General features: G+C 68.9%; 215 protein-coding genes, 1 tRNA gene and 1 riboswitch (1 of these 217 only partly in view). Of the genes, 112 read left to right on the top strand and 104 right to left on the bottom strand.

Annotated elements, in window-relative coordinates; genetic code table 11:
- The 4 genes from xoxF1 to BY998_RS03635 form a co-directional block, all read right to left on the bottom strand.
- On the bottom strand, positions 1-1,247 hold a 1,247-nt coding region (gene xoxF1, locus BY998_RS03620), incomplete at its 3' end, for a lanthanide-dependent methanol dehydrogenase XoxF1 (RefSeq protein ID WP_110350621.1).
- A 690-nt stretch (positions 1,248-1,937) separates the two neighbouring features.
- Positions 1,938-2,711, bottom strand: coding sequence for an ATP-binding cassette domain-containing protein (locus tag BY998_RS03625; RefSeq protein WP_110350274.1), 774 nt, complete (start codon positions 2,709-2,711; stop codon positions 1,938-1,940).
- Positions 2,692-3,426 carry an ABC transporter permease subunit gene (locus tag BY998_RS03630; RefSeq protein WP_110350275.1) on the bottom strand — a complete coding sequence of 245 codons (735 nt, stop codon included), beginning with the start codon at positions 3,424-3,426 and terminating at the stop codon, positions 2,692-2,694. The genes BY998_RS03625 and BY998_RS03630 overlap by 20 nt, the downstream gene beginning before the upstream one ends.
- A 42-nt stretch (positions 3,427-3,468) precedes the next feature.
- Positions 3,469-4,464, bottom strand: coding sequence for an ABC transporter substrate-binding protein (locus tag BY998_RS03635; protein ID WP_110350276.1), 996 nt, complete (start codon positions 4,462-4,464; stop codon positions 3,469-3,471).
- Between the two features lie 206 nt (positions 4,465-4,670).
- Here BY998_RS03635 and BY998_RS03640 point away from each other — a divergent pair, with 206 nt between their 5' ends.
- Complete coding sequence (locus BY998_RS03640; RefSeq protein WP_110350622.1) at positions 4,671-5,048, top strand: 4a-hydroxytetrahydrobiopterin dehydratase; 378 nt, start codon at positions 4,671-4,673, stop codon at positions 5,046-5,048.
- 7 nt (positions 5,049-5,055) lie between these two features.
- On the opposite strand, the gene BY998_RS03645 is transcribed toward BY998_RS03640, so the two are convergent.
- Together BY998_RS03645 and BY998_RS03650 are read right to left on the bottom strand one after the other, a co-directional pair.
- The gene (locus BY998_RS03645) at positions 5,056-5,931 is read right to left on the bottom strand and encodes a dienelactone hydrolase family protein (protein ID WP_110350277.1); all 876 of its coding nucleotides are present in this window, start codon (positions 5,929-5,931) and stop codon (positions 5,056-5,058) included.
- 117 nt (positions 5,932-6,048) lie between these two features.
- Positions 6,049-6,951, bottom strand: a complete 903-nt coding sequence (locus tag BY998_RS03650; RefSeq protein ID WP_245421470.1) for a LysR family transcriptional regulator — start codon at positions 6,949-6,951, stop codon at positions 6,049-6,051.
- 150 nt (positions 6,952-7,101) lie between these two features.
- Between BY998_RS03650 and BY998_RS03655 the strand changes: the two genes are divergently transcribed.
- The gene (locus BY998_RS03655) at positions 7,102-8,211 is read left to right on the top strand and encodes an NADH:flavin oxidoreductase (RefSeq protein WP_110350279.1); all 1,110 of its coding nucleotides are present in this window, start codon (positions 7,102-7,104) and stop codon (positions 8,209-8,211) included.
- A 140-nt stretch (positions 8,212-8,351) separates the two neighbouring features.
- Positions 8,352-8,738 carry a RidA family protein gene (locus BY998_RS03660; protein ID WP_110350280.1) on the top strand — a complete coding sequence of 129 codons (387 nt, stop codon included), beginning with the start codon at positions 8,352-8,354 and terminating at the stop codon, positions 8,736-8,738.
- A gap of 136 nt (positions 8,739-8,874) precedes the next feature.
- On the opposite strand, the gene BY998_RS03665 is transcribed toward BY998_RS03660, so the two are convergent.
- The 8 genes from BY998_RS03665 to BY998_RS03700 form a co-directional block, all read right to left on the bottom strand.
- Complete coding sequence (locus BY998_RS03665) at positions 8,875-9,849, bottom strand: CoA ester lyase (RefSeq protein WP_003597628.1); 975 nt, start codon at positions 9,847-9,849, stop codon at positions 8,875-8,877.
- A 184-nt stretch (positions 9,850-10,033) separates the two neighbouring features.
- Entirely contained in the window at positions 10,034-12,802 is a 2,769-nt protein-coding gene (locus tag BY998_RS03670; RefSeq protein ID WP_110350281.1) for a phosphoenolpyruvate carboxylase, read from the bottom strand.
- A gap of 199 nt (positions 12,803-13,001) precedes the next feature.
- Complete coding sequence (gene sucD, locus BY998_RS03675; protein ID WP_110350282.1) at positions 13,002-13,892, bottom strand: succinate--CoA ligase subunit alpha; 891 nt, start codon at positions 13,890-13,892, stop codon at positions 13,002-13,004.
- 22 nt (positions 13,893-13,914) lie between these two features.
- Positions 13,915-15,087, bottom strand: a complete 1,173-nt coding sequence (locus BY998_RS03680; protein WP_110350283.1) for a malate--CoA ligase subunit beta — start codon at positions 15,085-15,087, stop codon at positions 13,915-13,917.
- A 448-nt stretch (positions 15,088-15,535) separates the two neighbouring features.
- A complete protein-coding gene (fchA, locus tag BY998_RS03685) occupies positions 15,536-16,162 on the bottom strand; it encodes a methenyltetrahydrofolate cyclohydrolase (RefSeq protein ID WP_110350284.1) in 627 nt (208 codons plus the stop codon).
- 106 nt (positions 16,163-16,268) lie between these two features.
- On the bottom strand, positions 16,269-17,135 hold the full coding sequence (locus tag BY998_RS03690) for an NADP-dependent methylenetetrahydromethanopterin/methylenetetrahydrofolate dehydrogenase (protein ID WP_110350285.1): 867 nt from the start codon (positions 17,133-17,135) through the stop codon (positions 16,269-16,271).
- Between the two features lie 149 nt (positions 17,136-17,284).
- A complete protein-coding gene (locus BY998_RS03695) occupies positions 17,285-18,229 on the bottom strand; it encodes a D-2-hydroxyacid dehydrogenase (RefSeq protein ID WP_110350286.1) in 945 nt (314 codons plus the stop codon).
- 176 nt (positions 18,230-18,405) lie between these two features.
- Positions 18,406-19,614 carry an aminotransferase class V-fold PLP-dependent enzyme gene (locus tag BY998_RS03700; protein WP_110350287.1) on the bottom strand — a complete coding sequence of 403 codons (1,209 nt, stop codon included), beginning with the start codon at positions 19,612-19,614 and terminating at the stop codon, positions 18,406-18,408.
- 645 nt (positions 19,615-20,259) lie between these two features.
- Here BY998_RS03700 and BY998_RS03705 point away from each other — a divergent pair.
- From BY998_RS03705 to BY998_RS03715, 3 genes are all read left to right on the top strand, one after another.
- Complete coding sequence (locus BY998_RS03705; RefSeq protein WP_110350288.1) at positions 20,260-21,072, top strand: UDP-2,3-diacylglucosamine diphosphatase; 813 nt, start codon at positions 20,260-20,262, stop codon at positions 21,070-21,072.
- Positions 21,073-21,122: 50 nt separating this feature from the next.
- Entirely contained in the window at positions 21,123-22,199 is a 1,077-nt protein-coding gene (locus tag BY998_RS03710) for a glycosyltransferase family 1 protein (protein ID WP_110350289.1), read from the top strand.
- An 86-nt stretch (positions 22,200-22,285) separates the two neighbouring features.
- Positions 22,286-22,936: a ribonuclease HII gene (locus BY998_RS03715; RefSeq protein ID WP_110350290.1), complete on the top strand. Its 651-nt coding sequence runs from the start codon at positions 22,286-22,288 to the stop codon at positions 22,934-22,936.
- Positions 22,937-22,940: 4 nt separating this feature from the next.
- Here BY998_RS03715 and BY998_RS03720 read toward each other — a convergent pair whose 3' ends face one another.
- Positions 22,941-24,056, bottom strand: a complete 1,116-nt coding sequence (locus BY998_RS03720) for a PA0069 family radical SAM protein (protein WP_110350291.1) — start codon at positions 24,054-24,056, stop codon at positions 22,941-22,943.
- 166 nt (positions 24,057-24,222) lie between these two features.
- Here BY998_RS03720 and BY998_RS03725 point away from each other — a divergent pair, with 166 nt between their 5' ends.
- Positions 24,223-24,744 (top strand): hypothetical protein, encoded by a 522-nt coding sequence (locus BY998_RS03725; protein ID WP_110350292.1) that lies wholly within the window; start codon positions 24,223-24,225, stop codon positions 24,742-24,744.
- Positions 24,745-24,783: 39 nt separating this feature from the next.
- Here BY998_RS03725 and BY998_RS03730 read toward each other — a convergent pair whose 3' ends face one another.
- The 7 genes from BY998_RS03730 to BY998_RS03760 form a co-directional block, all read right to left on the bottom strand.
- Positions 24,784-24,972 carry a hypothetical protein gene (locus BY998_RS03730; protein WP_110350293.1) on the bottom strand — a complete coding sequence of 63 codons (189 nt, stop codon included), beginning with the start codon at positions 24,970-24,972 and terminating at the stop codon, positions 24,784-24,786.
- 164 nt (positions 24,973-25,136) lie between these two features.
- The gene (gene rpmG, locus BY998_RS03735; RefSeq protein ID WP_003602581.1) at positions 25,137-25,304 is read right to left on the bottom strand and encodes a 50S ribosomal protein L33; all 168 of its coding nucleotides are present in this window, start codon (positions 25,302-25,304) and stop codon (positions 25,137-25,139) included.
- 152 nt (positions 25,305-25,456) lie between these two features.
- Positions 25,457-26,281: a 3-methyl-2-oxobutanoate hydroxymethyltransferase gene (gene panB / locus BY998_RS03740; protein ID WP_110350294.1), complete on the bottom strand. Its 825-nt coding sequence runs from the start codon at positions 26,279-26,281 to the stop codon at positions 25,457-25,459.
- Between the two features lie 417 nt (positions 26,282-26,698).
- Positions 26,699-27,091, bottom strand: coding sequence for a thioredoxin family protein (locus BY998_RS03745; protein ID WP_110350295.1), 393 nt, complete (start codon positions 27,089-27,091; stop codon positions 26,699-26,701).
- Between the two features lie 34 nt (positions 27,092-27,125).
- Positions 27,126-27,713, bottom strand: a complete 588-nt coding sequence (locus BY998_RS03750; protein ID WP_110350296.1) for a rhodanese-like domain-containing protein — start codon at positions 27,711-27,713, stop codon at positions 27,126-27,128.
- Positions 27,714-27,724: 11 nt separating this feature from the next.
- Complete coding sequence (locus BY998_RS03755; RefSeq protein WP_110350297.1) at positions 27,725-28,540, bottom strand: quinoprotein dehydrogenase-associated SoxYZ-like carrier; 816 nt, start codon at positions 28,538-28,540, stop codon at positions 27,725-27,727.
- Between the two features lie 40 nt (positions 28,541-28,580).
- Positions 28,581-29,513, bottom strand: coding sequence for a quinoprotein relay system zinc metallohydrolase 2 (locus BY998_RS03760; RefSeq protein WP_110350298.1), 933 nt, complete (start codon positions 29,511-29,513; stop codon positions 28,581-28,583).
- 184 nt (positions 29,514-29,697) lie between these two features.
- On the opposite strand from BY998_RS03760, the gene BY998_RS03765 reads away from it, so the two are divergent.
- The gene (locus tag BY998_RS03765) at positions 29,698-30,267 is read left to right on the top strand and encodes a TetR/AcrR family transcriptional regulator (protein WP_110350299.1); all 570 of its coding nucleotides are present in this window, start codon (positions 29,698-29,700) and stop codon (positions 30,265-30,267) included.
- Between the two features lie 101 nt (positions 30,268-30,368).
- On the top strand, positions 30,369-31,358 hold the full coding sequence (locus tag BY998_RS03770; protein ID WP_110350300.1) for a GTP-binding protein: 990 nt from the start codon (positions 30,369-30,371) through the stop codon (positions 31,356-31,358).
- Positions 31,359-31,591: 233 nt separating this feature from the next.
- Here the strand turns inward: BY998_RS03770 and BY998_RS03775 are convergent, their stop codons facing one another.
- Positions 31,592-31,843, bottom strand: coding sequence for a hypothetical protein (locus BY998_RS03775; protein WP_110350301.1), 252 nt, complete (start codon positions 31,841-31,843; stop codon positions 31,592-31,594).
- Between the two features lie 493 nt (positions 31,844-32,336).
- Here BY998_RS03775 and BY998_RS03780 point away from each other — a divergent pair, with 493 nt between their 5' ends.
- From BY998_RS03780 to BY998_RS03795, 4 genes are all read left to right on the top strand, one after another.
- Complete coding sequence (locus BY998_RS03780; protein ID WP_245421471.1) at positions 32,337-33,671, top strand: O-antigen ligase family protein; 1,335 nt, start codon at positions 32,337-32,339, stop codon at positions 33,669-33,671.
- A 110-nt stretch (positions 33,672-33,781) separates the two neighbouring features.
- The gene (locus tag BY998_RS03785) at positions 33,782-37,096 is read left to right on the top strand and encodes a PAS domain-containing protein (RefSeq protein WP_110350623.1); all 3,315 of its coding nucleotides are present in this window, start codon (positions 33,782-33,784) and stop codon (positions 37,094-37,096) included.
- A gap of 91 nt (positions 37,097-37,187) precedes the next feature.
- The gene (locus BY998_RS03790) at positions 37,188-38,636 is read left to right on the top strand and encodes a YcjX family protein (protein WP_110350303.1); all 1,449 of its coding nucleotides are present in this window, start codon (positions 37,188-37,190) and stop codon (positions 38,634-38,636) included.
- On the top strand, positions 38,633-39,661 hold the full coding sequence (locus BY998_RS03795; protein ID WP_110350304.1) for a TIGR01620 family protein: 1,029 nt from the start codon (positions 38,633-38,635) through the stop codon (positions 39,659-39,661). The genes BY998_RS03790 and BY998_RS03795 overlap by 4 nt, the downstream gene beginning before the upstream one ends.
- 146 nt (positions 39,662-39,807) lie before the next feature.
- On the opposite strand, the gene BY998_RS03800 is transcribed toward BY998_RS03795, so the two are convergent.
- From BY998_RS03800 to BY998_RS03835, 8 genes are all read right to left on the bottom strand, one after another.
- Positions 39,808-40,191: an exopolysaccharide production protein YjbE gene (locus tag BY998_RS03800; protein WP_110350305.1), complete on the bottom strand. Its 384-nt coding sequence runs from the start codon at positions 40,189-40,191 to the stop codon at positions 39,808-39,810.
- 196 nt (positions 40,192-40,387) lie between these two features.
- A complete protein-coding gene (locus BY998_RS03805; protein ID WP_110350306.1) occupies positions 40,388-40,939 on the bottom strand; it encodes an alpha/beta hydrolase in 552 nt (183 codons plus the stop codon).
- Between the two features lie 73 nt (positions 40,940-41,012).
- Positions 41,013-42,281: a diaminopimelate decarboxylase gene (lysA, locus tag BY998_RS03810; protein WP_110350307.1), complete on the bottom strand. Its 1,269-nt coding sequence runs from the start codon at positions 42,279-42,281 to the stop codon at positions 41,013-41,015.
- Positions 42,282-42,387: 106 nt separating this feature from the next.
- Positions 42,388-42,738, bottom strand: coding sequence for a hypothetical protein (locus tag BY998_RS03815; RefSeq protein ID WP_110350308.1), 351 nt, complete (start codon positions 42,736-42,738; stop codon positions 42,388-42,390).
- Positions 42,739-42,815: 77 nt separating this feature from the next.
- Positions 42,816-43,094 carry a 3',5'-cyclic-nucleotide phosphodiesterase gene (locus tag BY998_RS03820; protein ID WP_110350309.1) on the bottom strand — a complete coding sequence of 93 codons (279 nt, stop codon included), beginning with the start codon at positions 43,092-43,094 and terminating at the stop codon, positions 42,816-42,818.
- A gap of 177 nt (positions 43,095-43,271) precedes the next feature.
- Entirely contained in the window at positions 43,272-43,970 is a 699-nt protein-coding gene (locus BY998_RS03825) for a hypothetical protein (protein ID WP_110350624.1), read from the bottom strand.
- A gap of 160 nt (positions 43,971-44,130) precedes the next feature.
- Positions 44,131-44,745 carry a DUF1134 domain-containing protein gene (locus BY998_RS03830; RefSeq protein WP_110350310.1) on the bottom strand — a complete coding sequence of 205 codons (615 nt, stop codon included), beginning with the start codon at positions 44,743-44,745 and terminating at the stop codon, positions 44,131-44,133.
- Positions 44,746-44,879: 134 nt separating this feature from the next.
- On the bottom strand, positions 44,880-45,794 hold the full coding sequence (locus tag BY998_RS03835) for a 3'(2'),5'-bisphosphate nucleotidase CysQ (RefSeq protein WP_110350311.1): 915 nt from the start codon (positions 45,792-45,794) through the stop codon (positions 44,880-44,882).
- 261 nt (positions 45,795-46,055) lie between these two features.
- On the opposite strand from BY998_RS03835, the gene BY998_RS03840 reads away from it, so the two are divergent.
- The 9 genes from BY998_RS03840 (at position 46,056) to BY998_RS03880 (ending at position 55,682) form a co-directional block, all read left to right on the top strand.
- Positions 46,056-46,796: a histidine phosphotransferase family protein gene (locus BY998_RS03840; protein WP_110350312.1), complete on the top strand. Its 741-nt coding sequence runs from the start codon at positions 46,056-46,058 to the stop codon at positions 46,794-46,796.
- A 190-nt stretch (positions 46,797-46,986) separates the two neighbouring features.
- Positions 46,987-49,731, top strand: coding sequence for a hybrid sensor histidine kinase/response regulator (locus BY998_RS03845; protein ID WP_110350313.1), 2,745 nt, complete (start codon positions 46,987-46,989; stop codon positions 49,729-49,731).
- A gap of 32 nt (positions 49,732-49,763) precedes the next feature.
- Positions 49,764-50,243: a chemotaxis protein CheW gene (locus BY998_RS03850; RefSeq protein ID WP_110350314.1), complete on the top strand. Its 480-nt coding sequence runs from the start codon at positions 49,764-49,766 to the stop codon at positions 50,241-50,243.
- Positions 50,244-50,259: 16 nt separating this feature from the next.
- The gene (locus BY998_RS03855; protein WP_110350625.1) at positions 50,260-50,661 is read left to right on the top strand and encodes a response regulator; all 402 of its coding nucleotides are present in this window, start codon (positions 50,260-50,262) and stop codon (positions 50,659-50,661) included.
- Between the two features lie 70 nt (positions 50,662-50,731).
- Positions 50,732-51,880 (top strand): chemotaxis response regulator protein-glutamate methylesterase, encoded by a 1,149-nt coding sequence (locus BY998_RS03860; RefSeq protein WP_110350315.1) that lies wholly within the window; start codon positions 50,732-50,734, stop codon positions 51,878-51,880.
- Positions 51,880-52,737 carry a protein-glutamate O-methyltransferase CheR gene (locus BY998_RS03865; RefSeq protein WP_110350316.1) on the top strand — a complete coding sequence of 286 codons (858 nt, stop codon included), beginning with the start codon at positions 51,880-51,882 and terminating at the stop codon, positions 52,735-52,737. Before BY998_RS03860 ends, BY998_RS03865 begins: the two co-directional genes overlap by 1 nt.
- 47 nt (positions 52,738-52,784) lie before the next feature.
- Positions 52,785-53,510 (top strand): 5-oxoprolinase subunit PxpB, encoded by a 726-nt coding sequence (gene pxpB / locus BY998_RS03870; protein WP_110350317.1) that lies wholly within the window; start codon positions 52,785-52,787, stop codon positions 53,508-53,510.
- Positions 53,507-54,529 carry a biotin-dependent carboxyltransferase family protein gene (locus BY998_RS03875; protein WP_110350318.1) on the top strand — a complete coding sequence of 341 codons (1,023 nt, stop codon included), beginning with the start codon at positions 53,507-53,509 and terminating at the stop codon, positions 54,527-54,529. Before pxpB ends, BY998_RS03875 begins: the two co-directional genes overlap by 4 nt.
- 58 nt (positions 54,530-54,587) lie before the next feature.
- Complete coding sequence (locus BY998_RS03880; protein ID WP_110350319.1) at positions 54,588-55,682, top strand: UV damage endonuclease UvsE; 1,095 nt, start codon at positions 54,588-54,590, stop codon at positions 55,680-55,682.
- 27 nt (positions 55,683-55,709) lie between these two features.
- Here the strand turns inward: BY998_RS03880 and BY998_RS03885 are convergent, their stop codons facing one another.
- Positions 55,710-56,390 carry a hemolysin III family protein gene (locus tag BY998_RS03885; protein WP_110350320.1) on the bottom strand — a complete coding sequence of 227 codons (681 nt, stop codon included), beginning with the start codon at positions 56,388-56,390 and terminating at the stop codon, positions 55,710-55,712.
- A gap of 270 nt (positions 56,391-56,660) precedes the next feature.
- Complete coding sequence (locus BY998_RS03890) at positions 56,661-57,797, bottom strand: COX15/CtaA family protein (RefSeq protein ID WP_110350321.1); 1,137 nt, start codon at positions 57,795-57,797, stop codon at positions 56,661-56,663.
- A 197-nt stretch (positions 57,798-57,994) separates the two neighbouring features.
- Here BY998_RS03890 and BY998_RS03895 point away from each other — a divergent pair, with 197 nt between their 5' ends.
- Positions 57,995-58,201 (top strand): DUF2842 domain-containing protein, encoded by a 207-nt coding sequence (locus tag BY998_RS03895; protein ID WP_110350322.1) that lies wholly within the window; start codon positions 57,995-57,997, stop codon positions 58,199-58,201.
- A 95-nt stretch (positions 58,202-58,296) separates the two neighbouring features.
- Positions 58,297-58,725 (top strand): hypothetical protein, encoded by a 429-nt coding sequence (locus BY998_RS03900; protein WP_110350323.1) that lies wholly within the window; start codon positions 58,297-58,299, stop codon positions 58,723-58,725.
- A 7-nt stretch (positions 58,726-58,732) separates the two neighbouring features.
- Here the strand turns inward: BY998_RS03900 and BY998_RS03905 are convergent, their stop codons facing one another.
- Positions 58,733-59,782: a polysaccharide deacetylase family protein gene (locus BY998_RS03905; protein ID WP_110350626.1), complete on the bottom strand. Its 1,050-nt coding sequence runs from the start codon at positions 59,780-59,782 to the stop codon at positions 58,733-58,735.
- 216 nt (positions 59,783-59,998) lie between these two features.
- Between BY998_RS03905 and BY998_RS03910 the strand changes: the two genes are divergently transcribed.
- The gene (locus BY998_RS03910; protein ID WP_110350324.1) at positions 59,999-61,192 is read left to right on the top strand and encodes a GNAT family N-acetyltransferase; all 1,194 of its coding nucleotides are present in this window, start codon (positions 59,999-60,001) and stop codon (positions 61,190-61,192) included.
- 129 nt (positions 61,193-61,321) lie between these two features.
- Here the strand turns inward: BY998_RS03910 and BY998_RS03915 are convergent, their stop codons facing one another.
- The 5 genes from BY998_RS03915 to BY998_RS03935 all read right to left on the bottom strand — a co-directional run bounded on the left by BY998_RS03915 (position 61,322) and on the right by BY998_RS03935 (position 68,859).
- On the bottom strand, positions 61,322-61,534 hold the full coding sequence (locus tag BY998_RS03915; protein ID WP_110350325.1) for a hypothetical protein: 213 nt from the start codon (positions 61,532-61,534) through the stop codon (positions 61,322-61,324).
- Positions 61,535-61,664: 130 nt separating this feature from the next.
- Positions 61,665-65,417: a methionine synthase gene (gene metH / locus BY998_RS03920; RefSeq protein ID WP_110350326.1), complete on the bottom strand. Its 3,753-nt coding sequence runs from the start codon at positions 65,415-65,417 to the stop codon at positions 61,665-61,667.
- A 213-nt stretch (positions 65,418-65,630) separates the two neighbouring features.
- Positions 65,631-66,554 carry a methylenetetrahydrofolate reductase [NAD(P)H] gene (metF, locus tag BY998_RS03925; RefSeq protein ID WP_110350327.1) on the bottom strand — a complete coding sequence of 308 codons (924 nt, stop codon included), beginning with the start codon at positions 66,552-66,554 and terminating at the stop codon, positions 65,631-65,633.
- A gap of 45 nt (positions 66,555-66,599) precedes the next feature.
- A complete protein-coding gene (locus BY998_RS03930; RefSeq protein WP_110350328.1) occupies positions 66,600-67,628 on the bottom strand; it encodes a metalloregulator ArsR/SmtB family transcription factor in 1,029 nt (342 codons plus the stop codon).
- 79 nt (positions 67,629-67,707) lie between these two features.
- The gene (locus tag BY998_RS03935) at positions 67,708-68,859 is read right to left on the bottom strand and encodes a patatin-like phospholipase family protein (protein WP_110350329.1); all 1,152 of its coding nucleotides are present in this window, start codon (positions 68,857-68,859) and stop codon (positions 67,708-67,710) included.
- Positions 68,860-69,191: 332 nt separating this feature from the next.
- Between BY998_RS03935 and ispG the strand changes: the two genes are divergently transcribed.
- From ispG to BY998_RS03970, 7 genes are all read left to right on the top strand, one after another.
- Positions 69,192-70,511, top strand: coding sequence for a flavodoxin-dependent (E)-4-hydroxy-3-methylbut-2-enyl-diphosphate synthase (gene ispG / locus BY998_RS03940; protein ID WP_245421472.1), 1,320 nt, complete (start codon positions 69,192-69,194; stop codon positions 70,509-70,511).
- Positions 70,512-70,836: 325 nt separating this feature from the next.
- Positions 70,837-72,846 (top strand): potassium transporter Kup, encoded by a 2,010-nt coding sequence (locus BY998_RS03945; RefSeq protein WP_110350331.1) that lies wholly within the window; start codon positions 70,837-70,839, stop codon positions 72,844-72,846.
- A gap of 270 nt (positions 72,847-73,116) precedes the next feature.
- Positions 73,117-75,354: a TonB-dependent siderophore receptor gene (locus BY998_RS03950; protein ID WP_110350332.1), complete on the top strand. Its 2,238-nt coding sequence runs from the start codon at positions 73,117-73,119 to the stop codon at positions 75,352-75,354.
- A 119-nt stretch (positions 75,355-75,473) separates the two neighbouring features.
- Positions 75,474-75,962: a hypothetical protein gene (locus tag BY998_RS03955; RefSeq protein ID WP_110350333.1), complete on the top strand. Its 489-nt coding sequence runs from the start codon at positions 75,474-75,476 to the stop codon at positions 75,960-75,962.
- Positions 75,963-76,064: 102 nt separating this feature from the next.
- Positions 76,065-77,192 carry a histidinol-phosphate transaminase gene (locus BY998_RS03960; RefSeq protein ID WP_110350334.1) on the top strand — a complete coding sequence of 376 codons (1,128 nt, stop codon included), beginning with the start codon at positions 76,065-76,067 and terminating at the stop codon, positions 77,190-77,192.
- Entirely contained in the window at positions 77,189-78,124 is a 936-nt protein-coding gene (locus BY998_RS03965) for a prephenate/arogenate dehydrogenase family protein (RefSeq protein WP_110350335.1), read from the top strand. Before BY998_RS03960 ends, BY998_RS03965 begins: the two co-directional genes overlap by 4 nt.
- Positions 78,125-78,140: 16 nt before the next feature.
- Positions 78,141-79,082, top strand: coding sequence for a glycosyltransferase family 2 protein (locus BY998_RS03970; RefSeq protein ID WP_110350336.1), 942 nt, complete (start codon positions 78,141-78,143; stop codon positions 79,080-79,082).
- A gap of 6 nt (positions 79,083-79,088) precedes the next feature.
- Here BY998_RS03970 and BY998_RS03975 read toward each other — a convergent pair whose 3' ends face one another.
- Positions 79,089-80,201, bottom strand: a complete 1,113-nt coding sequence (locus BY998_RS03975; protein ID WP_110350337.1) for a DUF2125 domain-containing protein — start codon at positions 80,199-80,201, stop codon at positions 79,089-79,091.
- A 135-nt stretch (positions 80,202-80,336) separates the two neighbouring features.
- The gene (locus tag BY998_RS03980; protein ID WP_245421473.1) at positions 80,337-80,780 is read right to left on the bottom strand and encodes a hypothetical protein; all 444 of its coding nucleotides are present in this window, start codon (positions 80,778-80,780) and stop codon (positions 80,337-80,339) included.
- A gap of 314 nt (positions 80,781-81,094) precedes the next feature.
- Between BY998_RS03980 and lptE the strand changes: the two genes are divergently transcribed.
- Together lptE and holA are read left to right on the top strand one after the other, a co-directional pair.
- Positions 81,095-81,658, top strand: a complete 564-nt coding sequence (gene lptE, locus BY998_RS03985; RefSeq protein WP_110350628.1) for an LPS assembly lipoprotein LptE — start codon at positions 81,095-81,097, stop codon at positions 81,656-81,658.
- A gap of 10 nt (positions 81,659-81,668) precedes the next feature.
- Positions 81,669-82,700: a DNA polymerase III subunit delta gene (holA, locus tag BY998_RS03990; protein ID WP_110350338.1), complete on the top strand. Its 1,032-nt coding sequence runs from the start codon at positions 81,669-81,671 to the stop codon at positions 82,698-82,700.
- A 36-nt stretch (positions 82,701-82,736) separates the two neighbouring features.
- Here holA and BY998_RS03995 read toward each other — a convergent pair whose 3' ends face one another.
- The 7 genes from BY998_RS03995 to BY998_RS04025 form a co-directional block, all read right to left on the bottom strand.
- Positions 82,737-83,231, bottom strand: coding sequence for an ureidoglycolate lyase (locus tag BY998_RS03995; protein ID WP_110350339.1), 495 nt, complete (start codon positions 83,229-83,231; stop codon positions 82,737-82,739).
- Between the two features lies 1 nt (position 83,232).
- Positions 83,233-84,066, bottom strand: coding sequence for a bifunctional allantoicase/(S)-ureidoglycine aminohydrolase (locus tag BY998_RS04000; RefSeq protein WP_110350340.1), 834 nt, complete (start codon positions 84,064-84,066; stop codon positions 83,233-83,235).
- 27 nt (positions 84,067-84,093) lie between these two features.
- The gene (locus BY998_RS04005) at positions 84,094-84,990 is read right to left on the bottom strand and encodes a ParB/RepB/Spo0J family partition protein (RefSeq protein WP_110350341.1); all 897 of its coding nucleotides are present in this window, start codon (positions 84,988-84,990) and stop codon (positions 84,094-84,096) included.
- A 32-nt stretch (positions 84,991-85,022) separates the two neighbouring features.
- A complete protein-coding gene (locus tag BY998_RS04010; protein ID WP_110350342.1) occupies positions 85,023-85,868 on the bottom strand; it encodes a ParA family protein in 846 nt (281 codons plus the stop codon).
- Entirely contained in the window at positions 85,865-86,500 is a 636-nt protein-coding gene (rsmG, locus tag BY998_RS04015) for a 16S rRNA (guanine(527)-N(7))-methyltransferase RsmG (RefSeq protein ID WP_110350343.1), read from the bottom strand. Before rsmG ends, BY998_RS04010 begins: the two co-directional genes overlap by 4 nt.
- A gap of 54 nt (positions 86,501-86,554) precedes the next feature.
- The gene (mnmG, locus tag BY998_RS04020; RefSeq protein WP_110350344.1) at positions 86,555-88,429 is read right to left on the bottom strand and encodes a tRNA uridine-5-carboxymethylaminomethyl(34) synthesis enzyme MnmG; all 1,875 of its coding nucleotides are present in this window, start codon (positions 88,427-88,429) and stop codon (positions 86,555-86,557) included.
- Between the two features lie 145 nt (positions 88,430-88,574).
- Positions 88,575-88,820, bottom strand: coding sequence for a hypothetical protein (locus BY998_RS04025; RefSeq protein ID WP_245421474.1), 246 nt, complete (start codon positions 88,818-88,820; stop codon positions 88,575-88,577).
- A 379-nt stretch (positions 88,821-89,199) separates the two neighbouring features.
- Between BY998_RS04025 and BY998_RS04030 the strand changes: the two genes are divergently transcribed.
- Positions 89,200-90,222 (top strand): PAS domain-containing protein, encoded by a 1,023-nt coding sequence (locus tag BY998_RS04030; protein ID WP_110350346.1) that lies wholly within the window; start codon positions 89,200-89,202, stop codon positions 90,220-90,222.
- Between the two features lie 36 nt (positions 90,223-90,258).
- Here the strand turns inward: BY998_RS04030 and mnmE are convergent, their stop codons facing one another.
- From mnmE to BY998_RS04045, 3 genes are all read right to left on the bottom strand, one after another.
- The gene (gene mnmE, locus BY998_RS04035; protein WP_110350347.1) at positions 90,259-91,590 is read right to left on the bottom strand and encodes a tRNA uridine-5-carboxymethylaminomethyl(34) synthesis GTPase MnmE; all 1,332 of its coding nucleotides are present in this window, start codon (positions 91,588-91,590) and stop codon (positions 90,259-90,261) included.
- Positions 91,587-94,202, bottom strand: coding sequence for a leucine--tRNA ligase (gene leuS / locus BY998_RS04040; protein ID WP_110350348.1), 2,616 nt, complete (start codon positions 94,200-94,202; stop codon positions 91,587-91,589). Before leuS ends, mnmE begins: the two co-directional genes overlap by 4 nt.
- 112 nt (positions 94,203-94,314) lie before the next feature.
- Positions 94,315-95,370: a DUF1963 domain-containing protein gene (locus BY998_RS04045; RefSeq protein ID WP_110350349.1), complete on the bottom strand. Its 1,056-nt coding sequence runs from the start codon at positions 95,368-95,370 to the stop codon at positions 94,315-94,317.
- Positions 95,371-95,484: 114 nt separating this feature from the next.
- Between BY998_RS04045 and BY998_RS04050 the strand changes: the two genes are divergently transcribed.
- Positions 95,485-96,201, top strand: coding sequence for a YggS family pyridoxal phosphate-dependent enzyme (locus BY998_RS04050; protein WP_110350350.1), 717 nt, complete (start codon positions 95,485-95,487; stop codon positions 96,199-96,201).
- 66 nt (positions 96,202-96,267) lie between these two features.
- On the opposite strand, the gene BY998_RS04055 is transcribed toward BY998_RS04050, so the two are convergent.
- A complete protein-coding gene (locus BY998_RS04055) occupies positions 96,268-96,879 on the bottom strand; it encodes a L,D-transpeptidase family protein (RefSeq protein ID WP_245421475.1) in 612 nt (203 codons plus the stop codon).
- Positions 96,880-97,142: 263 nt separating this feature from the next.
- On the opposite strand from BY998_RS04055, the gene BY998_RS04060 reads away from it, so the two are divergent.
- From BY998_RS04060 to fhuF, 6 genes are all read left to right on the top strand, one after another.
- Positions 97,143-97,829 carry a response regulator transcription factor gene (locus tag BY998_RS04060; RefSeq protein WP_110350352.1) on the top strand — a complete coding sequence of 229 codons (687 nt, stop codon included), beginning with the start codon at positions 97,143-97,145 and terminating at the stop codon, positions 97,827-97,829.
- Positions 97,830-97,958: 129 nt separating this feature from the next.
- A complete protein-coding gene (locus tag BY998_RS04065; RefSeq protein ID WP_110350353.1) occupies positions 97,959-98,426 on the top strand; it encodes a Crp/Fnr family transcriptional regulator in 468 nt (155 codons plus the stop codon).
- Positions 98,427-98,489: 63 nt separating this feature from the next.
- Complete coding sequence (gene dapD / locus BY998_RS04070; protein ID WP_110350354.1) at positions 98,490-99,344, top strand: 2,3,4,5-tetrahydropyridine-2,6-dicarboxylate N-succinyltransferase; 855 nt, start codon at positions 98,490-98,492, stop codon at positions 99,342-99,344.
- Positions 99,344-100,222, top strand: a complete 879-nt coding sequence (locus tag BY998_RS04075) for an alpha/beta hydrolase (RefSeq protein ID WP_110350355.1) — start codon at positions 99,344-99,346, stop codon at positions 100,220-100,222. Before dapD ends, BY998_RS04075 begins: the two co-directional genes overlap by 1 nt.
- Positions 100,223-100,445: 223 nt before the next feature.
- On the top strand, positions 100,446-101,312 hold the full coding sequence (locus BY998_RS04080) for a phosphatase PAP2 family protein (RefSeq protein ID WP_110350356.1): 867 nt from the start codon (positions 100,446-100,448) through the stop codon (positions 101,310-101,312).
- 149 nt (positions 101,313-101,461) lie between these two features.
- Positions 101,462-102,196 carry a siderophore-iron reductase FhuF gene (fhuF, locus tag BY998_RS04085; RefSeq protein ID WP_110350357.1) on the top strand — a complete coding sequence of 245 codons (735 nt, stop codon included), beginning with the start codon at positions 101,462-101,464 and terminating at the stop codon, positions 102,194-102,196.
- Positions 102,197-102,236: 40 nt separating this feature from the next.
- Here fhuF and BY998_RS04090 read toward each other — a convergent pair whose 3' ends face one another.
- The gene (locus tag BY998_RS04090; RefSeq protein ID WP_110350358.1) at positions 102,237-102,983 is read right to left on the bottom strand and encodes a TerC family protein; all 747 of its coding nucleotides are present in this window, start codon (positions 102,981-102,983) and stop codon (positions 102,237-102,239) included.
- Positions 102,984-103,025: 42 nt separating this feature from the next.
- Positions 103,026-103,952, bottom strand: a complete 927-nt coding sequence (locus BY998_RS04095; protein WP_110350359.1) for a lipid kinase — start codon at positions 103,950-103,952, stop codon at positions 103,026-103,028.
- Positions 103,953-104,486: 534 nt separating this feature from the next.
- Here BY998_RS04095 and BY998_RS04100 point away from each other — a divergent pair.
- Positions 104,487-105,302, top strand: coding sequence for a hypothetical protein (locus tag BY998_RS04100; RefSeq protein ID WP_110350360.1), 816 nt, complete (start codon positions 104,487-104,489; stop codon positions 105,300-105,302).
- Positions 105,303-105,435: 133 nt separating this feature from the next.
- Positions 105,436-106,755: a hypothetical protein gene (locus tag BY998_RS04105; protein WP_110350361.1), complete on the top strand. Its 1,320-nt coding sequence runs from the start codon at positions 105,436-105,438 to the stop codon at positions 106,753-106,755.
- A 28-nt stretch (positions 106,756-106,783) separates the two neighbouring features.
- Here BY998_RS04105 and poxB read toward each other — a convergent pair whose 3' ends face one another.
- The 5 genes from poxB to BY998_RS04130 all read right to left on the bottom strand — a co-directional run bounded on the left by poxB (position 106,784) and on the right by BY998_RS04130 (position 113,007).
- Entirely contained in the window at positions 106,784-108,517 is a 1,734-nt protein-coding gene (gene poxB / locus BY998_RS04110; RefSeq protein WP_110350362.1) for a ubiquinone-dependent pyruvate dehydrogenase, read from the bottom strand.
- 227 nt (positions 108,518-108,744) lie between these two features.
- On the bottom strand, positions 108,745-110,088 hold the full coding sequence (gene rho, locus BY998_RS04115) for a transcription termination factor Rho (protein ID WP_110350363.1): 1,344 nt from the start codon (positions 110,086-110,088) through the stop codon (positions 108,745-108,747).
- 236 nt (positions 110,089-110,324) lie between these two features.
- Positions 110,325-111,044 (bottom strand): Smr/MutS family protein, encoded by a 720-nt coding sequence (locus tag BY998_RS04120; RefSeq protein ID WP_110350364.1) that lies wholly within the window; start codon positions 111,042-111,044, stop codon positions 110,325-110,327.
- Positions 111,041-112,279 (bottom strand): murein transglycosylase A, encoded by a 1,239-nt coding sequence (locus BY998_RS04125; RefSeq protein ID WP_181425421.1) that lies wholly within the window; start codon positions 112,277-112,279, stop codon positions 111,041-111,043. The genes BY998_RS04120 and BY998_RS04125 overlap by 4 nt, the downstream gene beginning before the upstream one ends.
- 11 nt (positions 112,280-112,290) lie before the next feature.
- Positions 112,291-113,007, bottom strand: coding sequence for a Tim44/TimA family putative adaptor protein (locus BY998_RS04130; RefSeq protein WP_110350365.1), 717 nt, complete (start codon positions 113,005-113,007; stop codon positions 112,291-112,293).
- A 492-nt stretch (positions 113,008-113,499) separates the two neighbouring features.
- On the opposite strand from BY998_RS04130, the gene secB reads away from it, so the two are divergent.
- From secB to hisS, 5 genes are all read left to right on the top strand, one after another.
- Positions 113,500-114,012: a protein-export chaperone SecB gene (secB, locus tag BY998_RS04135; protein WP_110350366.1), complete on the top strand. Its 513-nt coding sequence runs from the start codon at positions 113,500-113,502 to the stop codon at positions 114,010-114,012.
- 192 nt (positions 114,013-114,204) lie between these two features.
- Positions 114,205-115,449: an MFS transporter gene (locus BY998_RS04140; protein WP_110350367.1), complete on the top strand. Its 1,245-nt coding sequence runs from the start codon at positions 114,205-114,207 to the stop codon at positions 115,447-115,449.
- A gap of 75 nt (positions 115,450-115,524) precedes the next feature.
- Positions 115,525-116,028 (top strand): DUF3429 domain-containing protein, encoded by a 504-nt coding sequence (locus tag BY998_RS04145; RefSeq protein ID WP_110350368.1) that lies wholly within the window; start codon positions 115,525-115,527, stop codon positions 116,026-116,028.
- Between the two features lie 74 nt (positions 116,029-116,102).
- Complete coding sequence (locus BY998_RS04150) at positions 116,103-116,474, top strand: tRNA-binding protein (RefSeq protein ID WP_110350369.1); 372 nt, start codon at positions 116,103-116,105, stop codon at positions 116,472-116,474.
- Positions 116,475-116,555: 81 nt separating this feature from the next.
- Positions 116,556-118,067, top strand: coding sequence for a histidine--tRNA ligase (gene hisS / locus BY998_RS04155; protein WP_110350370.1), 1,512 nt, complete (start codon positions 116,556-116,558; stop codon positions 118,065-118,067).
- A gap of 78 nt (positions 118,068-118,145) precedes the next feature.
- On the opposite strand, the gene BY998_RS04160 is transcribed toward hisS, so the two are convergent.
- The 4 genes from BY998_RS04160 to BY998_RS04175 form a co-directional block, all read right to left on the bottom strand.
- Entirely contained in the window at positions 118,146-118,922 is a 777-nt protein-coding gene (locus tag BY998_RS04160) for a DUF883 family protein (RefSeq protein WP_110350630.1), read from the bottom strand.
- A 61-nt stretch (positions 118,923-118,983) separates the two neighbouring features.
- Positions 118,984-119,379 (bottom strand): DUF3618 domain-containing protein, encoded by a 396-nt coding sequence (locus tag BY998_RS04165; protein ID WP_110350371.1) that lies wholly within the window; start codon positions 119,377-119,379, stop codon positions 118,984-118,986.
- Entirely contained in the window at positions 119,376-119,786 is a 411-nt protein-coding gene (locus BY998_RS04170) for a phage holin family protein (RefSeq protein WP_110350372.1), read from the bottom strand. Before BY998_RS04170 ends, BY998_RS04165 begins: the two co-directional genes overlap by 4 nt.
- 11 nt (positions 119,787-119,797) lie before the next feature.
- The gene (locus BY998_RS04175) at positions 119,798-120,289 is read right to left on the bottom strand and encodes a hypothetical protein (RefSeq protein WP_110350373.1); all 492 of its coding nucleotides are present in this window, start codon (positions 120,287-120,289) and stop codon (positions 119,798-119,800) included.
- A 527-nt stretch (positions 120,290-120,816) separates the two neighbouring features.
- On the opposite strand from BY998_RS04175, the gene BY998_RS04180 reads away from it, so the two are divergent.
- From BY998_RS04180 to upp, 3 genes are all read left to right on the top strand, one after another.
- Positions 120,817-122,238, top strand: a complete 1,422-nt coding sequence (locus BY998_RS04180; protein ID WP_110350374.1) for a trehalose-6-phosphate synthase — start codon at positions 120,817-120,819, stop codon at positions 122,236-122,238.
- A gap of 82 nt (positions 122,239-122,320) precedes the next feature.
- Positions 122,321-124,414, top strand: coding sequence for a glycogen debranching protein GlgX (gene glgX / locus BY998_RS04185; protein WP_110350375.1), 2,094 nt, complete (start codon positions 122,321-122,323; stop codon positions 124,412-124,414).
- Between the two features lie 105 nt (positions 124,415-124,519).
- Positions 124,520-125,170 carry a uracil phosphoribosyltransferase gene (upp, locus tag BY998_RS04190; RefSeq protein WP_110350376.1) on the top strand — a complete coding sequence of 217 codons (651 nt, stop codon included), beginning with the start codon at positions 124,520-124,522 and terminating at the stop codon, positions 125,168-125,170.
- Between the two features lie 58 nt (positions 125,171-125,228).
- Here the strand turns inward: upp and BY998_RS04195 are convergent, their stop codons facing one another.
- The gene (locus BY998_RS04195) at positions 125,229-125,420 is read right to left on the bottom strand and encodes a type II toxin-antitoxin system RelE/ParE family toxin (protein ID WP_245421476.1); all 192 of its coding nucleotides are present in this window, start codon (positions 125,418-125,420) and stop codon (positions 125,229-125,231) included.
- Positions 125,421-125,505: 85 nt separating this feature from the next.
- Positions 125,506-125,730, bottom strand: coding sequence for a hypothetical protein (locus tag BY998_RS04200; protein ID WP_110350377.1), 225 nt, complete (start codon positions 125,728-125,730; stop codon positions 125,506-125,508).
- A gap of 102 nt (positions 125,731-125,832) precedes the next feature.
- On the opposite strand from BY998_RS04200, the gene BY998_RS04205 reads away from it, so the two are divergent.
- Both BY998_RS04205 and BY998_RS04210 read left to right on the top strand, forming a co-directional pair.
- Positions 125,833-126,843 (top strand): NAD(P)H-quinone oxidoreductase, encoded by a 1,011-nt coding sequence (locus tag BY998_RS04205; protein WP_110350378.1) that lies wholly within the window; start codon positions 125,833-125,835, stop codon positions 126,841-126,843.
- Between the two features lie 197 nt (positions 126,844-127,040).
- Entirely contained in the window at positions 127,041-127,319 is a 279-nt protein-coding gene (locus BY998_RS04210; protein WP_110350379.1) for a hypothetical protein, read from the top strand.
- A gap of 105 nt (positions 127,320-127,424) precedes the next feature.
- Here BY998_RS04210 and BY998_RS04215 read toward each other — a convergent pair whose 3' ends face one another.
- The 9 genes from BY998_RS04215 to BY998_RS04255 form a co-directional block, all read right to left on the bottom strand.
- Positions 127,425-129,050, bottom strand: coding sequence for a hybrid sensor histidine kinase/response regulator (locus BY998_RS04215; protein WP_110350380.1), 1,626 nt, complete (start codon positions 129,048-129,050; stop codon positions 127,425-127,427).
- Between the two features lie 351 nt (positions 129,051-129,401).
- Complete coding sequence (lpdA, locus tag BY998_RS04220; protein WP_110350381.1) at positions 129,402-130,802, bottom strand: dihydrolipoyl dehydrogenase; 1,401 nt, start codon at positions 130,800-130,802, stop codon at positions 129,402-129,404.
- Entirely contained in the window at positions 130,799-132,022 is a 1,224-nt protein-coding gene (locus BY998_RS04225) for a DUF4241 domain-containing protein (RefSeq protein ID WP_110350382.1), read from the bottom strand. Before BY998_RS04225 ends, lpdA begins: the two co-directional genes overlap by 4 nt.
- A gap of 87 nt (positions 132,023-132,109) precedes the next feature.
- Entirely contained in the window at positions 132,110-133,447 is a 1,338-nt protein-coding gene (gene odhB / locus BY998_RS04230) for a 2-oxoglutarate dehydrogenase complex dihydrolipoyllysine-residue succinyltransferase (protein WP_110350383.1), read from the bottom strand.
- Between the two features lie 82 nt (positions 133,448-133,529).
- Positions 133,530-136,520, bottom strand: coding sequence for a 2-oxoglutarate dehydrogenase E1 component (locus BY998_RS04235; RefSeq protein ID WP_110350384.1), 2,991 nt, complete (start codon positions 136,518-136,520; stop codon positions 133,530-133,532).
- Positions 136,521-136,734: 214 nt separating this feature from the next.
- Complete coding sequence (gene sucD, locus BY998_RS04240) at positions 136,735-137,619, bottom strand: succinate--CoA ligase subunit alpha (protein WP_110350385.1); 885 nt, start codon at positions 137,617-137,619, stop codon at positions 136,735-136,737.
- Positions 137,620-137,627: 8 nt separating this feature from the next.
- On the bottom strand, positions 137,628-138,824 hold the full coding sequence (gene sucC, locus BY998_RS04245) for an ADP-forming succinate--CoA ligase subunit beta (protein WP_110350386.1): 1,197 nt from the start codon (positions 138,822-138,824) through the stop codon (positions 137,628-137,630).
- A gap of 108 nt (positions 138,825-138,932) precedes the next feature.
- On the bottom strand, positions 138,933-139,895 hold the full coding sequence (gene mdh, locus BY998_RS04250; RefSeq protein WP_110350387.1) for a malate dehydrogenase: 963 nt from the start codon (positions 139,893-139,895) through the stop codon (positions 138,933-138,935).
- Positions 139,896-140,246: 351 nt separating this feature from the next.
- Positions 140,247-140,978, bottom strand: a complete 732-nt coding sequence (locus BY998_RS04255; protein WP_110350388.1) for a TetR family transcriptional regulator — start codon at positions 140,976-140,978, stop codon at positions 140,247-140,249.
- Positions 140,979-141,238: 260 nt separating this feature from the next.
- On the opposite strand from BY998_RS04255, the gene aroB reads away from it, so the two are divergent.
- Together aroB and rlmN are read left to right on the top strand one after the other, a co-directional pair.
- The gene (gene aroB / locus BY998_RS04260) at positions 141,239-142,978 is read left to right on the top strand and encodes a 3-dehydroquinate synthase (protein ID WP_110350389.1); all 1,740 of its coding nucleotides are present in this window, start codon (positions 141,239-141,241) and stop codon (positions 142,976-142,978) included.
- A gap of 109 nt (positions 142,979-143,087) precedes the next feature.
- A complete protein-coding gene (gene rlmN / locus BY998_RS04265; protein ID WP_110350390.1) occupies positions 143,088-144,365 on the top strand; it encodes a 23S rRNA (adenine(2503)-C(2))-methyltransferase RlmN in 1,278 nt (425 codons plus the stop codon).
- 159 nt (positions 144,366-144,524) lie between these two features.
- On the opposite strand, the gene BY998_RS04270 is transcribed toward rlmN, so the two are convergent.
- A complete protein-coding gene (locus tag BY998_RS04270) occupies positions 144,525-146,144 on the bottom strand; it encodes a phosphoenolpyruvate carboxykinase (RefSeq protein ID WP_110350391.1) in 1,620 nt (539 codons plus the stop codon).
- Positions 146,145-146,464: 320 nt separating this feature from the next.
- On the opposite strand from BY998_RS04270, the gene recR reads away from it, so the two are divergent.
- The 4 genes from recR to truA all read left to right on the top strand — a co-directional run bounded on the left by recR (position 146,465) and on the right by truA (position 149,545).
- Positions 146,465-147,070, top strand: coding sequence for a recombination mediator RecR (recR, locus tag BY998_RS04275; RefSeq protein WP_110350392.1), 606 nt, complete (start codon positions 146,465-146,467; stop codon positions 147,068-147,070).
- 106 nt (positions 147,071-147,176) lie between these two features.
- The gene (locus BY998_RS04280; RefSeq protein WP_110350393.1) at positions 147,177-147,692 is read left to right on the top strand and encodes a peptide deformylase; all 516 of its coding nucleotides are present in this window, start codon (positions 147,177-147,179) and stop codon (positions 147,690-147,692) included.
- 10 nt (positions 147,693-147,702) lie between these two features.
- Positions 147,703-148,632 carry a methionyl-tRNA formyltransferase gene (fmt, locus tag BY998_RS04285; protein ID WP_110350394.1) on the top strand — a complete coding sequence of 310 codons (930 nt, stop codon included), beginning with the start codon at positions 147,703-147,705 and terminating at the stop codon, positions 148,630-148,632.
- Positions 148,633-148,792: 160 nt separating this feature from the next.
- Positions 148,793-149,545 carry a tRNA pseudouridine(38-40) synthase TruA gene (gene truA, locus BY998_RS04290; RefSeq protein ID WP_110350395.1) on the top strand — a complete coding sequence of 251 codons (753 nt, stop codon included), beginning with the start codon at positions 148,793-148,795 and terminating at the stop codon, positions 149,543-149,545.
- 194 nt (positions 149,546-149,739) lie between these two features.
- Here the strand turns inward: truA and dapE are convergent, their stop codons facing one another.
- Positions 149,740-150,912, bottom strand: a complete 1,173-nt coding sequence (gene dapE, locus BY998_RS04295) for a succinyl-diaminopimelate desuccinylase (RefSeq protein ID WP_181425422.1) — start codon at positions 150,910-150,912, stop codon at positions 149,740-149,742.
- A 269-nt stretch (positions 150,913-151,181) separates the two neighbouring features.
- Between dapE and moeB the strand changes: the two genes are divergently transcribed.
- On the top strand, positions 151,182-152,006 hold the full coding sequence (moeB, locus tag BY998_RS04300) for a molybdopterin-synthase adenylyltransferase MoeB (RefSeq protein WP_110350396.1): 825 nt from the start codon (positions 151,182-151,184) through the stop codon (positions 152,004-152,006).
- Here the strand turns inward: moeB and BY998_RS04305 are convergent.
- The 5 genes from BY998_RS04305 to rpmI all read right to left on the bottom strand — a co-directional run bounded on the left by BY998_RS04305 (position 151,954) and on the right by rpmI (position 157,230).
- A complete protein-coding gene (locus tag BY998_RS04305; protein ID WP_110350632.1) occupies positions 151,954-152,826 on the bottom strand; it encodes a DUF1186 domain-containing protein in 873 nt (290 codons plus the stop codon). The genes moeB and BY998_RS04305 overlap by 53 nt on opposite strands.
- Positions 152,827-152,852: 26 nt before the next feature.
- A complete protein-coding gene (gene pheT, locus BY998_RS04310; protein ID WP_110350397.1) occupies positions 152,853-155,276 on the bottom strand; it encodes a phenylalanine--tRNA ligase subunit beta in 2,424 nt (807 codons plus the stop codon).
- Between the two features lie 64 nt (positions 155,277-155,340).
- Complete coding sequence (gene pheS, locus BY998_RS04315; protein ID WP_181425423.1) at positions 155,341-156,420, bottom strand: phenylalanine--tRNA ligase subunit alpha; 1,080 nt, start codon at positions 156,418-156,420, stop codon at positions 155,341-155,343.
- A gap of 189 nt (positions 156,421-156,609) precedes the next feature.
- Positions 156,610-156,975: a 50S ribosomal protein L20 gene (rplT, locus tag BY998_RS04320; protein ID WP_110350399.1), complete on the bottom strand. Its 366-nt coding sequence runs from the start codon at positions 156,973-156,975 to the stop codon at positions 156,610-156,612.
- Positions 156,976-157,026: 51 nt separating this feature from the next.
- Positions 157,027-157,230 (bottom strand): 50S ribosomal protein L35, encoded by a 204-nt coding sequence (gene rpmI, locus BY998_RS04325; RefSeq protein WP_056244427.1) that lies wholly within the window; start codon positions 157,228-157,230, stop codon positions 157,027-157,029.
- A gap of 456 nt (positions 157,231-157,686) precedes the next feature.
- On the opposite strand from rpmI, the gene BY998_RS04330 reads away from it, so the two are divergent.
- Positions 157,687-158,820, top strand: a complete 1,134-nt coding sequence (locus BY998_RS04330; protein ID WP_110350400.1) for a glycosyltransferase family 4 protein — start codon at positions 157,687-157,689, stop codon at positions 158,818-158,820.
- 171 nt (positions 158,821-158,991) lie between these two features.
- On the top strand, positions 158,992-161,337 hold the full coding sequence (locus BY998_RS04335; protein WP_110350401.1) for a glycogen debranching N-terminal domain-containing protein: 2,346 nt from the start codon (positions 158,992-158,994) through the stop codon (positions 161,335-161,337).
- A gap of 307 nt (positions 161,338-161,644) precedes the next feature.
- On the opposite strand, the gene infC is transcribed toward BY998_RS04335, so the two are convergent.
- On the bottom strand, positions 161,645-162,166 hold the full coding sequence (gene infC / locus BY998_RS04340; protein ID WP_245421477.1) for a translation initiation factor IF-3: 522 nt from the start codon (positions 162,164-162,166) through the stop codon (positions 161,645-161,647).
- 169 nt (positions 162,167-162,335) lie between these two features.
- On the bottom strand, positions 162,336-163,574 hold the full coding sequence (locus BY998_RS04345) for a glycosyltransferase family 4 protein (RefSeq protein ID WP_110350403.1): 1,239 nt from the start codon (positions 163,572-163,574) through the stop codon (positions 162,336-162,338).
- A gap of 95 nt (positions 163,575-163,669) precedes the next feature.
- On the opposite strand from BY998_RS04345, the gene BY998_RS04350 reads away from it, so the two are divergent.
- Complete coding sequence (locus BY998_RS04350; RefSeq protein WP_110350404.1) at positions 163,670-164,488, top strand: alpha/beta hydrolase; 819 nt, start codon at positions 163,670-163,672, stop codon at positions 164,486-164,488.
- A 97-nt stretch (positions 164,489-164,585) separates the two neighbouring features.
- Here BY998_RS04350 and BY998_RS04355 read toward each other — a convergent pair whose 3' ends face one another.
- A complete protein-coding gene (locus BY998_RS04355) occupies positions 164,586-164,870 on the bottom strand; it encodes a DUF1150 domain-containing protein (RefSeq protein ID WP_110350405.1) in 285 nt (94 codons plus the stop codon).
- Between the two features lie 142 nt (positions 164,871-165,012).
- Complete coding sequence (locus tag BY998_RS04360; RefSeq protein WP_110350406.1) at positions 165,013-165,444, bottom strand: Hsp20 family protein; 432 nt, start codon at positions 165,442-165,444, stop codon at positions 165,013-165,015.
- A gap of 574 nt (positions 165,445-166,018) precedes the next feature.
- Here BY998_RS04360 and BY998_RS04365 point away from each other — a divergent pair.
- The 7 genes from BY998_RS04365 (at position 166,019) to BY998_RS24225 (ending at position 170,491) form a co-directional block, all read left to right on the top strand.
- Positions 166,019-166,534 carry a Tat pathway signal protein gene (locus BY998_RS04365; protein WP_110350407.1) on the top strand — a complete coding sequence of 172 codons (516 nt, stop codon included), beginning with the start codon at positions 166,019-166,021 and terminating at the stop codon, positions 166,532-166,534.
- A gap of 83 nt (positions 166,535-166,617) precedes the next feature.
- On the top strand, positions 166,618-167,319 hold the full coding sequence (locus BY998_RS04370; protein WP_110350408.1) for a MotA/TolQ/ExbB proton channel family protein: 702 nt from the start codon (positions 166,618-166,620) through the stop codon (positions 167,317-167,319).
- Between the two features lie 90 nt (positions 167,320-167,409).
- Positions 167,410-167,874: a protein TolR gene (gene tolR / locus BY998_RS04375; protein ID WP_110350409.1), complete on the top strand. Its 465-nt coding sequence runs from the start codon at positions 167,410-167,412 to the stop codon at positions 167,872-167,874.
- Between the two features lie 52 nt (positions 167,875-167,926).
- Entirely contained in the window at positions 167,927-169,039 is a 1,113-nt protein-coding gene (locus BY998_RS04380; RefSeq protein ID WP_110350410.1) for a TonB family protein, read from the top strand.
- Between the two features lie 72 nt (positions 169,040-169,111).
- Entirely contained in the window at positions 169,112-169,633 is a 522-nt protein-coding gene (locus tag BY998_RS04385) for a metallophosphoesterase family protein (RefSeq protein ID WP_110350411.1), read from the top strand.
- Between the two features lie 239 nt (positions 169,634-169,872).
- The gene (locus BY998_RS04390) at positions 169,873-170,199 is read left to right on the top strand and encodes a hypothetical protein (RefSeq protein WP_110350412.1); all 327 of its coding nucleotides are present in this window, start codon (positions 169,873-169,875) and stop codon (positions 170,197-170,199) included.
- Between the two features lie 151 nt (positions 170,200-170,350).
- Positions 170,351-170,491, top strand: a complete 141-nt coding sequence (locus BY998_RS24225; RefSeq protein ID WP_181425425.1) for a hypothetical protein — start codon at positions 170,351-170,353, stop codon at positions 170,489-170,491.
- Positions 170,492-170,516: 25 nt separating this feature from the next.
- Here BY998_RS24225 and BY998_RS04395 read toward each other — a convergent pair whose 3' ends face one another.
- Positions 170,517-170,753 carry a hypothetical protein gene (locus BY998_RS04395; RefSeq protein ID WP_110350413.1) on the bottom strand — a complete coding sequence of 79 codons (237 nt, stop codon included), beginning with the start codon at positions 170,751-170,753 and terminating at the stop codon, positions 170,517-170,519.
- Between the two features lie 165 nt (positions 170,754-170,918).
- On the opposite strand from BY998_RS04395, the gene flaF reads away from it, so the two are divergent.
- Positions 170,919-171,293 carry a flagellar biosynthesis regulator FlaF gene (gene flaF / locus BY998_RS04400; RefSeq protein WP_110350414.1) on the top strand — a complete coding sequence of 125 codons (375 nt, stop codon included), beginning with the start codon at positions 170,919-170,921 and terminating at the stop codon, positions 171,291-171,293.
- A 107-nt stretch (positions 171,294-171,400) separates the two neighbouring features.
- On the opposite strand, the gene BY998_RS04405 is transcribed toward flaF, so the two are convergent.
- Both BY998_RS04405 and thiC read right to left on the bottom strand, forming a co-directional pair.
- A complete protein-coding gene (locus BY998_RS04405; RefSeq protein WP_110350415.1) occupies positions 171,401-171,751 on the bottom strand; it encodes a hypothetical protein in 351 nt (116 codons plus the stop codon).
- A 192-nt stretch (positions 171,752-171,943) separates the two neighbouring features.
- Positions 171,944-173,836 (bottom strand): phosphomethylpyrimidine synthase ThiC, encoded by a 1,893-nt coding sequence (gene thiC, locus BY998_RS04410; protein WP_110350416.1) that lies wholly within the window; start codon positions 173,834-173,836, stop codon positions 171,944-171,946.
- A gap of 75 nt (positions 173,837-173,911) precedes the next feature.
- Positions 173,912-174,017: riboswitch (TPP riboswitch) on the bottom strand.
- A 280-nt stretch (positions 174,018-174,297) separates the two neighbouring features.
- On the opposite strand from thiC, the gene BY998_RS04415 reads away from it, so the two are divergent.
- From BY998_RS04415 to BY998_RS04425, 3 genes are all read left to right on the top strand, one after another.
- The gene (locus BY998_RS04415) at positions 174,298-174,558 is read left to right on the top strand and encodes a hypothetical protein (protein WP_110350417.1); all 261 of its coding nucleotides are present in this window, start codon (positions 174,298-174,300) and stop codon (positions 174,556-174,558) included.
- Positions 174,559-174,724: 166 nt separating this feature from the next.
- Positions 174,725-177,412, top strand: coding sequence for a TIGR02302 family protein (locus BY998_RS04420; RefSeq protein WP_110350418.1), 2,688 nt, complete (start codon positions 174,725-174,727; stop codon positions 177,410-177,412).
- Positions 177,413-177,478: 66 nt separating this feature from the next.
- On the top strand, positions 177,479-177,664 hold the full coding sequence (locus BY998_RS04425) for a twin transmembrane helix small protein (protein ID WP_017485169.1): 186 nt from the start codon (positions 177,479-177,481) through the stop codon (positions 177,662-177,664).
- A 27-nt stretch (positions 177,665-177,691) separates the two neighbouring features.
- Here BY998_RS04425 and BY998_RS04430 read toward each other — a convergent pair whose 3' ends face one another.
- Positions 177,692-178,195 carry a lipocalin-like domain-containing protein gene (locus tag BY998_RS04430; protein ID WP_245421478.1) on the bottom strand — a complete coding sequence of 168 codons (504 nt, stop codon included), beginning with the start codon at positions 178,193-178,195 and terminating at the stop codon, positions 177,692-177,694.
- 280 nt (positions 178,196-178,475) lie between these two features.
- On the opposite strand from BY998_RS04430, the gene BY998_RS04435 reads away from it, so the two are divergent.
- The 6 genes from BY998_RS04435 to BY998_RS04460 all read left to right on the top strand — a co-directional run bounded on the left by BY998_RS04435 (position 178,476) and on the right by BY998_RS04460 (position 183,598).
- Positions 178,476-179,114, top strand: a complete 639-nt coding sequence (locus tag BY998_RS04435; protein ID WP_110350419.1) for an acyloxyacyl hydrolase — start codon at positions 178,476-178,478, stop codon at positions 179,112-179,114.
- A gap of 190 nt (positions 179,115-179,304) precedes the next feature.
- A complete protein-coding gene (locus BY998_RS04440; RefSeq protein ID WP_110350420.1) occupies positions 179,305-179,877 on the top strand; it encodes a cob(I)yrinic acid a,c-diamide adenosyltransferase in 573 nt (190 codons plus the stop codon).
- 160 nt (positions 179,878-180,037) lie between these two features.
- Positions 180,038-180,787 (top strand): electron transfer flavoprotein subunit beta/FixA family protein, encoded by a 750-nt coding sequence (locus tag BY998_RS04445; protein ID WP_110350421.1) that lies wholly within the window; start codon positions 180,038-180,040, stop codon positions 180,785-180,787.
- 68 nt (positions 180,788-180,855) lie between these two features.
- Positions 180,856-181,809 (top strand): FAD-binding protein, encoded by a 954-nt coding sequence (locus BY998_RS04450; protein ID WP_110350422.1) that lies wholly within the window; start codon positions 180,856-180,858, stop codon positions 181,807-181,809.
- A gap of 181 nt (positions 181,810-181,990) precedes the next feature.
- A complete protein-coding gene (locus BY998_RS04455) occupies positions 181,991-182,872 on the top strand; it encodes a 3-hydroxybutyryl-CoA dehydrogenase (protein ID WP_110350423.1) in 882 nt (293 codons plus the stop codon).
- A gap of 189 nt (positions 182,873-183,061) precedes the next feature.
- Entirely contained in the window at positions 183,062-183,598 is a 537-nt protein-coding gene (locus BY998_RS04460) for a hypothetical protein (RefSeq protein ID WP_245421487.1), read from the top strand.
- Here BY998_RS04460 and BY998_RS04465 read toward each other — a convergent pair.
- The 4 genes from BY998_RS04465 to BY998_RS04480 form a co-directional block, all read right to left on the bottom strand.
- Positions 183,580-184,218, bottom strand: coding sequence for a sarcosine oxidase subunit gamma family protein (locus BY998_RS04465; RefSeq protein WP_110350424.1), 639 nt, complete (start codon positions 184,216-184,218; stop codon positions 183,580-183,582). The two genes, BY998_RS04460 and BY998_RS04465, sit on opposite strands and share 19 nt — an antisense overlap.
- A complete protein-coding gene (locus BY998_RS04470) occupies positions 184,211-187,207 on the bottom strand; it encodes a sarcosine oxidase subunit alpha family protein (protein WP_181425426.1) in 2,997 nt (998 codons plus the stop codon). The genes BY998_RS04465 and BY998_RS04470 overlap by 8 nt, the downstream gene beginning before the upstream one ends.
- Before the next feature lie 196 nt (positions 187,208-187,403).
- A complete protein-coding gene (locus tag BY998_RS04475; protein WP_110350425.1) occupies positions 187,404-187,709 on the bottom strand; it encodes a sarcosine oxidase subunit delta in 306 nt (101 codons plus the stop codon).
- A gap of 133 nt (positions 187,710-187,842) precedes the next feature.
- A complete protein-coding gene (locus BY998_RS04480) occupies positions 187,843-189,093 on the bottom strand; it encodes a sarcosine oxidase subunit beta family protein (protein ID WP_110350426.1) in 1,251 nt (416 codons plus the stop codon).
- Between the two features lie 114 nt (positions 189,094-189,207).
- On the opposite strand from BY998_RS04480, the gene BY998_RS04485 reads away from it, so the two are divergent.
- The 7 genes from BY998_RS04485 (at position 189,208) to BY998_RS04515 (ending at position 195,673) form a co-directional block, all read left to right on the top strand.
- Positions 189,208-190,206, top strand: a complete 999-nt coding sequence (locus BY998_RS04485; RefSeq protein WP_110350427.1) for a GlxA family transcriptional regulator — start codon at positions 189,208-189,210, stop codon at positions 190,204-190,206.
- 264 nt (positions 190,207-190,470) lie between these two features.
- Complete coding sequence (locus BY998_RS04490; RefSeq protein WP_110350428.1) at positions 190,471-191,403, top strand: glutamine amidotransferase family protein; 933 nt, start codon at positions 190,471-190,473, stop codon at positions 191,401-191,403.
- Positions 191,403-192,092 (top strand): protein glxC, encoded by a 690-nt coding sequence (locus BY998_RS04495; protein ID WP_110350429.1) that lies wholly within the window; start codon positions 191,403-191,405, stop codon positions 192,090-192,092. Before BY998_RS04490 ends, BY998_RS04495 begins: the two co-directional genes overlap by 1 nt.
- Positions 192,092-193,426 (top strand): FMN-binding glutamate synthase family protein, encoded by a 1,335-nt coding sequence (locus BY998_RS04500; protein ID WP_110350430.1) that lies wholly within the window; start codon positions 192,092-192,094, stop codon positions 193,424-193,426. Before BY998_RS04495 ends, BY998_RS04500 begins: the two co-directional genes overlap by 1 nt.
- Positions 193,427-193,517: 91 nt before the next feature.
- The gene (glnT, locus tag BY998_RS04505; protein ID WP_110350431.1) at positions 193,518-194,816 is read left to right on the top strand and encodes a type III glutamate--ammonia ligase; all 1,299 of its coding nucleotides are present in this window, start codon (positions 193,518-193,520) and stop codon (positions 194,814-194,816) included.
- A gap of 167 nt (positions 194,817-194,983) precedes the next feature.
- Positions 194,984-195,469, top strand: coding sequence for a hypothetical protein (locus tag BY998_RS04510; protein ID WP_110350432.1), 486 nt, complete (start codon positions 194,984-194,986; stop codon positions 195,467-195,469).
- Positions 195,470-195,598: 129 nt separating this feature from the next.
- Positions 195,599-195,673 (top strand) — tRNA-Gly (locus BY998_RS04515).
- Between the two features lie 229 nt (positions 195,674-195,902).
- Here the strand turns inward: BY998_RS04515 and BY998_RS04520 are convergent.
- On the bottom strand, positions 195,903-196,967 hold the full coding sequence (locus tag BY998_RS04520; RefSeq protein ID WP_110350433.1) for a hypothetical protein: 1,065 nt from the start codon (positions 196,965-196,967) through the stop codon (positions 195,903-195,905).
- A 237-nt stretch (positions 196,968-197,204) separates the two neighbouring features.
- On the opposite strand from BY998_RS04520, the gene BY998_RS04525 reads away from it, so the two are divergent.
- A complete protein-coding gene (locus tag BY998_RS04525) occupies positions 197,205-197,609 on the top strand; it encodes a hypothetical protein (RefSeq protein WP_110350434.1) in 405 nt (134 codons plus the stop codon).
- A gap of 422 nt (positions 197,610-198,031) precedes the next feature.
- Positions 198,032-198,772 (top strand): aquaporin Z, encoded by a 741-nt coding sequence (gene aqpZ / locus BY998_RS04530; protein ID WP_110350435.1) that lies wholly within the window; start codon positions 198,032-198,034, stop codon positions 198,770-198,772.
- A 577-nt stretch (positions 198,773-199,349) separates the two neighbouring features.
- On the opposite strand, the gene BY998_RS04535 is transcribed toward aqpZ, so the two are convergent.
- Complete coding sequence (locus BY998_RS04535; protein WP_181425427.1) at positions 199,350-200,198, bottom strand: abortive infection family protein; 849 nt, start codon at positions 200,196-200,198, stop codon at positions 199,350-199,352.
- A 99-nt stretch (positions 200,199-200,297) separates the two neighbouring features.
- On the bottom strand, positions 200,298-201,221 hold the full coding sequence (locus BY998_RS04540; protein ID WP_110350437.1) for a restriction endonuclease: 924 nt from the start codon (positions 201,219-201,221) through the stop codon (positions 200,298-200,300).
- A gap of 203 nt (positions 201,222-201,424) precedes the next feature.
- Between BY998_RS04540 and BY998_RS04545 the strand changes: the two genes are divergently transcribed.
- The 4 genes from BY998_RS04545 to BY998_RS24995 are packed head-to-tail and all read left to right on the top strand — an operon-like array spanning position 201,425 to position 203,449.
- Positions 201,425-202,615: a hypothetical protein gene (locus BY998_RS04545; RefSeq protein ID WP_110350438.1), complete on the top strand. Its 1,191-nt coding sequence runs from the start codon at positions 201,425-201,427 to the stop codon at positions 202,613-202,615.
- A complete protein-coding gene (locus BY998_RS04550; protein ID WP_110350439.1) occupies positions 202,615-202,845 on the top strand; it encodes a hypothetical protein in 231 nt (76 codons plus the stop codon). Before BY998_RS04545 ends, BY998_RS04550 begins: the two co-directional genes overlap by 1 nt.
- The gene (locus tag BY998_RS04555) at positions 202,842-203,324 is read left to right on the top strand and encodes a molecular chaperone DnaJ (RefSeq protein WP_110350440.1); all 483 of its coding nucleotides are present in this window, start codon (positions 202,842-202,844) and stop codon (positions 203,322-203,324) included. The genes BY998_RS04550 and BY998_RS04555 overlap by 4 nt, the downstream gene beginning before the upstream one ends.
- Complete coding sequence (locus BY998_RS24995; protein ID WP_280952882.1) at positions 203,321-203,449, top strand: hypothetical protein; 129 nt, start codon at positions 203,321-203,323, stop codon at positions 203,447-203,449. Before BY998_RS04555 ends, BY998_RS24995 begins: the two co-directional genes overlap by 4 nt.
- A 33-nt stretch (positions 203,450-203,482) precedes the next feature.
- Here the strand turns inward: BY998_RS24995 and BY998_RS04560 are convergent, their stop codons facing one another.
- A complete protein-coding gene (locus tag BY998_RS04560) occupies positions 203,483-204,391 on the bottom strand; it encodes a Kiwa anti-phage protein KwaB-like domain-containing protein (protein ID WP_110350441.1) in 909 nt (302 codons plus the stop codon).
- Positions 204,388-205,032, bottom strand: coding sequence for a hypothetical protein (locus BY998_RS23895; protein ID WP_146221748.1), 645 nt, complete (start codon positions 205,030-205,032; stop codon positions 204,388-204,390). The genes BY998_RS04560 and BY998_RS23895 overlap by 4 nt, the downstream gene beginning before the upstream one ends.
- A gap of 377 nt (positions 205,033-205,409) precedes the next feature.
- Between BY998_RS23895 and BY998_RS04565 the strand changes: the two genes are divergently transcribed.
- Positions 205,410-207,644 carry an ATP-dependent RecD-like DNA helicase gene (locus BY998_RS04565; RefSeq protein WP_110350442.1) on the top strand — a complete coding sequence of 745 codons (2,235 nt, stop codon included), beginning with the start codon at positions 205,410-205,412 and terminating at the stop codon, positions 207,642-207,644.
- Between the two features lie 95 nt (positions 207,645-207,739).
- Here BY998_RS04565 and BY998_RS04570 read toward each other — a convergent pair whose 3' ends face one another.
- A complete protein-coding gene (locus tag BY998_RS04570) occupies positions 207,740-208,096 on the bottom strand; it encodes a hypothetical protein (protein ID WP_110350443.1) in 357 nt (118 codons plus the stop codon).
- Positions 208,097-208,262: 166 nt separating this feature from the next.
- Between BY998_RS04570 and BY998_RS04575 the strand changes: the two genes are divergently transcribed.
- Positions 208,263-208,451 carry a hypothetical protein gene (locus BY998_RS04575; protein ID WP_110350444.1) on the top strand — a complete coding sequence of 63 codons (189 nt, stop codon included), beginning with the start codon at positions 208,263-208,265 and terminating at the stop codon, positions 208,449-208,451.
- A gap of 242 nt (positions 208,452-208,693) precedes the next feature.
- Positions 208,694-209,359: a recombinase family protein gene (locus BY998_RS04580; RefSeq protein WP_110350445.1), complete on the top strand. Its 666-nt coding sequence runs from the start codon at positions 208,694-208,696 to the stop codon at positions 209,357-209,359.
- Positions 209,360-209,378: 19 nt separating this feature from the next.
- On the opposite strand, the gene BY998_RS23900 is transcribed toward BY998_RS04580, so the two are convergent.
- Positions 209,379-209,750: a hypothetical protein gene (locus BY998_RS23900; protein ID WP_146221749.1), complete on the bottom strand. Its 372-nt coding sequence runs from the start codon at positions 209,748-209,750 to the stop codon at positions 209,379-209,381.
- A 64-nt stretch (positions 209,751-209,814) separates the two neighbouring features.
- Here BY998_RS23900 and BY998_RS04585 point away from each other — a divergent pair, with 64 nt between their 5' ends.
- Both BY998_RS04585 and BY998_RS04590 read left to right on the top strand, forming a co-directional pair.
- A complete protein-coding gene (locus BY998_RS04585; RefSeq protein ID WP_110350446.1) occupies positions 209,815-210,078 on the top strand; it encodes a hypothetical protein in 264 nt (87 codons plus the stop codon).
- Positions 210,079-210,168: 90 nt separating this feature from the next.
- Positions 210,169-210,381 (top strand): hypothetical protein, encoded by a 213-nt coding sequence (locus BY998_RS04590; protein WP_110350447.1) that lies wholly within the window; start codon positions 210,169-210,171, stop codon positions 210,379-210,381.
- Positions 210,382-210,390: 9 nt separating this feature from the next.
- Here BY998_RS04590 and BY998_RS04595 read toward each other — a convergent pair whose 3' ends face one another.
- Complete coding sequence (locus BY998_RS04595) at positions 210,391-210,636, bottom strand: hypothetical protein (protein ID WP_110350448.1); 246 nt, start codon at positions 210,634-210,636, stop codon at positions 210,391-210,393.
- Between the two features lie 196 nt (positions 210,637-210,832).
- On the bottom strand, positions 210,833-211,060 hold the full coding sequence (locus tag BY998_RS04600; RefSeq protein ID WP_110350449.1) for a hypothetical protein: 228 nt from the start codon (positions 211,058-211,060) through the stop codon (positions 210,833-210,835).
- A 693-nt stretch (positions 211,061-211,753) separates the two neighbouring features.
- Here BY998_RS04600 and BY998_RS04605 point away from each other — a divergent pair.
- The 3 genes from BY998_RS04605 to BY998_RS04615 all read left to right on the top strand — a co-directional run bounded on the left by BY998_RS04605 (position 211,754) and on the right by BY998_RS04615 (position 214,381).
- Positions 211,754-211,909, top strand: coding sequence for a hypothetical protein (locus tag BY998_RS04605; RefSeq protein ID WP_245421479.1), 156 nt, complete (start codon positions 211,754-211,756; stop codon positions 211,907-211,909).
- A gap of 580 nt (positions 211,910-212,489) precedes the next feature.
- On the top strand, positions 212,490-212,903 hold the full coding sequence (locus BY998_RS04610) for a hypothetical protein (RefSeq protein WP_110350451.1): 414 nt from the start codon (positions 212,490-212,492) through the stop codon (positions 212,901-212,903).
- Between the two features lie 77 nt (positions 212,904-212,980).
- Complete coding sequence (locus BY998_RS04615; RefSeq protein WP_110350452.1) at positions 212,981-214,381, top strand: cytochrome P450; 1,401 nt, start codon at positions 212,981-212,983, stop codon at positions 214,379-214,381.
- 601 nt (positions 214,382-214,982) lie between these two features.
- Here BY998_RS04615 and BY998_RS04620 read toward each other — a convergent pair.
- A complete protein-coding gene (locus BY998_RS04620; protein ID WP_181425428.1) occupies positions 214,983-215,909 on the bottom strand; it encodes a DotH/IcmK family type IV secretion protein in 927 nt (308 codons plus the stop codon).
- A 720-nt stretch (positions 215,910-216,629) separates the two neighbouring features.
- Between BY998_RS04620 and BY998_RS04630 the strand changes: the two genes are divergently transcribed.
- The 4 genes from BY998_RS04630 (at position 216,630) to BY998_RS04650 (ending at position 221,149) form a co-directional block, all read left to right on the top strand.
- Entirely contained in the window at positions 216,630-217,757 is a 1,128-nt protein-coding gene (locus tag BY998_RS04630; protein ID WP_181425429.1) for a type IV secretory system conjugative DNA transfer family protein, read from the top strand.
- Entirely contained in the window at positions 217,754-218,344 is a 591-nt protein-coding gene (locus tag BY998_RS04635; protein ID WP_110350455.1) for a DUF882 domain-containing protein, read from the top strand. Before BY998_RS04630 ends, BY998_RS04635 begins: the two co-directional genes overlap by 4 nt.
- A gap of 448 nt (positions 218,345-218,792) precedes the next feature.
- Positions 218,793-219,341, top strand: coding sequence for a PAS domain-containing protein (locus BY998_RS04640; protein ID WP_110350456.1), 549 nt, complete (start codon positions 218,793-218,795; stop codon positions 219,339-219,341).
- An 830-nt stretch (positions 219,342-220,171) separates the two neighbouring features.
- Positions 220,172-221,149 (top strand): LysR family transcriptional regulator, encoded by a 978-nt coding sequence (locus BY998_RS04650; RefSeq protein ID WP_110350458.1) that lies wholly within the window; start codon positions 220,172-220,174, stop codon positions 221,147-221,149.
- A 121-nt stretch (positions 221,150-221,270) separates the two neighbouring features.
- Here the strand turns inward: BY998_RS04650 and BY998_RS04655 are convergent, their stop codons facing one another.
- Positions 221,271-221,519 carry a hypothetical protein gene (locus tag BY998_RS04655; protein ID WP_110350459.1) on the bottom strand — a complete coding sequence of 83 codons (249 nt, stop codon included), beginning with the start codon at positions 221,517-221,519 and terminating at the stop codon, positions 221,271-221,273.
- A 96-nt stretch (positions 221,520-221,615) separates the two neighbouring features.
- On the opposite strand from BY998_RS04655, the gene BY998_RS04660 reads away from it, so the two are divergent.
- From BY998_RS04660 to ggt, 6 genes are all read left to right on the top strand, one after another.
- Positions 221,616-222,566: a LysR family transcriptional regulator gene (locus BY998_RS04660; RefSeq protein ID WP_110350460.1), complete on the top strand. Its 951-nt coding sequence runs from the start codon at positions 221,616-221,618 to the stop codon at positions 222,564-222,566.
- Positions 222,567-222,644: 78 nt separating this feature from the next.
- Positions 222,645-222,881 (top strand): hypothetical protein, encoded by a 237-nt coding sequence (locus tag BY998_RS04665; protein ID WP_110350461.1) that lies wholly within the window; start codon positions 222,645-222,647, stop codon positions 222,879-222,881.
- Between the two features lie 30 nt (positions 222,882-222,911).
- Positions 222,912-223,655 (top strand): Crp/Fnr family transcriptional regulator, encoded by a 744-nt coding sequence (locus BY998_RS04670; protein ID WP_110350462.1) that lies wholly within the window; start codon positions 222,912-222,914, stop codon positions 223,653-223,655.
- A 100-nt stretch (positions 223,656-223,755) separates the two neighbouring features.
- Positions 223,756-224,289 (top strand): hypothetical protein, encoded by a 534-nt coding sequence (locus BY998_RS24665; RefSeq protein ID WP_245421480.1) that lies wholly within the window; start codon positions 223,756-223,758, stop codon positions 224,287-224,289.
- A 112-nt stretch (positions 224,290-224,401) separates the two neighbouring features.
- Positions 224,402-224,677 (top strand): hypothetical protein, encoded by a 276-nt coding sequence (locus BY998_RS04680; RefSeq protein ID WP_110350463.1) that lies wholly within the window; start codon positions 224,402-224,404, stop codon positions 224,675-224,677.
- Positions 224,678-224,759: 82 nt separating this feature from the next.
- Positions 224,760-225,396 carry the beginning of a gamma-glutamyltransferase gene (ggt, locus tag BY998_RS04685; RefSeq protein ID WP_110350464.1) on the top strand. The gene runs 1,124 nt beyond the window's last position, so 637 of the gene's 1,761 nt are visible here — the first part of the coding sequence; it begins with the start codon at positions 224,760-224,762; the stop codon falls past the right edge of the window.

Consider the following 225,396-nt stretch of genomic DNA (forward strand, 5'->3'; position numbering starts at 1 on the left):
TCTTTGGTACCCAGAGCCGCCGGGCAGATGCCCTTCGAGTTCACGTCCTCGCCGTTCTGCTCGGTCGAGTACTTCGACACGACCAGCGGACGGCCGTAGGTCTTGGAACCCTTGTCCATGTCGACCTTGGTGGCCCAGTTCACGACCGGATCGAACTTCTCGGCGACGAGCAGTTCGCCGGTGGCGCGATCGAGCGTGTAGCCGAAGCCGTTACGGTCGAAGTGCGTCAGGAGCGGGCGCTCCTTGCCGTCGATCTTCTGATCCGTGAGGATCATCTCGTTGATGCCGTCGTAGTCCCACTCGTCGTGCGGGGTCATCTGGTAGACCCACTTGGCCATGCCGGTGTCCGGGTTACGCGCCCAAACCGTCATGGACCACTTGTTGTCGCCCGGACGCTGCTTGGGGTTCCAGGTCGAGGGGTTGCCCGAGCCGTAGTAGAAGAGGTCGAGCTTGGGATCGTAGGAGAACCAGCCCCAGGTGCAGCCGCCGCCGGTCTTCCACTGATCGCCTTCCCAGGTCTTCAGCGAGGAGTCCTTGCCCACCGGCTTGCCGAGATGGGTCGTCTTCTCGGGGTCCATGATCATGTCGGCGTCGGGGCCCTGGGAGTGGCCGCGCCACACCTTCTTGCCCGACTTCAGGTCGTAGGCGGTGACGTGGCAGTTCACGCCGAACTCGCCGCCGGAGATGCCGACGATGACCTTGTCCTTCACCGGGAGAACGGTGGCGGTGTTGGTCTCACCCTTGGACGGGTCGCCGTTCTTGACGGACCAGTTCACCTTGCCGGACTTGGCGTCGAGCGAGACGAGCGTGGTGTCGGCCTGGTGCAGGAGGATCGCGCCGTCGGCATAGGCCAGACCACGGTTGACCGTGTCACAGCACATCACCGGGATCACGGACGGATCCTGCTTGGGCTCGTACTTCCAGACGATCTTGGCGCCCTGGTCGAGATCAAGCGCGTAGACGATGTTCGGGAAGGGGGTGTGGACGTACATGATGTTGCCGACGACGAGCGGGGAGCCCTCGTGGCCGCGCAGCACGCCGGTCGAGAAGGTCCAGGCGACCTGGAGGTTCTTGACGTTGTTGGCGTTGATCTGGTCGAGCTTGGAATAGCGGGTGTTGGCGTAGTCGACCGTCTGAAGCACCTGCTCCGCCGGGTTGGCGATGCCCTTCATGACGCTTTCGTTGGCCAGGGCCGGGCTCGCAGCAGCGAGACCCGCACCGAGGGCGAGAAGATGTACCGCTCTCATGGATTCCTCCGACAGATCTTACCCGCGGCCGGATGGCAGCCCGCCACCCGCCGTTGATTGACCTGCTGTTTGCGACAGGGATGATATTCGCTTCGGCAGCTCGCGACTTACCACCTTGGATCCGAGAAAATCCCGTTCTTTCGGCAGCTTACGCGGCTGGTTCCGCATCCCCGAGCGGCCCCCTCGAACCGAAGCTTGAACGAACTCTAAGAAAATTTTGGGCGCCGTCAACTCGCATTCGCGGGTGGAATGTCGCAGTCCGACTGTCCTTTTGCAGCAAATTTGTCGGCTATGACCGTCTTGCTGCATCGCACAAAGAGATATGCAGCGCACAGCATAGAGCTATGCTTGGTGAATAACTTGATCACAGCGACGCGATCGAATGCGCTGGCCGCATGCGACTCGCCTCAACGCTCCAGCTTCATGCGCGGTGGGCAGCTGATGAGCGGCTCAATCCGCGATCGGCTTCAACAACGCTTGCTGCGCCGCGAAGAAGCTTAGCTCTCTCGGCCATGTCCGGTCGTGGGCCGCCGGCCTGAAACGGCGTGGGGAGAACCGGGAATTTTTTGCAATCGTCCGACCGAATCGTCCTTAAGAAGCGGCTGAGGGACGCTGGGATCGGCAGGAAATTGCCGGGACCCAGCTTTGGGCAGGATCGCGGCGCGAAAGCGGGCCGCATCGGGCGCAATTCTATCGTGCGACGATATCGGGGAACCGGCCCGCCAGATCGTGGCGCGTCGCCTCGGTCCAGGCGCGGTCCCGCTCGCTCCGTGCCCGGTCGAGGGGGATCTCCGCCAGCAGGTGCGCGGGTCGGGGAGAGACTAGGAGGAGCCGGTCGGCGATCTCGATGGCCTCGCCCACGTTGTGCGTGACCATCAGCACGCTGGTGCCGGAGCGCTCCACCGCGCCGACGACCAGAGCGCGCAGGGAGGCGGCGGCGGCGTCGTCCAGGGAGACGAAGGGTTCGTCGAGCACGAGGATGCGTGGCCCCAGGGCCATCGCCCGGGCGAGCGCCACCCGGCGCTGCATGCCGAGCGAGAGCGCCCCGGGATAGCGCGCGCGCCAGGGCGTCAGGCCGAGGGATTCGAACAGCGCGTCGAGATCGCGGGCTCGGCCGGCGCGGGGCAGGCCGAGGCGCACGTTCTGCTCGATGGTGCGCCAGGGCAGCAGCCGCGGGTCCTGAAACACCATCGCCACGCCCGCCTCGCCCGGGTCCGGCGTCACCGCGCCCTCGAAGTCGCGGTCGAGGCCGAGCAGGATGCGCAGGGTCGTGGTCTTGCCGGCGCCCGAGGGGCCGATCAGGCAGGTGATCTCTCGGCGCCGGAGCGAGAAGGCGAGGCCGCGCACCGCCTCCACGGCCTCCGTGCGCGCCCGGCGGTAGACCTTGCGGTCCACGCGCACCGTGAGCAGCGGCGCGGCGGCGGCCTCAGCGCCGGTTGCGGGCTCAGCGCCAGCGGCGGACATGCGCGTCGAGAGGCTGGAGGACGAGGGCGTCGAGGGTGAGCATCACGCTCATGAAGACGAGGCTGTAGCCGATCACCGCCGTGACGTCGAAGAGGGTGAAGTAGTAGTTGATGGCGAAGCCCACGCCGTTGGGCCGCCCGAGCAACTCCACCACGAGCACGATCTTCCAGGCCAGCGAGATGCCGGAGCGCGCCGCCGCCACCATGAAGGGCTGGAGCTGCGGCAGCAGCACGTGCGCGATCCAGGTGCGCCGGTCGAAGCGATAGGTCTGCGCCATCTCCTCCAGGCCCGGATCGAGGCCGCGGGCACCCTCGCGCATGATGACGGCGACGTTGGGCAGCTTGTTCAAGGCCACGGCGATGATGGCCGCGGTCTCGGTGAGCCCGAGCCAGACATAGGCCAGCACCGTGATGACGAGGGCGGGCGTGTTGAGGACGACGAGGAGCGGCGTGTCGAGGAGCCGGTCGGCGAGGCGCGAGCGGCCGAGCGCGATGCCGAGCAGGACGCCGAGGCTCATGGCGATCACGAAGGAGACCGCCACCCGCGCGAGCGTCACGCCGACATTGAAGAGCAGGCTGCCGCTCTCCGCCTCGCGTAGGATGAAGGCGAGTACCGCACTCGGCGGCGGCAGGGTGCGCACATCCGCGTAGACGGACACCGCCTGCCACAGGGCGAGCAGGACGACGAGCGAGAGGAGACGTGCGAGCAGGGCCATGCGCGCGTCAGACCGCCGGGACCGGCATCACGCGGCCGGTGCTCACCCGTTGCCCGAGGCGTCGAGATAGAGGTCGGTCGGCAGGCTCCGGCCGGGTCCGAGCAGCTTCTCGCCGCCGAACCGGACCAGCGCGGCATAGACGCGCTCGCCGTCGGCGCGCTCGGCGGCGATCGCCCGGCGCGGGATGCCGGCAAGGAAGTCGCGCTTGAGCGCGGTGAAGGTCGCCTCGTCGTCCGCCGCCATCAGGGGGCGCACGCTCTCCCAGAGCTGAGGCTCGTTCGCGAGGGCGTCCTTGGCGGCGGCCGACGCCCGGGCAAAGCCCCGCACCACCTCACCCCGATCCGCAACGATGCGCCCGTCGTAGAGATAGCCGATCAGCGAGACGGGCCCGCGGGCGCCGAAGGCGCGCATCACGTCGTCGGCCGAGATCAGCCGCTTGAAGCCCTTGGCTTCGAGGCGGGCGCAGAACTGCCAGTAGAGGAGGGATGCGTCGAGTTCGCCGGTCTCGAGCTTCTGCGCCAGAAGCGGCGGCGCGCCGTAGGCGATCTGCGCGGCGGAAGCGAGTTCGAGCCCGGCGGTCTCCCGGGCCTGGGCCTGCAACAGGATCCAGTTCTTGTCGAGCGCGCCGCCTGCGACGCCGACACGCTTGCCCGCAAGCCCCTTCAGATCCTTGATCGGGCTGTCGGCGGGCACCATCAGCGCCCCCTCCATGGTGGAGTAGGGCGAGAAGCGCACGCCCCGCCCCTCGTTGCCGAGGCGGGCAGCGAAGATCAGGTCGCCGACGATGGCGTCGACCTGCCCCCCGAGGAAGGCGATACGCGCAGCGTCGTTGCCGGCGAGCTTGACGGGTTCCAGGGTGAAGCCGTTGGCCTCGTCGAGGCGCCGCTCCTTGATGATCGCGGCCTCCCAGGAGGCGGTACCGAAGGGCAGGACGCCGAGCCGGAAGGTCTCGCCCGCGGCCCGGGCCGGACGGACCGTCGGCAGAGCCGCCGCGAGCGACAGCGCCGCGGTCGCGAGCACGGCGCGCCGTGACAGCATGGGCGTTCCCTCAATCTTCCGAGACCGTCCGTCTTCTGCGAAGGCCGGCGTTTCTGTTGAAATTTTTAATAGGGAATCGCTCCGGCCCCGTCCACCGCCGCCGACGGCACCTCCACTGCGACACACGGGCCCGTGCCCGCCCCACTCCGTGCTTGCGCCGCCGCCGGTCCCGAAGCAGGTTTCGGCCCACGCAACGGGAGGTGACGATGACTCAAGCACGCGAGAGCGTCCTCGACGACGCGACGGTCGAGCGGCGGCTCAAGGAGGAGTTGCCCGCTTGGCGGCTGGAGGACGGCTGGATCCGGCGGACCTACAAGACAGCCTCGTGGAAGAGCACGCTGATGGTCATCAACACGGTGGGCCATCTGGCCGAAGCCGCGTGGCACCATCCCGATCTCACCGCCTCCTACGCCTGGGTCGAGGTCCGGCTGATGAATCATGCCGCCAAAGGCATCACAGAGAAGGATTTTTTGCTGGCAAAGAAGATCGAGGAGGTCGTGGGCTGGCAGCCGGGCGCGGAGGGCGGCGCCCTGGAGGGGACGCCGACCGATCCGCGCTTCGCCTACATCAAGTACGATAAGTGAAGCGGGCTCAGGCGACGCCGTGCTGCCGGAACCAATCCTGCAGCCGCTTCCAGCCGTCCTGAGCCGGCTCCGCGCGGTAGCTCGGACGATAGTCGGCATGGAAGGCGTGCGGCGCCTCCGGATAGACGACGAAATCGCAGGTCTTGCCGGCGCCCCGGCAGGCCTCCTTCATCCGGTCGATCGTGGCCAGCGGAATACCCTGATCGGCCCCGCCGTAGAGGCCGAGCACCGGCGCCTTGAGGTCGGCGGCGACATCGACCGGGTGCTTCGGCGTCAGGGCCGAGCTGTCGCCCACGAGCCGCCCGTACCACGCCACGCCCGCCTTCACGCCCGGATTGTGCGCGGCGTAGAGCCAAGTGATGCGTCCGCCCCAGCAGAAGCCGGTGATCCCGAGACGGGCCGTGTCGGCCTTGCCCGTGCCCTTGCCGAAGGCGACGGCCGCGTCGAGATCGCTCATGACCTGGGCGTCGGGCACCTTGGAGACGACCTCGCTCACGATCTGCTGGATGTTGGTCAACGTCGAGACGTCGCCCTGCCGGGCGTAGAGTTCGGGCGCCAAGGCGAAGTAGCCGAGCTTGGCCAGACGGCGGCACACGTCCTTGATGTGCTCGTGGACACCGAAGATTTCCTGCACGACCAGGATCGTGGGAAAGGGACTGCCCTCGGCGGGCATGGCCCGGTAGGCCGGGATCTCGCCGTCCTGCGTCGGAATCTTCACTTCGCCGGCGATCAGGCCGTTCGTGTCCGTGGTGATGGTGGTCTGGGCCGCGACGGGCTGCACGGCGAGCGCGAAGCCCGTGGCGAGACTCGTGGCGATCACGGTGCGCCGTGAGAGGGTCGTCTGAGCCGCGAGGCTCCGCAGGTCGGCATCGAACGCGGTCATGCACGCCACTCCGGGGTGAGAACATCGAGCGGGCCGAGGCCCGGCGACGGAAGTAGCGGCGCATCGGCGAATGGCGACGGCGGCACGCGGCGTTCCTCGCTTTCACTGGGCATCCGGCTAGGCATGCTCGGTGGAGATGGCCGGGGCGGCGCTCAACTCCGCCTTCAGCGCATCGAGGAAGTGGCGCACCCGTGCCGGAAGGTGCTGCCGCGTCGGGAGGATGGCCCAGATCGCCAGCAGTTCGGGCTCGGTGTCGGTCAGGTCCAGTGCGACCAGGGTCCCGTCGGCAAGGTCCTGAGACACGTCCCAATAGGTCAGCAGGGCGAGGCCGGCACCGGCGAGGCAGGCTTCGCGCACGGCGTCGACGCTGTTGGCCGCCAGACGACCGGCGACCCGCTTGGTGAAGGGCCGCCCGTCTCGGCCGAACGGCCACGCATCCATCGCGTGCAGCGTCAGGCAAGCGTGATCATCGATGTCAGCGAGCCGCAGCGGGCTTCCGCGGGCGGCCAGGTAGCTCGGAGCGGCGCAGAGGATGCGCGGGTTGTCGGCCAACCGGACGGCGACGAGGTCCGATGTCTGCAGGGTGGCCACGCGCAACGCGACGTCGATCCCCGAGGCGACGATGTCCACGATGCTGTCGCTGAAGGTCAGATCCACCTGCAGCAACGGGTTCTCGGCCATCAAGCGAACCGCGAGCGGCACGACGAGCGCCCGCCCGATCCGGTTGGGAGCCGTGACGCGCAGGACGCCGCTCAAGCCTTCGTGGCGCTCGACGAACGCCGCCGCCGCCGCCTCCCGCGCTTCGAGCATCGCTCTCGCGAACGGGAGGAAGGTCTCGCCGTCCGTGGTCAGGGCGACCGCTCGGGTCGTGCGATGCAGGAGGCGGACGCCGAGTTCCGCCTCCAGCGCGGCGAGGCGGCGGCTGACCGCCATCGGCGAGTGTCCCGACAGCCGCCCGGCGGCCGACAGACTGCCGGTCGTGACGATCGAGCAGAACAGGGCGACGTCGGACAGGTCCATCGCCATATCATTCAGCGATAAGATCCTTATCGTCCAGCCCCGCTACCGCGCCGCGAGCGCGGCCGCTACCTCGGTGTCATTCGAACCCATCAGGCGGGCGGATCTCCCGTCTCCCTGGACCGATCGGTGAGCGCTGAGGCGGAGTCCGAGATGAGCACGAGCCACGACAGCCTCTTCACGCCCATCGATATAAACGGCGTTCCGTTGCGCAACCGCTTCGCGGTCGCGCCGATGACCCGGGTGAGCGCGACCGAGGATGGGACCGCGACGGCGGAGATGGCGCGCTACTACGAGCGCTTCGCCCGCGGCGGCTTCGGACTCCTGATCACGGAAGGCCTCTACACCGACCGGGCGTTCGCTCAGGGCTACCGGCATCAGCCCGGCCTCACCGACACGGCGCAGGCGCACGCGTGGCGCCCGGTCGTGGAGGCCGCCCACCGCCACGGAGCGCGCATCGTCGCGCAGGTGATGCATGCGGGCGCGATCAGCCAGGGCAACCGCTTCCGCGACGGCACCCTCGGCCCCTCGGCGGTTCAGCCCCGGGGTCAGCAGATGGCGTTCTACTACGGGCAGGGCGCCTATCCGACGCCGCGCGCCATGACGGAGGAGGCCATCGCCGACGCCGTGCAAGGTTTCGCCGACGCGGCCGGCCGGGCCGTCAGCGAAGCCGGTTTCGACGGCGTCGAGATTCACGGCGCGAACGGCTACCTCATCGACCAGTTCCTGACGGAGTACAGCAACCGGCGCACCGACCGCTGGGGCGGCGATGCGTCCCGGCGCGTCGCGTTCCTGCTGGCGGTGGTCGGCGCCGTGCGGGCGAAGGTCGGCGGGCAGGTGCCGGTCGGCGTCCGGATCTCGCAGGGCAAGGTCAACGACTTCGCCCACAGATGGGCAGGGGGCGAGCGGGACGCCGAGGCCATCTTCGGTTCGCTCGCGGATGCCGGCGTCGACGCCATCCACGTCACCGAGCACGAAGCGTGGAAGCCCGCCTTCGAGGACGGCTCCGACAGCCTCGTCGGCCTCGCGCGGCGATTCGCGCCGAAGGTGCGCCTGATCGCGAATGGCGGCCTCCACGACCCGGCGCGGGCGCGGGCGCGGGAGGTCTTGAACGCCGGGGCCGACCTGGTGGCCCTCGGCAAGGGCGCGCTCGCCAATCCGAATTTCCCCGACCGCATCCGCACCGCGCGGGACGTGGCCGCGTTCGATCCTGCCCTCCTCGGGCCGATCGCCAACATCAAGCCGAGCGAGCTGGCCGCCTGAATGTCTCTGACAAAACTCCCGCTGCGCGGTCATCGCCAGAACGAGAACGGTCAGAGACCGGGAGTTTCGTGAGGCACTCCGAAGCGCGAGCCCGCGGGCGGCGGATCGAATGCCATCCGAAACCAGGAAGGATCAGGACGATGCTGGAACAAGTGGTCACCGAACCCGACAACTACGCGCCCTTCCTGCTCTCGCAGGGCATCCGCTACGGCAACCTGCTCTTCATCTCCGGCCAGGCGGGCGCGGGCGACGATGGCAGGATCGTCGCGGGCGGTTTCCGGGCCCAGGGCGAACAAGCCTTCGCCAACCTGCGCCGCGCCCTGGAGGCCGGCGGGTCGAGCCTGAAGGACGTCATCAAGGTGACGATCTTCGTGACCGACATGGGTCACTTCCCGGATGTGGTCGAACTGCGCCGCAGGTTCTTCTCGGCTCCCTACCCTGCCGACACGATCGCGGAGGTGAAGGCGCTCTACGATCCGGCGGCGATGATCGAGGTCGAAGCGATCGCGGCCGTGCGGGCGGCGTGATGCGGGCGGGGCGCTGATCCGGCTCTCCCCATCGAACGAGCCGCCATGCGACAGCGGCGGTCGGCTCTGAGGCGATGGGCCAAATGAAAATGGCCGGGCGAACCCGGCCATCCTCCGTTCTATTTGCGGAACGAGATCACTTCCCGCCCATCGCGTCGGCCTTCTGGATCAGCGCCTCGGCCATGCGGATCGAGGCGATGTCGATGAGGCGGCCGTCGAGCGAGACGGCGCCGCGGCCGGCCTTGGCGGCCTCTTCCATCGCTTCCAGGATGCGGCGGGCCTTGGTGACCTCGGCTTCGGAGGGGGTGAACACCTCGTTGGCGAGATCGATCTGCGAGGGGTGGATCGCCCACTTGCCCTCGAAGCCGAGCGCGGCGCAGCGGCGAGCGGCCGAGGTGTAGCCGTCCGGATCGGAGAAGTCGCCGAAGGGACCGTCGATCGGGCGCAGGCCGTAGGCGCGGCAGGCGACCAGCATGCGGTTCTGGGCGAACAGCCACGGGTCCTGCCAGTGCGTCTGGCGGTTGCCGGCCTCGTCCTTGTCGGTGAGCACGCTGTAATCGGCGTTGACGCCGCCGATCACGGTGGAGCGGGCGCGGGTGGAGGCGGCGTAGTCGGCGACACCGAAGGACATCGCCTCAAGGCGCTTGGAGGAGGTCGCGATCGCCTCGACATTGGCCATGCCGAGCGCGGTCTCGATCAGCACCTCGAAGCCGATCTTCTTCTCGCGCTTCTTGGCCTGCTCGATCTGAGTCGTCAGCACGTCGATGGCGTAGACGTCGGCCGGCACGCCGACCTTCGGGATCAGGATCATGTCGAGGCGCGGACACGCCTCCACGATGTCCACCACGTCGCGGTACATGTAGTGGGTGTCGAGACCGTTGATGCGGATCATCATGGTCTTGTTGCCCCAATCCAGGTCGTTGAGCGCCTGGATGATGTTCTTGCGGGCCTGCTCCTTGTCGTCGGGGGCGACCGCGTCCTCAAGGTCGAGGAAGATCACGTCGGCCTTCGAGGCGGCCGACTTCTCCATGAAGGTCGGGTTGGAGCCGGGAACGGCGAGTTCCGAGCGGTGCAGGCGCGGGGTGGCCTGCTGGATCAGGGTGAAGCTCATCGGGAGTCCTCCGTTCTGTGAGACCGTCTTGTCGTGAGCGCGGTCACGCGATGTCGCGTGCCGCGCTTCGAAAGCATCGTCCTTTTCCGAAAGCCGGCGACGGTCTTTCGAGACGATGTTCTATCTCGCGCGCCCGGGCCGGCCGTCCAGCCGGTCCCGGAACACCTCGCCGAGATTGTATGCATTATCCAGTCGCGCCGAAGCCGACGGCGATGCAGTTGATCGAGAGCAGCAGCGCGGACTTCACCGCCTCGCGCTTGTCCTCGTCGGATTCGCTGCGGTAGCGGCGCAGCAGCTCGACCTGCTCTCGGCTGACTTGGTTGATGGTCGGCAGGCGCCCCTGCAGGCGCTCGCGGAATTGCGGGAAGCGCTGGGCGAGTTCGCCGTCGCCGGAAACCCGCAGCACCATCTCCCGGGTCAGGGCATATTCCTGCTCGATCATGCCGAAGATGCGGGCGCGGATGCCCTCGTCCTCGACGAGGCCGGCATAGTCGCGGGCGATCTCCAGATCGACCATCATCAGCGTCTTCTCGACCTCGTCGAGGACGAGGCGGAAGACCCGGCAATCCCGGAACATGCGCCGGAGGAGGGCTTCGCCCTGCTCGCCGCGCACGTCGATGAAGCTTTTCAGGCCCGATCCGACGCCGTACCAGCCGGTGACGACGTGCCGGTTCTGCGACCACGCGAACACCCAGGGGATCGCGCGCAGATCCGAGAGCGACTTGGCGCCGAAGCGGCGCGCGGGCCGCGAGCCGATGTTGAGCAGCGAGATCTCGTCGAGCGGGCTCGCCGCCTGGAAGTAATCGACCAGCCCGTCGGCCTGGAGCAGGTTGACGTAGGCCGCCCGCGAGGCGCCCGAGAGCGCCTCCAGCGCGTCGTCGAGTTCGGCGCGCGAGCCGTTGCCGTTCCCCTCCGAGAGCAGGGCGTGCTCGAAGACCGAGGCCGCGAGCAGCTCCATCTGGTAGGCGGCGGTGCCGCGGTTGGCGTATTTGAACGAGACGACCTCGCCCTGCTCGGTGATGCGGAAGCGCCCGTTGATCGAGCCCGGCGGCTGGGCGGCGATGCCGCGATGGGTCGGCACGCCGCCGCGGCTGACCGAGCCGCCGCGGCCGTGGAAGAAGGCGATCGGCACCCCGACATGCTTGCCGAGCACGGTGAGCCGGACCTGCGCCTTGTAGAGCTCCCAGTTCGAGGCGATGAAGCCGCCGTCCTTGTTGGAATCGGAATAGCCGATCATCACCTCCTGCACCCCGCCCTGCCAGCGGGTGGAGCGGCGCACGACCGGGATGCCGAGCAATTCCTTCATGATGGTGGGCGCGGCGCGCAGGTCGTCGATGGTCTCGAACAGCGGCACGATCGGCAGCGGGCAGATCTCGGTGCCGGTGGCGTCGAGGAAGATGCCGGCTTCCTTGGCGAGCAAGTAGGCGCCGAGCACGTCGACGGTGGAGCGCGTCATCGACAGGATGAAGGCGCCGAAGGCCTCGCGGTCGAGGGTGTCGCGCATCTCGCCCACCAGGGCGAAGGTGGCCAGCGTCTCACGGGCGTCGTCGGGCAGGCGGTCGGCGAAATCCTCGAACGAGGCTTCGGGCGCGCGCGGCCGGGCGAGTTCGGTGAGCAGCCAGTCCTTCCAGGCCGGCGAATCCAGCTCCGGCGGCTCGCGGTCGCCGTTGCGCAGTTTCCACAGGGCGTGCAGCGTCTTGGTGGTGCGGGTCGAGTTCTCGCGGAGATCCAGCCGCACGGTGGAGAAGCGGAAGATCTCGACCATCCGGCGCACGGGTCGCACGATATCGGTGGCCAGCGCGCCGCACTTGGCGTCGGCGAGCCCCTTCTCGAGCGTCCGCAGGTCGTTGATGAGACCATCCGCGCTCGGATAGTCGGGCCCGACCGAGCGGGCGCCCTTGTTGCGGGCGATCGTCGCCTCGAGCTTGCGCAGCACGCAGGAGAGGAACTGCCGGTAGGCCTCGCCGGGATTGCGGTTGGCGATCGCCCGCGCATCGCCGGATTCGGCCAGCATGTGCGCGAGTTCGCTGCGGAAGGTCTCGGGCACCGGCAGCGAGCGCTCGGTGATCGAGAGCACCCGGCCGAGATGGGTGATGCCGTCGCGGTAGCGGCGCAAGCTCGCCAGCGCGTTGCGCTGGAGCGTCTCGCGGGTGACGCTGGCGGTGACGTAGGGATTGCCGTCGCGGTCGCCGCCGATCCAGCTTCCGAACTGGAAGAAGGGCGGCACCTCGAAAGTCTCGTCGGGATAGTACTGGGCGAGGCTCTCCTCGAGTGAGACCATCACCTCGGGCAGCATCTCGAACAGGGTCTCGTCGAAGAAGTGCAGGCCCCAGGCGACCTCGCGCTCGACGGTGGCCTTCTCCAGATGCAGCTCGCCCGTCATCCAGATCAGCTCGATCTGGTCGCGCAGCTCGTTCATCAGACCGTTGCGCTCGCGCTCGGTCCAGCGCGGCAGCTCCAGCTCGCGCAGCACGAGGTAGATGCGGCGCAGCTTCTCCAGCACGGTGACGCGCTTGCCCTCGGTCGGGTGCGCGGTGATCGTCGGGCGGATGCGCAGGTCTTTCAGCAGCGCGTGGATCTGCTGCGGGCCGATGCCCCGGGCGGAGGCTTCCGCCAGCACCTTGGCGAAGGAGCCGTTCAGCGCCTCGCGGCCCTGGTCGCGCTCGACGTGGCGGCGGCGGCGCATGGCCGCGTTCTGCTCGGCGATCGAGACGAGCTGGAACCAGATGCCCTGCACCTGCAGCGCACGGGCCAGCATCTCCGGCGTGAAGGAGGAGATGTCGGCGCGCCCGTGCAGCACGTCTTCCAGCTCGGGATCGTGGCGGCGCGCCACGTCGAGCAGAGCGTGGAACAGGATGTCGAGGGCGTCCTCGGTGGCCGTGCCGGTGATGACCGGCGGCGCGAAGGTCGAGTCGGTCGCGGCTGACGGCCGGGCGTGCAGCGTCTTGGTCATGGAATCCCCCCTGGCGAGGTTCTTTTTCCGGACTCCCGTGGGCAGGCCTGCGGGACGGTGGATCACTCCGATCCACGAGGCCCCTCCTCCTGAGCGCGAGGCCTGAAGCGAGGAGGGGCGGGTCGTTCAAGTCAGGTGAGGCGGTGCTGTTCGCACCACCCCGAAGCCCCCTCCCCGCTCGGAAGAGGGGACCGCGCGATTACGCCGCGCGGGCGAGCACGTCGGCCACGGTGCTGCCGAAGGAGCCCGGATCGGGCGCCACGGTCAGGCCGTAGGAGCGCATGATCTCGGCCTTCTCCGCGGCGCTGTCGCCGGTCGCCGAGATGATCGCGCCGGCATGCCCCATGCGGCGGCCCTTGGGGGCGGTGAGGCCCGCCACGAAGCCGATCACGGGCTTGGAAAAGTTCTCCTTGATCCAGGCCGAGGCCTCGGCCTCCTGCGGACCGCCGATCTCGCCGATCATCAGCACGGCCTCCGTCTCCGGGTCCTGCTCGAACAGGGCGAGATGGTCGAGGAAGGAGGAGCCGTTGATCGGATCGCCGCCGATGCCGACGGAGGTCGAGATGCCGATGCCGAGTTCCTTCATCTGCGCGGCGGCCTCGTAGCCCAGCGTCCCCGAGCGCGAGATCACGCCGACCTTACCGGGCAGGTAGATGTGGCCGGGCATGATGCCGAGCATCGACTTGCCGGGCGAGATGATGCCCGCGCAGTTCGGGCCCACCACCATGGTGCGCTTCTCCTTGGGATAGCGCCGGAGGTAGCGCTTCACCCGCATCATGTCCTGAGCAGGAATGCCGTCGGTGATCGAGCAGACCAGCTTGAGGCCGGCATCGGCCGCCTCCATGATCGCGTCCGCCGCGAAGGGGGGCGCCACGAAGGTGATCGAGGTGGTGGCGCCGGTGGCGGCCACGGCCTCCTTGACGGTGTTGAACACCGGCACGCCGCAATGGGTCTTGCCGCCCTTGCCCGGTGTGACGCCGCCGACGACGTTCGAGCCGTAGGCGATCATTTCCTTGGCGTGGAAGGTGCCCTTGTCGCCCGTGATGCCCTGGACGAGGATCGGGGTCTTCTCGTCGATGAGAATGCTCATGGCGTGATTCCTCCCCCGTTCGTCAGTGCTTGGCGCCGTGGCAGGCTTCGACGGCCTTGCGCGCGGCTTCCGTGAGGGTGTCGGCGGTGATAAGGTCGAGCCCGCTCTCGGCGAGGATCTTCTTGCCTTCATCGACGTTCGTGCCGGCGAGCCGTACGACGAGCGGCACGTCGATCTTCACCTCGCGCGCGGCCTTCACCACGCCCTCCGCGACCCAGTCGCAGCGATTGATGCCGGCGAAGATGTTGACGAGGATCGCCTTCACGTTGCGGTCCGAGAGGACGAGGCGGAACGCCGTGGCGACGCGGTCCGGGCTGGCGCCGCCGCCCACATCCAGGAAGTTTGCCGGCTCGCCGCCCGCATGCTTGATCATGTCCATGGTCGCCATGGCCAGACCCGCGCCGTTGACGATGCAGCCGATCTCGCCCTCGAGGCCGATGTAGCTGAGGTTGTGCTCGGCAGCCTGGGCTTCGCGGGGATCGCCCTGCGACGGGTCGTGCATGTCCGCGATGTTGCGGCGACGGAACAGGGCGTTGTCGTCGAAGGACATCTTGGCGTCGAGCGCCAGAACCCGGTCGTCCTTGGTGACGACGAGCGGGTTGATCTCCAGCATGGTGCCGTCGCAGTCACGGAACGCCCGGTAGGCGTTCATGATGGTCTTCACCGCGGCCGAGACCTGCTTGATGTTGAGGCCCAATTGGAACGCGATCTCGCGGGCCTGGAACTGCTGCAGGCCGACGGCCGGCTCGACCACCACCTGGATCAGCGCCTCCGGCTCCTTGGCGGCGATCTCCTCGATGTCCATGCCGCCGCGCTGGCTGGCGATGACCCGTACCCGCTCGGCCTTCCGGTCGAGGACGTAGCCGAGATAGAGTTCGCGCTCGAACGGGTCGGCGGTCTCGACGTAGACGCGCTGGACCGGCTTGCCGTCCGGTCCGGTCTGGAGGGTGACGAGGCGTTTTCCCAGCAGGTCACGGGCGGCGTCGCGCACCTCGTTGTAGGTGCGGCAGAGCTTGATCCCGCCGGCCTTGCCGCGGGCGCCGGCATGGATCTGGGCCTTCACCGCCCAGAACGAGCCGCCCAGCTCGGTCGCGGCATAGACCGCTTGATCCGGGCTGAAGGCTACGGCGCCCTTCGGGACGGCGACCCCGAAGCTCGCGAGCAGCTCCTTGGCTTGGTACTCGTGAACGTCCATCGAGACCTCCTTCGCGTTTCCGTCGTTTTTGTTGGGCCGACCTTCGCGGAAAAATTACTTTTCGGGAAGCGGGTCAGCTCTCAATTTTTTCTTTTGCAGTGCTTTAGTTTGCTTGCCCGTCAGAGACTTAGCGGGCTTCTAAAGTGGGGATTCGCGGCGCGGGAACGGATCACCGCGATGCGGATCCCACGCCCGCCCTCATCCTGAGGTGCCGGCGCCCAGCGTCGGCCTCGAAGGATTCTCCAGGGATCGCGCGGGAACGGGAGCGTCCTTCGAGGCGGCTTCGCGGTACCGCAGGATGCGGTTCAGGGTTGGAGGTCATTTGCTCCCACCCTGGCGAGACGGAGCCGACGCTAATATCGGGCTCCGCAGCATCCGGACGCGTCGCGCCCCTGGATCACTTCGCATCCGCTCGCGATGACGGCCGGGGGCGCGACCCGCCCCAGCTTCAGTTCACCTTGGCCTTCACGGTCTCGTAGATCCGCTCGTTGAGCGCACCCGCCTCGGCGAGCAGCGTCTCCAGCTCCTTCAGCCGCTCCTCGGCGAAGGCACGGTCGTCGAGGCCCTTGGCGTTGACGTAGACGTTCAGCGCGGCCGAGCGCAGGCCGGCATAGGCCGAGAGCACGGCGACACCCGCATCGGAGATCACGTTGAGATTGCCCTTCTCGGCGGCGATCTCGGCCAGATCGATCACCTCGCGGCAGACGCGGCAGCAGGCGAGCGGCACGTCGGTCGCGGTCTTGAGCGCCTCCTGAATTTTTTCCGCTCGCGCGGCCTTCTCCTCATCGGTGCCCTTGGGAAGGCCGTAGGCTCCCATGACGGCGTCGAAGGCTTCCACGTCGTCGGCGATCATGCCGGTGAGCGTCCGGCGCAGGCCTTCCGACTTCTCCAGTACCTGCTTCAGGTCGGCCTCGACCTCGACGTACTTCTTCTTGCCGATGGTGAGGTTGCACACCATCGACACGAGGGCGGCGCCCATGGCGCCGGAGATCGCGGCGGCACCGCCGCCGCCGGGGGTCGGAGCCGAGCTCGCCAGACCGTCGAGGAATGTTTCGATCGTCTCGTTGCCGGCCATGGGTTCTCCCCTGTCAGTTCTTGTTGATTCGCCGAGGCGACGCCGAAGGCCGGCGCCGCCCATTGAGCCGTGACCCTGTGCCGTGACCCCTTGGGGCCGTGAGCCGTCAGGCCATTTCCTTGGCCAGCTTGTAGATCTCCTCGGCGTCGAAGACGCCTTCGCTCGATTCGAACAGCTTGGCGATGCAGGCGCGGTGCAGCTTGAGCTTCAGGCCGCCGATGCCGAGCGCACCGAAGGCGCGCTTTCCACCGTATTCCTTGCCCTTGTCGGTCGCATCGATCCCGCCAATGCCGAGCGGCGGCTGGGCGTTGTAATCGGCCACGATCTCGATCGAACTCTCGTTCTGCCAAACTGCCTGTGGCAGCAGTTCGAGGCCGATGGCACCGGCGGTGAAGACGAGATGAGCGCCCTTCACGGCCTCGGCGCGCGACGCGTCGTCCGCGGTCTCGGCCGCGGTGACGTTCACCTTGAAGCGCTTGTTCACGGAATCGGCCGCGGCCTGGGCCTTGTCGAGCTTGCGCCCGCACAGCACGACCTCGGCGCCCTCGCCGGCGAGCAGCGCCGCCGAGCGCATGCCGACCGGGCCGGTGCCGGCGAGCACCACGGCCTTCTTGCCCTTGACCGAGCCGCCCGCCGCCTTGACGACGAGCGCCACGCCCGCCGCGGCGGTGGTGTTGGAGCCGTTCGAATCCAGCATGCAGGACACGCGGAACGGGCCGAAGAAGCGCTTCTTCACCGCCGCGAACACCCGCTCGCCGGCCGCCATGTCGCCGCCGCCGACGAAGATCGCCGTCGACTGCTTCTCCTTGCCGCCGCGGGTGTAGATCGTGCCGTCGACATAGGCGCCGACGTTGTCGGGCGTGACGTTGCCGTAGCCGGTGATGTGGTCGGCACCGCCGTCGTAGCCGACGACGACGTCGAAGACGCTCGGCGTGGGATCGGTGTCGAACTGGAAGAGCAGCTTCTTGGACATGGTTCCTCTGGCCGGTTGTTCATGGACCGCGGTGACGGATCACGCGGCGCGTCTGCATGGAGGATGGGTCCGGGGCCGTCGGGTCCCGGTCGTCCTCGCCCCTGAGAATCTTTTCGTGACGCGGCCCCGTTCCGAGGCCGGCGCGTCTCCTACGCCTCGACGACGTTCTGCGGCTTGCCCGCCACGAAGGCCTCGACATTGTCCACGAGCTGGTCGGCGAGGATCTGCATCGCCTCCTTGCTCGCCCAGGCGACGTGCGGGGTGACGATCAGATTCGGCAGATCGGCCTCGCACAGGATGTTGCCATCCTTCGGGGGCTCCTGGGCCACCACGTCGAAGCCGGCGCCGCCGATGGTGCCGTCCTTGAGCGCCTGGAGCAGCGCCGCCTCGTCCACCAGCCCGCCGCGGGCCGTATTGATGAGGATCGCGGACCGCTTCATCTTCTTGAGCTGCTCGGCCCCGATCATGTTCTTGGTGTCGGGGGTCAGCGGCACGTGCAAGGTGATTACGTCGGACTGGGTCAGGATGGTCTCGAGATCCACGAGCCCGTCCTGCGGGAACACGTCGAAGGCCAGCACCTTCATGCCCAGCGCCTCGGCCCGCTTGGCGATCGATTTGCCGAGTGCCCCGTAGCCGATGATGCCGAGCGTCGAGCCGGCGATGTCGTAGATTGGGTAGTCGAAGTAGCAGAACTGCTTCGACTTGTTCCAATCACCCCGGCGCACCGAGTTGGCGTAGGGCACGATCGCCCGGCGCAGGGCGAACATCAGGCCCACCACGTGCTCGGGCACGGTGTTGAAGGCGTAGTTGCGGATGTTGACGACCGTGATGCCCTGCGCCTTGGCGGCGGCCTTGTCGACGACGTCCGTGCCCGTGGCGGCCACCGCGATCAGCTTCAGGTCGGGAAGCTGCTTCAGCGTGTCGGCGCGCATCGGCACCTTGTTGATCAGCGCGATCTCGGCGCCTTGAAGGCGCTCGACGATCTCTTCCGGCGTCCAGGTCGACTCGTATTCCTTGTACTCGTGCGGGAAGTTGAATTCGCGCACGGTCGCGTCGAGCGACTCGCGATCGAGGAAGACGACTTTCTTTGTCATTCTGGACCCCTTCCGGATCGACCGGCGGGCGTAACGCCGGCCCCGTTTCCTCACTGTCTCGAAGCGTCTCCCGCAAAGGGGCCGGCAAGCCGGACCGTCCGCGGGGCGCCTTTCTCACCTTAGCGGAAGCGGCGCCGTTGGAACCGGCGCCGCTCACCAAAAATCAGGCCCGACGATCAGGCCTTGGCGAGGGGGTTCTCGCGCAGGTAGCTGGAGGCCGCGGCCACGCCCGAGCCCGGCGTCACCTTCACGCCGTTGTCGAGCAGCGACATCTCGGCACCGGCGATCGCGCCGAGCAGGGACAGCTCGTTCAGGTCGCCGACATGGCCGATGCGGAACACCTTGCCGGCGACCTGCGAGAGACCGGCGCCGAGCGCGAGGTTGTAGCGCACATAGGCGTGCTTGATGATCTTGGCCGCGTCCACACCCTCGGGCGCCAGGATGGCGGTGACGGTGTCGGAGTTCCACTCCGGCGACTTGGCGCAGGTCTTCAGGCCCCAGGCCGCGACGGCCTGGCGGGTCGCCTCGCCGAGCACCGCGTGGCGGTGATAGACGTTCTCCAGGCCTTCCTCGAACAGGCAGGCGAGCGCCTCGCGCAGGCCGTAGAGCAGCGGCAGCGGCGGGGTGTAGGGGAAGTAGCCGGCCGGATTCTGCTTCTTGTGGTCTTCCCAGTCGAAGTAGACGCGGGCGAGCCGGTCGTTGCGGCCGGACTGACCCTCGGCGGCCTTGAGCGCCTTCTGGCTGACGCAGATCACGCCGAGGCCGGCGGGCAGCATCAGGCCCTTCTGGGAGCCGGCGATGGCGCAGTCGACCTTCCACTCGTCGGCGTAGAACGGCAGCGAGCCGATCGAGGACACGCCGTCGACGAAGAGCATGGCCGGGTGGCCGGCGGCGTCGATCGCCTTGCGCACGGCGCCGATGTTGGAGGTCACGCCGGTCGCGGTCTCGTTATGGACCACCATGACGGCCTTGATCTCATGGTTCTTGTCGGCGCGCAGGGCCTCCTCGATCTTCTCGGGCTTGGCGCCGGTGCCCCACTCCTCCTCCTGGACGATTACGTCCAGGCCGAGGCGCTGGGCCATGTCGATCCAGAGGTGGCTGAACTGGCCGTAGCGCGAGGTCAGCACCTTGTCGCCACGGGCGAGCGTGTTGGTCAGCGCCGATTCCCAGATACCCGTGCCGGAGGCCGGGAACAGGAAGATCGTCCCCTCGGTCGAGCCGAACACCCGCTTGGTGTCCTCGAACAGGGGCTTGGTCAGGGACGGGAAGTCGACCGAGCGGTGATCCTCGGACTGCACCATCATGGCGCGCATCACCCGATCCGGGATGTTGGTCGGGCCGGGAACGAACAGGTGGTTGCGTCCCGGACGTCTCGTTGCCGCCATGACAATTTCCTCCACTTAAAAGCCTTGGGCGTCCGGGCCTTCGTGGCCGCGTTCCCGCCCGATCCTGAAGGCGGGCTTGGCGCCCGCCGCGAAACGTCCTCAAGCCCCGACGCCGGACGCGAAAAGGCCTCCCGCCGTCCGGGACCGTACCACCGCGATGTCGGATCGTTGACCATCCCGGAGCGGCGAGACGGCCGTCGCGCCGCTCGCGTCGCGGCGCGTGCAGACACGCCGGTCGCCTCCAGAGGATCGAACCCTCGATGCGTCAGCTTCGCGCCGCATTCAAGCGCGCTCCCGCTGATTGTTCAGCGCTCCCATTCGTCGCGGCCCTTTTCACGCCGCCGTCGGGCGCTGCCCAGCAGCAGACGACAGGCGCGGCACAAGACCTTGGCCGCCGTTATGCCTGCCCCGCCAGGGAATGGAAAACGGAAAAAACTGAACTGAAAAACAAAAAGATTTTCATATGCATGGCTCGCGGGCAGGCCCTGCGGCGGCAGGTTTTCGGGCGCGCCCCGCCGGATCGCGCATGCCGGCACGACGGCGGGAGGCCGGCAAGATGGTTCCTGCCCCCGTCATCAAACTGAGATCGGAATGCGATTTGGCTCTCCCCCGTCGCGATGCGGTTGCAGGGAGCCGGAGGCGCAAGTGACACAGGATCCGGAGTCGACCATCCGCGTTCGGACGCTCTTCCTGTCCGATCTCCATCTCGGCACCAAGGGCTGTCAGGCCGCCCTGCTGCTCGACTTCCTGCGCGACGTCGATGCCGACACGATCTATCTTGTCGGCGACATCGTCGACGGCTGGCAGCTCCGCTCCGGCTGGTACTGGCCGCAGGCCCACAACGACGTAGTGCAGAAGCTGCTGCGCAAGGTGCGGAAAGGGGCCCACGTCGTCTACGTGCCCGGCAACCACGACGAGTTCCTGCGCGACTATATCGGCATGACCTTCGGCGGCATCGAGGTCGCCGACAGCCGGCTCCACGTCGCGGCCGACGGAAAGCGCTACCTCGTCATCCACGGCGATCAGTTCGACATGGTGGTGCGCCATTCCAAGTGGCTCGCGCATCTGGGCGACTGGGCCTACACCACGGCACTCACCGTCAACACCGTCGTCAACCGGGTGCGCCGCCGCCTCGGGCTGGCCTACTGGTCGCTCTCGGCCTGGGCGAAGCTCAAGGTGAAGAACGCGGTCAACTTCATCGGCCAGTTCGAGACCTTCCTCGCCACGGAGGCCCGGCGGCAGGGAGCGGACGGGGTGATCTGCGGCCACATCCACCACGCGGCCCACCGCGACATCGACGGCCTGACCTACCTCAACACCGGCGACTGGGTGGAATCCTGCACCGGCATCGTCGAGCATTACGACGGCCGCATGGAGGTGCTGCACTACCCCGCCATGCTGCGGGAGCGCCGCGCCGCGGAGAGCTTCGAGCCCGACATCCGCCGCGCCGTCGCCTGACGAGATCCCCCTCGCATGCGCCGAGCCACGGACTTCCCCACGGACCATCCATGAGGCTGCTGCTCGCCACCGATGCGTGGCATCCGCAGGTCAACGGCGTCGTGCGCTCCATCGAGCGCATGGTGGAGGCCGGGGCCGGCCTCGGCGTCGAGCCGCTGATGCTGACGCCGGCCGATTTCGCCTCCCTGCCGATGCCCGGCTACCGGGAGATCCGCCTCTCGCTCGTCACCCGCTCCCGCGTGCTGGCGCGTTGGGACCGGCTGGCGCCGACCCACGTGCATATCGCCACGGAGGGACCGATCGGTCACGCGGTGCGTGCCGCCTGCCTTTCCCTCGGCCAAGCCTTCACCACGAGCTACCACACCCGCTTTCCCGAATACCTCGCCGCCCGCGCGCCGGTGCCGGAGGCCTGGAGCTATGCCTGGCTGCGCCGGTTCCACGCGGCGGCCAGCGGCACCATGGTCAGCACCCCCTCGTTGGAGCGGGAACTCACGGGGCGCGGCTTTCCCCGCCTGATGCGCTGGACGCGGGGCGTCGACACCGAGCTTTTCCGCCCCCGCGAAGCCGACGCCCTGGCAAGCGCCCTGGCGGACCTGCCGCGCCCGATCTTCCTCTCGGTGGGGCGGCTCGCGGTGGAGAAGAACCTCGCCGCCTTCCTCGCGCTCGACCTGCCCGGCTCCAAGGTCGTGGTCGGCGATGGGCCGGACCGGGCCCGGCTCCAGGCGCTGGCGCCCGAGGCGCACTTCCTCGGCGCGCTCACCGGCGAGGCGCTGGCGCGGGTCTACGCGAGCGCGGATGCTTTCGTCTTCCCGAGCCTCACCGACACCTTCGGCATCGTGCTCCTCGAAGCCCTCGCCTCCGGCCTGCCGGTGGCCGCCTTTCCCGTCACCGGCCCCCTCGACGTGATCGGCGGCACCGGAGCGGGCGCCCTCGACACGGACCTGCGCGCCGCCGCCCTGGCCGCCCTCGCCGTCCCGCGGGAGCGCTGCCGCGCGGAGGCCCTGCGCTACACCTGGGCCGAGAGCGCGCGCCAGTTCTACGACAACATCGCCCAGGCCCACGCGCTGGGGCCGATGCACCGGTCGGCCGGGCGGCCGAGCGGAGCGCCGCTGGCCCGCCCGGGCTGATTTTTTCCAGCTAAGGAAATCCTGTCAGCGGGCTTTTCGCCCGATCCGGGATGACCGGCGGCCTTGGGAATGCGAGGGTCCGCGCCATGGCCCTCCGCACGAAACCCGCCAAGACGCTGCGTCCCTTCGATCCCGCCCGCGCCGCGACCTACCCGGCGGTGATCGGCTGCGACGAAGTCGGTCGCGGGGCCCTGTGCGGGCCGGTGATGGTCGCCGCCGTCTGGTTCGATCCCCTTGCCTTCCCGCCGGAGATCCTGGCCCGGCTCGACGACAGCAAGCGCCTGGATCGCCAGACGCGCGAGGCGCTGACACCGCTGATCCGGGCCCATGCCCGGGTGGCGCTCGCGGCGGGTTCCCGGGCGCTGGTGGACCGGATGAACGTGCGCGGCGCGACCCTGGACGCGATGCGCCGGGCCGTGATGGCCCTGCGGCTCGACACGGACGTGCTCGTGGACGGGCGCGACCCGATCCCCGGCCTTGCCCAGCCGTGCCGGGCGGTGATCGGCGGGGACCGCCTCGTGCCGCAGATCGCCGCCGCCTCCATCGTCGCCAAGACCCTGCGCGACGACGTCATGCGCCGCCTCGCCCTGCGCCATCCGGCCTATGCCTGGGAGCGCAATGCCGGCTACGGCACGGCCGCCCACCTCGCGGGCCTCTCGGCGCTGGGGCGCAGCCCGCACCACCGGGTGAGCTTTACCGGACGCTTCGGGGTGGTGAGCGGCGCTCCGACCGCCTGAGGTTTCAGAACAGCGCGAGCTGATCCCCCACCCGTGGCGGCACACGGAAGAGCTCCGCCGTCTGGCGAACCGGCTCCTCCGAGAAGCCCAGCCGCCGCTTGGCCAGGGCGAAGCGGCGGCGGATCAGGTCGGCGTAGGGTCCCTGCCCGATCATGCGGGTGCCGAAGCTGGCGTCGTAGGTCTTGCCGCCGCGGGCCCCGGTCAGCAGGGAGAAGACGTGCTCCTTGCGCCCCGGATAATGCTCCGAGAACCAGTCGCCGACGAGGTCGTCGAGTTCGTGGGGCAGGCGCAGCAGCACGTAGTTCGCCTCGCACGCACCCGCCGCCCGCGACGCCTCCAGGATCGCCTCGATCTCGTGGTCGTTGAGCGAGGGGATGAGGGGCGCAGCGATCACCATCACCGGCACGCCCGCCTCGCTCAAGCTGCGGATCGCCTCCAGGCGCCGACGCGGGTGGGGCGCGCGGGGCTCCAGGCGCCGGGCGAGGTCCGGGTCGAGGGTGGTGACCGAGATCGCCACCTTCACGAGGTTCAGCGCCGCCATCTCCGCGAGGAGGTCGCGGTCGCGCAGGATCAGGTTCGACTTCGTGACGATGCCGACGGGATGGCGGAAGCGGGCCAGCACCTCCAGCACGGCGCGGGTGATGCGGTGGCCGCGCTCGATCGGCTGATAGGGATCGGTCGCGGTGCCGAGCGCGATGGTGCGGGGCCGGTAGCCCGGGGCCGACAATTCCCGCTCCAGAAGCGCTGCCGCATCCGGCTTGGAGAACAGGCGCGTCTCGAAATCGAGTCCCGGCGAGAGGCCGACATAGCCGTGGTTCGGCCGGGCGAAGCAGTAGATGCAGCCGTGCTCGCAACCGCGATAGGGATTGATCGAGCGGTCGAAGGGGATGTCCGGCGAGGCGTTGCGGGTGATGATGTGGCGCGCCCGCTCCGGGATCACCTCGGTGCGCAGCCTCGGCTCCGCTTCCTCGGGCCAGCCGTCGTCGAAGCTCTCGCGCCGGGTCGCCTCGAAGCGTCCCTCGGGATTGACGGTCGCCCCGCGCCCGCGCCGCGCCTCGAGCGCGACCCGCCGGCCTCGCGGCGGACCACCCGCGCCGTTCGCACCGAACTCCGCCGTCATGCCGCTCCCCGTTTTCCCCTCATTATAAGAACGAACAGCGAACAAAGAAAGCGGGAATGCACAAGTTTCATGCAGATGCGGGCTTCACCCGCGATCCGAAGCCGGAAGCGGCTCAAGCTGCGCAACGAATGCTTTGCGAAGACGCAAAATCGGTTATTCGCCCCGCATGATCACCGGTCTGATCCACGTGGCACGCCCGTCCGACCCGGCCGCGGTCGAATGCCTCGCCGACACGCTGAGCGCGCTCGTCGCGGGCGTGGCGGCGGGGCTCGTGGGCGATGCCGTGATCGTGACGGGAGCCCCCTGCTCCGCCCTGGAAACCATGGCCGAGGGCAGCGGCGCCACGCTGGTGGTGCGTCCGCCCGGCGCCGACCCGTGGAGCACGGGAGCGAAGGCGGCACGGCGCGAGTGGCTGCTCTGCCTGGAGCCCGGCGACATCCCGGCGGAGGGCTGGATCCGCGCCCTCGACCGCTTCGTCGGCACCGCCGGGCCCGACATGGCGCTCGGCCGGATGCGGCGCGGGCACGCCGCGCTCCCGGTTCGGATCGCCGCACGGGGCGAGAGCGTCATCGGCACCGCGCGGCCCCGCGCGGGCGACGTGGTGCGCCGGGACCGCCTGCTGACCGGCCTGCCCTTCTCGCCCCGCCTCAAGGTGCGGATGCTCTCGACCCGGATCGAGCGCGCCTGACGCACACGGGCGACCGCGACCGAGACGATCGGGATCGGCTCAGGGCCGACCGGTCTGGAACCATGCGGGGGCGGCCCGCATCAGCCCCATGAGGATGGCGGCGGCCAGGGCGGCCCCGAGGCTCATCTCGATCGCGTGCGCGTAGCCGGACCGTTCCAGGACCGTAGCGGCGGAGGCGATCGTCAGGCCGATGCCAGCGGGAACAAGTTGGGGGGCGGAGGCGTTCATACCTCTGCCCCTTACACGATCCTGCTTGCGCGAAGGTAACCTCGGCGCTTCGGCGCGCCGACAAAATTGCGCGAGGCGCGCGGCGACTCCATGCCCCGGAACGCGAAAGGCCGCCCCGTTTCCGGGGCGGCCTTTCGCGCCTTCGAAGCAAGGGAAGCGAGAGCTTACTTGATCTTGGCTTCCTTGAACTCGACGTGCTTGCGGGCGACCGGGTCATACTTCTTCATGACCATCTTCTCGGTCTGCGTGCGCGAGTTCTTCTTGGTGACGTAGAAGTAGCCCGTGTCGGCGGTCGAGACGAGGCGGATCTTGACGGTTACGGCCTTGGCCATGGCGGCGCTCCTGTAGCGGGTTCGGGGCGGTTCGCTTGGGTGGCGGCGCCAGCGCGGGCGAAACGCAAAAGGCCGGGAAGCCCCGGCCGAATTCCGGCGCGGTCAATGCCCGATGGGGGCGGTTTCGTCAAGCCGCGGGGCGGCGGACGGCCTCAGCGCGGCGGGTAGGTGTGCTCCTCGGCCGGGAAGCGGCCGGCCCGAACCTCGTCGGCGTAGGCGCGCACGGCCTCCTCGATATGCGTGCGCAGGGAGCCGAAGCTCTTCACGAATTTCGGCGCCCGGTCGCTGAGGCCCAGCATGTCCTCCAGCACGAGGATCTGCCCGTCGCAGGCCGCGGTCGCGCCGATACCGATGGTCGCCGCCCGGATCGCCGGATCGGTGGCGATGGCCCGCGCGACCGGCTCGACCATGCCCTCGAAGACGATGGCGAAGGCGCCCGCATCGCTGATGGCCCGGGCGTCGGCGCGCAGCCGTGCCTCGTCGCCGGCCCCGTGCCCCTGCACCTTGAAGCCGCCCATGGTGTTCACGGATTGCGGAGTGAGGCCGATATGGCCCATCACCGGCACGCCGCGCTCGGTCAGGAAGGCGACCGTCTCGGCGAAGCGCGCGCCACCCTCCAGCTTGACCGCGCCCGCCCCCGTCTCCTTGAGCACGCGGGCGGCGCTGAGGAAGGCCTGCTCGCGGCTCGCCTCGTAGGAGCCGAACGGCATGTCGACGACGACGAGGGCGCGATGGGTGCCGCGCATCACCGCCTGGGCCTGGAGGATCATCATCTCCAGCGTCACCGGCAGGGTCGATTCCATGCCGTGCATGACCATGCCGAGCGAGTCGCCGACCAGCACGAAGTCGCAATAGGCATCGACGATGCCGGCCGTATGGGCGTGGTAGGCGGTCAGCGCGATGATCTTGCGCCCCTCCGCCTTGCGCTTGATCAGATCCACCGCCTGCAGACGGCGCGTTTGAACGACCTGCGACATGGGGTGCGACCCGAAAAGGCTGGCGTTGCCTGAAGCCCGGCTCCGGCCGGGCGCATCGTGCGGAGACGCCTCTATAAGCCCGTTCACGCCGTCCCGCAGGAGGCATATGGGCTTGATCCGTTGGATCGTGGAGAGGTGTAACCCGGAGGGGCCTGGCCTGCTCCTGCGGTGACGCCCCACGTTCCTCACGCCACGGCCGCCGGTAAGCGGCGGCCGGGATCGTCGGCGCGATGCGATCGGAACGTCCCGCCTGCCCTTTTCGGGCGTTTCCTCCCTAGACTTCGAACCGCCTCCGGGTCCGCCGTTTTTCCGCCACATCCAGAGCCCTGTCAATGGCTCAGCCTCGACCGGAGGCACTTGAGATTGCAGGAATTTCGGCGACCCGGCGGGGGTCGGGCGAATTATGGCAAAATCGCGTCAGAGGGTCTTTTCGAGAAGCTGCTCGATCCACTCGGGCTGCGTCTCGCCGACGGAGCGGCCGACCTCGGCCCGGCCCTTGTAGACGATCAGGGTGCTCTGCATCTGCGCGCCGAACCGGCGCACGAGATCCCGCTCGGCGTCGAAGTCGATCGTGAAGACGGCCAGATCCTTGAAGCGCGGCTCGGCGGAGAGCGTCGCGAGGATCGGCTTCTGCGCCCGGCAGATCGGGCACCAGGGCGCCGAGATCTGCACGAGGATCGGCCGCCCCGCCGCCTGCGCCGCCTCGAAGGCCGCCGCGTCGTAGGCGACCGGGCCGGCGGCCTGCCCGGAAGCCGGCCAGCCGCCGGCCAGGAGCGCGATCGCGAGAAGGGCCTGTCGGCGGGTCGTCATCGGCTCGTTCTCGCGGCGTCGGTCACAGAGAGCCTCAGCGCTGCGCCTCGCGCCCGGCGGTCGCGGCGACCCAGGCCGGATCGGGCTTGGCCACCGCGGTGTCGTGATCGTCCTGCCAGCCCTCGACACCGAGGGGGAACCAGTGAACGCGGGTGTAGCCCGCCGCGATCAGCCGCTTGCCCGCGTTCCAGCTGCCCCAGCATTCCGGCCGGCAGAAGGTCACGACCGACTTGGACGGGTCGCCGCCGGTCAGCTCGGCGACGCGGCGGAGGAAGGCGTCCTCCTGGTCCGGCGGGAGCGGGGCGCCCCCGGCGCCCGGCAACCAGACGGCGCCGGGGATCGAGCGGTGCGTCGGCAGCCAGGGCCGGTCGTCCGGCAGCCCCGCGGGACGGCGGTCGGCGAGCACCACGTCGATGAGGACCGGCTTTTCGGGCAGAAGCCCTTCGAGGCCCTTCAGGTCGATGACGGTCGCGCCCTTCAGGGTTGCCGGCGTGTAGCCCCGGGGCGGCCCCGTATAGAGCCCGTCCGGCTCCGGCACGTTGACCGGGGAATCGGCCGGGCCGGCCGCGCCGAGCAGCAGGCTCAGCGCGGCGAGCGCCGCGGTTCTGGCGATGAGGCGCATCCGCTTAGGACTCAGTTACTCGCCGAGGGGAGCTGGAAGGTCTGCTCCCAGCGTCCGCCCTGGTTGTCGGAGGCCGCGACCTTCACCGGTCCCTTCCCATCCGGCTTGATGGCGAAGTTGATGACCGGGTTCGAAGCGATGGAGATGTCGCCGTCGAGCTGGAATACGAGTTGGTCGCCATGGCTCACGGCAAGCTTCTCGATGTAGCGGGCCGGCGTGTAATCGCGGGTGACCTGATTCATCTGCATCCCGGAGAAGTTCGGGTGGCGCACCATCAGGGTCGCCTCGACCGGCTTGGCCGATTGCGGCTCGCCCGAGAACTTCATGCGCATCTCGCCCATGCCCTTCATGGCCTCCTCGTCGCTCATGCCCATCGGGGCCGAGCAGCCGCCCGAGGCTTTGACGAACTTGGCCGATTCGAGGAGCTTGCCGTCCTTGGTTTCCACCACCGCGTGGACGTTGGTGTAGTTGTTCACCCGCACCCGCAGCCTGATCTCGCCGGGATCGGCGGCCGGGCCGAAGGTGAAGTGCGCCGCGTAGGGCGACGGGTTGTCGTCGATGATGAAGTAGAGGCCCTTCACGTTGTCCTTGTCGGCGAGCGTCAGGCCGATCGGCACCAGAGCGGCATCGAGCGCGCGGGCGGGCGCGTCGATGGTCACGGCGCTCTCGCGCGCCTCGACCTGCCGGTCGCCGAAGATCGTCTTCTTGATCTCGCTCCAGCGCGCGGCGCGCTCCTCGTCGGTGTCGGTGGCGCCGGCCATCACGTGCGTCGGCGCGAGCGCCGCGGCCGAGAGGGTGAGGCTGAGGGCGAGCATCAGGCGTTTCATGGTCGGTCTCCTTCCCGGAAGTCCCCGAAGCGTACGGCGGTCATTCCCATTCGAGTTCTTGATAGGCCTGGGTGACGTTGCGGCCGTTGTAAGTGTCGAACAGGGCCCACCTGTCCTTCTCCCCCTGCGCCACCGTGCGCACCGCGCTCTCGATGGGCACGCTGTCGGCCACGGCCTTGCGGGTCTCGTCGCGCAGCGCGGAGAGGTAACGCGTGAGGTCGGCAAAAGCGGGTGCGACATCGACCAGGGTCGGGCCGTGGCCGGGCACGGCCTTGGCCGCGCCCATTCCCTTGAGCCGCTCGATCTCTCCGAGCCAGCCGCGCAGGCTGCCGTCGAGGGAGGGGATGCGGCCGACGAAGAGCAGGTCGGCGGGAAACAGCAGGCCGCTGCCGGTGTCGAGCATGGAGAGGTCGCAGGAGGTGTGCGCGCTGCCATGGGCGGTGAGCCGCAGGACGCGTCCGCCGAGGTCGATCTCCGCCCGGTCCTTCACCTCCATGGTCGGGTAGACCACCTCCCCGGCCTTGTCCTCTCCGAGAATCTCGGCGAGGCGCTGGCGGTAGAACGCGCCGCGGGCGTCGAGTGCACCGCGCAAGGCGGCGTGGCCGACGAAGGTCGGGTTGTCGCCCCGGAAGGCGGCGGCGCCGAACACGTGGTCGGGATGGACGTGGGTGAGCATGACGAAGCGGATCGGCTTGTCCGTGCGCTTGGCGATCTCGGCGCGCAGCCATTGCCCATCCGTGAGGCTGCCGCCCGATTCGGTGACGAGCACACCGTCGCGCCCGACGATGAAGCCGATATTGGCGATTCCATCGGCATTCGCCGGCGTCGCCTCCGCGTCCGGCCCCCGCCGGATGAAGATGCCCGGTGCGACCTCGTCCATCGACAGGGACTCCGCCGCCAGCCCGAGCCGCGGCAGGCAGCACAGACAGAAGCCGCCGAACAGCGCCGCGCGGCGCGTGGCGCCGCCGCTCACCGCCGGCCTCCGGCGCCCGTCGATCCGAGGCACATCCGTGCCGCCATCTTCCGTTTCCTCCCGGCGTTTGCCGTTATATTGCAAACCATCTAGTAGGTAGATTTTTGGCACGTCAAGTGCCAGGGTCTCGCAAACCATGGGCTGGTCGCGGTCACGTGATCGGTCCCGGACGAACGGGCAGACGATGAGAGACACGCGCGCGTCGCTTCTCAGCGAGGCAGAGATCCTGGTGCGCGGCCGGGGCTATTCCGGCTTCAGCTACGCCGACCTCGCCGAGGCGGTGGGCATCCGCAAGGCGAGCATCCACCACCATTTCCGCACCAAGGAAGACCTCGCCCGCGCCCTGATCGAGGCCTACGACGCGCGCTACGACGCGGCGCTCGACGACATTTCGGGCCGGACCGCCGACGGGGTGGCCCGGATCGAGGCCTATGGCCGGCTCTATCTCGGCGGGGTCGAGCGCGGTCTCGGCTGCCTCTGCGCGGCGCTCGCCGTCGAATTGGAGACGTTGCCCGAGGCCTTGCGCCGCGCCATCACCGCCTTCTTCGACAAGCACATCGCCTGGCTCGCCGGCGTGCTCGAAGAGGGACAGATCAACGGCAGCATCCGCGCCGGTCTCGATCCGCAGGCCCATGCCCGCCTGATCGTCGCGGCCCTGGAAGGGGCCCTGCTGCTGGAGCGGTTCCTGGCGGGACCGGAAGGCTTCGAGCGGACATTGCGGGCGCTGAGCGAGGGGCTGCGGCCGGCCTCCTGATCTCTGCGGAGCCGAGATGCGTCGCGGCGGCCTTTCACGGCCGCCCGATGATACAATATGACAGGCATCATCTTCCGACCGTACCCGTCCCAGGATCCCGTATGTCCGACGCCTCTCCCCTCGCCGCCGCCTCCCAGAAGATCCCGGTGACCGTGCTCACCGGCTATCTCGGGGCGGGCAAGACGACGCTGCTCAACCGCATCCTCACCGAGCAGCACGGCAAGCGCTACGCCGTGATCGTCAACGAGTTCGGCGAGATCGGCATCGACAACGACCTCGTGGTCGGCGCCGACGAGGAAGTGTTCGAGATGAACAACGGCTGCGTCTGCTGCACCGTGCGCGGCGACCTGATCCGCATCATGGACGGGCTGGTGAAGCGCCGCGGCAAGTTCGATGCGATCATCGTCGAGACCACGGGGCTCGCCGACCCGGCTCCCGTCGCCCAGACCTTCTTCGTGGATCAGGATGTCGGCGACGCCGCCCGGCTTGACGCGGTGGTGACGGTGGCCGACGCCAAGTGGCTCAGCGACCGGCTGGCCGACGCGCCCGAAGCCAAGAACCAGATCGCCTTCGCCGACGTGATCCTGCTCAACAAGGCCGACCTCGTCTCGGGCGGGGATCTCGACCGGGTCGAGGCTCAGATCCGGGCGATCAACCCCTGGGCCAAGGTCCATCGCACCGAGCGCTGCGCGATCCCGCTCGATCAGGTGCTCGACCGCAATGCCTTCGACCTTTCGCGCATCCTCGACGTGGAGCCCGACTTCCTCGAGGAGGGCCACCACCATCATCACGACGAGCAGATGCAATCCGTCTCGGCCAAGCTCGACGGTCCGGTCGACCCGGAAAAGTTCATGCCCTGGATCTCCAACCTGACGCAGGTTCAGGGGCCGGACATCCTGCGCTGCAAGGGCATCGTCGCCTTTCCCGACGAGCCGAAGCGCTTCGTCTTCCAGGGCGTGCACATGATTCTCGACGGCGACGTTCAGGGTGATTGGGGTGCCGACGAGCCGCGCGTCTCCCGCGTGGTCTTCATCGGACGCAACCTCGACCCGGAGGCCATCCGCGAAGGCTTTTTCGCCTGCAAGGCATGAAGCGAGACCATTCGGCGACAGCAAAAAAGGGTCGCCCGGACGGGCGGCCCTTATTTCTTGATCCGCGGATCGGAAGGCGGCCGGGACCGAAGTCCCGATCCCGCTCTTAGAAATCCAGCAGCACCCCGGCCGAGCCGATGGCGGCGGCGGCGAGACCGAGCGCGAACACGCCGATCATCGCGTAGGAAATCACCTTCAGCATCGGTGCCCCTCGCGCTTCCGCATCGGGCGCCTTAGCAGCGGCTGCCGCCGGAGGTCTGGCCGTACTGCTGAACCGGGAAGTTCTGCTGGTTGGCATTGCCTTCCGCGGCCGAATTCATCGGGCAGCCGCGATAGATCGGAGCGCCCGGGCCGGCAAGCGAACCGGTCCACTCGGCGGCGTACGGCGCCGGATGCACATGGGCATTGCTGAAGGCCATGGCAGAGGAAACCGGAGCGACACCCAGAACAAGAGCGGCAACGGCGGCGGAAATACGGTTCTTCAAAGTCTTCTCCGATCCAGTTAGTCGGGCATCCCGGCGATCCGGCCGCCCCTTCGTCTTCGATGAACTTGATATGGTGCGCCCCTGCCCGCGGCGCCGTGTCGTTGCGCACGCAGCATCGTGGAACGATTCGGACGGCACTCCGAGAGTGCCATGAAGAGCCGGCATCCCGCCTGAATGCAGGGACAAGACTGCTCTTGAAGAGCGCTTTCCGATGCGGATCTGGACTGTATTCACGAAGCCGTGATCAGGACTTTACAGTACGCGGAAGGTCGTCGCTGGCGCCGGTCGGGGCACGGCGGGCGAACGGACTCCGGCGACGGCCCCGCCGCCCGCCGAGACGAAAGTCCGATCGCGGGTCGAGCCGCTCGTTGGTTAAAAGGCAACCTTTCGGTGCTTCGATGGCGCGGTCGAGGGATCGCGATCCCGGTGGCGCCGCTTCCAGCGGTTCCGGCGGGTGGCGTGTGCGACTCCCCGCCAGAGTTCGAGTTTGCCGATGCCCTCAACGACAGCCGCCTTCCCGGGCGTGCCGGCCGCCGCGGCGCCGTCGCGCTGGCGCGAGGGCGCCTGGAGCGGCGTCCCCGTCCTCCGGGTCGTCCATGGGCTGGCCGGCGCGCTGCACGCAGCCTTCATCTTCTTCGCCTGCTTCGCCTTCTCGGACACCTCGCCCTACGACGTCGTGGCGATCCCGACGATTCTGCTCTGGCTGGCGCTGGGCATCCGGCTGCACCGGGGGGCGATGCCGCTGGTCTTCCTGCTGCTGATCTATCTCGGCGCAATCGTCGTCGCGCTGGTGCCCTATCTCGACGAGCCGCTGCCGGTGACCTGGACGGTGCAGCTCATCTACCTCGTCGTGACCGGCATCTTCTTCGCCATGCTCTACGCCGACGACACGCGCGCACGTCTCGAGGTGGCGCTCAAGGCCTACACGGCGAGTTGCGTTCTCTCCGCCTTCCTCGGCATCGTCGGCTACCTGCAACTCCTGGGCATCGAGGACCTGTTCTATCGCTACGGCCGTGCCTCGGGCACCTTCCAGGACCCGAACGTGTTCGGCTCCTTCCTCACCCTCGGCGCGCTCTACCTCATGCACGGCCTCCTCTCCGGCTCCAGCCGGCGGCCGTTCCTGGCCCTGACGAGCCTCGTCGTCATCATGGCGGGCATCTTCCTGTCCTTCTCCCGTGGCTCCTGGGGCGGTACCGTCGTGGCGGTCGCCGTGATGGTCGGGGCGCTCTACACGACGAGCGGTTCGGGCCGCCTGCGGCGGCGGATCGTGACCATCGGCCTCGTCACCGCCGGGCTCGGCCTCGCGGCGCTTGCGGGACTGCTCTCCATCGACAGCGTCGCCGAGACCTTCCAGACCCGCGCCGCCGTCACGCAGGACTACGACGAGGGCGAGACCGGCCGCTTCGGCAACCAAGTCCGCGGCATGGGTCTGCTGCTGGAGCAGCCGCTCGGCATGGGGCCGCTGCAATGGCGCCTGATCTTCCGGCTTGAGCCGCACAATTCCTATATCGGCAGCTTCGCCAACGGCGGCTGGCTGGCCGGCGCCACCTTCATCGCCCTGGTCGCGGCAACCTCCTTCGTCGGCTTCCGGCTGATGGCGCGGCCCTCGCCCTACCGGGCCCACGCGCAGATCGTCTTCCCGGCGCTGTTGATGTTCTTCCTGCAGGCGATGCAGATCGACGTGGAGAAGTGGCGCCACGTCTACATGATGCTGGGCATGGTCTGGGCACTGGAGGCCGCACGCCTGCGCTGGGCCGGCTCCGCCGAGGCCCGGCTGGCACGGCCGTCGCACGGCGGACCGGGACGGCCGGAGCGGGGCGGGCTATGATGCGGCGTGGCGGTCGGGACGACGTGCCTGGAAGCCTCGACTGGGCCGCGGGTCCGGCCGAGCACGCGGCCGCGAATGTGGCCGGCAGTCCGCCTGGAGCGGTGAGCACCGTGAGCACCGGATCGGTGAGCGAGGCCGAACGCCTCGAAGCCCTGCGCGACCTGCGTATCCTGGACACCGATCCGGAGGCGCATTTCGATGCCCTGTGCCGTACGGCTCAGCGCCTGTTCGGGGTGGCGACGGCCTACGTCTCCCTGGTCGATGCCGAGCGGCAATGGCTGAAGGCCTGCTCCGGCAGCATGCCCGCGCAGACGCCGCGGGACGGCTCCTTCTGCAACCTCACCATCACCCAGGACGCGGTGCTCGTCGTTCCCGACGCCCGCCGGGACCCACGCTTCTCGAACCTGCCGATCGTGACGGGACCGCCGCACATCACCTTCTACGCGGGCGCCCCTCTGATCCTGCGGCCGGGCCTGCGGCTCGGCTCCCTCTGCCTCGTCGATCCCCGGCCGCGCGCGTTCTCCGCGGCCGACGAGGCGGCGTTGCGCGACCTTGCCGAGGTCGTCGTCGCGCAGCTGCGCCTCCATCGCGACAACCTCGCCTTCGCCACCGAGCGGGCGCTGCGGCAGATCCACGAGAGCACGATCCGCGCGCAGGGCGCCGAGATCGAGCGCCGGTCGGCGGACAACTCGCTTCTCACCATGGCCGAGCAGATCGCCCAGGTCGGCCACTGGCGCGTGAATTTCTCGGATGGCCGGCCGATCTATTCCGAGAGCTTCCTGCGCATCGCCGGTCTCGATCCGGCCGCGCCCCATCCCACCTTCACGCGGCTCTGCCATCCCGGAGATCGCGAGCGGGTCGAGGCGATCAGCGCCGCGGCGATCGCCGGCGGCGGCGATTTCGAGTTCGAGGCGAGAGTCGTGCGTCCCGACGGATCGGTGCGCGACATCATGGTGCGCGGCACCTGTAACAAGGACAGGGCCGGCCGCACGGTCGGCCTGTTCGGCATCCTCATGGATGTCACCGACCGGCTGCGGATCCAGGCGGAGATCCGCCGCAGCGAGCAGCGCTACCGCAGTCTCGCGGATTCCCTGCCGCTCCTCGTCTGGACCCTCGATCCGGGCAGCGGCGAGGCGACCTACGCCAATGCGCGCTTCGAGGAATATTACGGTCCGATCGGCCCGTCGCGGGCGCAGCGGCTCGGCCGCAACCATCCCGACGATGCGCCGGCCATGGAGGCGGCCTGGCAGGCGGCCCGCTCCAACGGCCGGGGCTACGACGGGCAGTGGCGCCTGCGGGCCCGGGACGGCTCCTACCGCTGGCACAAGCTGTCGCTCACGCCGGTCCGCAGCGCCGCCGATCCGGACGAAGTGACGGAGTGGATCGGGACCGCGCTCGACATCGACGAGATCGTCTCCGCCCGGCTCGCCGTGGAGGATACGAGCCGCCTGCTCGGCATCGCCCTCGAAGGGGCGGAGGCCGGCACCTTCGACTGGAACCTGCGCACCGGCATCACCCTGCTCTCGCCGGAGAGCGCCCGGCTCTACGGCCTGCCCGAGACGCGCGAACCCGTCGGCCTGTCGCCGACGGAATGGACGGCGGCCGTCCACCCGGACGACGTCGTCGAGACCTGGAACCGGATTCATCAGGCCATCGACTCCCGGGCCCGCTTCACGGCGGAATACCGGGTGGGTGGGCGCTGGATCTACGCCTGCGGCCGCACCCTCTACGGCCGCGACGGCCGGCCCTACCGGATGATCGGGCTGCATCTCGACATCACCGAGCGCAAGGCGGCCGAGGCGGCCCTGCGCGCGGTAACCGCGGAGGCACAGGCCGCCACGGCGGAGGCCGAGCGGGCGAGCGCGGCCAAGAGCGAGTTCCTCGCCGCCATGAGCCACGAGATCCGCACGCCCCTCAACGGCATCCTCGGCTACGCCGACCTCCTGCTCGAGCGCCCCCACCGCGATCCGGAGGAACGCCGCCGGCTGGAGCTGATCCGCGTCTCGGGCGAGACCCTGCTCACCGTGGTCAACGACGTCCTCGACGTCTCGAAGATCGAGGCGGGCCAGTTCGAACTCGATCCGCTTCCCTTCGCCCTGGGCAAGCTGATCGACGACACCGTGGCGATCATGCGCGGCAGCGCCCTCAAGAGTGCGCTGACCATCGAGGCCCGGATCGACCCGCACCTGCCCGAGACGGTGGTCGGGGACGCCACGCGGCTGCGGCAGGTCCTGTTCAACCTGCTCAACAACGCGGTGAAGTTCACGCCCGCCGGCTCCGTCACCCTCACCATCCGCTGCGAGGGCAGCCGCCCGCTCCCCTCGGGCGAGACCGCGGAGGCCTTGCGCTTCGAGGTCGCCGATACCGGCATCGGCATCGCCCCCTCGCATCAGGACCGGCTGTTCAAGCGCTTCAGCCAGGTCGACGGCTCGATCAGCCGGCGCTTCGGCGGCTCCGGGCTCGGCCTTGCGATCTGCCGGCACCTCGTCACGATGATGGGGGGCGAGATCGGCGTCGAGAGCGAAGAGAGGGTCGGCTCGACTTTCTGGTTCACCCTGGCCCTGCCGCGGGCCGTCTCCGTTCCCGCCGCCGGGGCCGCCCCCGTCCCGGCGGCACGGGAGGCCGGCACGGGCCCGGGCGGCGCGCGCATCCTCCTCGTCGAGGACGTACCGATCAACCAGACCCTCGCCCGGGCCGTCCTGGAGGCCCAGGGCTACCGCGTGGATGTGGCAGGGGACGGGGCCGGGGCGCTGGCGGCCATCGCCGAGGTCTACGGGAGCGGCGGCCCGATCCCCGATCCCTACGCCGTGGTGCTGATGGACGTGCAGATGCCGGGCATGGACGGGCTCACCGCCACGCGCCGGATCCGCGCCCTCGACGGCGCGGCCGCCCGGCTGCCGATCGTGGCCATGACCGCCAACGTGCTGGACGGACAAGTCCAGGACCTGCTGGAGGCCGGCATGGACGACCATGTCGGCAAGCCGTTCAAGCGCGCGCATCTCTGCGCCACGATCGAGCGCTGGCGCACCCTGGGCGCCGCGCGGGCCTTCGAGGCCGCGTCTGCGGTTCCGCCGCGCGTCGCGCCGCGGGTGATCGACCGGGCGACCTTCACCGCGGTGGAGGACATGATGGGCCGCGAGCACGTCCAGACGCTGCTCTCGCTGCTCGAATCGGATCTCGAGCTGCGCTTCGATTCCGAGGAGGCCGGTTCGGCTGAAGGCGCGCTCGACCGGGAGCAGATCGCCTACGACGCCCATGCCGTGATCGCCGCCGCCGGAGCCCTCGGCTTCGTCGGGCTGTCCGACCTGTGCCGGGAAATCGAGGCCGCCTGCCGGGAGGGCGCCGCCCTCTCGCCGCTGATCGACCGGCTCCGAGTGCTCCGCTCGGAGACGCTGGGCACCATCCGGGCCCTGCGGGCGGCGTGAGGGCCGATCCGGGGTCCGGCAAGCCTTGAGATCGGCCCTCTCGCGCGCCACCTGACAGCGGCCAAGCCCGTTTCCGCCGCCAGAGTCCGCCTTGCCGCCCCTCTTCGACTACGCCGCGCAAGCGGGCTCCGCGATCAAGGCCTTCGCGGAGGCCTCCAGCGACCTCCTGATCCAGCCGACGCTGCGCCTCGGCGTCACCGGTCTCGCCCGTTCCGGCAAGACGGTGTTCACGACAGCCCTCATCCACCACCTCGTGGAGGGCCACGCGCTCCCCGCCTTCGAGCCGGCGCATGCCGGACGCCTGCGCCGCGCCCGGCTCGTGCCGCAGCCCGACGACGACGTGCCGCGCTTCCCCTTCGAGGAGAATTTTACCGCGCTCACGGAGGCTCGGCGCTGGCCGGGCTCCACCGACCGGATCAGCCAGTTCCGCCTCGCCATCGAGTACGAGCGGGCGGGCGGCTGGCGCAGCGGGCCGGCGACGCTGATGCTCGACGTGGTGGATTATCCCGGCGAGTGGCTGCTCGATCTCGCCCTGGTCGATCAGAGCTACGTGGCGTGGTCGCGTGCCACCATCGCCGGCACCCGCCGGGCGGGCCGGGCCGAGATCGCCGCGCCCTGGCTCGCGGTGATGGCGGAGCTCGATCCGGCCGCGCCCCTCGACGAGGTGGTGGCCGAGCGTGCCGCCAACGCCTTCAAGGCCTATCTCGCGGCCCTGCGTGCGGGCGCGGAATCGGTCGCCACCACCCCGCCGGGGCGCTTCCTGATGCCCGGGGACCTCGCCGGCTCGCCGATGCTGACCTTCGCCCCGCTCGACCGGCTGGAAGAGGTGCAGGCGCCCGGCAGCCTCGGCGCCCTGATGGAGCGGCGCTTCGAGGCCTATAAGAGCAAGGTGGTGGAGCCGTTCTTCCGCGAGCATTTCCAGCGAGTCGACCGCCAGATCGTGCTGGTGGACGTGCTCTCGGCCGTCGATTCCGGGCCGGCGGCACTGGCCGAGCTGGAGGAGGCGCTGGACGCGGTGCTGCTCGCCTTCCGCATCGGCCGCAACAGCCTGCTCTCGCGCTTCTTCGCCCCCCGGGCCGAGCGGATCATGTTCGCCGCGACCAAGGCCGACCACCTGCACCAGTCGAGCCACGACCGGCTCGACGCGCTGCTGCGCCTGCTGGTCTCGCGGGCGATGCGCCGCACCGAGGCCGCGGGCGCCCGGGTCGGCACCGTGGCGCTCGCCTCCGTCCGCGCCACCCGCGAGACCACGGTCCATGACGGCGGCGAGGTGCTGCGCGCCGTCTCCGGCACGCCGGAAGCGGGCGAGCATGTCGGCGACGAGATCTTCGACGGGCTCTCGGAAGCCGCGGTGTTTCCCGGCGAATTGCCCGCCGACCCGCAGGCGGTGCTCGACGGGGCGGTCCCGCCGGGCTCCTTCCGCTTCCCGCGCTTTCGCCCGCCCCCGGTCAGGTCAGACGCGCTCGGCCGGCCGGGTCATCTGCCGCAGATCCGGCTCGACCGGGCCATGCAGTTCCTGATCGGGGATCGGCTGACGTGACCAACCCGCAGCGCCCGCGCGCCTTCCGTATCCCGTCCGCCGACCAGACGCCGCCCGAGGCCGCGACCGCCGAGGCGCCGCCTCCGCCGCGACCGGAGGTGCGCTTCGTCGACGAGCCCTACGAGATCGTCGACGCGGCCGACGGCGTCGCCGTGCCGGTGGCACCCAAGCGTCGGGCGCCCTGGCTCTCGATCCTGTTCAGCGCGCTCGGCGGGCTCGTCACAATCGCGGTCGGCCTCTCCATCGAGCGGCTGATCACCGACCTGTTCGCCACCGCCCCCTGGCTCGGCTTCGTCGCGCTGGCCCTTCTCGGAATTGCGGCGGTCGCGCTCACGGCCCTCGTCGCCCGCGAGGCGCTCGGCGTCTGGCGCGAACGCAAGATCGAGGCTTTGCGCGAGCGCGCGCTCGCGGCGCTTTCGACCCGCGATCACACCGCGGCGCAGGGTGTGGTGCAGGAGTTGCGCGGCTTCTACACGGGCCGGCCGGCGCTCGCCGCCGGCATCCGGCGGCTGGACGCCGTGGGGGACGCGATCCTCGACGTGGACGACCGTCTGGCGCTGGCCGAGGGCGAGTTGCTGAGCCCCCTCGACCGGCAGGCCAAGGCGGCCATCGCACAGGCCGCGAGCCAGGTCTCGGCCGTGACGGCTTTGAGCCCGCGAGCCATCGTCGACGTCGCCTTCGTGGTGTTTTCCGCCGCCCGGCTCCTGCGCCGGATCGCGGCGATCTACGGGGGCCGCCCCGGCCTGCTCGGCTTCCTGCGGCTCGCGAGGGCGGCTCTGGCCCACCTCACCGTGACCGGCGGCATGGCGGTGGGCGAGGGCATGCTGCATCAGGTGCTCGGTCTGGGGCTCGCTGCCCGCGTCTCGGCCAAGCTGGGTGAGGGCGTGCTCAACGGGCTGATGACGGCCCGCTTCGGCCTCGCGGCGCTTGCCGTCTGTCGCCCCCTGCCCTTCGTCCGCGTGAGCCCGCCCACAGTCAACGACGTCGCCGGCCAGCTTTTCCGCAGCAGCGAGGACAGGGCGTAACGCGCCCTCGCCCTTGCGCATCCTGTCGATGAAGTTCCCGGCAGTGCCCCGAACAAGAAAGCTCCCGCACCGGCCGGTGCGGGAGCTTCTCATTCAGACGGCCTTGCAGACGGCCTTGAGGCTTGGACGGCCCCGGGGCGCGACGATCAGCAGTCGTCGCCGCCCTTCTTGTCGCCGAGCTTCTGATCGTGGCCGGCCGCGTTCATCGCGCCGACGGTGCCCGGAGCGGCCGGCTGGTCGCCGCCCGCGGTGTTCTTGGCGGACGAGGTCTGGTCCGAGCCCGGCTTGTTGCCGACGCCCTGACCGGCGCCGACATTGTTCATCGCGCCGACGGTGCCGGGGGAAGCCGGCTGCTGACCGCCCGCGAGGTTCTTCGAGCCTGCCTCGGCACCGCTGCCGGTGCTGCTGTTCGAGGCCGTCGAGCCCTCGGGAGCCTTGGCGGTGCTGCCGGTGTTGCACGGCGCGGCGAGGGCGGAACCGGCGATGAAGGCGAAAGCGGTGGCGGTGGCGATGGTCTTCGTGAACGTCACGATAGCGTTCCTCCGATTCTGTCCGACCGGAATTGCCGACCGGTGTGCCCGGAGAAAGCGATTAAGGAAATTTTAGTTCCCGATTCTTCCCAGGATGAATTATTTTTTGGGGTCCGTGGATGAGAACCGCTTTCGGTCCCTTGGGGGAAGTCGGCGCGATACCGTCGGTTTCTTGATCTGAGCAAAAGCCCAGGACTCAGAGTGGCGCGAGGAAGCCTGCGAGCCGCATCAGACCCTCGGGCCAGGGCCCGTGGCCGCTCGCCACGTTGATGTGGCCGGATTCCCCCGCATCCACCAGCGCCGAGCCCCAAGCATAGGCGTAATCCTCCGCCCGCTCGTAGGTGCAATGCGGATCGGTGCGGCTTGCCACCAGGAGCGAGGGGAACGGCAGGGGATCGCGCGGGACGGGAGCGAAGGCACGCACGCTCTCGGGAAGTTCCGCGCCCGCCTCGATATCGGGGAAGGCCACGAGCAAGGCCCCGATCACGGCACCGGGCGCGAAGCGCGGCGCGGCCTCTACCGCCGCCACGACGCCGAGGCTGTGAGCGATCAGCACCACGGGGCGCGTCGCGGCGGCGACCGCCTCGGCGACGCGGGCGCGCCATGCTTCCGGGTCGGGCCGGTGCCAATCGGCCTGCGCGACGATCCGCGCGGTCTTGAGCCGCGACGCCCAGCGGGCCTGCCAATGCTCCTCCTCGGAGCCGGCATAGCCGGGCAGGATCAGGATGTCGCAATCGGCAGTCTTCATGGGCGGTCTTTTCGGACGTGCAGCACCTCTACGCAACGGGCGGCGGGGCCGGCGGCTCCTTCGCCCGCCGCCCTCAGGCGAGCCAGTCGGGCAGGCGGTCGAGGCGGATCAGGTCGTCGTAGCTCGGGCGCGGGCGCACCACCGCCGAGCGGTCGCCGCTCACCAGCACCTCGGGCACGAGGCGGCGGCTGTTGTAGGTGCCGGCCTGGACCGCGCCGTAGGCGCCCGCGCTCATCACCGCGATGAGGTCGCCCGGCACCACCGCCGGCATCTCGCGGCCGAGCGCGAGGTAGTCGCCGCTCTCGCAGACCGGGCCGACCACGTCCGCCGTCAACCGGGGCGTGTCGGGGGCGGGCTCGCGCAGGGGCCGCAGGGCGTGGAAGGCCTCGTAGAGCGTCGGGCGGATCAGATCGTTCATCGCCCCGTCGACGATGACGAAGGTCTTCTCGCCCGTGGGCTTCACGTAGATCACCCGGGTGACGAGGATGCCGGCATTGCCCGCGATCATCCGTCCGATCTCGAAGACCGGACGCAGGCCCAGCGGCTTGAAATGCGGGCGCAGGATCTCCGCCAAAGCCGCCGGGTCGGGCGGGGGGGCGTTGTCGTCGCGGTAGGGAATGCCGAGTCCGCCGCCGAAATCGACGTGGTGTAGCCGGTGCCCGTCGGCGAGGAGGTCGCGGGCGAGTTCGCAGAGCAGGCGGGCGGCGTTGTCGAAGGGGGTCAGGTCCGTGATCTGGCTGCCGATATGCGTGTCGACGCCGGTGATCGACAGGCCCGGCATCCGAGCCGCCGCGGCGTAGACCTCGCGGGCGCGGGAGATCGGGATGCCGAATTTGTTCTCGGACTTGCCCGTCGAGATCTTGGCATGCGTCCGCGCGTCCACGTCCGGGTTCACCCGGATCGAAACCGGAGCCTTCTGCCCGCGGGAGGCGGCGACCTCGGACAGGGCCGCGAGTTCGGGTTCGCTCTCGACGTTGAAGCAGAGGATGCCGGCGTCGAGGGCGGCGGCCATCTCCTCGCGGGTCTTGCCGACGCCGGAGAAGACGATGCGCTCTCCCGGCACGCCCGCGGAGAGCGCCCGGCGCAGTTCGCCCTCGGAGACGATGTCCATGCCCGCGCCCTGGCGGGCGAGCGTGGCGAGCACCGCCTGGTTCGAGTTCGCCTTCATGGCAAAGCAGACCAGCGCGTCGTCGGCGGCGAAGGCCTCGGCGAAGACGCGGTAATGCCGCTCCAGGGTGGCGGTGCTGTAGCAGTAGAACGGCGTGCCGACGGCCTCCGCCAGCGCGGTCAGATCGACGTCCTCGGCGTGGAGGCGCCCGTCCCGGTAGTGGAAATGGTGCATGTCCGGACAATCCGCCGCCGCGGGCCTCGCCGGTCCCACGGGACCGGGCCGTCGCGCCCAGTGGCTCTAAGGGGTGTGGGGTGCTCTCCGGCGGGCGGAGCGCATCCTACAGGATCGCGTCGAGGATGAAGGGTTCCTTCGGGATCCGGTAGCCGCGCTTGCTCCCGCGGGAGGTCGTGACCGGAACGGCATCCCCGCCGGGAGGGATCGCCGCGGGGTTCAGCTCGTCGCCCGCCAGGACGGCGTCCGCCTCGGGCGCCGCGCCGCGATCGCCGACGGAGACCGTGCTGCCCGGCAGGCTCCGGGCCGAGGCGGGTGCCCCAGGGCGCACGACCGGGGCGGTCTCGGAGACGGCCGCGCCCGGCGGCTCCAGGCTGCCGCGCCGGCCGCAGGCCGAGCAGGTCAGGGCGAGGCCGAGCGCGATCAGGATCGGAAGGCGGGAGGAAGGGGCGGACATCGGCATTTCCGGCTTGGCGGCGGCGCCAGCTTAACCGTTGGCCGCGCGCGGCGCGAGCCCGCGGCCGCGGGGACTCCTCAGCTCTTCTTGTTGCCGCGCGCCGAATCCTTGGGCGGCGTGTAGGCGTCGATCGCCCGGCGGCAGTTCTCGGAGAGCTTGGACCAGTTGGTCTTGAAGCACTGGTCGGTCGCCGGATCGTCCGGGTCGAGGTTGCCGCAATAGCTGAGATAGTCGCCGGTGCAGTACTTCTTGAGCGTCTCGTTGCCGCGCTTCGACTGCTGCGCCTGCGCCGGGGCGGCCAGCAGGACGGCCGCGCCCGTCAGGGCGAGAACGAAGGGCGTCAGCTTCAAGGCCATGATGTTCGCTCGATCGCGGTTGTGGGAATATCCGGCGCGATGATGCCCCCGCATGTCCGCAACAAGGCGGCCCCGGGGCAAACGCAAGGTGGATCGGTGCTTACGGGCTCCCGGGAAACGCCGCAAGGGAGATGGCCCCGGCGGCCGCCCGCGCGGTGCGTTTCGGCTCCCGGCGGCTCAGCCCTCGGCGAGCGCGGGGGCCGGTGCGGAGGCCGGGAAGGCGCCGACCTGGGGCAGGCGCTCGCGCCGGGCCAGGGCATCGGCCACCTCGGCGATGCGGCGGCGCAGCTCGGCGGTGTCGTCGCCTCCGCGGGCGGCCAGCGCGGCCTGCGCCGCCGCGAGCTCCGTGCGCAGTCTGTCCAGCTCGGCGCGCAGCGTCCCGGTCTCGCCCGCCTCGTCCTCGGAGGCGAGGGCGGCGGGCTCCCCTTGCGTGCGGCGGGCGCGCTTGAGGTCGTCGAGGATGGTGCGGTGGGCCTCCTCCAGGGCATGGAGGGTGGTGAGCCCGGTCTCGCCCTCGGCACGGGCCTGGGCGAGATCCCGGTCGAGGCCGGCGATGCGTTCGAGGGCGCGGGCCACCTCCGCCTCGCTCAGGAGGCGGGCGGCGATCGCGGCTTCCGCCTCCATGGTGCGAGTCCCGATCGCGGCCATGTCGGCGTGGCGGTGGGCGGCGACGGCCTCCACCTTACGCTCCAGCCGGCGCTGCGCCACGGCGAATTCTGCCCGGAGATGGTCACGCTCGGCCACCACCTCGGAGACGCTCACCGGCAGGGTCGCCTCGATCCGCCGCCGGGCGAGGCGGGCGGCGCGGGCGTTCACCGTCGGCAGGATCGTCAGGGCGCACAGGCTCGCCACAAGGAAGCCGAGCCCGAAGATCATCACGGTCTCGATCACGTCGGGGGGCCCTCACGCCGCCTCGGCCGGCAAGTCCGGCCGCTGCGTCTTTTGCCCGTCTTGCCCGCGGGGAGGCAAGCGGCCTTCGGTCGCGCCGCGAGGCCACGCCCGCGGCTTCGCGCGAGAAGGCGGACCCGAGGAGAAATCAGAACGGGTTCCAGGTCGGACGGCCGGTGAACTTCAGATAGCCGACATTGATGCCGAGCCGGGCGCCGACGCCGGAGCGGATCGGCACCACGATGACCCCGCCATCGGTCACCGCGGTCATACCGAAGCCGCCGATGAAGTAGGCCGAGCCGTCCACCCCGCCGAAGCGGCGGTAGAGGTCGCGCACGGCGGGCAGGTTGTAGACGAGCATCATGGTGCGCGCGCCGTCGCCGCCGACATCGAAGCCCAGCGTCGGCCCCTGCCAGTAGATCCGGCGCTGCCCGGCATTGCGGGTATAGAGCGTGCCCTCGCCGTAGCGCAGGCCGCCGACGATGGCGCCCGAGGCCTCCTGACCGAGGATGTAGCCGTTGGGCTCGCCCCAGCGCCGGGTCGCCTCCTCGACGGTCAACGCGAGGCCGCGCGACACGCTGCCGAAGAAGCGGTGCCCGTTCTCGACGATCTCCCGGGGGCGGAACGAGTCCGGGCGGACGCTGTCGTCCTGATAGGCCAGAGCGGGGACGGCACCGGCCAGGAAGCCGCCGGACAGCCCGGCCGAGAGGCCGAGCAGGGCGGTGCGGCGGGTGGTGCCCCTACGGATGGGATCGTGCGGCATGTCGGTCTCCCTATCCCCGCGCGCGGGCGCTCCCGCCCGGCGGGCACGACATCGCCGCAGGGAGTGCGCAATCTCGGGACCGATCAAGTCAAGATTGGGTTAACAGGCGATTAAGCCTCCCGCCGACCGGAGGCTCAGGCGCCACCCGCCCGGCGAAGGTCGAAATACGACACGGCGCTGCGCGGCGGCAGGGCGAGCGCATCGCAATAGGCCGCCGAGCCGAGCGCGGCGAAGGGTCCGTTGCGGTAGAAGCGGTCGCGATGCCCGTAGGTGACGAGGGCACCGCCGGGGCCGATCACGCGCCCTCCGGCCATGGTCAGGACATGGTCGCCGGCGGCCGTGTCCCACTCCATGGTGGGGGCGCAGCGCACGTAGATGTCCGCCTCGCCCGACGCGATCAGGCAGAACTTCACCGCCGAGGAGGCGACCCGCCGCTCGCCGACCGCCAGACGCTCCAGGCAGGCATCGGTCTCGCTGTCGCCGTGGCGGCGGCTGATCAGGGCGACCGGACCCGAAGCGGGCGCCGCGCGCACCGTCACCGGATGGAAGGCCCCGGGCCGGCCCTCGCGGATCGGCGCTTCGCGGGCGCTCGTGCCCGCCGCCCAGACCCGCCCGAGACCCGGCGCCGCCAGAGCCGCGGCCACCGGCCGTTCGCCCTGCACGAGGCAGATGTTGACGCAGTACTGCTCGTGGCCCGCCAGGAAGTCGCGGGTGCCGTCGAGGGGATCGACCAGGAAGAACAGCGGCGCGGGTTGCGCGGCGCACGAGGTCTCCTCCGCGATCACCGGGATGTCGGGATAGGCCCGCGCCAGGGCTGCGACGATCAGGGCCTCCGAGCGGGTGTCGGCGAGGCTGGCCGGCGAGCCGTCGGGCTTGATCACGTGCGGGCAGTCGCTGCCGTGATAGCCCTTGAGGATCCGCCCGGCCTCGCAGGCGATGGCGGCGAGCCGCTCGGCGATGGCGTCGCGCATCGGCTCCGGGACGGGTACCGTCAGGGACACCGGCTCGCAGGCCTGGACAGGGTCAGACGCGGTCGCTGGCGCAGACATGCGAGTGTCATCTCACGGCAAAGACCGGCTTGTCGACCGGCGGGCGCACAAATCGGCGTGGCCTCCGTATCCGCTACGCTGCCCCCAGTTGCCCTATTGGTCGAGGCGGCGCGAAGGCCGCGCGACGGACGCGGCTTTCCAAAGCGTGCGTCCGTGACTATTCGCTTGGCTCAACCGGTGCCTGCGGCGTCCGAGAAGCGGGCTGCCCCGCAACGGACGAGGCCGCGCGACACCTTTCGATATCCGGGAACGGAGCGTGCCATGAGCGGTCCCACCAGCCTCACCCTCGACGCCCTCGATCTCTCGGCGCTGCTGTGCTCGCGCGTGTGCCACGACGTGATCAGCCCGATCGGCGCCATCGTGAACGGCCTCGAAGTGCTGGAGGACGACGACGACCCGTCCATGCGCGAGTTCGCCCTCGACCTGATCCGCAAGAGCGCCCGCACCGCCTCGGCCCGAATCCAGTTCGCGCGCATCGCCTTCGGCGCGGCCGGCTCGGCCGGCGCCTCGATCGATCTGGCCGATGCGGAGAAGGTCGCGCGGGCCATGTTCGCCGACGAGAAGACGCAGATCACCTGGAGCGCCCCGCAGGCCCTGTTCCCGAAGAACAAGGTGAAGCTCCTGCTCAACCTCGTGGTGATCGCGTCGAGCGCGATCCCCCGCGGCGGGGTGATCGACGTGGCCGTGACCGGCGGCGGCGACGCACCCCGCTTCGTCCTGCGCGCCAAGGGCAGCCATGCCCGCATTCCGGCCCATGTCGAGGCCCTGATCGCGGGTACGCCCGAGGGCGGCACCGTCGATGCCCACGGCATCCTGCCCTTCTATGCCGGCCTCGTGGCCCGCGCCGCGGCGATGGACGTGCGTTTCGCTATCGAGGGCGACGAGGTGACGGTGACCGCCAAGCCGACCGAGGCCGGGACGGGGCTGCCCGGCGCGCCCGCGCCGAGCGTCGAGGACGAGCGCCCCTCCGACAGCGCGCCGCCGGACACGCAGCTCGCCTGAAGCGGCCCTCCCCGTGGGACTGTGCCGTCCCACGGAGTGGATTCCTTATAAGGGGTGGCCGGGAAGAGTCTTTCGGTCGCCTGAAGCGACGAACAATTGTGAATTTAAGCGCCGCCGCAACGCTTCACTAACTTTCCAAGGCGAGAGTGCTCGTCGCACGTCCGTTCGTGCGCGTAGACGAGTATCCCCCATGGACGATCTGCTTCGCGAGTTCCTGGTCGAGAGCGCCGAGCACCTGGACACGGTCGACGCGGAGCTTGTTCGGTTCGAGCAGGATCCGAACAACCAGCAGATCCTGCGCAACATCTTCCGGCTGGTGCACACCATCAAGGGCACCTGCGGCTTCCTCGGTCTTCCGCGCCTGGAAGCTTTGGCCCACGCCGCCGAAACGCTGATGGGGCGCTTTCGCGACGGTTATCCCGTCAGCGGCTCCTCGGTGACGCTGATCCTTGCCACCCTCGACCGTCTCAAGGCGATCCTCGCCGATCTGGAGGCCACCGGCTCCGAGCCCGCGGGGGGCGATTCCGATCTGATCGACGCCCTGGAGCAGATGTCCTCCGAGGAGGCGCCCGCCGCCGCTGCGCCGCCGTCCTTGCCGGTGCTGCAGGCGCTGCCGGCCATCGTCGAGCGCGAGCTGAAGCCCGGCGAGGTCTCGCTCGAGGATCTGGAGCGCGCCTTCATGGAAGCGCCCGGCCCCGACGATTTCGCCAGCGAGCCGCCTGCGCCGGTCGCCGTGCCGAAGGTCGAGATGGCGGCGGCGATCGCGGCCGAGCCCGCCGCCCCCGCCCGGGAGCCGGAGCCGGCCGCCGAGCGGTCCGCGCCGTCGGCCTCGGCAGCCGCCGAGGGCGGCGAGGGCGGTGTCGCCAAGGTGCAGACGATCCGCGTGAACGTCGACACCATCGAGCACCTGATGACGATGGTGTCCGAGCTGGTGCTGACCCGCAACCAGCTCCTCGAGATCGCCCGCCGCCACGAGGATTCCGGCTACAAGGTCCCGCTGCAGCGCCTCAGCCACGTCACGGCCGAGCTGCAGGAAGGCGTGATGAAGACGCGCATGCAGCCGATCGGCAATGCGTGGCAGAAGCTGCCCCGGGTCGTGCGCGACCTCTCGGCCGAACTCGGCAAGGGCATCGACCTCGTGATGTCGGGCGCCGAGACCGAGCTCGACCGGCAGGTGCTCGACGTCATCAAGGACCCGCTCACCCACATGGTGCGCAACTCGGCCGATCACGGCATCGAGTCCACCAACGAGCGCATCAAGGCCGGCAAGCCCGCCCGCGGCTCGATCCGCCTCTCGGCCTATCACGAGGGCGGCACGATCACGATCGAGATCGCCGACGACGGCAAGGGCCTCGACCTCGCCGCGATCCGCAAGAAGGCGATCGAGCGCAACTTCGCGCCCGCCGCCGACATCGAGCGGATGACCGATGCGCAGGTCGCGAAGTTCATCTTCCACGCCGGCTTCTCCACCGCCAAGGCGATCACCTCGGTCTCCGGCCGCGGCGTCGGCATGGACGTGGTCAAGACCAACATCGAGACCATCGGCGGCGTGGTCGACATCGCGACCGAACTCGGCCGCGGCACCACCTTCACCATCAAGATCCCGCTCACCCTGGCCATCGTCTCGGCGCTGATCGTCAAGGCGAACGAGCAGCGCTACGCCGTGCCGCAGATCGCCGTGCTCGAACTGGTGCGGGTCGATCCCAAGAACGACAACAAGAGCACCAACACCATCGAGCGCATCCACGGCGCGCCGGTGCTGCGCCTGCGCGAGCGGCTCCTGCCGATCGTCACCCTGGACGGGCTGATGCGCGGCCAAGCCACCGTCGAGGAGGGCGAGGTCGTCGAATCCGGCTTCGTGGTGGTGGCCCAGGTCGGGCGCCAGCGCTTCGGCGTCCTCGTGGACGAGGTCTTCCACACGGAGGAGATCGTCGTGAAGCCGATGTCGTCGAAGCTGCGGCACATCCCGCTTTTTGCCGGCAACACGATCCTCGGCGACGGCGCCGTGGTGCTGATCGTCGATCCCAACGGCGTGGCCAAGCTAGTCGGCCAGAGCGCGCAGTCCGGCGCGGCCACGGAGACGGAGGCCGAGGAGATCGAGGCGGGCGACGCCAAGGCGACGCTCCTCGTCTTCAAGGGCGGCGCGGGCGGCTTCAAGGCGGTGCCGCTCTCCCTCGTCACCCGTCTGGAGGAAATCGACGCCTCCAAGATCGAGCATCTGGGCGGGCGCCCGCTCATCCAGTACCGCGGCCGCCTGATGCCGCTGGTCCCGGCCGATCCCGGCATCACCCTGCGCTCCGAGGGCAACCAGGCGCTGGTGGTGTTCTCCGACGGCGACCGGGCCATGGGCCTCGTGGTGGACGAGATCGTCGACATCGTCGAGGAGCGCCTCGACATCGAAATCTCCGCCGACCGCTCCGACCTCATCGGCTCGGCGGTGCTGCGGGGCCGGGCCACCGACATCATCAACATCGCCCACTTCCTGCCGCTCGCCTACGACGACTGGGCGCGCGGGCCGCGCAAGACCACGGTCAAGGCGCCCTCGCTGCTGCTCGTGGACGACTCGGCCTTCTTCCGCGACATGCTCACCCCCGTGCTCAAGGCGGCGGGCTACGGCGTCACGATCGCCGCCAGTGCCGACGAGGCGTTGGCAGCCCTCAAGGGCAATCCGGGCATCGACCTCGTGGTCAGCGACCTCGACATGCCCGGCCGCAGCGGCTTCGACCTCGTGGCCGCCATGCGCGGGGCCGGCGGTCGGCTCGCCGAGATGCCGGTGATCGCACTGACCGGCACGGTCGGGGCCGACGCCATCGAGCAGGCACGGCGCCTCGCGATCAGCGACCTCGTCGCCAAGTTCGACCGCAGCGGCCTGCTCGCCGCCCTGTCCGAGATCGGTGAAGCCGGCCCGTCCGGCGACGCCCGCGCCGCCGCCTGAGACACGAACGGACCGGAAGAGGAGCCGCCGCCATGCAGGCCGCCAACGCCAACACCGTCGCCACCGACACCACCGACTACGTCACCGTCTTCGTCGGCGAGACCATGTTCGGGCTCACCATCGACCGGGTGCACGACGTGTTCGTGCCCGCCGGGATCACCCCGGTGCCGCTCGCACCCAAGGAGATCGTCGGCCTGCTCAACCTGCGCGGCCGGGTCGTCACCGCCCTGTGCCTGCGCCGACGGCTCGGCATCCCGGCCCGCGAGGCGGGCGCGGCGGAGATGGCGATCGGCCTCGAGCAGGCGGGCGAGACCTTCGCGCTCATCGTCGACGGCGTCGGCGAGGTCTTGAAGCTCGGCGCCGACACCCAGGAGCCGGTTCCGATCAACCTCGATGCCCGCTGGCGCGACATCTCGCTCGGCGTCCACCGCCTGGACGGTCGCCTGCTCGTGATCCTCGACGTCGACGCGCTGCTCGCCTTCGGCGATGCCCGCGACGCCCAGGTGGCCTGAGGTGGAGGCCGCCCCGATGAAAACCGCTTCCACCCGAACCGCCCTGATCGTGGACGATTCGGCGGTGATCCGGAAGGTCGCCCGCCGCATCCTGGAGACGCTCGACTTCAGCGTCCGCGACGCGGAGGACGGCGAGACGGCTCTGGCGATGTGCGCCGAAGCGATGCCCTCGGTGATCCTGCTCGACTGGAACATGCCGAACATGGACGGCTACGAGGTGCTGCGCCAGCTGCGGCAATCCTCCCGCGGCGACCAGCCGAAAGTGCTGTTCTGCACCACCGAGAACGATGTCGGCGCCATCGCCCGGGCGCTGCGCGCGGGCGCCGACGAGTACATCATGAAGCCTTTCGACCGCGAGATCCTGACGGCCAAGCTCGATCAGGTCGGCCTCGCGACGCACCCGTCCGAGGCGGCCTGACCCCCTTCTCGCGGCTGCGGGGACCGCAACGGCCCCCGCCTTCCCTCCTCGATCCGGAAGCGAACCCCCCATGTCGGCCTTTCCCGCCGTCGCCCACGCTCCGGCCGCGCGCAGCCCGGTGAAGGTGCTCGTCGCCGACGATTCCGCCGTGGTGCGCGGCCTCGTCTCGCGCTGGCTCGGCGAGGCGGGCCACGAGGTCGTCGCCACCGCCCCCAACGGGCGCGCTGCGGTCGAGGCCCTGGCCCGTTGCGCCCCCGACGTGGTGCTCCTCGACATCGAGATGCCGGAACTCGACGGCATCCAGGCCCTGCCCCTGATGCTCGCCAAGCAGCCGGGCGTGCAGGTCGTGATGATGTCGACCCTGACCCAGCGCAACGCCGACGTCTCCCTGCGCTGTCTGGCTCTCGGCGCGGTCGACTACATCCCCAAGCCCGAGAGCAACCGCGGCGTCACCACCTCGGATGGGTTCCGCAACGACCTCATCGAGCGCATCCGCGTATTCGGCGCCGCCCGCGCCCGGCGCAGGCCCGGTCCGACCCCGGTCGAGAGCGGCTCCGCGGCGGCGCCCGCCGCGCCGGCCGTCTCGCGCCTGTCCGGCACGGTGACTTTGCGTCCGAAGCCCCGCACCGTGGCGGCGCCGCGCGCCCTGCTGATCGGTTCCTCGACCGGCGGCCCGCGGGCGGTCGGCGAGGTGCTGGAGAAGATCGGCGCGGCCACCCTGCGGCGCCTGCCGGTGCTGATCGTGCAGCACATGCCGCCGGTCTTCACGGCGGTGTTCGCCGAGCATCTCGGCGCGCGGATCGGCCTGCCGGCGGCCGAGGGCAAGGCCGACGAGCGGGTCCAGCCCGGCCGGATCTACGTCGCGCCGGGCGGACGCCACATGCGGCTGTCCGGCTCGGCCACCGAACCCGTGATCCGCCTCGATGACGGGCCGCCGGTGAACTTCTGCCGCCCGGCGGTCGACGTGATGTTCCTCGACGCCGCCGCCCTCTACGGCGGGGCGACGCTCAGCGTCATCCTCACCGGCATGGGCTCGGACGGCACGGCGGGCAGCCGCGCCCTGGTCGAGGCCGGTGGCACCCTGCTCGCCCAGGATGAGGCGACGAGCACGGTCTGGGGCATGCCCGGCAGCGTCGCCAAGGCGGGCCTGTGCCACGCCGTCCTGCCGCTGCCCGAGATCGGGCCGGTCCTGCGCCAGGCGATCGCGGAGCGCGGGTGATGACGGAGGCGGATTTCACGTTCCTGCGCGATTATCTCAGGAAGCGCTCGGGCCTCAGCCTCGGCGGCGAGAAGCGCTATCTCGTCGAGAGCCGGCTCTCCCCCGTCTGCCGCCGCTTCGGCATCGGCACGCTGGCCGACCTCGTCGGCACCCTGCGGCTGTCGCGGGAAGGCCCGCTGGAGCGGGCCGTGGTCGAGGCGATGACCACCAACGAGACCTTCTTCTTCCGCGACCGGGCGCCCTTCGACCTGTTCCGCGACGTGCTGCTGCCCCGGGCCATCGCCGCCCGCGCCTCGGTGCGGCGCCTGCGGATCTGGTCGGCCGCCGCCTCCACCGGCCAGGAACCCTACTCCCTGGCCATGCTGATCCACGAGGCCGCCGCCCAGCTCGCCGGCTGGCAGATCGAGATCGTCGGCACCGATCTCTCGACGGAGGTGCTGGAGAAGGCCCGGCTCGGCCTCTACAGCCACTTCGAGGTGCAGCGCGGCCTGCCCGTGCAGCTCCTCGTCAAGCACTTCACGCAGGTCGGCGAGCAGTGGCGGATCAGCCCCAAGATCGCGGGCATGGTGAGCTACCGGCCGCTCAACCTGCTGCAATCCTTCGAGCATCTCGGTCAGTTCGACATCGTCTACTGCCGCAACGTGTTGATCTACTTCGACGCGCCGACCAAGGCCGACGTGCTGCAGCGGATCGCCAAGGTGCTCGCGCCCGACGGAGCCGTGCTGCTCGGGGCCGCCGAAACGGTGATCGGCCTCACCGACGCGCTGGCGCCCGACGGCGAGCATCGCGGCCTCTACCGCCATCCCGCCACGAGCGCGCGGGCGCCCCTGCCCCACCGCCTCGCCGCAGGCTTCTGAGAGACACCCGTCTCGCGGCAGGCCGCGGGATCGGCTAGCCTCGCCCCATGACGCGCGACCCGCCCCGACTGCTGCCTTGCGGGGACACGGCCTTTACCATCGAGTTCGGCACGCGGATCGACGCCGGGGCGAACGCCCGCGTGCTGGCCCTCGACGCGGCCCTGGCCGAGCGGGGCTGGCCCGGGCTGCTGGAGACCGTGCCGACCTACCGCTCCCTGACCGTGCATCTCGATCCGTTACGCGCCGATCCGGCCGAACTCGGCCGCGCGGTGCTGGCGCTCGCCGCCGAGGCGCTGGCGCCCGTACCGTCCCGGCGACTGTGGCGGATTCCGGTGGTCTATGGCGGCGATTTCGGCATCGACCTGGAGGCTGTCGCCGCCCATCACGGCCTCGCGCCCGAGGCGGTGATCGAGCGCCACAGCGCCCCCGAATACCGGGTCGCGATGATCGGCTTCCTGCCGGGCTACGCCTATCTCGAAGGGCTCGATCCCGGCCTCGCCCTGTCGCGCCGCCCGAGCCCGCGGCCCCTCACGCCTGCCGGCACCGTCTCCATCGGCGGCGCGCAGGCGCTGGTGGCGAGCATCGCCGCGCCCAGCGGTTGGCACCTGCTCGGCCGCACGCCCGAGAAAACCTTCGTGCCGGGGCGCGAACCGGTCTTCCTGCTGCAGCCCGGCGACCGCGTCCTGTTCGTGCCGACCCCGCCGGAGCGCTGGGACGTGCTCGCCGCCGCGGCGGAGGCCGGCGAGCCCGTGGCCGAATTGTGCGAGGCATGAACGCTCGCCTGCACGTCATCCGCCTGACCGGCGCGGCCTCGCTCCAGGACGCGGGACGCCGCGGCTTCCTGCGCTACGGCCTCTCCGCCTCCGGGCCGATGGACCCTCTCGCCCATGCCGCCGCCAACCGTCTCGTCGGCAACGGGCCGGGGGCGGCGGCGATCGAGCTGGGGCTCGCAGGCGCGCGCCTGCGGGTCGAGGGCGGAGCGGTGCGGCTCGCGCTGGCGGGCGCGCCGAGCGTGCTGCGCCTCGACGGCGAGATCATCGCCGGCCACCGCTCCTTCGTGGTGCGGGAGGGCTCGGAGCTCGAGATCGAGCGGCCCCGTGAGGGTGTGTTCGCCTCGCTCGCGGCCGGCGGCGGCTTTGCCGTGCCCCCCGTGATGGGAAGCCGGTCGCTGCACCAGCGGGCCGCCCTCGGCGGGCTCGACGGGCAGCCCCTGCGCGAGGGCGACCGCCTGCCGCTCGCCCCCTTCCCGCCCGGCGGCGCAGCCGAGCAGGCTCTCGATCCGGTTCCGCTGGAGCGGGAGGCTCCCATCCGCGTCGTGCTCGGGCCCCAGGACGACCTGTTCTCGGAAGCCGGCCTCGCGACCTTCCTATCGCAGGATTTCACCGTCTCGAACCGGGCCGACCGCATGGGCTACCAGCTCGACGGACCCGAGATCGCGCACGGCCCGGGCGGCTTCAACATCGTCTCCGACGCCACCGTGGCGGGCTCGGTGCAGGTCCCGGGCTCGGGCCGGCCGATCGTGCTGCTCGCCGACCGCCAAACCACCGGCGGCTATCCGAAGATCGCCACCGTGATCTCGGCCGACCTGCGCCGGATCGCCCAGCGGCGCCCCGGCGAGCGCCTGCGCTTCGCGCCGGTCGATCTCGAAACCGCTACCCGCCTCGCCCGTGCGCAGGGGGCGCTCCTGGCGGGGCTGGCCGCACGGCTGCGGCCGGTGGCGGGCGTGGCCGAGCGGCTGATGAGCGCCAATCTCGCGGGCGAGGCGGTGGACGCCCTGCGCGCCGGAGATTGAGGTCCTGCGCGAAACGGATTCTTCGGGGACGCGAAGGCCTCTCGCGCGTTGTCGGCCCATGTCACGCGCTTCCCCGACCATCGCCCCGACTCAATCCGAGCCGCCCCGCCTCGGCTTCTGCTGCACCTTCATCCCCGATCCGGACCCCACCCATAAAACCCTCAAGGCGGCCAAGGACGCGGCCAAGCTGATGAATCTCGGCACGGTGACCATGGCGCATCTGGAGCGCCTGGGCCCGACCGCACGCGTCGAGAAGCTGACGGGGGTGGTGCGCCACAACCTCGCGGCCCTGGAGCGGCAGATCGCCTGGGTCTCGGCCCGCCCGCCCCTGGAGCGGCTGCTGCGCATGGCGAGTTCGGTCCTGCCGGGCTACACCCATCCGGTGGCGCAGCCGCTCTACGCCGAGCCCGCCCTGCGCGCCCTGATCGAGACCGGGCTTGCCCGCATCGGCGAGCGGGCGCGGGCGGGCGCCGTGCGGCTCAGCATGCATCCCGGCCCGTTCTGCATCATCGCCTCGCGCAATCCGCCGGCGCAGGAGAACGGCATCGCCGAGCTGGAGTACCACGCCGAGGTGATGGCGATGCTGGGCTACGGCTCCGGCTGGCACCCGCACGGGGCGCATGTGAACATCCATATCGGCGGGCGCGAGCCGGGCATCGAGGGATTTCGCGAGAGCCTGTCCCTGATCTCGCAGACCGCGCGCGACCTGCTCACCGTCGAGAACGACGAGTCGCTGTTCGGCCTCGACGCGGTGCTGCGCCTGGGCGACCGGGTGCCGGTGGTGCTCGATCTCCACCATCACTGGGTCGAGAGCCGGGGCGAGTATATCGAGCCCGACGATCCCCGTATCCGGGCGGTCATCGCCTCCTGGCGCGGGGTGCGGCCTGTGAGCCATGTCAGCGTCTCGCGCGAGACGGTCCTGCCCGACCACGACCCCTCTACCCTGCCGGACTTCGCCGCGCTCTCGGGCGAGGGCCATTCCTGGCGCGATCTGGCGGCGCATTCCGACCTGATGTGGAACGAGGCGGTCAACGCGCTCGTCGCCCGCCATCTCGCCTGGAGCGACTTCGAGATCGAGGCCAAGGGCAAGAACCAGGCGAGCGTGCCGCTGGCCGCGCGGATCGGGCGGGACCTCTCGCTGGCCGCGGCCTGAACGGCCGCGGATCGGCCCTGCCTCAGGTCAGGCTCCGACGCTCAACACGCTCGCCATGATCGTACCGTAGTGGCAGGCGGTCGCGGCGAGCACGAAGGCGTGCCAGATCGCGTTCTGGAACGGCAGGCCGCGCCAGACGTGGAAGACCACGCCGCCCGAATAGAGCAGGCCGCCGGCGGCCAGAAACCACAGGGCGGAGGGGGTCAGCCCCGAGATCACCGACTCGTAGGCCAGCACGCCGCTCCAGCCGAGCATCAGGTAGAGCACGATCGAGACCCGGTCCCAGCGCCCGGGCATCAGGATCTTGATGGCGATGCCGGCCAGCGCCACCGCCCAGATCAGGGCGAGCAGGCTCCAGGCGACGGGGCCGGAGCCGACCAGGGCCACGACCGGCGTGTAGGTGCCGGCGATCATCAGGTAGATGAAGGCGTGGTCGAACCGGCGCAGGATCCACTTGCGCGGGCTGACCGGCCACATGTTGTAGGCCGCGGACGCTCCCAGCATCGCAACCATCGCGGTCGCGTAGACCAGCAGAGAGGCGCGCTCGATCCAACCAAGATGGGTGAGGGCCGCCGTCACGACCAAGCAGATCGCCCCGAGAAGTCCGAGAACGACACCCGCGATATGGACCGCCCCGTCCGCCCGCAATTCGCTGGGCGTGTAGTTCCAGGTCAGCGCAATCGGTCGTCCGTCCTCAGCCAGAAACATCCTCTGCCCCTGTGTTGGCGAGGTATTTAAGTCTTGGCAGATGCGACTCGTTCCATAGCCGGACTACCGAGATGCGATCTCTCCACAGGAATTACGCCGCCGACGACTGAGCTCGTGCTGTGCGGCGCAAGGTAAGACGCTTTTTGTGCTGCAGTGCCGTCCGGCCGCGCGGGATCCCTTCCTCAGGATCGGGACCGATGGCGACGGTTTCGTGACCCCGCCCGTGGGCGGAGCAGGTTTCGCGCCACTCGCGGTCCCGCGCGGGCGGGGTCAGGCCCCGCGGCCGGCGAGCGCTTCGAGGCCGATCGGCACCGTGCCTTCGGCGGGCGCCCGGGCCGCGCGCACGCCGAGGCTGAGGCGGGCATGGACGGTGGCCATGATCAGCACCGCCATGGCGAAGACCTGATGGGCGAGCCCCGCCCAGAGCGGCACCTGCAAGAGCAGGGTCACGATACCGAGGCCCATCTGCGCCACGACGAGGGTGGCCACCCCCATCGCCCGGCCCCCGACCCCGCTGCGGACGGCCTGGGCCGCGTGGGCGAGGGCCGCCAGCACGACGAGATAGGCGAACAGGCGGTGGTTGAGCTGCACCAGGGCGAGGTTGTCGACGAAGTTCTCGATGAAGGGCACCTTGTCGAAGAGGATGCGCGCGGGCGGGACGAGCATGCCGTCCATGTCGGGCCAGGTGTTGTAGAGCAGCCCCGCCTTGGAGCCGGCCACGAGCCCGCCGAGCCAGATCTGCACGAGCACCAGCGCCGGCAGCAGGCAGGCGACGATCCGCACCGGTTCGGGGGCCGGGGCGAGGGCCCGCGCCCGGGTGCCGGCGGCGAGCCAGACGAGGCCCGCCAGGATCAGACTCGCGGTGGTGAGGTGCAGGGCGAGCTTGAGGGGGGCCACCGCCGTCATGCCGGGCTGAAGGCCCGAGGCGACCATGATCCAGCCGATCGCCCCCTGGAGCCCGCCGAGCAGGCCGAGGCCGAGCAGGCCCAATAGCAGCCGTCGGCCGAGCATGCCGCGCCACCAGAACCACGCGAAGGGCAGGAAGAAGACGAGGCCGACGAAGCGCCCGAGCAGGCGGTGGCCCCATTCCCACCAGTAGAGCGTCTTGAAGCCGTCGAGGCCGATGCCCTGGTTGAGGATGCGGAATTGCGGCGTGTCGCGGTACTTGTCGAACTCCGCCGCCCAATCAGCCGCGCTGAGCGGTGGCACCACGCCCGTCACCGGTCGCCACTCGGTGATCGAGAGGCCCGAGCCCGTGAGCCGCGTCGCCCCGCCGACCGCGACCATCGCCACGACGAGCACGGCCAGGAGGTAGAGCCACGCGCGGACCGCGCCGCGCCCGGGGCGGCCCGAGCCCGCCGGAACGGCGTCGAAGCGGTCGGCGGTGGAAGCTGTCGACAGTCTCATGGTCTCGCGTGCCCGGTCCGGCGGCTTTGGAGCGCTTTGGAGCGAAGAGCGCCGGGCGTGGCTTACGGGAAGCACGGCCCCGTGCGCAACGCGGCGTATGACGCAGCCGCCCGGCGTTGCGGGGGAGGCCCGAGGTCGGTACGACCCTTTTTCGGCGCGCAAGCGCCCTGCCCCCGACACGAGAGATGCAAGGCCCCATGCGCCGCCGCTCGCGCACCCTGCTCGGAACCTTCGGCATCCTGGTCTTCGTGATCGTCTATGCGCCGCTTGCCATGGCGCTCGCCGACAGCCGCATCGCGGAGACGCATCCGGCGGTGCAGACGGTGATCTACTCGATCCTCGGCATCGCCTGGATCTTCCCCCTGATGCCGCTGATCCGCTGGATGGAACGGCCCGACGAATAGGCTGCGAGACCGGAAGCCCCTTTTTTCGCCGCACTCTGGCGAGAAGACAGAGCCTTCTACGCTCAAGGTTCGCTTCCGAAAGTCGTCCGTCGCCCATGCGCCGTCGTCTGCCCCGGCTCCGGCCGCACGTCCTCTTCAGCCTCTGCCTCGTCACCCTCACCGCGCCGGCGGCGGCCCAGGGCGCGCCGCGCTCCATGGCGGAATGCGAGCGGCTCAAGAACGACCTCGCCTACAACCAGTGCCTCGCCATGTTCGGGCCGCCCGCCCGGAACGTCGCGAGCGGCGGCGGCTACACCTCCGGCAGCGATCCGGCGCCCAGCACGTCCTCGGTCGCCTCGACCGCGACGATCCCCGGCATCCCCTCCGTCGAGGAGCCCGACATCGAGCCCGCCCGGAGAAGCCGGCGCGGGCGCGCGAGCCGCCGGCACGGCCGGGCCAGCGCCAGCTTCGATGTCGGCAGCGTCGAGAGCGGCACGGGGGAAGCGGATTCCGGCCCCTCGCGCTCGCGCCGCCGTCGCCGCTGAGGCGCGCTCAAGCCACGTTGAGCCGCCGCCCGCGGTTCCAGGCCAGGAACGGCACGCCCGAGATCAGGCTCGCGAGTGCCGCGTCGGTCTGGTGCAGCCCGTTCACCGAGACCCGCGGCAGGGCGTGGAGGTGGCGGCTGTGCACCGTGAATAGGTGGCCCGGCCGGGTCGTCACCGCGGTGGCGAAGCCGAGTCTTTCTGCCATCGCGAACTCTCGCGGCCCCGCCGAAGTCGGGTCGCCGACGGGATAAGAGAGGTGACGCACCGGGCGATCCAGCTCTGCCGCGATCCGTGCGCGGCTCTCGGCGATCTCCCGTTCCGCGAAGGCAGGATCGTGCTTGGCGAGCATCGGGTGCGAGAGCGTGTGCGCGCCGATGGTGACGGACGGGTCGCGGGCGAGATCGCGCAGCGCGTCCCAGCCCAGGCACAGGTCGCGGGCGATCTCGCCCGGCGCGAACCCGGCCTCGCGGCACAGGCGCGCGATCTCCTCTAGCAGAACCGGTTCGGGCCCGGCCCGGAGGCTGCGGTAGGTGGCCTCGAAGGCGGTCGTCTTCTCCGCATCCGTCCGCGCGGGCAGGACGAGGCCGTCCAGGCGCACCGTGTCGAGCCGGGCGATGGCCCGCTCGAGCTCGATCCACCACAGCCGCCCCCGCCCGTCGGCGAAGTCGCTCGTGACGAACAGCGTCCAGGGCGCGGCGTGGCGGGCCAGTACCGGCCGCGCATGCTCGACATTGTCGCGGTAGCCGTCGTCGAAGGTCAGCACCGCGAAGGGCCGCCCGCCGGGCGGCTCCGCCAGCCGTTCGGGCACGTGGTCGAGGCCGATCGTCTCGAAGCCGCGGGCGGCGAGCAGGCTTAAGGTCCGGTCGAGGAAGTCGGGGGTGATCGACAGGAGCGCGTTGGGCGCGAAGGCCGCCGCCGGCTCCGGGCGGACGTGGTGGAAGGTGAGGATCAGTCCGCGCCCCCGGGCGGCGGGAGCGAGCCAGCGGTCGGCGCCGCTCGCGGCGACGGCGCGGAAGCCGGCGCGGAACAACCGGTGGCGGGTGCGGGGCGACAGCATGGTGCGTGGGGCGGCCAGAGCGCCGGGGAGCCCCGGCCGGAGCGAGGCTAGCGCGAAACGCGAAAAGCTTTCGTTACCCATCCCCGCAGATCGATCATGCCCGTCAACCGGGGTTTGAGGCCGGCCGGGCGAGGGTCGCGTCCAAGACATTGTTTCAGCGCGCAAAGTGTCCCGGCCGCTCGCCGGCGGCGGGCGCCCGCGCCGGGAGATCTGGACATGGCGGCTCTGGCCGAAAACCTGGTGGTCGGCGAGGCGGTGCGCCCGCATCGCGGCGGCCTCACCGCGGAGGTATTCTCCGATCTCGCGGCGGTCGAGGGGCTCTGGCGCGGGATCGAATCCGATCCGGCGGTGCTGATGACGCCCTACCAGCGCTTCGACTGGGTCGCGGCTTATCTCGGCGCCCGGATCGAGGCCGGTGCGGCGCCCCGCATCCTCGTGCTGCGGGACGAAAGCGGGCGCGCCCGCGTGCTGATCCCGCTCGTCGTCGGGCGCCGCGGGCCCTTGCGGGTCGCGCGGGTGGTCGGCGACCGGCACGCCAATTTCCACATGCCGCTCTTCGCCTCCCGCGAGGCGGCGGCGATGCGGGCGGAGGATCTGACCGAGGCGCTGGTGCGGGCGGGCCGCGCGGCGGGCATCGACGCCTACGCCTTCGCCAACCAGCCTCGCTTCTGGGACGGCGTGCCGAACCCTCTGGGCGCAGGTGGGCTGGCCGCTCCGAGCGACGCCTACGGCATGCTGCTCGGGCCCGATGCCGAGGCGACCCTGCGCCGGGTGTTCAGCGGCGACACCCGCAAGAAGCTGCGGGCCAAGGAGCGCAAGCTCGTGGAAGTCCTCGGACCGGTCGAGCATCGCGTCGCCCGGACGTCGGAGGCGGCAGCCGAGATCCAGGCGGCCTTCTACGCGCAGAAGGCCGCGCGCTTCGCGAGCCTCGGCGTCGCCGATCCCTTCGCGGAACCGGCCGTGCAACGCTTCATCGCCGCCGCGACGACGGGCGAGGGCGAGCGCGCACCGGCCGTCGAAGTCCACGCCCTCGTGGCGAGCGAGAGCGGGCGCATCCTGGCGACCTTCGGCGGCGCCGTGGACGGCGCACGCTTTTGCGGGATGTGGACCTCGTTCGATACCGACCCTGACCTCGGCCGCTACAGCCCCGGCGAGATCCTGCTGCACCGGCTCGTCGGCGATCAGGCGGCGCGGGGGCGGCGCGCCCTCGACCTCGGCGTCGGCGAGGCGGGCTACAAGGCCAAGACTTGCGACGAGACGATCGAACTCGTCGAGCAGGTCGTGCCGGTCAGCCCCCTGAGCCACGGGCTCGTGCTGGCCTCGGGGCTGGCGGTGCGGCTCAAGCACCGCATCAAGCGCTCGCCGCGGCTCTGGGCGGCGGCTCAGCGCTTGCAGCGGCTGCGGCGCTAGGCACCTGTCCGCAGGACGGCGGAGAGCACCCGGTCTCCGTCGGATCGATGTCTTCAGCCCTCTGCCGTCACTACGAGCGAAGCGATGACGGCAGAGGGTGCGTCGTAATGGAAGGACCGCCCGGGCGGATCAGAAGCCGCGGTTGGCGATCGAGGGCAGCGAGGGCTGGGTGTAGGCGCGGTTCACGTCGCGGCGGCTCTGCGTGCCGTTGGTGTCGGAGGAGTTGCGATAGTTGCTGCTGTCGAAGGCCGAGGACAGGCCGGGGCCGCCGGAATCCGTGCTGTTGCAAGCGGACAGGCCGAGGCCCAGGGCCACGGCGAGAAGGAGGAGCGTGGGGCGCATCGAGACGTCCTTTGGAAGGCGGGGCGTCCCCGCGGATCGCAAAGGCGTGCCGCGCCGCGCCCCCCCGCGGCAAGGGAAAAGTGGCGGCGCGGGAGCGTTCCCGCGCCAAGTGTGACCTATTCGGCGTGACCTATTCGGCAGCCGCCTTGAGGTAGCGGGCCGGATCGTAATTGAGGATCGGCCCGAGCCAACGCTCGACCGCGGCGATGTCCATGCCCTTGCGCAGGGCATAATCCTCGACCTGATCCCGCTCCACCTTGGCGACGCCGAAGTAATGCGCGTCCGGATGCGCGAGGTAGAGGCCCGAGACCGAGGAGCCCGGCCACATGGCGTACGACTCGGTGAGCTTCACGCCGATGCGGCTCTCCGCCTTGAGAAGATCGAACAGCGTCACCTTCTCGGTGTGGTCGGGCTGGGCCGGGTAGCCGGGCGCCGGCCGGATGCCGTCGTACTTCTCGTGGACGAGTTCGTCCGCGGTGAACGCCTCGTCCGGCGCGTAGCCCCAGAACTCCCGGCGGACGCGCTCGTGCATCCGCTCGGCGAAGGCCTCGGCGATGCGGTCGGCGAGCGCCTTGACGAGGATCGAGCGGTAATCGTCGTTCGCCCGCTCGAAGCGCTCGGCGATGCGCACCTCTTCGAGCCCCGCGGTCACCACGAAGGCGCCGACATAGTCGGCGATGCCGGTCTCGGCCGGCGCCACGAAGTCGGAGATGCAGGTGTTGGGACGCCCGTCGCGCTTCGACAGCTGCTGGCGCAGGCCGTGGAAGGTCGCGAGCGTCTCCTGCCGGCTCTCGCCTGTGAAGAGCCGGATGTCGTCGCCGACGCTGTTGGCCGGCCAGAAGCCGATCACCGCCTTCGGGTTGAACCAGCGCTCCTCCACGATCTGCTTGAGCATGGCCTGCGCGTCTTCGAACAGCGCCCGCGCCGCTGGGCCCTGATCGGGATCGTCGAGGATCGCGGGGTAGCGGCCCTTGAACTCGTAGGTCTGCAGGAACGGCGTCCAGTCGATGTAGGGAACGAGGTCGGCCACCTCGTAGGACCCGTAGACGCGGGTGCCGGTGAAGCTCGGCTTCTTCGGGGCGTAGCCCGACCAGTCGACCTTGAAGGCATTGGCCCGGGCTTTCGCCAGCGGCAGGCGCTGCTTGTCGAGTTCCGAGCGGGCATGCGCGTCGGCGACCTTGCGGTACTCGGCGCGCACCTTCTCGATGGTCGCCCCGCGGGTCTCCTTCGAGATCAGGCTCGACACCACGCCCACCGCGCGGCTCGCATCGGTGACGTAGACCGCCTGGCCGCGATCGTAGGCCGGGTGGATCTTCACCGCGGTGTGGACGCGGCTCGTGGTGGCGCCGCCGATCAGCAGCGGCATCTCCATGCCCTCGCGCTCCATCTCGGCGGCGACATGCACCATCTCGTCGAGCGAGGGGGTGATGAGGCCCGAGAGGCCGACGATGTCGACGTTCTCGCGCTTGGCCGTCTCCAGGATCTTGGCCGTCGGCACCATCACGCCGAGATCGATGATCTCGTAATTGTTGCAGGCGAGCACGACGCCGACGATGTTCTTGCCGATGTCGTGCACGTCGCCCTTGACGGTGGCCATCAGCACCTTGCCGGCGGCCCGGCGCTTGCCGTCGCCGCCATTGGCCCGCTTCTCCTCCTCCATGAAGGGTTCGAGATAGGCCACCGCTTGCTTCATCACGCGGGCGGACTTCACGACCTGGGGCAGGAACATCTTGCCGGAGCCGAACAGGTCGCCGACCACGTTCATGCCGGCCATCAGCGGACCCTCGATGACGTGGAGCGGACGCTCGACGCCCGTTCGCGCCTCTTCCGTGTCCGCGATGATGTACTCGGTGATCCCGTTGACCAGCGCGTGCTCGATGCGCTTCTCGACCGGGGCCTCGCGCCAGGAGAGGTCGGCGGTCTTGGCCTGGGCCGAGGCGCCGGTCTTGAAACGCTCGGCGGCCTCCAGCAGGCGCTCGGTGGAATCGTCGCGCCGGTTGAGGACCACGTCCTCGCAGAGTTCGCGGAGTTCGGCCGGGATCTCGTCGTAGACGGCCAGCTGGCCGGCATTGACGATGCCCATGTCCATGCCGGCCTTGATGCAGTGGAACAGGAACACCGCGTGCATCGCCTCGCGCACCGGCTCGTTGCCGCGGAAGGCGAAGGACAGGTTCGAGACGCCGCCGGAGATGTGGGCGTGGGGCAGGGTCTCGCGGATCGTGCGGGTCGCCTCGATGAAGGCGACGCCGTAGGGGTTATGCTCTTCGATACCCGTGGCGACGGCGAAGATGTTGGGGTCGAAGATGATGTCTTCGGGCGGAAATCCGACCTGCTCGGTCAGGATCTTGTAGGCCTTGGTGCAGATCTCGACCTTGCGCTCGTAGGAGTCCGCTTGGCCCTGCTCGTCGAAGGCCATCACGACGACCGCCGCGCCGTAGGAGCGGCAGACCTTGGCGGCCTCGATGAACTTTTCCTCGCCCTCCTTCATGGAGATCGAGTTCACGATCGGCTTGCCCTGGATGCACTTCAGCCCGGCCTCGATCACCTCGAACTTCGAGGAATCGACCATCACCGGGACGCGGGCGATGTCGGGCTCGGCGGCCACGAGATTGAGGAACTCGACCATCGCCTTCTGACTGTCGAGCAGGCCCTCGTCCATGTTGACGTCGATGACCTGGGCCCCCGCCGCGACCTGATCGCGAGCGACGTCGAGGGCAGCGGCGTAATCGCCGTTGGTGATGAGCTTGCGGAATTTGGCCGAGCCGGTGACGTTGGTGCGCTCGCCGACGTTGACGAAGGGGATCTCCTTCGTGAGCACGAAGGGCTCCAGACCCGAGAGCCGCATCAGGCGCGGGATCTCGGGGATTTCGCGCGGCTTCTTGTCGGCGACGGCCTCGGCGATGGCGCGGATGTGGTCCGGGGTGGTGCCGCAGCAGCCGCCGACCATGTTGACGAGACCGGAGGCCGCGAACTCGCCCACCAGCTTGCCCATCGCCTCCGGGCTCTCGTCGTAGAGGCCGAATTCGTTGGGGAGACCCGCATTCGGGTAGGCGCAGACCAGCGTGTCGCAGATGCGCGCGAGTTCGGCGATGTGGCCGCGCATCTCCTTGGCGCCGAGCGCACAGTTGAGGCCGAAGGTCAGCGGATCGGAGTGACGCAGGGAATTCCAGAAGGCGCCGGGCGTCTGGCCGGACAGAGTGCGGCCGGACAGATCGGTGATGGTGCCGGAAATCTGGATCGGCAGGCGGATGCCGGTCTCCTCGAAGACCTGCCACGCCGCCGCGATCGCCGCCTTGGCGTTGAGCGTGTCGAAGATCGTCTCGATCAGGATGAGCTCGGCGCCGCCGTCGATCAGCCCGCGCACCTGCTCGACATAGGCCTGCTTCACCCCATCGAAGGTGACGGCACGGTAGCCGGGATTGTTCACGTCCGGCGAGATCGAGAGCGTGCGGTTGGTCGGGCCGATGGCGCCGGCCACGAAGCGGCGGCGGCCGTCCTGTTCTTCCGCGAGCTTGGCCGCCTCGCGGGCGAGGCGTGCGCCCTGCGCGTTCAGCTCGTGGATGATCGATTCCATGCCGTAATCGGCCTGGGCGATCGTGGTCCCGGAAAACGTGTTGGTCTCGCAGACGTCGGCGCCCGCGAGGAAGTAGTCGAGGTGGATCTGCCGGATCGCATCGGGCTGCGTCAGGATCAGGAGGTCGTTGTTGCCCTTCTGATCGTGCCCGTGATCCTTGAACCGCTCACCCCGGAAGTCCTCCTCCGTGTACTTGAGCCGCTGGATCACGGTGCCCATCGCCCCATCGAGGACGAGGATCTTTTCGGACGCGCGCTGGCGCAGCGCGCGCTCGATTTCGGCGCCGTCGACGGGGGGGAAGGTGGTCATTCTTGCTATCTCGCAGTGATCCCAGAAGCCGCGATGCGGATGACCGGAGGCGGGTGGGTTCTGTCTGTCAGGTGTGCGGTTCGAGGCGACGCCTCGATATCTCTTTTGACCTCATGCCGTCATTGCGCGGCGAAGCCGAAGCAATCCAGGGACGCGCCGCGCTCGACGAGGCGGGCTGGATTGCTTCGCTCACGCTCGCAAGGACGGGCACCCTTACGCCGCCTTCTGCGTCGCCACCTTCGCCGGCGCCTGCGAGCGCAGGCCGAGCAGATGGCAGATCGCGTAGACGAGATCCGAGCGGTTCATCGAGTAGAAGTGGAAGTCCTCCACGCCCTCGTCGACGAGGTCGAGCACCTGCTCGGCGGCAACCGCCGCCGCGACGAGGCGGCGGGTCTCGACGTCGTTCTCCAGACCTTCGAACCGGGCCGCGAGCCAGTAGGGCACCGAAGCGCCGGTGCGGCGGGCGAAGTTGGCCGCCTGCTTGAAGTTCTGCACCGGCAGGATGCCCGGGATGATCGGGATGTCGATGCCGGCCGCGCGCACCTTCTCGAGATAGCGGAGATAGATCTCGTTATCGAAGAAGAACTGGGTGATCGCCTGATCGGCGCCGGCATCGACCTTGGCCTTCAGCGCGTCGATATCGGCATCGAGCGAGGCGGCCTCCGGGTGCTTCTCCGGGTAAGCCGAGACCGAAACCTTGAAGTCGCCGATCCGCTTGATGCCGGCCACGAGGTCGCAGGTCTGGGCATAGCCGCCGGGATGGGGCCGATAGGTGTGGCCGACGCCTTCCGCCGGGTCGCCGCGCAGGGCCACGATGTGGCGCACGCCCGCATCCCAGTAGGACTGCACGACGGCGTCGATCTCCTCGCGCGTGGCGTTGACGCAGGTGAGGTGGGCGGCGGGCTTGAGACTGGTCTCGCGCACCATGCGCGCCACGGTGTTGTGGGTGCGCTCGCGGGTCGAGCCGCCAGCGCCGTAAGTCACCGAGACGAATTTCGGCTGGAGCGGCGCCAGCCGCTCGATCGAGGACCAGAGGATGTTCTCCATCTCCTCGGTCTTGGGCGGAAAGAACTCGATGGAGACGCGGATCGGGCGGAAGCCGTCGCGGCTGGCACGGTGCCGGGATTCGCTGGGCATCGGATCGTCCCTCTTGATGCGATCGTGTCGTCGTGAGGCCGGGCGTCAGGCCACGGCGCGTTCGGGCTCGGCCGCCGCGGCTCCGGCCGAGGCGTCGTGCGCCAGCCAGAGCGTGACGGTGAGCGGTAATTCGGTGCCGTCCTCGGGCGCGAGGTTGCGGCTCTCGACATCGGACAGGCCTGCCTGAACGAGCCAGCCCGCGACTTGATCGGCCGCGAAGCCGAGGCGGCGATGGGCCTGGGTCTCGCGCAGCTGTTCGAGATCGTGCGGCGCGAAATCGACCACCAGCAGCCGGCCGCCCGGCGTCACGAGTCGGGCCGCCTCGCGAAGCGCGCGGGCCGGGTCGTCGAGATAGTGCAGCACCTGATGCAGCACCACGAGGTCGAAGCTGGCGCGCCCGAAGGGCGGCGCGTGCAGATCGCCCTGGCGCAGATCGACCCGCGACAGGCCGAGCTGCTCCAGATTCGCCCGGGCGACCGAGAGCATGGCGTGGCTCGAATCGAGCCCGGTGGCGCGGGCCGCGAGCGGCGCCAGCAGGCCGAGCATCTTGCCGGTGCCGGTGCCGAGATCGACGACGTGGCGCACCGGCCGGCTGCCGAGCGCGTCGAGCACCGCCGCCTCCACCGCGGCCTCGGGCACGTGGAGGGAGCGCAGGCCGTCCCATTTGGGAGCGAGGCGCGCGAAGAACGCCTGGGCCGCCTCGGCCCGCTGGGCGCGCACGGAATCGAGCCGGGCACGGTCCTCCGAGAGCGGCGGCGCCCTGCGCTCCAGGGCCTCGATCAGCGGCTCGACGAAGCCGATGGCCGCCTCGCGCAGGCGGAAGAAGGCCCAGGCGCCCTCGCGGTGACGCTCGATCAAACCCGATTCGACCAGAAGCTTGAGGTGGCGCGAGATGCGCGGCTGGGACTGACCGAGGATGTCGGTGAGGTCGGAGACCGACAGCTCCCCTTCGGCCAGCAGCGCGAGGATGCGCAGCCGCGTCTCCTCCGCCGCAGCCCGCAGCACGGCGAGCGCCTCGGCGAAGGGCACCGGGACCGTGGTCGAATTGTTCGTGGGGCCGCTCGCGCTAGACATAAAGATATCTTTATGTGCGTAGCAGGCCGGTGGCAAGCGTTTTTGCTGACGACCCGGCCCCTTCGTCAGTGATCGGCCGCTACTGGTAGGCCTGCTTCAGGTCGAGGGTGCAGCGCTTCCCGACCTCGTCGTAGCCGCTCTCGAGCCAAGCCTTGGCCGCAGCCCGACCCTTGTCGCGCAGGCGCTCGATGACCCGCCAGCGGGCATCGACGCGCGAGGAGGCGGCGTAGTTGTCGAGCGAGTCGGTGCCGTCGATGCGGTGGAGGAAGACGCGCTCCAGACCCGGGACCTCTCCCTGCCCGCTCTCGTCGATCAGCCCGTGCACGAAGTCGATGGCGCGCAATTCGCGCATCAGGTTGGCGTTGAAGGTGATCTCGTTGAGCCGGTTCTGGATGTCGCTGGCCGAGCGCGGCGTCTCGCGGCGCTCCACCGGGTTGATCTGCACCAGGAGGATGTCGCGGGTGCTCGACCCGTGCAGGGGGTAGAGGGCCGGATTGCCGAGATAGCCGCCGTCCCAGTAGGGCACGCCGTCGATCTCCACCGCCTGGAACACGGTCGGCAGGCAGGCCGAGGCCATCAGGTGATCGGCGGTCAGGCGCTCCCGCTCGAACACGGCGAGCTTACCGGTCCAGACATTGGTGGCCGAGACGAAGACGTTGGCGGTCTCGGCCGCGCGCAGGCGATCGAAGTCGACCGTGTGCTCCAACGCATCGCGCAGGGGATTGAAGTTCAGCGGATTGGTGGCGTAGGGGCCCGGATTGAACGCCTTCAGCCACGGCTCGATGAAGGGATTGCCTTTCCAGAACTGGAACAGGCCGTTGATCCAGGTCTGTTGCGAGGGGCGCAGGTCGGCATCCAGGCTCGCCTCGCGCCAGAACTTCTCCAGCGCCGTGCGCGCGCCGTCGGGGCCGCCCGCGAGCCAGCCGTCCACGAGGACGACGGCGTTCATCGCCCCCGCGCTCGCCCCCGTCACCGCCTCGAAGGCGATGCGACCATCCTCGATCAGCGCGTCGAGCACGCCCCAGGTGAAGGCGCCGTGCGAGCCGCCGCCCTGGAGCGCGAGCGCGACGGCCTTCTCGGCCCGCGGACCGGCGAGGCCGCGGAAATCGCGACCCGGGCGCGTCGAATCGGCGATGGGGTCGGGGACGGCGGTCGCGGGGTTGTGGGCGTCGTCGGGCTCGACGCCTCGCAGGGCTCCGGCGGTCTCCGGATCGGGGCTCGTCGCGTCCATCGTCCCTCACAGGTTTGTTGCAGCGCATCCTAAGATGGTGCAAAGCAGCAAGCGTGCGCGTGCGGTTCTTTGCCCCGCGGGCACGCGAATGCAAGATATGATAAGGCGCATCTGTTCTTCGGCATCCTTGCATCTGCACGACACACGCTCGACATCACGGTTCGGATGCGACATGGAAGCGGCTTCGGAAGCGAGGCACGCTGAGCATGCGCGGGCGCGGCGGCAGGTCGCGGATCGCGCCGGATTCAGGTAGGATCGCTCCTGCGCCTGCGGAATGCCTCAAGGCCGGCACGCGCGGACGACAGTTGACCCGCGAAGGCACGATGGAAGTCATGGAAGCTCCCGACGCCCTGGCAAACCCGATCGATCCCCGGAGCCCGAACATGACGGGGCCGGAGATCGCAGGGCCGGCACCGCGCCACCGCACCGTCGGCGTGCAGATCGGCAGCGGCGAAGGCGCGGTCACCGTCGGCGGCGGCGCCCCGATCGTCGTGCAGTCGATGACCAACACCGACACGGCCGATATCGACGGCACCGTGGCCCAGGTGGCCCAGCTCGCCCGCGCCGGCTCGGAGCTGGTGCGCATCACCGTCGATCGCGACGAGGCGGCGGCCGCCGTGCCGAAGATCCGCGAGCGGCTCGACCGCATCGGCTGCCACGTGCCCCTGGTGGGCGACTTCCACTACATCGGCCACAAGCTCCTGTCCGATCATCCGGCCTGCGCCGAGGCGCTGGCCAAGTACCGGATCAACCCGGGCAATGTCGGCTTCAAGGAAAAGAAGGACACCCAGTTCTCGACCATCGTCGAGCAGGCCGTCCGCTACGGCAAGACGGTGCGCATCGGCGCGAACTGGGGCTCGCTCGACGGCGAGCTGCTGACCCACCTGATGGACGAGAACGCCAAGCTGCCCCGCCCCATCGACGCCCGCGCGGTGATGCGCGAGGCCATGGTGCAGTCGGCGCTGACCTCGGCCGACCGCGCGGTGGCGCTGGGGCTGCCCAAGGACCGCATCATCCTCTCCGCCAAGGTCTCGGCGGTGCAGGATCTGATCGCCGTCTACCGCGAGGTGGCCCGCCGCTCCGACTACGCGATCCATCTCGGCCTGACCGAGGCCGGCATGGGCTCGAAGGGCATCGTCGCGGCCTCGGCCGCCATCGGCGTGCTGCTCCAGGAAGGCATCGGCGACACGATCCGCTACTCGCTGACGCCCGAGCCCGGCGGCGACCGCACCGTGGAGGTCAAGGCCGCGCAGGAACTCCTGCAGACCATGGGCTTCCGCACGTTCGTGCCGCTCGTGGCGGCGTGCCCCGGCTGCGGCCGGACGACATCGACGACGTTCCAAGAGCTCGCCCGCGACATCCAGAACTGGATCTCCACCTCCATGCCGGAGTGGAAGAAGTCCTATCCGGGCGTCGAGGGCCTCAACGTGGCGGTGATGGGCTGCATCGTGAACGGCCCCGGCGAGTCGAAGCACGCCGATATCGGCATCTCGCTGCCCGGCACCGGCGAGAGCCCGAGCGCCCCGGTCTTCATCGACGGCAAGAAGGCGATGACCCTGCGCGGGGCGACCCTCGCCAAGGACTTCGAGACCATCGTGGTCGACTACATCGAGCGCCGCTTCGGCCAGGGCAAGCGCGACGCCGCCGAGTGAGTGTCCCCGGGGGCCGCATCCGACACCTGCGCGGGTGGCGGACGCGACCCTCGTCCCGATCCGGAGGCGACCCGTGGTCCGGACGCCGCCGCCCGCTCTCCTCCAACCTCGGCGTCCCTCTCTCGCGGCGATGCGCGCTCCGAGCCACGCGATTCGAACGCGCGCCGCTCGTCCCGAGCCGCGAGGGCGCGGTGCACGGATCACCGCCTGACGCGCCGCCCGTCCGGGTGACGGGTGCGCATCGAATCTCTCCACCGACGCATTTCCTTCATGCGTGTCCGGCAGACCCGGCCGGACGACGCGCGAGCCCAGGCATGCCTGCCCGATGACCCAGCCTGCCAGCCCAAGCGCCGCACCGTCGAGCCCGCCGGACGATCCTGTCGCGGCTCCCGCCGTCGGCGGTCCGGCGCCCGGCGAGGGTGGTCCGGTCGCGACCTCGGCGGGGGTCGCCGACGCCTCGCCGGAGGACGCGCACGGCCACGCCAAGACCGGCTTCTGGGCGCTCACGATCGGCTCCGTCGGCGTCGTCTACGGCGATATCGGCACGAGCCCGCTCTACGCCTTCCGCGAGGCGCTGGCGCCTTCGCGCACGGACGGCATCCTGCTGGCCGAGGAGGTGATCGGCACCGCCTCGCTCATCATCTGGGCGCTGCTCCTGATCGTCACGATCAAGTACGTCGCGATCCTGCTGCGCATGGACAACAACGGCGAGGGCGGCATCCTCTCGCTGATGGCCCAGGCCCGGCACGCGCTCGGCGGCTCCAAGATCGTCTTCATGCTGGGGCTGCTCGGCGCCTCGCTGTTCTACGGCGATTCCGTCATCACCCCGGCCATCTCGGTGCTCTCGGCGGTGGAGGGCCTCAAGCTCGTCACCCCGGCCTTCAACGACTACGTCCTGCCGATCACGGTGGCGATCATCCTCGGCCTGTTCGCGGTCCAGAGCCACGGGACGGCGCGGGTCGCGACCTTCTTCGGCCCGGCCATGGTGGTGTGGTTCCTGGCCATGGCCGCCGCCGCCCTGCCCCACATCATCGACAATCCGGGCGTGCTCGCCGCCTTCAATCCCTGGTACGCCGTGCATTACCTGCTCGGCCACGGCACGGGCGCGCTGGTGGCGCTCGGCGCGGTGTTCCTGGCGGTGACCGGGGCCGAGGCGCTGTTCGCCGATCTCGGCCATTTCGGGCGCCGCCCGATCCAGGTGGCGTGGCTCGGCCTCGTCGCTCCCTGCCTCGTCCTGAACTATCTCGGCCAGACCGCCCTCGTGCTCGCCAAGCCCGAGACGACCGACCCGTTCTACCAGCTCGTGCCGGAATGGGGCCTGATCCCCATGGTGCTGCTCGCGACGCTGGCCACGGTGACGGCGAGCCAAGCGGTCATCACCGGCGCCTTCTCCCTGTCCCGGCAGGCGATTCAGCTCGGCATGCTGCCGCGCATGGAGATCCGCCACACCTCCGAGGCCCATTCCGGCCAGATCTACCTGCCGCAGATCAACACCTTGCTCGCCCTCGGCGTGGTGATCCTCGCCATCACCTTCCGCTCCTCCTCGGCGCTGGCCTCGGCCTACGGCATCGCCGTGACGGGCACGATGCTGCTCACCGCCTCCATGGCCTACGTGGTGCTGTGGAAGGTCGTGCGGCTCTCGCCGCTGGTCTCGGCGGCGATCATCATGCCCTTCATCGTGCTTGAGTTCCTGTTCCTGCTCTCGAACCTGCTCAAGCTCCACGAGGGCGGCTACGTGCCGCTGATGCTCGCCGGCGGCCTGATGCTGATGATGTGGACCTGGGTGCGGGGCGTCACGATCCTGTTCAACAAGACCCGCAAGACCGACGTGCCGCTGATCGAACTCGTCGGCATGCTGGAGAAGAGCACCTCCTACCAGCGGGTGAAGGGCACGGCGGTCTTCCTCACGAGCGATCCCGAGATCGCCCCCGCCGCGCTCCTGCACAACATGAAGCACAACAAGGTGATCCACGAGAAGAACGTGGTGCTCACCGTCGAGACCATGGACCGGCCCCGCGCCACGCAAGGAGAGCGGGTGCGCATCGAGCCGGTGGGTTTCGGCTTCTACCGGGTGGTGATGCGCTTCGGGTACATGGAGACGCCCAACATCCCGCGCACCCTGACCCTGCTCAAACGCGAGGGCTTCAAGTTCGACATCATGTCGACCTCGTTCTTCCTGTCGCGCCGCTCGATCCGCCCGGCGGCCCATTCCGGCATGCCGCTCTGGCAGGACCGGATCTTCATCACCCTGGCCAAGAACGCCAACGACGCCACGGACTTCTTCCAGATCCCGACCGGCCGCGTCGTCGAAGTGGGCACTCAGGTTACGGTCTAGCATCCGGCACCCGGCCCTGTGCCGGGCTCGCCGAAGGATCGTTCTTCTCAAGAAAACAACAACAGGTTGCGTAAAATTCTGTGGCAGGCTCGCTACAGGATGATCATTTGCGCGCGACTGTCTTGCGTGCCGAGGCGCCGTCTCGTACCGCTGAGCTTGCGAAAAGCAAGCAACAACAACAGTTTAGCATAATTCCAAACAACAGGCCGACCTCGTTCCGCGCGTTCCTGCGGAGGCCGTCGGCTGTGCTGGGCAGATGGGGTCAGGAGTATGGGGTCCATTCGCACTCTCGTCGGCGTCCGCGCCCTGCGGACGATGGCGCTGGCAAGCGCCTCGCTGTTCGCACTCACCGCGAGCGCCGCAGCACAGCAGGCCACAGCCCGGCTCGATGAGCTGTCGGTCGAAGGCAGCGGCCGGGGTGCCGGCGCCACTGGCGGCCAGCCTGCCCAGCGCGGCGCGGATGGGCGAGTCGCCCCCGAGGACCCGCGCGGCCCCATCGCCGGCTACGTCGCCACCCGCTCGGTCACCGCGACCAAGACCAACACGCCGCTGATCGAGACTCCGCAATCGATCACGGTGATCGGCACCGAGCAGATCCAGGCTCAGGGAGCCACGACGCTGACGCAGGCGACCCAGTACACGGCCGGCATCTATTCCGGCGTGACGGGTGTCGACGAGCGCGTCGACTTCTTCAATCTGCGCGGCTTTCGGGCGAGCGACTACGGCATCTACAAGGACGGCCTGCAACTCCTCAATTACGGGTTCGGCACCCTGAAGACCGAGGTCTTCGGCCTTGAGCGCATCGAGGTTCTGCGCGGTCCCGCCGCGGTCCTGTTCGGCGCCGGCAATCCGGGCGGCATCGTCAACCAGATCACCAAGCGACCGACGCTGACCCCGTTCGGATATGTCGAAATCGGCGGCGGCTCGTTCGGCCAAGTCTATGGAGCCTTCGACATCGGTGGTCCTGCCGACGATTCGGGCCACTGGTTCTACCGCCTCACCGGAATCGGCCGGGCCGGCGGAACGCAGGTCGATGGAGCCGATTCGGATCGCTACTACATCGCACCGGCGCTGACCTATCGGCCGGATGCCGGAACCTCGTTCACCCTGCTCACGAGCTATCAGCGCGATTCCAGCGCGGTGACCGCGAATTTCCTGCCGTATTCCGGGACCGTGCGCCCGAACTTGAGCGGCCTTCGCATTCCCCGCTCCCTGAATGTCGGCGATCCGACCTTCAACAACTTCCAGCGCGAGCAGCTCTTCGCCGGTTATGAGTTCGAGCACGCCGTCGACGCGACGTGGACGGTGCGCCAGAACCTGCGCTACTCGTTCAGCGACGGCTACCAGAACTCCTATGTCGGCCAGTCCGGCTATGCCGACCCTGCGCAGACGCAGCTCGCTCGCTACCAGTTCGGCTTTACGGACAAGGTCAGCCTGTTCCAGGTCGACAACCAGGCCGAGGCGCGTTTCTCGGACGGCCTCTTCCGGCATGACCTGATCCTCGGCGTCGATTACAAGAACTACACGCTGCACGACAATCAGCAGGTTCTGTTCCCGGGGCCGAACCTCAATCTCCTCAATCCCATCTTCGGGCCTCCGCAGGATCGGGCCCCGACCAATCTCGTCGACGTGCCGCGCTTCACGCAGATCGGTCTTTACGCCCAAGACCAGATCAAGCTGACCGAAAACCTGACTCTCGTCGCCGGACTGCGTCAGGACTTCGCCACGAGCGATGTGAAGGTGAAATTCAGCCGCTTCGGCGACCAGAGCTCGTCGCGGGACGATCAGGCTCTCACCGGACGCGTCGCGCTGATCTACAACTTCGACTTCGGGCTCGCGCCCTACGTCTCGTACTCGACCTCGTTCCAGCCGCAGATCGGCATCGACTCGATCACGGGTGGGGCGCTCGTGCCCGATCGGGGCGAGCAGGTCGAGGTCGGCGTGAAGTTCCAGCCGATCGGCGAACGCTACTTCCTGACGGTGGCGGCCTTCGATCTCGTCCGCGACAACCCGCCGATCCCCTCACCCTTTGCCAACGGCAGCAGCACGACGCAGCTGGGCTCCGTCCGTTCGCGCGGCATCGAGGCTCAGTTCGTCGGCAACCTCTTCGACGGCCTGAACGTGGTCGCCGCCGTCACCCATTTCGATCTCGAATACATCAAGAGCCAGCAGACCCAGCTCATCGGCAGGACGCCGATCGGCGTGCCCGAGACCTATGCCTCTGCCTTCCTGGACTACACCATTCCCGTGGGCGACTACCGCGGCCTCGGGTTCGGCGGCGGCGTCCGTTATGTCGGCCGATCCTTCGCGAACGACATCAACTCGCTGACAGTGCCGGATTTCGTGCTCTTCGACGCGACGGTTCACTACACCTGGGACCGTTGGCGCGCGGCGGTCACGGCGTCGAACATCGGCGACCGGCGCTTCGTGACGTCCTGCACGGACCTGAACAACTGCTTCTACGGCGAGGCCCGCCGCGTGCTGGCGAGCGTGAGCTACAAGTGGTGAGTCGCCGCAGGGCCTGTCCTCAGGCCCTGCTTGACCTTGGAGGCGGCCGGCGGCCGGGCTATCTCGGGTTCCTCTAAGCGGATCGTGAGAATCCGTCTCTTCGAGGAACGCCCGCCGTCATGACCTTCCGTCCCCTCATCGCCGCCCTGGTGGCCGGCGGCCTCGTCCTTCCGGCCCTCGCCCAGGAACCCGCCGCTCCTCCGCCCGCGCAAGAACCGCCGCAGCCGGAGGCTCCGAAGGAGGCGTCCCCCCCGCGGCCGATCCGCAACGCGCCGAGCCCGCGGGCGCTGGAATTTGCCGCCTACATCTTCTCGGCGGTCAATGTCTGCGGCTACCAGCTCGGCACGGCCGAGTTCGAGGCGCTGCTCGCCAAGCAGAATACCAAGCTCGCCGACGTGAGCCCCCGCGGCCCCTTCGGCAATCGGGTGATGGGCATCTTCACCCTGATGTCCAACCAGATGAACCTGAACCGCGAGCGGTCCTGCCTCGCCGTGGCCGGCGAGTACGGGCCGGAGGGCAATGTCGCCAAGAACGTCCTGCTGCCGCCGGGCACCCGGGAGGCGCCGCCTGCGCCGGATTCCTCCGGAGCCAAGCCGGCGCAGCCTTAGGGCGGTCGGAGGCTCCGCGCGGGGCGGCTCCCCCCCGGCGCGAAATGCTGTAGAGGGACGGCGAAACCCTTCGTCGTCCGCCTCTCCCGCTGGCCCAGGCCCATGTCCGCAACCGACCCCGCCAACCCGTTGCTGCGCCCTCAGCCGCGCCCCGGGGTACTCGCCATCGAGGCCTACGTGCCCGGCAAGAGCGCCGCGCCGGGCGTCGCCAAGATCCACAAGCTCTCCTCCAACGAGACGCCGCTGGGGCCGAGCCCCCGCGCGGTCGAGGCCTATCGCGCGCATGCCGACAGCCTTGCCCTGTATCCGGACGGGAGCGCGACGCGGCTGCGCGCGGCGATCGGCGCCCGTTACGGGCTGGACCCCGCCCGCATCGTCTGCGGCGCGGGCTCGGACGAGCTTCTGACCCTGCTGGCGATGGCCTTCGTCGGGCCGGGGGACGAGGGCATCTACTCCACGCACGGCTTCCTCGTGTACCGCATCGCGATCCTCACCGCGGGCGGCACGCCGGTCGTGGCGCCGGAGACGAACCTGACGGCGGATGTCGACGCGATCCTCGCCGCGGTCACACCCCGCACCCGGATCGTCTATCTGGCCAACCCCAACAACCCGACCGGCACCTACCTGCCCTTCGAGGAGGTGCGCCGCCTGCATGCCGGCCTGCCCGGCAACGTGCTGCTGGTGCTCGACGGCGCCTATGCCGAGTACGTGCGCGCCAACGATTACACCGCCGGGCTCGAACTGGCGCTCGACGCGCCCAACGTCGTGATGACCCGCACCTTCTCGAAGATCCACGGGCTGGCCGCGCAGCGCATCGGCTGGATGGTGGGCTCCGAGGCCGTGGTCGATGCGATCAACCGCATCCGCGGGCCGTTCAACCTGTCGGCGGGCGGCATCGCGGCCGGGGCTGCGGCGATCGCCGACGAGGCCCATATCGCGGCGGCTGCGGCCCACAACGACGAATGGCTCGCCTGGCTCAGCCGCGCGGTCGAGGCGCTGGGGCTCACGGTGACGCCGAGCGTCGGCAACTTCCTGCTCGTGCACTTCCCCGACGCGCCCGGCCGGACCGCTGCGGAGGCCGACGCGCACCTGACGCGCGGCGGCGTGATCGTGCGGCGCGTCTCCTCCTACGGCCTGCCCAACGCCCTGCGGGTCACGGTCGGCAGCGGGGAGGCCAACCACGCCTTCGTGGAAGCCCTCAAGGACTTCCTGGGGAACCCGCGTTCGTGACGGCGGTGGTGGAGCGCCTCGCCATCGTCGGCCTCGGCCTGATCGGCTCCTCGATCGCCCGCGGCGCCCGGACCTACGGGCTTGCCGAGACGATCGTGGCGGTGGACCGGGACGCAGGCGTGATCGAGCGCGTCCGGGCCTTGGGGCTGGCCGAGGCCGCGAGCACCGAGGCCTCCGCGGTGGCGGGCGCCGACCTCGTGGTCCTGTGCGTGCCGGTCGGCGCCATCGGCGCGGTCGCGGCCGAGATCGCGCCGCACCTGAAGCCGGGCGCCGTCGTCTCCGACGTGGGCTCGGTGAAGGCCGCCGTGGTCTCGGCTGTGGCGCCGCATCTGTCTGAAATGAACCCGTTCGTGCCGGCCCATCCGGTGGCGGGCACCGAGTATTCGGGGCCGGATTCCGGCTTCGCCACCCTGTTCTCGAACCGCTGGTGCATTCTCACGCCGCCCGATGGCGCGGATCCGGCGGCGGTCGAGCGGGTGCAGGCGCTCTGGCAGGGCCTGGGGGCCATCGTCGAGACGATGACGCCGGAGCATCACGACCTCGTGCTCGCCATCACCAGCCACGTGCCGCACCTGATCGCCTACAACATCGTCGGCACCGCCGCCGACCTCGAGGAGGTCACGCAGTCGGAGGTGATCAAGTTCTCCGCCGGCGGCTTTCGCGACTTCACCCGCATCGCGGCCTCCGACCCGACCATGTGGCGCGACATCTTCCTGACCAACCGCGAGGCGGTGCTGGAGATGCTGGGACGCTTCAACGAGGATCTGTCCGCCCTGTCGCGCGCCATCCGCTGGGGCGACGGCGAGGCGCTGCACGAGCTGTTCACCCGCACCCGGGCGATCCGCCGCGGCATCGTCGCCATGGGGCAGGAGACACCGGAGCCGGATTTCGGCCGCTCCCGCAAGGCGGCGCCCACCGGACCGCAGGGCTGAGGAAGGAAACGCCGCCATGCGGACTTTCGCGATCGTCACCGTCCTCGAGGGCGCGGTGTCCGGCCTGGCCGAATGGCTGGCCTTCCACCGCGCCGTCGGCGTGCGCCACTTCGTGATCTACGACAACGGCATCGATGCCGAGGCCGCCGCAACCTTGGCGCTGCACGAGGGGCTCGGCGTCACCACCCTGCCCTGTCCGAGCCGTCTCGACTGCGCGCCGCGTTTCGCGGCCTACGAGCATTTCCTGGCTTCGCGGGCGCGCCTGTTCCGCTTCGCCGCCTTCCTCGACAGCGACGAGTTCCTGGTGCCGCCGCCCGGCCGCCCCCTGGACGGCTGGCTCGCCCGCATCCCCACCCATGCCGGGGCGGTCGCGGTCAACCGGCGCGCCTTCGACACCGCGCAGCCGGCCCAGCCCGATCCGGGCCTCGTGCTGCGCCGCTTCCCCCGGGCGCTGGCGGTCACGGATCGGGGCGAAAACCGCGTCGTCAAGTCAATCTACCGGCAGGGCGCCATCGCCACGATCCGCGATCCCCACCGGGCGGCCCTGGTGCAGGGGGAATGGCTGATGAGCGACTTCAGCCCGGCGGAGGCCGACCCGAACCGTCCCGACGCCATCCTCGGCGTCCGGCACGGTGAGATCCGGATCAACCACTATCCCTCGACGGCCCTCTCGCAGGCCGCCGGCCCGTCCGGCGACGGCGAGTCCTGCCCGCGCACGCAGAGCTGGATCGGGCCGATGCTCGACGAGATGCGCCATCTCCTCGCCTTCGCGGATGCCGTCGCGCCGGGCACGGCGGCACAGCTGCGGGCCCGCTACGCCGGGGTGCCGGAACTGGCCCGGCCGGTCTCCCCGCAGGAGCACCGCCTCTGGCGCCTGCGCCACCTCCACCGGCCGCGGGCGGAAGCGGCAGGCCGCTTCCTCCAGCGCAAGATCTTCGGCGCGCCGCGCCCCTGGTAGGGCGGGTCAGTACAAGACCGGCAGCACCACGTTCGGCACCGGGAAGGGTCCGAGCATCAGCCTCCCGTCGGTCAGGCGCAGGGTCGGCAGGGGCTTGAGACCGTTGGGGCCGGTCTCGTCGGCCGCACGGGCCTCGCCGGCGGCGTCCTCGCGCTTGCGCAGGCCGCCGAGGAACTGGCCGACGATGCTGCCGATCAGCGCGCCCTTGTCCGCGCCGAAGCGCTGGCCCATCACCTGCCCGACCAGGGCTTCGAGGCCGGCTGCGCGGATGTCGAAGCGCCCCTCGGGCCGGTGCTCGCCGTCGAGGCCGACGGCGCCCTTGGCCTGAAGGCGCCGCTCGCCCTTGGCGATGGAGATGCGATTCACGTCGAGCCGACCGTCGGCCTGACGCCACTTCTCCAGTTCCCGCGCCACCGTGCCTGTGCGCAGGACGTTTGCCCGCTCGATGGTGGTGTCGAGGTCGATATCGGCCGGGTCGGCGCTGCCGCTGAGGGCGTCGAGCCGCGGCACCGCCGCCTTGGCAAGCCGCAGGCTCACGTCGATGGCGCCCTCGCTCTCGAAGCGGCCGGGGGTCGGCCGGGCATGTAGTTCGAGGTGCTGCGCGGCGAAGTCGACAGGGCCGGGATCGGGTGCTTGCACGCTGCCCTTCGGCGCGTCGACGACCAGGGAGACGCGGCTGAAGCCGTTCGATGCGGCGTGGAAGCTCGCCTCCAGGGAGGTCCAGGTGACGTCCCCGGTCAGGTCGCCCTGCTCGACGTGGAACGGCCCCGCGGCCTCCAGAACGGCATGGCGGGGATCATAGACCTGAACGACGACGGTGATCGGCCCCAGCGTGAAGCGGCTGTCCGAACGGGCGAAGCGCACCGAGGCGCAGCGCAGCTCCAAGCGGAAGGGGAAGCCGGTGATGGAGCGGTCGGCGCAGGTCCACTGGCGGCCGGCCTGAGCCTCGCGGGCGAGCCAGGCATCCATCTCGCTCTCGGCCTTGCCGCGGATGAAGAACCAGGCAGCGGTCCAGGCCAGGACGATGGCGGCGAGGAGAATGTAGGGAAGGAACAGGCCGATCCGCCTGCGCGGCCGCGGGGCCGGTCCGCCGGGAATCGGTTCGGGAGTCTGCGGCATCGGCCTCGTTCCTGCGCCGCCCGGCAGGGCAGGCCGGGCGGCCCCGTGTTTGGAGACCGGGGCGGCGCAAGGCAAGAGCCGGCCTCAGGCCCGCTCCTCACAGGCCGGAGAGCGGAATCGGGGCTATCGGAGCCGTCAGGCGGCTGAAAGGTCCGCGTCCGCGGCGAGGTCGGTGACGACGGCGCGGCGCGCCTCCTCGCTCTCGGCGAGGCGATGGACATGCATCTCCGTCGCGCCGCTCTGGCGGGCGCGGGCGAGCCAGTTGCGCTGCAGCCGCTCCCGTGCGCCCCTGCCGACGGCGGCGATCGCGACGGCTTCGGCGATGCCGGCCTCGTCCCGCCGCACCGCGATCACCACCGCCTCGCCGATCTCGGCAAGTTCGGCTTCCACGAGATCGTGGACGCCCACGACGTAGCGCCGGCCCGAACGCCCGCGCCACGCGCTCAAGGACGGGGCGGCGCTGCCGCGCAGGCCCGCCATGGTTCGGAGCCGCTCCTCGCGCACATCCGCTCTCCGGGATCGGTCGTCCTTCAGGTCACGCAGCGCGACCGACCAGGACAGGGCTCGTTTGTTCGCCATTTGTTCCAATCTACGACGGAGGCCCGATCGCCGTCAAGGCGCAGGTTCGGAACGGGTTTCCTGTATGATCGGAAGGTGGGAAGCGGCCCACGGTTCCACAAGCGAAACACAACCGATTGCCTGCGGCGGCATGCCCCTCTCCGATCATCGTCTCGCCGCACGGCCTTCGTAGGGACAGCATTCGTAAAGCATGATCGTGCCAGGGTGACCGGGCGCGGCGCCTGCCGTACAAGCGGAGCCGTGCCGGGTCCGCGAGGAACTCGGGCGCGATGCGGCGGGGAGCGGCCTCGGGGCGTGTGATGGGTGTGGCGACGATGAAGCCAGGTGTGAGGCCGCGTGTCCGGCCAGCTGTCCGGGTCGCCCGGCTCGTGCTCGCCGCCGGCCTCGCCCTGAATCTCGGCGCCTGTTTCCGCCCCCTCTACGGGCCGACCGCCTCGGGCGAATCGATGCAGGGATTGCTCGCGGCAATTCAGGTCGACGACGTCCTCATGGCCCAGGATCAGGAGCGGCTCGGCCATTACCTGCGCAGCGAGCTGATCTTCGATCTCGACGTTTCCGGTCAGGCCGCCGTGCCCAAGCGCTACCGCCTGAAGATGCAGGGCAGCGAGCAGGTGCAGACGCCGATCGTCTCCTCCACCACCGCCCGGGCGGAGGCCGGCACGATCGTCGGTACCGTGAAGTTCTCCCTGGAAAGTCTGGACGGGCGCCGCATCCTCACCGAGGGCGTCGCCACCGCGACCGCGACCTACGACCGCTCGATCCAGCGTTTCGCCTCCCTGCGCGCCGCGCGGGACGCCGAAATCCGCCTCGCCAAGGTGCTGGCCGATCAGATCAGGACCCGGATCGCCTCCGTCCTCACCGTCAAGCCCAACCCCTGACGGCCGCGGCATGACGGCGGTCAAGGCCGGCGATGTCGAGGGTCTCATCCGGCGCGGGCCCGATGCGCGCATCGCGGTGGTGCTGGTCTACGGGCCCGATACCGGTCTCGTCGCCGACCGCGCGACGCGGCTGGTGCGCGGCATGGTGGCGGACCCCGACGACCCCTTCGCCCTGATCAAGATCGACGGCGACACGCTCGCGGCCGACCCCGGCCGGCTGATGGACGAGGCCGGAACCGTCGGCCTGTTCGGCGGGAGCCGCACGATCTGGGTCCGTTCGGGGAGCCGCAACTACGCTCCGGCGGTCGACGCCGTGCTGAAGGCGCCGACCGAGGGCGCGCGCATCGTGGTGGAGGCGGGCGATCTCGGTCGCTCGGCCCCCCTGCGCACTCTCTGCGAGGGCTCCGCGAAGGCGCTGGCCCTGCCCTGCTACGCGGACGACGAGCGCACTCTCGCCGACCTCATCGAGCGCACGCTTCAGGAGGACGGCCTGCGCATCGACCGGGATGCCCGCGACCTGCTGACGGGCAGCCTCGGCAGCGACCGCCGCGCCAGCCTCTCCGAGATCGGCAAGCTCGCCCTCTACGCCCGCGGCCAGGGCAGCGTCGGCCTCGACGACGTGGAGGCGATCGTCAGCGATGTCGGCGCGAGCGTCCTCAACGCGTTGATCGACGCCGCCTTCGCCGGGCGCGCAGGGGACGCCGAGCGGGAATATCGCCGCTTCCGCCACGAGGGGATGGACCCCTCCGCGATGCTGGGCGCGGGGCTGCGGCACGCCCTCGCCCTGCTCTCGCTGCGGCTCGACAACCCGCGGGGCAGCGCGAGCCAGCTCGTCGCCAACTGGCGCGGTCTGCATTTCCGGCGCAAGGCGCTTGCGGAAACCCAGCTCGCCCGCTGGTCGGCGCCAAGCCTTCAACATGCGGTGGGCTGGCTTCAGGACGCCGTTCTGGCCTGCCGCCGCTCAGAGCCGGACCTCGCCCATGCGCAGGCTCAGGGCGTCTTCCTGCGCATCGCCGTCGAGGCGTCACGACGCCGGGCCTGAACGGGTCGACCGCTCGTCGTCTCAGACGCCGAGCGGCTACAGATCGATCCGCCAGGGTGCGTCGAAGACGGACTCTTCGAGGTTCAGGCCGCCCCCTTCCCGATCGACGACGAGGAAGCTCTGCGCGCTGCCGATCGGGGCCAGCACACCGTGCCACGTGCCGGCGCGGTAATTCACGCCCTGCCCCGGCGCCGTCACGAAGGCGAGCGGTTCGCCGGGGCGCCCGTCCCGGTCGGGACAAACGGTGACGAGGAAGGAGGCATCGGACAGCGGAATGAAGGCCTGCGAGCCGAGCGGATGCCGCTCGACGAACGCGAGGCGAAACGGTGCCGGGGCGGGCTTCGAATCGACGAGGCTGAGCACGACCTCCGCCCCCTCGCCGAGGGCCTGCGCCGTGGCGAGGGCGTGGTAGCGCAAGGCCCTGTCGCCGTTCATCGGCCGTGGCACGAGCCCGTTCCGGTCGATCACCGCGCCGAACTCGGCGAAGGCCTCGCGGGTGAGCGGGCGGGCGGTGATGACGCGATCCGGCATGTCAGCGTCCCGCCAGCCGGAGCCGGGGATGCCGGTTCACGTCCTTGTAGAGCAGGTAGCGGAACGGCTCCGGTCCGCCCGCGTAGCAGGCCTGGGGACAGAAGGCCCGCAGCCACAGAAAGTCGCCCGCCTCCACCTCCACCCAGTCCCGGTTCAGCCGGTAGACGCCCTTGCCCTGAAGCACGAACAGACCGTGCTCCATCACATGCGTCTCCTCGAAGGGGATGACGGCGCCGGGCCGCAGCGTGACGACGTTGACGTGCATGTCGTGGCGCAGATCGCCCGGGTCTACGAAGCGCGTGGTCGCCCAGGCGCCGTCCGTGCCCGGCATCGCCACGGGCGCGACGGCGTCGTCCGAGGTGAAAACCGGCTCGGGCAACGCGAGGCCTTCGACGGGCTCGTAGGCCTTCCGGATCCAGTGGTAGCGCGCGGTCACGGCGCCGTCGTTGCGCAGCCTCCAATCCGCGCCCGGCGGGAGATAGGCGTAGCCGCCCACTCCGAGCGGGTGCGGTGTGCCGCCGAGCAGTACCGTCAGCCCGCCCTCGATGACGAACAAGACGCTCTCGCCCCCCGCATCGGGCTCCGGCCGGTCGCTGCCGCCGCCCGGCGCCGTCTCCATCAGGCACTGGCAGAACGTCTCGGAAAATCCCGTCATCGGCCGGGCCAACACCCAGGCGCGGGTCTTCTCCCAGAATGGAAAGGCGCTCGTGACGATGTCCCGCATCACCCCTCGCGGGATCAGGGCGTAGGCTTCCGTAAAGACCGCTCTTCCCGCATGCAGGGTGGCTTGATCGGGCAGGCCGCCAGCCGCGGCGTGGTAGCGCTGGATCGTCATGGAAGCCCCCGCGGCGGGAAGGCGGGATCAGCTCCCGCCGAGCTTGCGGCAGAGCGCGTCGCGCTCCTCGGCGCTGGCGTAGCGGATGCGGATCTCCCCTTCCCCGCTCGCCTTGCTCTTTACCGCCACGGTGTGACCGAGGGCGCGGCCCAGCAGTTCTTCCAGGGAACGCAGGGCGGCGTCGGAGCCGGCAGAGCGCCGCGGCCGGCCGGGGCGGGGCGTTTCGTCCTGCGGCACCTCCGCGGCGGCCAGGGCCTCGACCTCGCGGACGGACAGGCCCTCGGCCACGATGCGGCGCGCGATCGCCTCGGGATCGCGCACGGAGAGCAGGGCGCGGGCATGGCCGGCGGTGATCTCGCTCGCGGTGACGCGATCCTGGATCGCGGGCGGGAGTTGGAGCAGGCGCAGGGTGTTGGCGAGATGGCTGCGGCTCTTGCCGAGCAAGTCGGCAAGCTCGGCCTGCGTGTACTGGAACTCGCCCATCAACCTTTCGTAACCGGCGGCTTCCTCGATCGCATTGAGGTCGGCGCGCTGCACGTTTTCGAGGATCGCGTATTCGAGCGAGGTGCGGTCGTCGATCTCGACCACGACCACCGGCACCTCGTTGAGACCGGCCCGCTGGGCGGCCCGCCAGCGCCGCTCGCCGGCCACGATCTCGAAGGTGCCGGGAACGCCGGAGAGCGCACGCACCACGATCGGCTGGATGATGCCGCGCTGGCGGATGGAGGTCGCCAGTTCGTCGAGCTCCGGCTCCGAGAAGCGGCGACGCGGGTTGCGCGGGTTGGGGCGCAGAAACTCCACCGCCACCTTGCGCTGCGGTTGCCCCGAGGCGCGGGCCGCGTCCCCGCCGGCATCGTCGGAAAAGTCGCCGATCAGCGCCGCAAGGCCGCGCCCGAGCCGCGGCCGAGCCGCATCATCCGCCATCGCCACGAGAGGACTCCGTTACGCTTCAGGTTTCAGGCCGCGGCGGCGGGCGGCGGCGCCCGGCCCTCGCGCTGGATGACTTCGGAGGCGAGGCGCAGATAAGCCTGCGAGCCCGCGCATTTCAGGTCGTAGAGCAGCACCGGCTTGCCGTGCGAGGGTGCCTCCGAGACCCGCACGTTGCGCGGGATCATGGTCTCGTAGACCTTGTCGCCCATGAAGCCGCGCACGTCCGCCACGACCTGGGTCGAGAGATTGTTGCGCGGGTCGTACATGGTCAGCACGACGCCCTGGATCTGAAGCTTTGGGTTCAGTGCGCCCCGCACCTGCTCGACGGTGCGCAGCAACTGGCTCAGGCCTTCCAGCGCGAAGAACTCGCATTGCAGCGGCACCATCACCGCGTCGGCGGCGGCGAGCGCGTTGATGGTGAGCAGGTTGAGCGAGGGCGGGCAGTCGATCAGCACGTAGCTGATGGGCTCCGCGCCCTCCGGGGTCGTGAGGTCCCGCAGGATATTGCGCAGGCGGTGGGCCCGGTCGGACGCGCTAGCCAGTTCGAGTTCGAGGCCGAGCAGGTCCATGGTCGAGGGCGCGACCGACAAGCGCGGCACCGCCGTCGGCGTGATCGCCTCGGAGAGTGGGGCTTCGCCCGCCATCACATGGTAGGTCGAGACCTTGCGGCAACGACGGTCGATGCCGAGCCCGGTCGAGGCGTTTCCCTGCGGGTCGAGGTCGATCACCAGCACCTGCTCGCCGATGGCGGCGAGCGCCGTGCCCAGATTGATCGCGGTGGTGGTCTTGCCGACGCCGCCCTTCTGGTTGGCGAGCGCGAGCACGCGAAGCGGTTTGGCCGGGGCCGGGTCGGCCTTTGTCGAATCGGTCATGGATCCACGCGGGAAAGCGACGTGACGCGCACGATCCGTGCCTGCGAGTCGGTGCGGCTCGGAATCAGGTCGCGGGCGAATGTCCACTCTCTGTCGGCCTCGGTCAATTCCGTGGCTGCATCACGTCCCTTCGGAAACAGCCCGACGGTGCCTTTTGTCAACAGAGGCTCGGCCCAGACCAGGAGCTGGTTGAGCGGTGCCAGCGCCCGGGCGCAGACGACCTCCGCTTCGGTGAAGCCGGCGATCACCGCCTCGATCCGGGCGTTGTGAACGGTGACGGGCGCCGAGGTCAGACGGGCCGTCTCCGTCAGGAAGGCGCATTTGCGGGCGTTGCTCTCCACCAGTTCCATGCGGAAGCCGGGGCGGTCTCGGCCGGCAATGGCGAGGATCAGTCCGGGAATGCCGGCGCCGGAGCCGAGATCGACCCAGCGCGTCGCGGCCGGCGCCAGCGCCAGGAGTTGCAGCGCGTCGGCAATGTGCCGGTGCCAGACTTCCGTCAGGGTGGCGGGTCCGACGAGGTTCTTGACCGTCTGCCACCGGGTAAGCTGCGAGACGTAGAGATCGAGCGCGGCAATTGTTTCACGTGAAACATTGTGCTCGCCCAGCACGCGGGCACGTTGGTTAGTGCTCATGCGCGCGACCCATCCCTGCCGGCGCGACCTGCCGCGGTGAATCCTCCCGCATGGTCAGACCGAAACCTGTGCCCGGCCCCGGCGGGCATGAGCCGCCAGCAGCGTGAGCGCGGCGGGCGTGACACCTTCGATCCGGGCCGCCTGACCCAACGTCGTCGGCCGTACACCGTCGAGCTTGGCCCGCATCTCGTTGGAGAGGCCGGCGATCGCTGCGTAGTCGATGGCGGCCGGTAGGCGCACCGCCTCGTCGCGGCGGAAGGCGACGATGTCTGCCTGTTGCCGATCGAGATAAACGGCGTAGATCGCATCCGTCCGCAACCGCTCGGCGATCCGCGGTGACACAGTCGCAAGTTCCGGCCAGGCCGTAGCGAGTTGCTCCCAACCGATCTCGGGATAGGACAGCAGCTGGAAGGCGCTGCGGCGCAGCCCATCGCGATTCAGGGAAAGGCCGTGACGCGCCGCTTCGTTCGGGGTCAGGCTGAGGGCGTCGAGGCGTCCCCTCACCTCGGCGAGCGCCGTTTGCGCGGCGGCGAAATGCGCTGCGCGGACCGAGCCGACGCAGCCCAGGACCGCGCCGCGGGGCGTCAGTCGTTCGTCGGCATTGTCGATGCGGAGGCTGAGCCGGTACTCGGAGCGCGAGGTGAACATGCGGTAGGGCTCACTCACCCCACGCGTGACGAGATCGTCGATCATCACGCCGAGATAGGATTCCGCCCGGTCGAAGATCGCGAGATCCGAGCCGCCCGCGAGCCGCGCGGCGTTGAGGCCCGCGACCAGCCCCTGCCCCGCCGCCTCCTCGTAGCCGGTGGTGCCGTTGATCTGCCCCGCCAGAAACAGGCCCGGCAGGCGCTTGGCCTGGAGCGTGGCGTCGAGTTCGCGCGGGTCGATGTAATCGTACTCGATGGCGTAGCCGGGCCGCACGATGCGCGTGCGCTCCAGCCCTGGAATGGCGGCGATGATCCCGGCCTGAACCGCCTCCGGCAGCGCCGTCGAGATGCCGTTCGGATAGACGATCGGATCGTCGAGACCTTCCGGTTCGAGGAAGATCTGGTGTCCCTCGCGGTCACCGAAGCGAACCACCTTGTCCTCGATCGAGGGGCAGTAGCGGGGACCGCGGCTGCTGATGCCGCCGGAATACATCGGTGACCGGTGGAGGTTCGCCCGGATGAGATCGTGGACGGCCGCCGTCGTGCGGGTGATGCCGCAGGCGATTTGAGGCGTGGTGATGCGCTCCGTCAGTGTCGAGAACGGCACGGGTTCCTCATCCGCGTGCTGCATCTCCAGGGCGGACCAGTCGATCGTGCGACCGTCGAGGCGCGGCGGCGTCCCGGTCTTCAGCCGGCCGAGACGGAAGCCGTAACGGTCGAGCGTATGGGCGAGGCCGATCGCCGGCCCCTCCCCCACGCGGCCGGCGGGGATCTGCGCCTCGCCGATATGGATCAGCCCGCGCAGGAAGGTGCCCGTGGTGATCACCACCGCCGCGGCCGAGACGCGTCGTCCATCCGCGAGCACGACGCCCGCGACGCGGCCCGCCTCGACGATCAGGTCGTCGGCCTCGCCCTCGATGACGGTAAGCCCGTCCGTTTCGGCGACGGCCCGCTGCATGGCGCTGGCATAGAGTGCCCGGTCGGCCTGGGTGCGGGGACCGCGCACGGCCGGTCCCTTGCGACGGTTGAGCAGGCGGAACTGGATGCCGGCGGCATCTGCGACGCGGCCCATCAGTCCGTCGAGGGCATCGACCTCACGAACGAGGTGACCCTTGCCGAGTCCGCCGATGGCGGGGTTGCAGGACATCGCGCCGATGGTCGCGGCCCGATGGGTGACGAGCGCCGTCAGGGCACCGGTCCGCGCGGCTGCCGCAGCCGCTTCGACGCCGGCATGGCCGCCGCCGACGACGATGACGTCGTAGCAGGAAGAGATGTCGTGCATGGGCTGTGCTTACGCATGCCCGAAGAGAGAGGTCAACGCACCCGCATGCGCCGGACAAAGGCGCGCGGCACCGAGCCTCGATCATTGCTTCCGTCCCCTCCGTCCAGGGGGCGGGTCAGCGGGAACCGGCCGCTTCGAGCCGATCTCAGGCGGCAGAGCGCTGCGGCTCCGAGGTAAGCATCGCGGAAGCCGGGCGAACCTGGACATCGATCCGAAAGATCGCGGGATTGGAGTCGTCAGCCACTTCGAGCGCCCAGGTGCTCCCAAGAGGCAGCTGGTGCCCGCTGTCCTTGAGCAGGGATCCGGCCATGCGCACGGCCTCCCTCACAGCGACATCGAGATCGGGAAGTTCGACGCCTTCGTCATCGATCAGACCGAGATTGTCATGCACGTTGAAGTAATACCTTGGCATATTCGCCCCTGCAGATAGAACGCATCGGAATCAAATCATGCCGCAGAGGCTTTATTTGCGAAAGCTACCCATTTGGGAATTCATGAGCAGTTTTTGCTCATAATGTTGGTTCCGCCGCAGAGTGCCGGCCGTTTCTGCGCACACGCAAGATCCAGGCGAGATGCAACAGCCATCGAAACACAATCCGATCATGTAATGTCATATTGCGTACAATAGAGCCGAGTTCGACGAAAGCTCGAACACTCGACAGCGCGTGCGGCAATCGGTTAGCCGATGTCGGGTGCCATTCCCGGCCTAGGTTGCGGGTTTGATATCGCGTCTCCATGCTCCGCCTCGCAGCCCCGGCATCCGCTTTTCGATGAACACGGCCGATCTTCGATTCTCTTCAGCCGACTTTCTCCAGCTTCTCGAGAGCGTAGGGCTGACGGGGACCTGGGGCTGGCAATTTGCCGAGCGGGAGCATGTCTGGTCGCCGGGCCTCTTCCGCCTGCTCGGTCTGGCGCCCGGCGCCCTGCCCCCGAGCTACGAACGGCTAATCCGGTTCGTCCATCCCGAAGACCGGGACCTTCTCGAGCGTGCCGAGGACATCCCGACGTACGGCGTCATGAGCGACCACACCGTCCGCGTGATCCGCGCTGACGGAGCATCGCGCGTCCTGAGCCTTCGGGGCCGCGTCTACCACACGCCCGAAGGCCGCCCCTACGCCGCGGCGGGCGTCGTGCTGGACGTGAGCGATCGGGAACAGATGGCAGCGGCCCTGCTATTGGAGCGTCGTCGCCAATGGACCTTGTTCGAGACGCTTCAATCCTGGTCGAACGCGGCGCTCTATTCCGGCGGCCGACGCGTGGCCTCACCCGAGATCCTGAGCCTCACCGGCATCACGCAGGACACCTTCCAGGCCGATTGCGACAGCATCGTCGCAAGGGACGACCGTGTGCGGATGCGGACCGAAATTCAGGCGTTGATCGCGGCTGGCAAATCGTTCGAGGTGTCGAAACGGCTTATCTTGTCGGATGGCGAGCAGGGCCACTTCCGGTTCCTCTACGCGCCCGTGCGCGACACCGCGGGTCGGCTCGAAACATGGGGCACGCATGCCGCCCGCATCGGCGGCCCGGCGGCACCGGTCGTCGATCAGGTCCGCAAAGGACTGGAGGACGGCATCGAGGCGCATCATTTGCGCGCGGCGCGGGCGCTGCTCGGGTGGTCGATGCAGGATCTCGCCCGGGCCGGCGGCCTGTCCTTTGCCACCGTCCGGCGCCTCGAAGAATCCGTTGGCGGGCGACGCGCCCACAGCCACCGGATGGCGGTCGCAGCGTTGCAGCGGGCCGGAATCGGCTTTCGAATCATCGACGGCAACCATATCGCCGTGTTCAAGACCTGACCCATTCTCTCGACGGATGATCCGCCGAGGCTGACGTCACTTGCCGATGCAGAAGCCGGAAAAGAGGCGATCCAGCATCGCTTCGACGCCGACATGGCCGCCGACCTCGCCGAGCGCGCGGACGGCAAGACGCAGATCTTCGGCGGTGAGCTCAGGCGGGTGGCCGGATCGTGCCCCCGCCACACGGTCCAGATGGGTCGCGGCCCGGGTCAGGGCCTCGCGATGGCGCTCGCGGGTGATGAGGGCGTCTCCCTGCCCGAACGAGGCCTCCGCCGCCTGCCGGATCGCGTCGAGCAGGCCGTCGAGCCCGGCACCCGTCAGAGCGGAGACCGACAGCTCGGCCTTGGCCGGGGGCGCATCCGCAAGATCCGCCTTGGTACGGACGAGAAGCGTCGGGCGGTCGGCCGGCGCATCGGCACCGGCTTCGCCCACCGGAACCAGCCTCAGCACGAGATCGGCACTCTCGGCACGGCGGCGCGTACGCCGGACGCCCTCCGCCTCGACCGCGTCCTCCGTCTCGCGCAGACCCGCCGTATCGACGAGCAGCACGGGCAGACCGCCGAGATCGCAGCGCACCTCGATCGCGTCGCGGGTGGTGCCGGGAATGTCGGAGACGATCGCCGCCTCCCGCCCGCTCAGCGCGTTGAGGAGGGTGGACTTGCCGGCATTGGGTGTGCCGACCAGCACGACGCAAAACCCCTCGCGCAGGCGCTCGCCGCGCCGTCCGTCGGCGAGGGCATTCTGGATCGCATCGCGCAAAGTGGCAGCCTGGCCCCCGAGCGCGGCATCCAGATCCGCGTCGTCCACGTCGCCCTCGTCGGCGAAATCGAGTGCCGCCTCCGCGGCGGCCAGGAGATCGATGCCGGTCTCGCGCCAGGTCGCCACCTGACGGCCGAGCGCTCCGTCGAGTTGGCGCAGCGCCTGGACGCGCTGCGCCTCGGTCTCGGCGTCGATGAGGTCGGCGATGCCCTCGGCCTCGGTCAGGTCGATGCGGCCGTTCAGGAAGGCCCGGCGGCTGAAAGCCCCCGCCTCTGCCGGTCGGCATCCCGGCAACCGTCCGAGCGCCCGCAGCACTGCGGACCGCACCGCCGTGCCGCCGTGGAGGTGCAGTTCAGCCATGTCCTCGCCGGTCGCCGTGCGCGGCCCCGGCAGCCAGACGATTACGGCCTGATCGAGGATCTCCCCCGAGGCCGGATCACGCAGGCGCCGCAGGGAGTGCCGACGCGGCGGCGGCCGCCCGCCCGCGAGGGCATCGAGTGCTTGCCCGGCCGCCGGTCCGCTGATCCGCACTACCGCCAACGCGGCGCGGCCGAAACCGCTCGCTGGCGCGAAGACGGTGTCGTCGCGCGCGGGCAGGGCCTCGCTCACAGAACGAGGTTCACGATCCGCCCGGGGACCACGATGACCTTGCGCGGGGCGCGTCCTTCCAGAGCCCGCTGGACGGCTTCCAGCGCGAGCGTCGCCGCCTCCACCGCCTTCGCGTCGGCGTCCCGCGGAACGGTGACGTCCGCCCGCTTCTTGCCGTTGATCTGGACGGGAAGGGTGATCTCGTCCTCCACCAGCAGGGCCCGATCCGCCTCGGGCCAGGATGCCTGGGAGACGAGCCCCTCCCCGCCCAGGACCTTCCAGCACTCCTCCGCTAGGTGCGGCATCATCGGCGCGATGAGCTGGACGAGGATGCGGGCCGCCTCGCTCGCAGCCGCCTGCGAGACCCCCGCCCGCAAGCCCTCGTCGAGGGCATTTGCCAGAGTGTAGATGTGGGCGACGCAGCGGTTGAATCGCAGGCGCTCGACATCTTCGCCGACGGCGGCCAGTGCTTTGTGGGCAGCCTTGCGAAGGGCGGCATCCCCAGGAGACGCCGCGCCGCGCGCCGCGGCGGCGCTGTGAACGAGGCGCCAGACGCGTTGCACGAAGCGGGAGGCGCCCTGCACGCCCTCCTCGGTCCAGATCACGTCGCGCTCAGGGGGAGAGTCGGAGAGCATGAACCAGCGGGCGGTGTCGGCACCGTAGCTGGCGATGATGTCGTCGGGATCGACGACGTTCTTCTTCGACTTCGACATCTTCTCGGTTGGGCCGACGGAAATCGGCTCGCCGGTTTTCACGTGAAACGCGCGACGCTCCCCACCTTCGTTCTCGAATCGGATCTCGGCCGGTGGCACCCAGGCACCGGCCGAGTCCTTGTAGGTTTCGTGGACGACCATGCCCTGCGTGAACAGACCGGCGAACGGCTCGGATACGCCGGCCCATCCGGTCGCGCGCATCGCCCGCATGAAGAAGCGCGAGTAGAGCAAGTGCAGGATCGCATGCTCGACGCCGCCGATATACTGATCGACGGCGAGCCAGTGATCGACCGTCTTGCGATCGGTCGGCGCATCCGCGAGCCAGGGCGCCGTGAAGCGGGCATAGTACCAGGACGAGTCCACGAAGGTGTCCATCGTGTCGGTCTCGCGCCGGGCCTGCTCGCCGCAGCGGGGGCAGGGCACTTGCCGCCACGCCCGATCCCGCTCCAGCGGGTTGCCGGGCTGATCGAACGAGACCTCGTCGGGCAGCTTCACCGGCAAATCCGCGACGGGCACCGGTACCGGGCCGCAGGTCTCGCAGTGGATGATCGGGATCGGGCAGCCCCAGTAGCGCTGGCGCGAGACGCCCCAGTCGCGCAGCCGGAACTGCACTTTTCGGCGGGCGACGGGGGCGCCGTCCAGCGTCTCGCCTTCCAGCCGATCGGCGACGGCCTTGAACGCTTCGTCGGTGCCCATGCCGTCGAGAAAGCGAGAATGGATCATCCGGCCATCGCCGTCATAGGCGGTGTCGGTGATGACGAACGTCTCCGGGTCCTGCCCTTCCGGGCAGACGACCGGCGTGTTGCCGAGGCCGTACTTGTTGGCGAAGTCGAGGTCGCGCTGGTCGTGGGCCGGGCAGCCGAACACCGCGCCGGTGCCGTACTCCATGAGAACGAAGTTTGCGACGAAGACCGGCAATTCCCCGGCGGGATCGAGCGGGTGGCGCACGGTAAGCCCGGTGTCGTGCCCGAGCTTCTCCGCCGTATCGATCGCCTCCTGCGCCGTGCCGATGCGGCGGCATTCCTCGGCGAAGCTCTGCAATTCCTCGGCTCTCGGGCCGGACTCGGCCAGCGCCTTCGCCAACGGATGATCGACGGAGATGGCGAGGAACTTCGCACCGAACAGCGTGTCGGGGCGGGTAGTATAGACCGTCAGTTCCTGCGTGCCGGCGAACGGAGCAGCAAGGGCGAAGCGCACTTCGAGGCCCTCGGAGCGGCCGATCCAGTTGCGCTGCATCAGCCGGACCTTTTCCGGCCAGCGCTCCAGCCCGTCGAGGGCGTCGTGCAGATCTTGGGCGAAATCGGTGATCTTGAAGAACCACTGGGTCAGCTCGCGCTGCTCCACGAGTGCACCCGAGCGCCAGCCGCGGCCGTCGATGACCTGCTCGTTGGCGAGCACCGTGTGATCGACCGGATCCCAGTTCACCTTGGCCGTGCGGCGGGTGACGAGGCCCTTGTCGAGGAAGTCGAGGAACATGCGCTGCTGGTGCTTGTAATAGTCGGGGTCGCAGGTCGCGATCTCCCGGCTCCAGTCCAACGACAGGCCCATGCTCTGGAGCTGGCCGCGCATGGTGGCGATGTTGGCGTAGGTCCAGTCCCGCGGGTTGACCTTGCGCTCCATGGCCGCGTTCTCGGCCGGCAGGCCGAAGGCGTCCCAGCCCATCGGATGGAGGACGTTGTGGCCCTTGGCGCGCTTGTAGCGCGCCACCACGTCGCCCATGGCGTAGTTGCGCACGTGGCCGATATGGATGCGTCCCGACGGGTAGGGGAACATCTCCAACACGTAGTATTTCGGGCGCGAGTCGTCGTTCTTCGTTTCGAAGAGCCTGGCCTCGTTCCAGGCCTGCTGCCAGCGCGGCTCGGCATCCTTGGCGTTGTAGCGCTCGGGTGCCGTGAGGGAGGGCTGTGCGGAGTCGGTCATCGCGGGCGCCGGGGTCAGCGAAGGAAGGGGCTGGGGCCGCGCGAGGTGTCGCGGGCAGGCATGCCCGGCACCTAGCATATCCGAAGGCGCGCGGGTCAACGATCGGCGCGGCTCAGGTCTGCTGATAGACCGCCACGACCCGGTCGAAGCGGCGTTCGCCGAGATCGGACCCGCGAATCAGGAAGTAGACCGTGCCCTCCGCACTCTCCTGCTGATGATCGCCGACATCGATCTGGAGCAGCAGGCGCCATGTCGGCATCGCGGCTTCGATCCCGGCCCGGTGCACCTCGATCGCTTCCCGGTCGAGGTATTGCACACCGAAGCGGCTGGCGACCTCTGCCTCGAAGCGCGGGTCGCTCTGCTCGGGCAGGGGCGAGCCGAGAAGCTGGTTGCGCCGCCCCGCATTGGCAGCGCCGTAATAGGTATCGAAGGTCCGCGAGAACAGTTCTTGGTACGCGTCCCGGAAGCTCGCTTCGCCCTCCCCTTTTGCGGCCAGCGCCGCTTTCAGGGCCGGCTTCGCCTCGGCCTCGAGGCTCTCGACGGCCGGCGGGCGCAGCGTGAGGTGCAGGCTCATCGGCCGGGACGGGCCGTCATAGGGCGTGCCGGAATCGGGCTCGGGGGCTGGCAGTTTGAACTGTCGGTTGATCTTCGCGATCTCGGCCCGGTGCGCCTCCGCCGCGGCCGCGAGGTCAGGGGGAAAGGTCTGCGCCGAGAGACCCTCGCGCGGGCTGTCATCCCAAAGGACGCGAACGGATTCGGTGCCGTTGTCCCACGGGCCGGCAAGGAGGTCGTAGAAGAACAGGAGCCGCCCCTGCTCCGGCAGAGCGGCGGCGGGGCCACCCTGCCCTCGCGCCTCCGTGAGATCGACCTGGGCGAAGAAAGCGTAGGGCAGTTCTTTCCGGAAATGCTGCCGCATCTCCTCACCCGCCTCCGCGTTCCCGCGCCGGGCGATCGCCTCGATGTCGGCCGGCTTGGCCCGCCGCGGCCATGCCACCCCCGGCGGGAGGTCGGGCGTGCCGCCGATCCGCGTACCGCCGAGGCGTGCCTCACCCTTCGGCGACGGCCGGAACACCAAGGTCGGCACAAGCGCCGCGACGACGATCTCCGCCTGCGGACGGGTGAAGTGCTGCGCGAGCTGGGCGTAGGCGTCGGCCGGCGAATCGAACATCGGGCGCGGCGTCTCCGTTTATTAGAGGGAGAGGCCAACCTATCGCTGGGGCGATGAATGGAAAAGCGCGGACGCGACCTTGAAGTCCGCGGGCGTCCGCCGCAAGGAGACGCGATGACGGAGAACACCCCGAACCTCGATACCCTGCCGCCGGTCGGCGAGGCCGATGTCGCCGCCGGTCTCGCGGAGGTGCGCGACGGCATCCGCCGGGCGGCCGAGGACAACGAGCGCGATCCCGCAAGCGTCCAGCTCGTTGCCGTCTCGAAGACGGTGCCGGCCGAGGGCATCCTGCCGGCCCTCGAAGCCGGGCAGCGGATCTTCGGCGAGAACTACGTGCAGGAATCGAAGGCCAAGTGGCCGGCGCTTCGGGAGCGCTACCCAGATGTCGAGCTGCATCTCGTCGGTCCGCTGCAATCCAACAAGGCGCGCGAGGCGGTCGAACTCTTCGACGTGATCCACGGGCTCGACCGGCTGTCGCTGGCGGCCGCGCTCGCCAAGGAGATTCAGCGGACGGGGCGGGCGCCCAAGCTGCTGATGCAGGTCAATACCGGCGACGAAGCGCAGAAGGCCGGCGTCGCGCCCGATCAGGTGGATGTGCTGCTCTCCGAGTGCCGCGAGACGCACGGCCTCGCCATCCACGGCCTGATGTGCATCCCGCCGGCCGAGGACCCGCCCTCCCCCCATTTCGCTCTGCTCGCCCGCATCGCGGCGCGCCACGGCCTGCCGATCCTCTCCATGGGCATGAGCGCCGATTACCCGGCCGCGATCCAGATGGGCGCCACCCATGTCCGCGTCGGAACCGCGATCTTCGGACGCCGGGCGAAGCGCTGAGCGAAGACCGTGGTTCCGGCTCGGGTCGGCATCAGCACCAGACGATGAGCCGGCGAAATAAGAGTGTCAGCGGATCGCTAGGCGCGTGCGCGGTCCGAGGCGGCGGAGCAGGCGCAGCAGATCGCCGGGCCTGAGAGCGACGCAGCCCTCCGTCGGCCGGTAACCGGCGCGGGCGACGTGCAGGAAGATCGCCGAGCCGCGCCCCGGGCGGATCGGTCCCCGATTGTAGTCGAGGTCGATCACGAGGTCGTAGAGCCCGTCGTCGCGCCACAGCGCCTCGGCGCTCGCCGTATCGCTCGGTAGAGGAATGGGTCGGTTGTAGCGCCGGTCTCTCGGCGCATCGCACCAGCCGTCCTGCGGCCGCGTCGGCCGCAGCGGCAGCGCGCTCGCGGGCCGGACGAGGAAGCGGTCCGGACGGTAGAAGCCGCCGCGCAGGCGAAAGACGCCCCGGGGCGAGGCGCCGTCCCCCTCACGCTTGCGAATCGTCACGCCCGCACGCCCAAGGGCGCAGGGCAGGACGGACCGGCCCGCGCTCAGCGTGCCGCGGGTCGGGTCTCCCGGCAGAGGGCGAACCTGCAGGATGGCGAGCGTCGTGGCCTGCCGGGCTCTCGTCGCCTCGCCACCCTTCGCTCCGAACTTCCTGTTCTTCACCCGCCGCATTGCCGGTTTGTCCCGCACGCTTTCCGGCTCCCTGCCGTCAAGCGGACGTGACGGTTTGAACGTGGCGAAAATTATGCATAAGCGCGCGTTGCGGATTTCCTGTAGCGTAAAACGAACTAAGTTTATTTCCGGATGGGACCGTGAGGGTTCCGTCGGCAGCCAAGCCAGAGGGTGATCTGCCTCTCTGGACCGGCTTGCCGTCATGAGATTATCCCGGTCACTTGCCCGAGCTTCGCGCGGGGTGTGCGGGGCCGGAAAGTTTGTCGAGAGCGACTGCGTCGATGTCGAATCCTTACTGCCTCCTCGTCTGTGACGACGACGAGGCCCTGCGCGAAGCGCTGACGGAGCAGATCGACGCGTACGACGAATTCTCCGTCGTCGGCGAGCCAACGGCGGCCGGAGCGCTCGCCCGCGTGGGCCAGGACCCCGTCGACCTGATCGTGATGGATGTCGGCCTGCCGGACATGGACGGGCGCGAGGCCGTGCGCACGCTGCGCCGTAACGGCTATCGCGGGCCGATCATCATGCTGACGGCGCAGGAATCCGACGACGACATGGTCGAGGGGCTGGAGGCCGGCGCCAACGACTACGTGGTCAAGCCCTTCAAGTTCGCGGTGCTGCTCGCCCGAATCCGCGTGCAGCTGCGCCAGCACGAGGCGAGCGAGGACGCGGTGTTCCGCATCGGTCCCTACACCTTCCGGCCGGGCGCCAAGCTCTTGGTGGGCGAGCGCGGCTCGAAGCTGAAGCTGACCGAGAAGGAGACGGCGATCCTGCGCTACCTCTACCGCGCCGGCCGCGAGGTGGTGGGGCGTGACACGCTGCTCGCCGAGGTCTGGGGCTACAACGCCCACGTCACCACCCATACCCTGGAAACGCACATCTACCGGCTGCGCCAGAAGATCGAGCCGAACCCCGCAGTCGCGGCCATCCTCGTCACGGAGGGCGGCGGCTACAAGCTGCTGCCCTGATCCTCACCGGGGAACCAGTATCCACCTCCGCACACAGGTCCGCCGCGGGGACGCCGTTTCGCGCGGGGTCCGTATCGGCTAGGCTTGGCCGCAGAGGCAGGATTTCGCGGCCGAGAGGTGGGGCAGGCGTTGGGGCTCGACGACGACATCGCGATCCTCTCCGCGGCGCCGGTGTTCGAGCTGTTCGAGCGCGACGCCCTGCGCCTGCTGTGCTTTGCCGGCGAACGGCGCACCTTGGAGGCGGGTGATCTGCTGTTCGCGCGCGGCGAGCCGTCGGACGGCGGCTACGTGGTGATGTCGGGTACCATAGCACTGACCCCGCGGCGGGCGTCGGAGGCCCCGGTCACCGTCTCCCGCTCCGGCGTGATCGGGCGCAACGCCCTGTTCCATCAGGCGGAGCGGCCGGCGGAGGCGCGGGCGACCGAGCCCTCCGAAGTGATGCGCGTCACCCCATCGGTGATGAGCCGCGTGCTGCGCGAGTTCCCCGATGTCGCGCTGGCGATCCGCAGCGGCATGGCCGAGGAACTCATCGATCTCGTCCAGGGCCTGTCGAGCGTGCGCGGGCGGCTCGGCGCGCCGTCCCCACGCAAACGGTGACAGGGGCGGGCGGCTTTTGTAAGCACGGCCATCCTTTGCCGCCGATCAGTCCGGAAAGCCCCGATGTCCCAAGCCGCGCCCCACGCCGATCTCGAGAAGACCATCGAAGCCGCCTGGGAGGAGCGCACCGGCATCTCGACCGCGACCACGGGCGCGGTGCGCGAGGCGGTGGACGAGGCGCTGAATCTGCTCGATTCCGGCAAGGCCCGCGTCGCCGAGAAGGGCAACGAGTCCTGGCAGGTCAACCAGTGGCTCAAGAAGGCGGTGCTTCTCTCCTTCCGCCTCAACGACATGGTGCCGATCGAGGGCGGCCCCGGCTCCTCCCCCTGGTGGGACAAGGTGCCCTCCAAGTTTTCCGGCTGGGGCGAAGCCGAGTTCCGTGCCGCCGGCTTCCGCGCGGTGCCGGGCTGCTTCGTGCGCCGCGGCTCCTACATCGCGCCGGGCGCGGTGCTGATGCCGAGCTTCATCAATCTCGGCGCCCATGTGGGTGAGGGCACCATGGTCGACACCTGGGTGACGATCGGGTCGTGCGCGCAGGTCGGCAAGAACTGCCACATCTCGGGCGGCGCCGGCATCGCCGGCGTGCTGGAGCCGCTCCAGGCCAACCCGGTCATCATCGAGGACAACTGCTTCATCGGCGCCCGCGCCGAGGTGGCCGAGGGCGTGATCGTCGGCGAGGGCTCGGTCCTGTCGATGGGCGTCTATATCGGCGCCTCGACCCGGATCATCGACCGCAACACGGGCGAGACCTTCTACGGCCGCGTGCCGCCCTACTCGGTGGTCGTTTCCGGCACCACGCCCGGCAAGCCCCTGCCGGACGGCACCCCCGGCCCCGGCCTCTACTGCGCCGTCATCGTCAAGCGCGTCGATGCGGGCACCCGCGCCAAGACCGGCATCAACGAGCTGCTGCGGACCTGATGGCGCCCGTCGGAACCGCCCTCGTCACGCGGACCTTCGACCTGACGGTCGCGGGTCACCGGGTTCCGACGCCCTGTACCGAGGTCGGGGAGGGGCCGCCCGCGCTGCTCCTGCCCGCCCTTTCCTCGATCTCAGCCCGCGAGGAGATGCTGCCGCTGGCCCGCGAACTCGGGGTGGCTCATCGCTGCCTCGTGCCAGATTGGCCGGGCTTCGGTGCCCACGCGCGGGCCGCCCTGCCGCTGAACCCCGAGACCCTGCACACCTTCCTCGACGCCCTGCTCGCGGCGGCGCCCGGTCCCTACGCCCTCGCCGTCGCGGCCGGACACGCCGCCCCCTATCTCGCGGCCGCCGCGCGCCGCCATCCGAGCGCCTTCGAACGGCTCGTGCTCGTCGCGCCGACCTGGCGCGGACCGCTACCGACCGCCATGGGACCTGAGCGCGCCCGCTGGTTCGGCCGGATCCGCCGGGCGGTCGAGATGCCGCTCCTCGGCGAAGCGCTCTATCGCATCAATATCAGCCCGCCGATCATCGGCCGGATGATGCGCGCCCACGTCTACGCGGACGCCGCGCATGTCACGCCCGATGTTGTCGCCGCCAAGCATCGGATCACCCGCCAGCGCCGGGGCCGGTTCGGCACCGCCGCCTTCGTCACCGGTGGGCTCGATCCCTTCGATACGCGCGAGCCGTTCCTGGCCCTGTTCGACGAGGGCTTGCCGCCCGTCTCCGTGCTGCGCCCGGAGGGGGTGCCCCGGCGCTCGGGCGCCGAGATGGATGCCCTGATCGGGACGGGCCGCGTCGTCGCGCGTCGGGTGCCGGGCGCGCTGAGCCCGCACGAGGAGTTTCCGCGCGAGATCGCCGAAGCGATCCGGGCGGCCTGAGCGTTCGCTCGAATGCGGGCGCCTTTCGCTTCCTCCGTCCTGTCACCTCTCCCGGCGTCCGGCCGGCTTTCGCCTCGTTCGAAACCCCTTCAAGGTAGTGAACCTGTGACGCGCCTGTCGCACGGCGCCCATAGATAGCTCGGAGCCTCGGCCCGGACGACGCGCTCCGCTTCCCGAGCGAGGCTCCCGACCTTCTCGACACGGTCCCCGAAAGCCTGTTCCGATGTCCCGTTCGACCCGTGCGCCGGTTCGCCTCGGCGGCCTGCTGATGCTCCTCCTCGCCGCCGCTCCGCTCCGGGCGCAGCCGGCCGCACCGCCGGACCCCGCCGCGAAATCGGCGCCGTCGCTGGAGCGGGACAAGCTCGGCACCGCCGCCCCGAAGGGCTATCTGAGCGAGGAGGCGACACCGAACCTCGTGGCGATCCTGCCGCCACCCCCGGCGGGTCATTCCGCGGCGGAGGCGGCGGACAAGGCGGTCTACAACGCCACCCGGGCCTACGAGGGCAGCCCGCGCTGGGCCCTGGCCACCAACGACGTCGCCGATGGCGGTGCCGCCCTCCTCGAAGATTATGCCTGCGTGCTCGGGCAACGCATCGACCAGACCCGCGTGCCCGACTTGATGCGCCTGCTCGACCGCGCCCGCATCGACATCGCCCGGGCCACCCGTGTCGCGAAGCGGCGCTACCGCCGCCTGCGGCCCTTCGTCGGCAACGCTGCGCCGATCTGCGTTGCCCGCACGCCCGAGCTCGCCGACAGCTTCAGCTATCCGTCCGGTCATGCCGGCCAGGGCTGGGCCTACGGCCTGATCATGGCGAACCTGATGCCGGAAAAGGCAACGCAGTTCCTCGTGCGCAGCCGGCTCTACGGCGAGAGTCGGGTGGTTTGCGGCGTCCACTGGCTCAGCGATGTCGAGGCCGCCCGCACCGGCGCCTCGGCATTGGTCGCCGTGCTGATGACGGATTCCGGCTTCCGCGCGGATCTGGAGCGGGCCCGTGCCGACCTGAAGCGGGCCCTGGGCGGGGAGGGGACGAAGCCCGATCCTGCGATCTGCCTCCGCGAGGATGCGGCGGCCCGTCAGCCGTTGCTTTAGGCATCCGTCGGGATGCTTCGCCGGCCCACGGGTCGGCATGCGACGTCAGGTCAGCGCGAACGCTCGCCGCTGCCCCAGGTATTGCAGTGGTCGAACCCGGTTCTGTAATCGTGGGCGATCCCGGCCGCTCGATGCGGGCCTGACCGACCGTGGGTGAGGCGATTTCCGCCCTGAGCACCGTCACGCAAGCCGACCTCGACGGCGCACTCACGGGCGCCTTCGCCCCGTTCTCGGGCCGGCTGCGCCGCGATCCCGATCCGGCGGCTTGCACCCTGCAGGAACTCGGGCGTTCGGGTGTCCTTGCCGATGCCCTCGCCGCCTTCGCGGATGCGCATCCGGGCTGTGAGCGTCCGGCGGTCGCCTCCCTCTGGAGTGCCTATCTCTTCGCCGGTCTGATCGCGCCCGCCCTTGCCGCAGGAGCGCGGCTCGGACGGGATCTCCCGCTGGGCTCCCTCCATCTGGCCCCGGCGACCGGGCTGCCCGCGACGGCCCATCTCGCGCAGGAATTCGCATGGCCGGCCCCGCTCCCGGCGCAGGTCGACCGATTGCTCGCCGAATCGGTCGCGCCCGTCATCCGCTCGCTGCGGGCGGAGACCGGCCTGTCGACGCGGCTGCTATGGGAGAATGCCGGCGGACACCTGTTCTGGACCCTGAGCGAGATCCGACGGGAAAACCCGGACCGCGCCGGGGAGGTGACCGAGGCCCTGCGCGCGCTGCGCTGGCCCCGCGAAGCCTGCTCGGCGCTCACCCTGATGCGCGCCGATGCGGTTGCGGGGCGCGAGCCGCCGCGCCGCCGGGTCTGCTGCCTGCGACACGGTCTGCCGGGTTCCTCGCATTGCGAAGGCGTCTGCCCGCTTCTCAGGCGGACGGGGGAGAGCGGCTGAAAGCTACGTCCCCCGCCGGGTTTTCACGGGAAAACCGGCCTCACGCCTTCCCGATCGAGTTCTTGGCGCGCTTGCGGCGCCGGGCCAGCATGTTGAGCCCTTCCACGCCCGCCGAGAAGGCCATGGCGCTGTAGATGTAGCCCTTGGGCACATGCGCCCCGAAGCCTTCGGCCAGCAGCGTCATGCCGATCATGATGAGGAAGCCGAGCGCCAGCATCACGACGGTCGGGTTCGCAGCGATGAAGCGCGAGAGCGGATCGGCTGCGATCAGCATCACGGTGACGGCCGTGACGACCGCGATCACCATGATCGGCACGTGGTCGGTCATGCCGACGGCGGTGATGATCGAATCGACCGAGAAGACCAGGTCGAGCAACAGGATCTGCGCGATGGCGGAGCCGAAATTGAGGGCCGCCTGCTGGCCCGCCTTCTCCTCCGGCGCCGGATCGACGCTGTGGTGGATCTCCTTGGTCGCCTTCCAGAGAAGGAACAGGCCGCCCGCGATGAGGATGAGATCGCGCCAGGAAAAGCCCTTTCCGAGGATCTCGAAGACCGGCTCCGTCAGATGGACGATCCAGGCCACGGTGCCGAGCAGGGCGAGCCGCAGCACCAGCGCGAGGCCGATGCCGATGCGCCGGGCCCGGCTCTGCTGATGCTCCGGCAGCCGGTTGGTCAGGATCGAGATGAAGATCAGGTTGTCGATGCCGAGCACCACTTCCATCACGATCAGCGTCGCGAGGGCGGCCCAGGCGGTGGGATCGGCGGCGAGTTGCAGCAGGTCGTCCACGAGTCGTTCCGTCGGTCGGAGGGGAGAGGGGCGGGCGCGGCCTCAGAAGGGCAGGGGGAAGCGGGCCGACGAGCCCGGCGCCCCGTCCGGCGGCGCGAGGACCCGCACGGCCTTGGGCACGACCTTGAAATGGGCCGGCGTCCAGGTCGTCAGTTCGCCATCGGTGTTGACCGCCCGCGGCTTGCGGGTCTTCAGCACCAGTTCCGTGGTCTCGAAGGCGCGCACGTCCGCCGCCTTGCCGTGGGTGCCCCGGCGCAGGGCCGGCAGCAGCGCGATCAGCCGCCACCAATGGGCGACCTCCAGGCTGTAGAAGTCGAGCCGTCCGTCATCGACGGTGGCGTCCTCCTGCACCGTCATGCCGCCGCCGTAGTGCCGCCCGTTCCCGACCGAAGCCTGGATCGTGGTCACCTTCTCGGTGCGACCGTCATGCTCGATGGTGATGGTGAAGGGGCGGGCGCGGCGGAGGAGCCGGAAGGCGGCGATGGCGTAGCCGACGGTGCCCCAGGCCTTCTTGGCTTCCGCCGTAAGTTCGCTGGCGAGGTCCGCCGAGAAGCCGACGCTGGCCACGTTGAAATAGTAGTGCCCGTTGACCCAGCCGAGATCGATCGCCTTCTCGGGCGCCGTGGGGATGACGCGCGCGGCCGCTTCCGGATCGAGAGGCAGGCCGAGCGAGCGGGCGAGGTCGTTGGCAGTGCCGAGCGGCAGGATGCCGAAGGGCAGCTTGGTCTCGACCAAGGCCTGGGACGCCGCGTTCATGGTGCCGTCGCCCCCACCGAGGACCACGAGATCGACCGACCCCGCGTGACGCCCGATCACCGCGTGGCAATCGGCGCTGTCCTCCGGCTCCACGAGTTCGAGGCCGCCCTCGCGCAGGATCGTGCGGATCGCGTCGAGCGGAGCGCCGCCGTTGCGGGCCTTGGCGTTGACGAGGAAGAGAGCCCGGCGCTGGCTTTGCGCGCCCGCACTCAAGAAACCGCTCCGCACGCGTTCGAACGGGGCAAGAAGACCAGCATGGCCGGCAAAGGGATATCCTCGCACGCTCTCGCGCCGCGTCCGCGCGAGCGGTTGAAGGATCCGACATCACGGTCGACGCCTCGACCGTCAGAGGGGCCCGGACCCGCCTCGGGGCATCGTGCCCGCCGCTCCCGAAAGAAGCGGCCCGCCCCCAGACGCGCAGGGAGGCGGCTACGCTCAAGGTGGTCACTCACCGCCTGATGGCAAGGGCCGGGCCCGCACACGAACAGGGGAGGGGCCGGTCGCGGGGAGAGCGGGGGTAACCTCGCCCCTGGCGGTGCCATCGGTCGCAAGCGGGGCGCCCCCGGTGTAGGCAAACCGAGCCCTTCGACGGAAAAACGTGGAACCGTAGCGGTCTCGTCGCGCGTTCCGTCCACCCGAGCGCCGCCCGCGAAACCCTTCCTGCCGCCTTGAGCCGACGGTGCACGCCGCCGGTTCCGGGCATTTCGCGCGGCATCCTACCGGCCTGCCTGTCCGATCGGTCTTGCCATGCGCCCCGCCCTGCTCCTGACCTTCCTCCTCTCCACCGCCTGCGCGGCCCAGGCCCAGCAGAGCCCGAACTGGGTCGATCCGCCCGCGAAGTCGGGCGCGCCCGGTACCGGGGCCGAGCGGGCCAAGCCGGCGCCGGAGGCCGGCAACCGTTCCGAGGCCGCGCCGGACGAGGTCGCCGAGACCCGTCGGGCGGCCGCGCCCACCCGGCGCAGCGCCCGGCGCCAGGAGCGGGCCTACGGGCGGACGGCCGAGCGGGATCACGCCGCCGAGGCCCATCGCGGGCGCCGGGCTGCGATCCGCGAGCGCGCCCGTGCCCAGGCCGCGCGCACCCATCGCCCCATGAGCCCGGCCATAACCCCGCCGCCGGCCGCAATGGCCCGGGCCGAGCCCGATTCGCGCTTCTCCGACTGGGCGATCGCGGCGCAGCGCCTGAGCCTCGATTACCTCGCCAGCATCTCGGCACCGAACGGCGCGATGCTGGCCTCCGCCCCGCGCTTCTACGGTGGACAGGTGCGCTTCCACGGCCGCAACCTCGCGATCCCGGCCCTGATGGCCGAGAAGCGCCGCTTCGTGCGCCGATGGCCGGAGCGGCGCTACGAGCCGCAGGGCGAGCCGCGCGTCGCCTGCGACGGGCCCAGCGCGACTTGCCTCGTGCGCACCGTCTACGACTTCACGGCCGTGAGCCCCAGCCGCGGCGCTCGCTCCCAGGGCGTCGCCGAACTCCTCCTCACCGTGAGCTTCGCGGGCGGGCGCCCGGTGGTCGTCTCCGAATCGAGCCGCGTCCTCAGCCGGGGCGGGTCCGGGGGGGCCTGAGTGGGGGCCACACGGAGCGGACACAGCCGCCGCATGGACCGCATAGTCCTGCGCGGTCCATGCTGTAGAAGGAGGCGGCGGAGGCCCCTCCATCAGGGGGCCCGGAACGGGTGAGAGACGGGGCATCGGACACGTGAAGGGATCGGCAAAGGCCGCAAGCCGGACCAGCGAGGAGGCCGCCGCGCCGCCGGAGGCACCTCTCTCCGAGGATGACCGCCGGATCCGCGCGCTGATCCTGGCCGAACTCGACCGGCGGGGCGTGCGCCCGGTCGCGCGCCGGACCCTGGCGCTGATCGCGGAAGGCTTCGTCGAGCCCGCCGACGGCGTGCCGGGCTACCGGATCGTCGATCGCGGCGGCGCGGTGCGGCTGCGCGGCGCGGGGGAGGGGGCCGGCGTGCCGCTGACCCTGCACGAACTCGTCGAGGAGCTTCGCGCGCAGCACGCGCCCCTGTTCCTGCCGCCGGAACCAGAGCCGGAACCGGAGCCTCCGCGGGACGCTATCGCCGATGTGCGGGCGGCGGGCGCGCGCTTCGTCGAGACGCAATCGGCCCTGGCGCGCTCGCTGGCGAACACCTCGGCCGAACGGAGCCGGGCGCTCGCCAGCGCGGCGAGCGAGACCGTGGAGGGCTGGCGCAGCCGTCTCGCCGAGCGGCTGAAGGCCCGGCCGCGTCCGGCCCCGGTCTCGGCTCCCATCGCGGCCACGGACGGCATGTCCCCGTCGACCGCTGCAAGCGCACCCCTCGACGCGGCGCAGCGCTTGACCGAGGCACGGGCACGGCTCGGCGCGGGCTGGCAGCGGCTCGCCGGTGGATTTCAGCCCGGCCAGAAGCTGACCCGGGTCCGCGACCTCATGGACGACGCCCTCTCCGCCGGAAGCCGGCGGCCGGTGGTCCTGATGACCCTCGGCGCTTTGGCGGGCGCGGGTCTCGTGGCTGCCCTCTCTCTGCGGGGAGGCACCGGCGAGGAGGCCGGCTCGGCCGCCCGGTCGGGCTCCGAGACGCAGACGGCCCAGACGGCGCCGGCCGAAGCACCACCGGTCTCGGGGCAGCGCGGATCCGACGAGCCGGCCCCCGATGCGCCGCCCTCCGAGACGCCGGAGGCGCGCCCGCCGGAGCCGGAGCCGCGACGCAGCAACCCCAATGCCCTGACCGGCATACCCGAGGTGATCGACACCGCGACACTGCGGGTGGGCGGAAAGGTCGTGCGCCTGTTCGGCGTCGAGTGGGTCCGCGGCGGGCAGGCCGACGAATTGTCGAAGTATCTGCGCGGACGGCAGGTGAGCTGCCAGCCGGCCCCCGGCAGCAGCGCGCATATCTGCACCGTGGAGGGCCGCGACCTCTCGGAAGTGGTGCTGTTCAACGGCGGAGGCCGCGCCTCGGCGGAAGCGACGCCCGATCTTGCCGCGGCCGAGGATCATGCCCGCACCGAGCGGCTCGGGGTGTGGAAGCGGTGAGGGCGCAGGGCCCTCACCGTTCCCGTCCTCAGCGCAGCAGGTTGGTCCGGGCGAGGTCGAGGATCGCGTCGCCGCGCCCGTTCATCACGGCCTGGAGCGCGTAGAGGCTGAAGCCCTTCACCTGCTCCGCCTGGAGCTTGGGCGGCATGGCGAGTTCCTGGCGGTTCGTCACCACGTCGAGCAAGGCGGGGCCGGGATGGGCCAGCACGTCCCGGATCGCTCCCTCCAGATCGCCCGGATCCTCGACCCGGTGGGCGTGGATGCCGATGGCGCGGGCCATGGCGGCGAAATCCGGGTTCTCGAGCGCGACGCCGGTCTCCAGGTAGCCCGCCGCCTTCATCTCCAGTTCGACGAAGCCCAGCGTGCCGTTGTTGAAGATGACCACCTTCACCGGCAGCTTCTCCTGGGTCAGGGTGAGGATATCGCCCATGAGCATGGCAAAACCCCCGTCGCCCGACAGCGAGATCACCTGCCGGCCCGGACTCGCCGCCTGGATGCCGATGGCGTGGGGGAGGGCGTTGGCCATGGAGCCGTGCGCCCAGGAGCCGATCAGACGCCGCCCTGCGCTCATGGCGAGGTAGCGGGCGGCCCAGACCGTCGGCGTGCCGACATCGGCCGTGAACACGGCGTCGTCGGTCGCCGCCTCGCTCAGCAGGCGCGTGAGATATTGCGGGTGGATCGGTTTGCGCCCGGGCTTGCCGGTGGCGAGGTCGTCGAGGTCTTCGCGCGCCTTGGCGTAGTGCTTGAGGCTCGCCTGCAGATGGCGGTCGCTGTCGTTGCCGGTGAGCCGCGGCAGCAGGGCTTCGAGGGTGGCGGCGACGTCACCGACGAGGCCGAGTTCCAGCCGGCAGCGCTTGCCCAGGTTCTCGGGCCGCAGATCGACCTGCGCGATCTTGGCGTGCTCGGGATAAAACTGACGGTAGGGGAAGTCGGTGCCGAGCATCAGCAAGGTCTCGCAGGCCTCCATGGCCGCGTAGCCCGAGGAGAACCCGATCAGCCCGGTCATGCCGACGTCGTAGGGGTTGTCGTGCTCGACATGCTCCTTGCCGCCGAGCGCGTGGACGATCGGGCTCTTGAGCCGTTCGGCCAGCCGCATCAACGGCGCGTGCGCCCCGGCGCAGCCCCGGCCGCACAGCAGCGTGATCTTTTTGGAGGTGTTGAGCAGGTTCGCCAAGCGGTCGAGTTCGTCGGCCGGCGGCACGGTGACGGGCGCGCGCGGGCGAAGCGTCGCGGGAGCGGCCAACGCGCGCTTGGGCGCCTCCTTCAGGGCGACGGTGCCGGGAATGACGATCACGGCGACGCCGCGCTGGCCCACGGCCGTGCGGATCGCCGTCTCCAGCACGTTGGGCAGCTGCTCGGGGTCGGAGACCAACTCGCAGAAATGGCTGCAATCGCGGAACAGCTCCTCCGGCCGGGTGGCCTGGAAGTAGTTCAGCCCGATCTCGGAGGAGGGAATGTGCGCGGCGATCGCCAGAACCGGCGTGCGGGTGCGGTGCGCGTCGAACAGACCGTTGATGAGGTGGAGGTTGCCCGGTCCGCAGGACCCGGCGCAGACCGCGAGTTCGCCCGTCACCTGCGCCTCACCCGCGGCGGCGAAGGCGGCCACCTCCTCGTGGCGGACATGCACCCAGTCGATGACGCCGCGGCTCCGGATCGACTCGGTGATCCCGTTCAGGCTGTCGCCGACGAGACCGTAGACACGTCGCACGCCCGCCAGTTCGAGCGTTTCGACCACGAGATCCGATACGTTGCGGGTTGCCATGCGCCGTCTCCGAACAAGACCGCCCTCGGGCAGTCATGGCGGGCCAACGTCGCGAGGGGGCATTGGTTCGGGCGGGCGGAAGATTTTGCGATTACTGCATAATTTCGCACATCACGCCCATCGGGCGCGGCAGGATCGCTCGCGATGCGTCCGCCCGGCGCTCCGTCGGCAACCGTGCGGGCCGGGACCGGCCGGCGATGCCGGCCGATCCGTTCGAGGCCTTCGCCTCAGGTGTTCATCGAGTCGAAGAAATCGCCGTTGCTCTTGGTCTGGCGCAGCTTGTCCATGAGGAACTCGATCGCGTCGGTGACGCCCATCGGGTTGAGGATGCGGCGCAGGACGTAGGTCTTCTTGAGCGAATCCGGCGGGACCAGCAGCTCCTCCTTGCGGGTACCGGAGCGGGTGATGTCGATGGCCGGGAAGATGCGCTTGTCGGAGACCTTGCGGTCCAGAATGATCTCGGAGTTGCCGGTGCCCTTGAACTCCTCGAAGATCACCTCGTCCATGCGCGATCCGGTGTCGATCAGCGCGGTGGCGATGATGGTGAGCGAGCCGCCCTCCTCGATGTTGCGGGCCGCGCCGAAGAAGCGCTTGGGCCGCTGCAGGGCGTTGGCGTCGACGCCGCCGGTCAGCACCTTGCCGGAGGAGGGCACCACGGTGTTGTAGGCGCGGCCGAGGCGCGTGATGGAATCGAGCAGGATCACCACGTCGCGGCCGTGTTCCACCAGCCGCTTGGCCTTCTCGATCACCATCTCGGCGACCTGCACGTGGCGGGTGGCCGGCTCGTCGAAGGTGGAGGCGATGACCTCGCCCTTCACCGAGCGGATCATGTCGGTCACCTCTTCCGGGCGCTCGTCGATGAGCAGCACGATGAGGTAGCATTCGGGGTGGTTGAGGGTGATCGACTGCGCGATGTTCTGCATCAGCACGGTCTTACCCGTGCGCGGCGGCGCGACGATCAGGGCGCGCTGGCCCTTACCGATCGGCGAGACGATGTCGATGATGCGGGGCGAAAAATCTTTCTTGGTCGGGTTGTCCAGTTCGAGCTTGAACCGCTTGGTGGGAAAGAGCGGCGTCAGGTTGTCGAAATGGACCTTGTGCTTGATCTTCTCCGGGTTCTCGAAGTTGATCGTGTTGACCTTGATCAGCGCGAAGTAGCGCTCGCCGTCCTTGGGGCCGCGGATCGGGCCCTCCACCGTGTCGCCCGTGCGCAGGCCGAAGCGGCGGATCTGGGTCGGCGAGATGTAGATGTCGTCCGGACCCGGCAGGTAGTTCGAGTCGTTCGAGCGCAGGAAGCCGAACCCGTCCTGGAGCACCTCGACCGTGCCGGCACCGATGATCTCGGTCTCGTTGGCCGCGAGCTGCTTGAGGATTGCGAACATCAACTCCTGCTTGCGCATGGTCGAGGCGTTCTCGACCTCGACCTCCTCGGCGAAAGCGGTGAGCTCGGTCGGCGATTTGGATTTGAGATCCTGAAGCCGCATCTCGCGTCGTGCGACGAGATCGGCCGGCGCAGGCGCGCTTTCGGCCGGAGCTTCGACGGGGGCGAGAGCGTCGTTCTGTGACGTCATGTGGGAGGATGCAACCAACGAATGGCGGGAAAGAATCGGCCGGTCGGGGAGCAGGGCTGAACGCCGGGGAGACGTTCCAGGTCCGTAGCCGCCGCGGGCGCGCGGCCCGGTCCACGCATCGGGTCCGCTCGGCCAGAACGACCTCGGGATGCGACACGGCTGCAATCGGAGAGCAGGGGTCAATAGCGCGTTTCGCCGCCCGGCTCAAGACCCGAGAACTTGAAGTCTTGGGGAGATTATCGCCGCCGCAGCCGCACGTAGAGAGCGCCGGCCCCACCGTGATGGCGCGCCGCCTCCTCGAAGCCGAGGACGAAACCGCGCAGCTCCGGTCCCCGCAGCCAGTGGGGCACGCTGCGCCGGAGCACGCCGCGCTCCGAGAAGCCGCGCTCCCCAGCGCCGAAGGCCGAGCCCTCACCGCCCTTGCCGGTCACCACGAGCACGCGGGCATGCCCCGCCGCGCGGCAGCGCAGCAGGAACCCAACCAGGGCGGAATGGGCCTCCGCCTGGTAGAGGCCGTGCAGGTCGATGCGCGCCTCGATCTCCAGCCTGCCCCGCTCCAGCCCGCGCCGCTCCCGCCGCTCGAGTCCGGGCGTAACCGGGAGGGAGGGCGGTGGCGCCTGGCCCGGTGCCGGGCCGGTGCGGGCGATCTCGGGGGCGAGATCGCCGAGCTTGAGCGGCTTCCCGACCTTTCGGGACGGGGCCGCCGTGGGGGACGGCCGGGCGGGGAAAGGAGCGGGGGGAGGGGTCACCGCCTTCTTCGCGGCCGGCCGCACCGCCGGACGGGACGGAGCGGCCGGGTTCGGCCGCGGCGCGGCGGCTTTCTCGGGTTCGGGCGGGGGCGGCTTCTTCGGCTTGGCGCGACCGCGCAGGGGGGTGATCAGCTTGGCGATCTCTCCCCAGAGATGGGCTTCCTCCCGCGAGAGAAGGCGCGCGCGCCGCGGCGGCCGCGCACTCACGGCCGTCCCGCTCCGGTGGCGGCCTCCGGCGCGGCCGTGTCCTGCGCGGAGGGTTTGGGGATCAGCACGACGAAGCCCATGCGGTCGTGCAGGTCGCCCGCCGCGCGGCCCGCCGCGGCGCCGGTGCCGACATAGAGATCGCCCCGGGCCGGGCCGACGATGGCCGAGCCGGTATCGGCGGCGACGACGAGATGGCCGCGGCCGGGCTGGCCCGGCAGCTTGCCCTCCAGCCAGAACGGCAGGCCGTAGCGCCACAAGCCTCCATCCACCGCCATGCTGCGGCCGGGGCTCAGGGGAACGCCCGCCGCGCCGGGAGGGCCGAGGGTGGGGTCGGTCACCGGCTCGGTCCGGAAGAAGATGTAGGAGGCGTTCATCCGCATCAGCCGGCGAGCATGGTCCGGATTGGCGCGCAGCCACGAGGTCCAGCGCTCCAGGCTGAGGCCGTTGATGGGCAGGTGGCCCTCGGCGACGAGGAGCTTGCCGATCGAGGTATAGGGCTGGCCGTTCTTGCCGTCGTAGAGCACCCGCATCGAGCGGCCGTCGGGCAGTCGGACGCGGCCGGAGCCCTGAACCTGCAGCACGAAGAGATCGACGGAATCCCGCAGCCACAGGAGCGGCCGGGTGCGGGCGCCGAGCGCCCCGTCCTCGATCGCCGCACGGTCGGGATAGGGCACGAGCCCGGTCTCGGTCCGGCGTCCCGCCCGGTAGGCCGGATCGAGGCCGGGCGCCGTCTCGCCGGGGGCGAGGCTGACGAGGTCGTCGGGCCGGGCCAGGACGGCGGCGGTGTAGCCGGGGCCGGGTTCGAGGGAGCCGGTCAGCTCCGGCTCGAAATAGCCGGTGAGGAAGCCGGCCCTGCGCTCCGGCTCCGTGCCGGAAGCGGGGCGCACGATGCGGTAGGCCGAGAACCGAGCCTCGAAGAATTTCTTCGCCTCACCCGGCCTCACCGCGGCGGCGCTCGCGCAGGCTGCCGCGAGATCGGCGGGCGTGCCCGTCACGCCCGCGGCTTGCGGCGGGTTGGGGCCGGGCCCCGCGCAGGTCCGGCGGAAGGCGTCGAGGGCGGCGCCGGCATCGTCCTCGCGCCAGCCCGGCAGGGCGGCGAGCACGACCGGCTCCAGCACCGCGCCCGGGACTTGCGGGGGCGCGGGGGAGGGTTCGGCCAGACAGGGGGCCGCAACGGAAACGGCCGCAGCGGCGAGAACCGCTGCGGCCGGAAGGGAAACGCGCCGGGACGGCATGACGGAACCGATCAGCCGCCCGCGTCGGTGGCGACGAGCTGCCAGTTCGGATCGCGCGAGCCCAGCGTGCGGGCGAAGGTCCAGACGTCGGGCACCTCGACGCCGGTCTCGGCATTGCCGTCGATCACCTTGCCCTCCGCGTCGCGGGTGGCGGTGATGAGGTTCGAGAGGAAGCGCACGGTGACCTGCGCGACGCGGTTCTTCACCTCGACGGCGACCATCTCGGCCTTGTCGATGGAGATGAAGGTGGTCTCCACGGTCTCGTGGCGCTTCTCGCGCTCCGAGATCGCCCGCTCGAAGCCCTCGCAGACCTCCCGGGACAGCAGCGCGCGCAGGGTCTTGCGGTCCCCCTTGGCGAAGGCGATGACGATGGCCTCGTAGGCTCCCTTCGCTCCTTCCAGGAAAGCGCGGGGCTCGAAGGCCGGCTCGACCTGAACCACCTGCTCCAGGCCGCGGGCGACCGCCGAGCCCGGCTCGGCGATGCCGCGCCAGTCGCGCGGGGCGGTCTGCACCGCGGCGCCGGCCTGGGCGCGGTCCGCGCCGGGCAGACGCACCACGTTGTCGCCCTCGCCCCGTCCGGCCTGCGGCTCGGTGCGGTTGCGCTCGACCGGCCGGAAGGGCGAGCGCTCCGTGCCGGTCTTCTGGCCGAGCACCGAGCGCAGCCGCCAGATCACGAAGACGGCCAGCGCCAGGAAGATCAGGGTCGTTACGTCGAAGGAATCCTGCATCACCGATCCGAATCGTGACCGTCGCACGCGTGAGTCCGGCGCCCGAAGGCTGCGCGGACGAGGGGTCCGTCCCGTGATCCCGCCCGCCATGCTCCGGAAGATGGTTCGCGAAGGCCCCGCCGGCGGGCGGCGGAACCTGTCGCGAAACGGCTCTTAGCCGAGGGCGGCGCGGGGATCGAGCCGGGACGAGATGTCTTGCAAGGCGCTCTTGGCCGTTTGTCTCCGACTGCCAAAGTCCGTGACCTTATCGTGATATGGGCCGGCCTGCGAGCGATTCCAGGCAAGCCGGCGAGACGGGCCCCCGCGTCCCATTCACGCGCGGTCGAGAACCGGGCTCGAACGTGCTGCCGGCGCCCCGGGGCCGAGGGCGCCCGCATCGCCCGGGTTCGGCTTGTTCACGCGGTACGGGCATGGTAGCCGCAGCCCGCGCCGAAGGGGCGCTCGTGCGCTTCTTCAGAACCCGCGCACGACGACGCGAGGAGGAGAGACGCCATGGCCGATACCGCGGCACCCAACGGCAACGGCGCACAGACCGAGGATCTCGCGCCCGCGATCAACGCGCTGGCGCAGTATGCCAAGGACCTCTCCTTCGAGAACCCGAACGCGCCGCGCTCCCTGCAGCCGCAGGAGGGCGGGCCTCAGATCAACATTCAGGTCAACGTCAACGCCCAGCAGATCGCCGAGGCCGATTTCGAGGTCGAGCTGACGCTGGAGGGCGACGCCAAGATCAAGAACGAGGTGCTGTTCGCCTTCGAGCTGAAATATGCCGGCATCTTCCGCATGCGCAACATCCCGCAGGACCAGATCCATCCGGCCGTGATGATCGAGTGCCCGCGCCTGCTCTTCCCCTTCGCGCGCCAGATCGTCGCCGAGGCGGTGCGCAACGGCGGCTTCCCGCCTCTCTACATCGACCCGATCGATTTCGTCGGCCTCTACCGTCAGAAGATGATGGAAGCCCAGGGCGCCGAGGGCGCTGCGGGACCGAACGCGCCGCTCGCCTCCTGAGGCGGGACCCGGCTCCGGCCGGACGGCGAAACCGGTTCGAACACGGCACGGGGCTCCGCGATGCGGGGCCCTTTTTCGTTGCGGCCTCGCGGCGAACCCGCACGGGGCGGGAGACCGGATGGGCCCTGCAAGCGTTGCAAGGAGCGCGGCGGTGCGTTAGGCGCCCGCCCCCGGATCAGCCCCAAGGACAGCATGGCGCCCACCACCCACCTTGCCCTGATCAATGTCTTCATCGGCGACATCCAGGGCGGGCTCGGGCCGTTTCTCGGCACGTGGCTCGCGCAGATGCGGCAGTGGAGCCCGTCGCAGGTCGGGCTCGTCACCACGTTGGTGGGCGCGGGCACGCTGCTGCTCAGCGGCCCCTTCGGCGCACTCGTCGATCGGCTCGGGCGGCCGCGCCTGCTCATCGTGATCGCCTGCGCCGCGATCCTCGCCGGCACGCTGCTCTTGATGCCGGCTCATTCCTTCCTGCCGGTGCTCGCCGCGCAGTTCCTCGCCGCCGCGGGCGGAACACTGCTGCTGCTCGCGGTGACCGCGCTGACGCTCGGCGTCGTCGGCAAGGACGCCTTCCCGCGCCAGCAGGGCCGCAACCAGGCCTTCAACCATGTCGGCATCCTGATCGCCGCCGGCCTCATCACCGTCGGCACCGCCCGGTTCGGGCCGGAGATCGCCTTCTGGGTGCTCGGCACGATGGCGGCGGCGGCCATCGCCGCCACCTTGGCCATGCCCGCGCACGCCTTCAACGGGCGCCGGGCCGCGGGCTGGAAGGAGGAGGACGAGGCGGCACCGGCCCGCTCCTCCTACACCCAGGTCTTCACCAACAAGCGGCTGCTCGTGCTCGCCGTGGCACTCGCCCTGTTCCAGCTCGGCAACGGCGGCATGCTGACCCTGCTCGGGCAGAAGCTCGTGCACACCGCCGACAATCCCACCGCCTGGACCGCCCGCTACGTCATGGTGGCGCAATTGGTGATGGTGCCCGTGGCGCTGGCCGCCGGCTCGCTCGCCGACCGGCGCGGCCGGCGACAGCTCCTCATCGCCGCCTGTGTCGCCCTGCCCATCCGGGCGGCGCTCTCGGCCTTCGTCGACGATCCGTACTGGCTCATCACCGCCGAAATCCTCGACGGCGTGGCCTCGGGCATCATCGGTGTGGCGGTCCCGGTGGTCGTGGCCGACCTGACCTGGGGCTCGGGCCGCACCCAGACCGCGCTCGGCACCGTCAACGCCGTGCAGGGTGCGGGCGGCGCGCTCTCGGCCTGGTACGGCGGTCTCGCCCAGGGCTGGTTCGGCTGGTCGGGCGCCTTCCTGGCGCTCGGCGCGGCCGGCATCGGCGCGCTCGTCCTGGTCTGGTGGCTCGCCGCCACCACCGAGGAGAGCCCGTCCCGCCGCCGCCGCACCCGCCGGGCGGAGCGGCTGCGCGCCGCCGAGGGGTCGGCCTGATCGCAGGATCCGATCCCCAGAACAGGCTGGCGTCCCGCCGGTTCACCGGGCGGCCTTCTCGGCCACGAGGTGTCCATGGCCCGAATTCAGGACGACGACAGCGGACGAACCATCCGGGCCTACGAGCCGCGGGCGGTGCCCTGGCTCAGCGTCGTGTTCGGCTACGGGCCGATGCTGCCCTTCGTCGCCGGGGCGGTGCTGGTCTGGCTGCTGCCGGCCGGGGCGGCCGAGGCGGTCTTCACCCTGACCCTGCTCTGGGGCTGCGCGATCCTGCTGTTCCTGTCGGGCGTGCGCCGCGGCGTCAGCTTCCGCACCGAGGGCGGCGCGAGGCCGGCGCAGATCCTCACGATGCTGAGCCTGTTCCTGCTCGGCTACGGTGCCCTGCTCGCCTTCGCCCTCGGCAAGCCGGCCATCGCGCTCGGCCTGCTGATGGCCGGCTTCACCGAGATCACGATCCTCGACCCCATCGCCGCCCGCCGCGGCGAGGCGCCCCTGTTCTTCGAGCGCCTGCGGCCCGCGCAGATCCCCCTGGCGGTGCTCGGCCTCGGGGCGCTCCTGGCCTACCGCCTGACGCTCTGAGCCTCCGTTGAGGATGATTGGAGAATGTCGGCGGCTTTCGTAGAACGCCGCACCGCCAGCACTCCGACCGGCCCATGCACGTCAGCCACGATCCCACCGCCCCGGAATCCGAGAAGATCGGCTTCGACGCCTTCCTCGCCGTCGACATCCGCGTCGGCACCGTCGTCTCGGCGGAAGCCTTTCCCGAGGCGCGAAAAGCCGCGATCAAGCTCGTGATCGATTTCGGACCGGTGATCGGCACCAAGCGCTCCAGCGCGCAGATCACGGAGCATTACGCGCCCGGGACGCTGGTGGGCCGGCAGGTCGCGGCGGTGGTGAACTTCCCGCCGCGCCAGATCGGGAAGTTCCTGTCGGAGGTGCTGACGCTGGGCTTTGCCGACGAGGCGGGCGCCGTCGTCCTGTTCGCCCCCGACCGGCCGGTGCCCGACGGCAGCCGCCTGTTCTAGAGCGCCGTTCGGGTTGCCGCCTCACGGCCGCCTGCGATAGAGCCGGGTTTCCCTTCAAGAACCGCTCCGATCGGCGACGATATGGCCAAGGCCGAGACCCTGAAACCCCGCCTGCCGCGCGGCTTCCCCGACCGGCATGAGGCCGACATCCTCGCTCAGGGGCGTATGCTGGACACGATCCGGCAGACCTTCGAGCTCTACGGCTTCGAGGCGCTGGAGACGCCCTTCGTCGAGTACACCGAGTCGCTGGGGAAGTTCCTGCCGGATCTCGACCGGCCGAACGAAGGCGTCTTTTCGTTCCAGGACGACGACGAGCAATGGCTCTCGCTCCGCTACGACCTGACGGCACCGCTGGCCCGCCACGTCGCCGAAAACTTCGACGCGATCCCCAAACCCTATCGCAGCTATCGGGCGGGCTACGTCTTCCGCAACGAGAAGCCGGGACCGGGCCGCTTCCGCCAATTCATGCAGTTCGACGCCGACATCGTCGGTGCCGCCTCCGTCGCGGCGGATGCCGAGACCTGCATGCTGATGGCCGACACGCTGGAGCGCCTCGGGCTCGCCGGCCAGTACGTGGTCAAGGTCAACAATCGCAAAGTGCTGGACGGGGTGATGGAGGCGATCGGCCTCGCCGGTCCCGACAAGGCGGGCCAGAGGCTCACCGTTCTGCGCGCCATCGACAAGCTCGACCGCCTCGGCGCGGACGGCGTGCGCCTGCTGCTCGGCCCCGGCCGCAAGGACGAGAGCGGCGACTTCACCAAGGGCGCCGGTCTTTCGGACGCCGCCATCGAGCGCATCCTGGCCTATGTCGGCTTCGAGGCGAGCCCGCACGAGGGCGCCGACCGGATGGCATTCTGGGAGAAGTTCTTCGGCTCCTGGCAGGAGGTCGTCGGCACGTCCGAGACCGGCCGGGAGGGCATCGCCGAATTGCACGCGATCATGCGCCTGTGCGAGGCGGCGGGCTACGGCCACGACCGGGTGCGGGCCGACCCGAGCGTGGTGCGCGGGCTCGAATACTATACCGGCCCCGTCTACGAGGCGGAGCTGACCTTCCCCGTCACCAACGAGGACGGCCAGACCGTGCGCTTCGGCTCGGTGGCGGGCGGCGGACGCTACGACGGCCTCGTCGGGCGCTTCCGCAGCGAGCCGGTGCCGGCGACCGGCTTCTCCATCGGCGTCTCGCGCCTGTTCTCGGCGCTGCGGCTGACTAAGAGCCCGCTCGTCGAGGGCGCGGCCAAGCCCGGTCCCGTCGTCGTGCTGGTTCTGGATCGTGAGAACATCGCCGAATATCAGGCGCTGGTCACGCGCCTGCGCGCCGAAAACATCCGGGCCGAACTCTATCTCGGCGCGGCCGGGATGAAGGCGCAGATGAAATATGCCGACCGGCGCCGGGCACCTGCGGTGGTGATCCAGGGCTCGAACGAGCGCGAGGCCGGCGAGGTCCAGATCAAGGACCTGATCGAAGGCGCACGCAAGGCAGAGGCGATCGCCAGCAACGCCGAGTGGAAGGCCTCGCGTCCCGCGCAGGTCTCGGTGCCGGTGGAGCGGATGGTCGAAGCGGTCCGCGAGGTCCTGGCCCTCCATTTCGGGTGAGGCGAGAGGGAGCCAGGCCGCTCGCGATGACGGCGGAGGAGAAGCCGGGAGCTTTAGTGCTCCCGGCAATGCTTCGTCTTAGAGCCGATGCGCCGTCCGCTCGGTCGCGTCGTAGCCCGCGGTCGGGCCGGAAGCCGGCTCGGCCTGCGGCGCGCCGGCGCGCTTGACCGCCGCGTCGAGGTTTTCGGGGTCGAGGGCCGTCTCGACGAAGGCGCGGCCGCGATGGGTCAGGTCGCGGGCGTAGCGGATGCCCTGGTCGCGCAGGTCGTCGGCGTAGGGGCCGAGCGCCTGATCCTCCTGCCGGGTGCGCGGCAGCAGCGCGCCGAGCAGCAGGCCCGCGGCGAGGCCGACCACGCCGACGAGGAGCGGGTTCTCGGAGACGAACTGCTCCGTGGCGGTGCGCCCCTCGTGCAAGCGGCGGGTGCCGCGATCCGCGAGGTCGGCGGCGCGGCGGCGCTGCGTCTCGTAGCGGTCCTCGGCCCAGGAGCGGGCATCCTCGTAGGCCTCGCCCGCCCGGTCGCGCGCGGCGCGAACGGTGTCGCCGGCCTGGGCCCGGGCGGAATCGGCGGCGCCGGTGACCCGGTCCTTCAGTTCGGAAGCCTTGCTTGCGGCCTGATCGCGCAGGTCGCGCGCCGTCTCGGAGGCCTGCTCGGTCGTGTCCTGCAGGCCGGCCTGGAGACGGGCATTGGCCTCGCGGCCCGCCGCGGTCGCACGGTCCGCGGTGCTGTGGAGGCTGTGTTCGACGCCGGCCTCGCGGGGCATGCCGGAGCGGCCGGCGATGTTCTCGGGCAGGGTCTCGATGGGCGCGCCGACCGGCGGCGTGGTCGGGCCTTGATGATTGGGTCCTTGGCTCATGATGGGCTCCATGTCCGTGAAGGCCGTCGGCGCGGGGATTCGCGCGCGGCTCCTGGATCGGTCAGACCTGACGCTCGGGCGGCAGGTCGTGGGCGGGGCGTCCGCCGGGGGCGTCGGGATCGTAGGTGCGGTCGGCCCCCGTCACGGTGACGGGCTTGACCTCCACCGGCACGACGGCCCGGGTGGCGGGGCGGGCGGCCGGGTGCCGGGCCGTCCGCATTCCGTTGAGCAGGAGGCCGACGCCCGCCGCGATCAGCAGCACCGGCACGGGGTTGCGCCGCACCGCCTCCAGGGCGTCGTCGTAGACGCCGCTGTAGGGCGTGCGCCGGGCCGAGCCGAGCATCTCGTCGACGAGGCTCGACGCGTTCAGCCGACCCTGAATCCGGTCGATGGTCTCGTCGAGCCGGGCGCGGCTCTGCTCGATGTCCTTCTCGAGGTCCGAGATCGATTCGCTCATCCCGAAACCCTTTCCGTCAGCGCGCGGGCATCCTGCCGGACCTGCCGCGTGGTCCGGGTCGGGGCGAGGTTGGACAGCGACATCGCCCGGGCGCCGATCACGCCGAGCACGATCGCCACGAGCAGCATGCCGCCGCCCACGATCAGGGCCGCCAGCCACTCGGAGCCCACGAGCGTCGCGACGTACTTCACCAGCGCACCGATCAGCACCAGCATCGCCGTGACCGCGAACACTGCGGCGAGCACCATCATCGCGAGGCCGACGAACAGCGAGCGGACGTTGTTCGTCATCTCCGTGCGGAAGAGGGCGATCTCCTTGCTGGCGAGTTCGCTCGCCTCGCGCAGGGCGTCGGCGACGAGCCCCTGGATGGAGGAGGAGGGGGGTGGGGGAGGGGGAGGGCTCGTCATCGTGCGTCCCCTCAGCCCCGGTAGCCGCCGTCGAACCGGTCCGTATCGGCCGTGCCGGAAGCCTTGACGAAGCGCGACAGCAGGAAGCCCGCAGCGAAGGTGGCCACCGCGACGGTCACCGGCGAGCGGCGGGCGAAGGCCTCGGCCTCGTGGTAGATGTCGTCGAGGCTGCGCCGCTCGATCGAGCCGGCGAAGTCGTCGAGCCCTTCCGCCGCGCTGTCGAAGAAGGCGCGGATGTTGGGGCGGTCGTCGAAGGTCTTGCCGGAATCGCGCAGGGACTTGGCGAGATCCGAGACGGAGCGGGCGGCCTCGCCCTTGCGGTCGTCGACGTAAGAGAGGGCGTGCTGGCGCGCGGCCGCCGCGAAACCCTTGCCGCGCTCGGCCGCGACGCTCGCCGTCTCCTCGACGTCGTGGCGCAGGTCCTGCAGATCCGCCTTGGCCTCGGGCGAACCGGTGCCGGAGGCGGCACCGCCGATGGGATCTGGGGACGCGGAAGCTGTCATGGACTGAACTCCGGACGTGGTCGCGAGAGACGGGAGAAGAGGACGATGGGCGCGAGGGCGCCGCGATCCTCGTGAACTCGGCCGGAGAACCATTGGCCGCCTCGCGAGGTTCCGCTTTGCAAAGGCTGCGCGTTGCGCCGGGTATCGCGCCGGCGACGCGAGCCGTCCCGAATCGGGAAAACGCGAGGAGGCGCCGTTCATCCCCATGATCTCCTTCCGATGATTTCCTCCGACGGTCGCGCCCCGTTTCGGCGCGAGATGTCAGCGCCTGTTCAGCTTATCCCTTGCATGGTGGCGGGCACTCTGCTGCACTGCAAAGGACAGGGGAGGATGCGGAGATCGGACGGGCGGATGCCGGGTCGGACAGCGGAAACGCCGTCGGATCGTCCGCTTGACCGGCAGGGGGGGATGCGCTTGGCTGTCTTTCGACGGATCGCGCTCGGCTTCCGCGCGTTTTCCCACAGACGCAAGACCGTTCGGCAGGCGTGCGTCGCGCGCCCGCCCCATCAAGGACCGGAGCCGGGTTCGTGGCACGTCTGATCATTGTCTCCAACCGTGTCGCCGTGCCTGCAGAGGGCAAGGACGCGGTCTCCGCCGGCGGACTGGCCGTCGCGGTCAAGGAGGCGTTCTCGTCGTACGAGGGCCTCTGGTTCGGCTGGAGCGGCAACATCTGCGACAACCCGAGCACCGAGCCCGAGCTGATCCAGCGCGGGCCGATCCAGTACGCCGTGCTCGACCTTTCGCCCCAGGATCACCGCGAGTACTACGCGGGCTTCGCCAACCGGGCGCTCTGGCCGATCATGCACTACCGGATCGGACTCGGGACCTTCTCCCGCTCCGACTACGCCGGCTACCAGCGCGTCAACCAGACCTTCGCCCAGGCGCTCGCCAAGCTGGTCGAGCCCGACGACCTGATCTGGGTTCACGACTACCACTTGCTTCCGCTGGCGAGCGAGCTGCGCGGCCAGGGCATCGCCAACCCGATCGGCTACTTCCACCACATTCCGTGGCCGGCGGCGGACGTGTTCAACACCCTGCCCGCCAGCGACGAGTTGCTGCGCGCCCTGGCCGATTACGACCTGATCGGCCTTCAGACCGACTCGGACGTGCAGAACCTTTCGCGCAACTTCATCGACACGATGCGCGCCATCCCGCTCGGTGGCGGCTCGATGATGGTGGACGGCCGCCGCACCCGCATCCGCAGCTTCCCCATCGGCATCGACGTGGCGAGCTTCAAGGACGCCGCGGACAAGGCCGGCGCCAACAAGGTGGTGCGCGAGACCATGGCGGGCCTGCGCACCCGCAAGCTGCTGATCGGCGTCGACCGACTCGACTACTCGAAGGGCGTGCCCGAGCGCATGGAGGCGGTGGACCGCTTCTTCGCCTCGAACCCCGACCAGCGCGGCAACGTGGTCTACATCCAGATCACGCCGAAATCCCGCAGCGAGGTGCCGGAATACGAGCAGCTCTCCCGCGAGGTGAACGAGAAGGTCGGCGACATCAACGGCATGCTCGGCGAGCCGGCCTGGACGCCGATCCAGTACGTCACCAAGGCCTATCCGCGCCCCGTGCTCGCCGGCCTCTATCGCGCCGCCCGGGTCGGTCTCGTCACGCCCATGCGCGACGGCATGAACCTCGTCGCCAAGGAATACGTCGTCGCACAAAGCGCGGAGGATCCCGGCGTCCTCGTGCTCTCGAAATTCGCGGGTGCGGCCCGGCAGCTGCCCGAGGCGTTGCTCGTGAACCCCTACGACCGCTTCGAGGTCGCCGAGGCGATCCGGCAGGCGCTCTACATGCCTCGCGGTGAGCGCCTGGAGCGCTGGAAGCCCATGGCCGACCGCATGCTGCGCGAGGACGTGGATTGGTGGGCGCGCGCCTTCATGACGGAGCTGGAGAACTTCCGCACCGTCGAGCGCGAGCCACCGACCGCGGCGGCGGCGGCGGAGTAGGGACGCGCTTCGCCTCGGCGACGAATCGGCCTAAGTCGAAGCGTGGCCTCGTTTTCTGGGCCCCTCTTCACGAAAGACCGGAATGATCGTCATCGAGGAGGGTTCGCCGACGCCGCTCGGCGCACATTTCGACGGCCGCGGCGTCAACTTCGCTCTCTTCTCGCAGCACGCGACCCGGGTCGATCTCTGCCTGTTCGATCCCGGCGCCCGGCACGAAGCGCGCACGATCCGCCTGCCCTGCCGGACCGACGACGTCTTCCACGGTTATCTCCACGGCCTGCTGCCGGGTCAGCAATACGCCTACCGGGTGTTCGGCCCCTGGGACCCGGCGGCGGGGCACCGCTTCAACCCGGCCAAGCTCGTCCTCGACCCCTATGCCCGCGAGATCGCCGGGCGCATCCGCTGGCACGACGCGCTCTACAGCCATCGTCGCGGCGGCGTGCGCGAGGACCAGATGGACCGGCGCGACAGCGCACCCTTCCTGCCCCGCGGCGTGGTCACGCGACCCGACACCCCCGATCCGGTCGCCCTGCCGACGCCACGCCCGCTCCACGAGACGGTGATCTACGAGGCCCACGTCAAGGCGCTGACGATGACGCATCCGGCCCTCTCGGAAGCCGAGCGCGGCACCTATCTCGGGCTGGCCCACCCCGCCATCATCGAGCACCTCCTGAGGCTCGGCGTCACCGCGCTCGAACTCCTGCCGATCCAAGCCTTCGCCGACGACCGCTTCCTCGTGGAGAAGGGCCTCGTCAATTTCTGGGGCTACCAGCCCTACAATTACTTCGCGCCCGAGCCGCGCTATCTCGGCGAGGGCGATGCCAGCGGCCTGCGCTTCGCCATCCGCGAACTCGCGGCGGCCGGCATCGAGACCCTGATCGACGTGGTCTACAACCACACGGCGGAGGGCGACCACCTCGGGCCAACGCTCTCCTTCCGCGGCATCGACAACACGAGCTACTACAAGCTCGACCCCGACAATCTCCGCCGGAACGTCGATTGCACCGGCTGCGGCAACACCTTGAACGTCGCCCATCCGCGGGTGATGCGCATGGTGCTCGACTCCTTGCGCCACTGGGTGACCGTCTACGGCGTGGCGGGCTTCCGCTTCGACCTCGCCACGAGCCTGGGACGCGTGCCGCTCGATTTCTCCCCCGAGGCCGCCTTCTTCCAGGCGGTGCAGCAGGACCCCGTCCTGTCGCGGGTCAAGCTCATCGCCGAGCCCTGGGACATCGGCATGGGCGGCTACCGGCTCGGCGGCTACCCCTACGGCTGGAGCGAGTGGAACGATCAGTTCCGCGATCACCTGCGCGGCTTCTGGCGAGGCGATTCCGGCACGCTCGCCAAGCTCACGCAGGGGCTCTCGGGCTCCCGCGAGATCTTCCTGCCGTCGGGCCGCTCGCCGTTGGCCAGCATCAACTTCGTGGCGTCCCACGACGGCTTCACGCTGGCCGACGTGGTCGCCTACGCGCAGAAGCACAACGAGGCCAACGGCGAGGAGAACCGCGACGGCCACGGTCACAACCTCTCGGCCAATTACGGCGTCGAGGGGCCGACCGACGATTCCCGCATCCTCGCCCTGCGCGCCCGCCAGAAGCGCAACATGCTGGCCTGCCTGTTCTTCGCGCAGGGTGTGCCGATGCTGCTGATGGGCGACGAGCGCTCGCGCTCGCAGCGCGGCAACAACAACGCCTACTGCCAGGACAACGCCCTGAGCTGGATGGATTGGGAGAACGACCCCGATCCGACCCTGACCGCGTTCGTCGCCAATCTCGCGGCCCTGCGCCGGGCCTGCCGCTCCCTGCGCCGCCGCCACTTCCTGATCGGCAGCCGCGTCGGCGAGACCGAGCTGAAGGACGTGCACTGGCTCTCCCCCGACGGCACCGAGATGGACGGGGCCGCCTGGGCGGACGGCGAGCGCCAAGCCTTCGGCATGCAGATGAGCAACGACATCGAGGGATCGGAGCGCGTCCTCATCCTGATGAACGCGGCGGCGGAGGCCTGCCCCTTCGCCCTGCCGGCCGAACTCGGCGGACCCTGGCGCCCGGTCTTCGACACGACCCTCGACCGCGGCGCCGTGCCCGAGGGAACGCGCCCGATGGTCCCCCCCGCCGGCACGGTCGACCTGCCCGAGCGGGCGGTGCTGGTGCTGAAATCGCCGCCCATCCTGTCCTGAGGCCGCCCGCACCCCGGGAAAATGGTGCCCGCATCTCGGCTTCCTGCGCCCCCCGTGGCATCGTCAGGGTGAGGGCCCGATCGGGCGGGGAGAGGGACGACATCGATGCAGGCGGGAAGCGGCGGGGCGGCGCGGGTGACGGTGGTCGATCACCCGCTCGTCCAGCACAAGCTGACGATGATGCGCGACGGCGAGCGCTCGACGAAGGGGTTCCGCGAACTCCTGAACGAGATCGGCATGCTGCTCGCCTACGAGGTGACCCGCGACCTGCCGCTCGAACCGGTCACCATCCAGACGCCGATCCAGCCCATGGAAGGGCGCCGGATCGCCGGCAAGAAGCTCGTGCTCGCCCCGATCCTGCGCGCCGGCGTCGGCTTCCTCGACGGCATGCTCTCGCTGATGCCGTCGGCTCGCGTCGCCCATGTCGGGCTCTACCGCGATCCCGACACGCTCCAGGCGGTGGAGTACTATTTCAAGAGCCCGTCGGATCTGGCCGACCGCACGGTGCTGGTGCTCGACCCCATGCTCGCCACCGCCAATTCCGCGGTCGCGGCGGTGGAGCGGCTCAAGAGCCGGGGCGCGCGGGATCTGCGCTTCGTCTGCCTGCTCGCCGCGCCCGAGGGCATCGCCCGCTTCCAGGCAGCCCATCCCGACGTGCCGGTCTGGACCGCGGCGATCGACAGCCACCTCAACGACCACGGCTACATCGTGCCGGGCCTCGGCGACGCGGGCGACCGGATGTACGGCACGCGCTGATTCTTTTGGTGGCATCGTCCCGAAAGGGGCGCCGGCATTTGGACGATGCTCGACCGGCTCAGTTCCGCTGGCGCTGGGCACCAGGGCGGATCGTGACGATGATGACGGCATCGGCCGCTTGGCTGACGGTGTGATAGATCAGGTACGGCAGACGCGGAACGACGAAACGGCGCAGGTTCGGACGCAAGAGCCGGCCGGCATCCGGATACGTCGCCAGGAGCGAGAAGGTATCTCGAATCGCCCGCTGCACGTGGGACGCGGCTGGCGGATTCTCTCGGTGATATCGTCGGCGATCTCGCGCAGCCGCCGTATGGCGCGCTGAGAGACTTCTAGCCTCATCGCTCGAAGCTGCGGAAGGCCGCTTCGACCTCTTCGGGAGAAGCCAGCTCACCGCGATCGATTTCGGCGAGCCCGGCCATCACGTCCTCGAGGTGGTCGGGATCGATATCGTCCGAGGCTCCGATCTTGGCGAGACCCATTATGGCTTCGGCGATCGTATCCTGATCCGTCGCGGGAAGCCGGCGCACGGCCTCGACGGCTTGTTCGAGCAGCTTCGTCATGTGTCACCTTCCGAGCGTGAAACATACATGGCTCGACGCGTCCCGTCCTCTGCGCCATGTGATCGGCCATCGTCCGCCGAACCCGCGCCCCAAGGAGCCGTCATGCCCCAAGACCTGCCCGAGACCATGCGCCAGATCCGCTTCCAGGGCGCGGGGGGGCCGGAGGTCATCACGGTCGAGGCCGTGCCGCTGCCCAAACCCGCGGCCGGGCAGGTTCTGGTCGAGGTGGTCGCGGCGGGCATCAACCGGCCCGACATCATGCAGCGGCAGGGCAGCTACCCGCCGCCCAAGGGCGCGACCGAGATCCCGGGGCTGGAGATCGCCGGGCGCATCGCCGCCCTGGGCGAGGGCGTCACGGACTGGGCCGTGGGCGACGAGGTCTGCGCGCTGGTCATCAGCGGCGGCTACGCGGAGTTCGCTCTGGCCGAGACGGGGCAGGTGCTGCGGAAGCCCGGACCGCTCTCCCTGGTGGAGGCGGCCGGGCTGCCCGAGACCGTCTTCACCGTCTATTCCACGGTGATCCAGCGCGGACGCCTGCAGAAGGGTGAGACCTTCCTCGTCCATGGCGGGTCGAGCGGGATCGGCACCACCGCGATCCAGATCGCCAAGCAGCACGGCGCCCGCGTCCTCACCACCGCCGGCTCGGCCGAGAAGTGCCGATTCTGCGAGGAGCTGGGGGCGGACGCCGCCATCAACTACCGCGAGGCGGATTTCGCCGAGGAGGTGAAGCGGCTCACCGACGGCCGGGGCGTCGACGTGATCCTCGACATGGTGGGCGCGGCCTATCTCCAGAAGAACATCGCCTCGCTCGCGGTGGAGGGTCGCCTCGTCCAGATCGCCTTCATGCAGGGCTACAAGGCGGAGAACGTCACGCTGACCCCGATCATGCTCAAGCGCCTCACCATCACCGGCGCAACGCTCCGGGCGCAGCCCAAGGAGAGCAAGGCGGCGATTGCCGAGGGCCTGCGGCGGGAGGTCTGGCCGCTGGTGGAGGCGGGCAAGATCCGTCCCGTCGTGCACGCGACCTTCCCCCTGGAGGAGGCACGCAAGGCCCACGAACTCATGGAGACCAGCAGCCACACGGGCAAGATCTTGCTGGTCACGGGGCGCTAGAACATCATCCCGAGAGGTGGTTTCCGGCTTTCGGAAAACGATGCTGCTGACTCAAGAACCCTGAGCCTCATTCCGAATGCGGGACGAGGCTCAAGGCGCAGCTTCACGCAGGAACTCTCGAAGCCTGACCGGCGTTGGCCAAGCATAACCGATGCTGCCGACGCCGCTCCTCTGCTGGGCGGCAGAGAGGGAACTTCATGGCTCAGATCGAAAACCAGACCGATGCCCGCCAGGGCTCGAAGGGCAAGCCGGTCCTCTATGTCCTGGTGGCAAGCCTCGTCCTGCTCGCCGTCGCCACGGTCGGACTCCTGAGCTGGAACCGGGCCGAGTCGCCCGCCGACCATGCCGGCAAAAGCCAGGAATCCGCCCGCGAGATGACCACCGGCTCCGTGAACAAGGCACCGTCCTCGAACAGCGGCAACGTGCCGGCCGAGAACCCGGCCTACCCGCAGCCGGCCCAGAAGTCGGCGCAGTAACGCCGACAGCCTGCTGAGCAAAAAAGCCTCCCGGGATGCGTTCCCGGGAGGCTTTTTCGTTTCATCGATCGGCCGAACGTCTCATCGCATCGCGAGCGGCAGGCGCTACCCGACGCCTGTCGGTCCGTCGATGACCCGCCGCACCCTTCGGGCCAGCTCCATGCGCTTGTAGGGCTTGTTGATGATCTCGAACTCGGTGCCGCCCGCGTCGGTGCGCTCCAGCGAGGCCTCGGCGTAGCCGGTGGTGAGCAGCACCTTGATCTTGGGCTGACGCTCCCGGGCGGCGCGGGCCAGCATCACGCCGTTCATGCCGCCGGGCATGATGAGATCGGTGAACAGCAGGTCGATGCGCGCCTCGCCGTCGAGGATCTCGACGGCGGCCCGGGGACTGTCGACCACGACGACCTTGTAGCCGAAATCCTCCAGGATGGTGCCCGCCGTCGCCGCCACGTCCGGCCGGTCGTCCACCACGAGCACCGTCTCGGTGCCGTGCCGGTCCGCGGCACGCTGCAGGGGCTTGGCCTCGTCCTCGATCTTCTGGTCGGAGGCCGGGAAGAGGAGCCGCACCGTGGTGCCGTGGCCGACTTCGGAATAGATCTTCACCGAGCCGCCCGACTGCTTGACGAAGCCGTAGACCATGGCAAGCCCGAGCCCGGTGCCCTTGCCCTCCCCCTTGGTGGTGAAGAATGGCTCCATGACACGCGTCAGGATCTCGGACGGCATGCCGGTTCCTGTATCGGTCACCGAGACCACGACGTAGGCGCCGGGCGGCACGGTCTTGGTGAGGGCGGTGTCCTCGTCCTCGATCAGCAGGTTCTCCGTCCGCATCGTCACCGTGCCGCCCTCGGGCATCGCGTCGCGAGCGTTGATGAGCACGTTGAGCAGGGCGACCTCGGCCTGGGTCGGGTCGATGCGCGTCGTCCAGAGTTCCGGCGCGAGCACGGCCTTCAGTTCGATGTCGTCGCCGAGCGTCCGGCCCGTCATCTCGGTCATGCCCTCGACGAGGCCGTTGAGATTGAGCAGGCGTCCCTCCAGCCGCTGCTTGCGCGAGAAGGCGAGGAGCTGATGCGTGAGCTTGGCGGCCCGGTCGGTCGCCGCCCGCACCGCCTCGGCGGCCCTGCGCATCCGCGCGGCGTCGATCGTCGGATGGTCGAGCAGCGCCAGGATAACCTCGTTGTGGCCGGAGACGACCTGAAGCAGGTTGTTGAAGTCGTGGGCGATGCCGCCGGTGAGCTGGCCCAGGCTCTCCATCTTCTGGGCTTGGTAGAGCGACTCCTCGGCGTCGCGGCGGCGTGAGACGTCGAGTTGCGAGCCGAAGAAGTAGACGAGGTCGCCCGAGCGGTCGAAGACCGGGCTGACGAACAACGCGTTCCAGAACGAGGAGCCGTCCTTGCGGTAGTTCAGGATCTCGGTGGCGAACTCCCGGTGCTCCATCACGGCGTCGCGCACTTCCGCGATGGTCTCGCGGTCGGTGTCCGGCCCCTGCAGGAAGCGGCAGTTGTTTCCGATCAGCTCTTCGAGCGTGTAGCCGGTCATGCGGATGAAGGCGCGGTTGACGAAGATGATCGGATTGTCCGGCTGGTGCGGGTCCGTGACGATCATCGGCATGCGCGTGCGCTCGACGGCCGCGAAGAAGATGTCGTGGTGCTGATCGAGGACGCCGGCCGGGCCGCTGCCGGTCACCGGGGTGTTGGGGCCGGGAGCCTTGGGCTTCTCGGGCGAACTGGGCATGCGGACGGAGTTCCCGTGGATGTGACCCACGGGGCCGGATCACGCATCACAATACATTCGCATCGCGACGCGTTCCAAGGAAAGTCGCGCGATCGATGAACCTCAAACGACAGAAAGTCGCATTAAATCGATCTAGCGACGTATCTGTTCAATTGTGCGTGTCTTCGCGAATGATTTTCTGTATGAAAACATACAATAGGGCCGCCTGGGGTGATCGGACGTGATCACACATCGATGCTGTCGGTCTGCTTGTCGGCCTCGTCCAGGAACGTCGGACGGGTTTCGGCGAGGCCCGTCGCGGACAGGCCGTCCCGGTTCCGTCCGGGACGGCCTGATGCGGTTCGTGAGCCCTCAGACGTGGATCGCGCGCTTGTCGACGGCGAGCGCGGCTTCCTTGACCGCTTCCGTCAGCGTCGGATGGGCGTGGCAGGTGCGGGCGATGTCCTCGGCGGAGGCCGCGAACTCCATCGCCACCGCGACCTCGGCGATGAGGTTGCCCGCATCCGCGCCGACGATGTGCACGCCGAGCACCCGGTCCGTCTTCTCGTCGGCGAGGATCTTCACGAAGCCGTCGGTGGTGCCGTTGGCCTTGGCGCGGCCGTTGGCGGTGAAGGGGAACTTGCCGGCCTTGTAGGCGATCCCGTCCTTCTTCAGTTCCTCCTCGCTCTTCCCGACCGAGGCGACCTCGGGGAAGGTGTAGACCACGTTCGGGATCACGCCGTAATTCACGTGGCCCGACTGGCCGGCCAGAATCTCGGCGACGGCCACGCCCTCGTCCTCCGCCTTGTGGGCGAGCATCGGCCCGGCGATCACGTCGCCGATGGCGTAGATGCCGGTGACGTTGGTGGCGTAGTGCGAATCCGTCTCGATGCGGCCCTTGTCGTCGGTAGCCACGCCCACGGTCTCCAGCCCGAGCCCTTCGGTGAAGGGCACCCGGCCGATGGCGACGAGCACCACGTCGGCGTCGAGCTTCTCCGGCTCGCCGCCCTGGGCCGGCTCGACGGTGACGGTCGCGCCCTTCTTGCCCGTCTCGACGCCGGTCACCTTGGTCGAGAGCTTGAAGACCATGCACTGCTTGGCGAGGATGCGCTGGAACTGCTTGCCGACCTCGCCGTCCATGCCGGGCAGCACCCGGTCGAGATACTCGACCACCGTCACCTCGGCACCGAGCCGGCGCCAGACCGAGCCGAGTTCGAGCCCGATCACGCCCGCGCCGATCACCACGAGCTTCTTCGGCACCCGATCGAGTTCGAGCGCACCGGTGGAGGAGACCACCGTCTTCTCGTCGATCGTGACGCCGGGCAGCCGGGTCACGTCGGAGCCGGTGGCGATGACGATGTTCTTGGTCTCCAGCATCTGGTTGCCGCCGTCCTCGGCGATCACCTCGACGCGGCCGGCCCCGGCGATGCGGCCGCGGCCGTGATAGGTATCGACCTTGTTCTTCTTGAGCAGGAACTCGACGCCCTTGGTGTTGCCGTCGACGCCGCCCTGCTTGAACGCCTGCATCTTCTTCAGGTCGAGCTTCACCGTGCCGACCTCGATGCCGAGCTCGCCGAAGTGCTTGTTGGCCTCCTCGAAGGCTTCCGATGCGTGCAGCAGCGCCTTCGAGGGAATGCAGCCGACGTTGAGGCAGGTGCCGCCATGGGTCGCCCGCTTCTCGACCACCGCGGTCTTGAGGCCCAGCTGGGCCGCGCGGATGGCGCAGACATAGCCGCCGGGGCCGGTGCCGATGACGACGAGATCGTAGCTCATGGAAGGGTCTGTCCTCGTGATGGCGTGTCGGTTGAGTCGGCCGCGGGCAGCGCGGAGGTCGTGCGCTCCCAGGCCTCGATGATGCCGAGCAGGCGCGGCGACCGGGGTTTGTCGAGATCCCGGGCGTAGGCCGGATAGGTCTTCCGCTCGTCCCCGATCTGCAGGTAGGACGGCATCAGGAGCGTGGCGCCGTGCCGGACGAGGCGGTCGAGCGCCTCTGGCTTGTCGAGGCGGATCGCCTCGAAGGTGAAGGTCCCCCTAACCTCTTCGATCGGCGTCTCGGGCGTGATCCGACCCTCGTCCAGCAGCGCCGAGAAAGCGGCGAGATCGTCGCCTTTCAGCGCCTCGAAACCCCGTGCGCTGTCCCGCCGCTGCTCCGGGCTCAGCGCGGCCAGGGCGGCGGTGACGGCGACCTCCCGGGGATCGCGCCCGTCGCCGTTCTCGATCACGCCGAAATCCGTGACGAGCCGGAGTGGTCGCCCACCCGCGTCGAGGCCCCAATAGGAGGCATAGACGCCGTCGCCCCAGCCGCTGGAGAAGACCGCGACCTCAGCCGGCTCATCGGGCAGCGGCCGGTGCATCACCCCGTCCTGGGTCGCGTCCTTCAGTTCGTTCGCGAGCACGTCGTCGAAATAGTTGCTGTAGCGGGGCGTCCGCTTCTGCTCCTGCGCCTCGCGGCGCTCCATCGCGGCACGCGCGGCCGGGTCCATGAAGCAGCCGAGGCCGGCATCGACGGGATAGCCGAAGATCTCGCCCGCCTTCAGGGTGGCGACGTCCTGCCCCTCCATCAGGGCGAGTTCCCAGCGTGCCGGCGCCGCGTCCGCGAAGCGCAGCTCGGCCAGCGCGACACTATTCTGCGCGAGATAGAGCGTGACGGGGTACTTCCCCGGCTCGGCCCGGTGGGTGAAGGGCGCCCGGTCGGGCTGCACCAGAGGATCGGTCGCGATCACCGCCCCGCTCGGGAGCGGCAGGGTGCCGAGGACCCTACGCGTGAGGCCCCGCTCGCGCAGCGCCCCCTCCTTGAGCCCGGTCACCGACAGGTTGGGCTCGCTCTCGCGGAAATCGAACGACCCCTCGGCCATCGGCTTGGCTCCGTCGCGCGCCGCGCGCTGCCACGGGAAGAGCTTGGCCAGCGAGGCCGCCAGCCCGGCGCCGACCGCCGCGATCGCGAGCCAGAGCGCGGTGCGCCGGCTCGGTTCGGGAAGTCGGGGCGAAGTCATCCGTTCGATCGACGCTCGGAAGCCGGCCTCACGGTCCCATCCCCGGATGGAGCGGGACCGTGGACGGCGCCATAAGAACCGCTTCGATCAAAGATCCAGCACGAGGCGCGCCGGATCCTCCAGGGCTTCCTTGACGCGAACGAGGAAGGTCACGGCCTCCTTCCCGTCGACGATGCGGTGATCGTAGGAGAGCGCCAGATACATCATCGGCCGCGCCTCGATCTTGCCGCCCCGCACCACCGGCCGCTCCTCGATGCGGTGCATGCCGAGGATGCCCGATTGCGGTGCATTGAGGATCGGGGTCGACATCAGCGAGCCGTAGATGCCGCCGTTGGTGATGGTGAAGGTGCCGCCCTGCATCTCGTCGATGGAGAGCTTGCCCTCGCGCGCCTTCTTGCCGAAGCCCGAGATCTTCTTCTCGATGCCGGCGATCGAGAGGTCGTCGGCGTCGCGCACCACGGGCACGACGAGGCCCTTATCGGTGCCGACGGCGATGCCGATGTGGTAGTAGTTCTTATAAACGAGGTCCTGCCCGTCGATCTCGGCGTTGACCGCCGGCACGTCCTTGAGCGCGCCGATCACCGCCTTGGTGAAGAAGCCCATGAAGCCGAGCTTCGTGCCGTGCTTCTTCTCGAAGATGTCCTTGTACTGGCTCCGTAGAGCCATCACCGCGCCCATATCCACGTCGTTGAACGTGGTCAGCATCGCCGCATTGTCCTGGGCGCTCTTCAAGCGCTTGGCGATGGTCTGGCGCAGCTTGGTCATCCGCACGCGCTCCTCGCGCGCGGCGTCGTCCGGGGCGGAGGGGGCACGCGGCGGGGCCGGGGCCTTGGTCTCCTGAGCCGGCGCCTTCGCACCGCCCTTGTCGATCGCGGCGAGCATGTCGCCCTTGGTCACGCGGCCGTCCTTGCCGCTGCCGTTGAGGCTTGCCGGGTCGATGCCGGATTCGCGCGCGAGCTTGGCCACCGCCGGGCCGCTCTCGTCGGCACCACGGCCGCCGGCCGGCGGGGCGTCGCCGTGGCTGCCGTAGGAGGCGGAGGATTCCGTCGCCGGCTCGTCCTTGGCCGGCTTGCCCTCGCCCTTCTCCGCGCGGGCCTCCGTCTTGGTCTCGGCCGGCTCGGCGCTCTTCGGGGCGGGCTTGCTCTCCGACTTACCCGCTCCCTTATCGGCGCCCTTGCCGCCCTTGCCGCCCTCGACGATCGAGCCCAGCACCGCGCCGGGCTCCACCGTCTCGCCGTCCTTGACGAGGATCTCGCCGAGTTCGCCCGCGGCCGGCGCATTCACCTCGAGGGTGACCTTGTCGGTCTCGAGCTCCACCAGGGGCTCGTCGGCGGCCACGGTGTCGCCGGGCTTCTTGAACCAGCGGCCGATCGTGGCCTCGCTTACGGATTCGCCGAGCGTGGGGACGAGGATGTCGGTCGCCATGGTTTCGTCTTCACCGAGGTTTCGGGGCGCGTGAGGAGAACGCGACGCCCGGTTGGTGGATCGTTCGGGAGGCGGGCGGCCCTCAGGCCGCCAGCGCCTCGTTGAGGAAGGCCTGGAGCTGGGTGAGGTGCTTCGACATCTGGCCGACCGCGGTCGAGGCCGAGGCCGGGCGGCCGACGTAGCGGGGCCGCTTCGAGGCGGAGCCGGCCTGGCCCAGCACCCATTCGAGATAGGGCTCGACGAAGGACCACGAGCCCATGTTCTTGGGCTCCTCCTGGCACCACACCACCTCCGCGTTGCGGAAGCGGGTCATCTCGTTGGCCAGAGCCTTGAGCGGGAAGGGATAGAGCTGCTCGACGCGCATGAGGTAGACGTCGTTGACGCCGCGCTTCTCCCGCTCCTCCAGGAGGTCGTAATAGACCTTGCCCGAGCAGAGCACGACGCGGCGGATCTTGTCGTCGCGCACGAGCTTCACGCCGCTGTCGTCGTGCTCCGCGTCGTCCCAGAGGATGCGGTGGAAGGTCGAGCCCTCCGCGATTTCCTCCAGCTTCGAGACCGCCCGCTTGTGGCGCAGCAGCGATTTGGGCGTCATCAGGATCAGCGGCTTGCGGAAGTCGCGCTTCAACTGACGGCGCAGGATGTGGAAGTAGTTCGAGGGCGTCGAGCAGTTGGCGACCTGCATGTTGTCCTCGGCGCACATCTGGAGATAGCGCTCCAGACGGGCGGAGGAGTGCTCCGGCCCCTGGCCCTCGTAGCCGTGCGGCAGCAGCATCACGAGGCCGGACATGCGCAGCCACTTGCGCTCGCCCGATGAGATGAACTGGTCGATCACCACCTGCGCGCCGTTGGCGAAGTCGCCGAACTGCGCCTCCCACAGCACCAGGGAATTGGGTTCGGCCAGCGAGTAGCCGTACTCGAAGCCGAGCACCGCCTCCTCGGAGAGCATCGAGTTGATGACCTCCAGGCTCGCCTGCCCCTCGCGCACCGAGTTGAGCGGCGTGTAGCGCTGCTCGTTCTCCTGATCGATCACCACGGCATGGCGCTGCGAGAAGGTGCCGCGCTCCACGTCCTGGCCGGAGAGGCGGACGCGGTGGCCCTCGATCAGCAGCGAGCCGAAGGCCAGGGCCTCGGCGGTCGCCCAATCGATGCCGACGCCCGTCTCGACCGCCTTGGCGCGGTTGTCGAAGAAGCGCTGGATCGTGCGGTGCAGGTGGAAGCCCGGCGGGGGGGTGGTGATCCGCTTGGCGAGGTCACGCAGGGTGTCGGCGGGGACGCCGGTGCGCCCGCGGCGCGGATCGTCCACGTCCTCGCGCACGGCCTTGAAGCCGGACCAGCGCCCGTCCAGCCAGTCGGCCTTGTTGGCCTTGTAGCCGCCGGCCACGTCGAGCTCGCTCTCCAGCATCGAGCGGAACTCGGCCTTGCGCGCGTCGAGCTGCTCCTGGGAGAGGTCGCCCTGCGCGACCAGCTTCTTGCCGTAGGTCTCCAGCGCGGTCGGATGCTTGCGGATGCGCTGGTACATCTTCGGCTGGGTGAAGGCCGGCTCGTCGCCCTCGTTGTGGCCGAAGCGGCGGTAGCAGAGCATGTCGATCACGACCGGCTTGCCGAACTTCTGCCGGTACTCGACCGCGACCTTCGCCGCGAAGGTGACCGCCTCCGGATCGTCGCCGTTGCAGTGGAAGATCGGGGCTTCCACCATCTTGGCGACATCGGACGGGTAGGGCGAGGAGCGCGAGAAGCGCGGATCGGTGGTGAAGCCGATCTGGTTGTTGATGATGAAGTGGATCGAACCGCCGGTCCGGTGGCCCTTCAGGCCGGACAGGCCGAGGCACTCGGCCACCACGCCCTGACCGGCGAAGGCCGCGTCGCCGTGGATGAGCAGCGGCAGCACCCTGCGGCGCTCGACGTTGGGCTTGGCCTTCTGGTCCTGCTTGGCCCGCACCTTCCCCAGCACCACCGGATCGACGATCTCGAGGTGGGACGGGTTGGCGGTCAGCGAGAGGTGGACGGTGTTGTCGTCGAAAGCGCGGTCGGAGGACGCGCCGAGATGGTACTTCACGTCGCCCGAGCCCTCGACCTCGGCCGGGGAGGTCGAGCCGCCCTTGAACTCGTGGAACACCGCCCGGAAGGGCTTGGCCATCACGTTGGTGAGCACGTTCAGCCGGCCGCGATGGGCCATGCCGAGCACGATCTCCTCGACGCCGAGAGCGCCGCCGCGCTTGATGATCTGCTCGAGCGCTGGGACCATCGCCTCGCCGCCGTCCAGGCCGAAGCGCTTGGTGCCGGTGTATTTGAGGTCGAGGAACTTCTCGAAGCCCTCGGCCTCGATCAGCTTGTTCAGGATCGCCCGGCGCCCTTCCGGCGTGAACGAGATTTCCTTGTCCTTGCCCTCGATGCGCTCCTGGATCCATGCCTTCTCCTCGGGATCGGAGATGTGCATGAACTCGACGCCGAGCGTCTGGCAGTAGGTGCGCTCCAGGATAGCGACGATCTCGCGAATCGTCGAGAATTCCATGCCGAGCACGTTGTCGAGGAAGATTTTGCGGTCCCAGTCGCTCTCCTGGAAGCCGTAATGCTGCGGGTGCAGCTCCTCGTGGTCGCCGCGCGGGGCCAGCCCGATCGGATCGAGCTTGGCGTGGAGATGGCCGCGCATGCGGTACGCGCGGATCAGCATGATCGCGCGCACGGAATCCTTGGTGGCCTGCTCGACCGAGACGCCGGTGGCCGCGACGATGGCCGCACCCTTGGCGGAATCGCCGGGCTTGCCGGGCTGGGCCTTGGCCTGGATCTTGTCGCCGAGCGCTTTTTCCAGCGCACCCCAGTTGCCGTCGAGCGCCGAGACGATCTCGCCGTTGGCCGCCACCGGCCAGTTCGGCTTGGCCCAGGAGGCACCCTCGGCGTTCTTCTTCACCAGGGCGACGTCCTCGCCCAACTCCTTGAAGAAGGCCTGCCACTCGGGATCGACTGAGTTCGGGTCGCGGGCATAGGCCGCCTGCAGTTCCTCGATCCAGGCGGCGTTGGCGCCGTAGAGGAAGGAGGTCTGGAGAAGGGCTTCGTTCGCGTCCTGGCGTGCCATTGCTGCCTGTCCTACCGCTCGGGCGGCGCTGTGCTCAGCCTGCCGCCGCGTCGAGTCCGATCCGGCGCACTCCGTCCGGGCAGAACCCTAACGTCCTGCCTCGCGCCTCCGGATCCGTTCGGGGCACGGTCGCGCCCCGATCTCCTGTCCCATATGGGTCGCCCGAGCTTGCGTGCGGTGCAACACAGCCGCGCAGGTCCCGGTTACAGACCGCTCAACCCTTCAGCACTTCCACGAGCGTGGAGCCGAGCCGGGCCGGCGACGGCGAGACGCGGATGCCCGCCGCCTCCATCGCCGCGATCTTGTCCTCGGCGCCGCCCTTGCCACCGGAGATGATGGCGCCGGCATGGCCCATGCGACGGCCCGGAGGTGCCGTGCGGCCGGCGATGAAGCCGACCATGGGCTTCTTGCGTCCGCGCTTGGCCTCGTCGGCCAGGAACTGCGCCGCCTCTTCCTCGGCCGAACCGCCGATCTCGCCGATCATCACGATCGATTCGGTCTTGGGGTCGGCGAGGAACATCTCGAGCATGTCGATGAACTCGGTGCCCTTGACCGGATCGCCGCCGATGCCGACCGCCGTGGTCTGGCCGAGACCGGCATTCGAGGTCTGGAACACCGCCTCGTAGGTCAGGGTCCCCGAGCGCGAGACGATGCCGACGGAGCCCGGCTTGAAGATGTTGGCCGGCATGATGCCGATCTTCGACTGGCCCGCCGTGACGACGCCGGGGCAGTTCGGCCCGATCAGGCGCGACTTCGAGCCTTCGAGCGCGCGCTTGACCCGCACCATGTCGAGCACCGGAATGCCCTCGGTGATGCAGACGATCAGCGGAATCTCCGCAGAAATCGCCTCGCAGATCGCGTCGGCCGCGCCCGGCGGCGGCACGTAGACGACGGAGGCGTCGGCGCCGGTGGCCTCGCGCGCCTCGGCCACGGTGTCGAACACCGGCAGGCCGAGATGGGTCGCGCCGCCTTTACCGGGGCTGGTGCCGCCGACCATCTTGGTGCCGTAGGCGATGGCCTGCTCGGAATGGAAGGTGCCGTTCTTGCCGGTGAAGCCCTGGCAGATGACCCGGGTGTTGGCGTCGATGAGAATGGACATCTGTCAGCTCAACCCTTCTTCACCGCGGCGACGATCTTCTGCGCGGCGTCGTCCAGATCGTCCGCGGGGATGACGTTGAGGCCGGAGTTCCGGATGATCTCCTTGCCCTCCTCGACGTTGGTGCCCTCCAACCGCACGACCAGCGGCACTTCGAGGCCGACCGTCTTCACCGCCGCGATCACGCCGCGGGCGATGACGTCGCACTTCATGATCCCGCCGAAGATGTTGACGAGGATGCCCTTCACCTGCGGGTCGGCGGTGATGATCTTGAAGGCCGCCGTCACCTTCTCCTCGGAGGCGCCGCCGCCGACATCGAGGAAGTTCGCCGGCTCCTCGCCGTAGAGCTTGATGATGTCGAGGGTCGCCATGGCCAGACCCGCGCCGTTGACCATGCAGCCGATCGTGCCGTCGAGCGCGATGTAGGCGAGATCGAATTTCGAGGCCTCGATCTCCTTGGCGTCCTCTTCCGTCTCGTCGCGGAGCGCGACGATGTCGGGGTGGCGGTAGAGGGCGTTCGAATCGAAGGAGATCTTGGCGTCGAGGCACTTGAGCGAACCGTCGCCGGTCAGAACCAGCGGGTTGATCTCCAGCATGCTCATGTCCTTGGCCGTGAAGGCCGCGTAGAGCTTCTCCGTCAGCGCGCCCGCTTCCTTGGCCTGGGGGCCGGAGAGGCCGAGCGCCTTGGCGACCGCGCGGCCGTGGTGGGGCATGATGCCCGTGGCCGGATCGACCGAGAAGGTGACGATCTTCTCGGGCGTGTCGTGGGCGACCTGCTCGATATCCATGCCGCCCTCCGTCGAGACGACGAAGGCGACGCGGCCGGTCTCGCGATCGACGAGCATCGACAGGTAGAACTCGGCGGCGATGGAGGCGCCTTCCTCGATGTAGAGGCGGTTGACCTGCTTGCCGGCCTCGCCGGTCTGCACGGTCACCAGCGTCTGCCCGAGCATCTCGCCCGCGAACTGCACCACCTCGTCCTTCGACTTGGTGACGCGCACGCCGCCCTTGGCACCCGCGGGCGCACCCTTGAAGGTGCCCTTGCCGCGCCCGCCCGCGTGGATCTGCGACTTCACCACCCAGACCGGACCGCCGAGCGTGTCGGCCGCCGCTGCGGCCTCCTCCGGCTTGAAGATCGGCACGCCGCGGGAGACCGGCAGGCCGAACTCCTTCAGGACGGCTTTGGCCTGGTATTCGTGGATGTTCATCGAGACCTCGTCGAGCGGATAGGGCCTAGCCAATAGCGTAGAGCGGCAGTGGAGCGAAGGGCGCCGAGGCGGCCCGCTCGCAAATCACTGCCCGCTCTTCGCTCGTTTTCACACGAGCTTGTCGTTGATGCCCTGGCAGGCGGCGATCAGGCCCTTCACGGCGCCGACCGACTTCTCGAACATCGTCTTCTCGTCGTCGTTGAAGGTCACTTCGAGGACGCGCTCGACGCCGTTCTCGCCGATCACCACCGGCACGCCGACATAGAGGCCGTCCACGCCGTACTCGCCCGAGAGGTAGGCGGCGCAGGGCAGCACCCGCTTCTTGTCCTTGAGGTAGCTCTCGGCCATGGCGATGGCGGAGGCCGCCGGGGCGTAGAAGGCCGAGCCGGTCTTGAGCAGGTTGACGATCTCGCCACCGCCCTTGCGGGTGCGCTCGACCATGGCGTCGAGCTTCTCCTGGGTGGTCCAGCCGAGCTTGACCAGATCGGTCAGCGGCACGCCGGCCACCGTCGAGTAGCGGGTCAGCGGGACCATGTCGTCGCCGTGGCCGCCGAGCACGAAGGCGGTCACGTCCTCGACCGAGACGCCGAACTCCTCGGCCAGGAAGTGGCGGAAGCGGGCGGAATCGAGCACGCCGGCCATGCCGACGACCTTGTTGGTGGGCAGTCCCGAGAACTTCTGCAGCGCCCACACCATCGCGTCGAGCGGATTGGTGATGCAGATCACGAAGGCGTCGGGCGCGTGCTCCTTGATGCCGGCGCCGACCGCCTCCATCACCTTCAGGTTGATGCCGATGAGATCGTCGCGGCTCATGCCGGGCTTGCGCGGCACGCCCGCGGTGACGATCACCACGTCGGCCCCGGCGATCGCAGCGTAGTCGCTGGCGCCCGAATACTTGGCGTCGAAACCGTCGACGGGAGCGGATTCGGCGATGTCGAGCGCCTTGCCCTGCGGCACGCCGTCGACGATGTCGAACAGCACCACGTCACCGAGTTCCTTGAGACCCGCGAGATGGGCAAGGGTGCCGCCGATCTGTCCGGCTCCGATGAGCGCGATCTTGCTGCGTGCCATGAACGTTCTAGCCTCCGGTCGGAATGCGTGGCGGTTCGAAAAATCTTGTCAGCGATCCCGCAGATGGTGCGATGCGGCCGAACCTTCGCCGATCAATCTCGATGCGGCCGGTGTTTGGCGGAAAAGCCACACTCCTTCAACCCGACGAAGGTCGGGGCAGGCCGCCCCCAGCCCGGTCGTACGGGCCGGCAGGCGAAGCCGGGTCGTGAAGAAAGCCGAGCTTTCGCAAGCGATTGGCGCTGATGCGAACGACGATAGACAGCCGGCAAGAGGTCGGTGACAGGATTCGCAATCTGTCATCCGGGTGGTTTTGGTCCTACCGCAATGCAGTTTGGGAGCCCTGTTCGATCGTCAGAAAGTGCCCGTGCGCAGGGAGCGCTGGATCGACTGGATCACTGCGCCGAGTCGGGCATCGAGCAGGTCGCGGGGCACGTCCGCATCGTGCTGGATCGCGACCGGATGCGTGAAACGGTAGCTCGCGTCGAAGATGACGGCGATGGCCCGCTCCCGGTCGCGGGCGGCGAAGACGCCGGTTCCGATTCCCTCCTCGACGATGCGCTCGACGAGGGTGCGCAGGCGGACGCGGTGGCGGCGGGCGATCGGGCGGGACGCGACCGTGGCGTCGAGATGGACCGCGAACAGGTTCGGCTCGTGGGTCAGCATCTCGCTCTGCGCCGTGGCCAGAGCGCCGATGAAGCGCTCGATCTTGTCGTCGGCGGGATCGGGCGCGTCGGCGATGCCGGCGAGTTCCGTCTCGAGATCGCGCAGCCAGCGCCCGGCGACGGCGTCGAGCAGGGCGTCCTTCGAGGGGAAGTAGCGGTAGACGTTGGCATGGGTCATGCCTGCCTCCGCAGCGACCGCGACCACGGTCACCCGCTTGGGGCCGAGGCGGGTCAGATGCTCTGTCGCGATGGCGAGGAGGCGCGCATCCGTCGAGACCGGCGTGGCCCGGGCCCGGGCGGCGGGGCCGCTGAGACGGGAGACACGCGGGCCGAGGCCGCGCGGATCGGTGTCTGAGTCGCTCGCCTCCCGCTCGCTGTCGGTGAAAGTGATGGGTAAGGAGACAGATCCAAACGGCAGCATGTGTTTCCTGGCACGAAAAAGACAAACGTGGGGGCACTCGACTGAGAGACCCCAGTCGAGAGCGGTGCCGTCCCACGCGCTCGCGTGAGCCTCCCCGTCCCGGCGACGAATGGCAACCCCCTCTCGCCACCGATTTGCGGTCGATTCAATTTGTAATGCACGCAGGACGGGTTTCGCAGGGCGTGCCGGGGGCATTCGGCGTGGAGAGAGGCCTGCATCCGACCCTTCGCCGCATCCGGAAAACCGTCTATGACCGCGCCATGACTCTTCCCGAGCCGCCGGCCCCGTCGCCCGGCGAACCGATCGAAGCACGCCTGCGCCGCGGCCTGGGAGCCCGGTCGATCGTGCTCGTCGGTCTGATGGGTGCGGGCAAGAGCACGGTCGGTCGCCGCCTCGCCGGCCGTCTCGGGCTGATGTTCAAGGATGCCGACCACGAGATCGAGGCAGCCGCCAAGCTCACCATCGCCGACATCTTCTCGATCTACGGCGAGGCGAGCTTTCGCGAGGGCGAGGAGCGCGTCATCGCGCGCCTGATGCGCGAGGGACCGATGGTGCTGGCCACGGGCGGCGGCGCCTTCATGCGCGAGGCAACCCGGGCCCGGATCGCCGAAGGGGGCATTTCGGTCTGGCTCAAGGCCGATCTCGACGTGCTGATGCGCCGCGTCCGCAAGCGTCAGACGCGCCCGCTTCTCCAGACGGAGGATCCGGAAGCGACCATGCGCGCGCTGATGGAGGTGCGGCATCCCGTCTATGCCCAGGCCGACGTCACGGTGCTCTCCCGCGAGGTGTCCCACGATCGCGTCGTCGAGGACGTGATGGAAGCTCTCGACATCCACATCAATCCGACACTCGCGGCCAAATCACAACATTTGATATCTCCTATGCAAAAGCAACCCTCGCGTGTAAACGTCCCCCTCTCCGGAGGGCGCGACTACGACATCCGGATCGGCCGCGGCCTCATCGACGCGGTGGGAGCCGAGGCGCGGGACCTCGGCGCGCGGGCGGCCGGCATCGTCACGGACGAGACGGTGGCGGGCCTCTACGGCGAGCGGGTGCGCGCGAGTCTGGAAGCCGCCGGCCTGCGCTGCGGGCTCATCGCCGTTCCGCCGGGGGAAGCTTCGAAGAGCTACGCGGAGTTCGCCCGCGTTTGCGATGGCCTGCTCGCCCAGAGAATCGAGCGTGGTGACCTCGTCGTGGCGCTCGGCGGCGGCGTGGTCGGGGATCTGGCGGGCTTCGCGGCCGCCTCCCTGCGGCGCGGCGTCCGCTTCGTTCAGGTGCCGACGACCCTGCTCGCGCAGGTTGATTCTTCGGTGGGCGGCAAGACCGGGATCAACTCGCCCCACGGTAAGAACCTGGTCGGCGCCTTCCACCAGCCGCGCCTCGTGATCGCCGACACCGCGACCCTCGACACGCTCTCCGAGCGCGAGATGCGGGCCGGCTACGCCGAGGTCGCCAAGTACGGGCTGATCGGGGATGCCGGCTTCTTCGAATGGTGCGAGGCGAACTGGGCCGGCATCTTCTCGGGCGGGCCGGAGCGCGACGAGGCGGTGGCCGCCTGTTGCCGCGCCAAAGCCGGCGTCGTGACCCGCGACGAGCGGGAGGACGGCGAGCGGGCGCTGCTCAATCTCGGCCACACCTTCGGCCACGCCCTGGAACGCCTGACGGGCTACGACGCCGCCCGTCTCGTCCACGGCGAGGGGGTCGCGATCGGGCTGGCCCTCGCCTTCCGCTTCTCGGCCCGGCTCGGCCTGTGCCCGGGCCAGGATGCGGGGCGCGTGGCCAACCACCTCGCGCTGGCCGGACTGCCGACCCGGCTGAGCCAGGTGCCCGGCGGGGCCGGCGATCCGGATGCGCTTCTCGAGGCCATGGCTCAGGACAAGAAGGTCCGCGACGGCCAGCTCACCTTCATCCTCGCCCGCGGCATCGGCCAGAGCTTCATCGCCCCGGGGATCGACGCGGCGGAGGTGCGGGCGTTCCTGGAGGTGGAACTGCAGGGCTGACGCCGGACGCCCGCGAAATCGCGGGCCGCTCCCCGGAATCGGGTGCAGTCGCGTTCCCGCCCGAATGCGCCTATATGAGAGCCGTTCCAGCTTCCTAAGGTCTAGAGCCATGGCGACGGCGTCGTTCGACTCCGCCCCGGGCGCATCGCGCGCCCTCCCCGCAATCGAGAAGGCGCCCGAGGTCACGGCCCTCTCGACCCTGCCCGGCCGCAAGGCTTCCCTCGTCGGCCTCACGCGCGAGGGCCTCAAACAGGCGCTCATCGGCATCGGCGTGCCCGAGCGCGAGACGCGGATGCGGGTGAGCCAGATCTGGCACTGGCTCTATGTGCGCGGCGCGCGCGAGTTCTCCGAGATGACCAATGTCGGCAAGGGCCTGAAGGCGCAACTTGCCGATCACTTCACCCTCGAACGCCCGGAGGTCGTCACCGAGCAGGTCTCGCGCGACGGCACCCGCAAGTGGCTCCTGCGCATGGCGCCGACCGGCGCGCACGATCACAATCGCGGCGCCGAGATCGAGTGCGTCTACATCCCCGGCGACGACCGCGGCACGCTCTGCGTCTCGTCCCAGGTCGGCTGCACCCTGACCTGCTCGTTCTGCCACACCGGCACGCAGCGCCTCGTGCGCAACCTCTCCACCGCGGAGATCGTCTCGCAGCTCGTCGTCGCCCGCGACGCGCTCGGCGACTTCACCGGACAGATGCCGGGCAAGGATGGGGGCGAGCCCGGCCGGCTCGTGACCAACATCGTGTTCATGGGCATGGGCGAACCGCTCTACAATCTCGACGCGGTAATCGATGCCATCGCCGTGATGTCGGACCAGGAGGGGCTCGCGCTCTCGCGGCGGCGCATCACGGTCTCGACCTCCGGCGTCGTGCCGCAGATCGAGCGGCTGGGGCTCGAGGCCAACGCCATGCTGGCGATCTCGCTGCACGCCGTGCGCGACGAGTTGCGCAACGAACTGGTGCCCCTGAACCGCAAGTACCCGATCGAGCAGCTCCTCGACGCCTGCCGGAACTATCCGGGGCTGAGCAACGCCCGGCGCATCACCTTCGAGTACGTGATGCTCAAGGGCGTCAACGATTCGGACGCCGACGCCCGCGCCCTGGTGCGGCTGCTCAAGGGCATCCCGGCCAAGATCAACCTGATCCCGTTCAACCCCTGGCCCGGCTCGAAATACGAGTGCTCGGACTGGGAGCGGATCGAGCGCTTCTCCGAGATCGTCTTCACCGCCGGCTACGCCTCGCCGGTGCGCACCCCGCGCGGACGCGACATCCTCGCGGCCTGCGGCCAACTCAAGAGCGAGACCGAGAAGCTGCGCGCCCGCGCCCGGATGATGCTCGAAGAGGGCATGGGCGCCGAGGCCGTCTACGCCGATCAGGTCGACTGAACGGCGGCCGCTCCAGCATGGCGAGGCGGAGCCATCCAGGGCGCTGCCACTTCCGGAAAAGCCGCGCCGCTGGATCGCTCCGCCTTGGCTCGCGATGACGGAGGAGGCGGTCCTTCGGACTGCTCCCCTCCCCGGGAGGGGGGAGGGGAGGAGCGCTGATTACGCCGCGATCGCTGCGGCGACCGGCTCGGCGGCGCGCACCTCGGCATCGACGTGGCTCTCGAAGCGCTTGAAGTTCTCGCGGAACATCGTGACGAGGCGCGTGGCGGTGTCGGCGAAGGCCGTCTTGTTGGTCCAGGTCTCGACCGGCGACAGCACCTGCGTCTCGACGCCGGGCACCTCGACGGGTACCGAGAAGCCGAAATACGGGTCGCGGCGGAACTCGACCTGCGCCAGCGAGCCGTCGAGCGCCGCCGAGAGCAGCCGGCGAGTGACGCGGATCGGCATGCGCCGGCCGGTGCCGACCCCGCCGCCGGTCCAGCCGGTGTTGACGAGCCAGCAATCGACGCCGTGCTCGGCCATCAACTCACGCAGCAGGTTGCCGTAGACGCTCGGGTGGCGCGGCATGAACGGCGCGCCGAAGCAGGTCGAGAAGGTCGCCTCGGGCGCGGTCAGGCCGCGCTCGGTGCCCGCCACCTTGGCGGTGTAGCCCGAGAGGAAGTGGTACATCGCCTCCGCCCCCGTGAGCTTGGCGATCGGCGGCATCACGCCGAAGGCGTCGCAGGTCAGCATCACGATGTTCTTCGGATGCCCGGCCCGGCCGGTGGCGCTGGCATTGGCGATGAAGTCGAGCGGGTAGGCGCAGCGGGTGTTCTCAGTGAGTGTCGCGTCGTCGAAATCCGGCACGCGGCTCACGGGATCGATGACGACGTTCTCCATCACCGTGCCGAAGCGCTCTGTGGTGGCGTAGATCTCCGGCTCGGCGTTGCGCGAGAGCCGGATGGTCTTGGCGTAGCAACCGCCCTCGAAGTTGAAGATGCCGTCCCGGCTCCAGCCGTGCTCGTCGTCGCCGATGAGCTGGCGCGAGGAATCGTTCGAGAGCGTGGTCTTGCCGGTGCCGGACAGGCCGAAGAACACGGCCGCATCACCGGTCTCGTCGAGGCTGGCATTGGCCGAGCAGTGCATCGGCATCACGCCGGCGCCGGGGAGCACGTAATTGAGATACGTGAAGACCGACTTCTTCATCTCGCCGGCATAGGCCGAGCCGCCGATCAGAACGATCTTCTGCGTAAAATCGATGGCGATGACGGTCTTGGAGCGGCAACCGTGCCGGGCCGGATCGGCCTGGAAGCTCGGCAGGTCGATGATCGTCAGCTCCGGCACGTAGGCGGCGAGATCGTCGCGCTCGGGGCGGATCAGCAGGTTGCGGATGAATAGGGAGTGCCACGCGAACTCGGTGTAGACCCGCGCCCGCACCCGGTGAGCCGGGTCGGCCCCGCCGTAGAGATCCTGGGCGAACAGCTCCTTGCCGCGGGCATGGGCGCGGAAATCGTCGAGCAGCGTCGCGAACTGCCCGGGCGTGATCGAGCCGTTGTTGTCCCACCAGATCTCGTTCTCGGTGCCGGCGCCGCGCACCACGTACTTGTCCTTGGGGGAGCGGCCGGTATGGCTGCCGGTGGTGGCCACCAGCGCGCCGCCGCGGGCGAGTTGCGCCTCGCCGCGCTGCAGGGACTCCTCGTAGAGCCGGGGCGCTTCCAGATTCCAGTGGACGGCGGCGAGATCGGTCAGGCCGATCGCCTCCGGACCGTGGGCCGCGTTGCATTCACCGATGGTCTTCACGGAACTAGTCCTCCCTCGCGGCCCTGATCGCACCGTCACGCCGCCGGCGAGCGCGGCGTTCGACTTGCTTGTGGCGAGGCGTCCGTGCGGTCGGTCAGGGCCGCCGCACGCAGGTTCTCCGCCCCGCCCCCGCCAATGGATCGGTCTCGGGCTTGGCCGTCAACTATTCCTTGGTACGGGCTCAAATTAAATTTGCTCGCCGGCTCCTCTTGGGACGGCCGAGCTGTCGCTTTCCTGAACGGGAAAAATGGCGGGGGAAGGCTTATGTGAGGGGCAGGACGCCCGCCGTCCCGTTCCTCGCAACCGTCCGAAGTTCCCGCATGCCCCAAGCCGTCGCCGGTCCGGAGATCGAGCGCCTGATCCAGCTTCTCGGGCGCATGCCGGGCCTTGGCCCCCGCTCCGCCCGCCGGGCCGCGCTCCAGCTCATCAAGAAGCGCGAGACCCTGCTGGCGCCGCTGGCCGAGGCGATGCGGGTCGCGGCCGAGCGCATCGTCGTCTGCCGGTCCTGCGGCAACGTCGATACCAGCGATCCCTGCACGATCTGCCGGGACGAGACCCGCGATCCGACGATGCTGGTCGTCGTCGAGGACGTGTCCGACCTCTGGGCGCTGGAGCGCTCGGGCGCGGTCAAGGCGCGCTACCACGTGCTCGGCGGCGTGCTCTCGGCGCTGGACGGGGTGCGGCCCGAGCACCTGACCATCGCCCGTCTGGTCGAGCGGGCGAGCGAGCCGAGTGTCAAGGAGATCATCCTGGCCCTCAACGCCACCGTCGACGGCCAGACCACGGCCCACTACGTCACCGAATCCCTCAAGCATCTCGGGCTCACCATCACCCGCCTCGCTCACGGCGTGCCGGTCGGCGGCGAACTCGATTATCTCGACGAGGGCACGCTCACGGCGGCGATCCGCAGCCGCACGGCGTTCTGAGGACCGGCGGGCGATTTGACCGACTTCGCGCCGCCGCCTATCTGCGGATGACGCAACGCTTTTTCACGCGTTCCACTCCGTCCCTGCCCATCCCGGCCCGGAAGCCATGACCGTCCGCCCCCTCGTGATCCTGCCCGACGCGCAGCTGCGCCTCATCTCCGAGCCGGTGGCGGCCGTCACCGACGAGATCCGGACGCTCGCCCGCGACATGATCGAGACGATGTACGACGCTCCCGGCGTCGGCCTCGCCGCGATCCAGATCGGGGTGGCCAAGCGCGTCGTCACCATCGACACCTCGAAGGACGAGGCGGCCCGGAACCCGACCGTCTACCTCAACCCGGAAATCGTCTGGTCTTCCGAAGAGAAGCGGGTCTACGATGAGGGCTGCCTGTCGATCCCCGAATTCTACGGCGAGGTCGAGCGGCCGGACCGCGTCCGCGTGCGCTACATGAACCTCGACGGGCAGAGCGTGGAGCAGGAGGCCGACGGCCTGCTCGCCACCTGCCTGCAGCACGAGATCGACCACCTCAACGGCGTCCTGTTCATCGACCACCTGTCGAAGCTCAAGCGCGACCGGGTGATGAAGAAGTTCACCAAGGCCGCCAAGCGCGACGCCGCCTGACGAAGGTCCGATGCGCATCGTCTTCATGGGGACGCCGGATTTCGCCGTCCCCACCCTGGCCCGTCTGCACGCCGACGGCCACACGATCGCCGCCGTCTACTCGCGCGCGCCTGCCAAGGCCGGCCGCGGCATGGCCCTGAAGCCGTCCCCGGTCCATGCCCGCGCCGAGGCTCTGGGCCTGCCCGTCCTCACTCCCTCGACCCTGAAGACGCCGGAGGCCGCCGAGACCTTCGCCGGTCACGCGGCCGACGTGGCCGTGGTCGTCGCCTACGGCATGCTGCTCCCGCAAGCGATCCTCGACCTGCCGCGCCACGGCTGCCTCAACCTGCACGGCTCGCTGCTGCCGCGCTGGCGCGGCGCCGCCCCGATCCAGCGGGCGGTGATGGCGGGCGATGCCGAGAGCGGCGTCGGCGTCATGCGCATGGAGGCCGGGCTCGATACCGGACCGGTGGCGCTGGAAGCGCGCGTGGCCATCACCGAGGGCATGACCGCGGGCGAATTGCACGACGCGCTGATGCCGCTGGGCGCCGACCTGATGGGACGGGCGATTGCCGCCCTGGAGCAGGACGGACTCAGCTTCGCGCCGCAGGCAGAGGAGGGTGTCGCCTACGCCCACAAGGTCAGCAACGAGGAGGCACACATCGACTGGGCACGCCCGGCGGCCGAGGTCGCTCGCCACATCAACGGATTGTCGCCGTTCCCGGGTGCCTATTTCGAGGCCGACCTCGGCAAGGGGCCGGAGCGGGTCAAGGTGCTGCGGGCGCTGCCCGCCGAGGGATCGGCTGCGCCGGGGACGCTGCTTGATGCCGCCTGCACCATCGCCTGCGGCGCGGGCGCCGTGCGCCTCCTCGAACTGCGCCGGGCCGGCAAGGGCGGCGTGGCCAGCGGCGAGGAGTTTTTGCGCGGGGCGCGGCTGGCGGCAGGGGCTTTGTTCACGTGACCGGCTTTCGATATCCCCCTCTCCCCTCTGCGGGAGAGGGTGGCCCGCGCAGCGGGTCGGGTGAGGGGAGCGACCTTTCCGGAAGCGTCGCCCCCTCTCCCGCCCGCTCCGCAGGCATCCTCCCCCGCGGAGGGGGGAGGGTTGCTGCCCCCGAATCCTGATGCCCCGCTACAAGCTCGTCATCGAGTATGACGGCGCGCCGTTCTGCGGCTGGCAGCGGCAGGCCGACGACCCGAGCGTGCAGGCCGCGATCGAGACCGCGGTCACGCACTTTTCCGGTGAGACGGCGCGGCTGACCTGCGCCGGCCGCACCGATGCGGGCGTGCACGCGATCCATCAGGTGGCGCATCTCGATCTCGCCAGGGACTGGCGCACCGACACCGTGCGCGACGCGCTCAACGCGCATCTGCGCCCGCAGCCCGTTTCCATCCTGTCCGCCGAGATCGTGACGGAGGCATTCGATGCCCGTCACTCGGCGATCCGACGGCATTACCGCTACCGCATCCTCAACCGGCGCAGCCCCGCCGCGCTCACCCGCGCCCATGTCTGGCAGGTGCCCTGGCCGCTCGACGCCGACTTGATGCGGGCGGCCGCCCAGCGCCTGCTCGGCCGCCATGACTTTTCCGCCTTCCGCGCCGCGGAGTGTCAGGCCAAGAGCCCCGTGCGCACGCTCGAACAGCTCGACGTGACCCGCGAGCGGATGGGCCTCTTCGAGGAGATCGTGATCGCGACCTCCGCCCGCTCCTTCCTGCACCATCAGGTGCGCGCCATGGCCGGCACGCTGATGCTCGCGGGCAGCGGACGCCTCTCCGCCGACGACGTGGCGGAGATTTTGGCGACCAGGGCGAAGCACCGCTGCGGGCCGCTGGCCCCGGCCTGCGGCCTCACCTTCGTGGGTGTCGATTACGCTTGATCGCAGCGCGCCGTCTCTTCCGAGAGCCGGCGGCCATCGGCCGGGACGGTGCTTCGGACGGCTTCCGTTCGATCGCCTCGGCTTTCACCTCGCACCGGCATCGCGCGCGTCGGCGACGCGACCCAGCGGCGCGACCTTTCCGGATCGTGCGGAGCCCTGGATGGCTTCGGCTCCGCCTCGCCACGACGATGCGATCAGCTGGAAGCGGTCTGGAAATAAGCCTCCAGCACCCGCCCGTAGATCGCGGTCAGCCGCTCCAGATCGGCCAACGCCACGCGCTCGTCGGTCTCGTGCATCGTCCGCCCGACGAGGCCGAACTCGATCACCGGGCAGGCATCCTTGATGAAGCGCGCGTCCGAGGTGCCCCCCGTGGTGGAGAGCGCCGGGCGCCGCCCGGTCTCGGCTTGAATCGCATCCGCGACGAGATCGACGAAGGCGTCGGGCCGGGTCAGGAAGGCCGGCGAGTTCGAGGGCTGGAGATCGAGGCTGAAGCGCACGGCGCTGCCGGCCGCCGCCTCCAGCCGAGTCCGGATTTCGGCGCCCAGGGTCTCGGCGGTCCAGTCGTCGTTGAAGCGCACGTTGAACACGGCCTTGGCCGAGGCCGGGATCACGTTGGTGGCGGGATTGCCGACGTCGATCGTCGTGAATTCGAGATTTGAGGCGTCGAAATGCGCGGTGCCGCCGTCGAGCGGTTCGGCGATCAGAGCCGAGGCGAGGCGCAGCAGGCCGGGGATCGGGTTCTCGGCCCGGTGCGGATAGGCGACGTGGCCCTGGCGCCCGTGCACGGTGATCCGCCCCGTGAGCGAGCCGCGCCGGCCGATCTTGATCATCTCGCCCAGGGTATCGGGGTTGGTCGGCTCGCCGAGCAGGCAATGGTCGAAGCGCTCAGCCCTCGCCTTGGCCCAGGCGAGCAGTTTCACGGTGCCGTTCACCGCCGGCCCCTCCTCGTCGCCGGTGATGAGGAAGGCGATGGAGCCGCCGAAATTCGGGCCGCGTGCATCGAGGAAGGCCAGCGTCGCGGCGAGCATGCAGGCGATGCCGCCCTTCATGTCCACGGCGCCGCGACCGTAGAGAAAGCCGTCCACGACCGCGCCCGAGAACGGCCCCTGGGTCCAGGAGGCCGCCTCGCCCGGCGGCACCACGTCGGTATGGCCGGCGAAGACGAGGACCGGGCCCGTCGTGCCGATGCGGGCATAGAGGTTCTCGATGTCCGGCGTGCCGGCCTCCGAAAAGACCGGGCGCTCGACGGAGAAGCCCGCCCGCGAAAGAAGGTCCGCCAGGAAGGACAGGGCGCCGCCCTCCTCCGGGGTCACGGAAGGGCAGCGGATCAGCGCCTGGGCGAGGGCGAGGGGCGTGTGGTCGGACAAGGGCGGTCCCCGGCTCGGTCGGATCGCGTCTCCCACCCTCTGCCTCCTCCTGAGGTGCCCGCGTCAGCGGGCCTCGAAGGATCCTTTTGGAAGTCGCGTGGCGACCGGAGGACCCTTCGAGGCCTCCGCTTCGCTTCGGCACCTCAGGAGAGATTCGGGCGGGAAACAGCGCCTCTTCGTTGGTGGGCGAGCCGTAACACGGGCCTGCCCTTCGCGCAGCAAAGCCCCAGCCGCTTCCGCTGTCCGCCCGGGGCGCTTACATGGCGCCCATGGCCCTCTCGTCCGAAGAAATCGAACGCTACGCCCGCCACCTCGTCCTGCGCGAGGTGGGCGGCCCGGGACAGGCCCGGCTGAAGGCGGGGCGGGTGCTCGTGATCGGGGCCGGGGGGCTCGGGGCGCCGCTGATTCAATATCTGGCGGCTGCCGGCATCGGCACCATCGGCATCGTCGACGACGACACGGTCTCGCTCTCGAACCTGCAGCGGCAGGTCATCCACGGCACGCCGGATGTCGGCCGCCCGAAGGTCGAGAGCGCGGCCGACGCCATCGCCCGGCTCAACCCGCATGTGCGCGTCGAGACGCATCCCTTCCGGCTGACCCCGGAGAACGCCCCGGCCCTGCTCGAAGGCTACGACCTCGTCGCCGACGGCTCCGACAACTTCGCCACCCGCTACGCCGTCTCGGATGCCTGCTTCCACGCCAAGAGGCCGCTGGTGACGGCGGCGCTCGGGGCCTTCGACGGCTCGCTCACCACGATCCGCGCCCACGAGACCGGACCGGACGGCGCGCCGAACCCGACCTATCGCTGCCTGTTCCCGAGCCCGCCGCCGCCGGGCAGTGTCGCGCCCTGCGCCGAGGCCGGGGTGCTCGGGGCACTGGCCGGGGTCATGGGCTCACTGATGGCGATGGAGGTGATCCGGGCGCTGGCCGGCTTCGGCGAGCCCCTGGTCGGGCGCCTGCTGATGGTGGACGCCCGCTCGATGCGCTTCGAGACGCTGGGCTATGCCTGGGACCCGGACAACCCGTTGAACGGAGCGGGGGTCAGGACAGGCCCGGAAGCCGCACCGGCGGAGCCGGCGCCTCGGCCGCGTTGAGGCAGCACTTCTTGTACTTCTTGCCCGAGCCGCAGGGGCAGGGATCGTTGCGGCCGACATCCTTGAGCGGGTTCGTGATCGGCTGGCCGTAGCTCTCCTCCGTCCAGGCCAGCGCCCCCACCGGATCGTCGAGCGTGCCGTAGCGGTCTCCGAATTCGCTCAGGTCCGGCGGTTCGGCGCTGGCTTGGCGCAGCGCCTTTCGGAACCACGCCGCATCGCTGAACTCGTCGGTGAGACGGCCGTCGCGCCGGGCCGCCTGCGAACGCGGCGCGAGGTCGGTCAGGCCGAGATAAGCGATCGCCTCCTCCCAGCCGACCCAGGCCATGTCGCCCTCGACCGCCGCCTGCGCGGCGTCGAAGCGGAGCAGCAGGGCGCGGGCGTCCTCCAGCGGCAGGCGGCCCTGCCGGGTCAGGTAGGCCAGGGCCGTGAAGGCCTCGTTGCGGATGAAGCCGTCGGCGGCGCTGTCGAGGATCAGTGCGTGGAGCGGGCCGGCGTCGCCGTCGAAGACGCTGGCGATGATGCGGGCCGTGGTGATCGTGCTGGCGTCGCCGAGCAGCCCCTCGATCGCTTCGCCGTCCTGATGCAGCAGGCGCATCAGCGGCGCGTAGACCCGCCTGTCCCCGGCCGCGGCCAGGGCGTGCAGGCCCCAGAACAGCAGGTTGGCCTCGTGCTCGCTCGGCGCCTCGGGATCTTCCGCCGCGGTCGCCAGCACCGCGAGCACGGCCTCGGCGATCGCCTCCGGTTCGGCCACGGCCTGCCGGAGGGCGTCCTTCGGCATGTGCTCGGCGACCGAAAGGCGCTCGATCAGGTCCGCGTCCATGACCATCTTCCCTCGGCCGCTCTCGATCAGGCGCGCAGGGTCGCGCCGGTCTTCTTCGACACCTCGGCGACGATCTTGGCGCTGACCGCCTCGATCTCCGCATCCGTCAACGTGCGCTCGGCGGGCTGGAGCCGCACGGCGATGGCGACGGACTTGGCGCCCTCCGGGATGCCGGTGCCTTCGTAGAGATCGAACACCTCGATGCCGGTGATCAACTTCCGCTCGGCGCCCTGCGCCGCCTTGAGGATGTCGGCGGCGGGTACGTCGCGGGGGACGACGAAGGCGAAGTCGCGGGAGATCGCCTGGAGGTCGGGCAGGACGAGGGCCGGCTTGGCCTTGGTCGGCCGGTGGCGCGGCAGCGGCAGGGAGTCGAGGGTGATCTCGAAGGCGGCGAGCGTGCCCTTGAGGTCCATCGCCTTCAGCAGCCGCGGATGCAGCTCGCCGAAATGGCCGACCACGTTCTTGGGCCCGAACTGCAGCGTGCCCGAGCGGCCGGGATGCAGCCAGTCGGGGCCGCCGGCCACGATCTGGAGTCCGCCGGTCGGCACGCCGAGGGCGGCGAGCAGGGCCAGCGCGTCGGCCTTGGCCTCGAAGGCGTCGACCGCCTCCGCCGCGCCGCTCCAGTGGCGCCCGGCCCCGCCGTGGCGGGCGGTGCCGCGGCGCAGGCCGGTGGCGCGCAGGGACTGGCCCTCCGGCTCGTCGCTGGCGAAGCACTGCCCGACCTCGAACAGGGCGGTGTCGGGAAAGCCCCGGTCGGCATTGGCCTGGGCGGCCCGCAGCAGGCCGGGCACGAGGCTCGGGCGCATGTCGGAAAAGTCGGCCGCGATGGGGTTGGCGAGCGCCAGATCGCTCGTCCCGCCGCCGAACAGCTTCGCGTCGGCCTGGGCGATGAAGGAGTAGGTGACCGCCTCCAGCATGCCGCGGCTGGCCAACGCCCGCTTGGCGAGGCGTCCGCGCCGCTGGAGCACGGTGAGCATCGGCTCGACCGCGACCGTCTCGGCGCGCGGCAGCGGCTTCGGCTCGATCCGGTCGAGACCGGCGATGCGCACGATCTCCTCCACGAGGTCGGCCTTGCCCTCGACATCCGCCCGCCAGGACGGCGGCAGCACCTTCACGCGGTCGCCGGAGCCCGAGATGTGGAAGCCCAGGGATTCCAGCGTCACCTTCATCTCGGCCCGGGACAATTCGATGCCGGCCAAGCGGCGCACCTCGGTCCAGGGGAAGTCGATGACGTGGGAGAGCTCCGGCACCTCGCCCGCGAGGGTGGCCTGGCTCGGGCTGCCGCCGCACAGATCGACCACGAGGCGGGTGGCGAGGTCGAGTCCCGGCAGGGCGAAGGCCGGATCGACGCCGCGCTCGAAGCGGTAGCGGGCATCGCTGACGATGCCGAGGCGCCGGCCGGTCCGGGCGATGGCGCGCGGGTCCCAGAGCGCCGATTCGATCAGCACGTCGGTGGTGGTCTCGTCGCAGCCGGAGGCCTGCCCGCCCATGATGCCGGCGATCGACTCGACGCCGTTGTCGTCGGCGATCACCACCGCGTCGGAATCGAGCCGGTAGGTCTTGCCGTCGAGCGCGACGAGGCTTTCGCCCTCTTCCGCCCGCCGCACGGTGAGCCCGCCCGCGACTTTCCTCGCGTCGAAGACGTGCAGCGGTCGTCCCCGGTCGAAGGTCAGGTAGTTGGTGATGTCGACCAGCGCGTTGATCGGGCGCAGGCCGATCGCCCGCAGGCGCTTCTGCATCCACTCGGGCGACGGGCCGTTGGTCACGCCGCGCACGAGGCGGAGAGCAAAGAGCGGGCACAGGCCCTTGTCGTGCTCGTCGAAGGCCAGGGTGACCGGCGTCGGGCAGGCCCCCTCGCCGCGCACGGGAGGCAGCGGCTCGCGCTTGAGGGTGCCGATGCCGGTGGCCGCAAGATCCCGGGCGATGCCGTGGATCGAGGCGCAATCGGCGCGGTTGGGCGTCAGGTTGATCTCGATGACCGGATCGTCGAGCCCGGCCCAGACGGCGTAAGCGGTGCCGACCGGTGCCTCGGCGGGCAGATCGAGGATGCCGTCATGGTCGTCGCCGAGGCCGAGTTCCGCGCCGGAGCAGAGCATGCCGCGGCTCTCGACGCCGCGGATCGTGCCGACCGAGAGGGTGATGGCCTTGCCCGGGACGTAGGTGCCGGGGGGCGCGAAGACCGAGAGCATGCCGGCCCGCGCGTTGGGCGCGCCGCACACGACCTGCAGCGGTTGGCCGTCGCCGGCATCCACCTGGCAGACCCGCAGGCGATCGGCGTTCGGGTGCTGCTCGGCCGAGATCACGCGCGCGATCACGTAGGGGCGAAGCGCGGCGGCCTTGTCCTCGATGCCTTCGACCTCGAGACCGATCCGCGTCAGCGTCTCAGCGATCGCGTCGAGCGAAGCCTCGGTCTCGAGGTGATCCTTGAGCCAGGAGAGGGTGAATTTCATCTCAGAACATCCTCGCGGCCGCCAGGGCGGGCCGAGCCGGGATCGAAAAGCGGTGCGGCGGGGCTCAGGCGGTCAGCCCGCCGACGAGGCTCGGCACGTCGATCGGCCGGAAGCCGTAATGCTCCAGCCAGCGCACGTCCGCCTCGAAGAAGGGGCGCAGGTCCGGCATGCCGTATTTGAGCATGGCGAGCCGGTCGATGCCCATGCCGAAGGCGAAGCCCTGGACCTGATCCGGGTCGAGGCCGCCGCTGCGCAGCACGTTCGGGTGGACCATGCCGCAGCCGAGGATTTCCAGCCAGTCTTTGCCCTCGCCGAAGCGCAGTTCGCCGCCCTTGCGCGAGCACTGGATATCGACCTCGGCCGAGGGCTCCGTGAACGGGAAGAACGAGGGGCGGAAGCGCATCGTCACGGCCTCGACCTCGAAGAAGGCGCGGCAGAACGATTCGAGCACCCATTTGAGATTGGCGATGTTGGCCGAGCGGTCGATCACGAGCCCTTCGACCTGATGGAACATCGGGGTGTGGGTCTGGTCGGAATCGTGCCGGTAGGTGCGGCCGGGCATGATCACGCGGATCGGCGGCTGCCCCGCGCGCATGGTGCGCACCTGAACCGGCGAGGTGTGGGTGCGCAGCAGCTTGCGACGCCCGAGATGGTCGGGGCGTAGGAAGAACGTGTCATGCATCTCCCGCGCCGGGTGGCCTTCGGGGAAGTTGAGCGCGGTGAAGTTCAGCTCGTCCGTCTCGATGTCGGGCCCTTCGGCCACCGAGAAGCCGAGATCGGCGAAGATCGCGGTGATCTCCTCGATGACTTGGCTGATCGGGTGGATGCGGCCGCGGACTTCCGGCGCCTCGCGCAGGGGAAGCGTCACGTCGATGCGCTCGGCGGAGAGCCGGGCGTCGAGGGCGGCTTCCGTCAGCGCCTCGCGCTTGGCGAGGATCGCGCCCTGCACCCGGTCGCGCAGGCCGTTGATGAGGGGGCCGCGCTCGCGACGCTCGTCGGGCGTCATCGCGCCCAGCGTCTTGAGGAGCTCCGAGACGCTGCCCTTCTTGCCGAGGGCCGCCACGCGCAGGGCTTCGAGGCTCGCCTCGTCCCCGGCCCGCTCGATCTGCCCGAGGAGGTCGCGTTCGAGAGCGTCGAGATCCATCACCGCTGTCCTTACGATCGTCCGAGTGCTGCGTCCGGGGCTGCTGTTGCGCGTCGCCGGGCCACGCGCAAGCGCCGCGGCGCATCGGCGCCGGGACTCCGGGAGAAGTCCGCGCCCGGAAAACAAGAAGGCGCGGCGCTTGCCGCGCCGCGCCTTGTCTAAGGGTCGTTCCGCCTCTCGGCGGCGCGGTCAGGCGGCCTTCGGCAGGGCCGACTTCGCCTTCTCGACGACGGCGGCGAAGGCAGCCGGCTCGTGGATGGCGAGTTCGGACAGGGCCTTGCGGTCCACCTGGATGCCGGACTTGGCCAGCGCATTGATGAAGCGGGAATAGGTCAGGCCGTGCTCGCGCACCGCCGCGTTGAGCCGCTGGATCCAGAGAGCGCGGAAAGTGCGCTTCTTGTTCTTGCGGTCGCGGTAGGCGTACTGCAGACCCTTCTCCACCGCCTGCTTGGCGATGCGGATCGTATTCTTGCGGCGGCCGTAATAGCCCTTGGCGGCCTTCAGAACCTTCTTGTGCTTCGCGTGACTGGTCACGCCGCGTTTTACGCGAGCCATGGGAGATCTCCTGGAGTTCTAGAAAACAGATTCGACTGACGGAGGAAAAACTTACCGCTGGTTTGGCAGGAAGTACTTCTTCACGTTGGCGGCATCGCCCTCGAACAGGGTCGTGGTGCCGCGCAGGTTGCGGATCTGCTTCGTGGTCCGCTTGATCATCCCGTGGCGCTTGCCAGCCTGGGCGTACATCACCTTGCCGGTGCCGGTGATCTTGAAGCGCTTCTTGGCGCCGGATTTGGTCTTCAGCTTGGGCATTTGGCTCTCCTGACGCGACAGCGGATCGGCCGGTGAGCCGGGGCTTCGCGCGTGAATGCTGCTGGAGCAACGGGAACCGCCACGGCAGCCCTAATCGGCCGGGCGGTTCGACGCGGGCGGCTTATGGCAGAAACCGCCCGCCGTTTCAATCGATGGATCGAACGGCACGATTTTCGCGGCGCCCGGCGATGGGTGGCGCGGCGGACTGCATCGAAAACGGGCATCGGAAGCCGGATGGCCAGGCAAGTGATGAATCACACTTGCGCCGATTCGCGGCGTTTTCCGCACGAACATTGTGGAAAGCCGGCATTCGGTGGGCTTGCCAAGATTTCCGCTCGCCCCAGCGAGGTGAGCGGAACCATAAACCTTGGCTGTCGGTTTCGTTCATGTCCCGCTCAGGCCGCACCCCCCATTCATCGCCCCAACATCCTTTTCCCGGTCACAGGAGACGTCTTCGTGCGCATTGCCCAGGTTGCTCCGCTCGCGGAAGCCGTACCCCCGAAGTTTTATGGCGGCACCGAGCGCGTGGTGTCGTGGATCACCGAAGAGCTGGTCCGCCAGGGCCATGACGTGACGCTGTTCGCGAGCGGCGATTCCCAGACGTCGGCCAAGCTCGCCGCCTGCCATCCCGAGGGTCTGCGCCTTCTCGGCTACCGCGACCATACCGCGGGCCACCTCGCCATGCTGCACCACGTGCATCGCCGGGCGCACGAGTTCGACGTGATCCACTTCCACATCGATCTCTTGCAGTATCCGATGTTCGAAGATCTGTATCACAAGTGCCTGACGACCATGCACGGCCGCCTGGACGTGCCGGACTTCATGCCGGTCTACAACACGTTCACGGGCATGCCGCTGGTCTCGATCTCCGACAACCAGCGCGAGCCGATGCCGGAAAATTCCAACTGGCTGGCCACGATCCATCACGGCCTGCCCAAGGAGAACTGCCCCTATTATCCGGAGGCCAAGGGCGGCTACCTCGCCTTCCTCGGCCGCATCTCGCCCGAGAAGCGCCCCGACCGCGCGATCGAGATGGCGATCCGCTCCGGCACACCGCTGAAGATCGCCGCCAAGGTCGACAAGGCGGACCAGGAATACTGGGACGAGAAGATCGAGCCGATGATCCACCACCCGCTGGTGGAGTATATCGGCGAGATCAACGAAGAGCAGAAGAAGGACTTCCTCGGCAACGCCCTGGCGCTCGCCTTCCCGATCGATTGGCCGGAGCCCTTCGGCCTCGTGATGATCGAGGCGATGTCGGCCGGCACCCCGGTGATCGCCTTCGGCAACGGCTCCGTGCCGGAGGTCATCAAGGACGGCGTCTCGGGCTACATCGTCAACTCGTTGGACGAGGCGGTCGAGGCTTGCCGCAAGGTCAAGGATCTGCCGCGCGCCGGCGTCCGCAGCCACTTCGAGGGCCGCTTCACCGCCGAGGTGATGGTCCGCAAGTACGTGGCGGCCTACGAGCAGCTGCTGGCCGGCCGGGGAAACGTGCTGAAGATGCCGTCCGCCGGCGCCTTCTCGCCCCAGTACGGTGAGCTGAACGGTGCGTCGCACGCGCCGATCCACGTCGCGGCGATGCCGGCCTGAGCCGGGTCCGGGCTCAAGGGAAACTGTCCCCGGCCCCTCGCCGGGGCCGGGAGAGCGCCTAACTGAACGGGTCCGACAGGGGCCGCCGGTCGCTTCGAGCCGACCGGCGGCCCTCGATTTGCGAGCCCGGCCACGGGCTCCCCTCGGATCAACGGCACAAAGGCGCTTCGCATGGCGGCACAGGACGACGCAGCCCACATCCACGCCGATACGACCGAAGGACGGGCGGGCAAGGCCGGCCCGGGGATCGGCTTCCAGGACGCGGACGAGAGCCTGCCGCAATATCATATCGAGGCACAGGCCTCGCTGGTGGAGCGCCCCCTGCGCTCCCTGAAATACGGCGAGGCCTTCGCCGTGCTCGACAGCTACGGCGATATCGGCTGGTATCCGGGGCCGGAGGGCCTCTATTTCCAGGACACGCGCTACCTCTCGCGCCTCGCCCTCACCATCGAGGACGAGCGGCCGATGATGCTGTCCTCGGCGATCCAGGACGACAACGGGGCACTCAGCGTCGATCTGACCACGCCCGACATCCGGCTCGATGCGGGCGACGAGACCGCGATCCCCCGCGAACTGATTGCCCTCGAGCGCACCAAGTTCCTGTTCAAGGGGACCTGCTACGACCGGATCGGCCTGCGCAACTACGACACCCGGCGGCGGCGGCTGCGCATCGGCGTCACCTTCGACGCCGATTACCGCGACCTGTTCGAGGTTCGCGGCTCGGATCGCACGAACCGGGGCAAGCGCACCGTCGAGCGGCGCAGCGAGACGGAGGTGCAGTTCCGCTACGCCGGCCTCGACGAGATCGTGCGCACCACCTCCCTGCATTTCGGGCCCAAGCCCCACACGCTCGAACCGGGCAAGGCCGAGTTCGTGGTCGAGCTGGAGCCGGGGACCCAGACCTCCCTCTTCATCCGCGTCGTCTGCCAGTCGCACCGGGCCTATACCAGCGCGCCCGGTCCCGAGCGGGCGGGCGAATCCGCGGCGGCGGCGCTCTCGCGGGCGGCGGGCAGCCTCGCCGAGCAGCCGGATCGCCGCCTGAGCGAGGGGCGCATCTTCGCCCGCGCCTACCGCGACAACCGGCGCGACCAGCGCCAGATCACGGCGGGCATCACCACGATCATCTCCTCGAACGATCAGTTCAACGAGGGGCTCTGCCGGGCCACCGCCGACCTCTACATGCTGGCGACCCGGACGCAGGAGGGCATCTACCCCTTCGCGGGCATCCCCTGGTACTCCACGGTGTTCGGACGCGACGGCATCATCACGGCGATGATGGCGCTCTGGATCGACCCGAACTTCGGCAAGGGCGTGCTGCGCTTCCTCGCGGCGACGCAGGCCAAGGCCGTCGATCCGGCCGCCGACGCCCAGCCCGGAAAGGTTCTCCACGAGACCCGCCGCGGCGAGATGGCGATGCTCGGCGAGGTGCCCTTCCGGCACTATTACGGCACCATCGACGGCACGCCGCTCTTCGTGATGCTGGCGGCGCAGTATCACGAGGTCACGGGCGATCTCGGCACGATCCGGGCGATCTGGCCGCAGCTCAAGCTCGCGCTGGAATGGATCGACACCTACGGCGACCGCGACGGCGACGGCTTCGTGGAATATGCCCGCGAGACCGAGCAGGGCCTGGCCAACCAGGGCTGGAAGGACAGCCACGACTCGATCTTCCACGCCGACGGCGCCATGGCCAAGGGGCCGATCGCGCTGTGCGAGGTGCAGGGCTACGTCTACGCGGCCAAGCGCGGCGCGGCGCGGCTCGCAAGCCTGCTCGGGGAGGACGACCTCTCGGTCCGGCTCTCGGCCGCCGCCAACACCCTGCGGGAGAACTTCGACAAGGCGTTCTGGTGCGAGGAGATCGGCACCTACGCGCTCGCGCTCGACGGCCAGAAGCGGCAATGCGCGGTGCGCTCCTCCAACACCGGCCATGCCCTGTTCACGGACATCGCCTTGCCGGAGCGGGCGCCCCTCGTGGCGGCGCAACTGCTGTCGACCGACGGCTTCAACGGCTGGGGCATCCGCACCATCGCCAAGGGCGAGGCGCGCTACAATCCGATGTCCTACCACAACGGCTCGATCTGGCCGCACGACAATGCGCTCTGCGCCCTGGGGCTCGCCCGCTACGGCCTCAAGGACGAGGCGGCGCGGGTGTTCGAGGGCATGTTCGACACGAGCCTCTACTACGACCAGAAGCGGCTGCCCGAACTGTTCTGCGGCTTCATGCGGCGGCGCCAGCGCGGCCCCGTCAGCTATCCCGTCGCCTGCTCGCCGCAGGCCTGGGCGGCAGCGGCGCCCTTCGCCTTCCTGGCGGCCTGCCTCGGGCTCGAACTCGACCACGCCCGCAACCGGATCCGCTTCCGCAACCCGGTCCTGCCGCGCTTCCTCGAAGCGGTGGAGCTGTTCAACCTCAAGCTCGGGGACTCACGGGCCGACATCCGCCTGCACCGCCACGGTCACGACGTGACGGTCGCGGTGAGCCGGCGTGTCGGCGACGTGCAGATCTCGATGCTGAAGTAGGTTTTGCTAGCAGCCGGTCCGTCTCGGACGACGAGGCTGGATGCGATGTCGGCGCCACGGCCCGGCAGCGGCGCGATCCTGGATTGCTTCGCCCCGCGATGACGGCGTGGGTTCACCCTCTCCGTCATTGCGAGGCGAAGCCGAAGCAATCCAGAGCACGACGCTGCCGGACGCGGCGTCTGAAAGGTCCGAGCCTGCGCGCCGGCCCCATCGGCGCGGGTCGCGAAAACGAAAAATGCGCCGCCCCCGCAAGGGGACAGCGCATTGGGGGCAGACGCTCCGCGACGATGCGCGGATGAGGAGCCTTCTAGCGCGGCGCCAGGATCATGATCATCTGGCGGCCTTCGAGCATCGGCTCGCTCTCGACCTTGGCGATCTCGGCGGTCTCGACCTTGACGCGTTCCAGGAGGCGCAGGCCGATATCCTGGTGAGCCATCTCGCGGCCGCGGAAGCGGAGGGTCACCTTGACCTTGTCGCCTTCCTCAAAGAAGCGGTGCACGGCCTTCATCTTCACGTCGTAATCGTGCTTGTCGATGCCGGGGCGGAGCTTGATCTCCTTTACCTCGACCGTCTTCTGCCGCTTACGGGCCTCGTTCTGCTTCTTCTGTTCGTTGAAGCGGAAGCGTCCGTAATCGAGGAACTTGCAGACGGGAGGCGACGAGTTCGGCGCGATTTCGACGAGATCGAGCCCGATCTCCTCAGCCATCGCCAGCGCGTCGAAGAAGGGCACGACACCCTTGTTCTGACCATCCTGGTCGATGAGCTGGACGTCGCGGACGCCGCGGATGTCCCGGTTTGCGCGCGGCCCGTCCTTCTGCGGGGCCGGCATGGCTCTCATTGGTCTGCGAATGGCTCAGTTCTCCTGTATCAACGACGAAACGGCAGCCTGAAGAGCCACCCCAACGAGCAAGCCCCGGCCACCGATCGATCCGGCGCGGCCGGACCTCACTAACTTGGCAAATCTTCTTGCGGAGTCAACTCGCGGGACTGATTTCGGTTCATCCCCGCCCCGTCCCGCCCCGATTCAGCAGCTCCGCGTAGACGCCGAGGGTTCCCGCGATCATCCGATCGAGGGAGAAGTTCGCTTCGACATGGGCTTGCGCCCGGCGGGCGAGGGCGTCGCGGGCGCTGGCCCTCAGGGAGAGCGCCTCCTTCAGCGCCTCGGCCAGGGCGGCGGCATCGCCGGGCGGCACCCGCCAGCCGGTGCGCTGGGCCAGATCGACATCGGGCGGCGCCAGCACCGTCTCGGGCACGGCGCCGAGATCGGAGACGACCACGGGGATGCCGAGCGCCTGCGCCTCCACCGCCGAGCGCCCGAAGGCCTCGGGCTCGACGGAGGGCACGGCGACCACGCAGGCCGCACGGAAGGCCGCCGGCATATCGCTGCAATGGCCGACCCGGCGCACGAGGCCGGCAAGGCCCCGGGCCTCGATCAGGGCGTCGAGTTCGCGCTCGTAGGCCGTGCGTCCCTGCGGATCGCCCGCGAGCACCACCGCGAAATCGGCGATCCCGAGATCGCGCAGGCGGGCGGCGGCCTCGATCAGCACGCGCTGGCCCTTCCAGGCGGTCAGCCGGGCGGCAAGCAGCACGACCCGCTCGTGGGGGGCCACGCCCCAGGCCCGGCGCAGGCTCTCGACCCGAGCGGGCGCGACCGCCGAGGGCGTGAAGGTCGAGAGATCCGTGCCCCGGTGGATCACGGTGATCCGCTCGCCCGCCTGTTCCGGATGCGCCCGGCGGATCAGTTCGGCGGTGTAGTGCGAGTTGGCGATCACCGCGTCGCCCCGCGCCATCACCGAATTGTAGAGAACCTTGACCGCCGTCCGGCCGGAATAGCTGCCGTGATAGGTCGTCACGAACGGGATCTTCAGCCGGCGCGCGGCACCGAGCGCCACCCAGGCCGGGGCGCGGGAGCGGGCGTGCAGGATCTGCACGCCCTCCTGGCGGCAGAGCCGGGCCAGGCGCTGGACGTTGAGCGCCATGACCAGCGGGTTCTTGGTGTTGGCGGGGAAGGGCACCCAGATTCCGCCCTTGGCCTGAAGCTCGCCGACGAGCCGGCCGCCCTCGGTGGCCACGAGCGGGCGGGCCCCGGCCTCGGCCAGGGCGGCGGCCACGTCGACGGTCGTGCGCTCGGCGCCCCCAGCCTCAAGGGCGGGGATGATCTGGAGCACCGTGACGCCCGCCAACGGCGAGACCTCGGACGACCGGACCGGGCCTCCGGACAGGCTGCCCCCGTTCATCGCGTCACCCGCGTCGGGACGGTCGCTCGAAACATGGTCATCGGGTAAGGATCGTCCCAGGCGCTTTACGGTTCGGTAAACGATGCGTCGTCGGCATGTTTCAGAATCGCGGAGCCCACGCGGACGTGAGCACTTCCGGGACTTTCTCGGGCGAATTGCCCGTCACCACCCTCACCGTCGGCGGCGCCTCGGCACCCCGCCGGATCGCCGTGCGCATCCGGGAGGGCGAGGGACCGCCCGTGGTCTGGCTCGGCGGTTTCCGCTCGGATATGCGCGCGACCAAGGCCGCCGCCCTGGATGCCTGGGCGGCGGAGCGGGGCCGGCGCATGGTGCGCTTCGATTATTCCGGGCACGGCGAATCGGACGGGCGCTTCGAGGACGGCACCATCTCCGACTGGCTCGCCGATGCCGCGACGGTGATCGAGCGCTACGCCGACGAGCGGCCGATCCTCGTCGGATCTTCCATGGGCGGATGGATCGCCTGCCTCGTCGCCCGCGAGCGGGCGCGGCGGGGCCAGAGCCTCGGCGGCATGGTGCTGATCGCCCCGGCCCTCGATTTCACGGAAGAGCTGATGTGGGCCTCGTTCCCGCTGGAGATCCGGCAGACCCTGGAGCGCGACGGCGTCTGGTATCGGCCCACGGACTACGCCCCGAAGCCGGACCCGATCCGCATGGCGCTGATCGAGGACGGGCGGCACCACCTCCTGCTGGGAGAGGCGCTGGAGCCGGGCTGCCCGGTCCACATCCTCCAAGGCATGGCCGATCCGGACGTACCCTACGGCCATGCCCTGCGCATCCTGGAGCGCCTGCCCGGGTCGGGCTCGATGCTGACGCTGATCAAGGATGGCGACCACCGCCTGTCCCGGCCCCAGGACATCGCGCTCCTGGTGCGGTCGGTCGAGGCGATGGCCTGACAGCAGCCCCCGCATATACGCGGGGGCAACGCCCTTGATGCCGCTTAGAGCTGCGCTTTCTTTCGACGAACCGGGGTCCACTTCGTCGGAAAGCGCACTAGTGCAGGCTCACCGGGAAGAGCTGGTGGGCCATCGCGTTCGCCACGGCGACCTCGCGGGAATCGGTGAGCAGGATCGGCGCCCCGCTCGCGGAGAGCAGCGCGAACAGGTCGAGGCCCGGGGTCATCTCGGGAGCCTGCGGGAACAGGCTGCGCACCTCGTCCGAGCGGATCGGCCGGACATAGGCGATGTGCCCCTCTCCGAGCGCGGCGAACTCGGCCGGATCGATGGCGGGCGTGGCGGTGGTGTCGATGGTCAGGTCGATCGTCGTGAGGTCGTTCATGGAATGCCCTCCTTCCGAGGCAGAGCGTTGAATCGGATATGGTCCCGCAGGTCGGCGGCGACAAATCCGGGTCGGGGGTGAGGTCTGGCGACGGATGACCGCAGCCTGCGATGCATCGCTGCGTCGGCTCAGGAGGCCCGGATCACGGATCCTTCGAGGCGATCGCGATCTTGCGCACGATGCGCTCCGGCTCCGGCCGGACCAGATCGATCGAGAGCAGGCCGTTCGACAGCTCCGCGCCCAGAACCTCCATGCCGTCGGCGAGGAGGAAGGCCCGCTGGAACTGCCGCGCCGCGATGCCGCGGTGCAGGAATTGGCGGGACTTGTCGTCGATCTGCCGGCCGCGCACGACGAGCTGACTCTCCTCGAGGGAAACGTCGAGCTGGTCCTGCGTAAAACCGGCCACCGCCAGCGTGATGCGCAAGCGATCGGGCTCGTTTTCGCTGCGGGCGATGCGTTCGATGTTGTAGGGCGGGTACCCGTCGTTGGCGGCCTTCGACACGCGGTCGAGGGCCTGCTCGATCTCGTCGAAGCCGAGCAGGAACGGGTGCCCGAACGGGGATGGCCGCGTCATCGTCGCTCAAACCTCCGGCGAGGCCCTGCGGGGACAAACCCCTTGCGGCACCTCGCGGTCTCGAGCCCGCCTCGCAGCAGCGCTCTTGAACGGGGATATGGAAAGCGGCCCCCCCGCGATCAAGATCGACGGTTCCCGGCGGCCCCGGTGCGACCGCATCCCCGTCGGTGCGCGCGCTCATCCGGCAAAATCATGGGACGATGTGGCAATTCACCCCGGGACGATCGGGAAAGAGTGGGGCCCGGGCAGCATCAGGTCCAATAGTTTGGAATTGCTCTGAAATTCTTATCAAACCTTGATTGCTCCCCCGATTGTCGGATAGCACGCCTTGAATCTTGAAAGATGCGCGGTGCCCCGGGAGCGCCGGGCGTCACCTTTGCCGTATCCGTGACATCAGCCGCAGCCGGACCTCGCGAAGGCTGTCCGGTGCCCGAGGAGGGCGCCCTGCGATCGGATCGCCCGCGGCGGGCAATCGGTACTTCTTCGGCCTTCGGGTCAGACGGCCCGCTCCGAATCCAACGGGGCGGCGCGAGAACGGGGAGACGGGATCGTCGTGATTCAGGAAGCCTGGGGAATGGGGCGCGCAGCGCTGGGACGGGACGGGATCGGAAGGCGCCTGCTCGCGGGCGCCGCACTCGCCGCCGCCCTGACCGCCCCGGTCCCGGCCGCGCTGGCGCAGGAGGGCGGCCCGACGGCCGCCAAGTCCGAAGCGACCCAATCCGACACGGTCAAGTCCGGTGCGCCGCCCCTGAAGATCGAGCTGAACCGCCTCGAGCCCGCGGGCGAGGCCTGCCGCACCTACATGCTCGTCGACAACAGCCGCGGCACCGCGCTGAAGTCGCTCAAGGTCGATCTCTTCGCCTTCGACACCGAGGGCGTCGCCCAGAAGCGCCTCGCGGTCGAGCTGGGACCGGTCCAGGAGAAGAAGACCGTGGTGCGGCTCTTCGACTTCCCCGGTCTCGCCTGCCCGAAGGTCGGCCGCCTGCTGCTGAACGACGTCCTGGCCTGCGAGGGCGGGGACGCCACCCGCGAGACCTGCCTGGAGCGGATCGAGCCCGCCACCAAGACTTCGGCCGCCTTCGATCGCTGAAGCCGGCCCGGCCGTCCCACCCGCTCCGGTTCGCCCGGGCGGTCCGGGACGGCGGACAGACCATGAGCCACGAGGAGTAACAGATGGATCCGACGTCCGTGCCCGCCGGGGCCGTCGCGCAAGCCCACGACATGTCGTTCCTCGGCCTGTTCCTTCAGGCCGACCCGATCGTGAAAGGCGTGATGATCCTTCTCGTGGTGGCCTCGCTCGCCTGCTGGACCGTGGTGTTCGAGAAGATGGTCCGGCTCGCCGCCGCCAAGCGCCAGGCCAAGGCCTTCGAGGCGATGGTCCGCTCCGAGGGCACCATCGACACGGGCCAGAAGGGCATCGCCGGCCACGTGGTCCGGGCGGGCCTCGACGCGTGGCGCGATCAGGACACCAGCGAGAGCCGGGCCGAGCGCCGCGAGCGGATCGAGCGCGCGATGAAGGGTGCGCTGGGCGTCGAGGTGAAGCGCCTCCAGGGCGGCCTGCCCCTGCTGGCGACCTCCGGCTCCACCGCCCCGTTCGTCGGCCTGTTCGGCACGGTCTGGGGCATCATGAACTCGTTCTCGTCCATCGCGAAGAGCCAGGACACCAGCCTCGCGGTGGTGGCGCCGGGCATCGCCGAGGCGTTGTTCGCCACCGCCATCGGCCTCGTCGTCGCGATCCCGGCGGTGATGGCCTACAACAAGCTTTCCGGCGACGTCGCCCGCATCCAGTCCGGCTTCGTCTCCTGCATCGCGGTGCTCGGCAACCGCCTCGCCCGCGACCGCGGACCCCACGCCCGCGCCGCGGCCGCCGAGTAGCGCCCGCACGACACCCGACCATCCCGAAACCTTTGAGGCGACGCCCGTCCGGTCCGGCGGGCCGCCGCCGACGCCCGGGAGGGCGACACCATGGCCATGGGAACCGCGCGTTCGGCGAGCGACGACGAGGACGGCCTCGACGCCACGCCGATGTCCGAGATCAACGTCACCCCGATGGTGGACGTGATGCTGGTGCTGCTCATCATCTTCATGGTGGCGGCCCCGCTCATGACCACGGGCGTGCCGGTGCAGCTGCCGAAGACGACCGCCGCCAAGGTGGCGCAGTCGCAGAAGCCGCTCGAAGTCTCCATCGACAAGGACGGCAACCCGTTCATCGCCAAGGACGGCTTCACGCCGGAGACGATCCTGCCGCGCCTGCGCCAGCTCAAGGCCGAGAACCCGGAACAGGTCGTGCTCGTGCGCGGCGACCGGGACGTGCCCTACGGCAGGATCATGGAGGTGATGGGCCTCGTCGGTCAGGCCGGCTTCACCAAGGTCTCGCTGATCGCCCAGTCCGCGGGCGGTGCCGCGCCCGCCGCCGGGGGCGCCAAGTAGCGCCATGGCCGCTCCCATGCCCGCCCCCAGGTCCGCACAGAAGCCGCCCCCGATGCCGGCATCCCTGCCTGCCCCTGCACCCGGCTCCGCCGGAGCGGCGCTTCCCTCGGACGGGGGCGGAGGGCAGGGCCGTCTCGCGGCCGCCTTCGCCCTGGCGCTGGCCCTGCACGCCGCGGGCCTGATCGGCATCACCTACCTGCACCTGACGCCGCCCGCTCCGCCGGGGGACCAGGAGATCACGATCGATCTCGCCCCGCAGATGATGGAAGCCGACACCCAGGCGGCCGCCGAGACGGCCCAGGCGGATGCCGTTCCCGAGGAGGCCAAGCCCGAGGGCGAGCCGGAAACCGCCGAGCCGGTCGAAACCCCGCAGGAGGTGCAGCCGCCCCCCCCGCCGGAGACGGCCCAGGTGGCGCCGGAGGAGGTACAGCCGCCGCCGCCCACCGAGATGACGCAGGTCATGCCGGAGGAGGTTCAGCCGCCCCCGCCGCCCGAGGCCGTCACCGAGGCCGTACCCGACACGCCGCCGCCCCCGCCGGAGGAGCAGCTCGTGACCTCCGAGGCGCAGGAGGCGGAGCCGATGGCGCCGCCCCCGCCGGTCGCGGCCAAGCCCGAGCCGCCCAAGCCCGATCCCAAGATCGAGGAGCGCCGCAAGGCCGCGCTGGAGAAGAAGCGCGAGGCCGAGCGCGAGGCGCGCCGCAAGGAGCTGGAGAAGGTCCAGGAGAAGAAGCGCGAGGAGGCCCGGATCAAGGCGGCCAAGGCGAAGGCCGAGCGCGACGCCGCCCGGCGTGCCCAGGCGGCGCAGGCCGGCAATTCGCAGCGCAACTCCGCCGCGACCTCGCGCCAGAGCGCGACGGGCTCGGCCGCCGCGGCCAGCGATCCCAACGCCATGGCGGCGTGGCGCGGCGCGATCGCCTCGGCGATCCGGGGCCGCATGAACCGCGAGGCGGCGGCCGGCACCGCCGGCGGCGTCGCCAACGTGCGCTTCACCGTGAGCCGCTCGGGGGCGGTGAGCGGGGTGAGCCTCGTCGGCAGCAGCGGGGTCGGCGCCATCGATGCCGCCGCGCTCGCGGCGGTGCGCGGCGGCCTGCCGCCCGCCCCCGCCGGCGTGACCTCGTCGAGCCTTGCGGTCACGGTGCCGATGCGCTTCAGCCCCGGCCGCTGAGGCCGGTATCCTTCGCCCCGTCCGCCGCGTTGTCCTGCTCACAGCGGACGGCGCGGCGGATCACGGCGGCGGATGACGACCTACTTCACGAGCGACACGCATTTCGGCGACCCGCGCATCCTGCGCATCGACCGCCGGCCCTTCCCCGACCTGCCGACGCACGACGCGGCGCTGGTGGAAGCCTGGAACGCGGTGGTCGGACCCGACGACACGGTCTGGCATCTCGGCGACTTCGCCCTCGGCCCCCCGCCGGAGCGGGTCGCGACGCTGCTCGCGGGGCTCAACGGGCACAAGCACCTCATCATCGGCAACAACGACAGCCCCGCGACCCTCGCGGCACCCGGCTGGAGTTCGGTCGCGCATTACGCCGAGACCGAGGTCGAGGACCGGCGACTCGTGCTCTGCCACTACGCCTTCCGTACCTGGAACGGCCTCGGCCGGGGCGCGATCAATCTGCATGGGCATTCCCACGGCCGGCTCAAGCCGATCCCCCGGCAATACGATGTCGGCATCGATGCGCAGGGCCTGCGCCCGGTCACGCTCGCGGAGATCCTGGTCTCCCGCCGCGGAAGGACGGCGCGGACGCAGCGATAGCGGTCCGACCGGCTCCCTTCCGCGGACCGAAGGCCAAGCGGGGCAGGACTGCCCGAAATTGCAGCACGGCCCGGCGCAGAACGGGGCCGGCGCGCTCGGAACCATCCGCTGAGCGTCGCCGTTCAAAAGCCGAGACGGACGATGGTGCGACGAACGGAGCGGTGCCAAGGCACTGTGATGTCATCGCATTGTGCGCTCCTCACTTATTGCGTTCCAGTTGAATCAGCGTCGGTTCGCCCATGCGTCACCCCCTGCGAAACACCGCCCTCGTCGGACTCGCCGCCGCTCTGGCGGGCCTCGGCGTCGCCTCGACCGCCCTCGCCGCGCCCGGCTGCATCGATGCCCGGCGTAAGATCCAGGAAGCCGGCGCTCTGCGCTACCAAGCCCGTGAGGAAGCCCGCCTCGGCAACCGGGACCGGGTCTGCGACACCCTCGACGAGGTCGGCGACCGCTACCACGAGGCCCAGGACGCCTTCGAGGATTGCGGGGCCGACATCGTGGCCATCGATCTGCGCAGCGAACTCCGGGCGCTCAGCGTCGCCAAGCGCGTGAATCGCTGCGAGTGACCGGGGCGGTCTCGGCCGCAGCCTCTTTTAGCCCACGACACCATGAAAGCCGGGCCTCGGTCGAGGTCTGAGTGCGGTCCCGCACCGCCAAGCGTTGCCGTGCGGCGCACGTTCACATCAACGAAACCATCCGCTTGCCTGAGGATTCGCCATGATCGCCATCGAGAGCAGCCACCGTCCGTCCGAGACCGAGATGCGGACCGGACCGTCCTTCGCCGCCGCCCTGTGCGGGTTCCTCGGCTGCACCGTGGCCACGACGATGGTGATGTTCCTGCTCGGCAGCAGCGTCTGACGCGCGCCCAACCGTTCGCGCGCCGTCAGGGCGCAATGGACCACAGGCGGCTGCGCGAGAACAACATCTCCGGCTTGCCGACCGCGGCCGCCGTCCTCGGCAGCGGGCATCGAAGCGTCTCGGGGCGGGGCGGGGCCGCCGCAGCCTGAGCAGGCGGCACGAGACCAAGACGCAGCTGGACTGCCGGATGCCGGGCCGCCGTAATGGTGGCCACACCGGCGATGATGCAGCCGGCGATCACGCCGAGGAAGAAATTCGTCATTGGAAGCGGGTTCCGAACCCGGTGCGGCGCTGGCTGTCCACGCGGAAGGGATTCACGCCTTTCGGGGCACCATTACGGCAGAGGTCTCGCATACCCGCCTTTAACAAAGCACATGCGACATGATTCGCCCGACGGAGCGACAGCAGCGCTGAAAAAGGGCGGACGATGCAGTATGCGGCCAATGCCTATGCGAGGGTCTCGCAAGTCGCCCTCACGCCCCGGGAGGCCGAGGCCGCCGTTCTGCGCAAGGCGGCCGGCCGGTTGCAGGCGCTCGGCGCCGATGTGGCGACGGGGCCGGCCCTCAACGAGGCCCTGACCTTCAATCAACGAGTCTGGACGATCCTCGCCTCGGCCGCGACCGAGCCGAGCAGCCCGCTGCCCCTCGAGGTGCGCACCGGCATGGCGCAGCTCTCGGCCTTCGTGTTCCGCACCATCCTGGACGCGATGATCGAGCCGACGCCGCAGAAGATCGCGTCGCTGGTCTCACTCAACAACCACATCGCCGCCGGCCTGCAGGGCGATCCCGGCCCGGGCGCCTGAAGCTTTTCGGAGCCGCTCCTCGATTCGAGGCGCATGGCTCCGGGCCTGCGCCGCGTTTCAAGCCGCACGGGCCGACGACCTCCGCGTCGGCACGCGTTCGCCGCGATTCAGGCCGTCTTGGCGACGCGCTCGCCGACGAATGGCGCCGTCTCGCGCGCGTAGACGCGCGCCTTGAGGATCACCTCGTTCGGGATCTGCATCACCACGTCCCCGGTCGAGGGGTCGGTCACGCGGAAGACGACGCTCCGGCTTTCCGCATCCCGGATATAAGCGCGCCGTTCCGGCTCCGGAGGCTTCGTCTCGGTGGCTTCGGGCTTGATGTCGAGCGAGACGGCGGGGTCGAGCACGCGCGGCGGCGAGGCCTCGCTCGGTACGGGCTCGGCCACGGGGCGAATGGGGGTCACGGTCGCGGGTGAGGAAACGGGCGGCAACGGTGCCGCGGCCCTGATCGGGTCCATGGCTGCAATCCTTCGGCTTTCGGCGCGAGGCCGGCCCTCAGGAGATTGCAGGCGTCGCTACCGGAACCTTAACGGCCTGGGGGCTGTCCCCCGGGAACGAGGGGCAGCCTGACCGAGCCGTAAAGATTGCCTGAAGGATTTTCACGATTCGCGACGGGGACAGCCGAACGACCGTCCCCGTCGTGGGCGATCCTATTCGGCCGCGTCGACGTAGAGCTTGCCGCCCTCTTCCAAGAACTCCTGCGACTTCGCCGCCATGCCGGCTTGGCGCTCGGCGTCGCTCATCGGCTGGGCTTGGCCGATGACGATGCCGGCCTCCTCCATGGCGAGCACGTCGGCGCGCAGATCCTGCGTGATCTTCATCGAGCAGAATTTCGGGCCGCACATCGAGCAGAAATGGGCGACCTTGTGGGCGTCCTTCGGCAGGGTCTCGTCGTGGTAGGCGCGCGCCGTGTCGGGATCGAGCGAGAGGTTGAACTGATCCTCCCACCGGAAGTCGAACCGGGCGCGGGAGAGGGCGTCGTCGCGCAGTTGCGCGGCGGGGTGGCCCTTGGCGAGGTCGGCGGCGTGCGCGGCGATCTTGTAGGTGATGACGCCGGTCTTCACGTCGTCGCGGTTCGGGAGCCCCAGATGCTCCTTGGGCGTGACGTAGCAGAGCATCGCCGTGCCGAACCAGCCGATCATCGCCGCGCCGATGCCCGAGGTGATGTGGTCGTAGCCCGGAGCGATGTCGGTGGTCAGCGGGCCGAGCGTGTAGAACGGCGCCTCGCCGCACTCGGCCAGCTGCTTCTCCATGTTGACCTTGATCTTGTGCATCGGCACGTGGCCGGGGCCCTCGATCATCACCTGGCAGCCCTTGTCCCAGGCGATCTTGGTGAGTTCGCCCAAGGTCTCCAGCTCGGCGAACTGCGCCGCGTCATTGGCATCCGCGATTGAGCCGGGGCGCAGGCCGTCGCCCAGCGAGAACGACACGTCGTAGGCGCGGCAGATGTCGCAGATCTCGTCGAAGCGCTCGTAGAGGAACGATTCGCGGTGCCCGGCGAGGCACCAGCGCGCCATGATCGAGCCGCCGCGGGAGACGATGCCGGTGGTGCGTCGCGCGGTGAGCGGCACGTGGGCCAGCCGCACGCCAGCATGGATTGTGAAGTAGTCGATGCCCTGCTCGGCCTGCTCGATGAGCGTGTCCTTGAAGACCTCCCAGTCGAGCTTGAGCGGATCGCCGCCGACCTTCTCCAGCGCCTGGTAGATCGGCACGGTGCCGATCGGCACGGGGGAGTTGCGCACGATCCACGAGCGGATGTTGTGGATGTTGCGGCCCGTCGAGAGGTCCATGACGGTGTCCGCGCCCCAGCGGATCGACCAGACCAGCTTCTCTACTTCCTCGGCGGCCGACGAGGTGACGGCCGAGTTGCCGATATTGGCGTTGATCTTCACGAGGAAGTTGCGGCCGATCGCCATCGGCTCGAGTTCGAGGTGGTTGATGTTGGCCGGGATGATGGCGCGGCCCCGGGCCACCTCCTCGCGCACGAAGTCCGGCGTGATGAAGGGCGGCACCGACGCGCCGAAGCTCTGTCCGTCGGCGAGCGCGGCCTCGGCGCGCTCCAGCATCTGCTCGCGGCAGGCATTCTCGCGATGCGCCACGTAGATCATCTCTTCCGTGATGATCCCGGCCCGGGCGAACTCGAACTGCGTCACCATCTGCCCGGGTTCGGCCCGGCGGATCGTGCGCTCGGCCGGGCAGGGGGCGACGAGCTTGTCGGCGGCGGCGAAGCCATTGTCCTCGGGCTTGACCGCGCGCGGCTGCACGGCGGCGTAGCCGCGCTTGACCACCCACGGCTCGCGGGCGGCGGGCAGGCCCTTCTCGAGGTCGATGGCCGCATCCGTCTCCGTATAGGGGCCGGACGGGTCGTAGACCCGCACCGGGGCTTCCTTCGGGTCGGAGAGGGCGATCTCGCGGTAGGGGACGCGGATGTCCGGGCGGCCGGGCGCTTCCGCATAGACCTTGCGGGAGCCCTGGACGGGGCCGGTGGTGACGCTGGCAGGATTGCCGTTGGGAAGGTCTTTGGGACGGACGGGTGCGTTCATCGCTGTCGCTCCTGGCGTTGGAGGCGACCCGTGGTCCCGACGATGGTGCGGTCGGCCGCTGCTCGTGCGAGCGATGAGGCCGCTGGTTCCCGTCCCTCCGCCGGTACGAGCCGGATCAGGTTCAAGGGTCAGGGCGTCGCCCACTCTCAGCCCCCTTGACGGGGCCCCCCTCGGAACGATTCCAACCTCCCCCTTGAGGCCGGTCTTGTCAATGCACGACCGAAAACCGCCCGATTCGGAGAAGAGTGTTTCCGTTTGGGAACGATCCGGCTGTCAGCGGGACGGCGCGGTGCGAAACCAGCCGGCAAAGCTTGACGGTTTGCGCCGTATCCGAGACAGGGGCTCGACGAAAAACTCACCAATTGCCGCGACAAGGGCCTTCGGGCCGCCGCTGAGGCGGCTTGGGTGTGGATGACGCCCCGGCCGCGGGTGGTCATGCGCACGCCTTTTCGCGACACCAGATGGCGATGAGCACGATCATCCCTTTCCGCCGACCCGCCCCTCCGGCGCCGACCCGCACCGGCTGCGACGTGGCGGCCGTCGCGAGCGACCTCCTGGTCGTGCTGGACCAGCTCGAAGGGCTGGTGGCGCGGGCCGCACACATGGACCGGCCGCGGATCGAGGTGGAGCGCAGCGTGCAGAACCTGCTCGACGCGATCAGCGCCGTGGAGCGCGCCTCGGATTGCCTGGGCGAGGGCAACAGCGTCTCCGAGCCCGCCTGAGACGGCGTCTCGACCTCGGCCCGGCGCGCCTTCGAGCCGAGCGTGTACCGATCAAGCGCGACTGGGCGGATTTGACCCGGCGGAGCCTGCCGGCCACCATGCTAGCTTCCTCATTCGTGCGCGGGGCCCTCATGCCCGGCGCCCGCGGGAGCCGCGACCGGACACGATGAGCGAGGCCGAACGGACGATCTCCGAACGCGACGGGCGGCAGGGCGCGGCAGGCCGCCTCGACCGGCTCGTGGCGCAGGCGCGGGCCGCGGGCCTCTGGGAGCGGGTGTGGCCGGTTTTGTGGCGGGGCTTCGGCGTCGGGCTCGCCTTCCTCGCCGTGTCCTGGCTCGGCCTGTGGCTCGATCTTCCGCCGCTCTGGCGCATGGCCGGGCTCGGCCTGTTCGCGATCCTTCTCGTCTTCGCGCTGCTGCCCGCCCTGCGCCTCAAGCGCCTCAGCCGCCGCGAGGCCCTGGCCCGGATCGACCGGGAAGCCGCCCGCGAGGGGGGGCTTGCCCACGATCCGGCCTCGGCGATCGAGGACACGCTCGCCGTCGGCCAGACCGATCCGGCCACCCGTGCGCTCTGGGCACTGCACCAGTCGCGGGCCGCTGCCGCCGTCGCCCGGCTGCGGGCCGGGCGGCCGCGCCCCGACATGCCCGGCCACGACCCGCTGGCCCTGCGCGCAGGGCTCCTCGTCGCCGCGCTCGCCGCCCTCTTCGTCGCCGGCCCCGAATGGCGCGGGCGCGTCTCGGCCGCCTTCGACTGGCGCGAGCCGCCCGCCGCCGCGCCGAGCTTTCGCGTCGACGGCTGGATCGACCCGCCGATCTACACCCGCGTGCCGCCGCTGATCGTCGCGATGTCCGGCAATGCCGCGGACCCGGTGCAGCGTCTGCGCGCGCCGGTCAATTCCACGCTGATCGTGCGCATCGCCGGCCAGGGCGAGGCGGAGCTGACGCCGAATGCCGCCCTGGTGCCGGTGGCCAAGGACGAATCCGCCCCTTCGCGCGCCGCACCCGCGCCGCAAGCCTCCGCCGCCCGCGCGACCTTGCGGGAGGAGCGCTTCCGGCTTGTCGGCGGCACGGCCGAACTCGGCATCGCCGCCTCGGGCTCCGAGCCGCAGCGCCTCGTGATCGAGACGATCCCCGACCGGCCCCCGGAGGTGCAGCAGGTCGGCGGCCTCGAAGTGAACGGGCGGGGCACCTTCAACCTCACCTACCGCGCCAAGGACGATTACGGCATCGCCTCCGCCGAGGGGCTGGTCGAGCCGCTGAAGGCCGGCCGCTCCCTCGTGCCGGTGCCCAAGATCGGGCTGGCGCTGCCCGCCGACGCGCTCGGCGAGACCGACACCAAGACGCTCGTCGACCTCACCGACAATCCCTGGTCCGGCGCCCGGGTGAAACTGACCCTGGTGGTACGCGACGAGGCCGGCCAGGAGGGCCGCACGCAGCCCGCCGAGATCGTGCTGCCGGCGCGCGTCTTCACGCAGCCGCTCGCCCGGGCGCTCGCCGAGGAGCGCCGCCGCCTCGTCACCGCTCCCGACGAGGATCGCGCCCGCGTCCAAACGGCGCTCGACGCCCTGCGCATCGCCCCCGAACGCTTCACGCCGCAGCCCGCGATCTTCCTCGGGCTCACCACCGCGGCCAACCGCCTGCGCGCGGCCAAGACCGACGCGGATCTGACCGGCGTCGCCGATCTGCTGTGGGAGATGGCCCTCAAGATCGAGGACGGCGACCTCTCGGATGCCGAGAAGGCCCTGCGCGCGGCCCAGGACCGCCTCAAGGAGGCGATCGAGCGCAACGCGCCGGACGAAGAGGTGAAGAAGCTCACCGAGGACCTGAAGCAGGCCCTCGACAAGTTCATGAAGGAGTTCGCCCAGCGCCAGAAGCCGCAGAACCGCCAGCAGCAATCCGAGCGGCAGCAGCAGCAGCAGAAAGGCGGCCAGACCGTCACGCCCGACGATCTGGAGAAGATGATCAAGGACATGCAGGAGGCGATGCAGCGCGGCGACACGGCCGAGGCCCAGCGCCTGCTCGAACAGCTGCGCAACGTGCTCGAAAACCTCCAGAGCGCCGAGAACGGCCAGAAGTCGGACGGCGGCATGGCCGAGATGAACCGCCAGCTCGACGACCTCGACCGCATGTCCCGCGAGCAGCAGGATCTGCGCGACGAGACCTACAAGGAGGGTCAGCAGGGACAGCGGCCCGGCCCGCGCCAGCGGCAGCAGAACGGTCAGCAGCAGGGGCAGCAGGGTCAACGCGGCCAGCAGCCGGGTCAGCGCGGCCAGGGCGAGGAAGGCCAGCAGGGGCAGCAGGGCAGGGGCCAGCAGGGACAACAAGGTCAGGGCCAGGGCCAGCGCGGGCAGCAGGGCCAGAACATGGGCCAGCGCCAGCAGGGCCTGCGCGAGCAGCTCCAGGATCTCAAGGAGCGTATGAAGCAGCAGGGCCTTCAGGGTGAGGAAGGGCTCGCCGACGCCGAGGGCGCCATGCGCGAGGCCGAGGAGGCGCTGGGCCAGGGGCGCAACGGCGATGCCGTCGATGCCCAGGGGCGGGCCCTGGACGGGCTCAAGCGCGGCGCCGAGGGGCTGCAGCAGCAGATGCAGCAGATGGCCGAAGGCGAGGGTCAGGGCCAGCAGGAGGGCCAGTCGCCGGGCCAGCAGGGCCGCTCGGGCGCCTCCGACGACGATCCGCTCGGCCGCCCGACGCGGGGGCGCGACCTCTCGAACGGCAACGTGCGCGTGCCCAACGCCGACGAATCCGCCGTGCAGCGCGCCCGCCGGATCATGGAGGAGCTGCGGCGCAAGCTCGGCGACCCCTCGCGTCCGCAGGAGGAACTCGACTACTTCGAGCGCCTGCTGCGCCGGAACTGACGCCCCGAAGTACCACCGCTCGGGCCGCGCTCGCGTGAGCGCGGCCCCTCACGAGATCAACGACCCATGTCCGCCAACCAGCTCGTCCTCCTCGCCTGCCTCGCCGTGGCCGTGGTGCTGCTCCTCGGCCTCGTCAACATGATGCGGGGCGGCAGCGCCAACCTCTCGCAGAAGCTGATGCGCCTGCGCGTGCTCCTGCAATTCGTCGCGATCATCGTCATCATGGGCGTGGTCTGGTGGCGGGCGGCCTGACCGCTCCGCCCGGGCCGGCGTGCCGGCTCACTCCTTCGTGCGCTCGAAGGTGACGATGCTGCGGGTCTCGCCCCGGTCGGCCCAGTTGGGCATGACCCGCCAGGGCGTGAGCACCCGCAGGCGCGCGCCGTCGAGGGTGAAGGAGCGGGTCTGCTCGGTCCCAACCCATTTCGGGTCCCAGGCCACGTCGACCGCCGTCGTCCACTTGTCCCCATCGAGCCGGTAGCGGCCGCTGTAGGAGACGAGGGTCTGCAGAAGGGCGGCGCGCTGCGCGTCGGTCTCGGCCGGCTTGCGTCCCTCGCCGGTGAGGATGAAGAAGACCCGCTTCTCCGGCGTGAACAGGACGTAGCCGGTCGGCCGGTCGCCCATCGCCGGCAGCTTCGTGCCGTCGGCGCGCGCCTCCACCTCGTACGAGACCAGCTTCCAGAGCCCGACCACGCGGGCTTCGTCGTCGGCCCGGGCCAGTCCCGGCATCAGGCCGGCCGCCAAAGCCAGTCCTGCCCGCAGCCCCATTCCCATCGTCGTTCGCATCGTTTCCCCCGGATCGAGAGCCCCTGAAAAGGGGTGCATCGGCAACGCTGACGCCGCTCGGAGGATGCGTCGTCGATGCATCTCCACCGGGGAGCCGGCCGGCGGCTTCCGATCCTCGGCGGGCGCCTCCCGCCTCGTTCCGGATCGCCGACGAGGCCCGCCGGGTGTGGCGTCCGCGCCCCACCGACTCAGCAAAAGCACGGGCGAAGGATGAATCCACGGGCTGCGGTCCCGAGTGCGTGATAATTGAGGCGGGTTGAAACGGACGGATCGACCGCCGATGAAGTCACCCATTGCCCGGATTCTCCTCGGCGCCCTCGTCGCCTCGGCCGTCACGACCACGCAGGCCGCCGATCTCGGCGCCGCCCGGGCCCCTGCGCCGCCGCCCTACTTCGCCCCCGTCCAGCCCTACTCGATCGTCTCCGAGGTTCGCATCGGCGGCTCGGTTCAGGATCCGGGCAGCGCCGAGGGCAAGCTGCCGGGCTTCAGCACCGCGAACGTCAACGGCGAAATCCTGTTCGCCAAGCCGCTGGTGACCACCGATCCGTTCTGGCAGGCCTTCGTGCCGCGTCCCACCGTGGGCGGCAGCTACAACACCGGCGGCCGCACCAGCTACGCCTATATCGGCGCGACCTGGACGGTGGACCTCTTCCCCGAGACGCTCGACCGGCGCGTCTTCCTCGAAGGCTTCTTCGGCGGCGCGGCCCATAACGGCTATACCGGCCTGAAGGCGAACGCGCCCTACGGCTTCAATGCGCTGGGCTGCAATCCGCTGTTCCGCGAGGCGGCGGCGTTGGGCTTCCGCATCAACGCCCATTGGAGCGTGATGGCCACCGTCGAGCACATGTCGAATGCCGGCCTGTGCGGCGACAACCGCGGCCTGACCAATTTCGGCGGAAAGCTCGGCTACACGTTCTGATCCGGCGCCGGCCGCTTTTCCGGCTTGCTAAAGACCCGCCGCGCGCGAAACATCGCCCGGCGGGTTTTTCTTTGGCCCGGGCCTGCCCGTCGCGAGGGGCGGCCGGCCCCTGCGGCCTGCGAAAACAGATAACAATCTCGCGCCCGTCGCGGATGCGGCATCCGGGACGGGAGCGAGGGGAGAGAACGACGTGGTCAAGCTCAACCGCATCTACACCCGCACCGGCGACAAGGGCACGACCGGGCTCGCCAACGGCGAGCGCCGCTCCAAGGCCGATCTGCGGGTGGAGGCCTACGGCACGGTCGACGAGACCAATGCCTGCATCGGGCTCGCCCGCCTGCAGGCCGAACCCGCCCTCGACGCAATGCTGGCGCGCATCCAGAACGACCTGTTCGATCTCGGCGCGGACCTCGCCACGCCCCCGAGCGACAAGCCGCTGGGCTACGAGCCCCTGCGGATCGTGCCCGCCCAAGTGCAGCGCCTGGAGGCGGAGATCGACGCGCTGAACGCCGAGATTCCGCCGCTCACCTCCTTCGTGCTGCCCGGCGGCTCGCCCACAGCGGCCGCGCTCCATCTCGCCCGAACCGTCTGCCGCCGGGCCGAGCGGCTGGTCGTGTCGCTGTCGGGCATCGAGAGCGAGGCGATCTCGGGCGAAGCCCTGCAATACCTCAACCGCCTGTCCGATTTCCTGTTCGTGGCCTCCCGCGCAGCCAACCGGAACGGCGCCGACGACGTGCTCTGGGTGCCCGGCCAGAACCGCTGATAGTCAACCCTACCCTACCGAGAAGGCGCGTTGACAAGCGGGAAATCGCCTCGTTACGGTCCCGCCGCCCTGACAATCACATCGAGTTCCGTCGAGCGGATCCTGAAGCCGTCCTTGAAGTGACGCCGGGACTGTGTCGGCGCGGAGGAAAGCGACAGCCATGAAGGTTCTGGTGCCCGTCAAGCGGGTTGTCGACTATAACGTGAAGATCCGCGTCAAGGCCGACGGGTCGGGCGTGGAACTCGCCAACGTCAAGATGTCGATGAACCCCTTCGACGAAATCGCCGTCGAGGAGGCGATCCGCCTGAAGGAGAAGGGCACGGTCAGCGAGATCGTCGCCGTCTCGATCGGGCCGCAGCAGGCTCAGGAGACGCTGCGCACCGCGCTCGCCATGGGCGCCGACCGGGCGATCCTCGTCAAGACCGACGTGAATTGCGAGCCGCTGGCGGTCGCCAAGATCCTCAAGGCGATCGTCGAGAAGGAAAGCCCGAACCTCGTCATCCTCGGCAAGCAGGCCATCGACGACGATTCCAACCAGACCGGCCAGATGCTCGCCGCCCTGCTCGGCTGGCCGCAAGGCACCTTCGCCTTCAAGCTGGAATTCGGCGAGGGCGCGATCGACGTGACCCGCGAGGTCGATGGCGGCCTCCAGACCGTCTCACTCAAGCTGCCGGCCATCGTCACGACGGACCTGCGCCTCAACGAGCCGCGCTACGCCAGCCTGCCCAACATCATGAAGGCGAAGAAGAAGCCGCTGGAGGAGCTGGCCCCCGACGCGCTCGGCGTCGACGTCACGCCGAAGCTCACCGTGCTCAAGGTGTCCGAGCCGCCGGGCCGTTCGGCGGGCGTGAAGGTCGGCTCCGCGGCCGAGCTCGTGCAGAAGCTCAAGGTCGAAGCCGGCGTGCTCTGAACCACCCTCAGGCGCCGCTCCCGGAACCGGTCGAGCGGCGCCTCCCTTCCTCTTCTGAGAGACAGTTCATGACCACGCTCCTCTACGTCGAGCACGCCAACGGACAGATCAAGGACGGCACGCTCAAGGCGCTCACCGCGGCCAAGGAGATGGGCGCTCCGATCCACGCGCTCGTGCTGGGCTCCGGCTCGAAGGCGGCGGCCGAGGCCGCGGGCCGTCTCGACGGCGTCGAAAAAGTGCTGAGCAGCGAGGAGGCGGTCTACGATCACGACCTCGCCGAGCCGAGCGCAGCGTTGATCGCCTCGATCGCCGAGCCCTACGATGCGATCGTGGCCGCCGCCACGACCACGGGCAAGAACACGCTGCCGCGCGTGGCCGCGCTCCTCGACGTCGCGCAGGTCTCCGACATCATCAAGGTCGTCTCGCCCGACACCTTCGAGCGGCCGATCTATGCCGGCAACGCGATCCAGACCGTGCAGGCGGGTGCGGGCAAGCGCGTCATCACCGTGCGCACCGCCGCCTTCAAGCCCGCGGAAGAGGGCGGCGCGGCGGCACCCGTCGAGGCCCTCTCGGCCGCGGCGCCCGACGCGCTGGGTGCTGCCTATAAATCGGAAGAAATCGCCAAGTCCGACCGGCCGGAGCTGGCCTCGGCCAAGTTCATCGTCTCCGGCGGTCGCTCGCTGGGCTCAGCGGACAAGTTCAAGGAGCTGATCGAGCCGCTGGCCGACGCGCTCGGCGCGGCGGTGGGCGCCTCGCGCGCGGCGGTGGATGCGGGCTACGCCCCCAACGATTGGCAGGTGGGCCAGACCGGCAAGGTGGTGGCGCCCGACCTCTACGTGGCGGTCGGCATCTCCGGCGCGATCCAGCATCTGGCCGGCATGAAGGACTCGAAGGTCATCGTCGCCGTCAACAAGGACGAGGACGCGCCGATCTTCCAGGTCGCGGATTACGGCCTCGTCGGCGACCTGTTCCAGGTGGTGCCGGAACTCCAGGCCGAGATCGCCAAGGCCAAGGACCGGTAACGGACCGCCGAATGCAGGGGGCGGGCTCATCGCCCGACCCCGCAGCCTGCGGCCGAAGGACCGGACAGGGAGCCGGATGTAGCCGGATCGGACGGGACCGGTTTGACGCATTTGTTGCAGTGCCGCATTCTAGGGATGCGGGTTGCAGGACGATGCCGCAGCAGTAGGACGTGATTCGGTTATGGGCATCGAGATCAAGACGGTCGGCATCATCGGTGCCGGCCAGATGGGCAGCGGCATCGCGCATGTCTGCGCGGCATCGGGCCTGGACGTTCGGCTGAACGACCGCGACCCCGACCGGATCGACGCCGCGCTCGGTCTGATCGACGCGAACCTCACGCGTCAGGTCCAGAAGGGCACGCTCAGCGACGAGCAGCGCCGCAGCGCTCTGGAGCGGATCGCGGCCGCGCGGGGCTTCGACGATCTCGCGCCCTGCGACCTCGTCATCGAGGCGGCGACCGAGGACGAGGCGACCAAGCGCAAGATCTTCCAGAGCCTGTGCCCGTCGCTCAAGCCCGATGCGCTGGTCGCGACCAACACCTCGTCCATCTCGATCACCCGGCTCGCGGCGGCGACCGACCGGCCGGACCGCTTCATCGGCATCCACTTCATGAATCCGGTGCCGCTGATGCAGCTCGTCGAGCTGATCCGCGGCATCGCCACCGAGGACCCGACCTACGAATCGGCCAAGGTCTTCATCGCCCGGCTCGGCAAGACCTCGACCATGTCCGAGGACTTCCCGGCCTTCATCGTCAACCGCATCCTGCTGCCGATGATCAACGAGGCGATCTACACCCTCTACGAGGGCGTAGGCTCGGTGGAGTCGATCGACACGGCGATGCGGCTCGGCGCGAACCACCCGATGGGCCCGCTCCAGCTCGCCGACTTCATCGGCCTCGATACCTGCCTGTCGGTGATGCAGGTGCTCTACGAGGGGCTGGCCGATTCGAAGTACCGGCCCTGCCCGCTGCTGGTGAAATACGTCGAGGCCGGCTGGCTCGGCCGCAAGACCAAGCGCGGCTTCTACGATTATCGCGGCGAGACGCCGATCCCGACGCGCTGAGGGCGGCGCCGCTCATCAACACCACTTCCCGTCGTCACGAGGCAAGGCCGAAGCAACCCGGTGCAATGCCTTCCCGAGGGCGCGCGGCCGGACCGCTGGAATTCGCGATGGCGGGACCGGCCGTTCGTGCGCGCATTTGGAAACCGGATGAGGCGGCTCTTCGCAGCGACGTTTCTCACCCTGGCGACCATGGCCTCACCGGCCGGAAGCGCGGCGCGCGAGGTCGCGGCCGAGCGATACCCGCTGGCCTGCGTCTATTTTCGCCGCGATCTCGACCCGTACGAGCAGTGCGCCCGGCGCGCCGACGGGATGGTCCGGGTCGCCCCGGCGCATGTCGCGCGGATGCGTTTCGAACGCGGCCTCGCCGAGTTACGCGTGCCGGGGATCGGTTGTCTCTGGATGCGCCGCGACGGCCTCGCGCTGCCGGTGTTCATGCTCGACAATGGGCCGGACCCGTTCGAGCAAGGCCTTGTGCGCAGTTGGCGCGACGGCAAGGTCGCCTTCTACGACCGCCGGCTGCGACTCGTCCTCGCCACGCCCTATGACTGGGCCTTCCCGTTCAACCCACGCGGCGAGGCGCTGGTCTGCGAGGGCTGCCGCTCGGACGGAAGGCAACCCGCCTCCATGGTCGGCGGGCGCTGGGGCCTGATCGACCGGACGGGGCACCTCGTCCTCCCGCTGGCCGAGACGGACGCCGCCGACCGGCGCTATTTCAACCGGCGCTGATCCGCACCCTCCGCGGCCTCGATCTCGTAGCCGAACTCGGCCGCCGCGTGCTCCAGCCAGCGCCAGAAGCTGCCGGCGAAGCTGCGAGCGACCGTGAGGTCGTAGGTCGGACCGGCATCGCGCTGCCAGAACTGCACGCCGATATGGGCGATGCTCGTCACCGCCACCCGGCCCGGCCCGAAGGCGCGCGGATGCAGATCGACCGCGACGCCCTTGGCGAGCATGGCGCGCGCCTGTGCGCCTGAGATCCGCACTAGGGCGCGGCTGTCGCTCTGGTCGGTGACGGCGGCGACGCCGCGCAGGGCCTCGGGCAGGCCCTTCAGATCGCGCGGTGACGGTGCCACCGCGAGCCACTGGCCGGGCGCGGACCAGACCAAACCCGTCTCGCCCTCGAAGACGGCGGTGCCGGCCTCCGGCAGGGACGGGCCGAACCGATCCGCGAGAGCCGTTCGTAAGCCGCCTTCCTTGCCATCGGCCGCGATGAGGGTGGCAAGGCCGAACCCCTCGCGCAGACTGAGGCGGATGCCCGCCGGCCCCGCGGCCGCGCCGGGGCGCCCGATCCGCGCGGCCCCTTCCCAGGCGCCGCGCGGCCGCCACAGGCTCGTCATCGCCTCAGACACGCAGCTTCTCCTCCCTGGGGTCCACGAAGACGGCTGAGCAGATCTCGACCTCGATCTCGGCGCCGCGCACCGGATCGTAGGCGCGCACCCGCTCGCCGTGGCGCTCCGGCCCGCGCCGGATCAGGCCGATGCCGATCCAGGTCTTCAGGCTCGGCGAGTAGGCCACGGACGTCATCACACCCTCGTCCGCCTCCAGGCTCGGCTCCGCGTCGCGGCCCAGGAAATGCGCCCCCGCCCGCAGCCGCGCGCTCGGATCGACGGGGCGGAAGCCGGCCAGGACCGGCCGGTCCGGATCGACCAGCGCCGGGCGTTCCTTCATCAGGCGGCCGATATAGTCCTTCTTCTTGGCGAGCATGCCGCCGAGGCCGAGGTCACGGGCGGTGGTCTGGCCGTTGATCTCAGGCCCGGCCGCGTGGCCCTTCTCGATGCGCATCACCGAGAGCGCCTCCGAGCCGTAGGCGGTGATGCCGTAGGGCAGGCCCGCCTGCATGATCGCCCGCCACGCCGCGTCGCCGTAGGCGGCCGGCACCGCCAGCTCGTAGGCGAGTTCGCCCGAGAACGAGATGCGGAACAGCCGCGCCGGGATGCCACCGCCGACGGTGACCTCGGCACAGGCGAGGAAGGGAAACGCCTCGTTCGAGATGTCGAAGCCGGGATCGACGATGCGGCGCAGGGTATCGCGGGCACGCGGGCCGGCGACCGCGTAGTGCGCCCATTGCTCGCTGACCGAGGCGAGCTGCACGTCGAGTTCCGGCCACAACCATTGCCGGCAAAATTCGAGGTGCTGCATCACCCGTCCGGCATTCGCCGTCGAGGCGGTCATGACGTAGTGGGTTTCGCCCAAACGCGCGATCGTCCCATCGTCCATGACGAAGCCGTCCTCGCGCAGCAGCACGGCGTAGCGGGCCTTGCCGACAGGCAGCGTTGCGAAGGGGTTGGCGCAGACCCGCTCGATGAAGGTCAGCACGTCGCGACCCTGGATGTCGATCTTGCCCAGCGTGGTGACGTCGCAGAGTCCGACGCGGGCGCGCACGGTCTCGACCTCGCGCACCACCGTGTCGAGCCAGTCGGTCTCCCCGGCGCGCGAGAAGTAGGCCGGGCGCAGCCACAGGCCGGTCTCGACGAAGACGCACCCGTTCTCCTCGGCCCAGGCGTGGGAGGGGACGTGGCGGGTGGCGCGAAAATCCTTGCCGCGGTGATGGCCGGCAAACGCACCGATGGCGACCGGGGTGAAGGGCGGGCGGAACACCGTGGTGCCGACGCTCGGGATGCCCTTGCCCGTCAGCTCGGCCATGATCGAGAGGCCGGCGAGGTTCGAGGTCTTGCCCTGGTCGGTCGCCATGCCGAGCGTGGTGTAGCGCTTCAACAGCTCGACCGCGCGGAACCCCTCGCGATGGGCGAGTTCGACGTCGGAGGCCGCCACGTCGTTCTGGAAATCGACGAAGGCTTTTCCGCGAGGCTTCGGAGCGCGCCAGAGCGGGGTGTGGTCCACGCTCTCCGGGTCGGTCTTCGCAGCGGCCTCGGGCGTCGCGGTGAAGCCGCACTCACTCGCGGCCTCGGCGCCGGCCCGGGCGCCGGTCTCCAGGCAATCGGCCAGGGTGAAACGCCCGGCGGCGGCACCGGCGGCCTGCATGCCGGAGGGGAGGGTGCCCGGCACGAAGGCGTGGATCGCCTCGTCCCAGACCGGCCGGCGCGACAGGTGCGAATCGAGATGGACCACCGGATTCCAGCCATTGGCCATGGCGAGGCCGTCGCAGGGAATCGTCTCGGTGCTGTGGTAGCCGTCCACGACCTGGATCGCGCTCAAGCCCAGATGCCCCTTGGTGCCGGCGACGTACCCACCGGCCACCACACGCGCCCCGGCGGCCTCCGCCATCCGGCGCAAGGCGGGGGGAACGGAGGGGCGGGTGTCGATCACCGCCGCGAGCCCGCCGCCCGCGGCCAGGATGTCGGCGGCGGTGCGCCAGCCGTCGTCGCTCGACGTGAACACGGCCGAGCGATGCCCCGGCCGCACGCCGTAACGGTTGAGATAGGTCCGCACCGCGCCGGCCAGCATCACGCCGGGCCGGTCGTTGCCGCCGAAGACGTGCGGGCGCTCGATGGCACCGGCCGCGAGCACCGCCCGCCGGGCCACGATCCGCCACAGCCGCTGGCGCGGGGCGTGAGCCGCCGGCACCGCGAGATGGTCTGAAACGCGCTCGACTGCGCCGTAGGCGCCGTGATCGTAGACGCCGAACAGGGTGGTGCGCGTCAGGATGCGGACTTCCGGAAGGCTCTCCAGCTCGGCCACCGCGCGGGCGGCCCACTCGGAGCCACTCGCGCCGCCGATCTCGCGCCGCTCGGCGAGCAAGCGGCCGCCGGTGGCGAAATCCTCGTCCACGAGGATCACCCGCGCGCCGGAGCGGCCGGCGGTGAGCGCCGCCGACAGGCCGGCCGGGCCGCCCCCGATGACGAGCACGTCGCAATGGGCATGGGCGCGGTCGTAGGTGTCGGGGTCGGGCGCGTCGGCGGCGCGACCGAGACCGGCGGCCCGCCGGATCATCGGCTCGTACAGCCGCTCCCACAGGGAAGCCGGCCACATGAAGGTCTTGTAGTAGAAGCCCGCCGCGAAGACCGGCGAGAGCAGCGCGTTGACCGAGAGCGCATCCACGGCGAGCGAGGGCCAGCGGTTCTGGCTCGTCGCCTCCAGCCCCTCGTAGAGTTCGGCCATGGTGGCGCGGGTGTTGGGCTCGCGCCGGGCGCCGGAGCGCAGTTCCACCAGGGCGTTCGGCTCCTCCGAGCCGGCCGAGAGGATGCCGCGGGGCCGGTGATACTTGAACGAGCGACCGACGAGGCGCACGCCGTTGGCGAGCAGCGCCGAGGCCAGCGTGTCGCCGTGGAAGCCGGTGAGGCGCCGCCCATCGAAGGTGAAGTCGCGCGGCCGGTTCCGGTCGATCAGGCCGCCGGCCGCGGTGCGGAAAGGCTGGGTATCACCGAATCCTCCCCCCAACGGATCTCGGGCTTGCCCGAGATCCGCACTGATCTGCCCAAGTCGAGCAGGCCCGACTTGGGTGGGGGAGGGTGCCCGCGGAGCGGGCGGGTGAGGGGGCGACGCTTCCGGAAAGGGCGCTCCCCTCTCCCGACCCTCGCTGACGCGAGGGCCACCCTCCCCCGCAGAGGGGGGAGGGGTTTGGCGCGGCTCACGATCAAGCATGGTCGGCACGCCCGGTCAGCGTGGCGGCCCGCCGCGCCCGCGCGACGTCGCGCGCCGGCTCGACCGATTCGATGGCGTGGGTGCGGGTATCGCGGATCACGACCAGCCAGGAGCGGCATCCGGCGGCGTGGTACCAGAGCTCGCGGAGCGTCCCGGCCGGGTTATCGCGCAGGTAGACGTAGTCGTGCATGGCTGCCGCCGAGGCGTCGAGTCCGTCGGGGCGCCGGGGCGCGGCGTCGCCGAGGTAGCTGAACTCCCCGTTGTCGCGCTCGCCGCAGAAGGGGCATCGGATGCGCATGGCGTGTCGTCCTCTCTGAGATCGGTGCCCGCTCAAGCGGGCATCGCAAGCGCGATTGCGCGTCGCGGCCCATGCGGCGGATGGCGTCGGCCCCGGCCGACGTCGCCAAGAAAGCCTGAGTGCATGGAAAGCCTCAGTGCAGGTTGGGCTGGGCGCCCATGCCCTTCTCGTCGATGAGATGGCCGGTGGCGAAGCGGTCGAGGCGGTAGGCGCTCGCATCCGCGTGGGGTTCGTCGCGGGCGATCAGGTGGGCGAAGCAGAAGCCTGCGGCGGGTGTGGCCTTGAAGCCGCCGTAGCACCAGCCCGCGTTGAGGTAGAGGCCGCCGATGTCGGTGCGGTCGATGATGGGCGAGCCGTCCATCGACATGTCCATGATGCCGCCCCAGTGGCGCAGCAGCCGCAGGCGGCCGAGCCCCGGCCAGAGCGCCATGCCGCCCTCCATCACGTCCTCGATGGTGTGGAGGTTGCCGCGCTGGGCGTACGAGTTGTAGCCGTCGATGTCGCCGCCGAAGACGAGTCCGCCCTTGTCCGACTGACTGACGTAGAAATGGCCGGCGCCGAAGGTCATGACGCCGTCGATCAGGGGCTTCACGCCCTCGCTGACGAAGGCCTGGAGCACATGGCTCTCGATCGGCAGGCGCATGTCGACCATGCCGGCGAGCAGCGAGGAAGAACCGGCCACCGACAGCGCAACCTTCTTCGCGCGGATGAAACCGCGGCTGGTTTCGACCCCGGTGACGCGGCCGTTCTCGCGGCGGATGCCGGTGACGGCGCAGTTCTGGACGATGTCGACGCCGCGGTCGCTGGCGGCGCGGGCATAACCCCAGGCCACCGCGTCGTGGCGCACGGTGCCGCCGCGGCGCTGGAGCAGGCCGCCCTTCACAGGGAAGCGCGCGTTGTCGAAATCGATGAACGGCACCAGCCGGCGCACGCCCTCGCGGTCGAGCAGTTCCGCATCGATCCCGGCGAGCCGCATGGCGTTGCCGCGGCGGGCATAAGCGTCGCGCTGGGCGTCCGAATGGTAGAGGTTCAGCACGCCGCGCTGGCTGACCATGGCATTGTAGTTGATGTCCTGCTCCAGCCCCTTCCAGAGCTTCATCGACCGCTCGTAGAACGGGATGTTGCCGGGCAGGCCGTAGTTCGAGCGCACGATGGTGGTGTTGCGCCCGACATTGCCGGAGCCGATGTGGCTCTTCTCCAGCACGGCGACGTTGGTGAGACCGTGTTCCTTGGCGAGGTAGTAGGCGGTGGCGAGCCCGTGCCCGCCGCCGCCGACGATCACCACGTCGTAGGCCTCCTGCGGGGCGGCGTCGCGCCATTGCGGGGTCCAGTCCCGCTGGCCGCGCAGGGCCTGCCCCAGGACGTTGAAGAGAGAGTAGCGCATGCGGTGATCCGCTCTTCGCCGGAAGGTTCGTCCGGCGTATGACCCCCAAATTAGCCGGCCCCTCCCGGCTGCCGGCTTGCAATTCACGACATCATTCCAGCAAATCGCGCAGAAATGTGCGCCGAGACCGAATCGACCCGACGCCCCCGGCCCGGGCGAAAGCCTCCGCGGGCGGAAAACCCCGCGACCCTGACGGTCGGCTTCGTGCTGGTGCCGGACTTTCCGCTGATGGCCTACACCGCGGCGGTCGAGCCCCTGCGCGCCGCCAACACCCTGTCGGGCTGCGAACTGTACCGCTGGTGGCATGCCGCGCCCGGCGGCGGCGTGGTGCAGGCCTCGAACGGGCTCGGCATCCTCACCGACGTCGCCGTCGGCGCCGAAGCGATCGACGCCGACCGCGTCTTCGTCTGCGCCGGCGGAAACCCGGCCGAGTTCGACGATCCCTCCCTCTTCGCGTGGTTGCGGAGCTTGGCACGACACGGGGGGACGCTGGGAGGCATCTCCGGCGGTCCCTATCTGCTGGCCCGCGCAGGCCTGCTCTCGGGGCGCCGCTGCACGCTTCACTGGGAGCACGTCCCGGCCTTCGAGGAGCGCTACCCCGAGATCGAGGTGGTCCGCTCGCTGTTCGAGATCCAGGGCGACCGCATCACCTGCTCCGGCGGCATCGCCGCGCTCGACCTGATGCTCGACCTGATCGGCCGCGACCACGGCGCCGGGCTCGCCGCGGGGGTCAGTGACTGGTTCCTGCACAACCAGATCCGCGAGGGCTTGAGCCCGCAACGGATGGATCTGCGCCAACGCTTCGGCGTGCGTGATCCTCGCCTGCTGCGGGTGCTCGCGGCAATGGAGGCGAACCTCGAGGCGCCGCTCCCGCGGGAGGCCCTGGCCGATCTCGCCCGCGTCTCAGTGCGGCAGCTGGAGCGACTGTTCCGCGAGGGGCTCGGGCGCGGTCTCCACCGGCATTACCTGCACCTGCGCCTCGACCGGGCGCATCAGCTCGGCCGCGAGAGCGCTTTGAACCGCGCCGAGATCGCTGCCGCCACGGGCTTTGCGAGTGCCGACGAGCTGTCTCGGGCCGAGCGGAGGCGTGGACGGCAGGCGGCGGAGAGGTGAGGCTCGCGACACCCTGCGCTCTGCCGTCATCGCGAGCGTCAGCGAAGCGATCCAGAAGCGCACCCTCTCCGGAGAAGGCGGCGCCCTGGATCGCTCTGGCTTCGCCTCACGATGACGGGAAGCGGGCTGCGGGGACCGTGCCAAACCATGGGGCGCCGACAGCGAATGAGTTTCATGAGAAGAAATTTTATTGCTTGAAAGTTGACGCCGGCGGGTCACCGTGCGATCCCTCTCGACAGTGATCGAACGGACGGGGCGACGCCGATGTGCGGTATTGTCGGACTATTCCTCAAAAATCCGAAGCTTGAACCGCAACTCGGCGCGATGCTCTCCAAAATGCTGGAGACGATGACCGATCGCGGCCCCGACAGCGCGGGCTTCGCGGTCTACGGCTCGGACGGCGTGTCGGACACGGGCAGCGTGAAGCTGACCCTGCGCGGCCCTGGCCCGGAAGCTCTGCGCAAAGCGGTCGCGGGGCTGGAGCAGGCGCTGGCCCTCTCGGCCGAAGCGACCGAGCGCGACACCCACACCGTCCTCGCTGTGCCCGCCGAGCGCGAGCAAGAGATCCGCGACTGGCTCAAGGAGAACGCCCCCGGCATCGACGTGGTGAGCGCGGGCCGGCGCATGGAGATCTATAAGGAGGTCGGGCTGCCGGCCTCCGTGGCCGAGCGGTTCGCCCTGGAGAACATGTCCGGCACCCACGGCATCGGCCACACCCGCATGGCCACCGAGAGCGCGGTGACGACCAACGGCGCCCACCCGTTCTCGACCGGCACCGACGAGTGCCTCGTCCATAACGGCTCGCTGTCGAACCACAACGACCTGCGCCGCCGCCTCCGGCACGAGGGCCTGAGCTTCGCCACCCAGAACGACACCGAGGTGGCCGCCGGCTATCTCAGCTGGCGCATGCGCGAGGGCGCCTCCCTGAAGCAGGCGCTCGAATCGAGCCTGACCGACCTCGACGGCTTCTTCACCTTCGTGGTCGGCACCGAGACGGGCTTTGCCGTGGTGCGCGACCCCATCGCCTGCAAGCCCGCCGTGATGGCCGAGACCGACGACTACGTCGCCTTCGGCTCCGAGTACCGGGCGCTGGTCGGCCTGCCCGGCATCGACACCGCCCGCGTGTTCGAGCCCGAGCCGGCCAAGGTCTACGCGTGGGAACGCGCCAGCAACCACGCCTCCGGGGAGCGCCAGTGATGCCGAGCTTCGACCTTCGATCCGCGCCCTTGCGCGAACTGAACCGGGCCCTGCACGCCCTGCGGCCGGAAACCAACGAGACCCACTGGACCGTCACCGGTCCGGACGGGCGCCACGCCATCGCCGCCGGGCTCGACGCGCCGGTCTCCGTCGAGATCGAGGGCAATGTCGGCTATTACTGCGCCGGCATGAACAAGCTCGCCACCGTTCTCGTCAACGGCAATGCGGGCGTCGGCGTCGCCGAGAACATGATCTCCGGCCTCGTCCACGTGCGGGGCGATGCCAGCCAGTCGGCCGGCGCCACGGCCCATGGCGGCATGCTCATCATCGACGGCAACGCGGGCGCCCGCTGCGGCATCTCGATGAAGGGCGTCGACATCGTCGTGAAGGGCTCGATCGGCCACATGTCGGCCTTCATGGCCCAGGCCGGCACGCTCACCGTCCTCGGGGATGCCGGCGAGGCGCTCGGCGACTCGCTCTACGAGGCGAAGCTCTACGTGCGCGGCTCGGTCAAAAGCCTCGGCGCCGACTGCGTCGAGAAAGAGATGCGCGACGAGCACCTCAGGGAACTCGCCGACAAGCTCGCCGCCGCCGGCCTCGCCGGGGAGGTGAGCCCGAGCGAGTTCCGCCGCTACGGCTCGGCCCGCACCCTCTACCACTTCCACGTCGACAACGCCGGAGCCTACTGATGACGGATCACCGCCAGCCTCCGCGCACCAAGCCGCGCCTGTCGGCGACCTTCACCCCCGACGTGATGTCCGAGATCCGCCGCGCGGCGGCGACCGGCATCTACGACATCCGCGGCGCCGGGGCGAAGCGCGCGCTTCCACATTTCGACGACCTCTTGTTCCTCGGTGCCTCGATCAGCCGCTACCCGCTCGAGGGCTATCGCGAGCGCTGCGGCACCGAGGTGGTCCTGGGCGCGCGCTTCGCCTCGAAGCCGATCCACCTGAAGACGCCGGTCACCATCGCCGGCATGAGCTTCGGCTCGCTCTCGGCCAACGCCAAGGAGGCGCTCGGGCGCGGCGCCACCATCGCCGGCACCTCCACCACCACGGGCGACGGCGGCATGACGCCGGAGGAGCGCGGCCATTCCAAGACCCTGGTCTACCAGTACCTGCCCTCGCGCTACGGCATGAACCCGGACGACCTGCGCAAGGCCGACGCGATCGAGGTCGTCATCGGCCAGGGCGCCAAGCCCGGCGGCGGCGGCATGCTGCTCGGCCAGAAGATCACCGAGCGCGTGGCCGGCATGCGCTGCCTGCCCCCGGGCGTCGATCAGCGCTCCGCCTGCCGCCACCCGGACTGGACCGGGCCGGACGACCTCGCGATCAAGATCGAGGAGCTGCGCGAGATCACCGACTGGGAGAAGCCGATCTACGTCAAGGTCGGCGCGAGCCGCCCCTATTACGACACCGCGCTCGCCGCGAAGTCCGGCGCCGACGTGGTCGTGCTCGACGGCATGCAGGGCGGCACCGCCGCGACGCAGGACGTGTTCATCGAGCATGTCGGCATCCCGACGCTCGCCGCGATCCGCCCCGCCGTGCAGGCGCTTCAGGATCTCGGGCTCCACCGCAAGGTGCAGCTCGTGGTCTCCGGCGGCATCCGCTCGGGTGCCGACGTGGCCAAGGTGCTGGCGCTCGGCGCCGACGCGGTGGCCATCGGCACCGCTGCGCTGATCGCGCTCGGCGACAACGATCCCCGCTGGCAGGCGGAGTACGAGGCGCTCGGCACCACGGCCGGCGCCTACGACGACTGGCACGAGGGCCGCGACCCCGCCGGCATCACCACGCAGGATCCGGAACTCGCCAAGCGGCTCGATCCGGAACTCGCGGGCCGCCGGCTCGCCAACTACCTCGCCGTGATGACGCTCGAGGCTCAGACCATCGCGCGGGCCTGCGGCAAGAGCCACCTGCACAACCTCGAACCCGAGGATCTGGTGGCGCTCACCATCGAGGCCGCGGCGATGGCTCAGGTGCCGCTCGCCGGCACCGGCTGGATCCCCGGCAAGACCGGCATCTGACGTGCGAGGGCCGACCCCGACAGCTTCTGGGCGGCCCTTTTTCTTGGGGGGGGACCAACGAGGGTCCGATGACACCGGGAGGATTCTTGCAATGACGCACGAACTCGAAACCGCCGCCCGGGAGCGCGGCATCAAGTATTTCCTCGTGTCCTACACCGACCTGTTCGGCACCCAGCGCGCCAAGCTGGTGCCGGCGGCGGCCATCGGCAGCACCTGCCGCAACGGCGCGGGCTTTGCCGGCTTCGCGACCTGGCTCGACATGAGCCCCGCCGACGCCGACCTGCTGGCCATGCCCGATGCGGAAGGGTTGATCCAGCTGCCCTGGAAGCCGGAAGTGGGCTGGCTGCCCGCCGACCTCGTGATGAACGGCAAGGCGGTCGAGCAGGGCCCGCGCAACATCCTCAAGCGCCTGATCGCGGAGGCCGCCCGCGAAGGTCTTCAGATGAAGAGCGGCGTCGAGTGCGAGTTCTTCCTGATCACGCCCTGCGGCTCGGAGCCCGCCGACACCGCCGACAAGCAGACCAAGCCCTGCTACGACCAGTCCGCCCTGATGCGCCGCTACGAGGTGATCACCGAGATCTGCGACGCGATGCTGAGCCTCGGCTGGAAGCCCTACCAGAACGACCACGAGGACGCGAACGGCCAGTTCGAGATGAACTGGGACTACGACGACGCGCTGATCACCGCCGACCGGCACGCGTTCTTCAAGTATATGACCCGCTCGATCGCCGAGAAGCACGGCTTCCGCGCGACCTTCATGCCCAAGCCCTTCATGGATCTCACGGGCTCGGGCTGCCACGCCCACGTCTCGCTCTGGCGCGACGGCCAGAACGTGTTTGCCGACCGCTCGGACGAGATCGGCCTGTCGCAGATCGGCTACCACTTCATCGGCGGCCTGATCCACTCGGCCGACGCGCTCGCCGCCCTGACGAACCCTTGCGTGAACTCCTACAAGCGCATCAACGCGCCGCGCACCACCTCCGGCGCGACCTGGGCCCCCAACACCGTGACCTATACGGGCAACAACCGCACCCACATGATCCGCATTCCGGACGGCGGGCGCTTCGAGTTCCGCCTCGCGGACGGCGCGGCCAACCCCTACCTGCTCCAGGCGGGCATCCTCGCCGCCGGCCTCGACGGCATCCGTGAGCGGCGCGATCCGGGCCGGCGTCTCGACATCAACATGTACACCGACGGGCACACGGTCGAGGGCGTCAAGCGCCTGCCGCTCAACCTGCTCGATGCCCTGCGCGCCCTCGAGGCGAGCCCGGTGCTCAACGAGGCGCTGGGCGCCTTCGTGCCGAGCTACTCCAAGCTCAAGCGCCAGGAATGGGACGATTACTGCCGCCACCTGACGCAGTGGGAGCGCGACACCACGCTCGACTGCTGATCGGCATCTGCCTCGTCGGACAAAGGAGGCGGGCGGCTGCGGCCCGCGATGACGGTTGCCCGGCGGCCCGCACCGGCGCTATCGAAAAGCCCGTTCGGCTCACCGGTCCCCGGCCGAGCCGCTCCGGCCCCGGCGGAGCGCGCAGGGGATGACGAACGGAGCGGCCGATGCGCATGCTGGGACGCCTCCTCCTGGCGGCCTTCGCCCTTGTGATGGCGATTCCCGCCGGGGCGCTGACGCTCGGTGCCGGCGTGCTCCTCGATCCGGGTCTGCGCGACGCGTTCGGCCGCCTCGGTCTCGTCGGTCTGTTCGCCGGCCTGTCGGATCTCGCGCAGGGCCTCCCGCCGGAGATGGCGGTGATGGCGATCCTCGTGCTGATCCAGGCGCTCGGCCTTCTGCTCATCCTGCCGCCCACGCTCGCGGCCCTGATCGGCGAGACGCTCGGGCTGCGCTCGCCCGTCTGGTACGGCGGCGCGACGGGCGCGCTCACCGCGCTCCTGCCCTGGCTCGCCCGCGGCGGCATCCCGCCCTCCGGTCCCGCCCTGGCGGCGGAGGCGCGCCTCTCCGCAATCCTCCTCGTGACCGGGGCCGTCTCCGGTCTCGTCTACTGGCTGATCGCCGGCCGCGAGGCCGGGACGCCGACGCGGCCGTAACGTCCGCCGCATTTTTGGGGTGGACAGATGCCGGCCATCCCGTATGAAACTGAAGCTCGGTGCAGCCCCGGACCTCCGGTCCCTCGGCAGCACCCTCCGGTTCGCGGAGCGCTTCGCGAGCAGCCGGATGCGGGCGTAGTTCAGTGGTAGAACGTCAGCTTCCCAAGCTGAATGTCGTCGGTTCGATCCCGATCGCCCGCTCCACCTAATTCCCTGCAATTACACGGGTTTATGTCTATCTCGGAGTGTTCAGGCTTGTGTGAAATCCGGCCTGGGTCGGCTCGAATCGGCTGATATCGGCTCATAATCCACACTGGATTCCACACCGTCGATCCACCTTCGGCCTCGCTTGCTGCGCATCCGTGCTTCACGGCGGGATTTACTCGAAGACGAACTGCGCAGCATCTCGCTACACACCGCGAAGCTAGGACGATCAGAGCGCCGCCCGCCGAACCGGGTTAGGTCCCCAGATGACGCGCCCGATCGTCAGCCCGAGCCTTCGTGCCGCCAGCGCAGCCATCACCATCCATCCCGCGGCCAGCCAGACGGCCTGAAGCAGCAGGCCCACGACATCGCCTAGGACGAGTGCGGCCGATCCTAGCAGCTTGAGCGCCGCCCGTGTCCTGCCACCCATGCCTTGTGCCAAGCGCCGAGCGCGACCGAGTTCCCCTACATCTCGCGCAACACCAAGAGCCTGAGCCGCACCTCGCTGACCAACCCGAGCTTCAAGCGCGACCATATCGTCACCGATGGAGGAGATCGTGCGCAGGGCACCAGGGCGGATCGCCCTCTGAGCGGCCAGCCGAGCCGCGGATAGGTCGAAGACACGGGCAGCCGCCACGGCCTCCTTCAGCGCGACCGTATCCATGGCCGAAACAGCCATTCCGGTGAGCTTTCCGGCTAGTTCGCGCGACAGAAGGCCCGCACGGCGAGTGGCCTTCAGCAGCCCCAATCCTCGGGCGGCAGGCGCCTTGGCCGCGATGCTGCCGCCGCCACTCGGCAAGAGAGCGGCGACCGTGAAGCCGGTCAACGCGAGGCCAGCCGTTGAGAGGCCAAGGATGACCTTGTCGTAGGGCTCGCCTTGAATCAGCTTGCCGCCTTCCTGCCAGAGGTCTCGCACATCACCGATGCCAACGATGTCGGCGGTGAGCGCGCCTGCCATGCCCGACCATGTGTCGGCAGCGCCGGAGGTGACACCATCAAGGAACTTCTCTCCGGCATCGTCTTCGGACGGTGTGACCAGCGATCCGAGTTTTGCGCGGCGATCAGCATCAACCTTTAAGCCTTGGGCCGCGGCGAGATCGAGGAAGCTGCGGGCGAGATCGTCGTCGCCCTTGCTCAAAGCGTCGTCGATCTCTGCTGCGATCCGCTGTTCCGTGGCGACCGCTGGCAGTCGGAGTTCCGTCAATTGCACAGGGTCGTCCGCGGCCTGGAGGAGGCCAACGCTCGTGACAGCCTCCGGCAGGACCATCGCCCCGCTCAGGATCACGATGACCACGAGAGCGCCTGCCGCTGAGCGCCGCAGAGGTGCTGATCTGACAACGACCACGCGACTGATCTCACTCGGAACGTCCACGGCGCATCCATGTAATAGCGCGAGACGCTGACGACCATCCTTCCAGAGCGCCGCGGGTTCTTCTGGGTGACCGTGCGACAACCGGGTGAGGGTATGTAGCCGGAACCGCTCCCCTCTGGCCCTGTTGGACCGAATTATCTCATCTTCGAAGGAAGCTTCATGCGTAAGGGTCATCTCGTTCTTACCGCCGCCGCCATGCTCGGCCTCGGCTCGATGGCTGCTTCCGTGACTCCGGCGGAAGCTGGATGGCGCGGTGGCTACGGTGGCTATCACGGCGGCTACGGATACCGTGGTGGCTACGGTGGATATCGCGGCGTTGGCTTCCGTCGCGGTTATGGCGGCTACGGATACCGCGGCTATGGCTACCGTCGCGGCATTGGACCGGGCGCAGCGATCGGCCTGGGTATTGCTGGTCTCGCAGCGGGAGCGATCGCCGCCAACTCCTATGGCTACGGCGGTTACGGCTACGGACGTCCGGTCGGCTACTACGGTGGCTACGGGTATGCCCCGGCTTACGGCTACGCGCCTGTCTACGGTGGCTACGGCGACGGCTACGGCTGGTAAGCGACGGCCTAGAATGGACGGCGGGGCCGCCTGCGGGCGGCCCTTTTTTGCGCATGCGCGTTCGATCGTTGGGATAAACTGTAGTAGCCGGACCTCAGCACCCTGTACTTGCGCACGAAGTCCGCAGCGGGTGGGAGGCGAATTTCGGCGTTGGCGCTCTGCCGCCTCGCGACCCCACAACATCGACAATCTGACGATTTAGTCTGTAAGTTAAATCGGGCAAATGTCAATTCGATAAAAGTCATAACTTTGAGATACATCACACATCAGTTGTTGCCGCCGAAGCCTGTCCGTGCGAGTGTCGTTTAATGCGTTTCGGTCGATGCTGGCGCAGTCAGTTGGGCCTTGCGCTGTATTGAGTGAGCCTCTGGAACTGGCTCATCATGAGCACTTCGCGGACACATGCATGGCGAGGTTTCGAGATGGATCATGATACGATACGCCGGGCGACCGCCGAGTTCTTCGGCACGTTCTGGCTGACCTTCGGCGGCTGCGGTGCCGCCGTTCTGTCCGCCGCATTTCCGGAACTCGGCATCGGCTTCCTCGGTGTCGCCTTTGCCTTCGGCCTCACGGTGCTTACGATGGCCTATGCGGTGGGCCATATCTCGGGCGGTCACTTCAACCCGGCCGTGACGCTTGGGCTCTGGTCGGCCCAGCGATGCGCGAACCGACATGTCCTGCCCTACATCGTTGCTCAAGTCATCGGTGCCGTCGTCGGCGCCGGAATCCTCTACCTGATCGCCTCGGGAAAGGCGGGCTGGGTCCCGAACGGTTTTGCCTCGAACGGCTACGGCGATCTCAGCCCTGGCAAATTCAGCCTTGCCGCCTGCCTCATCATCGAGGTCCTGACGACCTTCTTCTTCATCTTCATCATCGTTGGAACGACGTCGAAGGGCGCAGCGATAGGTTTTGCTGGGATTCCGATCGGGTTCGCCCTCGTGCTAATTCACCTGATCTCGATCCCTGTGACCAACACATCGGTCAACCCAGCCCGTAGCACGGGACCAGCTTTGTTCGCAGGCGGCGAATATGTCATGCAACTGTGGCTGTTCTGGCTGGCGCCGATTGCAGGTGCGATTGCGGCCGGAGCAGTGGCTCGTTGGTTCTACGAACCTGCGGACGTGGTTGACACGACAATCGTCGAGAGACGGCCTGCCGTCTAAGCCCAGCAGTCGGGTTCTACAGTCAGTCGGCTTGTAGCGACCGCGGAACGATCCTGTGTCCCGGCCTTACAGGAAGTGGTAGGTCGAGGCGATCGAGTGTGGCTGCTACAGGTCGGAAACCATCCCCTGAACGACGGGCAAGACGCATCAGGTTTGGGCTATCGGCTTTAACCTCCAGGCCGTCGAACATTTCTCGGAGCCGCTTCTCCGTCAGAAGGCGGACCGTCCACAGACCGCCCACGCTGCGTCCGAACTGAGGCCCATTTTTGGTGCGAAGCTCTGCAAGAACCTGGGCGCGAATGGCTTCTCCATACGTCTCGACATGCGCCCGCCACCGAGCCTGTTCGACGGCACGCTCGTACTCGGTCCGCACGTTGAGCAGTGGGAGTTGAGCCTCGCGGCGAAGAGCCTGCCGCCGAAGGATGCTGGAGAATATTGCAGCACGGTCGGCCAGAGCGTTGTTTGAATGCAATCAGCAACCTCCGAGGCACGACGCACCAGATGTGGAAGCGTCCGTCATGATGGTGGGACGGTGCCGAGATCGATCTTGGATGACCGATCAAGAACTAGCCGAGTGTCAGTGGTGCTGAGGTAGCGCCCGACCTGTCCGTTTCTCCCAAGTCTCTAACAGGAAGAGCGCAGCAGCGCTCGATGTATGCAGGGCAAGTCGGGCAATACGGGCGTCAATCTTGGGATGCCCCCGTTCCCGACCATGGGCATCACCGGCATGGGTCCTCAGCGCAGCCACTCCTTGAACGACCGTGGTCAAACCGCTCAAGATCGAACGCACATCGTTCGATATTTCGGCCGGAAGGTCGTCACGCCCTGCGTCGAGCGCTAGTGGTCCTCGAACTGCCTTGTAGAGGGAACTGAGATCGCGCTTTTCAGGGAGAGATTTGTCCATCTCAATGAGTATTGAACGACAAAGACTCTCCAGTAATGACGAGGCGGAGGTCACCGCATCTTCTGGATCGTTCGTACAGTTTTCTAATGCTCTTTCCAGATCGGCTTGCACGGTGTCGAAGCGGAAGATGGCAATGCGCTGAGCTAAGCCTGCTGAAGCCGGTCCTGACTGCGTTGCAGGAAGACATCGCATCCTTCCATCAAACAGGCGTAGTACCAACCCATTCGCCTGAAGACGGGCATTTAGGTATGCTATAACTTGTTCATGATGCTCAGTGTCACGGAAATCGGCAGGGTTAGCCGCGGCCTCAACGATGTTGTTCAGGACGACCTCAGCGTCAGATCGCTCCAGTACCTTCTCCAGCGACGCGTGGAGAGAAGGCAATCGCGATCCTTGCGTGACAACCTCCGCCCCGCAGGCCCGTAGAAAGCTCGCGATCTGCGGACCGCTCCGGTAGATGCCGATCGGTTTGAACTCGCCGACCCCAGGACCTCCGGAGATCACCTGAACAAGTGCTTCCATGATCTGCGGTGCGATCCTAAGGCCCATTTCTTCCCGCTTGCTTGTAGTGCCGACCGAGTTTGGCTTGTCGTGATAGTAGATTTCATTCAGAGACGCCGACTACCCGTCGAAGAACTCCTCATCGAGCTTCTTGATCGTCAACGTCTCTTCGACGCGGCAGCCGACGCTGTGACGGATCATGAGACGGGCAAGTTGCGGGCCGTCGATGAGCACGATGCGCTTGCTCAAAAGGTCGGCGGTCTCCCGAGCGGCTGACGAAAAGGAGGAGGTCGTCACGAACAGGCCCTTCGTCGCCTTAAAACGATCGAGGCTGCCGAAGAAGTCGCGGATGGCTGAGGCCCCGACGTTGTTGTCCGCCGCGTAGCGCTTCGCCTGCACGTAGATGCGATCGAGCCCGAGTGGGTCTTGGTCGATAACGCCATCCACCCCGCCATCACCTGACTTGCCGACAAGAGCACGGTCTAGGTCGTTAACCGAGCCGCCATAGCCCATCGCGATCAGCAAGCGCACGACAAGGCTCTCGAAGAAGGCCGGTGTCCCTGCCAAAACACGTTGGAGCAGTTCGCTCGCGAGTGCCGCTTCAAGCTGCCGTCCAGCCGCCCGCATTACCTCATCAGGTGTGAGGCTGGAGGAAGCTCCGCCCGCCTCCGCCGCGGCCTCGCCCTGAGTGTCACCATCATCCTGAGCAGAGCGGAATGTCTGGAACTCGGGGAACCTCGTGAGGAACCTGATGTCGATGCGCTCAGGAGGCTGGTTCAGCACCTCGCGGCCACGAGAGGTGATCTGGAAGTGCGCACGGCGCGTGAGTTCGATGAGCCCGGCCTTACCAAGATAGCTTTTGGCCCAATGCACGCGATTGGCGAAGGTCGTCTGGCGGCCGGACGGTAGAAGATGTGAATGCTCCTCGGGTGTCAGGTTGAACGACTCAGCTAGGCGCTCGACGACATCGCCGATGCGCACCTCGCCCGCCGCGGCCTCGCGTAAGACGGGCAACATCAGTGTCTGAAAATCAGGAATTGCCATCCGGGACGTTGATCCGGTGCAGTTGCGTCGCTGAGCGACGATACGCAGGTGCTAATCGTAGCGGCAATCGCAGAACTGACCCCACGGCCGTTTCATAGACACCCGTGGCGCTCCAGCCGCGTTGGTCGTTAGCTGAAGCACTCGCCTTACTCGATATCACGGATTTGGCTTGCGAGATTGCGGATTTGAGGCAGCATCGCAGAATGCAGCTACCGAATACCGCCTCCTCGTCGGCCGCTCGTCAGCATCTTATCCCCAAAACTTACTCGGGCTGGGCGCTCGATCGAGCCATCGTTCTCGACTGTGCCTGTCCTGGTCTGCTGGCCTCAACCCTGTACTTCGGACCGACACGTCGGCAGGCCGTGTTCCTGGTGCTGGCGAGCTTCGACTGGCTCGGACAGGCCGAGATCGCCAGCCGTTTCCGCCGAGCGATTGAGGATCGCGATGCTCTAGGCCAAAGCGATGCGGCCGTGATCGGCCGGGCCATCCTGCTTCTTCGTCGCCCACGCGATTTCGTGCGCGCCCTCTTCGGCACCGTGCCGGACGGCCTGCTCGGCGCCATGCAGCGGCTCGGGCATGACCCTGTTGGGGCTCCGGAGACCTACCGGGAGCTTCAGCGCCTGTTCTGCTCGGAGGCCCCGGCCGACAGGCGGCGGGTCAAGGTGCTCGGCCAGATGGCTGGTAGCCTTGTCGGCGCGCAGATCGAGATCGTCAGCCTGCTTGACCCCGTGCTGCTGCACCCGGCGTTCGTTGCGCTCGTCCACGAAACCGAGCAGGTCGCGGAACTCAACGCATCCCTGGCCTACGTCCGTGCACGCTGCTCAGGCGCCACCGATGAGGCGATCCGGTCTTCTCTGGCGAGGCTCAAGCCGGACGACCATCGCTCAACCCTGTTTCGGTGGTGGAGCCATCGTTTCGATAGGTTGCCGCGCTCACTCGACACCCACGGTGACCCGACTCTCGTCATCCTTGGATCGGCCGAAGCGTTGTCGGATGCGGCCCGGCGGTACGCGAACTGCCTCAAGACCAAGGTTGGGCAGGTCTACCTCGGCAACTACCTCTACATTGAGTACCGGCCAGCAGCGCCGGGGCCGGGCGTCATTGCCGAACTACGCGCCACCACACACGGCTTTTTGCTCGAAGGTCTCTACGCCCGAAACAACTCTAGGGTGAATCAGGAGCGCGCCGCCGTCGTGCGGCGCAAGCTGGCGGCTTGCGGTATCGCTCTCTACGACCACGCTCCGGACGAACGGAGTATGGTCGCCGCAGCGGCGAAGATACTAAACTTCTTCAACTTTTTTGAACCTGATAACACAGGATGGGGTGTCGAGGCCGACGAGCCTCCGGCAAACGACCTGGAGAGGCTTGAGACTGTCGCGGAGGAGGCGGCCTGATGGATGCACCCGCGTACCAGCATCCCGCGGCAGTCGAGATCATCCGCGACAAGCGCGGCGTCATCGTCAGTCGCGTCGAGGCGCAATACCACACAAAGAGGACAGTCGCTCGCGACGCCCGCGGCCTCTTGGTCGGCCAGTACGATCATCGTGCCGATGTGACACGGGATACCCGCGGTATCGTCGTCGGCACCGGCAACCTGCTTCCGGCTCTGGTGCTACCGCGATGATCCTCGAAATCGATGAACTGAACTTCGGCCGATACACGCCCGCGCAGCTTGCGGCCGTCCGCCCGGACCTCGAACGGCTTGCCGACATCACCCGCCGCAACCTGCGTCTGCTCGATGGGGTCCTCGGCGTCGAGGCGGGTGACTCGGCCTTACATCGAAAGCACGAACTCGCACGCATCGAGCTTGCCGAGGCTCGCACTCAGATCGAGACGATGCGGCACGATCTGGCGACTGCGCGCGCATGGATCGACCAGCTTCAGGGTCGGCTCGCAGCGATTGAGGACGACGAGGAGGACAAGCTCTACCGCAGCGTGGGGCTCGCAGCGACTGCTCATACCGTCGTTGTAGCCGCGGCACGTCGGGCACTGCTCCAACATCATCACCCGGACCGCTGGCTGCCAGAGAAGAAAGCGGCGGCTACGGCGAGCTTCCAGGCCGTTTGCGCCGCCTTTCAGCGGATCAAGGAGATTCGCGGATGATTGAGGTTCTGATGCTGATCGCCGTGTTGTGGGTGTTCCGCCGCGCGGTCGTCTGGATCACGCTCCACCTGATCGCATTCGTGGTAGGGGGCCTGTCTGGCTGGCGGTTCATGGATCGCTCCTGACAGCGTTCCGGGGTCCGGCAGCATACATTCTGACTAAGATTTCGACCTCTGACGGCTGGAAGCCCTGTATGGCACAGCCTCATCCGTCGTATTTCTCGAAATCCATCGCCGATCGTCTAAAACTTCAAGCAGCTTATGCTTATCAGCGACGCGGCATCTAAGGCAGGGCTCCCCTTTATTAACAAACCCAACACCCTGCGCCTCCGCTTGAGCAACAATTTCTGCTTGGTCATACTTGTCCAGGTTAGGTCTCTTGCTTATCGCAACAAGTAACCGAGCGGTCCTCGGGTGGTCTTCAATCTTATCGACGAATCCTGAGAAATCAAGAAACTTTATTTGATCTGCAATAATGGGTATTTTCTGCTCGGCAGCCTTGGCAACCTTATTGGTAATTTTTGCAATATACTCCATATTGAGAAAATTATTGAAGTATATATTCCCATCGCATATGATCCCGTCAAATTCTTTGTCAAACCTGAATACAGGATTCTCAATTATAAACATCGTGTTATCGATTATCTGAACGAGTCTATTTCTTGCTCCGAGCGTGCTCTTTAGCTGTGTTGCCTTGCGGGCACCCACGATCTTTCTGTCTTTTCCATCGTGAAAAACAACGAAATAGAAATCAATGCTTGTCGCGTTTTCTGTAAAATTCGCCATATCAGGATATACTTGTACCTGATGAAGGTCTGATAGTTCCTTAAATATGGCCTCAGACCGCAGGGCGTATACACGCTCTGTATTTCCATAGTCCTGAGACAGCGAGAATTCTTCCCAATCGCCAGATCGCGCGTTTATGGCCCCTGTCGTTCGCGCGAGCATATCGGCAAAAGCGGAGTTAACGCTATTATCAACAGGAACCAAATATTTCTCGCCTGAGTATAAGCTGACCCCCAGTTGATATGATTTGATTGAAGAAAAATCAAACTCTTTCTCGATCATGTCTTTGCAGTATCCAGGACAACATTTCCGCCCAGCCGAAGGCCCACCAGGGTCATGCCTTCCTCCAGCCGTTGCCTTTTAGAGATAACAGCATAGGTACTGAAGTTTGGCGAGTCGCCTTGTGAAGCTATCTGCACATCAACTGTGAAAATGTGATAGCCCTTTATGGCAAATATCAAATTCATATAGTGCAATTTTAAGTGCCAGAACAAAAATGCGACAAAGATGAAGGTCACAGAGACGGCAGCGAGATCGCGAGCGCCACCCATATTCGCGTCATATAAAGGGATCAGCATAGCAAAAAGATAGACCAACAAATGCTCTCGCTGGTCCCGGGGGTTTCTAATTTTGAACGTAATGTTGTTGTTTGATTTTTTGGTCCGTCCGACCATGAGCCATAGAAAAAGATTCGGCAGTATAAAGAGGGAGGCACAAATTGGAGCCCAATATTTGTCCTCCACACTGTTCGTTCCGCGGATGCCCCACAGCACGAACAATGGACTGAGACTTGAGACTACGAGCACGAAGCGTGCGAAGCTGAAACCCTGCTTTACCATCTTCCAATTGCCACGGTGGGGCGGGGGCTGGTTCAGGATCGAATCTGAACCCGAATCAACGGTTGCCGATGCATCGATCCTCATAGCTGACGCTCCTTGTGTGATACGACGACAAGCGTCCGAGGGCGCAGCACTTTTTTCGGATTTTAGAACATATAGTGAACATTGTGGCCGGTGGAAGGGCACCGTTCCGTTTCTGTAGGAGCGATCCCAGCCACCGCCCACGAGGGCATCAGCTATCGCCGTTGTGCGCCGCCGCTAAGGCCAGACCCGTTCATGTTGAGTTGTCGTCCCTACGTCCAAAGGGCGGTCCGCCCCTCACCAGCCTCGTTGGATTCGCTCGTTGACGTTCGAGCTTGCTGACTGTCTCCTCGTCGGGGCTTGCGGAAAATTGGCGCCGCGTCTGGTATGATCTTTCCACCACTGCCATACGGTGGACAGTGCAGAGCGTAGGCACGCAGGTGAACGAGCGGGCGAGACCTAAGCAGTTCGGAGCCAGCGCCCCCGTCGAGACGCTTGCCGGGACAGTCGAGCGTGTTACCTTCCACAATGCCGAGACTGGTTTCTGCGTGCTCAAGGTACAGGCCCGCGGCAAACGCGATCTCGTTCCCGTGGTCGGGCATGCGCCTGCGATCGGAGCAGGCGAGTGGATCACCGCCATCGGCATCTGGTTCACCGATCGGCAGCATGGCCTCCAGTTTAAGGCCGACACACTGAAAGCGACGCCGCCTACCGGCGTAGAGGGCATCGAGAAGTACCTCGCCTCCGGCTACATGCGCGGCATCGGCCCGGCGATGGCAAAACGGATCGTGGCCCTGTTCGGAGAGGGCACCTTCGAGATCATTGAGGCCGAGCCCGACCGCCTGATGGAGGTCGGTGGCATCGGCCCAAAGCGCGCCGAGCGGATCGTGCGCGGCTGGGCTGAGCAAAAGGCGGTGCGGGAGATCATGCTGTTCCTGCACGCTCATGGCGTCGGCACGGCACGGGCAGTTCGCATCTATAAGACCTACGCCCACGACTCGATCAAGGTCATGACCGAGGACCCGTACCGTCTCGCCAGGGATATCCGCGGCATCGGTTTCAAGACGGCCGACGCGATTGCGATGAAGCTAGGGCTGACGAAGGAGGCGCCTCAACGGCTCCGGGCTGGTGTATCCTTCGCCCTCCAGACAGCCATGGATGAGGGGCACTGCGCGCTGCCGGTCGCTCGCCTGACGGAACTCGCCCAGAAGCTGCTGGAGGTCGAGGCCGCCCTGATCCGCTCCGCGGTGGCCGAGGAAATCGAGCGCGGCGGCGAGGTCATACAGGACATCATCGGCGATCAGGCATGCGTGTTCTTACGCGGCCTCCACGCAGCCGAACGCGGCATTGCCGACCGGCTGATCGAGCGAGCGTCTGACACGCCGCCCTGGTCGGAAATCGACCCCGACAAGGCTCTGCCCTGGGTCGAGCAGAAGACCGGCAAGGCGCTCTCCCCATCGCAGGCAGAAGCGGTCCGGCTGCTGCTCGCCTCCAAGCTCTGCGTCATCACAGGTGGCCCCGGCGTGGGGAAGACCAGCACGCTCGACTCAGTGCTGCGCATCCTCCGAGCCAAGGGCGTGCACGTGCTTCTAGCTGCTCCGACCGGCCGTGCCGCCAAGCGGATGACCGAGCAGACCGGGCTGGAGGCAAAGACCATTCACCGCCTGCTGGAGATCGACCCCAAGTACAGGGGCTTCACACGCGACGAGGAGAACCCGCTTGTTTGCGATCTGCTCGTCATCGACGAGACCTCAATGGTGGACGTGCCGTTGATGAACGCGCTGCTGAAAGCGGTGCCGCCACGGGCAGGTCTGCTTCTCGTAGGCGATGTGGATCAGTTACCCTCAGTCGGACCAGGGCAGGTGCTGGCGGATGTGATCGCGTCCGAACGCGTGCCTGTGGCCCGACTGACTGAGGTGTTCCGGCAGGCGGCCGAGAGCCGGATCATTGTTAACGCCCACCGGATCAACCACGGCCAGATGCCTGAGAGACCCAGTCCCGGCGAGAAGGCCGACTTTTACCTGATCGAGATTGATGGCCCTGAGGTCGGAGCCGCCAAGCTGATTGAGATCGTCACGAGGCGCATCCCACGGACTTTCGGGCTCGATCCCGTGCGCGATGTGCAGGTGCTGACGCCAATGCAGAGAGGTTCGCTTGGCTCACGCAACCTTAACCATGAACTCCAGCGCGTGCTGAACCCGAATCCACCGGCCCAGGTCGAGCGCTTCGGCTGGCGCTTCGCGCCCGGCGACCGGGTTATGGAGACGCAGAACGACTACGACCGCGAGGTGTTCAACGGCGACCTCGGCATGGTGGCCCGCATCGACGACGAGGAAGGCGCGGTGATCGTCACCTTCGACGAGCGAGAGGTGATCTACCCCTTCGGTGAACTCGACACGCTGGTTCCGGCCTTCGCTACCACGATCCATAAGAGCCAGGGTTCGGAGTACCCGGCCGTCGTGATCCCGATCGTCACACAGCACTACAACATGCTCGCCCGCAACCTGCTCTACACGGGCGTAACCCGCGGTAAGCAGCTTGTGGTGCTGATCGGCCAGCGAAAGGCGATCGGCATGGCGGTGCGGAGCGGCCAGACAAAGCGTCGTTTCACGAAGCTGCGCGAGTGGCTTGTTGCCGGTGCACGACGTCCCTCACCAGCAGCGCTAGGATTGTAGGCTGAAGCCTCGCTCGTTGTGGCACCACGGGCAGGTCCAGCACGCTCGTACAGCAACGTAGAGGTCAGGGAAGCATGCCTCCCTGCACAGCCCCATCAGATACCACCTAATGATCGAAGCCATTTGTTGACGGCGTACTTCGCCTCCTCGTCGCACCGGCTATCCAGGTGATCGTATTGCTCGATCACCGTGTGGGTCGCAGAGGGAGCTAGTAGCTGCCGGTTCCGCCAGACGGACCTGACGACGATGCTCCACTGCTCCTTGCAGTGGGTGATGATGTAGCGGCGAGCTTCGGCATCATCTGGCAAGCCGGTGCGATGTCGCGACGGCTCGACGATGACCGTGGCGCCCGCGATATGCCCAACGATGTAGGGCGGAGCTTCAGCTAGGTAGCGGATTAGAAGACGCTGGATGGCGAGGCTGTTTGCATCATCGACAACAAGTGGTTCCATTTCGATCTCCGAATAAATATCGTGCTATTATTTATTACGGAGAACCTTGTTGGACGTCGTCTACGGACATCAGATCGAGAGATACTATCTTCGTCTACGTGAGATAGGACTGGCACGAAGTCGTCGTGATTACGGGCGCCGCTGGTTGCGGCGGGCGAGCACGTACATGCACGATCTGCGCGGCAAGAAACGAGAATGCGCGCTGGTCCGGCCGGGTACGACGGCTCACCTGCGCGAGCGATTGGCGGCCGTCGCCGATCTGCTGCCGCCTGGGCTTGCTGCCGACGTGCACGCCATAGTGTCGGACATCGATCGGGACGCGGCCATTGTCAGTCTGCTGCGGGCTGGGCGCTGAATGTCGGCGTCGGAGTGACTGACCGTACCGTCGCTTTCGGAAAGGAGAGGCGGCTTGTTAGGCGGCAGCCCGCTCGGGTTCCCCTATCCCAAATTTCGAGACGATCGCTAAGAAGCTAAAACGAACACCATGTTAACCACGTTCTGGGCTGTGTTGTCGGCATATTTGTAAGCCTGTTGTGAGAGCTTGACGGTTCGGCGACCCCACCTGTAAGTCTGTGCGTTACAGAAAGGGGCTTACAGATGGCGGTCTATGGGTATCGACGCGTAAGTTCAGACGGTCAGGAGGATGGCACGTCGCTCCAGGAGCAGGAGCGCCGCATCAACGCTCTCGCGGACCTGAAGGGCCTCGATCGACCTACGTTGTTCGAGGACGTCTGCTCCGGCTCGATCCCTCTCGCCAACCGAGAGGGCGGCGCGTCCATGATCGCGAGCCTGGGGAAGGGCGACAGCGTGATCGTCACCAAGCTCGACCGCGTGTTCCGTAACGCAACCGATGCACTGGCGCAGGCCGACTGGTTCAAGGCCCGCGGGATTAACCTCTACCTGATCGACATGGGCGTCGATCCCGTGACCAACGACGGCGCCAGCCGCATGTTCTTCGGTATGTTGGCCTTGGTCGCCGAGTTCGAGCGCACCCGCATTCACGCCCGGACGCAGGACGGAAAGAAGGCCAAGAGCGCCAAAGGCGGGCACGTGGGCGGCTCCCGGCCGTTCGGCTACGACGTGATCGGGAAAGGCAAGGCCGCCGTACTCATGCCTCGCAAAGGCGAGTTCGAGTTCATCGCGTCGATCCTGGACCGCAGGGCCGCGGGTGATAGCCTTCGATCAATCTCGACGTGGTTGGCGAGCGAAGGGATCAAGCTATCCCACGTGGGTGTAGGAAACGTCCGCGACCGCGCCGCCTGAACTTCTCAAGTCGGCTATTCTAGCGGGTTGTTGTGTGACCTGCGGTGGCTTTCTGAGGAGGAGAATGCTTCTCGACCATCAGAGTATGGACCTCGTCGTAGGACATCGCTGCGGTGCTCCAGTTGGTGTTGAGCGCATGCTCGTTATCCAGGGGAGCATGCATATCCCAATAAGAGCCAAAAATTTCTTCTGCGCCTTCAGTCGTTCTGTAGAAGACCCTGTAGCACGGTTTCTGACCAGAGCCAGTCACTCCAATCTTTACGAACGCATTGCCATGCTTATCGTAGCATTGCTTTGCCTTGTGCCGCGCTCCAGCAACGTAATCTCGTTGATGTGTGAGGTGCGGCCAAACCGTTGCGATCGTTGAGTCAGGCGCGATCTTTTTCTGCACTTCCGCCTCCTGTTTGGTGCCAACCGTTATATCTTAGCTGGGGCTGATGGGTTGGGCACCTCGGATGACTCATCTCCCCACCGTCAGCGCGCTCTTCGGCACCATGACCGTCACGCCGCGTCACGTGAACTCCGCCATCGAAGCCTACTTCGCCGATCCAACAACGTCGGCGTACCCGATCGCGAACGGCTGCATCCTCGACCTTGCCGCGGCCGTTGAGGAATGTTCGTGGGTGAGCGAGGTGGTGAGTGATGCCGAGGCTGATCCTGACCTTAAATGCGGCGCCGTGCGAACCGCCATCCTGCTGGCTCGGACACAGAAGGCGTGAGCTATCTGCGGCGCCCGTCCGTGGCATTCTCCGTGCTCGACGACGCCCCCTCGCGCCATGTGAAGCGCATCCGGTCGCGCAGGAGCAGTGATGAAGTTCATCGTCAGCACGAGCACGCCGGACGGACCTTTGTCCTACCAGACCGCTTCGCCTGAAATTGCCCTGGAGCGTGCGAGGTCTCTTGCGGAGACGTGGCGGCAGGACGTGACCATCCAGGGCATGAACGGGCGCGTCTACGATCTCGACGCGTTCGACACCTGCTTCGTCAGGTCCGGCTCGGCCGAAGCGCTTCCCAGCGCGTAGGGGCTGCGGCTACGCACTCAGACGCTCGATGTTCGCGGCCACGTGCTCACGGTAGCGGGCCACCACGGCCTCGTGCGTGACGCCGGTCAGTAACGCGGCGGTTGCTTCAGTGGCTGCCGCGATCTTCTCGAACACCATCGAGTTCATCTCGGACCACCCTTCCTGACCGCCCCAGGCGAGCCGTACCAGACGCAGTTCGATGACCCGCTGAGCCTCGATCGCAAGCAGCAGGGAAGCGAAGAAAGGGTTGAACAAGCAAAAAACTCCTGACCGCATGAGGCGGCAGGAGGGCAACCGGTCCTCGACAGCGGGTGATCCTAAGCTGGGCAGTTGGTCGCAGGGGGAGCCCAGCCAGCGCCCTTGCTGGTAGGGCTGAGGAAGCTCGATTGCTGCGTCTCGGAGCAGAACCCGTCTACGTCCGGATCGACGGACGGGTCCTACCTGCTGAAACTCAGCGCGCGGAAACGGCGGCTTCGGCCACAACCTTACGGCTCGCAGGAGCCGCGACCGTCAGATGGGGAGTGGTGGTCAACTCGGATGCCGGACGCACGGACGCGGTCGCGCGGGCCTGCTCACGGAAGAGCGGCGGGGTCAGGTGGACGCGCTCGTCGGCGACGGCGGAACCCGCCGCGGTGAGAGACGCAAGGGTGGCGAGGGCGAGAAGCTGGATCGTGCGCATGGATCGTCTCCGGTGTGGTCGGCCCAGGACGGCGACCGATGGGGGGATTGAACCACGAGTTTGTGCGCCGCGATAATCGTGTGGTGCAACGCACCATAATACGCTCGCGTCCAAGAACTGTCGATATCGTGCGCAATTCGAAGACAGAACGAACCTGCGTGTCTCTCCAAGCTATGCGCTCAGCGTTTGACTAAGAATTTTCGCTGGCAGGCCAAAATTTATTCGCGATGCAACATATCTCTTTCATCGCGCGATTTGTAAGTATGGATACAGATTGAGTTCCTGGCGAAGTACCTGCCGTGTCGGCCTATGGGTCTAAAAAAAATCAGGTGCTTCGGTTCAGGCGTCCCCGTAGAGCGGCATAATACCTGGAACGAAGTTGCAGGCACATCACGTGGTGGCCCGATCCTGTCATCGTAGTCGTGACCGAGGAAGGGACAGGCCCGTGGTTTGCAGTCGAAGCTCTGATCTCGGCGTTCTGCGACCGTCTACTCGAACGAAGTTTCACCAGGCCGGAGTGAAATTCGATCGCGCTGCATCTTCTACGACGCCGTGCGCTGCTCCGGGAACAAGAGGTACGTTAACATCCCGTTTACTCTAACGACGCCGCGGCGAAACAGAACACCGAGTACGCTCGTATAACCCGGGCCAATCGGGAGCTACGACATGCCAGATGACTCGGGACCCGCAGTCTTGGATGCCTTTGCCGATCTACCAGAGGCGGAGTTCGTCTCGCACTGGCGCAGCATCGTCGGCGAGCCACCTGCCATCATGCTGGAGAACGGGTCCAAGTTGATCCAGTTGCTCGTCGAGAGCACGCCCGAGGTTCCGCTCCGGGGCGATGAGTAAGCTCTTGACCTACTTCAAGAGCATCCAGGCGAGGGTCGAAACGCGAACGGCCACGGGTGCCAGAACAAGGGTGCGCGTACATCCGGCGTCACCCCAATCCCAGCATCGTGGCCGCGTCCGATCAAGCGACAGGATCGCGATCGGCATGTCTCTGAGATGGGGGCGGCATGGTTAACAATCAATGAGCAGCCCCGCCGCCCGATCTGCTCACGGGCTGGCGGGGCATGACGTGCCGTGTCCACACGGCGGAGAGCCAGTACGCAACGCGGCTCTAGGTCAGGATGCTGTCCGCGGGTTAGCTCGGCATCAACCCGCCATCGCCTCACCTGTCTCGTTTTGCAGCACCCCCCACCGCTCGCGGCGGGCGACGGTCCGCTGTAAAAGTGCAGTGCGTTGAGGATCGGGCGGCATGAGACAGGATTTGGAAACACGCAGGGCGATGCTCGGAGTGATGAGCGCCCTCAGCGGTGAAGGTCGCGAAGAAGATTGAGGAACGCCGAGACGAACCGGAACGCTCGGTGAGATCAACCCGCTTTTAAGGCACTGACCCTACCGTCCGACCGCTCTGAGGACGGCCGCCATGCCTGCGCGTTTGAAACTGACTGTTGCCGCTCTCGCCCTGATCTTGTCGGCCTGCGAGAAAGAGAAACCCGTCGAGTACGTTTCGCCTACGGGGTTCCAGCCGTTCGTCTATCGAAAAGAAGGCGAGCGGATCACCTACACGATGCGCGACGTGATTGCCGAAGACGGCCCGTTCGTAAGGTACGTCACCAAGCAACAGGTTGCCCCCGGTGGGCCAATGGGTGGGGCAATCAACTACACCGCCGCGCGGTCCAACTGCGACAAGTTTGTCTTCCAAATTCTCGGAGAGGGGGACACAGTCGCGAAGATGGAGGCCGATCGCCTGGATGACCGATGGGTCGAGATTGTGAATGGTTCGAGTGCGACGGCTGCTTTGGTCACCGCCTGTCAGGTGGCGAAGAAGCTCAAGTAAGAGGGTGACACCTTGCGCTTGACGACAGACATCAAAGAGCGCCGGATGGGCAAGGGGCTCCTGCTGGAGTCTCGGTCATGCTTAAGGACAGCAAACCGGCAAGCCATCTCGATCGGCCTGTCTATACCGATACCTCGCCTCCAGGTCCGAAGGGCTGGCCGCTCCTCGGAAGCCTGATCGGCTTCGCGCGCGACCCTCTCGGCTTCCTGACGGCCTGCTCGCGCCAGTACGGCGATGTCGTCGCCTTTCGCACTGCGGGGCAGTTGATGCTCGTCCTCACCTGTCCGCGTGAGATCGAGAGAGTGCTCGTCAAGGAGCACCAGAACTTCCCGAAGAACGAGCACTTCTGGCGTCAGGTGACGGCGCTGTTCGGCAACGGGCTGCTGACCAGCAAAGGGGCGTTCTGGCAACGGCAGCGTCGTCTGGCAGCACCTGCCTTCGCAGGGCCAATGCTCGCAAGCTACGCCGATGCGATGGTCCGTGAGAGCATGCTTACGGCCGAGGGCTGGCGCGGCGGTGATGTACGCGACGTGCACGCCGACATGATGGCTCTATCCCTTAGGATCGCAGCAAAGGCGTTGTTCGGCACAGAGGTCGAAGAGGACGTGCTCGTCATCGACGACGCCCTCAACGACATCCTGGCCGAACTTGCTTCACGCGTTGTTCGCCCGATCCTCATCCCAGACGCGGTGCCGCTGCCCGGCCACGTTCGCTATCGCCGAGCACTACGGCGGATCGACGCAATCGTCGCTCGGATCATCGCCGAACGGCGGTCGTCCAGTGCGACGTCCGCTGACTTCCTATCCGTATTACTGCGGGCACGCGACGAGGATGGTGCGGCGATGTCCGACCAGCAGGTTCGCGACGAGGTGATAACCTTCCTCCTTGCCGGGCACGAAACGACCGCCCTGGTGCTGTCCTGGACGATCCATCTGCTCTCCTGCGACCCGGAGATTGAACGCATTCTGGCAGCAGAAATTGATGATGCCATTGGTAGGCGTGCAGCTACGATCGAGGATTTACCGCGCCTCCGTTTCACCGAGCATACGATCACCGAGAGCATGCGGCTTTATCCACCAGCTTGGGCAGTTGGTCGCGAGGCGCGCTGTGACTGTCAGATCGGCGGCTTCCAAGTTCGAGCCGGAACGCCGATCCTTATCAGCCCATGGGTGCTGCATCGCGACCCACGGTTCTTCGACGAGCCGGAAGCGTTCCGACCTGAGCGGTGGCACCAGGGTTTGGCCCAACGGCTTCCCCGCTTCGCCTACATGCCATTTGGCGGCGGTCCGCGCATCTGCATCGGCAACCGGTTCGCCATGATCGAGGCTGTCCTGATCCTGACGACGCTCATCCAGCGCTTCCGCTTCATTGCCGACCCGAAATCGCCAATCGTGCCCATTCCATCGATGACGCTGCGGCCGAGAAGAGGCGTTTGTGTCATGGTCGAGCGGCGCGAAATGAACAGTCCATACGGGTAGGGGGTAACAAGGCGGCTCACATACGGAGTGCACCCGCGACCCTCTACGATCCTTCGTCGGTGCTCCTTTACGCTGAGTGCCGAGGCCACTCTGCGTAAAGGACTCCAGAAGCGACAACGGCGCAGGGTCCGAAGACCGCTGCGCCGTTGGATCGGGCCGCTGAGGGGGGGCAGAACGGCTTGAAAAAATCATGCTTCGAGACCAGCGTCGTGGATGTGCGAGATGACACGTTGGAGGAGCGGATACTGCGCCTTCCACCCCGATCAACAACGAGGCTTTCAGATCGACTACTTGCCGGACCGCGCCTTCGCCTTCGGCGATCAGCATCGCCCTCTCTGCCGTCTTCCTGACCGACCGGGGCGTCGTTCGACGAACTCTCCGGCTTCTTCAAGATGTTTCGTGACCAACAAGTCAGGGAGGCTCACCCCTTCCCGAAGGGCGTGCGCTCGGCCAGTTCGTGAACCTTTTCGATCAGGGCGTGATGTCCGTCGAAGAGGATGGCCGTCAGATCGTCGTCGGCGGGCGTAGGCGGCTTCGGGCTCGATCTGGGACAGACATCGCTTTCTTGAATGAGCCGGCGGCCATCGTTCGGGGCGATGCGCTAGAACTCGATCGTGACGGCCCGCTCGCGCCCGTCCGCGTCGGTGACGAGGAGGCGCGGCACCGGCCGGTCGAAGCGCCAGACCCGCATCCCGTCCGGGGTCTGGGCCATCGCGTCCTGCACCGGGTTCACCACGACGACCGGTCCGCGGACGTAGAGCCGGCCGCCGTAGCTCCAGGCCGTGACGGCAGCGTCGTCGGCCTGGAGCCGGACCGCACCGCGCGGCGGCGTGCCGAGGCCGAAATCGTCCATCAGCCGGTCGGGATCGTGTCCGCTCCCGCCGCGCCCCGACCGCGCCGCGATGGTGCGCACCGGCCCCGCGGGCGCAGCCGCGAGAGCAGTGTGGCGGCCCGGCGGGATCTGGCGCGCGTCCGGCGGCCGGATCGCGGCGCTCGTCAGGGCGGCGGACTCGGCTTCGGCGGTGCGAGCGGGGGCAGCGCGCCCGCGCACCTCGATCGTGACCGGCAGATCCACCGCCTCGACCCCACGACCGCCGCTCCTCACGATCAGGACGATCGGCAGGGGGTAGTTCTCCAGGGTGATCGAGATGTTGCCGTAGGTGGAGACCCGGCAGGGCATGATGTGGATCGTGGTCGGCCGCTCGCCCGGCGCGGCGGCCTGCCCGCCGCAGCCGCCGCCATCGACCGAGAACATGCGCGGGTCGTAGGCGGAGGCCGTGATCGGCCAGGGCCGCCCGCCCGCATCGAGGATCGTGATCGGCGTCACCATGCCGAAGGCGAGGTGGACGGTCTGCGGCGCACTCATGTCCACCTGGGGCTGCACGCTCATCAGCCGGGGCCGGACCTTCGGCGGCGGCTCGTCCGAATAGCCGGCGGCGGTGGCGGCGCTCTGGGCGTCGATCACCCGGTTGCGGATCGCCCCGACATTGCCCGGAGTCAGAATCGCGCCGCCGGAACGGTCGGTCATCACGCTCTGTAGCGCCGAGATCTCCGCGGGCGTCAGCTCGCGCGGCGGCGGCGGCGTGGACGCGGTGCCGCTTCCGCTGCCCGCCGCCTGGGCCGGTGGATTCTGCGGCGTCCGGGTCTGGGGGGACTGAGCCGGGGCCGGCTGTTGCGGAGCAACCCCCGGGGCCGAGCTGTCCGACGGCGCCGGCATTGCGGCGGCACTTCCCTGACTCTGCGCCGCGCGCAGTGGTTGCGCGACCGGCCCGTCCCCGGAGGCCAGCGCCGCCGACAGGGCGACCAATCCCGCCGCCGAAATCCGTCTCATCTGCCGGCCTCGCCCGCCCCTGCCCGATCCGTCGCGGCGCCGGACTGTGCCGCGCCGGGGTGATCTAATGCAATGTTGTTTGGATCACACCGCCAATTTTTCAATTTAGGTTACAGGATAATCAGTTCTGCAGCGCGCTGGTCTACCGGCTCGTCCGCCTGCGCAGCGATCCTGTGACCGACTCGCAACAGGCGGTGGATCACGCCAGATCGGCCCGGATCGATCGATTGACGGCGGCCGGACCGAGCGACCATGACAAAACTTCTGGTAGGCGGAAAGATCGGACATGAAGTCGTTATGGCTGCTTCTCGCCCTCTCCTGCGCATTCTCCCTGCAGGCCTGCTCCCTCACGGGACGCTCCGGATCGCCGGAGAGCACGCGAACCTTCCTGAAGGAAGAAATGGGCCGGCGCGGCTTGTGAGGCGGGCGGTCCTTTCCGCCGTCCTCGCGACGCTCGGCGGCGGGCCGGCCCTGGCCCAGTTGAACCCGATCGTCGCGGCGACCCAGGTGCCACCCGCGCCCGGCTTCATGTTCGGGGCTCCCGTGAGTCCCTACGGTGCGCCCTACGGCTACGGCGGCTTCTATCCGCCCTACCAGACCCAGAATCCCGGCCTCAACCCGATCGCCCAGGGACAGAGCAATCCCAACATCGCGAGCCGCGCGGGGGCGACGCAGATGCAGGGCCTCCTCGGCGGTGGCGGGTCCGGCGGCGGTGGTGGGTCCGGCGGCGGTGGCGGGCCCGGTGGCGGTGGCGGTGGCGGTGGCGGCGGGCAGGGCGGAAGCGGTGCCGCGACGCTGCCGACCCCCGATCCCAACACGAGTTACGAGCTGTTGCAGGATCCCGGCTCGCCGATCTACGGCCGCTACGGCGGCCTGCTCTCGAAGAACGGCGACATCCGCCAGCAAGTGCTGGCCCAGGCCGCCCGGGGCGTCGGCATCCGCCAGGGCTTCGCCGAGGAGACCGCGCGGATCAACGCGGAACTCGATGGCGCCCATGGAGCCGAACTCGACCGGCGCTACGATTTCGAACCGCTGATGCTCGACCGCACCCTGGTTCCTCCGGTGATCACCGAGATGAACAGGCTCGCGGAGCGCGGGGACGACCGCCGGCTCTATCTGACGCTCGGTGCGTTCGAGATCGCCCGCCCGGCCCGCCTCGCGCTGCGTCCGCCGAACTGGCGCGACTACCTCTACAACACCGGTGTGCCGGCGGCCCCCTCGGGCCCGGCCGCGGAGGTGCGGCCGGAGGATTCGGCCGAGGAGGGCATCTGGGGCGTCGCCCTCGAATCGGGCCTCGCGGTCGGCATCGCCGAGGCGCGGGCGAGCTTCACGGCGAACTTCAACCGGCTCGACCGGGACTTCGCCGGCATGGGCCGCTATCACGCCCTCGCCCGCAGCGGCGCGGTGAGCCTGCCGGTGGTTGCCCGCACCGCCCGCAACGTCCGGGTCGCCTCCGGGGGCGAGCGCGCTTTCGTCGGCGAGCGCACGGTCAGCCTGACCGTCAGCCCGAAGTTCCGGGCAGCCTCGCCGGCCGCCTTCCGGTGAGCGGCTCTGCCGCGGGCCTCAGGCGCGCCGGCTTCACGCGCCGCGCCCTGCTCGGCGTCGTCGGCCTCGTGGCGGGACTCGACCGGGCCGTGGCGGCGGCAACCGAGCCGCTGCGCGCCGTGCCCACGGGCCGCGACCGCCTCTGGCTGGTGCGCCCGGACGGTTCGGAGGTGCTCAGCCGCTTCCGCGATGCGGATGGCTACGACAGGACGCAGATCCTGCTTCTGTCTTGGTTCATGCGCGACATCCGCGACGACGACCGGGCTGTCTGGATGGAGCCGCGTCTGTTCGATCTCCTGGCGGGCGTGCAAGCGAGCATGTCGGCCGTGCATGGGGCGGCGCTCCCGCTGACGGTCACGAGCGGCTACCGCACGCTCGGGCACAACGCGTCCCTTGAGAACGCCGCGCGCACCTCAATGCACCTCTACGGCTACGCCGCCGACGTGCAGATGCGAGGCTATCCGCCGCGCGCCGTGGCGCTCGCCGCCAGTTTCTTCTCGGAGGGCGGGATCGGCCTCTACGACACCTTCACGCATCTCGACGTCTGGCGGCGCCGGACCTGGATCGAGCGTCCACCTCTCCGCTGACGCCACCTCCTTGGACGTTCGGCAATCAACGGCGCGCTCCAAGGTCGTCCCCTCCAGCCCGCTGCCCTCTGGCCCAGGAACCGAGCTTTCGAGCCGAGCGCGTCCGAAGGACGTAGGCATGTCTCGGACACGGTTGGCCCTCAGCGAAAGCGTGCAGTCGAACGTGCAGTCATGATTTCGGCAAGCTGACGTTTGCCGAAGCAACCGCAATGACAGCCGCATGCGGGCGGCTCCTTTCGACACGGTCCCGGTCTGCGCACGGCTCGTCGTGGTCGACTGCGGCACAGACCGGACAAGTTTGCACGCCACCAAGGGTTCGCCATCCGCGCGATGCGGGTTGCCGTCCGGGATCGCGCTCCTTTGCACTTTCCATCCACATGGCGGTTGGTTCCGCGGGAGAGATGACCGACGCTCTTCCGGGCTTCAGCCGTGCGCGAGGAAGCGGAGCATGATTTGGGTCTCCGACGAGAAGGGGCAGCTCCTCTACGTCAATCCGGGTTGGCAGGTCCTGACGGGACAAAGCCCGGCCGATACCCTGGGAAACGGCTGGATCGCGGTGGTGCATCCCGATGACCGCGACCTGATCGTGGGCGGCTTCGCCGAGGCCTGCCGGCGGCGCATCGAATTCCTGCTGCGTTATCGGATACGCCGCAGGGATGGCAGCTACGCCTGGATCCTCGGCGCGGCCTCCCCTTCGTTCACGCCGCTCACCCACGATTTTCTCGGCTTCCTCGGCTTGGTCAGCCAATACGAGGACGGGGTGCCGAACCTGACGGCCAAGGTGGAGATCGGCTCGCTCAAGCCCGGGCAGGAGCCGGAGGGGGCCGCGCCCCAGTCCAAGCTCAACATCGCCGCCGACCACCTGATCGCGGCACGGGCCGTCACCGAAGGCTGCGGCGAGGAGGTAGCCGCCTCTATCGACCGCGCACTCCAAGCCGTCGGACAGGCTCTGTCGCGCGCGCGGACGGGAACGGGATCACCGAACCGGTTTCACTGATCCCCGCCTCGACCTTCCCGCGACGCCACGTGGCGTAGGCGCGTTCCCGGACCTCGAAGGCGGCGCGCAGCAGCGTTCCCGGCTCCCCACGCGCCTCCGGCAACAGGACCAATCCGAGATCGGTCTCCTCTCGCTGAAGAATACGCGCAGCCTCGGACCGCCAGGTGGCGTCGGCGGCGCGGAAGAGGAGTTCGGACCCGGTCATACGGTTTCGGCTCACGTAGAACGTTCCGTAAAGGGAGAAACGAGCGGCAGACACACGGTTTAATTGTGCGCAATCGGAGGCTTGGCCGGTTGTCGCTCAAGGACCGCCAGATGTCCACGCCGCTCTCTACGCAGCGCATGGCTGATCATCGAATTTTGAATGCAAAGCTTCCGAAGCCCGCCGAGCAGCCCGCGGCAATCATACGTTAATTTATGAGATCGGAGGCAATCGATCGAACGTCGGTCCGCTTCCGCGAGCCCGTTCAGGCTTTTCATGTCATATGATTGGATCCGGTTGAGGATAAGTTTTCCTGTTCCTCTGGATTATTTTTTAGACAACAGGACGGAAAGATATTTTCCGCTGCATTTTGGCATGAAAATGCACGATGTGCGCTTTCGAAGCACGAAACTGTGCTGGCTCTGGGCGTTTCAATCCGATACCGAAGCTTATGGATGCCTCAAACTCAGCTTAGTCGGTCGGAGCACTCCCTCTCGCCACGGTGCGTGGCGGGACCCTTGGTAGACACAGCCTGTCCGTCCCGCCCGACGGACAGGCGCAGGACTGCCGATTTCGAGGGAACGGAGGAAGAGCCGCCGGCGGCGATCGGAAGCGAGCGACGGAAGACATGCCGAATTCTCAGCTGCTGCGCGACATGGCCCTGTTCGTCGAGGTGGCCAGGCGGCGCAGCTTCAGCCAAGCCGCGGCAACACTGGGAATGCCGATCTCATCGCTCTCGCGCCGGATCGCAACCTTCGAGCAGACGGTCGGCATGCGCCTGCTCGACCGCACCACCCGCAAGCTGTCGCTCACCTCCTACGGCGAGATCTACTTCGCGCAGGCGACCCGCCTCGTCGAGGACGCGCACCGCGCCTTCGACGATCTGGTTGCCGAGGCGAAGGGGGCGAGCGGCCTGCTCAAGATCGCCGCTCCGCCGGATTTCTGGCTGCTCCAGCACCTGTCGAGCGTCATCACGGAATTCTCGGCCGACCACGAGCACGTTCAGGTCCATGTCGAACTGAAGCCGTCGCAGAACGACCCGCTCGGCGACCAGTTCGATCTGGCGGTGACGGCCGAGGAACCGCGCGCGACCTCGCTGATCATGCGCAAGGTGGCCCAGGTCGAGGACGGGCTCTTCGCCGCGCCGGCCTATCTCGAAACCTATGGCTGGCCGGAGGCGCCCGGCGACCTCTCGGATCACCGGGTCATCGTTCCGGCGCTCGGCACCGGCCCGACCTGGTCGTTGACCCGCCGCGGTCAGACGGTTCCGGTGACGGTCAACGGTCCGATGTCCTGCAATTCGCCGAGCCTCGCCCGCTCCTTCGCCCTGGCCGGGCACGGTATCGTCGCCACCCACCGCCTCAGCGTCGCGCGCGAGGTGGCCCAGGGCCGGCTGATGCCGCTGCTGCGGGAATGGGAGATGCCGCCGACGCCGATCTACATCGTCACGAGCTCGCGCCTGCTGCCGGCCAAGTCGCGCAGCTTCATCGATTTCGCCATGAAGCGCCTGCCGGCGATCCTGGCCGCCGAGGACGCCGAGCGAAAGGCGAGCGCGCGTAAACCCGGGCTGGTCGATCGAGGCGTCGGGCTTTCCAAATCCGCCTGAAAGCGCGCCTCAGGCCGAAAACCGAGAGCCGTGCACCGATCCGAGATGGTCGGGCACGGCTCTCGTCGTTCCGTCGCTGCCGCCCGCGGATTGCGGGCAGCCGTCGAGCGGGCCGCCATGATCAGAAGGCCGCCTGCTTGATCGGCTGCTGATCGACGGGGGTCCTGATCCACTGAACGGCTCCGGGAACGGCGAAGCCGCCCTGGCGGTGGACCAGCACGTCGTTGGTTGCGAGACCCTGGGTCTCCAGGGTGAGCGCGCCGACGGTCTTGACGCCGTGCACCGCGGTCAGTTCCGCGGCACGCGCGGAGACCGGAGCGAGGAGCGCGAGGGTCAGGGCGGCGGCGAGCGGGGCGATACGTCTGGACATCTCTTCAACCTCTCCTGTCGGCGGCGGAAAATCCGTCGCTTCATGAGAGAGAATGTGCTCAGTCGTGCCTCATGAATCAAATGGATCGATTTCATAATGCGTATCGATCACGTGCATCTTTCTAGGCTCGATCTGAACCTGCTCGTCGCCCTCGACGCGCTGCTGACCGAGCGGAGCGTGACCCGGGCGGCGGCGCGGATCGGCATCAGCCAGTCGGCCATGAGTCACGCCCTGGCGCGCCTGCGCACGACCTTCTCGGACGAGCTGCTGACGCGCGGGCCCGAGGGCATGCGGCCCACGCCCCGCGCGCTCGCCCTTCTCGCCCCGATTCAGGAAGCGCTGGCGCAGATCCAGCAGATCACCGCGCCGCCGGCAGCCTTCGACCCCGCCACCGCCGACATCACCTTCACCCTGGGCATCCCGGACTCGACCGAGGTGCTGCTGATGCCGATCCTGATCGCGCATCTCCAGACGAACGCACCGGGCGTGAAGCTGCTGCTGCACACGGTCGATCGCAACCGCATCCTGGACGACCTCGACTCCGGACGGGTCGATCTCGGGATCGGCGTCTTCGAACAGGGGCAGACGCACCACAAGCGCCGCATCCTGAACAAGGAGAGCTACCTCTGCATCTTCAACGCGGACCTCGTCGGGGTCACCGCGCCGATCTCGCTCGACGACTACGTGCGGATTCCCCACCTGCTCACGAGCCTCGTGGAGAGCGCCCACGGCGTCGTGGACGACGCGCTGGCCAAGATCGGCCGCAAGCGCGTCATCGCCCTGACCTCGCCGCGCTTCTCGGTGATGCCGTTCGTGGTCCGGCAGGCGCCGGTGATCGCCACGATGCATTCCCGGCTCGCGCGCTTCTTCGCCGAGAGCATGGGGCTGACCGTGAGCCCGGCGCCGATCGCGCTGCCGGACGTGTCCATCTCGATGATCTGGCATTCGTCCAACGACGACGTTCCGAGCCAGCGCTGGCTGCGGGACACCATCATTACGCTGCGCCAATCCGACTCGCGCCTGCGGATCGGCCGCGCGCCGGGCTGACGCGCCGGTTCGCGAGCACGTGCGGGAGAACCGGCCCGCGTCACGCGAGGTTGCCGCACTGTTCTGCAGGAGAACACCGTGCCTCGCTACTTCTTCGACATCGACGACGGCGTGCGCGATCTGCGCGATGACGAAGGCGTTCCCCTCGTCGATCGGGAAAGCGCCCGGAAGGAAGCCATCGCCACGCTCACGCAGCTGGCCCAGGACATGCTGCCCAACGGCAACGACCACGTCTTCAAGGCCCGCGTGCGCGACGAGAGCGGCGAACTGATTTATGAGGCCGCTCTGACGCTCAGAAGCGGCTGGGTTCCTTGACGATCGGGATCGAGGCCACAGAACACTCTTATGTCCTCAGCCCCCGACGCGCTCGAAAATCTGATCCGCAAGCTGGAGAGCACGTCGACCCTCACGGACGAGGAGCGACAGGCGATCCGGCGGCTGCCGGCCACCATCCGGCTCATCGTTCCCGGCCAGGACCTGGTGCAGGACGGCGAGCGGCCGGGGCAGTGCGGCTTGATCGTCGAGGGCTGGTCCTACCGCTACAAGCTGCTCGACGAGGGCCGCCGCCAGATCCTGTCCTTCCACGTCGTCGGCGACGTGCCGGACCTGCAGAGCCTGCATCTGGGCGTACTCGATCACAGCCTGGCGGCCCTGACGCCCTGCACCTTCGCCCTCATCCCGCATGAGAACCTGAGGCGTCTGACCAGGACCTATCCTGACGTGGCCGCCCTCCTGTGGCGCGAGACGCTGGTCGATGCCGGCATCTTCCGCATCTGGATCACGGCGATGGGACGCCGCTCGGCCTATGGCCGGATCGCGCACCTCTTCTGCGAACTCTACCTGCGGCAGGAGGCGGTCGGCCTCGCCGCCGATCTGCGCTGCCCCATGCCCCTGCGGCAGACGGATCTGGCCGATGCCACAGGCCTGACGACGGTGCATGTCAGCCGGGTGATGAAGGCCTTGCGGACCGAAGGGCTCATCACGTTGCGGGACCGCCTCCTGATCATCCACGACTGGAAGCGGCTCTCCGAGGCGGCCGAGTTCGATCCCACCTATCTGCACCTGAAGCGGGTCCAGACCGCCGCGTAAGCGGACCCGACCTCGGACCTTCCGCGCATCGTCTGACGGGACGCCCGGTCGCGGACGTTCGCGGCGCCGGACGACCGATCGACGGCACGGACCGTATCGGATGCGCCCGGGGACCCGCGGCAAGACCGGAAACCTGTCCGTTCAGGATGGATCGGACGCGCGCCGCGTCACGGCGCAGGACGCCGAAAAGTCCCAGCTTTCTCAATCATTTCGTAAAATTTTTTGCTGGCCCGACACGAACGAAAAGTCGTTCTGTGAACGTTTTATGACATATTGCAACGCGTGCGATCATCGTGCGTGGAGGATGGACAGGAAGATGCATTCTGCTCGCGCCCTCACCGCGGCCCTCCTGCTTGGCGCCGCAGGATTGCCGGCATCCGCCGCCCCTCTTCCGGTGCAGCCGGCTCCGTTGGCGGACAGCACCGTCGAAGCGATCGATTGGCACCCCAGCACCCGTCACTGGGACCACCATTTCCACGCGCATCAGGAATCCCTGCGCCATCACCGGCCGACCGAGGCAGAGCGCAGACTTCACCAGATCATGCGCGGCAGCGATTCCCCGACGCGCGATCAGCGGTCGCTCGGATCGCGCTACCGGCTCGGCGACAGGTTGGGCGGTGTCCACCGGTACTGAGTTTGCCGTTCGGATCGGACGTCCGGTCCCGGCGCCGAGGTGAGCCCCCGGCTCGAACCTTTCCGGGCCGGGACGGTTGAGGGACACCGTTGCCCTCCAAAAAGGATCTTCCATGCGGTTCACGATACCGGCGCTCGCCCTGGCGCTGATCCATCCGGCCGGGAGCGCTGCGGCTCAGGAGAGCGGGGGCGGGCAGGTGCCGTCGCCCCCGAGCCCGAAGGCCTCGGCCACGGGATCGCGGCCCGTGCCGGGCCCCGGCACGGCCGGCACCCCGAACGTGCCGGCGGTCGTCGGCGGTACGCCGGGCGCCGTGATCGGCGGCACGCCGACGAGCGGCCCGCCCGGAACCGGCGGCACCGCGGGCGGCCCCGGCCTCAGCGGACGATAGGACCGGCGAGCGGCCCGGGTTCGACGCCCGGAGAGACATCCGGTCCCCTGGCTGCACACCGCTTCTGGGCTATGCTCGGGCCATGAGCCGGACCTCTCCCGCCCGCCCCGCCCTCGCGCTCCTTCTCGCGCTGTCGCTTCTCGTACCCGAACCGGTGCGCGCGCAGGCGACGCCGCCCGCGCCCGAGCCGCCGCCGATCCAGTCGGACGAGGCCCGCCTCCTGCCGGTGCTGGCCCAGCGCGGCATGGTCTCCTCGCAGGATGCGCTCGCCACCCGCGTCGGCGTGGCGATCCTCGACAAGGGCGGCAACGCTGTCGATGCGGCGGTCGCGGTGGGCTTCGCGCTCGCCGTCACCCTGCCGCGGGCGGGCAATCTCGGCGGCGGCGGCTTCATGATGGTCCACCGCGCCGGCGCGAACGAGACCGTGGCGCTCGATTACCGCGAGACCGCGCCCGCCGCGGCCACCCCCGACATGTTCCTGAACGCGCAAGGGGAGCCGGATCGCGCCGCCTCCACGCGGAGCGGCAAGGCGGTGGGCGTGCCGGGCACCGTGCGGGGGCTGGCCGAGGCGCATCGGCGCTACGGTTCGGGCAAGCTCACGCTGGCCGACCTGATCGCCCCGGCGGAAAGGCTCGCCCGCGAGGGCATCCCGGTCGAATCGGGGCTGGCCGATTCCCTGCCGCGGGCCTCCGGCCTGCTCGGGCAGTGGCCGTCGAGCC

The organism is Methylobacterium sp. B4 (assembly GCF_003201865.1).
Taxonomy (GTDB): Bacteria; Pseudomonadota; Alphaproteobacteria; order Rhizobiales; family Beijerinckiaceae; genus Methylobacterium.

Coding starts and splice junctions, on each gene's coding strand:
- BY998_RS04590 (WP_110350447.1), top strand. CDS start 210,169: ATGAAGTTCATCGTCAGCACGAGCACGCCGGACGGACCTTTGTCCTAC.
- BY998_RS03970 (WP_110350336.1), top strand. CDS start 78,141: ATGCGGACTTTCGCGATCGTCACCGTCCTCGAGGGCGCGGTGTCCGGC.
- BY998_RS04660 (WP_110350460.1), top strand. CDS start 221,616: ATGCGTATCGATCACGTGCATCTTTCTAGGCTCGATCTGAACCTGCTC.
- aqpZ (WP_110350435.1), top strand. CDS start 198,032: ATGGATCATGATACGATACGCCGGGCGACCGCCGAGTTCTTCGGCACG.
- truA (WP_110350395.1), top strand. CDS start 148,793: ATGCCCCGCTACAAGCTCGTCATCGAGTATGACGGCGCGCCGTTCTGC.
- BY998_RS04650 (WP_110350458.1), top strand. CDS start 220,172: ATGCCGAATTCTCAGCTGCTGCGCGACATGGCCCTGTTCGTCGAGGTG.
- pheT (WP_110350397.1), bottom strand. CDS start 155,276: ATGAAATTCACCCTCTCCTGGCTCAAGGATCACCTCGAGACCGAGGCT.
- BY998_RS04485 (WP_110350427.1), top strand. CDS start 189,208: ATGTGCGCCGAGACCGAATCGACCCGACGCCCCCGGCCCGGGCGAAAG.
- BY998_RS04585 (WP_110350446.1), top strand. CDS start 209,815: ATGACTCATCTCCCCACCGTCAGCGCGCTCTTCGGCACCATGACCGTC.
- BY998_RS04550 (WP_110350439.1), top strand. CDS start 202,615: ATGGATGCACCCGCGTACCAGCATCCCGCGGCAGTCGAGATCATCCGC.
- BY998_RS04370 (WP_110350408.1), top strand. CDS start 166,618: ATGGATCCGACGTCCGTGCCCGCCGGGGCCGTCGCGCAAGCCCACGAC.
- BY998_RS03930 (WP_110350328.1), bottom strand. CDS start 67,628: ATGTCTAGCGCGAGCGGCCCCACGAACAATTCGACCACGGTCCCGGTG.
- BY998_RS03815 (WP_110350308.1), bottom strand. CDS start 42,738: ATGTCCGCCCCTTCCTCCCGCCTTCCGATCCTGATCGCGCTCGGCCTC.
- mdh (WP_110350387.1), bottom strand. CDS start 139,895: ATGGCACGCAGCAAGATCGCGCTCATCGGAGCCGGACAGATCGGCGGC.
- BY998_RS04000 (WP_110350340.1), bottom strand. CDS start 84,066: ATGACGATCCAGCGCTACCACGCCGCGGCTGGCGGCCTGCCCGATCAA.
- BY998_RS04680 (WP_110350463.1), top strand. CDS start 224,402: ATGCGGTTCACGATACCGGCGCTCGCCCTGGCGCTGATCCATCCGGCC.
- BY998_RS04355 (WP_110350405.1), bottom strand. CDS start 164,870: ATGAACGACCTCACGACGATCGACCTGACCATCGACACCACCGCCACG.
- recR (WP_110350392.1), top strand. CDS start 146,465: ATGCCCCAAGCCGTCGCCGGTCCGGAGATCGAGCGCCTGATCCAGCTT.
- BY998_RS04130 (WP_110350365.1), bottom strand. CDS start 113,007: ATGCAGGATTCCTTCGACGTAACGACCCTGATCTTCCTGGCGCTGGCC.
- BY998_RS03865 (WP_110350316.1), top strand. CDS start 51,880: ATGACGGAGGCGGATTTCACGTTCCTGCGCGATTATCTCAGGAAGCGC.
- BY998_RS03625 (WP_110350274.1), bottom strand. CDS start 2,711: ATGTCCGCCGCTGGCGCTGAGCCCGCAACCGGCGCTGAGGCCGCCGCC.
- BY998_RS04255 (WP_110350388.1), bottom strand. CDS start 140,978: ATGCTGCCGTTTGGATCTGTCTCCTTACCCATCACTTTCACCGACAGC.
- BY998_RS04610 (WP_110350451.1), top strand. CDS start 212,490: ATGCCTGCGCGTTTGAAACTGACTGTTGCCGCTCTCGCCCTGATCTTG.
- BY998_RS03880 (WP_110350319.1), top strand. CDS start 54,588: ATGTCACGCGCTTCCCCGACCATCGCCCCGACTCAATCCGAGCCGCCC.
- pheS (WP_181425423.1), bottom strand. CDS start 156,420: ATGGATCTCGACGCTCTCGAACGCGACCTCCTCGGGCAGATCGAGCGG.
- BY998_RS04580 (WP_110350445.1), top strand. CDS start 208,694: ATGGCGGTCTATGGGTATCGACGCGTAAGTTCAGACGGTCAGGAGGAT.
- BY998_RS03840 (WP_110350312.1), top strand. CDS start 46,056: ATGAGCGGTCCCACCAGCCTCACCCTCGACGCCCTCGATCTCTCGGCG.
- rpmG (WP_003602581.1), bottom strand. CDS start 25,304: ATGGCCAAGGCCGTAACCGTCAAGATCCGCCTCGTCTCGACCGCCGAC.
- BY998_RS04235 (WP_110350384.1), bottom strand. CDS start 136,520: ATGGCACGCCAGGACGCGAACGAAGCCCTTCTCCAGACCTCCTTCCTC.
- BY998_RS04430 (WP_245421478.1), bottom strand. CDS start 178,195: ATGCGAACGACGATGGGAATGGGGCTGCGGGCAGGACTGGCTTTGGCG.
- BY998_RS03850 (WP_110350314.1), top strand. CDS start 49,764: ATGCAGGCCGCCAACGCCAACACCGTCGCCACCGACACCACCGACTAC.
- BY998_RS04050 (WP_110350350.1), top strand. CDS start 95,485: ATGACGGAGAACACCCCGAACCTCGATACCCTGCCGCCGGTCGGCGAG.
- BY998_RS04010 (WP_110350342.1), bottom strand. CDS start 85,868: ATGACCGATTCGACAAAGGCCGACCCGGCCCCGGCCAAACCGCTTCGC.
- BY998_RS03860 (WP_110350315.1), top strand. CDS start 50,732: ATGTCGGCCTTTCCCGCCGTCGCCCACGCTCCGGCCGCGCGCAGCCCG.
- BY998_RS03950 (WP_110350332.1), top strand. CDS start 73,117: ATGGGGTCCATTCGCACTCTCGTCGGCGTCCGCGCCCTGCGGACGATG.
- BY998_RS04200 (WP_110350377.1), bottom strand. CDS start 125,730: ATGACGAAGCTGCTCGAACAAGCCGTCGAGGCCGTGCGCCGGCTTCCC.
- BY998_RS04510 (WP_110350432.1), top strand. CDS start 194,984: ATGCGCATGCTGGGACGCCTCCTCCTGGCGGCCTTCGCCCTTGTGATG.
- BY998_RS03695 (WP_110350286.1), bottom strand. CDS start 18,229: ATGACAAAGAAAGTCGTCTTCCTCGATCGCGAGTCGCTCGACGCGACC.
- BY998_RS04535 (WP_181425427.1), bottom strand. CDS start 200,198: ATGGAAGCACTTGTTCAGGTGATCTCCGGAGGTCCTGGGGTCGGCGAG.
- moeB (WP_110350396.1), top strand. CDS start 151,182: ATGGCCCTCTCGTCCGAAGAAATCGAACGCTACGCCCGCCACCTCGTC.
- BY998_RS04425 (WP_017485169.1), top strand. CDS start 177,479: ATGTCCGCCAACCAGCTCGTCCTCCTCGCCTGCCTCGCCGTGGCCGTG.
- BY998_RS04165 (WP_110350371.1), bottom strand. CDS start 119,379: ATGAGCGAATCGATCTCGGACCTCGAGAAGGACATCGAGCAGAGCCGC.
- BY998_RS04445 (WP_110350421.1), top strand. CDS start 180,038: ATGAAGGTTCTGGTGCCCGTCAAGCGGGTTGTCGACTATAACGTGAAG.
- BY998_RS04335 (WP_110350401.1), top strand. CDS start 158,992: ATGGCGGCACAGGACGACGCAGCCCACATCCACGCCGATACGACCGAA.
- glnT (WP_110350431.1), top strand. CDS start 193,518: ATGACGCACGAACTCGAAACCGCCGCCCGGGAGCGCGGCATCAAGTAT.
- BY998_RS03680 (WP_110350283.1), bottom strand. CDS start 15,087: ATGGACGTTCACGAGTACCAAGCCAAGGAGCTGCTCGCGAGCTTCGGG.
- rsmG (WP_110350343.1), bottom strand. CDS start 86,500: ATGAGCACTAACCAACGTGCCCGCGTGCTGGGCGAGCACAATGTTTCA.
- BY998_RS04205 (WP_110350378.1), top strand. CDS start 125,833: ATGCCCCAAGACCTGCCCGAGACCATGCGCCAGATCCGCTTCCAGGGC.
- BY998_RS04415 (WP_110350417.1), top strand. CDS start 174,298: ATGGCGATGAGCACGATCATCCCTTTCCGCCGACCCGCCCCTCCGGCG.
- BY998_RS04620 (WP_181425428.1), bottom strand. CDS start 215,909: ATGACCGACCGTTCCGGCGGCGCGATTCTGACTCCGGGCAATGTCGGG.
- mnmG (WP_110350344.1), bottom strand. CDS start 88,429: ATGCACGACATCTCTTCCTGCTACGACGTCATCGTCGTCGGCGGCGGC.
- BY998_RS04045 (WP_110350349.1), bottom strand. CDS start 95,370: ATGTTCGATTCGCCGGCCGACGCCTACGCCCAGCTCGCGCAGCACTTC.
- BY998_RS04495 (WP_110350429.1), top strand. CDS start 191,403: ATGCCGAGCTTCGACCTTCGATCCGCGCCCTTGCGCGAACTGAACCGG.
- sucD (WP_110350385.1), bottom strand. CDS start 137,619: ATGTCCATTCTCATCGACGCCAACACCCGGGTCATCTGCCAGGGCTTC.
- BY998_RS04170 (WP_110350372.1), bottom strand. CDS start 119,786: ATGACGAGCCCTCCCCCTCCCCCACCCCCCTCCTCCTCCATCCAGGGG.
- BY998_RS04080 (WP_110350356.1), top strand. CDS start 100,446: ATGTCCCGTTCGACCCGTGCGCCGGTTCGCCTCGGCGGCCTGCTGATG.
- BY998_RS03770 (WP_110350300.1), top strand. CDS start 30,369: ATGTCCGACGCCTCTCCCCTCGCCGCCGCCTCCCAGAAGATCCCGGTG.
- rplT (WP_110350399.1), bottom strand. CDS start 156,975: ATGGCTCGCGTAAAACGCGGCGTGACCAGTCACGCGAAGCACAAGAAG.
- BY998_RS03875 (WP_110350318.1), top strand. CDS start 53,507: ATGAACGCTCGCCTGCACGTCATCCGCCTGACCGGCGCGGCCTCGCTC.
- BY998_RS04225 (WP_110350382.1), bottom strand. CDS start 132,022: ATGACTTCGCCCCGACTTCCCGAACCGAGCCGGCGCACCGCGCTCTGG.
- BY998_RS03845 (WP_110350313.1), top strand. CDS start 46,987: ATGGACGATCTGCTTCGCGAGTTCCTGGTCGAGAGCGCCGAGCACCTG.
- BY998_RS04150 (WP_110350369.1), top strand. CDS start 116,103: ATGCACGTCAGCCACGATCCCACCGCCCCGGAATCCGAGAAGATCGGC.
- BY998_RS03895 (WP_110350322.1), top strand. CDS start 57,995: ATGCGCCGCCGCTCGCGCACCCTGCTCGGAACCTTCGGCATCCTGGTC.
- BY998_RS04175 (WP_110350373.1), bottom strand. CDS start 120,289: ATGACAGCTTCCGCGTCCCCAGATCCCATCGGCGGTGCCGCCTCCGGC.
- BY998_RS04475 (WP_110350425.1), bottom strand. CDS start 187,709: ATGCGCATCCGATGCCCCTTCTGCGGCGAGCGCGACAACGGGGAGTTC.
- lptE (WP_110350628.1), top strand. CDS start 81,095: ATGAAGCCAGGTGTGAGGCCGCGTGTCCGGCCAGCTGTCCGGGTCGCC.
- BY998_RS03650 (WP_245421470.1), bottom strand. CDS start 6,951: ATGGACCTGTCCGACGTCGCCCTGTTCTGCTCGATCGTCACGACCGGC.
- BY998_RS03725 (WP_110350292.1), top strand. CDS start 24,223: ATGATCACCGGTCTGATCCACGTGGCACGCCCGTCCGACCCGGCCGCG.
- BY998_RS04435 (WP_110350419.1), top strand. CDS start 178,476: ATGAAGTCACCCATTGCCCGGATTCTCCTCGGCGCCCTCGTCGCCTCG.
- BY998_RS03730 (WP_110350293.1), bottom strand. CDS start 24,972: ATGAACGCCTCCGCCCCCCAACTTGTTCCCGCTGGCATCGGCCTGACG.
- BY998_RS03755 (WP_110350297.1), bottom strand. CDS start 28,540: ATGAAACGCCTGATGCTCGCCCTCAGCCTCACCCTCTCGGCCGCGGCG.
- BY998_RS03825 (WP_110350624.1), bottom strand. CDS start 43,970: ATGATCTTCGGGCTCGGCTTCCTTGTGGCGAGCCTGTGCGCCCTGACG.
- dapD (WP_110350354.1), top strand. CDS start 98,490: ATGTCCCAAGCCGCGCCCCACGCCGATCTCGAGAAGACCATCGAAGCC.
- BY998_RS24665 (WP_245421480.1), top strand. CDS start 223,756: ATGCGCCCGGGGACCCGCGGCAAGACCGGAAACCTGTCCGTTCAGGAT.
- BY998_RS04385 (WP_110350411.1), top strand. CDS start 169,112: ATGACGACCTACTTCACGAGCGACACGCATTTCGGCGACCCGCGCATC.
- BY998_RS04360 (WP_110350406.1), bottom strand. CDS start 165,444: ATGACGCGGCCATCCCCGTTCGGGCACCCGTTCCTGCTCGGCTTCGAC.
- rlmN (WP_110350390.1), top strand. CDS start 143,088: ATGGCGACGGCGTCGTTCGACTCCGCCCCGGGCGCATCGCGCGCCCTC.
- BY998_RS04395 (WP_110350413.1), bottom strand. CDS start 170,753: ATGACGAATTTCTTCCTCGGCGTGATCGCCGGCTGCATCATCGCCGGT.
- sucD (WP_110350282.1), bottom strand. CDS start 13,892: ATGAGCATTCTCATCGACGAGAAGACCCCGATCCTCGTCCAGGGCATC.
- BY998_RS04030 (WP_110350346.1), top strand. CDS start 89,200: ATGAACACGGCCGATCTTCGATTCTCTTCAGCCGACTTTCTCCAGCTT.
- lpdA (WP_110350381.1), bottom strand. CDS start 130,802: ATGAGCTACGATCTCGTCGTCATCGGCACCGGCCCCGGCGGCTATGTC.
- panB (WP_110350294.1), bottom strand. CDS start 26,281: ATGTCGCAGGTCGTTCAAACGCGCCGTCTGCAGGCGGTGGATCTGATC.
- BY998_RS03910 (WP_110350324.1), top strand. CDS start 59,999: ATGGCGGCTCTGGCCGAAAACCTGGTGGTCGGCGAGGCGGTGCGCCCG.
- BY998_RS03635 (WP_110350276.1), bottom strand. CDS start 4,464: ATGCTGTCACGGCGCGCCGTGCTCGCGACCGCGGCGCTGTCGCTCGCG.
- BY998_RS04405 (WP_110350415.1), bottom strand. CDS start 171,751: ATGGACCCGATCAGGGCCGCGGCACCGTTGCCGCCCGTTTCCTCACCC.
- holA (WP_110350338.1), top strand. CDS start 81,669: ATGACGGCGGTCAAGGCCGGCGATGTCGAGGGTCTCATCCGGCGCGGG.
- tolR (WP_110350409.1), top strand. CDS start 167,410: ATGGCCATGGGAACCGCGCGTTCGGCGAGCGACGACGAGGACGGCCTC.
- BY998_RS03945 (WP_110350331.1), top strand. CDS start 70,837: ATGACCCAGCCTGCCAGCCCAAGCGCCGCACCGTCGAGCCCGCCGGAC.
- BY998_RS04390 (WP_110350412.1), top strand. CDS start 169,873: ATGCGTCACCCCCTGCGAAACACCGCCCTCGTCGGACTCGCCGCCGCT.
- BY998_RS04005 (WP_110350341.1), bottom strand. CDS start 84,990: ATGGCGGATGATGCGGCTCGGCCGCGGCTCGGGCGCGGCCTTGCGGCG.
- BY998_RS04640 (WP_110350456.1), top strand. CDS start 218,793: ATGATTTGGGTCTCCGACGAGAAGGGGCAGCTCCTCTACGTCAATCCG.
- BY998_RS04280 (WP_110350393.1), top strand. CDS start 147,177: ATGACCGTCCGCCCCCTCGTGATCCTGCCCGACGCGCAGCTGCGCCTC.
- thiC (WP_110350416.1), bottom strand. CDS start 173,836: ATGAACGCACCCGTCCGTCCCAAAGACCTTCCCAACGGCAATCCTGCC.
- odhB (WP_110350383.1), bottom strand. CDS start 133,447: ATGGCGACCGACATCCTCGTCCCCACGCTCGGCGAATCCGTAAGCGAG.
- hisS (WP_110350370.1), top strand. CDS start 116,556: ATGGCCAAGGCCGAGACCCTGAAACCCCGCCTGCCGCGCGGCTTCCCC.
- upp (WP_110350376.1), top strand. CDS start 124,520: ATGCAGGCGGGAAGCGGCGGGGCGGCGCGGGTGACGGTGGTCGATCAC.
- BY998_RS03960 (WP_110350334.1), top strand. CDS start 76,065: ATGTCCGCAACCGACCCCGCCAACCCGTTGCTGCGCCCTCAGCCGCGC.
- BY998_RS03655 (WP_110350279.1), top strand. CDS start 7,102: ATGAGCACGAGCCACGACAGCCTCTTCACGCCCATCGATATAAACGGC.
- BY998_RS23895 (WP_146221748.1), bottom strand. CDS start 205,032: ATGAGGATCGATGCATCGGCAACCGTTGATTCGGGTTCAGATTCGATC.
- BY998_RS03835 (WP_110350311.1), bottom strand. CDS start 45,794: ATGTCTGCGCCAGCGACCGCGTCTGACCCTGTCCAGGCCTGCGAGCCG.
- BY998_RS04160 (WP_110350630.1), bottom strand. CDS start 118,922: ATGAGCCAAGGACCCAATCATCAAGGCCCGACCACGCCGCCGGTCGGC.
- BY998_RS03935 (WP_110350329.1), bottom strand. CDS start 68,859: ATGGACGCGACGAGCCCCGATCCGGAGACCGCCGGAGCCCTGCGAGGC.
- infC (WP_245421477.1), bottom strand. CDS start 162,166: ATGCCGGCCCCGCAGAAGGACGGGCCGCGCGCAAACCGGGACATCCGC.
- BY998_RS04560 (WP_110350441.1), bottom strand. CDS start 204,391: ATGATCGAGAAAGAGTTTGATTTTTCTTCAATCAAATCATATCAACTG.
- BY998_RS03955 (WP_110350333.1), top strand. CDS start 75,474: ATGACCTTCCGTCCCCTCATCGCCGCCCTGGTGGCCGGCGGCCTCGTC.
- BY998_RS03700 (WP_110350287.1), bottom strand. CDS start 19,614: ATGGCGGCAACGAGACGTCCGGGACGCAACCACCTGTTCGTTCCCGGC.
- BY998_RS04215 (WP_110350380.1), bottom strand. CDS start 129,050: ATGCCCAGTTCGCCCGAGAAGCCCAAGGCTCCCGGCCCCAACACCCCG.
- BY998_RS03980 (WP_245421473.1), bottom strand. CDS start 80,780: ATGGCGAACAAACGAGCCCTGTCCTGGTCGGTCGCGCTGCGTGACCTG.
- BY998_RS04345 (WP_110350403.1), bottom strand. CDS start 163,574: ATGAACGGGGGCAGCCTGTCCGGAGGCCCGGTCCGGTCGTCCGAGGTC.
- metH (WP_110350326.1), bottom strand. CDS start 65,417: ATGACCACCTTCCCCCCCGTCGACGGCGCCGAAATCGAGCGCGCGCTG.
- BY998_RS03745 (WP_110350295.1), bottom strand. CDS start 27,091: ATGACGACCCGCCGACAGGCCCTTCTCGCGATCGCGCTCCTGGCCGGC.
- BY998_RS03720 (WP_110350291.1), bottom strand. CDS start 24,056: ATGACGGCGGAGTTCGGTGCGAACGGCGCGGGTGGTCCGCCGCGAGGC.
- BY998_RS04365 (WP_110350407.1), top strand. CDS start 166,019: ATGGGGCGCGCAGCGCTGGGACGGGACGGGATCGGAAGGCGCCTGCTC.
- sucC (WP_110350386.1), bottom strand. CDS start 138,824: ATGAACATCCACGAATACCAGGCCAAAGCCGTCCTGAAGGAGTTCGGC.
- lysA (WP_110350307.1), bottom strand. CDS start 42,281: ATGCACCATTTCCACTACCGGGACGGGCGCCTCCACGCCGAGGACGTC.
- BY998_RS03885 (WP_110350320.1), bottom strand. CDS start 56,390: ATGTTTCTGGCTGAGGACGGACGACCGATTGCGCTGACCTGGAACTAC.
- pxpB (WP_110350317.1), top strand. CDS start 52,785: ATGACGCGCGACCCGCCCCGACTGCTGCCTTGCGGGGACACGGCCTTT.
- BY998_RS03645 (WP_110350277.1), bottom strand. CDS start 5,931: ATGACCGCGTTCGATGCCGACCTGCGGAGCCTCGCGGCTCAGACGACC.
- BY998_RS04380 (WP_110350410.1), top strand. CDS start 167,927: ATGCCGGCATCCCTGCCTGCCCCTGCACCCGGCTCCGCCGGAGCGGCG.
- fmt (WP_110350394.1), top strand. CDS start 147,703: ATGCGCATCGTCTTCATGGGGACGCCGGATTTCGCCGTCCCCACCCTG.
- glgX (WP_110350375.1), top strand. CDS start 122,321: ATGATCGTCATCGAGGAGGGTTCGCCGACGCCGCTCGGCGCACATTTC.
- BY998_RS04455 (WP_110350423.1), top strand. CDS start 181,991: ATGGGCATCGAGATCAAGACGGTCGGCATCATCGGTGCCGGCCAGATG.
- BY998_RS04060 (WP_110350352.1), top strand. CDS start 97,143: ATGTCGAATCCTTACTGCCTCCTCGTCTGTGACGACGACGAGGCCCTG.
- BY998_RS24225 (WP_181425425.1), top strand. CDS start 170,351: ATGATCGCCATCGAGAGCAGCCACCGTCCGTCCGAGACCGAGATGCGG.
- BY998_RS04655 (WP_110350459.1), bottom strand. CDS start 221,519: ATGTCCAGACGTATCGCCCCGCTCGCCGCCGCCCTGACCCTCGCGCTC.
- BY998_RS03750 (WP_110350296.1), bottom strand. CDS start 27,713: ATGCGCCTCATCGCCAGAACCGCGGCGCTCGCCGCGCTGAGCCTGCTG.
- BY998_RS03715 (WP_110350290.1), top strand. CDS start 22,286: ATGGCCCTCCGCACGAAACCCGCCAAGACGCTGCGTCCCTTCGATCCC.
- rpmI (WP_056244427.1), bottom strand. CDS start 157,230: ATGCCCAAGCTGAAGACCAAATCCGGCGCCAAGAAGCGCTTCAAGATC.
- BY998_RS04125 (WP_181425421.1), bottom strand. CDS start 112,279: ATGCCGTCCCGGCGCGTTTCCCTTCCGGCCGCAGCGGTTCTCGCCGCT.
- BY998_RS03830 (WP_110350310.1), bottom strand. CDS start 44,745: ATGCCGCACGATCCCATCCGTAGGGGCACCACCCGCCGCACCGCCCTG.
- BY998_RS03805 (WP_110350306.1), bottom strand. CDS start 40,939: ATGAAGACTGCCGATTGCGACATCCTGATCCTGCCCGGCTATGCCGGC.
- BY998_RS04490 (WP_110350428.1), top strand. CDS start 190,471: ATGTGCGGTATTGTCGGACTATTCCTCAAAAATCCGAAGCTTGAACCG.
- BY998_RS04525 (WP_110350434.1), top strand. CDS start 197,205: ATGCGTAAGGGTCATCTCGTTCTTACCGCCGCCGCCATGCTCGGCCTC.
- BY998_RS03900 (WP_110350323.1), top strand. CDS start 58,297: ATGCGCCGTCGTCTGCCCCGGCTCCGGCCGCACGTCCTCTTCAGCCTC.
- poxB (WP_110350362.1), bottom strand. CDS start 108,517: ATGGCAACCCGCAACGTATCGGATCTCGTGGTCGAAACGCTCGAACTG.
- BY998_RS03915 (WP_110350325.1), bottom strand. CDS start 61,534: ATGCGCCCCACGCTCCTCCTTCTCGCCGTGGCCCTGGGCCTCGGCCTG.
- BY998_RS04615 (WP_110350452.1), top strand. CDS start 212,981: ATGCTTAAGGACAGCAAACCGGCAAGCCATCTCGATCGGCCTGTCTAT.
- BY998_RS04670 (WP_110350462.1), top strand. CDS start 222,912: ATGTCCTCAGCCCCCGACGCGCTCGAAAATCTGATCCGCAAGCTGGAG.
- leuS (WP_110350348.1), bottom strand. CDS start 94,202: ATGACCGACTCCGCACAGCCCTCCCTCACGGCACCCGAGCGCTACAAC.
- BY998_RS03820 (WP_110350309.1), bottom strand. CDS start 43,094: ATGGCCTTGAAGCTGACGCCCTTCGTTCTCGCCCTGACGGGCGCGGCC.
- BY998_RS03665 (WP_003597628.1), bottom strand. CDS start 9,849: ATGAGCTTCACCCTGATCCAGCAGGCCACCCCGCGCCTGCACCGCTCG.
- BY998_RS03670 (WP_110350281.1), bottom strand. CDS start 12,802: ATGACCAAGACGCTGCACGCCCGGCCGTCAGCCGCGACCGACTCGACC.
- flaF (WP_110350414.1), top strand. CDS start 170,919: ATGCAGTATGCGGCCAATGCCTATGCGAGGGTCTCGCAAGTCGCCCTC.
- BY998_RS04100 (WP_110350360.1), top strand. CDS start 104,487: ATGCGCCCCGCCCTGCTCCTGACCTTCCTCCTCTCCACCGCCTGCGCG.
- BY998_RS04420 (WP_110350418.1), top strand. CDS start 174,725: ATGAGCGAGGCCGAACGGACGATCTCCGAACGCGACGGGCGGCAGGGC.
- BY998_RS03710 (WP_110350289.1), top strand. CDS start 21,123: ATGAGGCTGCTGCTCGCCACCGATGCGTGGCATCCGCAGGTCAACGGC.
- BY998_RS04480 (WP_110350426.1), bottom strand. CDS start 189,093: ATGCGCTACTCTCTCTTCAACGTCCTGGGGCAGGCCCTGCGCGGCCAG.
- aroB (WP_110350389.1), top strand. CDS start 141,239: ATGACTCTTCCCGAGCCGCCGGCCCCGTCGCCCGGCGAACCGATCGAA.
- BY998_RS03995 (WP_110350339.1), bottom strand. CDS start 83,231: ATGCCGGATCGCGTCATCACCGCCCGCCCGCTCACCCGCGAGGCCTTC.
- BY998_RS04210 (WP_110350379.1), top strand. CDS start 127,041: ATGGCTCAGATCGAAAACCAGACCGATGCCCGCCAGGGCTCGAAGGGC.
- BY998_RS03640 (WP_110350622.1), top strand. CDS start 4,671: ATGACTCAAGCACGCGAGAGCGTCCTCGACGACGCGACGGTCGAGCGG.
- BY998_RS04350 (WP_110350404.1), top strand. CDS start 163,670: ATGTTTCAGAATCGCGGAGCCCACGCGGACGTGAGCACTTCCGGGACT.
- BY998_RS04545 (WP_110350438.1), top strand. CDS start 201,425: ATGCAGCTACCGAATACCGCCTCCTCGTCGGCCGCTCGTCAGCATCTT.
- BY998_RS04460 (WP_245421487.1), top strand. CDS start 183,062: ATGGCCTCACCGGCCGGAAGCGCGGCGCGCGAGGTCGCGGCCGAGCGA.
- rho (WP_110350363.1), bottom strand. CDS start 110,088: ATGACGTCACAGAACGACGCTCTCGCCCCCGTCGAAGCTCCGGCCGAA.
- BY998_RS03890 (WP_110350321.1), bottom strand. CDS start 57,797: ATGAGACTGTCGACAGCTTCCACCGCCGACCGCTTCGACGCCGTTCCG.
- BY998_RS03765 (WP_110350299.1), top strand. CDS start 29,698: ATGAGAGACACGCGCGCGTCGCTTCTCAGCGAGGCAGAGATCCTGGTG.
- BY998_RS03905 (WP_110350626.1), bottom strand. CDS start 59,782: ATGCTGTCGCCCCGCACCCGCCACCGGTTGTTCCGCGCCGGCTTCCGC.
- BY998_RS03780 (WP_245421471.1), top strand. CDS start 32,337: ATGCCCTCAACGACAGCCGCCTTCCCGGGCGTGCCGGCCGCCGCGGCG.
- BY998_RS04450 (WP_110350422.1), top strand. CDS start 180,856: ATGACCACGCTCCTCTACGTCGAGCACGCCAACGGACAGATCAAGGAC.
- BY998_RS03630 (WP_110350275.1), bottom strand. CDS start 3,426: ATGGCCCTGCTCGCACGTCTCCTCTCGCTCGTCGTCCTGCTCGCCCTG.
- BY998_RS04075 (WP_110350355.1), top strand. CDS start 99,344: ATGGCGCCCGTCGGAACCGCCCTCGTCACGCGGACCTTCGACCTGACG.
- BY998_RS04575 (WP_110350444.1), top strand. CDS start 208,263: ATGCACGATCTGCGCGGCAAGAAACGAGAATGCGCGCTGGTCCGGCCG.
- BY998_RS04140 (WP_110350367.1), top strand. CDS start 114,205: ATGGCGCCCACCACCCACCTTGCCCTGATCAATGTCTTCATCGGCGAC.
- BY998_RS04500 (WP_110350430.1), top strand. CDS start 192,092: ATGACGGATCACCGCCAGCCTCCGCGCACCAAGCCGCGCCTGTCGGCG.
- BY998_RS04145 (WP_110350368.1), top strand. CDS start 115,525: ATGGCCCGAATTCAGGACGACGACAGCGGACGAACCATCCGGGCCTAC.
- BY998_RS04600 (WP_110350449.1), bottom strand. CDS start 211,060: ATGCGCACGATCCAGCTTCTCGCCCTCGCCACCCTTGCGTCTCTCACC.
- fchA (WP_110350284.1), bottom strand. CDS start 16,162: ATGGCCGGCAACGAGACGATCGAAACATTCCTCGACGGTCTGGCGAGC.
- BY998_RS04555 (WP_110350440.1), top strand. CDS start 202,842: ATGATCCTCGAAATCGATGAACTGAACTTCGGCCGATACACGCCCGCG.
- BY998_RS04540 (WP_110350437.1), bottom strand. CDS start 201,221: ATGGCAATTCCTGATTTTCAGACACTGATGTTGCCCGTCTTACGCGAG.
- metF (WP_110350327.1), bottom strand. CDS start 66,554: ATGCCCAGCGAATCCCGGCACCGTGCCAGCCGCGACGGCTTCCGCCCG.
- BY998_RS03855 (WP_110350625.1), top strand. CDS start 50,260: ATGAAAACCGCTTCCACCCGAACCGCCCTGATCGTGGACGATTCGGCG.
- ispG (WP_245421472.1), top strand. CDS start 69,192: ATGGAAGCTCCCGACGCCCTGGCAAACCCGATCGATCCCCGGAGCCCG.
- secB (WP_110350366.1), top strand. CDS start 113,500: ATGGCCGATACCGCGGCACCCAACGGCAACGGCGCACAGACCGAGGAT.
- BY998_RS04305 (WP_110350632.1), bottom strand. CDS start 152,826: ATGGACGCGGACCTGATCGAGCGCCTTTCGGTCGCCGAGCACATGCCG.
- BY998_RS03975 (WP_110350337.1), bottom strand. CDS start 80,201: ATGCCGCAGACTCCCGAACCGATTCCCGGCGGACCGGCCCCGCGGCCG.
- BY998_RS04570 (WP_110350443.1), bottom strand. CDS start 208,096: ATGGAACCACTTGTTGTCGATGATGCAAACAGCCTCGCCATCCAGCGT.
- BY998_RS03690 (WP_110350285.1), bottom strand. CDS start 17,135: ATGTCCAAGAAGCTGCTCTTCCAGTTCGACACCGATCCCACGCCGAGC.
- BY998_RS03660 (WP_110350280.1), top strand. CDS start 8,352: ATGCTGGAACAAGTGGTCACCGAACCCGACAACTACGCGCCCTTCCTG.
- BY998_RS24995 (WP_280952882.1), top strand. CDS start 203,321: ATGATTGAGGTTCTGATGCTGATCGCCGTGTTGTGGGTGTTCCGCCGC.